This window comes from Quadrisphaera setariae, from assembly GCF_008041935.1.
Lineage (GTDB): Bacteria > Actinomycetota > Actinomycetes > Actinomycetales > Quadrisphaeraceae > Quadrisphaera > Quadrisphaera setariae.
On the sequence record NZ_VKAC01000006.1, the window covers coordinates 172,774 to 359,327 of the forward strand.

A 186,554-nucleotide genomic window follows, 5' to 3' on the forward strand; every position below is an offset into this window, starting at 1 on the left:
TCCACTGGCTCAGGCCCACGTGGGCGACCTCGTAGCCGACCTCGCGGAAGGCCTCGTAGGGGAACTGGGCGTCCTTGCACTTGGTCTCCTGCAGCGCCACCACGTCGACGTCGCTGCGCTGCAGCCAGGCCACGGCCCGGTCGACCCGGGCGCGCACGGAGTTGACGTTCCAGGTGGCGATCCGCACGCCCGCGACGCTACTGGACGCGGCGGGAGCCCACCCGGTGCGAGGTGGGCGTCAGCAGCCGACCAGCTCGCAGCCGCCCGTCGGTCAGCAGTCGGTGCAGGGCGAGCAGGCGGCTCCCGCCGGCTGGGCCTGGGCGCCCTTCCCTGCTGCCCGGCGCTCGTCACCGTGCTCCTCGTTCCGCCCCGCAGCGGCCAGGCGGGCGGCCTCGGCCTCCAGCTGGCGCACGCGCTCGGCCTCGGCGGCGGCCGCCAGGCGCGCCTCCTCGCCGTGCAGCACCGGGGGGCGCGCGAGGGTGCGGCGCGTGAAGACCAGGTAGACGACCAGGGCCACGAGCAGGGCCCCGGACATGATCACCGCCATCGACGTGGCGGGGGCGAAGGGCAGCGAGCCGCCCAGCGGGGCGGCGGCCGCGGCGACGCCGTGCTGGGAGGCGCCGAGCAGCGCCGCGGTGGCGCCGGCGGCCGTCGCGTGGCGCTCCAGGGCGAGCACGGGGCTGTTGGGCATGACCAGCCCGATGCTGAACATCGTCAGCCACAGCGGCACGAGCAGGCCGAGGAGGCCACCGGCGCCGGTGGTCGCGCCCGCCACGAGCAGCAGGCCGCTGACGGCGCCCGCGCTCAGCCCGGTGACGAGCAGGCCCTGCGAGGAGAAGCGGTGCACCAGCGAGCCGTTGACCTGGGTGCCGAGCACGAGCATCCCGCCACCGGTGGCGAAGACCAGGCCGAAGGCGGCTGCGCTGAGCCCGTACTGCTGCTGGAACGCGAAGGACGACTGCGCGACGTAGCCGAAGATCGCCGACATCGACATGCCCGCCACGAGCACCAGGCCGATGAGGGCCGGGTCGCGCAGCAGGCCGACGTAGCCGCGCAGCGCGGGCACCAGGCGGAAGCGGCGGCGCTGGCGGGCCGGCACGGTCTCGGGCAGCAGCACGCCAACGGCCACGGCGAGGGAGGCCGAGAGGACGGCGAGCGCCACGAACAGCCCGCGCCAGTGGAACAGCTCCAGCAGCACCCCGCCGATGGACGGCGCGAACAGCGGCGAGACGCCCACGATCACCATGAGCCGGGCCTGCAGGCGAGCAGCGCCCCGTCCCTCGAACTTGTCGCGGACCACGGCCAGCGCGATGACGGAGGCCGCCGAGGTGCCCAGGCCCTGCAGCACGCGCAGCACGGAGAGGACCTCGATGGAGGGGGCCAGCGCGCACAGCAGCGAGGCGACGACGTGCACGCCCAGCCCCACCAGCAGCGGCCTGCGGCGGCCGACGGCGTCGGACAGCGGTCCGACCAGCAGCATGCCGAGCGCGACGCCGACCATGGTCCCGGTCAGCGTGAGCTGCACCTGCGAGGCGGAGGCGCCCAGCTCGGACTCGAGGGCGGGGAAGGCCGGCAGGTACAGGTCGATGGTGAAGGCGCCCAGCGCCGCGAGGCTGCCGAGGAGCACCACCCAGGCCGCGCGGCGGCGCAACGGGAGGGCGGTGAAGTCGCGCTCGCGAGGCACGGGAGCGGGGGCGGGGCGGAGGGTGGCGGGCGTGGGCGCGGCAGAGGTCGACACGGGAGTCGGCACGGTCCTCGTCGGACGTCGGGGTGGGAGGGGGAGGTTGCTCGTGACAACCAGCCAGCTCCCAGTTTCTCACGGTGGAAGGCGTTCGTCACGGGAGAAGCCGAAGGAGTGGTCGGGATGTCCTGGGCAGCCGGCGGCCGGGGTGCCGCGTGCACGAGGTGGACCGACGTGGTCTGATGTGGACCGCAGCGGTCCACTCCGGACCGGAGCGGACCACCCGGGGGAGGTGAGGGCGGCGTGAGGCAGACGCGCGAGCAGATCGACGCCGGCATCGTCGAGGCCGCCGCGGCCCTCCTGGCCGAGAACGGCGTGGAGCGCACCTCGCTGCGCGAGATCGCTGAGGCCGTGGGCTACTCCAAGACAGGCCTGCTGCACCGCTTCGGGTCCAAGGACTCCCTGCTCGAGGCCGTCGCCGACAGCTGCCTCGACGCGGTCCGCGCCGTCGCCGAGGACGTGGCCCACCTGCCCGAGGGCCCCGAGCGGGACGCCGCCGCGGCCGCGGGCCTGTCGGGCCTCGCGGTCAGTGCACCCGGTCGCCTCGCCATCGCGCTGGCCCAGGAGGGCGCCCTGGACGGGTCCCCCCTCGGCGAGCGCCTGGCGCCGGTGCCCGCCCTGCTCTCGGCCTGCTTCAGCTCCGCGCCGGCCGCCGCCCCCAGCTGCGCGCAGGTCAGCCCCCACGCGCCCGTGCGCCTGGGAGGGCCCGACGCCGAGCGCGCCGGGCTCGAGCGGGCCGCCCGGGTGACCGCCGCGCTCGCCGCGAGCCTCGCCGTGGCCGAGCAGTTCCGCCACCACGACGCCGCCCTGCTGCGGCCCCTGCTCGAGCGCATCGCGCTGGACGTCCTGCAGCCCACCCCCGCCCCCGCGAGCCCCGCCGCCCTCGGTCAGGCCGTCTGACGCGGACCGGGCGCGCCCGGTCTCCCCAGCCGCCGACCTTCGCAGCACCCCACCGCACCGTTCGAGGAGCTCTTCCGTGGCGACCTTCCTGCAGCGGCTCGGCCGCGCCTGCCACTCCCGCCGCTGGCTCGTGCTGGCCGTCTGGCTGGTGGTCCTGGCCGCCGTCGGCGGCTCGGCCGCAGCCTTCAGCAAGCCCTTCACCGCCGATGTGACCATCCCGGGCCTGGAGTCCACGAAGGCCCTGTCCACGCTGCAGGAGCGCTTCGGCGCCGCCGCGGCCGGAGGTGACGGAGCCACCGCCCGGGTGGTGGTGCAGGTGCCGCAGGGCCAGACGGTCACCGACCCCGCCGACGCCCAGCGCATCGGCCAGCTGGTCGCCGAGCTCGGGGAGCTCCCCCAGGTCGAGGGCGTGTCGAACCCGTTCGACCAGGCCAGCCCCACGGTCTCGCCCGACCTGCGCGCCGCCTACGTCGACGTCCGCTACGGCGTGCCCACCGGCGACATCACCGAGGCCTCCCGCACCGCGCTGGTCGACGCCGTCGAGGGCGCCGCCACCGGTGGCTGGGACGCCGCCGTCGGCGGTCAGGCGGTCACCGACCCCGCCGCGCTCGGGGGCGTGGGCGAGGTGCTCGGCGTCGTCGTCGCCGTCGTGGTGCTGCTGGTCACCTACGGCACCCTCGTGACCGCGGGGCTCAACCTGCTCACCGCTCTCATCGGCGTGGGCGTGGGCGCGCTCGGCATCGTCGCGGCGACCGCGCTGACCGACGTGCAGTCGACCACCACGATCTTGGCGATCATGCTCGGCCTGGCCGTGGGCATCGACTACGGCCTCTTCGTCCTGTCGCGCCTGCGCCAGGAGCTCCTGGCGGGGCGCTCCGTCCCCGACGCCGTGGGCGTGGCCACCGGCACCGCCGGCAGCGCCGTGGTCACCGCGGGCCTGACCGTGGTCATCGCCCTGGCGGGGCTGTCCGTGGTGGGCATCCCGTTCCTCACGCAGATGGGCGTCGCCGCCGCCGCCACGGTGGCCGTCGCCGTCCTCGTGGCGCTCACCCTGCTCCCGGCGCTCGCGGGCGTGCTCGGCCTCCGGCTGCTCAGCCGCCGCCAGCGCCACCACCTGCAGCGGATGCGCGAGACCACCGGTCGCCTCGACGTCGAGCCGCACGCGCAGCACGCGCACGCCGCCCGTCGCGCGGGCGTCCTGCCCGCCTGGGCGCGCTTCGTCACGCGCCAGCGCCTGGTGAGCCTGCTCGCCGTCGTCGTCGTCCTCGGGGTGGTGGCGGTGCCGGTGTTCTCCCTGCGCACGACCCTCGGCGACGACAGCACCGCGGAGGAGGGCAGCCAGCAGCGCCGCGCCTACGACCTCGTCGCGCAGCACTGGGGCCCCGGTGTCGCCGGCCCGCTGCTGGTGCTGGTGGACGGCGGCGCCGACCCCACCCAGCAGGCCGCCCAGCTCGCCGCCGAGGTCGAGGGGCTGCCGGACGTCGCCACCGACCTGCCCGGCGGGGGCGTCGTCGGACCGGTGCCCTCACCTGACGGCACGGCCGCGCTCGTCACCGTCATCCCCGCGTCCGGCCCGTCCACCGAGGCCACCACGGACCTCGTCTCCGACATCCGGGCCCTGCGCACCAGCGGCGGCGGCCAGGTGAGCGTCACCGGGTCGACCGCCGTCAGCGTGGACATCTCCGCCAAGCTCAACGGCGCGCTGCCCGTCTACCTCGCCGTGGTGGTGGGCCTCGCGCTGGTGCTGCTGCTGGTCGTCTTCAGGTCGGTGCTCGTGCCGGTCACCGCCGTGCTCGGGTTCCTGCTGACCGTCGGCGCGGCGCTGGGCGCCACGGTGGCGATCTTCGAGTGGGGCTGGCTGCAGCAGCTGGTCAACGCGAACGGCGAGGCGCCGATCATCTCCTTCGCGCCGATCCTCGTGGTGGGCATCCTCTTCGGGCTGGCGATGGACTACCAGATCTTCATCGTCAGCCGGATCCACGAGGCGCACTCGCGCGCGTCGAGGAGCGAGGAGCCCATGGTGGCCGTGGTCAGCGGCTTCGGCGCCGCGGCGCCCGTCGTGGTGGCCGCTGCGACGATCATGCTGTCGGTGTTCGGCGGCTTCGTGCCGGAGGGCAACGCCACCATCAAGCCCATCGCGTTCGCCCTGGCCGTGGGCGTGCTCTTCGACGCCGTGCTCGTGCGGATGGTGCTCATCCCCGCCGTGCTGGCGCTGCTCGGCCGGGCCGCCTGGTGGCTCCCGCGGTGGCTGCGCTGGCTGCCCGAGCTCGACGTCGAGGGCCGCGCGGTGGAGGCCTCCCTGGCGAGCGGAGCGCGTGGGGAGCGGCCCGGCGAGGCCACGGGGGAGCGCACGGGCGCCGCGGCTCACTAGCCTTCCGGCTGTGACCAGCGACGCCACCAGTGCCGTGACCAGCCGCCCGAGCAGCGCCCGCGCCCGCCTGCTGCAGCTCATCTCCGACCTCGCCGTGGTGCGCGGCAGGGTGACCCTGTCCTCCGGCGCCGAGGCCGACTACTACGTCGACCTGCGCCGCGTCACGCTGCACCACGAGGCCGCGCCGCTGGTCGGCGAGGTGCTCCTCGACCTCCTCGCCGAGCAGGTGCCCGGCGGCCTCGAGGGCGTCGACGCCGTCGGTGGGCTCACCATGGGCGCAGACCCGGTGGCCTGCGCCCTGCTGCACGCCTCCGGCGCTCGGGCCGCCGCGGGCAGCGGGCGCCCGCTCGACGCGTTCGTCGTGCGCAAGGAGGCGAAGGCCCACGGCCTGCAGCGCCGCGTGGAGGGCCCTGACGTGGCCGGGCGCCGCGTGGTGGCCGTGGAGGACACCTCCACCACCGGCGGCTCCGTGCTGACCGCCGTCACCGCGCTGCGCGAGGCCGGCGCGGAGGTGGTGGCCGTGGCCGTCATCCTCGACCGCGCCACCGGTGCCAAGGAGGTCGTCGAGGCCCAGGGGCTGCCCTACCTCACCGCCTACTCCGTGGACGAGCTCGGCCTCTGACCCGCTCCGCGCCCGCCGTCGTCGTCCTGCTCCGTCCCCTCGGCGGAAGGGGCGCCGCGGCGGCGGGCCAGGCGGCGACGCACCGCGGCCACCACCGGCACCACCACGGACAGCGCCACGGCCGTGCCCGCCACCGCGTACGCGGCGGTCTTCAGCCACGGGACGGTCGCCGCGAAGTAGCCCAGCACGATGAGCCCGGCGCCCCACACGAGCGCCCCGGCCAGCGTGGCGGCCAGGAACTGCGAGTAGCGCATGCGCGACACCCCGGCCAGCACCGGGACGAACGTGCGCGCCCACGGGATGAAGCGGGCCACCACCAGGGCCACCGGACCGAACCGCTCGTAGAACGCCTCCGCCCGTGCCAGGTGCGCCAGCACCTTGGGCGGCCGCTTCTCCAGCCAGGGCCGCCCGTAGCGCGCCCCCGTCCAGTAGCCGACGGCGTTGCCCGCGGTGGCCGCCACGGCCGTGCCCCCGGCCAGCAGCCACAGGTCCACCCCCGGTGAGGCCTGCGCCACCAGCCCCGCGGTGAAGAGCACCGTGTCACCGGGCATCCAGAACGCCACGAGGACCCCGGACTCCACGAAGACCAGGCCCCACACCACCGCGTAGAGGGCACCGGCGGACAGCTCGGCGAGGTCGGGCACGGGGCTGGCTCGGCGTCGGTGGGGGTCGGGGCGTCGGGGCTCGTCGTCAGACGAGGTCGACGACGTCCGCGATCGAGTCGACGATGCGGTGGGGGCGGAACGGGTAGCGCTCCACCTCCGCGCGGGAGGTGGAGCCCGTCAGCACGAGGATGGTCTCCAGCCCGGCCTCGATGCCGGCGACGACGTCGGTGTCCATCCGGTCGCCGATCATCACCGTGCTCTCGGAGTGCGCGTCGATGGCGTTGAGCGCCGACCGGAACATCATCGGGTTGGGCTTGCCCACGTAGTACGGCTCCCGCCCGGTGATCTTGGTGATCATCGCGGCGACGGCGCCCGTGGCCGGCAGCTTGCCCTCCAGGGAGGGCCCCGAGGCGTCGGGGTTGGTGGCGATGAAGCGCGCCCCGCCCTCGATGAGCCGCACCGCGCGGGTGATGGCGGAGAAGGAGTACGTGCGCGTCTCGCCGAGCACCACGTAGTCGGGGTCGGTCTCGGTGAGCGTGTACCCCGCCTCGTGCAGCGCCGTGGTGAGCCCCGCCTCGCCGATGACGTACGCCGACCCGCCGGGGTTCTGCTCCGCCAGGAACTTCGCCGTGGCGAGCGCCGAGGTCCAGATCGCCTGCTCGGGCACGTCGATGCCGGAGGCGTGCAGCCGGGCGCGCAGGTCGCGCGGGGTGTAGATCGAGTTGTTGGTGAGCACGAGGAAGCGCCGCTCGCGCTCCACCAGGCGCGCCAGGAAGGCGCTCGCCCCCGGGATGGCGGAGCCCTCGTGCACGAGGACCCCGTCCATGTCGGTCAGCCACGTCACCGGCGCCGCGCGCTCGCTCACCCGCCCACCCTAGGGCGGGGCCAGCGGGTGGGCGCGCGGTGCGCGGGCCGCCGGTGGCGGGGGTCACGACGTGGTCGTCTGCTCCTGCGCGGCGCCGGGGGCGCCGTCGGGCGGGGTCCCGCCCGGGCCGCCCTGGCCGCCGCCGGTGGGCGCCGACATCCCGGTGGCCGCCTGCGTGGTGGCATCCACGCCGACCTCGAGGTTCACCACGTAGCCGCTGGTGGCGTCCCCGGTGGCCGTCGGGGTCTGGCTCACGCCCTGGTCGTCGCTGAAGACGTTGTCGGTGGCCAGGCTGACCTGCGCGAGGTTGGTCACCGACTGCTCGTAGCCGCTGGTCGCGTAGACCACCTCGCACACGTCCTGCGGCATCGCGACCTGGGAGGTGGCGATGGCGTTGCCGGCGTCGGTGATCGAGGAGGAGTCGGGGTAGACCTCGAAGTGGATGTGCGGCCACCGGCCGGAGTAGCAGGCGGGGAAGACGCTCGTGAACTCCACCCGGCCCGAGGAGTCCGCCACCTGCACGCCGCGCAGGTAGTTCTCCGCGGTGAGGCCGTCGCTGTACATCGAGTACTTCCCGTCCCGGTCGCAGTGCCACACGTAGACGGCCGCACCCTCGTACGCGGCGCTGCCGTTCGCCAGGTCCACCAGGTCGAGCTGGAGCGTCATCGGGACGCCCTCGGCCGTGGTGGTGGACGTGCCGAAGCTGGAGCGGATGTCGGACCGGATGATGCCGCTCTCCTCGAGGGCGTCCGGGCCGTTCGACCCGTCGCCGGGGTAGGGCCCCGCCGTCTCCTCCGGGACCTCCGCCAGGCCCGAGGACGTCGTCGCGGTGCTCGCGGAGGTGCTGCTGGCCGCGTCGGTGCCCCCGCAGGCGGCGAGCACGGTGGCGGCGGCACCGGCCCCGCCGAGCTGCAGCAGGCGGCGCCGGCCGAGCAGCGTCGCCACGTCGAAGCCGACGCCCTGGTCGTCGACGTCCTCGCCCTGGCGGGGCAGCACGCGCCCCTCGTAGGTGCGCAGCTGCCGGTCCTCGCTGCGCCTGGCCCTGAAGACGCCCATGGTCCGCTCCCGTCCCTCTGCGGCACCGCGCTGCGCGGGACCGACCTGCCACGAGGTTCGGGTCCGCGCCGACCCCGTCGCTGGGAGGTCCCTAGGTGCCCGCTGTGGAGGCTGGGCGCTGGCGACCGTCGTCGCCGGCGCTCCGACCAGCGCCGCGGAGGGCGTGGGGCAGGCTGGCGCCCGTGGAGCAGCGGCCGGCAGCGGGAGGCCCCCAGGAGGACGACGACGAGCGGGTGCGCGTGGTCGGGGTCGGCCCCTGGGAGGTCGAGCACGGCGCCCCGCCCCCGGACGACCCCCGGCTCGACCCGCAGCTGCTGCGCGAGGGCGACCGCCGCAACGTGGTCGACCGGTACCGCTACTGGAGCGAGGCGGCCATCCGCACGGACCTGGCCGAGCGCCGCGCGCGCGACTGGCCGGGCGCGGAGCTCCACGTGGCCGTGGAGGGCTTCAAGCACGACATGAACGTCGGGTCCGTGGCGCGCACCGCCAATGCTGCCGGTGCGGCGGGGTTCCACGTGGTGGCCGACCGCCGCTGGAACCGGCGCGGCGCGATGGCCACCGACCGGTACCTGGCGGTCCACCACCACGCGACCGCCACCGACCTCGTGGTCTGGGCGCGCGAGCGCGAGCTGCCGGTGGTGGGGCTGGACAACGCGCCGGGCGCCGCGGCCCTGGAGACGTCCGACCTGCCGGCCCGCTGCCTGCTGGTGGTCGGCTCGGAGGGGCCGGGCCTGTCGCCGGAGGTCGTGGCCGCCAGCGACCTGCTGGTGGAGATCGCGCAGTTCGGCTCCACCCGCTCGATGAACGCCGGTGCCGCCGCGGCCGTGGCGGTGCACGCGTGGCTGCGGCGGCACGCCTTCGGGCAGGTGCCTCCGGTCGGGTGATCGGAGGAGGCCGCCGCAGGTGATCGAAGTGCGGTCCTGAGGCAACGGTGTGAGCGTTCACAGCGGCCTCCGCCACGGGAGGTGGGGGCCGTGAGGAGCCCGACGTGCCACAGCCACCCACCCCGACCTCCGACCAGCCGGCGAGGGCCCGGCTGGCGGACCTCGCCTTCGACATCCGGTCGGTCATCGGAGCCCTGTTCCTGGTCTACGGCCTGGTCTGCCTCGTGTGGGGCCTGGTCTCCTTCCCGCCGGAGGCCGCCGAGAAGACCGGCGGGATCAACCTCAACCTCTGGGCGGGCCTGGGCATGCTCGTCATGGGCGCCGCCTTCGTCGTGTGGGTGCTCGCGAGCCCGCTCACCCAGGACGACCCCGCCGTCCGCGAGGCCCTGCACGCCTCCGGTGACGACGACGAGGCGGGGCAGCGGTGAGCGCCGTCCTGGCCTCCACCGCGCCCGTGCTGGCGGCAGGCACCACCGGCGCCACCCGCATCGACGCCAGCGCCGGCGACTACGTGCTGGTGGCGCTGTACTTCGTCGTCGTCCTGGGGATCGGGCTGCTCGCCCGCCGCAGGATCTCCTCCAGCCTCGACTTCCTGCTGTCGGGCCGCTCGCTGCCCGCGTGGGTCACGGGCCTGGCGTTCGTCTCCGCCAACCTCGGCGCCATCGAGCTGCTGGGGCAGGCCGCCAACGGCGCGCAGTTCGGCGAGCAGGCGTTCCACTACTACTGGATCGGCGCCATCCCGGCCATGGTCTTCCTGGCCCTGGTGATGATGCCCTTCTACTACGGCTCGAAGGTCCGCAGCGTGCCGGAGTTCCTCGGGCGCCGCTTCGACGCCAAGACCCAGCGCCTGCAGGGCCTGCTGTTCGCCCTCGCGTCCGTGCTGCTCGCCGGCGTCAACCTGTACGCCATGGCCATCGTGGTCAACGCCCTGCTCGGGCTGCCCACGTGGCTCGCCATCGTGCTCGCCGGCGTCATCGTGCTGGCCTACACCTTCCTCGGCGGCCTGTCGGCGGCCATCTACAACGAGGTGCTCCAGTTCTTCGTCATCGTCGCCACGATGGTGCCGCTGACGCTCGTCGGCCTGCACCGCGTGGGCGGCTGGGGCGGCCTCGTGCAGCGCCTCACCGACCAGGGCAGCGGCTCGATGCTGCAGGCCTTCCCCGGCAGCGACCTCACCGGCATCACCAACGGCGTCGGCTCCACGATCGGCGTGGTGCTCGGCCTGGGCTTCGTGACGTCGTTCGGCTACTGGACCACCAACTTCACCGAGGTGCAGCGGGCCTTCTCGGCGCGCAGCGCCTCCGCCGCCCAGCGCACACCGCTCATCGCGGCCTTCCCCAAGGTGCTCATCGCCCTGGTGATCATCGTGCCGGGCATGGTCGCCGCGGTGCTCGTCCCCGGCATCGAGGCGCTCAAGACGGGCGGTCCGAGCGGCGGGGTCACCTACAACGACGCCGTGCCCCTGCTGCTCGACGAGCTGCTGCCCAACGGCTTCCTCGGCGTGGCCCTCGCGGGCCTGCTCGCCGCCTTCATGGCCGGCATGGCCGCCAACGTCAGCTCGTTCAACACCGTGGTCACCTACGACCTCTGGCAGGACTGGGTGCGTCCCGGCCGCGACGACGCGCACTACCTGGAGGTCGGTCGCGCCGTCACCGTCATCGGGACCGCGCTGGCCATCGGCACGGCGTTCATCGCCGCCGGCTTCACCAACATCATGGACTACATCCAGACCCTGTTCTCCTTCTTCAACGTGCCCCTCTTCGCGGTGTTCGTCCTGGGGCTGTTCTGGAAGCGGATGACCGGCTCCGCCGGCTTCTGGGGACTGGTCAGCGGCACCCTCGGCGCCGTCGTCGTCTTCGTGCTCAACCAGACCGGAGCGCTCGCGCTGTCGGGGCAGGGCTCGAGCTTCCTCGGCGGTGGCGTCGCCACGGTGGTCGCCGTCCTCGTGGGCTGGCTGGTGTCGCAGGGAGGGCGCCCGAAGCCCGAGTCGGAGCTGCGGGGCCTCGTGTGGTCGCTGACCCCCGCCGCCGAGCGCGCGGTGCCCCGCGAGCCCGGCGTCCTGAGGTCCCCGGTGGTGCTGTCGGTGTCCGTGCTGGTGCTGGCAGGAGCGGGGTACGTGGTGTTCGCCGTCGTCTGAGCCGGTGGGAGGATCGGCGGCGAAGCATCCGACCAGGAGGAGTTCCCCCATGCCCATCGCCACCCCTGAGGTCTACGCGGAGATGCTGGAGAAGGCCAAGGCCGGCTCCTTCGCCTACCCGGCGATCAACATCACCAGCTCGTCCACCATCACCGCCGCCATCCAGGGCTTCGCCGAGGCCGGCAGCGACGGCATCATCCAGGTCTCCACCGGCGGCGCCGAGTACGCGTCCGGCTCGACCGTCAAGGACATGGTCCGCGGCGCCGAGGCCCTGGCCGAGTACGCCCACCACGTGGCCAAGGGCTACGGCGTCAACATCGCCCTGCACACCGACCACTGCCCGGCCGACAAGCTGGACAAGTACGTGCGCCCGCTGCTGGCCATCAGCGAGGAGCGCGTGAAGAACGGCCGCGACCCGCTGTTCCAGTCGCACATGTTCGACGGCTCCGCCGTGCCGCTGGAGGAGAACCTCTCCATCGCCACCGAGCTGCTCGACCGCTGCTCCGCCGCCAAGGTCGTCCTCGAGATCGAGGTCGGCGTGGTCGGTGGCGAGGAGGACGGCGTCGCCAACGAGATCAACGACCAGCTGTACTCCACCCCCGAGGACGCCATCGCCACCGCGAAGGCCCTCGGCGTGGGTGAGAAGGGCTACTACCTGACCGCCCTGACCTTCGGCAACGTGCACGGCGTCTACAAGCCGGGCAACGTCAAGCTCAAGCCCGAGGTGCTCAAGGCCGCTCAGGACGCCGTCTCCAAGGAGTTCGGCGGCGGCGACAAGCCCTTCGCGCTCGTCTTCCACGGCGGCTCCGGCTCCACCGCCGAGGAGATCGGCCAGGCGGTCGACTTCGGCGTCGTGAAGATGAACATCGACACCGACACGCAGTACGCCTACACGCGTCCCGTCGCCGACTTCATGCTGAAGAACTACGACGGCGTGCTGAAGATCGACGGCGAGGTCGGCAACAAGAAGCAGTACGACCCGCGCGCCTGGGGCAAGATCGCGGAGGCCGGCATGGCCGCCCGCGTCAAGGAGGCCTGCGAGCACCTGCGCTCCGCGGGCACCTCGCTCAACGGCTGACGCACCCCGCCAGACGGCGAAGGCCCCCCGGCTCCGGCCGGGGGGCCTTCGTGCTGTCCGGGTGGCGCCGCTGCTCGCGCCTCGTCAGGCGACGAGGCCGCCCGGGCCGTCGCTGCCGTCGTCCGAGCCGTCCGGCAGCGTGTGGTCGATGCCCGGGTCGTCCTCGACCACGCGCAGGACCTGGCTGATGCTCGTGACCTGGATGAGGAACTTGACCAGGTCGGGCGGACGGATCAGCACGAGCTTGGCCGGGCTGCGGGACGCCAGCCGGGCCAGGAAGGCCACGCCCGTGGAGTCCATGAACGTCACGCTGCGGACGTCGACCTCCACCGGGAGGCCCGAGGCCTCCGCGTCGGCCGAGGCCTCCAGGAGGTCCTGGCCGAGCTCGGCGTCGACCTCTCCGGTCAGCACCACGCGCGTCTTGCGACTGCCGAGGATCACGTGGACGGACCCGGGGTCGCCCCCGTCCTGCGTCTGCTCCGGACCTGCCACCCGCACCCCACCTCCACGCTCAGGTCACCGCTCCCCGCCTGCGGCGGCCGCTGCACCCGCTGTCTGGAGCGCGCGCGGCTCCCCGGACGATACGGGGTGGCCGCCCCGCAGCGGCAGCGGCCCGCCCGGACCACCCGCCACCAGCACCCGGACGGCTGTCAGCCGGTTCCCGGGTGACGTCCAGCACGCGGCCGCACGGGCTGCCCGGCCGTCGTCAGGCGGTGGGGCTGCGCCACGGACCCGGGCCCGTCGACGGCGCGCAGCGGTGCTCCGCGTCCACCTCGTAGGAGTCGAGGGCGCCGCACAGGTCCAGCACGAAGCCCACCCGCTCGTCCGCGCCGCGCAGCACGGCGCGCGCGCCCGAGCGCTTGGCCGTCTCCGCCAGCGTGATGAGGAACGCGGCGCCCGCGGAGTCGACGAACTCCACCGAGCACAGGTCCACCACCACCACGTCGACGTCGCTCGCGGCGGCGCGGGCCGTCAGCTCCGGGAACCGCGCGCGCTCGGCGAGGTCGAGGTCGCCCTCGGCGCTGACGGTCAGCGTCGCCCCCGCGACGGTCGCCTCGATCACGGACAGCGACGTTAGCCGACCACAGCGCAGTCGTCGCAGGCGCTCGGCCACCTCGCCCTGCCGGTCCGGCCCGGCGGCGGCAGGATGCTGGCATGTCCTCCCCGATGTCCCTGCCGACCCCGGGCGCCCCCGGGAGCCACGGCGGAGCCGTGCCGGGGCCGCCCCCCACGCTGCTCCCCGACGACGGGCCGGAGGCCACTGCCGCCGCGCTGCTGCGCGACGAGGTCGACCCCGCTGACGTCGCCGCGGCGCACCCCGCCGCGAGCCTCGCCTGGTCGGTGCTGGCCACCCGCGCCTACGCCGCCGGACAGGTGGTCGAGGCCTACGCCTACGCCCGCACCGGCTACCACCGCGGCCTGGACGCCCTGCGGAAGGCGGGCTGGCGCGGCGCCGGCCCGGTGCCGTGGCACCACGAGCCCAACCGCGGCTTCCTGCGGTCGCTGGCGGTGCTCGGCCGCGCCGCGGCCGCCATCGGCGAGGACGACGAGGCCGAGCGCTGCACGCAGTTCCTCAGCGCCTGCGACCCCGACGCCGCCGACCGGCTCGCTGGGGACCTCACGCCGGGCGCCCCGTGAGCACCTCGAGCGCGTCGGCCGCGGGGACGTCCGGGCCGTCGGGCGGTCGGGACGGGCGGCCCCGCGTCACCGTGGTCGGCGCCGGCATCGCGGGCGTGGCCTGCGCCCAGGCGCTGGTGGCCGCCGGCGTGCAGGTCCGCCTGCTCGACCGCGGGCGACGGCTCGGCGGGCGCCTGGGCGTGCGACGGGTCGAGCTCGCCGACGGCTCGCAGCACCTCGTCGACACCGGCGCCGCGTACTTCACCGTCTCCGACGAGGACTTCGCCGCGCTGGCCTCCGGGTGGAGCACCGACGGCCTGGCCCACCCGTGGACCGACACCCTCAGCCTGCTCGGACCCGACGGGCCGCGCGGCTCCACCACCGGGCCGCAGCGCTGGAGCGCTCCCGGTGGCCTGCGCTCGCTGGTCGACCGCCTCGCCGAGGGGCTGGAGGTGGCCTCGGGCCACGGCGTCCGCTCGGTCGGCGTGGCCGACGGGCTGCCCGCCGTCGACGGCGAGGCCGCCGACGCCGTGGTGCTCGCCATGCCCGACCCGCAGGCCGGGAGGCTGCTCGACGTGGAGGCCTCGCCCGGCCTGGCCTCCGCCCGCCGCGTGCTCGCCCGCCCGTGGGACGCCGTCATCACCGTCTACGCCACGTGGGAGCGCGCCTGGTGGCCCGCGCTCGACGCCGGCTTCGTGGCCGACGACGAGCTGGTCACCCTCCTCGCCGACGACGGCTCCCGCCGCGGTGACGGAGCCCCCGTGCTCGTCGCCCACACCACCGCCGACGCCTCCCGCAGCGCCCTCGGAGAGCCGGAGTCGCTCGTCGATCCCGTCCTCGCGCGCCTGCCCCACCTGCTGGGCGTGGCCCCGGGCGACGTGCCGCCGCCGCTCACCGCGGCCGCCCACCGCTGGTCGTTCGCCGCCCCCCAGCAGGCGCACGACCTGCCCCACCTGCTGACGGCCGTGGCCGGCGGGCTGCTCGGCGTCTGCGGCGACGCGTGGGCGGCCACCCCCAGCGGCAAGCCCCGGGTGGAGCAGGCCTGGCGCTCCGGGCGCGACCTCGGAAGGGAGCTTGCCGAGCGGCTGGCCTGACCGCACCGCCCGGTGGGAGCCGGGAACGGTTCAGCGGGGGACGAGCACCTGCCAGGCGTCCCCCGCGCAGCGCCAGCGCCATCGGGTGCGCGGCTGCGACAGGTCGCCGTCGGCGTTGACCTCGAACGGGCGCCCGTCCACGGCCTCGACCAGCACGTCGGCCCCGCGGACCGTGGCGGTGTCGCGGCGCTCGACGTGCTGGCCGCGGGCCATCGCCGCCGCGAAGCCGGCGCGCGCCAGCGGTCCGGTGGCGGCGGAGACCACCACGTCCACCAGCCCGTCGTGCGGCGTGGCGGTGGGCGACAGGCGCGCTCCGCCGCCCACGGTGCTGCCGAGGTTCACGGCCACGAGCAGCACGCCGGAGCGGCCGTCGTGCACCTCCTCCCCGTCCACCACCACGCGCAGGTGCCACGGGCGCGCCGCGACCCCGGCGGCCAGCGCCCCGGCGGGGTAGGCCAGCTTGCGCAGCACCTTCTTGGCGGTCTTCGCGCGCTTGGCGGCCGAGACGCCGATGCCGGCGTGCACGGCGTTGACCACCACGCCGTCCTCGCCGTCGTCCTCGCCCAGCGAGACCACCAGCTCCACCGGTGAGGGGCGGCCCTCCAGGGCGGTGCGCGCCGCCAGCGCCGCCGCGCCCACCTGCAGCCCGAGGCTGCGCGCGAGGTCGTTGCCGGTGCCCAGGGGCACCACGCCGATCGGCCCGACGGCGCGGACGTGCCCCAGCCCGCCCAGGGAGTGCAGGGCGCTGATGGCGGCGTGCACCGAGCCGTCCCCGCCGAGCACCACCAGCCGGCGCCCGTCCAGCCCGGCCACGGCGCGGCGGAGGTCCTCCGGACCGCCCGTGCGCGCCACCTCCAGGCCGCCCGGCGGCAGCGCCGCCTCCAGCACGGCGAGGGCGTCGCGGGCGGCCGGGGTCCGGGCGGACCCGGCGCTGGCGTTCACCACCGCGAGTGCCGCCTGGGGTCGCCGGTCGGTCTCGTGGCTGCTCACGCCCCCACCCTCGCAGCAGTGGCCGGGCGAGCGCTGCACGGATTCGGGACACGTCGGGCGGACCCGCTAGCCTCGGCAGGTAGCGACTCCGAGACCCGCAGGAGGGTCAGCATGCCCGCGATCGTGCTCGTCGGTGCCCAGTGGGGGGACGAGGGCAAGGGCAAGGCCACCGACGTCCTCGGCTCCCGCGTCGAGGCCGTGGTCAAGTTCAACGGCGGCAACAACGCCGGCCACACCGTCGTCGTCGGCGACGAGAAGTACGCCCTGCACCTCCTCCCCTCCGGCATCCTCACGCCCGGGGTGACCCCTGTCATCGGCAACGGCGTGGTCATCGACCCGTCGGTGCTGTTCGAGGAGCTCGAGGGGCTGACGGCGCGCGGCGTCGACTGCTCCAAGCTCATCGTGTCGGCCAGCGCGCACCTCATCGCGCCCTACCACCGCACGGTCGACCGGGTCACCGAGCGCTTCCTCGGGGTGCGGCGCATCGGCACCACCGGCCGCGGCATCGGCCCGGCCTACGCGGACAAGGTGAACCGCATCGGCCTGCGCGTGCAGGACCTCTTCGACGAGAAGATCCTCGCCCAGAAGGTCGAGGGCGCCCTGGAGACCCGCAACCAGCTGCTGGTCAAGGTGTTCAACCGCCGCGCCATCACCGTCGACGAGGTCGTGGAGGAGCTGCTGTCCTACGCCGAGCGGCTGCGCCCGATGGTGCGCGACACCGGCCTGGAGCTGACGCGCATGCTCGACGCCGGGCAGACGGTGCTCTTCGAGGGCGGCCAGGCCACCATGCTCGACATCGACCACGGCACCTACCCGTTCGTGACGTCGTCCAACGCCACCGCGGGCGGCGCGTGCACCGGCTCGGGCATCCCGCCGAACCGCGTCGACAGGATCGTCGGGGTGGCCAAGGCCTACATCACGCGCGTGGGCGAGGGGCCCTTCCCCACCGAGCTGCACGACGAGGTCGGCGAGGGCCTGCGCCGCGCCGGCGGCGAGTTCGGCACCACCACGGGCCGCCCGCGCCGCACCGGCTGGTACGACGCGCTCATCGCGCGCTACGCCTCGCGGGTCAACGGCCTCACCGACCTCGTGCTGACCAAGCTCGACGTGCTCACCGGCTACGAGCGCATCCCGGTGTGCACCGCCTACGAGGTCGACGGTGTCAAGCACACCGAGATCCCCCTCACCCAGACCGACTTCCACCACGCGAAGCCGGTCTACGAGGAGTTCGAGGGCTGGACCGAGGACATCAGCGGCGCCCGCGAGTTCTCCGACCTGCCGCCGGCCGCCCAGCGCTACGTGCTGGCGCTGGAGGAGCTCTCCGGCGTGCGCATCAGCGCCGTGGGCGTCGGCCCCGACCGCGATCAGATCATCGTCCGCACCGACCTCCTGGAGGGCTGAGCCCATGCCGAGCACCGCCGTCCCGACCACCACGACGACGAGCGCGGCAGGCTCGCCGTCGGGCGGCGTGGTGCCGGCGTCGCGTCCGGTGGACGCCGCCGCCGTCGCCCGCACCCGCGAGCTCGACAGCGCGCACGTCTTCCACTCGTGGTCGGCGCAGAAGCTCATCTCACCGATGGTGGTCACCGGTGCCGAGGGCTCCTGGGTGTACGACGGCGAGGGCCGGCCCCTGCTCGACTTCTCCAGCCAGCTGGTGTTCACCAACATCGGCCACGCGCACCCCAGGGTGGTCTCGGCGATCGGCGAGCAGGCCGCGAGGCTCGCCACCGTGGCCCCCCAGCACGCCGTGGACGTGCGCGGCGAGGCCGCCCGCCTCATCACCTCCCACCTGCCGGGGAGCCGCCTCAACAAGGTGTTCTTCACCACCGGCGGCGCCGAGGCCAACGAGAACGCCGTCCGCGCGGCCCGCCAGCACACCGGCCGCCGGAAGGTGCTGGCGCGCTACCGCAGCTACCACGGCAACACCCAGACGGCGATCCACCTCACCGGAGACCCGCGCCGCTGGGCCAACGACTCCGGGGCCGAGGGGGTCGTCCACTTCTTCGGGCCGTACCTGTACCGCTCGGTGTTCCACGCCACCAGCGAGGCCGAGGAGTGCCAGCGCGCGCTGGAGCACCTCGAGCAGGTCATCGCCCTGGAGGGACCCAGCACCATCGCGGCGCTCGTGCTGGAGTCCGTGCCGGGCACCGCGGGGATCATGGTGCCGCCGCAGGGCTACCTCGCCGGGGTGCGCGAGATCACCCGCCGCCACGGCATCGTGCTGGTCCTCGACGAGGTCATGGCCGGGTTCGGGCGCACGGGCACGTGGTTCGGGTACGACGTGCACGGCGACGGCGAGCGCATCGACCCCGACGTCGTGACCATCGCCAAGGGCGTCAACTCCGGCTACGTGCCGCTGGGCGCCGTCGTGCTGTCCGACGAGGTGGCCGCCACCTTCGACGAGCGCGCCTTCCCCGGCGGGCTCACCTACTCAGGCCACCCGCTGGCCTGCGCCGCGTCCGTGGCCACCATCCGCGCCATGGAGGACGAGGGCGTGGTGGAGCACGCCCGCCACCTCGGCGAGGACGTGATCGGCCCGGCGCTGCGGGAGGTCGCCGAGCGGCACGACGTCGTCGGCGAGGTCCGCGGCACCGGCGTGTTCTGGGCCGTGGAGCTGGTCAAGAGCCGCGAGACCCGCGAGCCCGTGGTGCCTGCCGGCGCCACCGGCGCGGCGAACGCCCCCATGGCCGCGTTCACGAAGGCGTGCCTGTCGCGCGGCCTGCTGCCGTTCGTCAACGGCAGCCGCACCCACGTGGTGCCCCCGTGCACGACGGGCGACGACGAGGCCCGCTGGGGGCTCGCCCAGCTCGACGCCGCCCTCGGAGAGGTGTTCAGCGCGTGAAGGTCCTCGTCATCGGCACCGGCGCGCGCGAGCACGCCCTCGCCCGCTCCCTGGCCTCCGACGAGGCCGTCGCCGCGGTGTGGGTGGCCCCCGGCGGCCCCGGACCGGCGGCGGAGCCCGGCGTGCTCGGCTGCCTCCCCGTCGACCCGTGCGACGGCGACGCCGTCACCGCGCTGGCCCAGGAGCTGGGCGTCGACCTCGTCGTCGTCGGTCCCGAGGCGCCGCTGGTGGCCGGCGTCGCAGACGCCGTCCGCGCCGCCGGGATCGCCTGCTTCGGCCCCTCCGCCCACGCCGCGGAGCTCGAGGGCAGCAAGGCCTTCGCCAAGCAGGTGATGGCCGCTGCCGGCGTCCCCACCGCCATGGCCCGGGTCTGCAGCACGGTCGAGGAGGTGGCCGAGGCGCTGGACCTCTTCGGCGCCCCGCACGTGGTCAAGGACGACGGCCTGGCCGCCGGCAAGGGCGTCGTCGTGACGTCCTCGCGCGAGGAGGCCCTCGAGCACGCCGCGGCCTGCCTGTCCCGCGCCGGCGCGCAGGTGGTGGTCGAGGACTTCCTCGACGGTCCCGAGGTCTCGCTGTTCGTGCTGTCCGACGGCACCTCGGTGGTCCCGCTGGCACCCGCCCAGGACTTCAAGCGCGCCCTCGACGGCGACGAGGGCCCCAACACCGGCGGCATGGGGGCCTACTCCCCGCTGCCCTGGGCGCCCGACGGCCTGGTCGACGAGGTCGTCGAGCGCGTCGCCCAGCCCGTCGTCGACGAGATGCGACGCCGCGGCACGCCCTTCGCGGGCGTCCTCTACTGCGGGCTCGCCCTCACCTCCCGCGGGGTGCGGGTGGTGGAGTTCAACGCCCGCTTCGGAGACCCCGAGACGCAGGTCGTGCTCGCGCGCCTGCGCACGCCGCTGGGCGCGCTGCTGCAGGCGTGCGCCACCGGTCGCCTCTCCGAGCACCTCGCCGACGTCGGTCCGCTGCGCTGGTCCCGCGGGGCCGCCGTCGTCGTCGTCCTCGCGGCCCCCGGGTACCCGGCGTCGGCGCAGACCGGCGGTGCGCTGACTGGCGCCGAGGCGGGCGCCTCCGGGCAGGGCGCGTGGGTCCTCCACGCGGGCACCGCGCTGGACGCCGACGGCCAGCTGGTCTCGGCCGGCGGCCGGGTGCTGTCGGTGGTCGGCTCCGGTGCCGACCTGGCCGCCGCGCGGTCCGCCGCCTACGAGCGGCTGGCCGCCGTCTCGCTCGAGGGCGGCCAGTGGCGCACCGACATCGCAGCCGCTGCCGCCGAGGGCGCCCTCACCGTCCGCTGACACGACGGCCAGCCCCTGAGCGGCCCCCACCTCGCGACGATCGAGGGAGCCGCGCACGGACGGCGCGTGCGGCTTCCTTGATCGCGCAGGTCAGGGAGGGGGTCCGGTAGCCGCGAGGCGGCCGGCGGGGTGATGATGCGCTGTGGCCGCCGGCGCAGGCGAGGTCGAGCTCGTCGACCTGTCCGCGGACGACGACGCCCCCGGACAGCCCGGCCCCCCCTCGCACGACCCGCCGGAGCACCCGTCCAGCGCTCCGCGCCGCCGGTCCCGCAGCGCCGCCGCAGTCGCCGTGCTCGTGGTGGGCGGGCTCGTCGCGGCCGGGGCCTGGCAGCACCGCTCCGCCCTCGCCGACCAGCGCGCCGCGGCCCGGGCCGCTGCTCTGGCCGCCGCCGAGGAGGAGCGGATGCACGAGGGCCGGGCCGGCGCCAACGCCCTGGAGCAGCGCCTGCTGCTCGTCAGGTCCGCGAGCCGGGCCGTCGGCGCGGCCGCCGGCGCCGGCCCGGCGGACGGGCAGGACGGCGTGGTCTGGTGGCCCGCCGACCTCGGCCCCCGCGCCGCCCGCGCCGACGAACCCGTCGACCTGCAGGTGGTGGGCGTCTGGCCCCAGGCGGTGGACGCCTCCGGGACCCAGCGGATCGGCTACCGCCTCGTCACCGGGCTGAGCGCCACCAGCGGAAGCGACCCCTGCTCCGTCCCGGCGGTGCGCATCGCGGACTGGAGCCCGGCGCAGGGCGGAGGGGCCGCCCTCGGCTGCCGGGTGATGGCCGCCGGCCTGCGCGGCACCGCAGTGAGGGAGGGCGGCTCCACGGGGGCCGGTGGCGTGCGCGTCCGGGAGGTGGTGCTGGTCAGCGACGGGCGCGCCGCGTCCGTCGCGGTCTGGAGCACCGGCGGCGCGGACCTGCCGCTGGACGGCCCGGAGCTGGGGGCCGCCGCGGCGGCGCTGCTGGCGGCGGTGGGGTCGTGAGCCGCCTGCACGCCCGTCCGCGGGGCGCCTCCTCCGCCGACCGCAGCGCCTGGACCGACGACAGCGACGGCAGCGACTACGGTGCCGACCTCGACCTCGACGACGACGCCTGGCCGTCCGGTGCTGCGTGCGGCCCGGACGGCAGCGGTCGGGGCGGGACAGCTCCCCGCGGACGGCGGCGGCGCACCGCGCTCGCGGTGGGCGCCTGCGCGGCGGTCGTCGTCGTCGCCCTGTCGCTGGTCCGCCACGAGCAGCAGCGCGAGCAGATGGCGGTGGCCGCCGCGCGCGCCGCCCAGGTCGCGCGCGCGGACGCGCAGGCGGCCGCGTGGCAGGAGCAGCAGCGGCGGTCCGCCGACCACGCCCGGCGGCAGCTCGACGCGCTGGTGGTGCTCCCGGAGGACCTCGGCTTCCAGCAGCGGCTGATGACCAGGGCCCTGGCCGCTGCGGCGCCGCGGCTGCCGGACCTCGACTGGTCGACCGCCACCACGCGCACGGTGCGCACCACCGCGCAGCGCCTCGGCGACGGGTCTCCCCGCCTCCTCGACGCCGTCCGCACCGCCCAGCCGTCGGCGGACGACCCGGGTGAGGACGCCCCCGGCGCCGCGGTGCCGGTCCCCGCCGTGGCCGGCACGCAGGTGGTGGGGCTGGCGGTGGGCAGCGCGCCGGTCTCGACCGTGGCCTGGCGGATCACCACGCCGCTGACCCCGCCGCAGGTCACCGACCCGTGCGCCGTGCCCGGTGCGGTGGTCGTGCCCGACGGCCACGACGGCGCTCCCGTGCCCGCGTGCACGCTGCGCTCGGTGACCAGCCCCTCCGGGGAGCAGCAGGTGGTGGCGCTGCGGTCGTGGCAGCGCGTGCTCGACAGCCCGAGCGGACCGGACGACCCGGCCGGTGCTGCGCCGTCAGCGCGCGTGGTCACCATCCACCAGGCGGTGCTCCTGGTGGAGCAGCGGTGGACCTTCTCGGTCGCCTCCACCGCCGTGGGTGCACCGGGCACCGTCGCGTCGGTGCCGCTGCTCAGCCTCGACCAGGCCGACCTCGCGGTGCGCTGGGCGGCTGACGCGGCCCGCGGTCTGTCCACCCCCGCGCCGCTGCGGGGGACGCCCCTGCCAGGGTTTGCCGGGTGAGCACGCCTGAGACCGACGCCGCGTCCGCGCGCGACCTGCCGCAGGAGCTGCCGGGCTGGAGCCCGCTGCACGCCGGCAAGGTCCGCCAGCTGTACACCTCCCAGGCCGACCCGTCGCTGCTGCTGCTGGTGGTCAGCGACCGGATCAGCGCCTACGACCACGTGCTCGCCACCCCCATCCCCGACAAGGGCGCGCTGCTGACCGCCCTGAGCCTGTGGTGGTTCGAGCAGCTGGACGACTGGGGCCTCGTGCGCCACCACGTGGTGGGCGCCGGTGCCGAGCACGGCGTGCCCGCCCAGGTCGCGGGCCGGTCGATGGTGGTCCGCCGCCTCGACATGCTCCCGGTGGAGTGCATCGCCCGCGGCTACCTCACCGGCTCGGGGCTCGCGGAGTACCGCGCCACCGGGTCGCTGGCCGGCGTGGAGCTGCCGCCGGGCCTGGAGGACGGCGACCGCCTGCGCGCGCCGCTGTTCACCCCCACCACCAAGGCCGCGGTGGGCCTGCACGACGAGCCGATCAACGAGGCCGGGGTCGCGGCCCTGGTCGGCGCGGAGCGCGGGGCGCAGCTCAAGCGGGTCACCGTGGAGCTGTACAGCCGCGGCGCCGCGGTGGCCACCGAGCGCGGCGTGCTGCTGGCCGACACCAAGGTCGAGCTCGGCCTGGACCCTGGCGGCGACCCCGACGACCCGGCCTCGCTCGTCCTCGGCGACGAGCTGCTCACCCCCGACTCCTCCCGCTTCTGGCCCGCGGACGGCTGGCAGCCGGGCCGCGCGCAGCCGAGCTTCGACAAGCAGTACGTGCGCGACTGGCTCACCTCGCCCGCCTCCGGGTGGTCGCGCACCTCGGCCGAGCCGCCGCCGGCCCTCCCCGACGACGTGGTCGAGCGCACCCGCGACCGGTACGTCGAGGCCTACGAGCGGCTCACCGGGCGCCGCTGGCAGTAGTCCGCCGCCGCTGGCGGTGACAGCGCCCATCGGGCAGCGTGGGCGCCGTGCCCACGCCCTCGCACACCCACGACCTGCACCCCTCCGACGAGCGGACGACGCCCGCGCCTGACGTCACCGAGACCGACGTCGTCGTCATCGGCGGTGGTCCGGTGGGGGAGAACGTCGCCGCGCGCGCCGTGCGCGGCGGGTTGAGCGCCGTCGTCGTCGAGACCGAGCTGCTGGGCGGTGAGTGCTCCTACTGGGCGTGCATGCCGTCCAAGGCGCTCATCCGCCCCACGCAGGCGCTGGCCGCCGCCCGGCGCCTGCCCGGGGCGCGCGAGGCGGTCACGGGACCCGCGAACGCCGCAGCGGTGCTGGCCCGGCGCGACTCCTTCACCTCCGGGTGGGACGACGGCGGCCAGGTGGAGTGGGCCGTCGGCGCGGACATCACCGTGGTCCGGGGCCACGGCCGCGTCGCGGGTGAGAAGCGCGTGGAGGTCACCGCCCCCGACGGCGCGACGACGACGATCGCCGCCCGCCGCGCCGTCGTCGTCGCCACCGGCTCCACGCCGTCCCTGCCGCCCGTGGACGGGCTGCGCGGGCCGTCGCCGACGCCCCACTGGGGCAGCCGGGAGGCCACCAGCGCCGCCGAGGTGCCCGCGAGCCTGCTGGTGCTCGGCGCCGGTGTGGTGGGCTGCGAGCTCGCGCAGGCGTTCGCGCGGCTCGGGTCGCGGGTGACCCTCGTGGCGTCCTCCACGCTGCTCAGCAAGAACGAGGCGAAGGCCGGCGAGCTGGTGGCGGACGCGATGCGCGATGACGGCGTGGACGTGCGCCTGCACGCGAAGGCCGCGGCGGTCAGCCGCGAAGGGGACTCCGGCCCGGTGACGCTGGTGCTGGCCGACGGGACGTCCCTCGTGGCCGACGAGCTGCTGGTCGCCACCGGCCGCCGTCCGGCGGTGGGCGACGTGGGGCTCGACACCGTGGGGCTGCCCACCGACGCGGCCCTCGCCGTCGACACCACGGGCGCGGCCACGGGCCTGGACCAGGGGGAGCAGCCGTGGCTGTACGGCGCCGGCGACGTCACCGGTGACGCCCCGCTGACGCACATGGGCAAGTACGTCGCGCGCGCCGTCGGTGACGTCATCGCTGCCCGGGCGAAGGGCCAGGAGGTCGCCGACGGCGCGTGGGGCGCCCACGCGACCACCGCCCAGCAGCGCGCGGTCACCCAGGTGACGTTCACCGACCCCGAGGTGACGTCGGTGGGGCTGACCGCTGCGGCGGCCGAGCGCGCCGGTCTGCGCACGCGGGTGGTGGACCTCGACATCGCCGTGGCCGGCTCCGCGCTGCACGCCGACGGGTACACCGGGTGGGCCCGGATGGTGGTCGACGAGGACCGCCGGGTGGTGGTCGGCGTGACCTTCGTGGGACCGGACACCGCCGAGCTGATCCACTCGGCCACCGTCGCGGTGGTCGGCGAGGTGCCGCTGGAGCGCCTGTGGCACGCCGTGCCGAGCTACCCGACGATCAGCGAGGTCTGGCTGCGCCTCCTGGAGGCCTACGGCCTCTGACCCCCACCGTGATCATGGACGTCACCGACACCACCTGCCGTGATCATGGAACGTCGTGGTGGTGACGTCCATGATCACGGATGGGGTCAGGGCGCGGGATCAGAACTCGTGGACGCCGCGGCCGCCGTCGTCGCGGACGTCCACGTCGCCGCACAGGCGCCCGATGTTGGCGAGGTAGCCCTTGCGGCCCGTCGCCGACAGCAGGGCGTCGTGCACCGGCACGGCGGCCACCGACGGGGCCACGGCGCGCAGGAAGTCGACGGTCATCGCCGACGTCGCCCACGGCGCGTTGAGCGGCAGCGCCAGCACGTCGACGCCCTCGGGGGTGGTGTCGTAGGCGTCACCGGGTACGAACAGCACCGGCTCGCCCGGAGCGCTGAAGACCAGGCCCGCGTTGCCCACGCGGGGCACGTCGGGGTGGATGGACGCGTGCTGCCCGCCGACGGCGCGCACGGTCAGCGCCCCCAGCTGCAGCACCTCACCGGGGTGGAACGCCGCCAGGTCGACGTCTCCGTCCGCCCCGAGGCGGGAGTCGGCCAGCGACGCAGCCGTCTCGGGCTCGGCGCGCACCAGCACGCCGTCGTTGCCCTCCAGCAGCGCCGGCAGCTTCTCGACGTCCACGTGGTCGGGGTGCTGGTGCGTCACGAGCAGGGCGTCGAGGTCGCCGAGCTCCTCCCAGCCGGTGGAGAAGGTGCCCGGGTCGACCAGCACGCGCGTGCCGGCCGCCTCGACCAGCAGGCAGGCGTGTCCGAGGTGCGAGATGCGCATGCCCGCATCCTGCCGACCAGGCAGGACAGCGCAAACCGCTGCTGCGCCGAGCCCGCTCGGGCACCCCCCGGGCGGGTGGACGGAACGCCCTCTCCGGTCCTCTAGGCTCCTGGTCCGTGGGACGCGTGCTGGTCCAGGTGATGCCGAAGCCCGAGATCCTCGACCCCCAGGGCAAGGCGGTGGCCGCTGCGCTGCCGCGCCTGGGCCTCGAGGGGTTCGTGGACGTGAGGCAGGGCAAGAGGTTCGAGCTGGTCGTCGAGGGGCCGGTCACGCCGGACGTCCTCGCGAAGGCCCGCAAGGCCGCCGAGAAGCTCCTCGCGAACCCCGTCATCGAGGACGTCGTCGCCGTGGTCGACGCCGACGCCGCCGACCAGGTGGCAGCCGGGGCCTCGGCGTGAAGATCGGCGTCGTCACCTTCCCGGGCTCCCTGGACGACCGCGACGCCTCGCGCGCCGTCGTCCGCGGCGGCGGTGAGGCGGTCTCGCTGTGGCACGCCGACGCCGACCTGCGCGGTGTCGACGCGGTCGTCCTGCCGGGCGGCTTCTCCTACGGCGACTACCTGCGCGCCGGCGCCATCGCCAGCATCGCCCCCGTCATGGGCTCGGTGGTCGAGGCGGCCCGCGGCGGCATGCCCGTGCTGGGCATCTGCAACGGCTTCCAGGTGCTGTGCGAGGCCGGTCTGCTGCCGGGCGCGCTCGTCCGCAACGACGTGCGCACGTTCGTCTGCCGCGACCAGCGCCTGCGCGTCGAGGACGCCTCCACCGCGTGGACCTCGGCCTTCGAGAACGGCCAGGAGGTCGTCGTCCCGCTGAAGAACGGAGAGGGCGGCTACAACGCCGACCAGCGCACCCTCGACGAGCTCGAGGGTGAGGGCCGCGTGGTCTTCCGCTACGTCGGTGGCAACCCCAACGGCTCCCAGCGCGACATCGCCGGCGTCCGCGACGCCTCCGGGCGCGTGGTGGGCCTCATGCCGCACCCCGAGCACGCCACCGAGCCGGGCTACGGCCCCACCGAGCACGGTGGCGGCGCCAGCCGGAACGGCACCGACGGCCTCGGCTTCTTCACCTCGGTGCTCCAGGCGCTCGCGAGCGCCTGAGCGCCCGTCCGGGTGATCACGCACCTCCCTGCCACGGCACCACCGGCGGAGGCGTCCTAGACCCGTGGACCGACCGACCGACCTGACCGGGCGCACCGGAGGAGACCCCGACGAGGGCTCCGACGACGTGGCGCGCGCCTTCCGCGCCGCCCTCGGCGAGGGTCACGGCTCGTCGTCGGCCTCGGAGACCAGGACGACGGCGAGCGGCGCGTCCGAGCAGTCGCGGCGCCAGGCGCCGGCGTCGCTGCTGGCGGCGGTGGAGCGACGCGCCGCCAGGCTGCACCGGCGCCGCCAGGCCGCCGCGCTGGTTGGGGCGGCCGCGGCGGCGGCCGTGGTGGTGTTCCTCGGGAGCCTCGTGCTGCCGCAGCTCGACCTCTCCCTGAGCGGAGGGGCGTCAGGCGGTTCCGCCGCAGGCAGCTCGGCCGACTCCGGCTCGGGTGGCGGCCCTGCTCCGGCCGCCGCACCGAGCGAGAGGTCCGGTGAGCTGCAGGGCGGTGGAGCCGCCGGTGGACCGACCGCGACCTCCCAGAGCGAGTCGCTGGCGGACGCGAACGTCCCGACGCTCAGCGAGGCGTCGATGCTCACCGCCGCCGACCTCACCGGTGCCTTCTCCGTGCCGGTCCGTGAGTCCGCACCGGCGCCGGAGTCCGACCCCAGGCTGACGCTGGGCGCCTGCGTCGACGGGGACGCTGGGTCCGTGGACGCGCTGCAGCTGTGGCGCGTCGACCTCACCGCCGCGCCCTCGGCCTCCGCGGCGGAGCCGCCCGGGGTCGTGGAGCGCGTCGCCGTCGTCGGTGGTCCCGCTGCCGCCGCCTCGGCCCTGGAGCAGGTCCGCCAGGCGGTGCCCGGGTGCTCCGGCCCCGGCCTGGAGGGCACCGGGCCGACCGCGGCGCTCGACGCGAGCGCCGTGACGCCCGACGGCGGCGAGGCGCTGGTCCTGGCCTCCACGTCCGGCCAGGGCTCCCCGACGCTGCGGGTCTACGTGGCGATCGGCAGCGAGCTCGTCCAGCTCGACGCCACGTCCGACGCCTCCAGCGCCCAGGCCGCCTACAGCGCACTCGTGCCCGCCGTCCGCGCGGCCGTGACGCGGGCGACCGGCGGCAGCGCCTCCTTCTCCGCGCCCCTGCCCTCCTCGGGGGCGCCGTGAGCATCGCCTCCCTGCTCCGCAGGCCCCGCGCCGACCAGGCGTGGGGCTTCGAGGACCTTGTGGCCGCGCGCAGCGGCCCGCTGCTGTCGATGGCCCGGGGCCTGGTGCGCTCCGAGGCCGACGCGGAGGACCTCGTGCAGGAGGTGCTGGCCAAGGCCCTGGTCAGCTGGGAGAGGGTCAGCGCCGCGTCCGACCCGGCGGCGTACGTCAACCGCATGCTCGTCAACCAGGCGATGAGCTTCTGGCGGCGCGCCTCCACGCGGCGCGAGCGCTCCACCGAGCCCGAGGAGCTGCCGGAGCCGGTGTCCGGCGGCGTCGACGACGGCGCGGTGCAGCGCGGTGACCGCGACGCCCTGCTCACGGCCCTGCGCCGCCTGCCGCCGCGGCACCGCGCGGTGCTCGTGCTGCGGTACTACGAGCAGCTGCCCGACGCGGAGATCGCCGACCTGCTGGGCATGGCCCAGGCCACGGTGCGCAGCAGCGCCGCGCGCGGACTGGCCGCGCTGCGCCGCGACGGCGTGCTCACCGACGGGTCGGTGAGCCGCTCGGAGGGCTGACCGCTCCGGCCGGGTCGCTGGTCATGGTGCCCCTGACCGGCATCCCGCCCTCCGGGAGGCCGCTGGCGGGTCCGCCGGGGGCCGTGAGGTCGATGGTCGTGTCGGCGAGCGGCTCGTCGTGGGCGAGCTCGGGCTCCACCGGGCGCCACGGCAGGTGGTGGAAGAGCAGGTTGAGCACGAACGCCGTGAGCACCGCCCCGGTGATGGCGCTGCCGAGGATGATCTGCACCCACGAGGGGAAGTTCCCGTAGATCCCCGCCTTGACCACCGGCAGCATGCCCACGCCGATCGCGACGGCGACGATCACCGAGTTGCCGCGGTCGCGCCAGTCCACGCGCGCCAGGGTGCGGATGCCGACCGCGGCCACTGTCGCGAACATCACCAGCCCGGCCCCGCCGATCACCGGGCCGGGCAGCGAGGCGAACACCTCACCGATCTTGGGCACCAGGCCGAGCACCACGAGGATGCCGCCGGCCGCGGTGACCACGAACCGGCTGCGGACCCCGGTCATGGAGATGAGGCCGACGTTCTGCGCGAAGGCGGTGTCGAGGAAGGCGTTGTAGGAGCCCGCGAGGACGCCTGACAGACCGTCGGCCGCGAGGCCCCGCGCGAGGGCCTTGGGGGTGACGGGCCGTCCGACCAGCTCACCGACGGCCAGCATGTCCGCGGTCGACTCCGTGAAGATCACGAGCATGACGATGCACATGGCGATGACCGCCGCAGGCGGGAACTCCGGCGCGCCGAAGAGGAACGGCTCGGCCAGGCCGATCCACGAGGCGCTGCCGACGGGGGAGAAGTCGACCAGCCCCATCGGCGCCGCGATGACGACGCCCACGGCCAGGCCCGCCAGCACGGCCAGCTGCCCCAGGAACCCCCGGACGAACCGCGTCACCAGCACGATCGTGACGACGACGGCGGCCGCCAGGCCCAGGTGCGAGGGCGTCGCGTAGTCGTCGGCGGTGGGGTCGTTGCCGGCGATCAGCCCACCGGCCACCCCGATGAGCGACAGCCCGATGACGGTGATGGTCACGCCGGTGACCACGGGCGGGAAGAACCTCACCACCCGCGCGAACGGCACGGCCACCAGCAGCCCGAAGACGCCCGCGGCCAGGAACGAGCCGTAGACCGCCTGCAGCCCGTACTCCCCGGCGATGAGGATCATCGGCGTCACCGCCGCGAAGGTGGCCCCGGCGACGACGGGCAGCCGGACTCCGAGGACCTTCCCGATGCCCAGGCTCTGGATGATCGTGATGATCCCCGCCACGAGCAGGTCGGCGTTGATGAGCAGGCCGATGGTCGACGCGTCCAGGCCGACGGCCGCGCCGAAGACCAGCGGCACCGTGACGCAGCCGGTGTACATGATCAGCACGTGCTGGAGGCCCAGGGTCAGCAGGCGGCCCGGTGGGGGCACCCGGTCGACGGGGTGGACGCTGCTGCCGCGGCTGGCAGGGCCTGCTGGGTTCGTGGAACCGGCGGACACGGGCACCTCCGAGGAGACGGGGAGTCGCCTGAGCGTGCGCCCGGACCTGCCTCGCCCGGTGACCGCGGTGTCACGGTCGTGTGACGAGGCGGACGCCGTCCGGCGCGTCACGTGCAACGGCGGGGCGCGCGGTGTCGTCCTGGGGGCATGCGTCTGTCGCGGGCCCGCGCGCTCGTCGTCGTCCTCGGGGTTCCAGCGCTGCTCGCAGGATGCGGCGCGTCTCACCAGACTGCCGTTCCTTCCGTGACGTCCGAACCCCTCCCGACGGCGTCGGCACTGGCGGACCCCGCGCGCTGGGACGCCGCCCCTCCGCTGGCTGGACGTCGGGTGCTGCTGCAGGCCTCCGACCTCGACGAGGTGCTGCCCGGCGCTGACCGTTGGACGAACGCGATCGTCGACATGCAACCCGCGTGGCTGCGGCGCGCCTGCGAGCGCGGCCCGGTGGACGAGCACAGCGCCCCGACCGCCGCGGCCGGCCCCCGCCCGGAGGGCGAGGTGACGCAGGCGTGGTCACGCAGCGCGCCCCCCGAGGAGTTCCCCAGCGGCTTCACCACCACGGAGGTGCTGCGCTGGCCCGCGGGAGCAGCCGGCGGGGAGGCGGCCGCCGCGTGGGTGGCCGACGTCTCCGGGGAGGCGTCGCGGTGTCCCGGGGCGGTGGTGGTCGACGCCCTCGGGGACCCGCCCGCGGGCGAGGGGGGCGGCGCGACAGGTGACGTCGTCGTCGTCGCCGTGCCCTGGGACGAACCGGCGACCAGCGGCGCCGTCCCGGCCAGGTCGTGGAGCGCCTACGCGCTGGCCGCCGCCGGCCCGACCGCGTGGGAGGTCGGCACGACCGCGGCGTCCACCTCCGCCGAGGAGGCGGGGCGGGCCGCCGGAGCCCTGCTGCAGCGGACCGCCACCCGCGTGCTGGCCGCCGACGACGCCGTCCGTCGCAGCGGCGTCGACGACACCGCGCTCGCGGCCTTCTCCGACGCGCCCGGTCGTGGTGACGACGTCGCGCCGCTCTTCCCCGGCGGGTCCACCCCCGAGCTCCCCGTCGTCACGGGCACTGACCTCCCCGCATCGTTCCCCGGGAACCCGGAGTGGGTGGGCCTGGGGCGCGCCGGCACGGGCGGCAGCTGGATGCGGTCCTGGTGCGACTGGACCCAGCAGCCGCTGGCCGTCGAGGGAGAGGAGCCCGACCAGCTCGGCGGGCTGTTCGAGCCCGAGGGTGACCGCGAGCACCAGCTCCTCGTGGACGTCGACGTCAAGCGGTGGTGGGCCTCCGACGGCTCCGCCGACGAGCGGAGCGCCTACACCTGGGCGGATGCCACGAGCAGCGACGCCGCCGGGTGCACCGCCGCGCGCCCGGCCGCCGCGGGATCCCTGCCCGGATCGGTCTCCAGCGCTGCGGTGGCGCCGGGAGGGGTGTGGCGCGACGGCCGCGTGGTCGAGGGCGGCTGGCGCGCGGTGGTCACCACGACGGCAGGATCGACCGCGGTGCAGGTGCGCGTCGACCTGGTGGAGGGCACGGCGGAGGACGCCGACGCGGCAGCCACGTCGGCGGCGGCGCTGGCGCGCCGCGTGGCCGCCAACGTCGTCCGCGCCGACGCCGCCGCGATGGACGGCCGGTGATCGGCGGTGTGCAACCCGCCGGCCGCCCGCCCGCGCAGGACGCGTGTGAGCGCCGTGCGTTCGCGAGCTGCTGGCCGTGCGTCTGCGCTCGTCGTCGTCCTCCTCGTGGCGCTGGGGACGAACGGGTGCGGTCGCGGTGAGGTCACCGCGAGCAGCTCCTCGGCCGGTGCACCGCAGGCGGCGGCCACGTCGTCGGGCGGTCCGCTGCTGATGACCGACGACCTCGACGAGCTGCTCCCGGGCCTCTCTGACGACGCCTCGCTGCGCCCCCGGTGGGAGGTGCGGGACGAGCTGTGGGAGCTCTCGCTCCTGCGCGCGAGGTGCGGTGCCGAACCGGCGCCGCCCTCCAGGTCCGATCCGGCTCCGGGTGCTTCCGAGCACATCGCCGGGCAGTGGTGGCAGGGCACCTCACCCCAGTACGCCACCCTCGACGTGCTGCGCTGGCCCCCCGGCGAGACCGGCGATCCCCAGAGCTGGCTCGACGACGAGCTCGAGGCCGAGTGGCCCTGCCGCGAAGCGCTCGTCCTGCCCCACCAGCCGGGGGTGGACGGTGGGCCGGAGCTGATGGCGGTCGTGCGCCGCTGGGAGCAGCCCACCACAGGTGGCACCCCGGGGAACGAGCCGCTTCCGCTGTGGCAGGTCGGCGTCTTCACCGTCGACGGCTCCACCGCGATCGCCGTCCGCGTGGGGGCGTGCAGCGCGCGGACGGCGCAGGAGGCCTGGGTCCGCGCGCAGCCCGGCGTCTCGGCGGTGGTGGCGCGCGCCGCGCAGCGGGCGCCTGAGCCAGCGGCCCCGCCGTCGTCGTCCTTCTGACCTGCGGTGTTCTGAGGTGTCCGCGCAGGTCACTACGCTCTGGGCACGTGAGCCTGCTCGACACCGTGGACCACGCCGCAGCGACGCCCGACCACGAGCTGCCCTACGGCGAGCTCGGGCTCAAGGACGACGAGTTCGAGCGGATCTGCACGATCCTCGGCCGCCGCCCCACCGCGTGCGAGCTGGCCATGTACTCGGTCATGTGGAGCGAGCACTGCTCCTACAAGTCCTCCAAGACGCACCTGCGCCAGTTCGGCGTCAAGACCACCGACGCGATGCGCGAGAAGCTGCTGGTCGGCATCGGCGAGAACGCGGGCGTGGTCGACATCGGCGACGGCTGGGCGGTCACCTTCAAGGTGGAGAGCCACAACCACCCCAGCTACGTCGAGCCCCACCAGGGCGCGGCCACCGGCGTCGGCGGCATCGTGCGCGACATCCTCGCCATGGGCGCCCGTCCGGTGGCCGTCATGGACTCGCTGCGCTTCGGTGCGCTCGACCACCCCGACACCGCCCGCGTGGTGCCCGGCGTCGTCGCCGGGGTCGGCGGCTACGGCAACTGCCTCGGCCTGCCGAACGTCGGCGGCGAGGTCATCTTCGACCCGGTCTACCAGGGCAACCCGCTGGTCAACGCGCTGTGCGTGGGCACCATGCGCCACGAGGACATCCACCTCGCCAACGCCACCGGCGAGGGCAACCTCGTGGTGCTCTTCGGCTCTCGCACCGGTGGCGACGGCATCGGCGGCGTGTCCGTGCTCGCGTCGGAGACCTTCGACGAGGGCGGCCCGTCCAAGCGCCCCGCCGTGCAGGTGGGCGACCCGTTCGCCGAGAAGCTGCTCATCGAGTGCTGCCTGGAGCTCTTCCACGCCGGCGTGGTCGCCGGCATCCAGGACCTCGGCGGCGCGGGGCTCTCGTGCGCCACCTCCGAGCTCGCCTCCGCCGGCGACGGCGGCATGGCCGTCCGCCTCGACGCGGTGCCCCTGCGCGACTCCTCGCTGCGCCCCGAGGAGGTGCTGATGAGCGAGTCGCAGGAGCGGATGATGGCCGTGGTCGAGCCGGAGCACCTCGACGCGTTCATGGCCATCACCTCCAAGTGGGAGGTCGAGGCCGTCGTCATCGGCGAGGTGACCGGCACCGGCCGCCTGCAGATCACCTGGAACGGCGAGACCGTGGTCGACGTGCCCCCGCGCACGGTCGCCCACGAGGGGCCCGTCTACGTGCGCCCCTGGGCCCGCCCCGCCGACATGGACGTGCTCCAGGCCGACCCGGCCGAGGCGCTGCCCCGCCCCACCACCGGTGACGAGCTGCGCGGGCAGGTGCTGCAGCTGGCCGGCTCCGCCAACCTCTGCAGCCGCGCGTGGATCACCGACCAGTACGACCGCTACGTCCTCGGCAACACCGCGATGGCCATGCCCGACGACGCCGGCGTGGTCCGCGTCGACGAGGAGAGCGGCCTCGGTGTGGCGGTCTCCCTCGACGCCAACGGCCGCTTCGCCCACCTCGACCCGCGGGTCGGCGCGCAGCTCGCGCTCGCGGAGTCCTACCGCAACGTCGCCACCGCAGGCGCGGTGCCGCTGGCCGTCACCGACTGCCTCAACTTCGGCTCCCCGGAGGACCCGGGCGTCATGTGGCAGTTCTCCGAGGCCGTCACGGGCCTGGCGGACGCCTGCGTGGAGCTCGGCGTGCCGGTGACCGGCGGCAACGTCAGCTTCTACAACCAGACCGGGACCGAGCCGATCCACCCGACCCCCGTCGTCGGCGTGCTCGGCGTCCTCGACGACGTCGCCCGCCGCACCCCGTCGGGATGGGCGCTGCCCGGCCAGCAGCTGTACCTGCTGGGCACCACCCGCGAGGAGCTCTCCGGATCGGAGTGGGCGTGGGAGGTGCACGGCCACCTCGGCGGCCTGCCCCCGGCCGTGGACCTCGAGCACGAGAAGGTGCTCGCGTCCGTGCTGGTCAACGCCTCCCGCGACGGCCTCGTCGACGCCGCGCACGACCTCTCCGAGGGCGGCCTCTCGCAGGCGCTCGTCGAGGGCTGCCTGCGCCGCGGCGTCGGTGCGCGGGTCTGGTTGGGCGAGCTGTGCGAGCGCGACGGCGTCGACGCCGCCACCGCGCTGTTCAGCGAGTCGGCCGGCCGCGTCGTCGTCGCCGTCCCCCGCGAGGAGGAGGTGCGCTTCACCGACATGTGCACCGCCCGCAGGATCGCCCACCTGCGCATCGGCGTGACCGACGGTGTCGAGGCCGACGGCGAGGAGGCGGTGCTCGACGTCGCCGCGGACGCGCCGCTGTTCTCGGTGCCGCTGTCCGAGCTGCGCGCCGTCCACACGCGGACCCTCCCCGAGGTCTTCGGCGCCTGACCCCCCTCCGTCCGTGATCATGGGAGTCACCACCACGAACCCCCGTGATCATGGAAGCTGCCAACAAGACCTGGTGTGATCATGGGCGCTGGTGTCGAACAGGTGTTCCTGTGGATGGCGCCAGCAGGGTCTGGTGCCGCGAGGCCACGCTGCGACGGTGCCATCGCGACTCCCACCTCGGGCTGACCTCCTCCCCGCCTTCGCCTACCCCCAGCTGAGGTCGCTCGGCCTCGACCACCGCTGGCTGGCGGCGGCGCTCCAGGCGGGCGAGGTGGTCGAGGTGGTGCGGGGCGCCTACGTCCCCTCGGCGCTCCTCGGTGAGCCCCTGGTCGTCGCGCAAGCGGCGGCGCTCGTGCTGCCACCTCACGTCGTCGCCTGTCGGGGCCTGGCCGCGCTGATCCACGGCGTCGACCCCCGAGGGCCTGCGCTCGACACCAGGCCCGTCGCCGTGCAGGGGCTGGTGCCCGCCAGCAACCGGACGCCGAAGTGGGCGGGTGCCTCCATCCACGAGGCGCCGCTCGCGGCGCACGACGTGGTGGAGGTCGGGGGTGTGCTGGTCACCAGCCCCGACCGGACCGCCCTCGACTGCGCACGGTTCCTGAGGCCGCCGATGGCGCTCGCCGTGCTCGACAGGGTGGGGCGGCTCGGCCTCGTGGACCGCGAGGTGCTGCTCGTGCGCATCGAGGAGTTCCGCGGCGACCGCTGGGCGGGGCAGGCCCGCTACCTCATCGTGCACATGGAGCCGGGCGCCGAGTCGTACGGGGAGTCGTGGTTCCGGCTGCGGCTGCTCGACGCCGGCTTCCCCCGGCCGCAGGTGCAGATGTGGGTGCCCGACGAGCGGCCCGGCGCGATGTGCCTGGACCTGGGGTGGGAGGAGGTGCGCAAGGCGGGCGAGTACGACGGCGCCGAGTTCCACGGCCCGGAGCGGCGAGCCGCCGACGACGCGCGCCGGCAGCACCTGGAGCGCGACCACGGGTGGCGCGTGCTGCCCGTGCGCAAGGACGCCGTGCTGGGCAGGTCGATGCGGCTCGAGGAGGAGTTCGGTGAGCTGCTCGGGGTCGCGCCGAAGATCCGCCGGCGGACGTGGTGATGCGGGGAGGCCCATGATCACGGCGGTCCCCGTTGGCAGAGTCCATGATCACGGCCGAGGGTGTTGGTGGAGTCCATGATCACGGAGGGGAGGGGCGCGGGGGGCGGGGGCGGTGAGACAGTGGGGGTGTGCCAGCCCGCCGACGCACCGATCCCGCGGCCGGCCGCGAGGCGCTGAGCCGCTGGCGGACCGACCCGACCTCCGCCGACCGCACGACGACCGCGACCGCCGTCCGCTCCACCCTCGAGGACCTCGCCGAGCGAGCGCCCGGGCACAGCGTGGAGGTGCGCGTGGCGCCGTACGGCGTGGTCCAGTGCGTCGAGGGCCCGCGCCACACGCGCGGCACCCCGCCCAACGTGGTGGAGACCGACGCCGCCACCTGGCTGTCGCTGGCCGTGGGGGACCTGCCGTGGACCGAGGCCGTGGAGAGCGGCCGGGTCCGCGCCAGCGGGTCGCGCGCCGACCTGTCCGCGCTGCTGCCCCTCGCCCCGGCGGGCGCCGCGTGAGCGCCCCCGACGAGCGGCCCGCGCAGGAGCCGCGGCAGCACCCCGAGCAGCTGGAGCGGCCGGAGCCGCCCCGCCGCGTGCTGGTGCGGCGCAGCCCGCGGTACGGCGTCTTCCTCGTGGGCGGCGCGGCGGTCGGGGCCGTGGTGGCCCTGGGGCTGACCTTCAGCGAGCCGGAGACCCAGTACGGCTACGCCTCGACCCTGGGCTACCTGGTGGTGGCCCTCGGGCTGCTCGGTGCGCTGGTCGGAGGGGTGGCGGCCGTGGTGGCGGGGGCCGTGCTCGAGCGCCAGCAGCGCCGCCAGGACGCCGCCGAGGCGGCGCGGCAGCAGGGGCGCCAGCAGGGCCGACAGCGGGACTGAGGCTCGCGGCGGCGCGAGGAGCGCTCGCGCTGTGGGAGCATGGGGCCGTGGCTCGCCCCGACGGTCGACTCAGCCACGACGTCCTCCCCGGCGAGAAGGGGCCGCAGGACGCCTGCGGCGTCTTCGGCGTCTGGGCCCCGGGAGAAGACGTCGCGCGGCTCACCTACTTCGGCCTCTACGCGCTGCAGCACCGCGGCCAGGAGAGCGCCGGCATCGCCACCAGCAGTGGCGAGCAGATCCTCGTCTACAAGGACATGGGGCTGGTGTCCCAGGTCTTCGACGAGGCCTCGCTGGAGGCGCTGAAGGGCTCCGTGGCCATCGGCCACACGCGCTACTCCACCACCGGCGCCAGCCGCTGGGAGAACGCGCAGCCGACCCTCGGCGCCACCGCCGCCGGCACCGTGGCCCTCGCGCACAACGGCAACCTCACCAACACCTCGCACCTGCGCCGCCTCGTGGCCGAGCGCGCCGAGGCCCGGGGCGAGCCGGAGGCCGGTGAGGTCGCCCGCGGCAACACCACCGACACCGCCCTCGTGACGGCGCTGCTGGCCGGAGACCCCGACCGCACCCTCGAGGCGACCGCCCTGAAGGTGCTGCCGCAGCTCAAGGGCGCCTTCTCGCTCGTGTTCATGGACGAGACCACGCTGTACGCCGCCCGCGACCCGCACGGGGTGCGCCCGCTGGTGCTGGGCCGCCTGGAGCGCGGCTGGGTGGTGGCCAGCGAGACCGCCGCCCTCGACATCGTGGGCGCCTCCTTCGTGCGGGAGGTGGAGCCGGGTGAGCTGGTGGCCGTCGACGCCGACGGCCTGCGCTTCTCCCGCTTCGCCGAGGCCACGCCCCGCGGCTGCGTCTTCGAGTACGTCTACCTCGCCCGCCCCGACACCTCCATCGCCGGTCGCGGCGTGCACGAGGCGCGCGTGGAGATGGGCCGGCGCCTGGCCGCCGAGCACCCCGTCGAGGCCGACCTCGTCATCCCCACCCCGGAGTCGGGCACGCCCGCCGCCATCGGGTACGCGCAGGCCTCCGGCATCCCCTACGGGCAGGGCCTGGTGAAGAACGCCTACGTCGGGCGCACGTTCATCCAGCCCAACCAGACCATCCGCCAGCTGGGCATCCGCCTCAAGCTGAACCCGCTGCGCGACGTCATCGCCGGCAAGCGGCTCGTGGTCATCGACGACTCGATCGTCCGCGGCAACACCCAGCGCGCCCTGGTGCGGATGCTCCGCGAGGCGGGTGCCGCCGAGGTCCACGTGCGCATCTCCTCCCCGCCCGTGCAGTGGCCGTGCTTCTACGGCATCGACTTCGCCACCCGCGCCGAGCTCATCGCCTCCGGCCTCGGCGTGGAGGAGGTCCGGCACAGCCTGGGCGCCGACAGCCTCGGGCACATCTCCCTCGACGGGATGGTCGCGGCCAGCGGCCAGCCGCGCGAGCGCCTCTGCACCGCCTGCTTCACCGGCAGCTACCCCGCCGGCGTCCCCGACGAGGGCCGACCGGTCGCCCGCGGAGCTGCGGCCGGACCTGCGCACGACGAACCCGCGCAGGGCGAGCCCGCCGCGCCCGGAGAGGGCGTTCCCCTCGGCGTCGCCATCGACCGCGGCGACCTCGGACGCGTGGAGCCCGCCGCTCAGCAGTGAGCGCCCCGAGCCCGCCGTCCCGCCGTCACGCCGCCCCCACGAGTCCGCCCTGGAGCCTGAGCACCCCATGAGCACCTCCACCCCGTCCGCCCCCTCCTCCCCGACGACGGCGGCGGCCACCTCGTCGACAGCTGCGCACGGCGCCTACGCCAAGGCCGGCGTGGACGTCGAGGCCGGCGACCGCGCCGTCGTCCTCATGAAGGAGGCGGTGGCGCGCACCCACGGGGCGCAGGTGCTCGGCGGCACGGGCGGCTTCGCCGGGCTGTTCGACGCCAGCGCGCTGCTCGGCTACCGCCGTCCGCTGCTCGCCACGAGCACCGACGGAGTGGGCACCAAGGTGGCCGTGGCGCAGGCCCTCGACGTGCACGACACCGTCGGCCAGGACCTCGTGGCGATGGTCGTGGACGACCTCGTGGTCTGCGGCGCCCGTCCACTGTTCATGACCGACTACATCGCCTGCGGTCGCGTGGTGCCCGAGCGCATCGCCGCCGTGGTCGGCGGCATCGCGAGGGCCTGCGAGGAGGTCGGCGCGGCGCTGGTGGGCGGCGAGACCGCCGAGCACCCCGGGCTCCTGGGCCCCGACGAGTACGACGTGGCGGGCGCAGCCACCGGCGTGGTCGACGCTGACGCGCTGCTGGGCCCGGACCGCGTGCTCTCCGGCGACGTCGTCGTGGCGATGGCCAGCTCGGGCCTGCACTCCAACGGCTACTCCCTCGTGCGCCGCCTGCTGGCCGACGCCGGGTGGGGCTACGAGCGGCACGTGGACGAGCTGGGCCGCACCGTGGGCGAGGAGCTCCTCGAGCCCACCGCGCTCTACACGAAGCCGTGCCTCGCCCTCGCCGACGCCCTCGGGGACCAGCTGCACGCGTTCTCCCACGTCACCGGGGGTGGCCTCGCGGCCAACCTGGCCCGGGTGCTCCCCGCCCACCTCGACGCGGAGGTCGACAGGTCGACGTGGATGCCGCAGCCGGTGTTCCGGGTGCTGGCCGGCCTCGGGGGTGTGAGCCGCGAGGACGCCGAGGTCACCTGGAACCAGGGCGTGGGCATGGTCGCAGTGCTGGACGCCGGTGCCGCCAGCAGCGCTCTGGAGGTGCTCCGGTCCAGCGGTGTCCACGCGTGGGTGGCCGGAGCCGTCTCACCCGCGGACACACGTGCGACCGCCACCGTCCGCGGCTCGAAGGGCGTGGACGGTGGCGGTGCGCGTCTGGTGGGCGACCACCCCGCGTGAGCGGAGGGGCCGGTTGCCGCGCTGGCGGTCTGACCTCGGGGGATCCGAGGAGGACCTCAGCGCGTGCGGGGAGCCCAGTCGTCGTACGGGTCGTACTCGTCACCGTCGTCCTTGTCGGACGACGGCTCGCGGTTCGCCCACACAGGCGGGGCGGCTCCCCCGAGCTCTCGCTGCAGAGCGGTCAGGTCGGTGTTCGGGGTGGAGTACTTCAGCTCCCGAGCGACCTTCGTCTGCTTGGCCTTCTGACGGCCGCGCCCCATGGCGTCGACCCCCTTATGCGTCGTGCCGGGGCAGGCCCGAAGGGCGGCCCCGGAGCTACCGGCTCTCGATGCTGGCCACGATACAGGTTCGAGGGGCCCAAGCCGCATCCGACGGGATCCGCGCGGCTCGCCGGACGCCCGGACGGCGCATCGCCGTCGCCCTGAGGCACCCGACCTGCCCCGCCTCGACGCCGCCAGCGCCACCTCCAGGACCGCTCCCACCTGCCCGGACGCCCCCTGGGCGCCGCCTGCGAGCGGGCCCGGCGGTTGCCGGGTGGTCGCCGGGTGGCCGGAGTGAGGGGTTCGAGCGGGTCTGGGCGGGTCAATCCGTGGTAGCCCTCACCCGCTCCGCGATGGTCCTAACGGGCTATGGCGGTACGGGTCGGACATGTCGGACGATCCTCCTACGCCGTCCGCGGTGCACCCTCTGCAGCGGTGCCGGTCGGCGACAGGAGACGCCATGACGACGATCCAGACCTCTTCCCCCGAGGGTCTCGCCACCGACGCCGCCGCGACCACCGCGCCCACCACGTCACCGGCGGCCCCCGCAGCGCAGGCGCTGCTCACGCCGTCCGAGGTCGCCGCGCTGTTCCGCGTGGACCCGAAGACCGTGACGCGCTGGGCCAAGGCCGGCAAGCTCACCTCGATCCGCACCCTCGGCGGGCACCGCCGCTACCGCTCCGCCGAGGTGATGGCGCTGCTGGAGCAGGTCGCCCCCGCGGAGTCCGCGGTGCCGGCCCCCCGGGCCTCCGGGGACGACGCCACCGCCTGAGCGGGCTCCGCGGCCGGCCGGGGCGCTCAGGCGCCCACGTAGTCGGCGAGGTGCCGCCCGGTCAGCGTCGACCGGGCGGCCACCAGGTCGGCGGGAGTGCCTTCGAAGACCACGCGCCCGCCGTCGTGCCCGGCGCCCGGTCCCAGGTCGATGACCCAGTCGGCGTGCGCCATGACCGCCTGGTGGTGCTCGATCACCACCACCGACCGGCCGGAGTCGACCAGCCTGTCGAGCAGGGCCAGCAGCTGGGCGACGTCGGCCAGGTGCAGGCCCGTCGTCGGCTCGTCCAGCACGTAGGTGCTGCCCTTCTCGCCCATGTGCACGGCCAGCTTCAGCCGCTGGCGCTCCCCGCCGGACAGCGTGGTCAGCGGCTGCCCCAGCGTCAGGTAGCCGAGGCCCACGTCCACCAGCCGCTCCAGCACCGCGGCCGCCGCCGGCACGCGGGAGGCTCCGGCGGAGAAGAAGGACAGCGCGTCGGTCACCGGCATCGACAGCACCTCGCCGATGTCGCGCCCACCGTCCTCGCGAGCCCCGCCGAGCGTGAGCTCGAGCACGGAGGCCTGGAACCGGCGGCCTTCGCACGCCTCGCACGGTGTCGACACCGTGCCCGACGTCGGCAGGTCGGTGAAGATCACCCCGGCGCCGCTGCAGGCCGGGCAGGCGCCCTCGGAGTTGGGGCTGAACAGAGCGGGCTTCACGCCGTTGGCCTTGGCGAACGCCTTGCGCACGGGCTCCAGCAGGCCCGTGTACGTGGCCGGGTTGGAGCGCCGCGAGCCGCGGATCGCGGCCTGGTCGACCGTCACCACGCCCTCCCGCGGTGACAGGGCGCCGTGCACGAGCGAGCTCTTGCCCGAGCCGGCCACGCCCGTCACCACGCACAGCACGCCGAGGGGGACGTCGACGTCGACGCCCTGCAGGTTGTGGGCGCTCGCGCCGCGGATCTCGACGACCCCCGTCGGCGTCCTCGTCGTCGTCTTGAGCGTGGCGCGGTCGTCGAGGTGGCGGCCCGTGAGGGTGTCGCTGGCCCGCAGCTGCTCCACCGTGCCCTCGAAGACCACCTGCCCGCCGGCGCTGCCGGCGCGCGGCCCCAGGTCGACCACGTGGTCGGCCACGGCGATCACCTCGGGCTTGTGCTCGACCACGAGCACGGTGTTGCCCTTGTCGCGCAGCTGCAGGAGCAGCTCGTTCATGCGGCCGATGTCGTGCGGGTGCAGCCCCACGGTCGGCTCGTCGAAGACGTACGTCACGTCGGTGAGCGCCGACCCGAGGTGGCGGATGAGCTTGACGCGCTGCGCCTCGCCGCCGGAGAGCGTGCCGGAGGACCTGTCGAGGCTGAGGTAGCCCAGCCCGATGCGCGTGAACGCGTCCAGCGTGTCCTGCAGGCCGTCCAGCAGCGGCGCCACGGTCCGCGAGCTGGGGGCGGCGCGCAGCTCGCGCACCCAGGCGGCGACGTCGCTGACCTGCATCGCGCACACGTCCGCGATGGACAGCCCCGCGACCTTCGGCGAGCGCGCGAGGTCGTTGAGGCGGGTGCCCCCGCAGTCCGGGCACGGCGTGAACGTCACCGCGCGCTCCACGAACGCGCGCACGTGCGGCTGCATGCCCTCGACGTCCTTGGACAGGAAGGACTTCTGGATGGAGGGGATGAGGCCGGTGAAGGTGAGGTTGATGCCCTCGACCTTCACCTTGGTGGGCTCGGAGTGCAGCAGCGCGTGCAGCTGCTCGGGGGTGAAGTCGCGGATCGGCGCGTCGGTGGGGAACAGGCCGGTGGCGCGGAAGATGCGGCCGTACCAGCCGTCCATCGTGTAGCCGGGGATGGTGACGGCGCCCTCGTCGATGGTCTTGTCGCGGTCGACCAGGGCGTCGAGGTCGAACCCGCTCACCGTGCCGCGGCCCTCGCAGCGCACGCACATGCCGCCGGTCACGGTGAAGCTCTTCCGCTGCACGCTCTTGCCGTCCGCCTTCTCGACGGTGACGGCGCCCTTGCCGCTGGCGGTGGCCGTGTTGAACGAGAACGCCTGCGGGGAGCCGATGTGCGGCGTGCCGAGCCTGCTGAAGAGGATGCGCAGCAGCGCGTTGACGTCCGTGGCGGTGCCCAGGGTGGAGCGCGGGTTGGTGCCCATGCGCTCCTGGTCGACGATGATCGCCGTCGTCAGCCCCTCCAGGACGTCGACGTCGGGCCGGGCCCGGCTGGGCATGAACCCCTGCAGGAAGGCGGGGTAGGTCTCGTTGATGAGCCGCTGGCTCTCCGCGGCGATGGTCGCGAACACCAGCGAGCTCTTGCCCGACCCCGACACGCCCGTGAACACCGTCAGGCGGCGCTTGGGCAGCTCGACCGTGACGTCGCGCAGGTTGTTCTCGCGGGCGCCCACCACCCGGATGAGGTCGTGGCTGTCGGCGCGTGCGTGAGCTGCGGCGGTCACGGGACCATCCTGCCGCCACCCCCCGACAGCCGGGAGGCGGCGGCGGTCCTACCGCTCGGACGGCCCCTGCGCCGGCCCCCCGGTCGGCCTCCGGCGGGTCTTCAGCAGCTCCAGTGCCACCGGCACCAGCGAGACCACCACGACGACGACGATCACCGGCAGCACGTAGCGCTCGATCCCCGGGATGCGCGTCCCCAGCAGGTACCCCAGCAGGGTCACCCCCAGTGACCACACCAGTCCGCCCACCACCTGCCAGGTGGCGAACAGGCCCGCGGGGACGCCCACCGCACCCGCCAGCGGGTTCATGAGCGTGCGGACCACCGGGATGAAGCGCGCCAGCACGATGGCCTTGCGGTGGCCGTACCGGTCCAGCACCCCCTGCGCCCTCACCACGCCCGCGTGCACGCGCGGCCTGTCGTTCCGGTGGAGGAGCGGCGGTCCGGCGCGGCGGCCGATGAGGTACCCCGTCTGCGCCCCCAGGAGCGCCCCCGCCGCGGCCGCGACCAGCGCTGACGTCAGCGGCAGGTGCGTGGCGCTGCTGACCGGCGTGGCGGCGAGGATGCCCGCGCTGAACAGGAGCGAGTCGCCCGGGAGGAAGAAGCCGACCAGGAGCCCGGTCTCGGCGAACAGGACGACGAACAGCCCCACCGCCCCGAAGGAGCCCAGCAGCTGCTGGGGGTCGAGCAGGCTGCCCACGTCGTCTCGCACGTCCTCTCGTCACGGCCGGCCGCAGTCGTCCGACGCCGGTCAGGGCTGGTCAGGCCCCTGGCGGGTGGACCGGCCGGATCACGCTCGCACCGATCGACGGGCGCCGCGCGCTGGGCGGACGAGGTCAGCGCCGGCGACGCAGAAGGCCCCGACCTGCGGCTCGCGCTGGTCAGGGCCTCGTGGTGCTGGTGTGGCCAGGAGCGGGGTCGAACCGCTGACCTTCCGATTTTCAGTCGGACGCTCTACCAACTGAGCTACCTGGCCGGGCAGTCCATCTCTGGAACCTGCTCGGGTCTTGCTGGCGACCCCGACGGGACTTGAACCCGCGACCTCCGCCGTGACAGGGCGGCGCGCTAACCAACTGCGCTACGGGGCCATCGGGGCTCGCGCCCCGGTGACACTGGTCTTGCTGTACCCCCAACGGGATTCGAACCCGTGCTGCCGCCGTGAAAGGGCGGTGTCCTAGGCCACTAGACGATGAGGGCGAGCCCTCTCGTCGAGCGTCCTAGGTCTCACACGGACGTTGACCGTCGAGGACGTGGATGAGCATAGCGGGTGTCTGGAGTGGGTACGGCACCCGGGTGAGCGCGCCGCCCCGGCGCGCCTTCCACCAGGAGGACTGCACCTGTGAAGACCCGCGCCATCGGCGACCGCACCGTCTCGGAGATCGGGCTCGGCGGCATGCCGATGTCCATCGAGGGCCGCCCGGACCGCGAGCGCTCGATCGCCACCATCCACGCCTCCCTCGAGGCGGGGGTGACCTTCATCGACACCGCTGACGCCTACCACCTGCACGCCGACGAGGTCGGCCACAACGAGGAGCTCATCGCCGAGGCCCTGCGCTCCTGGGGCGGGAACGCCGGCGGCGTGCTCGTGGCCACCAAGGGCGGGCACCTGCGCCCCGGGGACGGCTCGTGGACCCAGGACGGCCGCCCCGAGCACCTCAAGGAGGCCGCCAAGGCGTCGGCGAAGCGCCTGGGCGTGGAGGCGATCGGCCTCTACCAGTTCCACCGCCCCGACCCGTCCGTGCCCTACGCCGACTCGGTCGGTGCGCTCGTGGAGCTGCTCGACGAGGGCGTCATCCAGATGGCTGGCATCTCCAACGCCGACCCGGCGCAGATCAGGGAGGCGAACGACGTGCTGGGCGGTCGCCTGGTGAGCGTGCAGAACCAGTTCTCCCCGGCGTTCCGCTCGTCGCTGCCAGAGCTCGAGCTGTGCGCCGAGCTCGGCATCGCGTTCCTGCCGTGGAGCCCGCTGGGCGGCATCTCGAGCGCCGCGGAGCTGGGTGGCTCGCACGCGGCGTTCAAGGAGGTCGCCGACGAGCGCGGGGTGAGCCCGCAGCAGGTGGCGCTCTCGTGGGAGCTGTCCCTCGGCGACGTGGTCATCCCGATCCCGGGCTCCAGCCGCCCGGAGACGGCGCGCGCGTCAGCGGAGGCGTCCGAGCTGGTGCTCACCGCCGACGAGGTCAACCGCCTCTCCGCCGCCTGACCTCCGCTTCGTGATCACGGGCGTCCGCCACCGCGCGAGGGTGGCGGACGCCCGTGATCACGGTTGGAGGGGGTGGGTCAGGAGGGTGTCGAGGTGGGCCCGCAGGGCGGCGGGCATGTCGGTGGGGGTCGACCCGTCCCTGTCGAGCAGCCACTGGACCTGCAGGCCGTCCATCACGGCGACGACGACGGGGGCGTGCACCGCGGGGTCCACCCCGCCGCGGAGGTGGCCGTCCTCGGCGGCCTCCCGCAGCGACCTCTCGAGGTTCGCCCGGGTGACCACGTAGCGGTCCGCGAAGTACTGGTGGGCGGGGTGGTCGGGGGCCGTGGCCTCCGCCGACAGCACGCAGTACAGCTCCACCTCGCCGGGTTCGGCGGCGTTGGCGGCCACGATCTCCACCAGGGCCCGCAGCGCCTCGGTGCCCCGGGCGCGGACCACGCCGAAGCGCTCCTCGGAGACGGCGTCGCGCCGCTGCAGCACCGCCTCGAGCAGCGCCTCCTTGGTGGGGAAGTGGTGCAGCAGGCCCGGGTGGGAGATGCCGCAGCGCGCGGCGATCTCGCGCAACGAGGCCGAGCGGTAGCCGACCTCGCCGAAGAGCGCGCGGGCGGTGTCGAGGATCTCCTCGCGCCGCAGGCGACCCTTGGCGTAGCCGCGCGGGGGCTCCTGCCCGGCCGTGGGAGTGCTGGTCACGCCCGACATGGTGACAGGTGATCTCACCCGCTCTGGATGCTTACCGACCGGTCGGCTTTCCCGTACGCTGGTGGTCATGACCACCACCGCCGCTGGATCATCCGCCTCGTCGCACCCCGGCGCCGCCCTCGACCCGGACGCCGTGCTCGCCTCGCTCACCCTCGAGGAGAAGGCCTCCCTGCTCGACGGCTCCGACTTCTGGCACACCCAGGGCCTGCCCGAGCGCGGCGTGCCCGCGGTCATGGTCACCGACGGCCCCCACGGCCTGCGCAAGCAGCCGACCGACGGCGACCACCTGGGCCTGGGCGGCTCCGTGCCCGCCACCTGCTTCCCGCCCGCCGCGGGACTGGCCTCCTCCTGGGACGTCGACCTGCTGCAGCGCGTGGGCACCGCCCTGGGCGAGGAGTGCCGCGCCGAGGGCGTCGCCGTCCTCCTCGGGCCCGGCGTCAACATGAAGCGCACCCCGCTGTGCGGGCGGAACTTCGAGTACTTCTCCGAGGACCCCCTCCTCGCCGGCGACCTCGCCGCGGCCCTCGTGCGCGGAGTGCAGGGCCAGGGCGTCGGCACGTCGCTGAAGCACTTCGCCGCCAACAACCAGGAGACGCACCGCATGAGCGTCTCCGCCGAGGTGGACGAGCGGACGCTGCGCGAGGTCTACCTCACCGCCTTCGAGCGCGTGGTGCGCGACGCACAGCCGTGGACCGTCATGTGCTCCTACAACCGCATCAACGGCGTGTACGCCAGCCAGGACCCGTGGCTGCTCACGCAGGTGCTGCGCGACGAGTGGGGCTTCACCGGGCTCGTCGTCTCCGACTGGGGCGCCGTCGACGACCGCCCCACCGGCGTGGCCGCCGGGCTCGACCTGGAGATGCCCTCCTCATCGGGCGCCTCGACCGCGAAGGTGCTCGCCGCCGTGCGCGAGGGCCGCCTGTCCGAGGACGACGTCGACCGCGCCGCCCGCCGCGTGCTGGCGCTCGTGGCGAAGTCGCAGCCCGGCCTCGCCGACCCCCGCTCCTACGACGCCGCCGCCCACCACGCCCTCGCCCGCGAGGCCGCGCAGCGCAGCGCCGTGCTCCTCAAGAACGACCCCGTCCCCTCCCCGGCCGGGACGAGCGCCCGCCTGCTGCCGCTGGACGCGGCGGCGGCCGGCGTCGTCGCCGTCGTCGGGGAGATGGCCCGCACGCCGCGCTACCAGGGCGCCGGCAGCTCCCAGGTGGTGCCGACCCAGCTCGACGACGCGCTCACCGCGCTGCGCGGGGGCCTGGGGGGCGCCAGCGAGGTGCGGTTCGCCGCCGGGTACCCCCTCGAGGGGTCGGACAGCGCCGACGCCGCGTCCGACGCGCTCACCGGCGAGGCCGTCGAGGCGGCGCGCGGCGCCGACGTCGTCCTGGTGTTCCTGGGGCTGCCAGGCTCCTACGAGTCGGAGGGCTTCGACAGGGAGCACCTCGACCTGCCCGCCGAGCAGCTCTCCCTGCTCGAGGCCGTGCTCGCGGTGAACGAGCGCGTCGTCGTCGTCCTGTCCAACGGGTCCGCGGTGCGGCTGCACCCGTGGGCCGACCGCGTGCCGGCGCTGCTGGAGGGGTGGCTGCTGGGCCAGGCGGGGGGCTCTGCGGTGGCCGACCTGCTGCTGGGCGTCGTCAGCCCGAGCGGGAAGCTCGCCGAGACGCTGCCGCTGCACCTGGAGGACACCCCGGCGTTCACCGGCTTCCCCGGGGAGGGCGGCGTGGTCAGGTACGGCGAGGGCGTCTTCATCGGCTACCGCTGGTACGACACCCGCAGGGCGCCGGTGGCGTTCCCGTTCGGGCACGGCCTGACGTACACGACGTTCGGGTACGCCGACCTGTCGGTGGAGGTCACGGGCTCGGGCGCGGACGCCGGGCTGCGCGTCGCGCTGACGGTGACCAACACCGGTGACCGGGCGGCCGCCGAGGTCGTGCAGGTGTACGTGTCCGACCCCCAGGCCGAGGTGGCGCGACCGGACTCCGAGCTCAAGGCCTTCGCGCGCGTCGAGCTGGAGCCGGGACAGTCCCGGACGGTGTCGTTCGAGCTGGACGCCCGGGCCCTGTCGTACTGGAGCCCGGTGCAGCGTCGCTGGGTGGTGGAGGGCGGAGCGTTCGAGGTGCGCGTGGGATCCTCCTCGCGCGACGTGCGGCTGCGCGAGACCGTGCACGTGACCGGTGAGGACCTCACCCCGCCGGTGGCCGTCGAGGCCGAGATCAGCACCTGGCTGGAGCACCCCGTGGCAGGGCCCGCGCTGCGCGAGGTGCTGGCGCGCGAGGGCGGAGGCTTCCTCGGGATGCTCGAGGACCCGACGCACGGCGAGATGTTCCGCGCGATCCCGCTCGTGCGGATGTCGCGGTTCCCCGGCTTCCCCGCCAGTGAGGCGGAGCTGGCCGAGATCGCCGCGCGCGCCGGCGCCTGAGGTCGGCGCGCACAGCGTCCGTGATCACCGTGATCATGGACGCTGTGCGCACAGGCGGCGGAGAATGAGCCGCCGACGTGCCGGACATGGGCCAGGGTGAGCACCGTGGCCGACAGCGGGGTCGACGACGCGCAGCGCCGCGCCCGCTTCGAGGCGCTCGCGGGCGAGGTGCTCGAGCCGCTGCGGCGCTACCTCGCCCGGCGCGCCGGCGCTGCCGTGGCCGACGACGCCATCTCCGACGCGCTCCTCGTGCTCTGGCGGCGCCTCGACGACGTGCCCGCCCCTCCCGAGGCCCTGCCGTGGGCCTACGGAGTGGCCCGCGGGTGCCTGGCCAACGCCGAGCGCTCCGCCCGGCGCCAGCGGCTGCTGGCGGCGCGGGTCGCCGTCGTCGACCCACCACCGCAGGTGACGGCGCTCCACGGTGAGGAGGGCGACGACGCCGACCGCCGCGACCCGGGTGCGGTGCGCGTCGCGCTCGCGCAGCTGCGACCGGCGTCGGCAGAGGTGCTGCGGCTGTGGGCGTGGGAGGAGCTGGCGCCCGCCCAGATCGCCGTGGTGCTCGGCGTGACGCCCAACGCTGTGAGCATCCGGCTGCACCGCGCCAAGAAGGAGCTCGCCGAACAGCTCCGAAAGGACGGCAGCGGTGCCGGACAGGTGGGGGCAGGAGGCGAGACGCGGTGAACGACGACGAGCTGCGCGGCGCCGACCCCGCGGCCGACCTCCCGCCCGCCGACCCGGCCCGGGTCGCCGACCTGCTGGAGGCCGCCGTGAGCACCACCCGCCCCACCCCCGACGTGACCGCTGGGGCCTCCGAGGGGGGCGTGCGCGCTGCGGCGGCCAGCGCTCGCCGTCGTCCGTGGGTCAGGGCGCTGACGGTCGCGGCGGCAGCCGCCGTGGTGGCCGCTGCCGCCGTGCCGGTGGTGAGGTCTCTGGCCCCGGAGCCGGCGACGACCACGCTGACCCTGACGAACACCGACCCGCTGACGGCCTCGTGCCTGCCGGTCGCAGACATCCTCAGGGACTCCCGCACCCAGACCGCCTTCAGCGCCCGGGCCACCGCAGTGGTGGGCGAGCGGGTCAGCCTGGACGTCGAGCGCGTCTACCGCGGGGAGCCGGGTGACCGGGTGGTCATCGATGCCCCGCCCGCAGACGCGCGAGCCGCCGCGACGATCGGTGGGTTCCCGTTCGAGGTGGGATCGGACTACCTGGTCACCGCCTCGGATGGCGTGGTCGCCGTGTGCGGGGCCTCGGGCCCGGCCACGCCGGAGCTCCAGGCGGAGTACGACCGCGCCTTCGGCTGATCCTGGCGTCCCGCCGAGCATGCAGAACTCGGCTGGGAGCGCCTCCAGGGGCGTTCTTGAGCACTTCTGCATGCTCGTCGGGACAGCGCGAGGAACCGCGGCGAGCACCCGTGCGAGGGTGGGCGGGTGCCCGTGGAGATGAGCGAGGAGGAGTTCGAGGACGCCGTCGCCGACGGCCTCGACGCCCTGCCGGAGGAGCTCACGCGCATGATGAGCAACGTCGTGGTGCTCGTCGAGGACGAGCCGCCCGAGGGCGAGGACGAGATCCTCGGCCTCTACGAGGGCATCCCGCTCACCGAGCGCGACTCCGGCTGGGACGCCGGCGCGCTGCCGGACCGGATCCTCGTCTTCCGCGGGCCGACGCTGCGCGCGTGCGAGACGCGCGAGGAGGTGGTCGACGAGGTGGCCGTCACCGTGGTGCACGAGGTCGGGCACCACTTCGGCATCAGCGACGAGCGCCTCCACGAGCTCGGCTGGGCCTGACGCCGCCCTGCGCCGCCCGGTGGGCAGGTCTGCGCCAGTTCCCCATTTGGCACGGGGCGCCCCCGTGCCAGTCCTACTGGCACGGGGGCGCCCCGTGCCAAAAGGGGAGGGGTGGATCAGCGGCGCTTCGCGCGGCGGGCGGCCTGACCGGGGTTGCGCAGCAGGTCGAGCACGGCCCGCTCCACCGCGCCGTGCGTGCCGGGCTCGCCGAACGCCGCGCCCTCGCCGAGGTCGGTGAGCGCGGGCTCGATGGTGGTCCCGTCCTCGAACAGGTCGACCACCCGAGGGTCGACGTAGGAGGCCCGCGCCACCGCCGGGGTGTTGCCCAGGTACTCCGACACCTCCCGCACCGCCCGCGCCACGGCCCGCTTGCGCGCCGTCGGCGACTCCGCGGCGTGGGTGGAGACGGCCAGGGCCACCGCCGCCAGCACGGTGGCGTGCCAGGTGCGGAAGTCCTTCGCGGAGACGTCCTCCCCGCCGAAGGCTGCCTTGACGTACTCGTTGATGTCGGAGCTGGTGACGTCGTGCCAGCCCGCGGAGTCCTTCCAGGCCAGCAGGTCGTCACCGCCGCCCCGGCGGCGCTTCATCACCCCGACCGCCTGCTGGACCTCCCCGTCCACCAGCCGCAGCGTGCGCCGCTTGCCGTGCTTGGCGGTGTAGTCGAAGACCACGGCGCCCCCGGACAGGCGCACGTGCTGCTTCTCGATGGTCGCCAGCCCGTACGACTGGCCGCTCTCCACGTACCCCTCGCCGCCGATCCTGAAGAACCCCAGGTCCAGCAGTCGGAACGCGCAGCCCAGCGCCCGCTCGCGGGGCATCCCGGAGCGCGCCAAGTCCTCCGCTGCCCGCGATCGGGCCGCCGGCAGCCGCTCGGCCACCTGCAGCACCCGCTCGAACTTGGCGCGGTCGCGCTGGAGGCGCCACTGCGGGTGGTAGAGGTACTGGCGCCGGCCGGCCTCGTCCGTGCCGACCGCCTGGATGTGGCCCTCGGCCTGCGGGCAGATCCACACCTCCTTCCACGCCGGGGGGATGACGAGCGCCTTGCAGCGCTCGCCGTCCGCGGTGGACAGGCGGCCGCCCGCGGCGTCGAGGTAGGTGAAGCCCTTCCCGGAGCGCCGCCGCGTCCACCCGGGGGCGCGCGGCGAGACGGTGAGGAGCTCCAGCTCCTCCAAGGGGAGGTCGACGGCGGCACTCACACCGCGCTCACTTCTTCAGGGGGTCGTGGCCCCAGTTCATGAGGGAGTAGCGCCAGCGGCTGTGCTCGACGTCGTCGTCCGGGCCGCCCTGCGCCAGGTGCCGCTCCACGTACCCGACCACCTTGCGCATGTGGGCGACGTCGTCGTCGGTGAGGTCGTCCTTCTTCGTGCGCAGCAGCTCGACGATGCGGCGGCCCGACGCGTGCCCGGTGGACTCCCCGGAGCCACCCGACTTCTGCCCGACCTCCTGGGACTCGTCGCTGGCGAGCCAGTCCTCCAGCTCCTTCGCCGTCATGGTGACCGCGTCCTGCCAGTCGTCCCAGACCTCGTCGAGCCCCTCAGCGCGCTTCGTCACCCGCCGATGGTCCGTCGGGCCCCGCCCGTCCGCACCCGGGAGCGCCCCGCCGCCCCGCTCGGCCCAGCGCCCGCCCGCCGGGGTGGGCGGGGCGGCATGCTGTGACCCGTGCTGGTCACCAACCACGTCCTGGCGGGAGCCGTGCTCGGGGCCGGTCCGCTCGCGGAGCGGCCCGTGCAGGCCTTCGCCACGGGGGTGGTGTCGCACTTCGTGCTGGACCAGGTGCCGCACTGGGGTGACGACCGGCGCTGGATGTTCCTCGTCACCGCCGTCTGCGACGGGCTGGCGGGCCTGACCGCCATCGGGCTGGTGGCGCGCGCCAGCCGCCGCCAGCGGCCCGCGGTGCTGCTGTCCACCCTGGCGGGCATGGCCGGCGGGGCGTTCCCCGACCTCGACAAGCCGAGCGAGCTGTTCTTCGGCCGCTCGCCGTTCCCGGCGCGCTGGGACGCCTTCCACGCGCGCATCCAGCGCGAGAGCCCGCGGCGCATGCCGCAGGAGGTGGTGGTCGCGGCGGGGCTGGGCGCCCTGGTGGCGCTGCTGCTGCGCGGCTCCCGACGCGACTGAGCGCCGCCCTCCCCGGTCGGGACGACGGCGCTCAGCAGGTGGGGCGGTCAGTGGCCGTGCGACACCTCGGCCGCGGCGGCCGCGCGCTCGGGGCTGCCGGGCTGGGTCGACTCCAGGAGGCGCTGCATGTGCGCCAGCGAGCGCGAGACCTGCGACCGCAGCGACGGACCGCCCACGAGGGGCAGGTGCGCCGCGGCGTGCTCGGCGGTGCTGCGAGCGCCGCCGGACTCCGGAGCGACGCGCAGGGTCAGCTCGGTGTGGTGGGCGCCGGGGAGGGCGTGGACCTCGGCCTCGAAGTGGCCGGTGCCCTCGACGTCCCACTCGAGGCGGTCCATGACGGCGCCCTCGCGGCCGCCGGTGAGACCGGGCAGGCCGCCGTGGTCGTGCAGGTGCTGGGCGACCTCGCCGGCGGGCCGCGCGATGGAGACGGTCTGCACCACGGTCCACTCCGGACCGGCCTCACCGACCCGACCGATCGGCGTGGTGGGGCGCTCCGCGCTGGTCCCGGTGCCCGAGGAGCGGCGGGAGCGCAGGAGCAGCCACGCGGAGACGCCGGCCAGGCCGGCGAACAGCACGAGGGGGAGGGAGGTGCGCCGATCGGTGTCCACGGCCCGATGATGGCGCGGCGGGAGGTCGGGGGCCACTGCGCGTGATCAGCACCGTCCGGTCGGCCCGCGCCCGGACGGTCCGCGCCCGCTCGGCCCAGCACCGGCTCAAGGCCGGGGCCCTCCCGACCGACCGACCGCCGGCCACCCGTCAGCCCGTCAGCCCGTCAGCCCGTAGCCGTGATCCAGGTGCTGCCCCCTCGCAGCGGTGGCACGTTCGTGGCATGAGCGAGCAGAGCGCGGACCAGCAGCCCGACCCCGACGCGGACCCGGCCAACCTCCCGTCGCCGCCGGACACCTCGGGCACCCCGCCGAAGGACGTCTCCGACACCGCCTCCGTCCAGGACGACCCGGAAGACCGTGACGACCCCGACGCCGACCCGGACAACCTCGGCTCCTCCCGCCGGCACGTCTGACCAGCGCCCCCGGGCGGCGGCCCGGTGCGGGCCGCGCCGAGGGCGCTGACCGGCAGGATGGGCCGGTGGCCGACCTCGACTACGCCCTCCTCGCCGACTACGCCCGCGTCGACGCCGACGGCACGCTGACGGCCGTCGGCGCCCACCGCGCCGTCATCGCCGTCCCGCAGCTGCCCGCCCAGCAGGTGCTCGCCGCCGCGGGACGGCTGTGGATGGGCCGCCGCGAGCCCGCGGCGTGGCTCGAGCTCTCGGCCCGCACGCCGGAGGGCGACGTGGGCACCATCTCGGCCTGGGAGGTCCAGCCCGGCCTGGAGCAGGGGGAGGCGCAGGGCCGGGTGTCGGCCTGCTTCGCCGTGGCCGTGGTGGCCCCGCTCAGCAGCACCGGTCCTCATGCGCTCGTGCTGTCGGTCAACGACGTGGTGGTGGCCGAGCTGCCGTTCGGCGTCGTCGTCGAGGTCTGACCCGAGGTCGGGCAGGAGGTCGGCGCGACCCGCGCCCACAACCCCGCTTGCGGGAAAACCCGCACGTCGGCCGGAGCCGCGGTCTAGCGTCACCGACGTGGGACGACCCGCCCTGGCGACAGGGGCTGCAGGCCTGGTGAGCACGCACGTCGAGACCCTCGACCCGCTCACCGGGCGGTGGGTGCGCGCCGCGAGCGCGAACGGCATGGGGCGCAGCCGGTGGGTCGCCCGGTGCCGCGTGCCCGGCGCCGACGGCGAGCACCGCCAGGTGCGCGCCACCGGCGCGACGCGACGCGAGGCCGAGGCGGCCCTGGCCGACAACCTGGCCCGCCGGGCCCGTGCGGAGGCCGCTGCGGCCGCCGCTGCGGACGACCGCGTGACCACCGTCGCCGACACCGCGGCCACCTGGCTGGCGGTGCTGGAGGCGACCGGGGCGCGTCCGGGCACCCGCGACCTGTACCGCCGCTCCGTGGTGGCGCACCTGGTGCCCCGCCTGGGCATGCTCAAGGTGAGGCACCTGTCGGCGTCGGTGGCCGAGCGCTGGCTGGCCGAGGTGGCGGACAGGTCCGGCCCCGCGGCGGTCCGCACGGCCCGCAACTGCCTGCGCGGCGTGGTGGACGTGGCGCTGGCCAAGGGCGTGCTCGACTCCGACCCCCTGCACGGCGTGCAGCTGCCCGTGACGGCGGCGCCGGCCGCCGCACCGGTCCTGACGGTGGCGGAGGCCGCGCACCTGCTCGTGGTCGCCGCTGCCGACGCTGACGCGGTGCGCCACGGCCTGGCCGACCTGGTGGCGGTGCTGCTCGGCACGGGCGCCCGCCTCGGTGAGGCGCTGGCGCTGCGCTGGGCCGACGTCGACGTCACCCCGGGAGCGGCCCGCGTGCGCGTCGCCGCGCGCCTGGACCGGGCCTCGGGGCGCTCCACGGAGGTGCGCCGCACCGCGGACGAGCGCCTCGTGCCCATCACCGACTCCCTCGCGGCGCTGCTGCGGGCGCGCCGCCAGCGGCCCAGCGCCGACGTCGGCGAGGCGGCGCTGGTCTTCCCGACCTCCCGCGGCACCGCGGCGGACCCCGCTGCCACCACCCGCCGCCTGCGCGCCCTCTTCGACGCCGCCGGCCTGCCCGACGTCACCTCCCACGCGCTGCGCGCCACCCGCGCCCAGCGCCTGCTCGACGCCGGTGCGGAGCCCGCCGAGGTGGCCCGCCTGCTGGGGACCTCCCGGCTGCGCGCCGGGGAGGTCCACACCACCGGTGCGGTGCCCGCGGTGGCGCCGGCCGCGCTGATCCCGCGCCAGCGCCACACCGAGGCGCCGGCGCAGGCTCAGGACGCCGAGGTGGACCTCACCTCGTCGGCTGGCTTCGCGGACGCGGGCGCGTCCAGCCGGTAGCGCACGAGCCGCGCCGAGTTCACCGCCACGAACACCGACGAGGCGTTGTGCGCGACGGCGGCCAGCACCGGTGACAGCGCGCCCGCCGCGCCGAGCGCCAGCCCCACGCCGTTGACGGCGATCGAGGCGCCGTAGTTCTGGCGGATGAGGCGCAGCGTGCGGTCACCGAGGTCGCGCAGGTGCAGCAGCCGGCGCAGGTCGTCGCCGACCAGCGCGACGTCGGCGGTCTCCACCGCGACGTCGGTGCCGGACAGGCCCATGGCGATCCCGAGGTCGGCCAGGGCCAGCGCGGGGGCGTCGTTGGTGCCGTCCCCGACGACGGCGACGACGTGCCCGGCCGCCTGGAGCTCGCGCACGACGTCCTGCTTCTCGTCGGGCATGACCTGGGAGCGGAACTCGGTGATCCCCAGCTCCGCCGCCACGGCGGCGGCGGTGGCGGGATGGTCTCCGGTGAGCATGACGATGCGCCGCACGCCGGAGGCGCGCAGGGTGTCGAGCACCTCGCGGGCCTCGGGGCGCACCTGGTCGCGCAGGCTCACCAGGCCGGTGAGGACGCCGTCGACGGCGAGCAGCAGCGGCGTCTCGGCCTGCGCCTGGAGCCGGTCCACCCAGTCCCGCGCGCGCTCGTCCACCTCGACGCCCTCGCGGTCCATGAGCCCGGGGCTGCCGACCAGCAGCACGCGGCCGTTCGCCATGACGCGCATGCCGAGCCCGAGGATCGCCTCGCACTCCTCGTGCGTGGGGATGACGAGGTGGCGCTCCTCGGTGGAGCGGATGACGGCCTGGGCCAGCGGGTGCTTGGAGTGCACCTCGGAGTTGGCGGCCTCGGTGAGCACCTGCTCCGGCGTCCAGTCCTTGCGGAACGAGAGCACGTTGGTGACCACAGGGCGGCCCTGCGTCAGGGTGCCCGTCTTGTCGAAGACGAAGGCGTCGACGCGGCCGGCGGCCTCCAGGTGGGAGCCGCCCTTCATGAGGATGCCGCGGCGCGCGCCGTTGCCGATCGCGGCGCTGATGGCGGTCGGGGTGGCGAGCCCGACCGCGCAGGGGCAGGCGATGAGCAGCATGGTCATGGCGCGGCGCACGTCGCGGGTGACCACGAGCACGCCGAGCGCCAGCGCGAAGGAGGCGGGCACGAAGCGGCGGCTGAACGCGTCGCCGACGGTCTGCACGGGGGCGCGGTCGGCCTGGGCGTTCTCGACCCGGGCGATGATGCGGCCCACGGCCGTGTCGGAGCCCGTGGCGGTGGCGCGCACCACGAGGCGCCCGCGCAGCACCACGCTGCCGGCGAGCACGGGGTCGCCCACCGCGCGCTGCACCGGGAGGTTCTCACCGGTCAGGGCGGCCTGGTCGACCACGGCCTCGCCCTCGACCACCTCGCCGTCCACAGCGAGGGTCGACTGGTCGTGGGCGACGACGAGGTCGCCGACGCGCAGCTCCTCGAGGGGCACCTTCACCTCGACGGTGCTGCGCAGCACCTCCCCCTTCACCACCTCCGTGACCTCGCGCTGCACCCACGCCTCGGTCTGGGCGCCGGTGAGGAGGTCGGCGATGGCGCGGCGGGTGCGCCGCAGCGTGAGGTCCTGCAGGTACTCGCCGATGTTGAGCAGCCACAGCACGGTGAGGGCCACGACGTTCTCGCGCAGCAGCAGGCTCGCGATGGTGGCGGCGGTGACGAGGACGTCGGTGCCGAGGCCCTTGCCGGAGCCGATGGACCGCAGCGCGCCCCGCAGGAAGGGGTAGCCGGAGAAGATCGTCACGCCGGTGGCGATCGTGCGGGAGGTCGGGCCGAGCAGCGGCGGCCTGCCGAAGGCGTACCGGCGCAGGCCGAGCAGCGCCAGGGCCGCCCCGCCCACGATGATCCGCGCGACCTCGCCGTTGCCGACGTCGGCCGAGCGCGGCGTGCGCGAGGCGACGGTCCCCGCGTCGACCCGGGCGGCCGAGGCGACAGCGGCGCGCAGCGCCTCCAGGGCGGTCCGGTCGCGGTCGCAGTGGACGACGACGGCGCCGGTCACGGGGTGGGCGCGCACGAGGTGCACGCCGTCGAGGTCGTCGAGGGCGTCCTCGGCGGCGACCGCGCGGGCCGGGTGGCCGCGCAGCCAGTCCGCCTGGAGGCGCACGCGCCCACCGGCGTCGGCGACCACCCTGACGGCGGCGACCCCGGCACCGCCGGGACCTCCGGCGACGTCGGGCCCGGCTCCGGTGGAGGAGCTGGTCGCTGCGGTCGACGGGGTGGCGGGTCCGGGGGTCACGCCGGGGCGCTCCTGCTCAGTCGTCGGGGTGGGGCGTCGGGCTCGGCGGTCAGCGGCGAGCGGTGGTGCTCAGTGGTCGTGGTCGTGGCTGTGCTCGGCCGACGGGGTGCGCGGGACGGGCGCGGGCTCGCCGAGCTCGGCGTGGGCCTGGGCGACGACGTCGCCGGTGCTCAGGCGCAGCTTCTCCACGCCCACCTCGGCGGCGCGCGAGGCGCGGATCCCGACCTTGGCCGTGGAGACCGCGGTGCGGCGCAGGGCCGCGCCGCCGCGGCCGTCGGAGAGGGCCTTGACGAGCCCGGCGGACGCGGCCGCCGTGAGCAGGAACCGGCCGAGGGGGGCGACGACAGCGACCACGAGGTCCTCCATGAGCGTGTGCCAGGGGTGCGCGGGGAGAGCGCCGCAACGATAACGGCTCTCACCAAGAGCGCACGGTCGCCGCCATGATCCCACGCAGCGGTGCCCGATGGTCATCCCGTCGACGGCCGCTCGTCACCCGGTGGTGGCCGCCCGGAGGGGGGCGCGGCCCACGCTGCCGGTGTGAGGGTCGCGATCGTCACCGACTCGTTCCTGCCCGCGATGAACGGCGTGGTCCGCTCCGTGCTGCGGGTGCTCGAGCACCTGGAGCGCGAGGGCCACTCCGCCCTCGTCGTGTGCGCCAGCCCGGGCGCCCCGCGCAGCGTGCACGGCGCGATGGTGGTGGACGTCCCCTCGCTGGGGCTGCCCGGCTACGCGGAGGTGCGCCTGCCGCTGCCGTCCGCCACGCGCCTGCGCGCCGTGCTGGCCGCCTTCGCCCCCGACGTCGTCCACCTCGCCTCGCCGTTCGGCCTGGGCGGCACCGCGGCGCGCGCCGCGAACGGCCTGGGCCTGCCCGTGGTGGCGGTGTTCCAGACCGACGTCGCGGGCTTCGCCAGCCGCTACCCCCTCACCGCCAGGATCGGCACCGCCCAGGAGGCGGCGTGGTGGCGCGTGGAGGCCATCCACCGCCGCGCCGAGCTGACGCTGGCCCCCACGGCCTCCGTGGCCGAGCAGCTGCGCTCGCGCGGGATCCCCCGCACCCGCGTGTGGGCGAGGGGGGTGGACGACCTCTTCGACCCCGCCCGCCGCGACCCCGAGCTGCGCGGCCGGCTCGCCCCGCACGGCGAGGTGCTGGTCGGCTACGTGGGGCGGCTCGCGCCGGAGAAGCGCCTGGAGGACCTCGCCGTCCTGACCGGGGTACCCGGCACGCGGCTCGTGGTGGTGGGGGACGGGCCCTCGCGGGCGCGCCTGCAGACCCTGCTGCCCGACGCCGCCTTCCTCGGCCAGCTCTCCGGGGAGCGGCTCGCGTCCGCGGTCGCGAGCCTGGACGTCTTCGTGCACACCGGTGAGCACGAGACCTTCTGCCAGGCCGCCCAGGAGGCGCTCGCCAGCGGCGTGCCCGTGGTGGCCCCCGCCGCGGGAGGCCTGCGCGACCTCGTGGACCCCAGCCGCACGGGCTGGCTGTACGCCCCCGGTGACCTCGCGGGTCTGCGCGCCCACGTGGCCGACCTCGCCGGCGACGCCGCCAAGCGCCGCGCCCTCGGCCAGGCGGCCCGCGAGCGCACCCGCGGGCGCACGTGGGGCGCGCTGTGCGCGCAGCTGCTCGACCACTACCGCGACGCGCTGTCCGTCACGGTCTGAGGAGCGCCTCCGCCCGCGTCAGAGGTCGAGCACGTGGTGGGCGCCCATCACCACGAGCATCTGGCGGGCCGTGCCGTGCAGGCCCTCCAGCCTCAGGCGGTGCGGGCGCACCTGCCGCGACAGGCCGATGAGGAAGCCCAGGCCCGCCGAGTCGACGAAGTCGACGGCGTGCAGGTCCACCACCCGCACCCCGGCGAGCTGCTCGGGCGCCAGCCGGTGGCCGGCCACGGCGTAGACGTCGATGTCTCCGCTGAGCACCAGGCGGCCGGCGTCGTCGGGGTCGAGCGCCATGCCCGCTGGCCGGGGCGTCTCGTCAGCGGGCACCGGGCCATGCTGGCCCACTCGGCGGCGCCTCGCACAGCCACCCCCGCCACGGCGCGTCCCGCGGCCCGGCGCCGGGGGCCTGTGCCACGGTGGTCGGGTGGGCGCGGCTCTGGTGCGGCGGGCCGCCGCCTCCGCGGTGGCCTGCACGCTGACCCTGGGCGCGCTCGCCGCCACCGCGGTGTGCGCGCCCCCCGCGCACGCTGTGCAGACGGTGACACCCTCGGTCCGCTGGTGGGGCGCCGACCGCTACGCCACGGCGACCGCCGTCTCCCGGGAGGCCTTCCCGCAGGGCGCCCGCGACGTGGTGGTGGTCAGCGGCGCCCGCTTCCCCGACGCGCTCGCCGCCGCCCCGCTGGCCGCGCAGCTGGGCGGTCCGGTGATCACCGTGCCGGCCGGTCCGCTGCCCGCCGTGGTGCGCACCGAGCTGGAGCGGCTGTCACCGGCGGTGGTGCACGTGGTGGGCGGGTCCTCCGTGGTCGGCGACGACGTGGTGGCCCAGCTGGCACCGCTGGCCTCCGACCGCGTGGTGCGCCTGCAGGGGGCAGACAGGTACGAGACCGCGGCGTCGGTGGCGACCACCGCCTTCTCGAGCGCCTCCGAGGTCGTGCTCGCCTCCGGGCAGGACTTCCCCGACGCCCTCGCCGCGGGGTCGGCCGGGGCGGCGCTCGGCTCCCCGCTGCTGCTCACCGAGCGCGGTGCGCTGCCGGGTCCCACGAGGGCGGCGCTGGCGGCGCTCGCGCCCAGCCGCGTCACGCTGGTGGGCGGGCCGGCGGTGGTCACGCCGGCCGTGCAGCAGCAGGTGCGCGCGCTGCTGCCGGGTGCCGCGGTGGTCAGGCTCTCCGGAGACGACCGGTACGGCACCGCCGCGGCCGTGGCCCGCGACACCTGGGAGTCGGTGCCCTCACCGCTGCTGGCCAGCGGAGAGGGCTTCCCCGACGCGCTCGCCGGCGCCGCCCTGGGCGCCCCGCTGCTGCTGACCCGGCGCGACTGCCTGCCGGCAGCCACCGCGAAGGCCTACGCCGACCTCGGCGTGCAGGACGTCACCGGACTGGGCGGCGCCGCGGTGCTGTCCGACGCTGCGCTGGCGGGCACCCCCTGCCGGTGACCTCCCGTCGACCCCGTGTCACCCCGCGGATCAGGACGACGACGAGCGCAGCCGCCCGGTGAACCGCTGCAGCCGCGCGAGCCCCTCGGACAGCTCGGAGCGCGACGCCGCGTACGACAGGCGCACGTGCGTGTCGGCGGTGGTGGCGCCGAAGTCCCGACCGGGGGTGAGCGCCACGTGCTCCTCCGCCAGCAGCCGCTCGCAGAGCTCCCAGGCCCCCAGGCCGGTGCCCGAGACGTCCACGTAGGTGTAGAAAGCCCCGTCGGGGACCACCGGCACCTCCAGGCCGGCGCGCGCCAGCCCCTCCAGCACGAGGTGCCGGCGCCCGAGCAGGTCGAGGCGGCGCTGCTCCACCAGCGCCAGCGACTCGGGGGTGAAGGCGGCCAGCGCGGCGTGCTGCGCGGGGGCGGAGGCGCAGATGAAGAAGTTGGCGGCCATCCGCTCCACCGCGTCCACCGCGCGGTCGGGGACCACGCACCAGCCCAGCCGCCACCCGGTCATGCCGGTGTGCTTGGAGAAGCTGCCGATGACCACGGCGTCGTCGTCCAGGGCCAGCGCGCTGCTCGGTGGGGCGCCGTCCACGGGGTCGGCGAGGTCGAGGTAGATCTCGTCCACCACGCACCAGGCGCCGCGCTCGCGCGTCAGCCGGCAGATCCCCTCCAGCTCCTCCCGCCGCACCGTGGTGCCGGTCGGGTTGGAGGGGGTCGCCACGAGCACGGCGCGCGTCGCCGGGGTCCACGCGGCCGCGGCCGCTGCGGTGGACAGCTGGTAGCGGGTGGCGGGGGAGGTGGGGACCTCCACGGCGCGGCCGCCGAGCGCCCTGACGATCTGCCGGTTGCACGGGTAGGACGGGTCGGCCATGAGGACGTCGTCGCCGGGGTCGACCACGAGGGCCGTCACCAGCAGCAGGGCGGCGGAGGCCCCCGAGGTGATGGCCACCCGGCGCGGGTCGAGGTCGACGCCGTGGCGCTCGCGGTAGCGGCGGGCCACGGCCTCGCGCAGCTCCGGCAGCCCCAGTGCGGGCGTGTACGGCAGCGGTCGCCCGTCGGTCACCTCGCGCAGGGCCGCGAGGACGGCGGGTGGCGCGCCCTCGTCGGGCTCGCCCAGGCTCAGGGCGACCACGTGGTGGCCCTGGGCGCGCAGCTGGGCCGCCCGGGCGGCGAAGGCCATGGCGTGGAAGGGCTCGACGGCGAGGGCGCGGCTCGAGGGGCTGGGCGGTGCGAGCGGTGCGGCCACCCGGGCAGGCTGCCACGTCCGCCGCGCACGGAGCAGCGGGCGCGGCCGCTGGTGCTCGGGGATGGCCGGGGCCGGGCTCTGCGACCGGTCTCTCCGGCCGGGATCGGGGGCCGGTGCCGAACAGATCTTCTAGTACGTTCAGTGAATGCTTCTAGGAAGACAATCGCAGAAGCAGACCCTGGTCACTGCGCTCTCCCGCGGCTCTGCCGGGCGAGGCGGCTCCATCCTGCTCACCGGGTCACCCGGCAGCGGGTTCACCGCGCTGCTCGACGAGGTGGTGGCGGCAGCGCACGGCCTGGGGGACCCCCTGGTGCTCACGACCACGGGGGTCGAGGACGAGGCGGGCATGCCCTACGCGCTCCTCCACCAGGTGATCTGCCCCCTCCTGGCCGAGCTCGGCGACGACCTCGACCTGACTCGCCGGGAGTCGCTCGAGGCCGTCGTGGGCGCTCGTGCGCCGCAGGAGGGCGCGGTGCCCGTGGCCCTGGCCGCCCTGGGGGCGCTGGAGCTGCTCGCCCGCCGGCGCCCGGTGCTCGTCGTCGTCGACGACGCGCACCTGGCGGACCCGGACTCCGCCAGCGTCCTCCGCTTCCTGGGCAGGCGGCTCTCGCGGACGGCCGCCTGCCTCCTGGTCGTGCACCCCGAGCCGGTCGTCGGTGCTCCGTCGGCGGCGTCCGCCGAGGCCGCCAGGACCGGCGCTGACGCGGTGGTGGTCCTGGAGCCCCTCGGCGCGAGGGACGCCCGGGCCTGGGCGGACCGGGAGCAGCCGTGGCTCGACCCGGTGCAGCGCGACACGGTCCTGCACCTCGCGGCCGGCCGCCCCCGCCGGCTCGCTGACCTCCTGCACCTGGTGGACCGGGAAGCGGTCGCCTCCGCGCCGGACGGCGGGATCCGCACCGCGCTGCGCGGGTCGGTGCTGCCCGCCGTGGCCGCCGCGCGCCGGGATCTGGAGGCCGTCGACCACCGGACCCGCCGAGCGCTGGTGGCCCTGGGCCTCCTCGACGACCCCGCGGGTGCGTGGCTGGTGGCCCGCGTCGCCGGCGGCGAGGGCGCCGGGCCGGGTGTCCACGCGCCGGCTGCGGCGGACCCCCTGACGGCGGTCCTGGCCGCCGTCGAAGCAGACCCCCTGCTCGTCACGGAGCTGCGCACCGCCTGGTCCCAGCACCTGGAGGAGGCCGCCGCGGCCGCGCTGGCAGGCGGTCCCGCCGCGACCCGCCTGCGGGCCGAGGCCCTGCGGCAGCGAGCGCTGGCCGACCCGGCGGGCGCGCCCGCTCTGGCCGCACCCCTGGAGGACGCCGCACGCGCGCTGTGCGCGGTGGACGCCGCGCGCAGCAGCGAGCTCTTCGCCCTGGCCGCCGAGCACCACCGCGAGGTGCCGGCCCGCGCCGCAGCTGCGAGCCGTGCAGCCGAGCTCGCGCTCGCGTGCGGGCGTCACGACCGGGCCCGGCTGCTCGCGGAGCGCGCCGCCGCGCTCACGGACGGTGCCGGTGCGGCGGCGGCTGCGGTGACCTCGCGCTGGAGCGCACTGACGGCGCTCGCCCGCGGTGACCGCGACGCCGCGGCCCTCCACCTCGAGCATCACCTCGGTCGGCAGGTGGGCGCACCGGGCGTCGATCAGGAGCTGCTGGCCACCGCTGCAGCGCTCGTGATGGTGGCCGGGCGGCGCACCGGCGGATGCCGCGCGCTGGAAGCCGCCGCATCGGCGACGCCCGCGCTCGCCGGCCCGCTGCGCTCCCTGGCGCGCCTGGCGCTCCCCTGGCACCTCGCCGTGCCGGACGAGCAGCGGCACTCCCTCGACGACGCGCTCGCCGCGCTGGCCGGGGCCGGCCTCCCGGTGCTCCGACTCGCGGCCGACGCCGGCCGGCTCCTGGGCCGCAGCGACGAGGTCGCCGCTGCGTGCCGGTCCTCGCTGCCCGCGTGGCCCACCACCGGTCCGGCCGCCGTGGACGTGCACCTGGCGCTGGCCGCGTGCGCACTGGACACCGGGGACCTGACCGAGGTGCGCGCCCACGTGCAGGACGCTCGCGCCGCACTGCGCCACGCGCCGCAGGCGGAGGCCGCGGTCCTGCAGGCGGAGCAGCTCGTCGCCTGCCTGGGCAGCACCCGGGTGCCGGACGCGGCGTGGGAGGACGCCAGCGACCTGCCGCCCACCACCGAGCGGGCCGGCGCGGTCTGGTGCCGCGCCCACCGCCACCGCCTGCGTGGAGACCTGGCGTCCGCTGCCGCTGAGCTGCTGCCGCTGTGGCCCGCCGACGAGGCTCCCGCTGACGCCGGCGCCCTCCTCAACGCCCTCCCGACCGTCCACGCCCTGAGCGGCTCCGGCGCTGCGCCCGAGGTGCTCGAGCGCACCGTCCGGCAGGTCACCGCCTGGGCGGAGGGCAGCGGCGCCCCGCTGGCGGTCTCGACCGCGCTGGTGTGCCGCGCCGTGCTCGTGCAGGACCCCCACGCGCAGCAGCAGCTGCTCCGGGAGGCCGTCGAGCGGGGCGGGGACGGCCCGGCCGGAGCGGCCCCGCGCCTGGCGCTCGGCATGCTCCTGCGCAGAGCGCGCCAGGCTGTGGCGGCGCGTGAGCCGCTCGGCGCCGCGCTGCGGGTCTTCGAGCGGCACGGGCTGGCGGCCTTCGCCGAGCTGGCCCGCCGGGAGCTCGACGCCACCGCGCCGCTGCGCCCGGCGCGGCCCATGGGCTCCTCGGTGCTGACCGGCCAGGAGCGCACTGTCGCGACGCTGGCCGCCGAGGGCCTGTCCAACGCCGGTATCGCGCAGAGCCTCGGCATCAGCGCGCGCACCGTGGCCCACCACCTGCAGCACGTCTACGCCAAGCTGGGCGTGTCCGGGCGCCAGGAGCTCGGGCCCCGGCTGGAGGAGCGGTGAGCCGCGCCTCAGCCGAGGTCGCCGGCCTCGCGGGCCCGGGAGGCGGCCTCTCCGCTGCTGCGGACGCCGTACTTGCGGCGCGCTGCCGCCAGGTGCTGCACCACGGTCCCCGGCGCCACGCCGAGCGCCTCGGCGATGCCCGCCGTCGACGACCCCCGCTCCACCAGGAGCAGCACGTCGCGTTCGCGAGGGGTCAGCACCACCTGCACCTCGCGGGACCTCTGGGCGTCGTCCTCGAGCCGCTGCAGCTCCTCCTCGGACAGCAGCACGGCCCGGGAGCCGCTGCTGGTGCAGAAGACCACGCGCACCTCGCCGTCCGCCACGGCGTCGAGCAGCTGGAGCCAGTGGTGGGCGGAGGCGGTGACCTCCTGCCTCGGGTGAGCGGGCATGGGGACGTCCTGTCCGGCGCGTCGGCGGAGGTGCGGGCAGGGTGGCCACCCTACGCGGCGCGTGCCCTCAGGGCCCGTCTCGCGCGCCGCGTCGGCCGGTGGGAGGCACCGGCGTGGTGACCACCGGGCCGGGTGAGCGGGGTGGAGGGGACGGTCTGCACGACCCCCGGCCCCGCGGCAGGGCCGCTCGGGCGGCCCGCGCGCTGCGCGCGGCGGCGCCGAAGGGGCGGCCCCCGCACGACCTCGTCGACCGCCTCGCGGTGGTCGTGACGCAGGCGCTGGGGGTCCAGGGCGCCAGCGTCAGCGCCCTCTTCGCGCCCGGGATGTCCGTGCCGGTGGGCGTCAGCGACCCCCTGGCGGCCCGCGCCGAACAGCTCCAGTTCACCGCGGGGGAGGGCCCCTGCTGGGAGGCCTACCTCACCGGCACGACCGTCGTCGCCGACCTGGCCGACGCGGCTGCGTCGCAGCGCCGATGGCCCGCCTACGCGCGTGCCCTCCGGCACGAGACCGGGTACCAGCTGGTGGTGGCCCTGCCCGTCACGCTCGCGTCGGGCCTGGTCGTCGCCCTCAGCACCTACGAGGCGGACCGCTCGGGCGGCGCCTGGTGGCTGGACGCCGTGCGCGTGGGGTCCGCACTGGGCGAGGTGCTGGACGAGGCGTCCCCGCCGGCCTCGGAGGGCGGGGCCGTGTGGCTCGACTCCTCCACCACCGCCCGGCGCAGCACGGTGTGGACGGCGGAGGCGGTGCTCATCGACAACGCGCCCTTCCTCGACCACGACCGCGCCCTCGACGCCCTGCGCACCTACAGCCTGAGCGAGGGCACGACCGTCGACGACACGGCCGCCGCCCTCGTCGAGGGCCGCCTCACCACGCGCGAGGTCCTCGGCCGCTGACGCGCCGCCCTGGGGGCCGGGGTGGTCATCACGAACCGGTCACGGTGGCCGGTCTGGGTTTGACGCTGGCTGGACGCGGTTCGTACCGTCCTCCTCAGGTCACGAGTGACAGCGCGAAGCCCTGGCTGGCTGTCCGGCAACCCTCCTCCGCGGCGGGGTGCTCCAGGTGACGACCCGGCCGTGCGACCCCGCACGGCAAGAGCGGACCACCTCCGAGGAGACGCCATGACGCCGCCTTCGCTGCGCCGAGGCGCCTGAACGGTGCCACTCCGCCGCGCCCGCCCGCGGCACCCACCTCACGCACGACCCCCCAGGAGAGCCATGTCCAGCACCGATCCCAGCGCCAGCCCCGTCCTGCCCCCCAAGCCGAAGCGCAAGACCCCGGTGGCCGCGATCGCCGTGGCCGCGGTGGTGCTCCTCGCGGTGGTCGGGGTCGGCGCGTGGGTGCTGGGCAGCCGCAGCGGGGGCGGCGACGACACCGCCGCCAGCAGCACCGCCTCCAGCCAGGGCTACCGGTCCGAGGTGAAGATCGGCGTCGCCGACAGCTCGCTGCCCTACTGGAAGACCTACACCGAGCTCGCCAAGAGCCAGCTGGGCGTCACGGTCGACCTCGTCAACTTCTCCGACTACAGCCTGCCCAACCCGGCGCTGAGCCAGGGCGAGGTCGACCTCAACCAGTTCCAGCACATCCAGTACCTGGCCAACTACGACGCCACCGCGAACGACACGATCCAGCCCATCGGCTCGACCGCCGTCTACCCGCTGCCGCTGTACTCGACCACCGTCAAGGACGTCGCGTCGCTGCCCGCTGACGCCGTGGTCGCCATCCCCAACGACGCCATCAACGAGGCCCGTGCGCTCCTGCTGCTGCAGCAGGCCGGGCTGGTGCAGCTGAAGGGCGGCGGGACGGCGTTCTCGAAGACCGCCGACATCACCAGCTCGAAGGTGAAGGTCACCCCGGTCGCGGCCGACCAGACCGCCGGCGCCCTGCAGAGCGGCTCCGCCGTGGCCGCCGTGGTCAACAACAACTTCGCCACCAAGGCCGGGCTCACCGAGCAGCAGATCATCGTCGCCGACGACCCGGCCGCGGCTGCCGCCGCGCCCTACGTCAACATCTTCGCCGCCCGCAAGGCCGACGTCGGTGACAAGACCTACCTCGCCCTCGCGAAGCTCTGGCACGACCCGGCGGTGCAGGCGGTCTTCACGAAGGACTACCCCAGCGCCGTCGTCGTGGACCGCCCGGCCGCCGACCTGCAGGCCGACCTCGCGAAGGTCGAGCAGGACGCGAAGGCCGCGAAGGCCGCCGGCTGACCGTGGCGGCCACGTCCCCCGCGTCGCCAGCACCCGCGGGCCCGCGGCGCACCGGTGACGTCCTCGTCGAGCTCGAGGACGTCACCAAGCGCTTCGAGCGCGGCGGCTCCACCGTCACCGCGGTCGACGGCGTCAGCCTGTCCGTCGCCCGCGGTGAGGTGCTCGCCGTCATCGGCTACTCCGGTGCCGGCAAGTCCACGCTGGTCCGGCTCGTCAACGCCCTCGAGCAGCCCACCTCGGGCAGCGTCCGGGTGGCGGGCCAGGACCTCACCCGCCTCGGTGAGAAGGAGCTGCGCGCCGCCCGGGCGGGCATCGGGATGATCTTCCAGCAGTTCAACCTGCTGAGCTCGCGCACCGTGGCCGGCAACGTCGCGTACCCGCTGAAGGTGGCCGGGGTCGGGAAGGCCGAGCGCGAGAAGCGCACCGCCGAGCTCCTCGACTTCGTCGGGCTCCTGGACCGCGCGCACGCGCATCCCGAGCAGCTCTCCGGCGGGCAGAAGCAGCGCGTGGGCATCGCGCGGGCGCTGGCCACCAACCCGCCGCTGCTCCTGGCCGACGAGGCCACCAGCGCCCTCGACCCGGAGACCACCGAGGAGGTGCTCACCCTGCTGCGGCGGGTGAACACCGAGCTGGGCGTGACCGTCGTGCTCATCACGCACGAGATGGAGGCCGTGCGCCGCGTGGCCGACCGGGTGGCCGTCATGGAGGGCGGCCGCGTGGTGGAGGTGGGGGACGTCTACGACGTCTTCACCGCCCCCCAGACGCCGGCCGCGCAGCGCTTCGTGCGCTCCGCCACCCACGACCGGCCCTCCCCCGAGGCCCTCGCGCGGCTGCGCGAGCACCACCCCGGCCGCCTCGTGACCGTGCGCATCACCGACCGCCCGCGCCTCCAGCAGGTGGTCGACGGCGCCTTCCGCGACGCCGGCGTGAGCGCCGAGCTGGTCTACGGCGGGGTCGGCGAGGTGCGCGAGCGCCGCGCCGGCTCCCTCACCTACGAGCTGACCGGTGACGACGCCGCGGTGCAGCGGGCCCTGGCCGGCCTGCGCGCCGCCGACGTCGTCGTCGACGAGGAGGACTGAGGTGGACTTCTTCGCGGGCTTCCTCGACAGCACCGACGTCTACGTCAGGGCGATCGGGCAGACGCTGCTCATCGTCAGCGTCGCCATGGTCGTGTCGGGGGTCGTCGGGCTGGTGCTCGGGGTGGCGCTCTACGCCACCCGTCCGGGCAACCTGTTCAGCAACCGCCTGGTCTTCGGCGTCATCGGGCTGCTGGTCAACATCATCAGGCCCATCCCGTTCGTCATCTTCCTGCTGGCCGTGGGCCCCCTGCAGCGGCTCGTCATCGGCACGACGCTGGGCACGAACGCGGTGACCTTCGCGATCGCGCTGGCCGCGGGCTTCGCGGTCGCCCGCATCGTCGAGCAGTCCCTCGTGGGCGTGGACCCGGGCGTCGTGGAGGCGGCGCGGTCCATGGGCGCCTCGCGCAGCGCGATCCTCTTCGGGGTCGTCGTCCGCGAGGGCCTCGGGCCGCTGGTGCTGGGCTACACGTTCATCTTCGTGGGGATCGTCGACATGTCGGCGCAGGCCGGCCTGGTCGGCGGCGGCGGTCTCGGCGACTACGCCATCCAGTACGGCTCGCAGCAGTACGACTGGGGCGTCGTCTACGCCGCGCTGGTGGCGATCGTCGCGATCGTCGTCATCGGCCAGTTCCTCGGCAACCGGCTGGCGCGCGCCGTCATGCGGCGCTGAGAGCACGCGCCTCCCGCGAGCGTCGCCTACCCTCTGATGCGGCCGCCCGAGCACGCTGACGGCCCGCCTCGAGAGCGGAGACCTGTGGACGGGCGAGCGGTGTCCACTCAAGACCTGCCGGCGGTGCGGAGCGCCCTGGCCACCACGACGTACCCGCCGGAGGTGGCCTCGGTGCGGGCTGCCCGGCGCTTCGTGGTGGCGGTCCTGTCCTCCAGCGGGCTCGCGCCGCTCGCCGACGACGCCGGCCTGGTGGTCTCCGAGCTCGCGGCGAACGCCGTGCTGCACGCCAGGAGCCCCTTCGACGTCCTCGTCCACCGGCTCGAGGTGGGTGTGCGCGTCAGCGTGCGCGACGCCTCGCCGACGATGCCCGTGCTGGTGGCCCCCAGCGCCTCCGCGATGAGCGGCCGGGGCCTCGCGCTGGTCGAGCGGCTCGTGGCGCGGTGGGGGGCGGGACCCTCGCGCGGGGCCGGGAAGAGCGTGTGGTTCGAGATCGACGAGGAGCCGGCGGGCGAGCCCGTCCCCGACGTGGCCGACCTCAGCGTCGAGGAGCTCCTCGCCGCGTGGAGCGACGACGCGGACTCCGACGACGACGACGGCCGCCTCCTGGTGGTCCCCGCGCCGCCTGCGGGACCGACCACCGAGGTGGTGCTGCCCGCCCTGGTGGCCGCCGACCTCCTCGCCGCGAAGGAGCACATGGACGACCTGCTGCGGGAGCTGCAGCTGGTGCTGCTCGCGCAGGACGCAGGAACCGGTGCCGCCGACGCGCAGCTGGGCGGGCTCACCGCCGCACGCCGCCTCGACGAGACCGCCCGCGCCTTCGACGACGTGCGCCGCCAGGTCCGTCACCAGGTGAGCCGCGCCGTGGCGGCCGGCCAGGAGCGGGTGGCCCTCGTGCTGCAGCTGCCCGAGGGGACGGCTGAGCGGGCCACCGCCTACCGGGACGCCGTGGCGGCCGCGGAGCACCTGCCCGAGCTCCACGGTGCGCTGCTCAGCGCTTCCGCCACCCCCGCCCACCACCGCGCGGTGCGCCGGGCCTACCTCGACGAGGTCATCGCTGCGACGCGCGGCTGAGACGTCCACCGCCGGCCAGCCCGGTCGGCAGGACCGCCGGGGGCGCAGGCCGGCGCTGTGGGCCGAGGCGCTGCTCGTGGTGGCGTTCCTGCTCGCCTACGAGTCGGTCCAGCGCCTCGCCGGCGACGACGTCGCGGCGGCCTTCTCCCACGCCCGCACGCTGCTGGGGCTGGAGCAGGCGGTGGGACTGGCGCCCGAGCAGGCGCTCGACACGGCGACGGCGGCGTCACCGCTGCTGTCGCTGCTCTCGTCGGCCTGGTACTCGGCGCTGCACTACACGGTCACGCCCGTGGTGCTCGGGCTCGCCTACTGGCGGCTGCCGGAGCGCTACCGCGCGGTCCGCAACGCCTTCTTCGCCACCACCGCCGCCGCCCTGCTCGGGTACTTCCTCCTGCCCACCGCGCCCCCGCGGCTCCTGCCCGGGTACGCGGACGTGGTCTCCGAGACGGCGGGGTCGGGGTGGTGGTCGGCAGCGCCGCCCATCGGCACCAGCGGCGTGGACCAGCTGGCGGCGATGCCGTCGATGCACGTGGGGTGGGCCCTGTGGAGCGCCCTGGTGCTGTCCCTCGTGGTGCGGCGGCGGCGGTGGCTGCGGTGCGCGGTGCTGCTCTACCCCGTGGTGACCGCGGTGGTGGTGGTGGCCACCGGGAACCACTGGCTGCTCGACGTGGTGGCGGGTGCCGGTCTCACCGCGCTCGCCTGGGCCGCGCTCGTGGTGCGCCAGCCCGCCCGGGAGGCCGCCGGCGCGGACCGCCGCGACCTCGTCTCCGAACCCGGCTGACGGCCACCCCGCTCGTCGTCGTCCCCAGCTCGCCCCGCCCCTGCCCGCGCCTCTCTTCGCGCACTTTCCGCGGCAGGTGCGGGAAAAGGCCCCTCCCTTGTCGCACTTGCCGCGGAAAGTGCGACAAGGCGGAGGAAGGGAGGGGCCGGAGACCCGGGCGGAGCCGCTGGTGCGTCAGGCGGTCAGGCGCCGGCGCTGTCGAAGGCCTCCACCGGCGGGCACGAGCAGACCAGGTTGCGGTCCCCGAAGCTGCCGTCGATGCGGCCCACCGGAGGCCAGTACTTGTCCGGGTCGGGGCCGGCGGGGAACGCCGCCAGCTGCGCGCTGTACGGCAGCTCGCCGGACAGCGCGCGCTCGGCGGTGTGAGGCGCCCCGCGCAGCGGAGAGGCGGCCAGCTCCCACTCGCCGTCGGCCACCCGCTGCGCCTCCGCACGGATGGCCAGCATCGCCTCGACGAACCTGTCGACCTCGGGCAGGTCCTCGCTCTCGGTAGGCTCCACCATGAGCGTGCCCGCCACGGGGAAGCTCGTGGTGGGGGCGTGGAAGCCGTAGTCGATGAGCCGCTTGGCGACGTCGTCCACCGTCACGCCGGTGGCCTTGGTGAGCGGGCGCAGGTCGAGGATGCACTCGTGGGCCACGAGCCCGCCGTCGCCGGTGTAGAGCACCGGGTAGGCCTCGCGCAGCCGGGCGGCCACGTAGTTGGCCGACAGCACCGCGGTGGCCGTGGCCCGCGCCAGGCCCGCTCCGCCCATGAGCCGCAGGTAGGCGTAGGAGATGGGCAGGATGCCCGCCGAACCGTGCGGTGCGGCGGCGATGGCGCCGGTGCCGCCGGGCGCGGTGCGGCGCGCCGGGTCCGGGTGCGCGGCGTGGGTGGGCAGGTGCGGCGCCAGGTGCGCGCGCACCGCCACCGGTCCGACGCCCGGGCCGCCGCCGCCGTGCGGGATGCAGAACGTCTTGTGCAGGTTGAGGTGGGAGACGTCGCCGCCGAACTCCCCGGGCTTGGCGTACCCGAGCAGGGCGTTGAAGTTGGCGCCGTCCACGTACACCTGACCGCCCGCGGCGTGCACCAGCTCGCACACCCGGGTGATGCCGGGCTCGTAGACGCCGTGGGTGGACGGGTAGGTCACCATGATCGCGGCCAGGTCGTCGCGGTGGGCCTCGCACTTCGCGCGCAGGTCGTCGAGGTCCACGGAGCCGTCCGGTGCGGAGGCGACCACCACCACGCGCATCCCCGCCATCACCGCGGAGGCGGCGTTGGTGCCGTGGGCGGAGCTGGGGATGAGGCAGACGTCGCGCTGCTCCTCGCCGCGGGCGCGGTGGTAGCCGCGGATGGCCACCAGACCGGCCAGCTCGCCCTGGGAGCCGGCGTTCGGCTGGACGGAGACGTCGTCGTACCCGGTGACCTCGGCCAGCCACGCCTCGAGGCGCTCCACCAGCAGGCGGTAGCCCTCGGCGTCCTCCGCGGGCGCGAAGGGGTGCAGGTCGGCGAAGCCGGGAAGGCTGATCGGCTCCATCTCGGCGGTGGCGTTGAGCTTCATCGTGCAGGAGCCCAGCGGGATCATGCCGCGGTCGAGGGCGTAGTCGCGGCGCGAGAGGCGGTGCAGGTAGCGCAGCAGCGCCGTCTCGGAGCGGTGCTGGTGGAACACCGGGTGCTCCAGGTAGGGCGTGGTGCGCAGCAGGTCTCGCGGGAGCGCGTCGGGGGTGCGGACGTCGAGGTCGGCCAGGGCCCGCTCGTCGACCGCGCCCGCGGTCTGGCCGTCCAGGCCGAAGGCGCCCAGCACCCGGCCGACCACCTCCAGGTCGGTGCGCTCGGAGCAGGAGGCGCCCACGTGGTCGGCGTCGACCAGGCGCAGGTGGACCCCCGCCTCGCGCGCCGCGGCGACGACGGCCTCCGCGCGGCCGGGCACGCGCGCCAGCACGGTGTCGAAGAACTGCTCGTGCACCACCTCCACGCCGCCCTCGCGCAGCGCTGCCGCCAGGACGGCCGCGGTGCGGTGGGTGCGCTGCGCGATCGCCCGCAGCCCGTCGGGACCGTGGTACACGGCGTACATCGACGCCACCACGGCCAGGAGCACCTGGGCGGTGCAGATGTTGCTGGTGGCCCGGTCGCGGCGGATGTGCTGCTCGCGGGTCTGCAGCGCCAGCCGGTAGGCGCGCTGGCCGGTGCTGTCCACCGAGACCCCCACCAGCCGACCCGGCAGGTTGCGCTCGAGCCCCTTGGCCACGGCCATGAACGCGGCGTGGGGACCGCCGTAGAAGAGCGGGACGCCGAAGCGCTGGGTGCTGCCCACCACCACGTCGGCGCCCAGCGCGCCGGGGGCCTCCATCACGGTCAGCGCCAGGACGTCGGCCGCGACGACCAGCCGTCCGCCGCGCTCGCGCACCTGCTCGGCCAGGCCGCGCAGGGCGGGGACGCGGCCGGAGGCGCCGGGGTACTGCACCAGCACGCCGCTGACGCGTTCCGGCAGGGGAGCGCCGTCGACCGCCGCCGCGGCGAGCCCGCCGGCCAGGTCCGTGACGACCACCTCGACGCCCATGGCGGCGGCGCGGGTGCGCACCACCTCCACCGTCTGCGGGAGCACGTCGACGTCGACGACGAACGGCCCGGTCGCGCCCTTGTCGGCGCGCCGCACCAGCGTCATCGCCTCGGCGGCTGCGGTGCCCTCGTCGAGCAGGGACGCCCCCGCCACCGGCAGCCCGGTGAGGTCCGACACGAGCGTCTGGAAGTTCAGGAGGGCCTCGAGCCGGCCCTGGGAGATCTCCGGCTGGTACGGCGTGTAGGCCGTGTACCAGGAGGGGTTCTCCAGCACGTTCCGCCGGATCACGGGCGGCGTGGTGGTGCCGTGGTAGCCCAGGCCGATCATCGGCTCCAGCGGGCGGTTGCGGCCTGCGAGCTCGGCCAGCTCCGCAGCCACCTGGCGCTCGGTGCGCGCCTCGAACAGGTCCAGCGGGCCGGACGTGCGGATGCCCGCGGGGACCGCCGCGTCCATGAGCTCGGCCAGCGAGCCGTGGCCGACGACGGCCAGCATGGCCGCCACCTGCTCGGCGTCGGGGCCGAGGTGGCGGGGGGCGAAGGCGTCCTCGCCGAGCTCGGCGAGGGTGGAGTGGTCGGACACAGAGGCTCCCGGACGCGACGTGGCGGTGCCTCCCCCTCAGTCACCCGCCAGTGAGCTCCTGAGTCGCCTCGCCCGCGCGGTCCTTGTGCCTGAGAGGTTCCGGGGAGGGTTGCCCCTTCGGCGCCCTGCTCGACGGCTCGTCGTCAGGGCTCTCCCGCGCGGGATGAACAGCACCTCAACGGTACCGCGCTCGCGGGCTCCGTGGCAGCGCACGCGGTGCCCCTGGCGATCCCCACCAGCGGGAGGTGGCACCCTCGGGGCCAGCTCCGCCCGTCCCACAGCACCCCCACAGCACACCGGAGGACACGTTGGCCAGGGAGACGCCGCTCGCAGCGGTGCACCGCGCGCTCGGCGCGAAGCTCGTCGACTTCGCCGGCTGGGCGATGCCGGTCCGCTACGGCTCGGAGACCGCCGAGCACCTGGCCGTGCGCACCGCCGCCGGCCTGTTCGACCTCAGCCACATGGGCGAGGTGGTGGTGAGCGGCCCCGAGGCGGCCCGCGCCCTCGACCGGGCGCTGGTGGGCAGGGCATCGGCGATCGGGGTGGGGCGCGCGCGGTACTCGATGCTCTGCGCGGAGGACGGCGGCGTCCTCGACGACCTCGTGGTGTACCGCCTCGACCAGGACCGGTTCTTCGTGGTGGCCAACGCCGCCAACGCCGACGCGGTGGCAGCGGAGCTCACCTCCCGCGCCGCGGGCTTCGACGCTGAGGTGCACGACGCCTCCGCGGAGTGGGCGCTGGTGGCGGTGCAGGGCCCCCGCTCGGCCGAGGTGCTGGCCGCCACGAGCGACGCCGACGTGGCCGCCCTGCGGTACTACGCGGTCGTCGAGGCGCGTCTGGCCGGCCACGAGGTGCTGCTGGCGCGCACCGGCTACACCGGCGAGGACGGCTTCGAGGTGTACTGCGGTCCTGACGCCGCCGAGGACGTGTGGGCCGCGCTCGCCGCCGCCGGCGGGCCGCTCGGGCTGGTGCCGGCGGGGCTGTCGTGCCGCGACACCCTGCGGCTGGAGGCCGGCATGCCGCTGTACGGCCACGAGCTCACGCGCGAGACCACGCCGTTCGAGGCGGGCCTGGGGCGCGTGGTGGTCTTCGGCAAGCCCGACGGGTTCGTGGGGGAGCAGGCCCTCGCGCGGCGGCGCGACGAGGGCCCGGCCGCCGTGCTCGTCGGGCTGGTCGCCGAGGGCAAGCGGTCTCCGCGCGCGGGCCAGGCCGTGGTCGACCCGACGTCCGGGGAGGCCGTCGGGACCGTCACCAGCGGCTCGCCGTCGCCGTCGCTGGGCAGCCCGATCGCCATGGCCCACGTGCCCGTCGCCCTGGCCGAGCCGGGCACCCGGCTGGAGGTCGACGTGCGCGGCAGCCGCGTGCCCGCGCAGGTGGTGGCGCTGCCCTTCTACACGCGGGCGTCATAGCCCCTCGGCGCGCTCGCGCAGCGGTCGCCGGGCCAGGGGCACCAGCTCCAGGCCCGGCCGGTCAGGGGCGCCGCGCACCTCGACCAGCTCCAGGCCGGCCTCGACCAGCGCCGCGGTGACCTGCTCGCAGCTGCGGAAGCGGAGCACGGAGCGTGAGCGGAGCACCTCGCCGTCGTCGGCGAAGGTGAACACCTGCTCGAAGACCACGGTGGGGGAGGCGGGCGGGCCGCTCACGTCGAGGACGTCCGACCAGGTGCGCACCTCACCCACCCCCGGCAGGTGGTGCGTGGTGTCGGTGGCCTCGCGCGTCCAGCCCTCCCAGGCGCGCGCCTCCGGCACCCGCGTCTCGAACGCGAAGGTGCCGCCGGGCACCAGCGCGTCGTGGGCGACGCGCAGCAGCGCCGCCCACTCGTCGTCGTCCACGACCGCTTGCGCGGCGTTCCCCGTCATCACCACGAGGTCGACGACGACGCGCGGCACGGCGCCGGCCAGTGAGCGCGCGTCCCCGTGCAGCCACCGGACGCGCTCGGCCCCGGCCCCGGCGGCGGCGACCGCCAGCGACCCCGCTGCCGGGTCGAGCCCGGTGACCTCCAGGCCCCGGTCCGCCAGCAGCCGCGCCAGCACCCCGGTGCCGCAGCCGATGTCGAGCACGCGGCGCGCCCCGAGCTCCTCGACCAGGGCGAGGTAGGGGAGCAGGTCGCTGCGGTCGGGGTCGAGCGCGTCGTAGACCGCCGCCAGGCGCGGGTGCTCGTAGTGCGCGTCGGGAGCCACCCGGCCATGGAGCCATCCCGGAGGGCGCGCTGTCGAGGAGGTTTCCGCGTCAGCGCGCCCTCCGGAGGACGCGGCTGTGCTGGGCCGGTGTCAGACCGTGAAGCGCCCGGTGAGCTCGGCCAGACGGGCGGCGGAGGCGGTCAGGTCGGCCGCGGTGTCCGCGGTGTGGGCGGCGCTGTCCTTGTTCTGCTCGCTGCCTGTGGCGATCCCGGCGATGTTCTCCGAGATCTGCCCCGAGCCCACCGAGACTTCGGTGACGTTGCGGACCATCTCGGAGGTGGTGGCGGACTGCTCCTCCACCGCGGCGGCGGAGGCGTCGTTCAGCGGCGGGGGATCTCGCCGGTGGCCGTCAGCTCGAACGCGATGTCGTGGAGCTTCCGGTTGGTCTGCTGGCTGCGCGCCGACAGCAGCTCGAACGCCTGGTCGGCACTGAGCCGGTGCCGCTCCATGAGGACCCCCTTGGCCTGGCCGATGACGTCGCGGTGGGTCAGCCCCACGACCAGGTTCTCCAGCTTCTGGGCGCTCGCCAGCGCCACGGCCGCGTGCGCCGCGAGCAGCAGCCCGACCCGCTCGGACTCCTCGTCGAAGGCCCGCGGTGCTGCTGCGAGGAGGTTGAGGACGCCGAGGTCGTCGTCGCCGACGAAGAGCTGCAGGCAGAGCACGCTCGCCGCGCCGACCTCACCGGACCGGGCCGCGAGCTCCGGCCACCTGACCGTCTCCGAGGCCAGGTCGTCCACCCGCGTGGTCCGGCGCTGCGAGGCGGAGTCGAGGCAGGGACCCTGGCCGACCTCCTCCTGCAGCTCGTCCAGGCGGCGTCCGACAGCACTGGTCGACGCGGCGGGCACCACCCCTCCTCGCACCCGGGCCCCGGTGATGGTGCCGTGCTCGGCGTGGGGGACCAGCTCCACCGCGCAGTGCACCGCGCGGTCGAGCACCGCCCACGACGAGCGGTCCCCGTTCATGTCGCGCGCGAGGTCGGCCAGCGCCCGTGCGAGACCGGTGACGTGCTCCGGGTGGCCAGCGCCCGCGCGAGAGCCCTGTCCAGCACCCATCCGCCCAGCGTCGCAGCCCCGGAGCGCCGCCACCTCTGGATCAGGGCGCTGACGGGCCCGGTGGTGAAGGTCCGGGCCGTTCCTGCCGACAGCACGGGCATGAGCGCCACGACGACCACCTCGACGTCCCTCCTCGGGACGGGGGCGGGCGTCGAGGCCCTGCGAGAGGCCTGCGACCGGCTGGTCGAGTCCGCCGCGGACCCGGCTGCCGCCCGGGCCGTCGTCGTCGCCGTGTGGGCCCTGGGAGCTGCCTCCACGGACCACCTGCTGGACGACCTGTGCGCTGCCGCTGCGACCGGCGCCGCGCGCACCGGCGCGCCCGTGGACGCGGGAGACCTGCTCGACCTCCTCGGCCGGCACGAGGCCGCCTCGCGGCTGCGAGGTGCCGTGGAGCGCGGGCTCGCCGCTCACGCCGAGGCGGCGCAGGAGGCGGCTCGCGCAGACCGCGCTGTGCTGGCCGCACGCGCCGCCGTCCGCATCGCCGCGACGGCGCAGCACCGGCGCACGGCCGCGCGCGCTGCCTGAGGGCCGGGGGAACAGCTCCTCCGGGGGAGGTGTGGCGCGCCACGGACGGGGTAAGGGAGGAACGAGGCCGCGAGCAGCCCCCACGACGCAGCATCCCGCGCGCCTGGCTGCGCCGCCGGTCGAGACCGGCGCCGCCGGTCGTGGACCCCAGCGGCACGACCGGCGTCCCGAGGCGGCCGCCGCCCCTGGTGTTCCGACACACCTCGTCGAGGCCAGGAGCACCCCATGGACGTCCAACGGCAGCACCACGACAGCGCCTGCCTGCTGGTGGTCAGCGGAGCAGTCACCGCAGCAGACGCGGACGAGCTGCGCGGGCAGTGCTACGCCGCCCTGTCCGAGGCCGTCGAACGGGCCGGCGCACCAGGGGCGACCGACCGAGACCCCTTCGACACCGGAGGCCCCGACCGGCCGCAGCCGGTGGACCTGCTCATCGACGCCCGCCGCGCGACGCGCTTCGACGACCTGGCGACGCGCGCGCTCAGCTCGGCGCGCACCCGTGTCCGTCACCTCGGCGGTCACGTCGTCGTCGTCGACGACGCGGCGGGAGCGCTGCAGACCAGCCTGAGGCGCACGGGGCTCGCCTTCCGGTTCCCCCGCTTCGACAGCCCGGCAGCAGCCGGTGCGTCCCTGGCCCGCGACCGGGAGGTGCGCTCGCTGAGGGACACGCCCCTGGAGGCCAGGTGGCGCAGGGCCCGGTGACGCGCCGCCCGCTGGCGGCGCCGTCCGCGCCACCGACGACGGCGCTCCGGACCGGGCCCGCGCCCCACCGCGCCGTCGTCTCCCCGCGGGGTGACAGTGGGGTCAGGCGCGCGACGGCGGACCGGGGCTCCAGCAGCGATCCCATCCTCTGCAGCGGCACCAGGTTGGAGCCTCCGTGGACGAGCGCCGCCGTGACCGTCCAGGACCGCGCCGGGTGACCCACGCGGCCGTGCTGCGGCGCTCGACCGCCGGCGTCCCCGCCGCGCAGGTCGCCGACCGGCTGTGCGCCACCGCCGTCGTGCTGCTGGGCCTGGACGCCGGTGCACTGTGCGTCCTCCAGGCGCCGCAGGTCTCGGTGCCCGTGGGCATCAGCGGAGACCTCGCGCTGGTGGCCGAGCAGGTGCAGTTCACCGCGGGCGAGGGGCCGTGCTGGACCGCATACGACTCGGGAACTCCCGTCCTCGTCGACGACCTCAGCGCGCCCGGCTCCCCGGCGCAGGTCCGGTGGCCGGTGTACGTCGCCGAGCTGGTGCGGGTCACGCCGTGGCGGGGGCTGCTCGCACTGCCGGTGCGGGTGCGGCTCGGCGTGCCCGTGGTGCTGGTCGCCTACAGCGAAGCGCCCCTCGCCGCGCTCGGGCCGCCGCTGCAGGAGTGGCCCGCCGTGGTCACCGCCCTGGCCGAGGTGCTGGAGGCCGTGACGGCGGCCGCAGCTGAGCGGCCGCTCTGGCTCGACTCCTCCTCGGCGTGGCGCAGGGGACGGGTGTGGATGGCGGAGGCCCTGCTCGTGCGCAGCACACCCGGTCTCGAGCCGTCGCCAGCGCTGGCCGCGATGCGCACCTACTGCGCGGTGGAGGGAGGAACGGTGGACGAGGTCGCCGAGCAGCTGCTGTCCGGGACGCTCACCGCCGTCCAGGTGCTGGGCCTCCCCCGGGGGCCGGACTGACGGTGCGGTCGTGGTGGCGGGGACAGATCAGCTCGCGGTGGAGCCCGAAGCCGCCGAGGACCTCCACCTGGAGGACGTCCTCGCAGACCGGGCACCGCTCTGCCGTCCAGCTGCTGGCCGCGGCGGTGTCGGTGAGGACGCGCCGGGCGAGCAGCCCCACCGGTGTCCCGCGCCGGCGGGCCTCGCTCAGCAGCAGCGCCTCGGCCTGGGCGACCGTGGTGCCCAGGTAGACGGACAGCGCGCCGGAGCAGCGCGCGACCTGCTCCCGGCGCCACAGCAGCGACGTGAGCGACGACGGTCTCGCGGACCCCGGGTGTGCGAGGTCGTCCTGTTCGAGGTGGGCCTGGTCGGGGGGTGGCACCGGCTCCTCGGGGCCGGCCCCCCGGCCGGCGGGCCCACCTGCGCTGCTCTTCGCGGCCATCGCGTCACTCCTCGCGGGGCGGGGCACCGGGAGCGCACGGGCCCGTGCGCTCCCGCCCGCCGTCTCCCGCGACGTGCTTCACGGGCAGGGCTGACGGGCTCAGCGGCCGGGTCCGGGGCCGGAGGACTGCGTGGAGTCCTCGCTGCTGCCGGCAGGATGCTCCGCCGTCGCGCCCGGCGCCAGCCGACCGACGTGCGCGCCCTCGCGGGGCCGGACCGGGCGGCGTACCGTCTGACTCGGGGCTCCTGGCCTCTCAGCTACCCCGGACCCGGTGGCACACCGGCGGCGGTCGCGAGACGAGGACACCCATGACGACGACAGCACCCGCCCCCCGCGAGGGGACCCGACGGCGCTCGGGCAGCCGGCCGGCGACCCCGTACGCCGAGCTGTCCGCGCTGGTGCAGGCGGCGGGGCTCATGCGGCGGCGGTACGCCTACTACTGGGCGCGGTTCGCCGCGCTCCTCGGCGCTCTGGCCGCTGTGGCGGTGGCCTCGGTGCTCGTCGGTCACTCGTGGTGGCAGCTGCTCCTGGCCGCCGCGCTGGGCCTGGTCGTCACCCAGATGGCCTTCCTGGGGCACGACGCCGCCCACCGCCAGGTCTTCGTCTCCGGCCGGTGGAACGACTGGGCGACCCTGGTGCTCGCTCCGCTGCTCACCGGCATCAGCGCCACCTGGTGGGTGCGCAAGCACACCAGGCACCACGCCGCGCCCAACCAGATCGGCACCGACCCGGACATCGCGCCCGGCGCACTCGCCTTCCACCCCGCGGCCCTGGCCGGCCGCACGCGGCTGGGGCGCGCCCTCGCCCGGCACCAGGGCTGGTTCTTCTTCCCGCTGCTGCTCCTGGAGGGGCTCAACCTGCACGTGCAGGGCGTGAGGTCGCTGTGGGCTCGTGGTCCCGTCAAGCGCCGGTGGGTGGAGCTGTCCTTCATCACCGTCAGGCTGGGCGGCTACGTCGGGCTGCTGGCGTGGCTGCTGCCGCCGGGCATCGCCGCCAGCTTCCTGGCGGTCCAGCTGGCGGTGTTCGGCCTCTACATGGGCTGCTCCTTCGCCCCCAACCACAAGGGGATGCCGGTCGTGCCCGAGGGCGAGCGGCTCGGCTTCCTGCGGCGCCAGGTGCTCATGTCGCGCAACGTCACCGGCGGCCGGTTCGTGACGTTCGCGATGGGCGGGCTCAACCACCAGGTGGAACACCACCTGTTCCCCTCGATGCCGAGGCCGGCGCTGCGCCGGGCCCGTGAGCTCGTGCGCCCGTTCTGCGCCCGCCACGAGGTCCCGTACACCGAGACGAGCCTGGTGCGCTCCTACGGCATCGTGGTGCGCCACCTGAACGACGTGGGGCTGGCGGCGGGGCGAGACCCGTTCGAGTGCCCGCTCGTGGCGTCTTGGCGCCCTCGCGGGTGAGCGCCCTCCACCACCCGGTCCGCACCGAAGGGGTCGCCGCGGCCCCGCGAGGAGGTCTTCGGCTGATGACCAACGAGGACGACGGCGTGACGGTCGACGCTGCGCCCGCGCGAGGCGTGGAACCCGCCGCTGTGGACGCCGAGGGGGTCAGCAGCGAGGTGGTCGACGCCTTCGTCAGCCTGGCCGACTCGCTCGTGGCGGACTACGACGCCGCCGACCTCCTGACGCACCTGGCCGAGCGCGCCGTGCACCTGCTGGGCATCACGGCCGCGGGGATCCTCGTCGCGGGCCCCCGCGGGCAGCTCCAGCTCGCAGCCTCCAGCTCGGAGTCGGTGGCCGGGCTGGAGCTGTTCCAGCTCAGCGTCGACGACGGCCCGTGCCTGGAGTGCTACGCCACCTGCGCCCCGGTGGTGGCGCTCGACGCCGGGTCCGTGCAGCGCCGGTGGCCCCGCTTCGCCCCCGCCATGCTGGACCGGGGCCTGTGCAGCGTCGTCGCCGTCCCGCTGCGGCTGCGCGAGCAGACGCTGGGTGCGCTGGGCATGTTCGCCTCCACGTCCGGCACCCCGACCCGGGCCGCGACCCGCGTGGCGCAGGGCCTGGCGGACATCGCCACCATCGCGATGCTCCACGAGCGCGCCACCAGCGACTCGCGCCTGCTGGCGGTGCAGCTGCAGGGGGCGCTCGACACGCGGGTGCTCATCGAGCAGGCTAAGGGCGTCATCGCCGTCCAGCTGGGGACGTCGGTGGCTGACGCCTTCCTGGTGCTGCGCACCACCGCCCGGCACCGCGGACTGCGCCTGGCGGACCTCGCCCTGGCGCTGGTCGAGGGACGCCTCGACGCCCACCAGCTCGACGGCTGAGACAGCGCCGCGCCCCCCTGGTCGTTGGGCGGCAGGTGGTTGCCAGCGGGCCGCACGGCTGCCAGGCTGTCCGCACGGCCCCGACGTGGCCGTGCGGCCCCGGTCCCGGCAGCGCTCGGCACGAGCGGACGGAACTGCCATGACCTCCCCGGTCCCTCCCGCCCCTGACAGCTGGGTGAGCACCGACCAGCGCCTCGCCGCCGGTGCCGCCCTGAGCCCTCCCGGGGGGCCGCCACCCGTCGTGCACCTGCGCGGCGAGCTCGACCTCGCCACCGAGGCCAGCACGCGGGCCGCGCTGCAGCTGTGGACCTCCACGGGCGCACTGCACCTCGTGGTGGTCACCAGCGCGGTGACCTTCGTCGACTGCGCCGGCCTGCGACCGCTGCGCGAGGTGGCCGCCGCGCTGGCCGTCCGCGGGGGGTGCGTCGAGCTCTCGACGCCTTCCCGCAGCGTGGTGCGGCTGGTGCGGCTCTCCGGCGCCAGCACCGGCCTGGCCCTGCCCGGCGCGAGGTAGGGGTGTCCCGACCCCCGTTCGCGCGCGGACCCGCAGACTGCGACGGTGAGGGCGTGCCCGCACCCGCCAGCCGCGCAGCCGCTGGCGGTGAGCGTGGTGGGGCTCATCGGTGACCAGCTCTCCGCGGCGATGAGCGGATCCGGGCTGGCGGCCGCTGACAGCCTCTGCCGCGCCTGCGTCGCGCTGCTGGACGTCGACGGCGCCGCCATCACCGTGGTCGACCGCGGCCAGTCCCGCGGCACCTTCGGCTCCTCGAGCCCGCTCAGCAGGCGGCTGGACGAGTACCAGTTCACCTACGGCGAGGGACCGTGCCTCGACGCGGTCCGCCTGAGAGCGCCCGTGCTGGTCCCCGACGTGGGGGACCCGGTGGCGCAGCGGTGGCCCGCGTTCACCGCCAGCCTCCAGGAGGCCGGCGTCGAGGCCATCTTCGCCCTGCCGGTCGCCGTCGCCGCGGCCACCGTGGGTGCCCTCGACCTGTTCCGCCACACCGCCGGTCCCCTGGACGGGCGCAGCCTGGAGGGGGCGCTCGCGGCGGCCCGGCTCGCCTCCTCACCGCTGCTCGACGTCGAGGAGGGGCTCGCGCGGCGGGCGGCGGCCGGTGTCGACGACGAGGAGCCGGCGGCCGCGTGGGCGGAGCTGGCGTCCCTGGAGCGCACCGAGGTGTACCAGGCCACCGGCTTCCTCATCGCCCAGGCGGGCCTGTCGTCCGTGGAGGCCCTGCTGCGGCTGCGGGCCCGCGGGTACACCACCGGCCAGACGGCCAGCGAGGTCGCCTGGGACGTCCTGGAGGGCCGTCTCTCCCTGGACCACGACGGTTCGTGGCAGCGTCACGCACGAGGCACCGGAGAGCAGGAGTCGCGATGAGCACCCGCAGCGAGCAGGACGTCGCCGGCTCCTTCGTCTCCCTGGCCACCGCGCTGGCCACCGGGGCCGACGTGGTGGAGCTGCTCGCGGAGCTCACCGAGGACTGCGCCCGCCTCCTCGACGTCGACTCCGCGGGCCTGCTGCTGGCCGACGGCTCGGGCGTCCTCCACGTGCTCGCCGCCACGTCGGCGGACACCCGCGAGCTCGAGGTCTTCCAGACCCAGCGGGTGGAGGGCCCCTGCCTGGACTGCTACCGGTCGGGTGAGGTGCTGAGGGTGCCCGACCTGGAGGGGCAGGCGCAGCGCTGGCCCGCCTTCGCCGCCGTCGCGCTCGGCATGGGCTTCTCGTCGGTGCACGCCGTGCCGATGCGGCTGCGTGCGCGCAGGCTCGGCGCCCTCGGGCTGTTCGGCCGGCGCAGCGGCGCCCTCGACGACAGCGACCTCAGCCTGGGCCAGGCGCTGGCCGACGTCGCCAGCGTCGCGATCGTGCAGAACAGCAGCGCACCGGCGCCGGCGGAGGACGACGCCGTCCTGGAGTCGCACCTCCAGGACGCCCTGCGGGCTCGTGTCGTGGTGGAGCAGGCGAAGGGCGTGCTGGCGTACTCGGGCTCGATCAGCATGGCGCAGGCGCACGCGCAGCTGCGCGGCTACGCGCGCGACCACGGGCTGCGCCTGAGCGACCTCGCCGCCGGCGTGGTCGAGCGCCGGACGCCGGTCAGGTCCGTGCTGGAGCACCGCAGCTCCACCGCTGACCTCCCCTGAGGCGGGGAGGACCGGGGCGGAGCTGCGGTGGGCGGCCCAGGGGCCGCCGCGGCCCCCGGTGCCGGGTCAGCTGCTGCGGCGCACCAGGCGGTGCCACCCGGCGGCGTCGCGGGCCTCGGGTGAGCCGGCGTCGCGCGCCTGCTGCTCACCCTGCTGAGCGCTCAGCGCCATCACCACGGCCATCACGGAGGGGATGAGCCACTGGAGGGCGCGCAGCTGCTGCTGGGCGGCCTTCACACCGGTGGGCGTCTCCGCTGCCGGGACGACGCCGCTGACCGCGGGAACGGCTCCGTCGGCTGCGAGCTTGCCGCCCAGCACCCCCGCCCAGGCGGTGGCTCCGGCGGCCACGACCGTCAGCACCAGCTTGGTGCGGGTGTTCACGGCGACGTCCTGGCGGGTGGCGGCGCGGTCGCGGTTGGCCAGGAGGATGCCCAGCCCCCCGAGGAGGTGAGCGCCTGCCCCGACGGCCTGCAGCGGGGTCCAGCGCGCCCAGCCGGCCGTGGCCACCGGGATGCGGTCCACCGGGTCGGTGACCGCCTTCGAGGCGCCGTTCAGGCCCACGGCACCCATGAGGTTGCCGCCGAACCAGGCAGCTCCCCCGAGGTCGTGGAGGATGCGGCTGGTCGTCTGGAGAGTGGTCATGGAGCTCCTCGGGGCGGGGGTGGTGGGACGGCAGGAGGCCGGGCCTGGGAGGGGGCGCGGCGCCGCCGGTGGTCCAGGTCGGCGGGGACGCGGCCCGCCGGGGGTCAGCGGTCCGAGCGGCTGCGGCCGTCGTCGCCCTCGATCTCCTTGGCGAGCAGGCCCGAGCCGAAGGCCCACAGGGCGGCACCGACGATGCCGACGTAGACGCCGATCTGGGCGGCGAGGTCGTCACCGCGCTCGAGGCCGCCCATCGGCTGGACGGCGAAGGCGATGCACTGGAGCGTGGCGGCCAGGCCGACCGCCATCGAGACCAGGGTCAGCCCGCGGTGCTGGCCGCGACGGGCGCGGGAGGCGGCGTAGAGCATGGCCAGCAGCAGGCCCAGGCCCAGGTAGGCGATGAAGGGGACCAGGGAGTCCGAGGCGTACCCGGTGCGCGGGTCGCCCTCCCCGGAGGGGTCGACCCAGTTCATGAAGGGGGAGGCGTTGAACACCACGATCCCCAGCCCGGCGACGGCGAGGCCTGCTTTGCCGGCGCGGCGGTCGTCCTCGACCCGCTCGGCCCCGCGGGGTGAGCGGGCGGAGGAGGAGTTGGTGTCGGTCGTCATCAGGGGTACCTCGTTCTGAGAGCGGCGTGCTTCTCAATGCGGGTCCTGGCACCGACGTGTGCTTCCACTGTCGCAGAGGAACCGGCCCGCGGCGACCGGGCGCCGCGGGCCGCCACCCGACCCCGACGCGTCCCCCGAGCCGTGACGGGTCAGCGGACCCTGGCCGCAGCCCGGTCGCGGCGAGCGATCCGCACCCGCACGCGGGAGCGCACGTCGTCGCGGCCGAGCACCCGCGCCAGGTCGCTGCTGACCCCGTCGATCCCCGCCGACAGCGCGGCGAGGTCGGTGCGGGGGCCCGCTGTCACGCTCATGTCGGCGACCACCTGCCCGCGCACCTCCCTGAGCCGGCCCGAGGAGGCCCTCACGCCGGGGAGCTCACCGAGCACCTCGGCCGCAGCGGCGACCGCTGAGCTGCCGTCGACGGTGGACCGCCCGCCCCGGCCGGACCCGGGCAGGCGCAGCGGGCCGACGCGGGTGCTCGGCAGGTGCGCCAGCAGCCACCACAGGCCCAGCAGCGCCAGCACCGCTCCTGCCGCGGTGGAGGTCCACCGCCACCAGCTGGTGGCGGTGACGTCGTCGAGGGGGGTGGTGGACAGCTGCTCGGGTGCCGCGGACCACACGCGCGTCAGCTGTCCCGCTCCCCACAGCACCGCGGCCGCACCCAGGGCGAGCAGGACCAGGGCGACGAGGACGGCGGCGGTGCGGTCCCAGCCCAGCACGCGGCGGCTCACGAGGTCCTCCCCGAGCGCTGCGGGCCGCCGGTGGCCGCGTGGACGCGGACCCGCGGCGGAGCGGTGAGCGCCGCCAGGGACCCGGCGACGGCGGAGGCCACCCGGGCGCGGACGTCACCGCCCCCACCGCCGGAGGCACCTCCGGTGGTCGTCACCTCGACCACCACCGTACGGCGCGTCGCCGAGGCCGACGCGTCCAGGACGCCGTCGACGTCCTCGGCGGCAGCGCGTGCGCGGCGCGCCACGTCGGCGGGCAGCAGGTGGGCACCGCTGCACCCGGCCAGCGCGAGCACTCTGCGGGTGCGCCGGCGCAGCGCGACCACCAGCAGGGCCAGTCCCAGCAGCACCAGCGCCACGCCGGCGGCGACCACCCAGGGGGCGCGGGTCAGTCCGTCGACGGGGGTGGTGGCGCTGGTCAGCCACGACTGCTGACCGCCCGGCCAGCCGGTGCCACCTCGGGGGGCGAAGACGCCGTCCCGCAGCAGCACGAGGCCGATCAGGGCCAGCAGCAGGGCCAGCAGGGGACCGACCCACCCGATCGGACCGGCGCCGGTGCGCGCAGCAGCGGCCCGCAGCGGCGCTGGCCCCGTCGTCGTCGGGGTCGTGGGGTCGGCGCTCACGAGACGCGCCTGTGCTCGCCGCGGTCGTCCCGGGGGCGCACCACGGCGACCACGGCGACGCTGACGGCGCCGGTGCTCAGCGAGGCCATCGACGCCAGCTGCGCGGTGACGGCGGAGCGCACCGCGTCGGCGGTGTCCGCGGCGGCGCGGGGCCACACCGAGGCGACCTCGACCTCCACGTCCACCTGCGTGCCGGCCCTGGCCACCTCCACGCGAGGGAGGTCGCGGCCCAGCGAGCCGGAGACCACGCCGCTGGTGCGGCTGGCGGGGGCCACACCGGGTGCGGTCAGCACGGCGGCGCGGACCAGGCGGGAGACCGCGCGGTCGGCCACGGTGAGGCGGCCGCGCCCACCGGGCTCGTCACCGCCCTCGCCGTCAGCCGCGGCCACGGCCCGACACCGCCTCGACGACGTCGATCCTGCCGGAGGCCTGTGCCGCGACCAGGCCGCCGACAGCGCCGAGGAAGACGGCCAGGGCGAAGGCCGACCAGCCGCCGACCGCCGCGGCGACGGCCAGCAGGAGGCCGGCGATGACGCCCTGCATCACGGGTGTGCTCATGGGTGCTCCCCTTCGAGTGGGGTGTCGAGGTCGGTGCGGTCCGCCAGGTCGGCGACGGTGACGTCCACCGGCAGCGGAACGAGGGTGCCCACCGCGCGGCGGACCCGTGCGGCGAGGGCCGCGAGGTCGGTGCGCAGGCCGCGGACGGGTGCCGCCACCACGCACACCTCCACCGACGGCCGTCCGCCGTCGGTGCGCACGGCGACCCCGGTGACCCGCCGGCGGGGCAGGTAGGTGGCCACCGTTCCGGAGGGGCCCGCGTGCAGGGCAGCCACTCCGGGCACCGCGAGGACGACCTCGGCGACCAGTTCGGACAGGTCCGGCGCCTCGGTGGCGGTCGGGGCGGCCGGTGGGGTGCTCACTGGACGCGGGTCTGCCGCGGGGTGCTCCCGCGGTCGTCCGGGGACGAGGAGTCGTCGTCCTCGGACGGGACGTGGACGTCGTTGACGGCGATGTTGACCTCGGTGACCTCGAGCCCGGTCATCCGCTGCACGCTGGTGACGACGCTGCGGCGCACGGAGCCGGCCAGGTCGGCGATGGCCACGCCGTACTCGGCGATGAGGTCGATGTCGACGGCTGCCTGCGTCTCCCCGACCTCCACCGAGATGCCCTGGGAGTGGTTGGTGCTGCCCCCGGGGATGCGCTCGCGCAGGGAGCCCATGGCGCGGGCGGCGCCGCCGCCCACGGAGTGCACCCCGCTGACCTCGCGGGTGGCGATCCCCGCGATCTTGGACACGACCGTGTCGGCGATGGTGGTGGTGCCCGCGCGGGTGGCCAGCTCGACGTCCCTGCCGCCGTTGGCGGACGAGGCGCCGGCGCTCGAGGTGCGGGGACCGGGGGTGGGGGTGCTGGACATGGTGTCCTCCGTGGTCTGTGCGGTGGTCGGTGTGCGGTGGGTGGGCCGGCCGAGGGCGGGACCCGTCCGGGTCGGCTGCGCGGTCAGCGTCGACCGAGCTCGCTGGGCGTTCGGGGCTCTGCGGGGTGTGCCCCCGGGAGCGCGACCCCACCAGCTGCCGCAGGACCGGGGAGGGGCTCAGCAGCTTCCGGGCTGGGCATCGTCGACTCCCCGTGCCGTTCGGGCCGGTGCAGCGGCTGCTGCTCTGGCGGCGCGGACCGTCCGGGCCCCGGTGCTCTCCGGTGGCGGCGGGGCCATGGCCTCGCGGGTGCCGGGGAGCACTGTCGGTGCTCATCACCGGGGCCGGGGCGATGGGGCGATCTGGGTGTGGTGCCACGATCCCGCTGACGACCCGCCCCCGCAACCGGAGCAGCCCGCTCGCCGGGCGGTGGGTCGCCGACGTGGCGTGGAGATCGCCGGCGACCACCCCGGGGGCGTCTGCCGCGGCGGTGCTTGACGCACCGCGCAGGATGGTCGTTCGTGGTGAGCCGCGAGAACCTCCGCAGCGTCTTCGACGCGCTGCCCTTCGCGTGCGTTCTCCTGGACACCGACCTGGTGATCGTCCAGGTCAGCGGCGTGTACGCGACGACCATGGGGATGACCCGCGAGCAGCTGGTGGGCCGCCACCTGTTCGACGCCTTCCCGCGGTCGGACGCCGCCGAGGAGGCGGTCCGCCGGGGAGCGGTGGACCCCGTGGTGCTGGTGAGGGCCTCCCTGCAGCGGGTGCTCGACACCGGCCAGCCGGACCCGGTGCCGCTGCAGAAGTACGACCTGCCCGACGCCCGCAGCCCCACCGGGTTCAGCGAGCGGTGGTGGAGCTTCACCACCTTCCCCGTCACCGAGCCGCTCACGGCCGCAGCGGCTCCCGCGCTCGCTCCCGTGCGTTCGGGAGCACAGGGCTCCGAGACAGCCCCCGTGCGCGTGAGCGGGCTGCTGCACCTCACCGAGGACGTGACCGACGAGGTCGCGCGGCGCACCGGCCTGCCCGCCGGCGCCCTGCAGGCCGTCGCCGAGGAGGTCCAGCGATCCACCGCCCTGCTGCGCGGACGGACCCGGGAGCTGGAGGCGGACCTGTACGCCCGCGCGGTGCAGGTGCAGGCCCTCACCGCTGCCCGTGAGACCGCCGCCTCCCGTCTGGCCGGCTTGGCCCGGACCGCCCTGGCGCTGGCCGAAGCGCGCTCGGTGCAGGACCTCACCGACCAGATCAGCGACCAGGGACTCGCTGCCCTGGGCTGTGACGGCGGGGCGGTGGCCATCTTCACCCCCGGGGACGCCACCACGATGGACCTGACCATCACCGACGGTTTCGGGGAGGCGACCCAGCGCGACTACGCGCGGCTGCCCTCGGACAGCCCTCTGCCAGCCTGCGTGGCGGCCACCACCGGACGCACGGTCCTGCTGCACGACGCCGCAGCAAGCACCGGGTGGGGTCCTGAGATGGGCGCGGTCATGGCGTCCAGCGGCTCCCAGGCCTTCGCCTGCCTGCCGCTGACCGCCGGAGGACACCGGCTGGGGGCGCTCGTCGCCGGGTGGCGAGACCCGCAGGTCTTCGACGCCGAGCAGGTGGAGCTGCTGTCGGCCTTCGCCGCCCAGTGCGCGCAGGTGCTGGACCGCCTGCTCGTGGCGGAGGCGGAACGTGCAGCGGCCCTGGCGGCTGCCGCGGCGTGGGAGACCCTGCAGCGGTCCCTGCTGACCGCTCCCCCCGAGCCCGACCACGCCCAGGTGGTGGTGCGCTACCGTGCCGCCGCGCGTGCAGCCCAGGTCGGCGGAGACTGGTACGACGCCTTCATCCAGCCCGACGGGTCTTCGGTGCTGGTCATCGGGGACGTGATCGGCCACGACACCATCGCCGCCGCCGCGATGGGGCAGGTGCGCACCATGCTGCGCTCCGTGGCCGCCCACACCGGGGAGGGCCCGGCGGCGGTGCTGACCGCCACGGACCGGTTGCTGCGCACCCTCATGCTCGAGACCTCCGCCACAGCGCTGGTGGCGCGTCTGGAGCAGAGTCCGGACGAGCGGGCGCGTGGTGTGAGCCGGGTGCGCTGGTCCAGCGCGGGTCACCTGCCGCCCCTGCTGATCGACGGCCATGGCGCGGTGACGCTGCTGGGCGCGATGGGCGCCGACCTGATGCTGGGCGTGGATCCCCAGACCCCTCGTCACGAGTCCGAGGTGACCGTCGACCGCGGCTCCACGCTGCTGCTGTACACGGACGGGCTGGTGGAGCGGCGCGGTGAGTCCCTCGAGGTCGGGCTGGAGCGGCTGCGGCTCGCGGCGGAGGACCTCGCGGCCGCTGGCGCGGGTCTGGACGACCTCGTGGACGGGTTGCTGGTGCGACTCGTCGACGTCCAGGGGGAGCGCGCGGATGACGACGTGGCGCTGATCGCCGTCCGGCTGCACCGCCAGGACCGGCCTCGGCCGGCCGAGGCCGGTCCCCGCTCGCTCCCGGAGGACGTCGCGGCTGACGGCTGAACGGCTCAGGCTGTGGCCGCCTCCACGTCCGGGAACACCTCCAGGACGGCGGCCAGCCCGGTGACGGACAGCATCATCTGCAGCTGGTCGGAGGTGCCGGTCAGGCGCAGCGCGCGACCGCTGCGCTTCGCCCGCTGGTAGCCACCCACCAGGACGCCCAGTCCGGTGGAGTCCATGAAGGCCACCTGCAGCAGGTCGATCACCACTCCGCGGGGGGAGGGGACGGGTGCCGGGGGCAGCAGCGCTCTGATCGCTTCGGCGAAGGTGTCAGCGGTGAAGAGGTCGACCTCACCTGCGGCCCTCAGCACCGCCCATCCTGAGTGTTGACGGCTGTCGAGCACGAGTCCCACGACTGCTCTCCCTGGTGCTGCGACCGGCGCGGCGACGTCGATGGGCCCGACTCCTCCCGGGCGGGAGGCGGGTGCCGCCTCGATGTCGACCGCGCGGCAGGCGTCGAGGGGGCGGACTCGTCAGAGGGGTGGATCGACGGGAGCGACGGGGCGGACCCGGGCGTCTCGAGTGCCGTCGTCACGCTCCTCAGGCGTCCCACCACCGTCGTCGGACCTGAGGAGCAGAGCTGCCTGCCGGCGCGCTGCTGCGGCGTCGCGGCGGGCGCTGGCGGCGCGCCTGCGGTCCTCGCGGGCCTCCTGGCGGTCGCTGGCGGCCCAGTCCCGCGCCACGGCGGCGTGGTGGCGCTCGATGGCCCCTGCTCCCCGCTCTGCCGGCAGGTGGGGGCTCAGCCTGGCGAAGGCGTCGCGCCCCACCGCCCGGGTGTCCCGGGCCTCGGCGGCGCGGTCGCGGCGGTCCGCCACGACGTCCAGGGCGTCAGCGACCTCGTCGAGGCGGTCGGCGACGTCGTCGATCTCGTGCGCGAGGCTTCGGCGCCTCGCGCTGGAGTGCGTGCCCGCGAGGACCACCTGCAGGTCGCGGGCCCGCGTGCTGAGGCGGTCCCGCTCCTGCAGGAGCAGCAGCGTGGTCAACCGCTCGGCGGTCCCGTGGTGGTCGGCCACCTCGCCCTGGCCGGCGGGCTCACGCAGGCCGGTGACCGGATCGCGCGGCGGTGGCGCGTCCTCGTGGGAGCCTCCGTGCCGGTGTTCGCCCATGCGGGGCACGGTAGGCGCGTCCTCGGCTGATCGCTGGGTCAGCGTGAGGCCGATGACGCCGGCGGGGACGGTGGGGGTGCGGTTCGTCATGCGCGCAGGTGGGCTGCGGACTGGCAGGTGAACGGGTCTCCGGCCTGGAGGCCGACCCGGTTGAGGTGGCCGATGATCGAGCGGTAGGACCCGACGAGGGTCTGCTCGGTGTAGGCGATGCCGTGCTCGGCGCAGAAGGCGCGCACGATCGGCTGCACGCGTCGCAGGTTCGGCCGGGGCATGCTCGGGAAGAGGTGGTGCTCGACCTGGCGGTTCAGCCCGCCCATGGCGAAGTCGACCCACGCGCCGCCGGAGACGTTGCGGGAGGTGAGCACCTGGCGGGACAGGAAGTCGAGCCGGGCACCGCGGGCGATGACGGGCATGCCGACGTGGTTGGGGGCGAAGGCGCCTGCCATGCACACGCCGAGCACGGCCAGGTGCACCCCGACGAAGGCGAGCGCCTGCAGCGGTGCCATCACCAGCAGCAGCCCGGTCAGGTACAGCCCCCAGTGCGCTGCCAGCAGGGTCACGTCGGTCCAGCGGCCCTTGGCGCCGCGCGCCACCAGCGCACGGGCCGAGGCGACGTGCAGGTTGGCCCCGGCCAGCAGGAGCAGGGGCAGGAAGAGCCAGCCCTGGTGGCGGGTCAGGCGCGCCCTCAGGCCGCGGCGGCTGCGCGCCTCCTCCTCGTGGAAGGCGACGACGGTGGACTCGATGTCGGTGTCCTTGCCCAGCTGGTTGGGCGCGCCGTGGTGCTTGGAGTGCTTGCGCATCCACCAGCCGTAGCTCAGGCCCGCGAGCAGTCCGGCGAAGATGCGGGCGGCCCAGTCGTTGCCGCGGGCGGACTCGAAGATCTGGCGGTGGGCCCCGTCGTGCCCGAAGAAGGCGAACTGGGTGGCCAGCACCCCCACCGCCACGGCCAGCAGCAGCTGCCACCAGGTCTCGCCGAGCAGGACGACGGCGGTGACGACGGCGGCGGCGACCGCGGTGGCAGCCGCGGTGCGGACGGCGTAGTAGCAGCGGCGGCGGGCCATGAGGCCGGCGGCCTGGACGCGGGCGGACAGGGCGGCGTAGGTGCTGACGGCACGCTCTCGCGGTCGCTGCGTCCTGGGGTGCGGCCCGGCCGGTGCCTGCTCCGGGAGGGCGGGGTCCGGACCGGTGCGGGTGGTGGTGCTCATGAGGACCTCCTGGTCCGGTCGTCGAGCTGGAGCTCCGGCGCACCGGGGCCCTGCCGGGCACGGCGGTGGGGCTGCGGCGGTCGTGGTGCTCCGCGCTGCTGGGTGGCGTCACCAGCAGCGCGGAAGAACGTGGGGTGCCCTTCGAGGCGAGCAGCCGCCAGGACGGACCAGGTTGCTACTACAGCGTCCGTCTACAGTGTAGACGCTACCTGTAGGAGCGTGGTTCTGCGAACGCGGCTAGGGTCGACGGGACGTCGCCGCGGGTCTCGCAGTGCCGTGGTGGTCGCACCTGGCGGCTCGAGCCGACCGAGGGGGCGACGTCCGTGGCAGCTACCAGCTCTGAGCCGACCGTGCCCGAGCACGAGGAGGGGACCGTGCCCCCGTCCGGGTCGTCGCGCCGCGCAGGTGGCACAGCCGGAGCGCCGGGACGGACGGCGCTGAGCCGCGAGGTGGTGCTGTCGGCCGCGCTGGACCTGGTCGACTCCGAAGGTCTCGACGCCCTGACGATGCGGCGCCTGGGCCAGCGCCTGCACCGCGATCCCATGGCCCTGTACCGCTACGCGGCCAACCGGGACGCGCTGCTGGACGGCGTGGTCGAGCTCGTGCTCGCCCAGCTCGAGGTCCCCGCCGTCACCGACCTGGCCGGTGTCGGCGGGTCTGAGGTCGAAGGCCCGGGTGGCTGGCGGGGTCAGCTGCGCGCCACCGCGCACGCCTTCCGGCGCCTGGCCCTGTCGCACCCCCACGTCGTGCCGCTGCTGGTGACGCGCCCGCTGGCCACACCGCTGGGGCTGCGACCCCTCGGCACGCTGCGCCCGCTGGAGCAGCTCCTCGAGCTGCTGGTCGCCGCCGGTTTCGACCCCGTCGACGCGCTGCACGTCTACCGCATCTTCTTCGGGTTCCTGCACGGCCACGTCCTCAACGAGCTGCAGGAGCTGGTCGCCGCCCCCGAGGAGGACGACGACGTGCTGCGCCTGGGGCTGCACCGCCTGCCGCTCAGGGAGTTCCCCCGAGTGCGCTCCCTGGCCAGCGCCCTGGCCGACTTCGACGGGGCGCACGAGCTCGACAAGGGTCTGGACGTCCTCCTGGACGGCTTGGACCTCCACCTCCACCCCCGGGCCTGAGCAGCCACCTCCGGCGAGTCCGCTCGTCGCTCCCGGTACGACATCCCCCGGTGGTCGGTCCCGCCGCGACCTGAGCGCCGAGGTCGCGGCTGGTCACTCGATGCGCCTCAGCTCGCCGAAGCCGCCAGCTCCTGCACCAGCGCGTCGGTGCGGGCCGCGATGTCGTCGCGGATGAGGTTCATGCGTTCCACGCCCTCGATCCCGCGCTGCGAGGGCTCGTCGGTCTCCCACACCTCGACGGGCGTGCCGCCGACGGGGTCGACGTGAGCTTCTCTGCCGAGGACGACGACGAGGTCGGCGGCGCGCACGTCGTCGTCGGTGAGCTGGCGGGTGCGAGAGGTGGAGATGTCGATGCCCACCTCAGCCAGGCTCGCCACCGACAGAGCGTTCAGCTCGTCCCCGGCTCGGGTGCCTGCAGAGGAGACCCGTACGTCCAGGCCGTGGCGTTCGGCGCTCTGTCGCATGAGGCCCGCGGCCATCTGGGACTTCCCGCCGTTGCGGACGCAGACGAAGAGCACGCGGGGCGCGGTGGTGGCGTGGGTCTGGTCAGGGGTCATCGAGGGCTCCGAGAGGTCGCGGCTGCCGGGGGGGCGGTGGGGTCGTTCGGGAAGAAGCGGTGCCCGGCCCACAGCGCCACGTAGACCAGCGCCACGAGCACCGGCACCTCGATGAGGGGGCCCACCACGCCGGCCAGGGCCTGGCCGGAGGTGACCCCGAAGGTGCCGATGGCGACGGCGATGGCCAGCTCGAAGTTGTTGCCGGCCGCGGTGAAGCTCAGCGTGGTGGTGCGGGCGTAGTCCATCCCGATCACCCGGCCGAGCAGGAAGCTGCCGCCGAACACGAGGACGAAGTAGGCCAGCAGCGGCAGCGCGATGCGCGCCACGTCACCGGGGGCGGAGGTGATGGCGTCGCCCTGCAGGGCGAAGAGCAGCACGATCGTGAAGAGCAGCCCGTACAGGGCCCAGGGCCCCAGGCGGGGCAGGAAGCGCTGCTCGTACCAGTCCCGACCCTTGGCCTGCTCCCCGAGGGTGCGGGTCAGGTAGCCCGCTACCAGGGGGATGCCGAGGAAGACCAGCACGCTGACGAGGATGGCGGCGACGGAGAAGTCCGCGCTGGTGGTGGGCAGGCCCAGCCAGGTGGGCAGGACCTGCAGGTAGAACCAGCCGAGGGCGGCGAAGGCGAGGATCTGGAAGACGGAGTTGAGGGCCACCAGCACCGCAGCGGCTTCGCGGTCACCGCAGGCCAGGTCGTTCCAGATGAGGACCATGGCGATGCAGCGGGCCAGGCCGACGATCACCAGGCCGGTGCGGAACTCGGGCTGGTCGGGCAGCAGCAGCCATGCCAGGACGAACATCAGCGCTGGGCCGGCGACCCAGTTCAGGACCAGGGAGGCGATGAGGAGCTTGCGGTCGCCGGTGACGCGTCCGAGCTGGGTGTAGCGGACCTTGGCCAGGACCGGGTACATCATCACCAGCAGGCCGAGGGCGATCGGCAGGCTCACCGAGCCCACCTCGAGAGCGGACAGGGCGTCGTCCAGTCCGGGGACCAGGCGGCCGAGTGCCAGGCCGAGGGCCATCGCGGCGATGATCCAGACCGGGAGGAGCCGGTCGAGCGTCGACAGGCGTGCCAGCACCGGGGCCTGGGAGCCAGCGGCGGGGCGCTCGGAGGCGACGTCGCTCATCCAGCGCACTCGACGGTGTCGAGCGTTCGGGTGGTGGGGGCCACGGTCGTCCTTCCGTCCGGCCAGCAGTGGTGGTCGATGTACCGGTGGGACCGTGGCACAGGCATCGATGAGCGTCAACATAGACAGTCATGAATGCCTGGTGGCAGACTCCCTGCCGTGGTGACGGCCGTGCAGCTCAACCGCTCCGCTCCGGACGCGCTCGACTCCCCACCGGATGCCGTCGGCGCGGTGGCGTGCTGCGCGCCCCTGGTCCGAGAGCCGCTGAGCGCTGATGACGCCGTCGCCCTGGCGCGCACGCTGAAGGCGATCGCTGACCCAGCGCGGTTGCGGCTGCTGAGCCTGGTCGCAGCCCACGACGGCGGGGAGGCGTGCGTGTGCGACCTCGTCGAGCCCCTCGGCCTGTCCCAGCCGACGGTGAGCCACCACCTCAAGGTGCTGGTGGAGGCTGGCCTCCTGGCCCGGGACAAGCGGGGGGTGTGGGCCTACTACTCCCTGGTCCCCGGAGCGCTGGACTCCCTGGCCGGGGTCCTCACCACCGGATGGGCCGAGCGCTCGCCGAGCGTCTCGCGGGCAGCCCCGAGGTGAGCCACGAGGACGCGGTGGTCCGCCCCATGACCGAGCAGGACTGGCCGTCGGTCGAGGCCATCTACGCCGCGGGCATCGCCACTGGACACGCCACCTTCGAGACCGCCCCGCCCAGCTGGCGCGACTTCGACGCCGCCAGGGCCGAAGAGCACCGCTTCGTCGCCGTCGACCCCGGGGGGCGGGTCCTGGGGTGGGCTGCAGTCGTCACGGTCTCCGACCGCTGCGTCTACGCCGGTGTGGTGGAGCACTCCGTCTACGTCGCCCCCGCCGCCCGAGGGCGTGGCGTGGGCCGGCTGCTGCTGGACGAGGTCATCGCGTCCACCGACGCCGCGGGCGTGTGGACCGTCCAGTCCGGCGTCTTCCCGGAGAACACCGCCAGCCTGGCCCTCCACGCTGCCGCGGGCTTCCGCACCGTCGGGGTGCGCGAGCGGCTCGGGCTCATGAGCCACGGCCCCTGGGCGGGACGCTGGCGGGACGTGGTCCTGCTGGAGCGTCGCAGTCCCGCCTGACGTCCCGACCGAGACAGCGCCCTCACCGCTTCGCCGGCGACGTGCACCCCGCCGGCTGCGCAACCGCCCTCGCGGGCCACGGCGACCAGCGCACCGACACGCTCACCGCCGTCATCGGGTGCGCGAGCGTCCTCGCAGGTGCGTCTCGACGCAGGCCCATCGGATCGCCGCCTCGCCCCGCGGTCACAGAGGCGCCCGGAGCTCGGCGACCACAGGGTTCCCCGCAAGAGGATCATCGCACGGACACGGAACACCTGTCCTGGGACGGCCCGAGCGTCGATCGGTCGACCAGGCGGTCCTGGGTGTGGATCGCCGGGCGGGGAGGCGCCGTCAGCCAGTTCTCCACCCGCGCTGGTGCCGGAGCCTGCGGACGCACCGACGCCCCAGGCGCCGACCTGGGCCGGAACGACTGCACCACCGGAGCGGACGTCCTACCGGTGGTCACCCTCCTCACCCCGCCGCATGAGCAGAACGGGCACCGAGCCGACGTCCGGCAGTCCGGCAGGTCCGGTCCACCGCTGACGACGGCGTGGACGGCTCTCCGGTCTTGAATGACCGCTCGACGCGGCGGCCGTGGCCATCCGTCCGCGACAGAGCGAGCGAGCCGCGTCAGTGATGGGTCTCCGCTCCGCGGTCCACCGACGAGTGCGGCGAGCAGGTGCACCGTCGGCGGCTTCGACTGGGCGACACGGGTGGTGACGAGCCCCTCCTCGTCACCACCCGTGTCTCTCCAGCAGGTCTCGGCCCTCAGCCCTGGCCGCCCCTGACGACAGCAGGGCCCACCACCTGCGTGAGCGGCTGGGTCAGCTGCAGCCCGCCCACCGGCTCGAGCTGGTCGTAACCGACCCGGTATCCGACGATCTTCATGCCGGGAGTCAGGTCCTCCTCGTAGACCTTCGCGTAGTTCTCCTGGAAGAAGTCCGCGATGTCGGTCTCGTAGCCCTGGTCGTAGCTGAGCAGCAGGTAGATCCGCTGGTGCCCTGACGCGAGCGCGTCCACCTGGTCGGGCAGGGCTGCCGCGTCGAAGGCGGGGATCCCACCGCGCCGGTCCCACCCGGGCAGCGTGACCACCTTCGCGTCGCCGTCGTAGTACTTCTCGAAGGGCCAGATGGTGAACGGCGAGGAGACCACCACGAGGTCGGACGGCGTCGCCTTCTCCCCGAGCAGCTGCGCGGCGCCGCGGTAGTCCTCCTTCACCGGCACGTCGGTGCGGACGGCCTCCGCGACCGTGGCTGTGGCGGTGAGCGCGAGGACCACCGCGGCGGAGACCACCGCGAAGCGAGGGCGCATGGCCGCGACGAAGGCGACCACCAGCAGCACCACGGCTGGCAGCGCCGCGATCATGTACCGCGACAGGAAGAACGGCGAGATGACGTGGCTGAGCACGAACGCCAGCAGCACCGGACCGAAGGCTGCAGCCACGACCGCCCCCAGCTCGCGGTCCGGGCGGCGAGCCACCCGCACCACCAGCAGCGCGGCGAGCATGAGGAGCGGCCAGGTGGCCACGAGCGCGGAGTTGGCGCTGTCGGGGAGGAAACCGCCGAGGAACTGCGAGTAGACGTTGGTGAAGTCCACCGACGACGGCGACGGCAGCTGGGGGCGTGTGCCGGAGGCCGAGCCCTCGGCGCGGAAGTAGGCCAGCCACGGCAGCAGTGCCAGGGCGACGAGCACGGCGCTGCCCGCCATGCGCCCCAGACCGCGCCAGCGCTCGCGCGAGGAGACCACGAGGAAGACCAGGCCCTCCACGACGAGCACGAAGAGGAAGAAGTAGTGGGTGTAGGCGCCGACCACCGCCGTCAGCGCGAAGCCGGTCCAGTCACCCGCGTTCCCTCGCCGCAGGACCCGCAGGAAGAAGAGCTGGCTGAGCAGCGTGGCGAAGACGAGCATCGTGTACATGCGCGCCTCGTTGCCGTACCAGTTCATGAAGGGCGACAGGGAGAAGACCGCCACCGCGAGCAGCGCCCAGCGGGTGCGCAGCATCCGGCGGGCCAGCAGGTAGAGCACCGGCAGGCAGGCCAGGAAGAACACCATCGACAGCGCGCGGGCCGTCTCGACGTCTCCGCCGAACGCCAGGCGCCAGGTGCGCAGGAGGAGGTGGTAGCCCGGGACGTGGACGTCCTGGGCCACCTCCTTGAGCATCGCCCCGTAGGTGCGGTCGGTCTGCTGCATGCTCTGCGACTCGTCCAGGCGCAGGCTCTGGTCGGCGAGCCACAGGCGAGACACCGTCAGGACGGCCACGGCGCAGACCAGCTGCACGGCGGCCACCACGACGAGGCGGTGCCGGTGGAGGGCGTCGTCCACGCGGCGGGTCGCGGCGGCCGCGCTCCGGCGGGCCGACGCCCACCCCGAGGGTCCCGTCCCGAGGACGCTGCCCGGGCGGCCCTGGACGGGCGCGCCGGGAGCGGCGCGGTCCTGGTCGGCGGACGGAGCGGTCGCCCCAGCGGGCGAGCCGAGCGCGGTGCTGGTCAACGGGCCTCCTCGAGGACGGGACGGGCCGTCTGGACGCGCTCGCGCAGGTCGACGACGTCGGGGGCGCCCTGCGGGCGGGGGGCGCGCCGCGGTGCGGCGGCGAGCACGAAGGGCACCGAGACGGCGATGTGCACGCACAGCCAGGCGGCGTTGGCGATGAGGGAGGGGGACAGCCCTTCCCTCGCCAGGCCCACGGCCAGCGCCGCTGCACCGATGCCCGCGTAGGCGACGTTCGGCAGCACCAGGCGCAGGAAGTTGGCCTGGCCGCCGTCTCCGACGTCCTTGCTGGTCACCGCGAAGGTGGTCCGCCGCTTGGTGAGCACGGCGACGAGCGCGGTGAGCTGCAGCCACCAGGAGGACAGCGAGAAGGAGATCGCCTGGAAGCTGTAGGAGGCCGCGCTGGTGCGCTGCAGCACGTACAGGTTCAGCCAGATGTAGGGCAGGAAGACCAGTGCCAGCGTCATCGTGGAGGTGACGATCGGCGTCTGGCCGGTGAAGAGGTAGATGACCGGCAGCAGCGTGGAGGCGAGCACGACGACGCCCGACAGGTAGTAGGCGGCCGAGGACAGGTACTGCAGCCGCTGCCCCCAGCTGAGACCGCGGCGCAGCAGCGGGTTGTAGGAGAAGACCACCTCGAGGCTGCCGCGCGTCCACCGGAACTGCTGCTTGTAGTAGTTGAGGAAGTCGTCCGGGGCCAGGCCCTGGGCGAGCACCTTCGGCACGTAGACGCTGCGCCACCCCGCGTCGTGGACGAGCAGGGAGGTGAGGAAGTCCTCGGCGATGCTCGTCTCGCACATCCCGCCGGCCTCCGCGAGGGCGGTGCGGCGGATGGCCATGTTGGTGCCGCACATGAAGGCGGAGTCGACGCGCGACTTGCCGGTCATGATGGGGCCGAAGAACAGCGTCTGCTGCTGCCACGCGGTGCGGGTGACGCGGTTGTCGCGGTGGTTGGCGTAGTACTGCGGGGTCTGGACGAAGCCCATGCGCTCGTCGGTGAAGTACCCCATGACCTCGGCCAGGAAGGTGGGTGCCGGCACGTGGTCGGCGTCGAAGACCACCACGAAGGGACTGTCGGTGCGCGCGAGGGCGTGGTTGATGTTCCCCGCCTTGGCGCCACCCGGGGTGGTGCGCGTGAAGCACTCGACGCCCAGCTCCTCGGCCAGCACCTCGATGTCGCGCCAGTCCTCCTTGCGCGCCACCAGACCGTCGTTCAGCAGGTGCACCCGCACGGCACCTCGGTGCTCCATGGCCAGCGCCGCCAGCGCCGTCCGGCGGACCACGTCGACCGGCTCACCGCACACGGTGATGAAGACGTCGACGTCGCCGTCGAAGTCCGGGTCGAACGCGCGGTCGCGGTCGGTCGCCCACACGGTGTGCACGTAGCTGGCGATCTGGAAGAGGTGGAACACCTCGGTGAGCGCCAGCGTCCAGAACAGCAGCGCGTTGCCGTGCTGGAACGCGAAGCAGATCATCACGAAGTAGGCGACCGCCAGGACGAGGTTCAGCGTGAGGACGACGCGGCTCGGCACGTGCTGCAGGAACGCGGTCTCCTCGGGCGCCAGGGCGTCCGGTGCGACGGCAGCCCCGTGAGCGCGCGGACGCTCGTGAGGCTCGCGCAGGTCCAAGGTGCTGTCGGTCACGGCAGGTCCCTCCCTCGAGGGTCGTTGAGGTCGGGGAGCTGGTCGAGGTGCAGCGCCATGCCGAACCACGCCCAGTTGGCGTCGTAGTAGCCCAGGCCGGGCTTCGCCGCGCGGGTGTCGGGGTCGTACAGCGGCAGCAGCTCGGAGCGGTACACCTCGCGCGCCAGCACCGGGCGCGCCACCTCCAGCGCGGCCAGGGCACCGCCGTACATCGCGGTGGAGGCGTAGTCGACGGCCGGCGTGCCGTCGTGGGAGTAGACGGCGGCCCAGCGCCCCTCGGTCTCCCAGGCCTCGCCCAGCACGGAGGCCTGCTGCTCCAGCAGCGCCCGGGCCCGCGGCTCGTCGTTCCAGCGCGCGTCCAGCGCGAGGCGCCACGGCAGGCGCAGCGCCTCGAAGCCGAAGTCGGTGGTGCTGCCGGTGGTCGTGGTGATGCCGGTGGCCGCTGAGGCAGCGCCCGTCGTGCGGTCCAGACGCACCCAGTCCGGCGCCAGGGCGCCCTGCGCCCGCCCTCCCAGCGGGTCGGCGGAGACCTGCTGCAGCACGTCGTAGCTGCTGTTCACGAGGCCGTTCCAGTCGTGCCGGGGGGCCACGCGGGAGAAGGCCCGGTAGGCGTAGGGCGCGAAGTAGGAGGGGTTGACCAGCACCGAGGCGGTGTCGTTGCGCTCGAGGTCGTTCGCGGTCAGCACCGGACGCCCCGCGACGTCCACCACCTCGTACTGCCACACCGCGTCGATCAGCGGCAGTGCGTCGTAGAGGTAGTCGTCGTCCTGCCAGCGCGAGTACGCCATGAGCAGCGAGAAGGCCACGTCCACGTCGGCGTCGCTGGCCGCGTTCTGACCGCCCTGGTCGTTCTGGATCCCGTAGGTGCCGTCGGCGCGGGGTCCGAAGCGCCACGACAGCAGGCGGTCGGGCCGCTGGAGGTTGTCCTTCGTCCACTGCCAGGAGGTGTCGAAGGTGGCGCGGTCGTCGCTCCAGACCGCGCGCATCATCGTGTAGCTCTGGCCCTCGGAGGTGGTGATCCCGCCCTGGGAGGGGTCGAGGGTGCGCCCGGTCCCCTGCTCGATGAACCCGGTCTTGTACGAGGCCCACATGTCGGCCAGGGCGGTGTCCTCCGCGGGGACCATCGGGGTGTCGTCAGCAACGCGCTGCACCGCCTGCCGGACACCGCCTGTCAGCTGCAGGGCGACGGCCAGCACCAGCACGAGGGCGACGGCGACGGCGCCGGCCGTCAGCCAGCCGCGGGTGCGCGAGCGTCGCGGGTCGTGCTCGGGCTGTCTGGGAGCGTCCTGCGAGGGCGCCGGTCCGGCGCCCTCGACCTGGTCAAGCGACATCGAGGCCTCCGGGTCGGTGGGGCTGCGCGGGGCGCGCAGCGGTGCTGGTCAGGTCCACGACGTCGGCGTGCCGGGCCACCAGCAGGCTGATCGAGGGGTCGTGGGCGTCGACGTCGAGGCGGCTGAGCAGCCCGAGGGCGTCCACCTCGTCAGCGCCGGGCAGCAGGGCGCGCACCCGGTCGTCCTGGACGAGCCACCGGTCGCCGCGTCGGCTGGTGGCGTCGGGCCGCCAGCCCTCGGGCAGCACCGCGCGCGGCAGGTCCACCACCACGGAGACGTCGTTCGCGGCGCGTCGCTCGGGGCGGCCCCAGCTGCGGGAGGTGCGCTCGTGCTCGGACACGAGGGCGGCGAGGACGCCGTCGGCGGTACGACGCCAGGTGAACCGGCGCGCCCACGCGCGCGCGCCGGACCGGAGCCTCTCGGCGGTGGCCGGGTCGGCGAGCTCTGCCAGGGCGCGGTCGAGGGCGGTGGCCAGGACCGCCACGGAGTCCGCACCGTCCACGGTGGAGTCGTCGACCAGCCAGCCGGTCTCCCCGTGGCGCACCGTGTCGCGGGCACCAGTGGCGCGGCGCGCCAGTGCAGGCACTCCTGCGGCGTTGGCCTCCAGCAGCGACAGCGACCAGTCGCCGCCGTCGGACGCGCTCACCGAGAGCCACGCCGACGCCAGCACGGCGTCGCGGTCTGCGTCGGAGAGCCGGCCGTGGAAGACGACCGGCGCGCTCAGCTCTGCAGCGAGACGCTCCAGGCGCTGCCGGTCGGTGCCGTCGCCGACCAGGTGGAGCTCGAGGCCGGGGTGCGCCGGCACCACGCGGGCCACGGCGCTCAGGAGCGTGTCGAGCCGCTTGTAGGGCGACAGCCTCCCCACGACCACCACTCGGGGACGGGGGGCGGCTGCCGAGGCGACGTCCTGCGTGTCCGCGCCGCCGGGCACCACGCGGACCGGGCCGCGCAGGTGCAGGCGGCGCCGGACGGCCTTGCGGGTGGACGGGGAGAGCACCACCACGTTGCGGCGCCCGTAGACGCGTCGCGTGGCGGGACCCTCGAGCCACGCGGCGAAGCGAGCGGCCACCCGCGGGAAGGAGCGGGTGAACAGGTCCTGGTGGACGTGGTGCACCAGCAGGACCACGGGGGTGTCCCCGGCGACGACCGGGGTGAAGAACGGGATGCCGTTGGCGGAGTCGACGACCCCGTCCACCTGGCGGCGGTGGCGCAGCAGCCACGCCATCGCCAGGGGGTAGACGGTCATCCAGCTGCCCATGCGCCGCACGGCGTACCCGTCGACGACCTCTCGCGCCGGCGTCCCCGACGGGCGGCTCGTCACCAGGGTGACCGCGTGGCCGTCCGAGGCCAGCTCGCGGGCGACCCGCTCGCAGTACAGCTCGGCACCGCCCGCAGCGGGGTGGCGGCGGTCGCGCCAGTTGAAGACGGCGATGCGCGCCGTGCGCGGTGCGCTCACGCGACGCGAGCCAGGGACGAGCGAAGCGCCCGCACCTCGGACAGGATCCGCGGGCCGTGCGTCCAGAGGCTGAAGGACGAACCGGCAGCGTCGTCGGTCCACTGGACCGGGACCTCACGGACGGGGTACCCCAGGCGGGTGGCGATCGCGAGGACCTCCACGTCGAAGGCGAACCCCGATCCGGTGACGCGCGGGAAGATCGCTTCGGCGGCCTCGGCGGAGAAGAACTTGAAGCCGCACTGGGAGTCCACCACTCCGCCGGTCAGAGGGCTGGTGAAGGCGCGGAAGGCCAACGACCCCAGGCGGCGCACGAGGGGCTGCGCCACCACGTAGGAGGCCCCGGGGGCTCGGCGCGACCCGATGACGATCGGGTCGCCCTGCTGCAGCTGCTCCACCACGGGAACGATGAGCGACGGCGGGGTCGACAGGTCGGCGTCGCAGAAGCCGCGCCAGCGGGCGGTGCTGGCGAGCAGGCCCCGGCGCACGGCCGCGCCCTTGCCCTGCCGGGAGCAGCCGATGAGCCGCAGCCGCGCGTTGCCCGGGGCCGTCTCGGCGGCGACGTCGACCACTTCGGCCGTGCGGTCCACCGAGCCGTTGTCGACCACCGTGACCACCACCGACAGCGGCAGTTCGGCGACCTGCGCCAGCAGAGCGGTGAGGGTGGGGCCCAGCCGGGCCTCCTCGTTCCACACGGGGACGACGACGTCGAGGTCGGCGGTCCAGTGGGAGGTGCGCTCCTCGTGCAGCGCGGTGGTGTGCAGGGGGCTGCTCATGTCGATCACCTCGTGGTCGTGGGCCCTGGAGCGGGGCAGGGCGGACGGCGGGAGTGGTAGGTGGTCTGGGAGGCCCGAGGTCTGAGCCACACCGTGTTCGGAGCTGTCCGAGGCCTGGTTTGCCCTGATCAGCGGCTTTCGTCCGGCGAGCAGCGGCGTGCGGCACAGCGGCGCGGTGCTGCCGCGGTGCGGGAGGTCAGGCGCGACTCAGGCGCGCACCGGTGCCTCGGGGGGCCTGCTGGCGGCCGGAGACCCCCGGTGCGGGAGGGCCACCTCGGTGGGCTCGTCCAGCACGAGCGGCCCCGCCACCGGGACGGCGGCCGCTGGAGCAGCCACCGCGAGCACCCTGCGGGCGAACACCAGCCGGGAGCTCACGAGGTAGGACACGGCGGCGCTCACGACGGTCGCCAGTAGCACGCTGGCGGTCCCGGAGGCGCCGAACAGCCGGTGCGCCGCCCAGAAGGCCAGCGAGTTGGCCCCGAAGGCGACGAGCACGGAGGCGTTGAAGAGCAGCGCCCGCCGGGCGACGGCTCTGAGCGGCTCCCTCACGCCCGCCCGCCGTGAGGCCCACGTCCAGTGGTAGCTCGCGAGGAAGTTCACCTGGGTGGCGACGACGAACGCCGTGGCGTTGGCCACCTCGGCCAGCACGTGCCCCGACAGGAGCCGGAAGACCGCCAGGTGCAGGAGGGTCATGGCCACGCCGGTGACGGCGAACCTCGCCCTGTGGTCACGCATGATCGACATCAGCACTGGAACTCCTCCGTACGACGGACACGCCCGCGCCTCGTCGCACCACCGCTCCTGGAGCGGCTCCTCGACGGTACGTCGACATCGACGGGTCCCCTAGTTGGATCTCGGACATCCCCGAAAGGGGGACGGGCAAAGGGAGGATCAGCAGCTGGATGCTCCACTGCGCGTCAGTGGATCAACACCCTGAGTGAGGTCTTCGGCGCTCGTCGGGCACTTCCTGGCAGACGTGCCGTACGGTCCTCAGCAACTCCCCTCCTCGAGCGCCGCTGCGAGGACCGGTATGCGGATCGCCAGGAAGTCCGCCCGCCAGACGGACCAGGGCGCACCTCCGGACCTGCGACCGAGCAGGTCCGCGACGGGTCTGACCGCGGTTCTGCGGGCCCACCTCCCACGAGGTGGACAGCGAGCTCGCTCGAGCTGGACCACGACCACCGGGGGTGGCCTGATGACCGTCACACGTGCGCACGATGACGCGAGCGACGCGCTCCGCGAGGAGCCGCCCCTGAAGGCCGCCCTGACGCGCTGGGGACCGCTGGCGCTGGTCCTCGCGCTGCAGGCGCTGCTCAGCCTCAGGCTGCAGGCCACGGCCTTCCAGGACGAGGCCCTCTACCTCGTGTACGGCCACTGGTACCTCGACCTGGCAGCGGGATCCGCGCCGGCGATCCAGAGCTCGCCGGAGACCTGGATGTCGGGCGCGCCGCAGCTCTACCCCGTGCTCGCCGGAGCGCTCGACGCCGTCGGAGGCCTGTCCCTCGCGCGCGCCGCCTCCACCGCCTGCCTGCTGGCGGCCACCGCGGCCACCTGGTGGACGGCGAGGATGCTCTTCTCCGCGAAGACCGAGAAGACCGGGCCACCTGGCGTGGCCAGCGGCGTCATCGCGGCAGCGGCTTTCGCCGGTAGCGGCTCGGTGCTCTTCGTCGGGCACTTCGCCACCCAGGACGCGCTGGCCGTCGCGGTGCTGGCCTGGGCCCTGGCCTGCGGTGTGCGCGCCGCGCGCGGCAGGTCGCACGCGCTGCGGTGGGCCGTCCTCGCGGGGGCGCTGCTGGCCGCTGCGTCCTTCGTGAAGTACTCGGCGGCGACCGACGCCCCGTTCGTGCTGCTCGCCGTGGTCCTCAGCGGAGCTGCCGACCGCAGGGACCGACCCGACAGGTGGCGCCGCTCCGTCCGCGCCGGGGTCGTCGCCGCTGCTGCCGCGGCAGCAGGCGTGGCGGTGCCGCTGCTGCTCGGGGCGGGTCCCCTGCTGCAGGGCGTCCTGAGCACCACCGTGGCCCGCGACAGCCTGCGCCCGGCGGCGACCGGTGAGCTCCTCGGCGTCGTCATGGCTGGCGGTGGCCCCGTCCTCCTGCTGGGTCTCGTCGGCGCCGCGCTGCTCGCCCGTCACCAGCCGGCGCTGGCCGCGGTGCTCGCCGCGGGGTCGCTCGCCGCACCGCTCTACCAGGTCTCCACCGGGGAGTCGGTCTCCCTGGGCAAGACGGTGGTCCTGGGCGCGCTCTTCGCAGCGCCACTGGTGGGCCACCTCGGGTCCCGCCTGGCGCTGCGTCCCGCGGGCGCTGCGCTCGTGGCCGTGGGACTCGTCGCAGCGGGCGTCCAGGGCGCCGCGGCGTCCGCCCGGATGTTCTCCGCCTGGCCCGACACGACGCGGGTCGTGGACGTCCTGCGCCCGGTGGTGGAGCGGCACCCCGGTGAGCCCGTGGCGGCCGACACCCCCGAGCCGCTGCAGTACGGCCTGCTGGACGAGACGGGCCCCACGCAGTGGACGGCGACGTGGCCGGGCTCGTTCCTGTACGACGGCCAGCAGGACCTGCCCGCCTTCGAGGCCGCCCTGCGGGACGGGCACTTCGCCGTCGTCGTCCTGGACGGCGTCAGCAGCACCATCGGCGCGCAGCTGGCCACCGCGGTGCCGGACTCGGGGTACCAGCGGGTGGACGAGGTCACCTCGCCCGACGGGCAGCGCACCTGGACCGTGTGGGAGCGCCGCACCTGAGCCGCGGGCGGGGCGCTCCGCGCTCACCGCAGGCTCGCGAAGACGATGACGTTGTCCTCGTAGTGCCCGGTGGCCCTGTCGAAGGCCCCGCCGCAGGTCAGGAGCCGCAGCACCGGACCGGGCCGGGGTCCGTACACCTCCGCCGTCGGGAAGGCGTCCTTGCTGACGCGCACGACGTCGTCCACCGAGTAGGTCACGGTGCTGCCGTCGTCCAGCTGGACGTCCACCTGGTCGCCGGGCACCAGCTCGTGGAGGCGGAAGAACACCGCCGGGCCGCTGCGCGAGTCGACGTGGCCGGCGATGACGCTCGGGCCCGGCCGTCCGGGGACCGCGCTGGTGGTGAGCCACCCCGCGCTCTGGGCCTCACCGAGGTCAGGGACCTGGAGCGCGCCGTCTGCGGCGATGCCCAGCGGCAGCAGCGACGACGAGACACCGATGCGCGGCACCGAGACCCCCACCGGCACGGGCGTGCGCTCCGCGCTCGCGCCGCGGGCGCCGACGGCGACCGACGGGGCGAACCCCTCGCGGGTCGCCGCCGGGGCCGAGGGCGCCCCCGACGCAGCGGCGGGCGCGGCGACGGGCGCGGCAGGGCCGGTGGTGCCCGCCGTGTCCGGCGAGGCCGCCACCAGCGACCAGGCACCCGCTCCGAGCGCCAGCGAGGCGGTCGCCGCAGCCAGGGCTGCGAGGCCGTGGGCGCGCCTCACCGGCGGCCCCAGCGGATCCGCCCCCGGGCCAGCAGGAGCGCGGCACCGGCCGCGGCGGCGGAGGCACCCGCCAGCAGCGCGGCGACGGGCGAGAAGCCCCCGGGGCTGGGCTGGACCGCGTCCGCCGCGCCGCCCCCACCGGTGGCCGCACCGCCCGCGGGCAGGACTCCCCCGGCGCTGCCGCTGGCGTCCGCGACCGGGGTGACCGACAGCGCCGAGGCACCGTCGCGGCCGTCGGTGACGGCCAGCGTGTAGGTGCTGCCGGCCTGGAGGACGACGTCGGCGGTGCCGGCGGTCGAGGTGGCGCTGCCACCGGCGACGGGCTGGGCGCGCAGCGTCCAGCGCCCGGCGGGGACGTCGGTGTAGCTCGTCGAGGCGGCGAAGGGGGCGCCGCGGACGATCGAGGGTCCGTCCACGGCGGAGACGTCCACGGCGGAGGCGGAGCTGGCGGCCGAGAGCACCCTCACCCTCGCCTGGCCCGCCGGCGGCGGGGTGAGGTCGTCCTCGAGCGGCACCAGCCGGGCGTGGGCAGCGGTCCCGAGGGCCACCACGGTGTACGCGCGGCCCGGCTCGGCCTGCAGCGAGGAGCTCAGCACGGGAGCGGCCGCGGCGGACGACCCGGCGGGGCGGACGCCCACGTCGTAGGCGCCGGCAGCCACCTGCGCGTAGGTGGACACGTCGCCGTATCCAGCGCCGTCCACCGTCACACCGCTCTCGGCGCCGCGTGGGACCAGGTCGATGTCCATCCGGGGCAGGTCAGGGACCAGGTGCGCGGCGCGCACCCAGGCCGGACCCTCGACAGCGGGGGCTCCAGGGCCCGCAGCTGCAGCCCCGCCTGCGGGAAGGAGGAGCAGGGCAGCGACCAGCGTGGTCGCGGCTGCCGCTCCGCTGCGGATCGGACGTCTTGCGCGCATGACGATGGTTCGAAGCCGGCGGAGCCGCAGATGGGGCGAACCGGACATGCCTTGCCCCGCTGCCCCAGGAGGGCGCAACACCTGACGCAGGGCAGTCAAGGACGCACGGCGCGTCAACTGGCACGGAAGGAGTCCGAGACGTGCACGCAGGGTGCGACGTCGCGCCCGGCCGTGGGACGGGTCGACCCAGGTCGCCGCTGAGCACAGCTCGTCCGGGTACTGCCGTCGCGGGTGAACGGCCTGGACGTTCGGGCCTCAGCGCTTCTTGGCCCACGTCCTGTCGATCCACAGGAGGACCCGGAGGCGCCACGGGTGGTCGGCCCGCACGAAGCCCGAACACGGACACCGGATGCAGTCGGTGCCGGAGTCGTACCGCCGGTGGAGCGCGTACTCGTGCAGGCAGTCCCAGCACGTCTCGTGCGGCCCGATCCTCGGCACGGCACATGGTCTCGCCGTGCACGGTCAAGGTGCTAGACCCCGCGCGGGGACGGGGCGCAGCCCCGTGGCCCCACACCCCCGGCAGGCGGCGCAGCGAACACCGGCACATCGTGGACCGACCAGCCGTGCCCATCCCCGTTCGAGGACGCAACCGCGATGCACTCCGCCGACACCGTCATCTGGCACGCCTTCCCGCTGACCTTCACCGGCGCTGAGGCCACCAACGACAGCACCAGACCCGTGGCCCACCGCCTGCAGCAGTTCGAGCCCTGGCTGGACCACCTCATCGCTCTCGGCGCCAACGCCCTGCAGCTCGGGCCCGTCTTCGACTCCGAGACCCACGGCTACGACACCCGCGACCACCTGCGCATCGACCCGCGCCTAGGAGACGAGGCCGACCTGCGCCGCCTCGTGGAGCAGGCGCACGCCCGGGGTGTCCACGTCATCCTCGACGGCGTCTTCAACCACGTCGGCCGCGACTCGGCCCTCTTCCAGCGCGCCGCGCACGGAGACGCTGAGGCGGCCGCGTGGTTCAAGCGCGACCCTTCGCGCCAGGACGGGTGGTCCGTCTTCGAGGGCCACGGGTCGCTGGTGGAGCTGGACCTGGCCCACCCGCCGGTGCGCGAGCACGTCGTGGCCGTCATGCGCCACTGGCTCGAGATCGGCGTGGACGGGTGGCGGCTGGACGCCGCCTACGCCGTGCAGCCCCCTGACTGGCGGGCGGTCCTGGACGAGGTCCGCTCCAGCCACCCGCACGTGTGGTTCCTGGGTGAGGTCATCCACGACGGCCACGGCGCGTTCGCCTCCGCCGCGGGGATGGACTCCACGACGCAGTACGAGCTGTGGAAGGCGATCTGGAGCAGCCTCAACGACCGTAACCTGCACGAGCTCGCGCACGCGCTGACCCGCCACGACGACTTCGTGAGCGCCGGTCGAGGCGCTCAGCCACCCCGCCTGCCCACGACGTTCGTGGGAAACCACGACACCACTCGGATCGCCAGCCGCCTGATCGACCACCGCCACCTCGAGCACGCGCTGACCGCCTTGTTCACCGTCGCCGGGACACCAGCGGTCTACGCCGGCGACGAGTGGGACTACCGGGGCGTCAAGGAGGACCGACCGGGCGGGGACGACGCGGTGCGGCCCGCTTTCCCCGCGACGCCCGGGGGGCTGCCCGCCGACGGGGAAGGCGTCTTCGCGCTGCACCGGAGGCTGATCGGCCTGCGTCGTCGTCACCGGTGGCTGTGGCGCGCCTCCCTGGAGGTGGAGCGTCGGGAGGACGAAGTGCTGGTGTACCGCCTGCGGGCTCCCGAGGAGGAGGTGGGCGACGAGGGCATCACCGTCGTGCTGAACCTCACCGATGCCGCGGTCGAGGTCTCCGTGCGTCCGGGCGAGCAGTTGCTCGAGGGCTCCTGCGAGGCACGTGGCGCCGCGGTGTTCGGGCGTCCCTAGTCGGGCACCACACCGATGCCTCGCCGTTCGCTGGAAGCAGCTCGTGCACCGCCGTCGCGACGTCGCGGCGGAGAGGGAGCACCCGCGACAGCCCCGTCATGACGAAGAGGTCGTGGACCATCGTGTGCGTGGCCGCCAGGGCGTACGACCGCCCGACGGGCCGGGCCAGGTGGTGCCCCTGGACCAGCACCCCTGGGCGCAGGAGTCCATGGAGGTGACCGCGCTCAGGTCGACGACCACCGCACGCACCGTCGACGTCTCCGCGACGTGGTCTTCGTTCGTGAAGATGGCTCCGTCCTACACCCGGAGCACGTCACGCGCCGCTTTCAGCGCCAGACCAACGTGGCGGGGCTGGAGAAGATCCGCTTCCAGGACCTCAGGCACACCCGTGCCACCCGTGCCCTCCTGGCAGGCGTCCCGCTCAAGGTGGTGCAGGAACGGCTAGGCCACTCGTCGTACACGCCCACTGCCAACACGTACACGCACGTGCAGCCCGAGGCGGGCGTTGGCGCAGCTGCACGGATCGCCAGTCTGACGCTCTCCAGGCCTGCGTGAGCAGACCGTGAGCAGCCGCTTGCGCGGCCAGGTGACCGTGCTGCCGTTCGACCACCATCCACGCAGGTCAACATCGGTGGGCCCCGTGGGGCTCGAACCCACAACCCGCGGATTAAAAGTCCGCTGCTCTGCCAGTTGAGCTAGAGGCCCTGGCGCTCCGATGCTCCCACGGCTGCGCGTAGCGTGCGGAGGGTGGCGACGCCCTGGACCACCGCGCAGATCCCCGACCAGACCGGACGCACGGTGCTCGTCACCGGCGCCACGAGCGGCCTGGGCCGCGAGACCGCCAAGGAGCTCGCCGCGCGCGGCGCCCGGGTGGTGCTCGCCGTCCGCGACACGGCCAAGGGCCAGCGCGTCGCCGCGGGGCTGGCCGGCACCACCGAGGTGCGCCAGCTCGACCTCACCGACCTCGCCAGCGTCCGCGCCTTCGCCGACAGCTGGGCGCAGCAGGACGAGCGCGCCCGGACCATCGACGTCGTCGTCGCCAACGCCGGGATCATGATGGTGCCCTTCGCGCGGACCGCCGACGGGTTCGAGAGCCAGGTCGGCACCAACCACCTCGGCCACCACGCGCTGGTCTGCCAGCTGCTGCCGCACCTGGCGCCGGACGGGCGGGTCGTCGTCGTCAGCTCGCTGGTGCACAAGACCGGCAAGGTCGACCTGGCCGACCTCAACTGGGAGCGCCGCGCCTACAGCGCCTCCGGGGCGTACGCGCAGAGCAAGCTCGCCAACCTGCTGTTCGCGCTCGAGCTGCAGCGGCGCCTGCACGCCAGCGGCTCGCTGCAGCGGGTGCTCGCGGCGCACCCGGGCTGGGCCGCCACGAGCCTGCAGGGCCGCAGCGGCAACGCCATCGCCGACAGGCTCACCGGCGTCGGCAACCGGTTCATCGCGCAGAGCGCCGCCGCGGGCGCGCAGCCGTCCCTGGCGGCCGCCACCGCGGACCTGCCGGGCGGGTCCTTCCTCGGACCGTCGGGTCCGGGTGAGGTGCGCGGCGCACCGCGCCTGGTGGGACGCACCGCGCTCGCCAGCGACCTCGGTCTAGCAGCTGACCTGTGGGCGGTGTCCGCCCAGCTGACGGGCGTCGACGCGCTGGAGCGCGCAGCCGCCCGGTGACTCCCCCTGTGCGCCACCGGGCGACCACGCCGTCTCCGGAGTGGCCGGGTCAGGCCTCGCTGACGGCGAAGGTGCCGTCGGAGTCCTCCCAGCTCACGGTGAGGGCGGTGTCCGTGCCGTCCACCAGGCCGTGGCAGGCGGTCGTCTCGCCCTCCTCCACGGTGGGGGTGTCCTCGCACGTGACGGACTCGATGGAGACGCCCGGGTTCTGCTCGACGAGGGCGGCCTGCACGTCGTCGGCCAGCTGCGCGCCGGCGTAGTCGGGGGTGCCCGCTGAGAAGTTGAACGAGCAGGCGCTCAGCACCGCGGCGGCGCCCAGCGCAGCGGCGGTGGCGGTCAGGCGAGCGGCGGTGCGGCGGGCGGTGCGGGACATGGCGGGTCCTCCGGGATCTGGCGGTGGTCCCGGAGGCGGTGCGCCCCGGGCGATGACCCGAGGTTGTCCCCGCCCGCTTGCACCCGGCTTGCGAGCCACCTGCAACCGCCGGGCGCTCGCCCGGCGGGCTCCCTCAGCGGGCCGACCAGCCCCCGTCCATGAGCACCGACGTGCCCGTCATCGACGCCGCCTCCGGGCGGCACAGCCACGCCACGGTCTGCCCGACCTCCTCCGGCTCGAGGAGCCGCTTCACCGCCGCCATGTGCAGCAGCACGTCCTCGAGCACCCGGTCCTCCGGGACGCCGGTCTCCCGCGCCTGCGCTGCGATCTGCGCCTCCACCAGCGGCGTCCGCACGAACCCGGGGCACACCACCACCGACGTCACGCCCCGGTCGCCGCCCTCCAGCGCGATGGTCTTGCTCAGCCCCTCCAGCCCGTGCTTGGCCGCCACGTACGCCGCCTTGAACGGCGACGCCCGGTGCCCGTGCACCGACCCGATGTGGATGAGCCGCCCCCGCCCGCGCTCGTACATGCCCGGCAGCACCGCCCGGGCCAGCAGGAACGGCGCCTCCAGCATCAGCCGCAGCATGAGCGAGAGCTGCTCGGGCGGGAAGTCCTCCACGCGCGCCACGTGCTGCACGCCGGCGTTGTTGACGAGCACGTCGCAGTCGAGGTCGGCGTCGGCCAGCACCGCCGGCAGGGCGGCGGTGTCGGAGAGGTCGACGACGACGGCCCGCCCGCCCAGCTCGTCCGCGAGCGTGCGCACGGCCCGCTCGGCGCGGTCCAGCAGGACGACGGACGCGCCGGCGGCGGCCAGCGACCGGGCGCACGCCGCGCCGATGCCGCTGGCGGCTCCGGTGACGACGGCGCGCTGTCCCTCGAGGTGGCGGTCAACCACGGCGGGGCTCCTCCTGCTCGGCGTCGGCGGTGGTGAGGTGCTCGTGCAGTGCGGCGGCGAACTCCTGCGGCCTCTCCACGTGCGGGGTGTGGCCGGCGTCGAGCACCACCTCGCGGTAGCTGCCGCCGCTCGCGGCGTAGGCGTCGAGGACCGCGCGGGTCTGGCTGACCATGGGCTGCACCGGGTAGACCTCCGCCCCCGGCCAGCCCGGCACCACGCCGGCACCACCGAGGACGGCGAGGTCGAGCGCGGCGGCGTCGCTGACGATCGCGTCGTGCTCCCCGCGGACCCACAGGACCGGAGGACGACGCCCTCCGTCGTCCGAGCCGTCGCCCAGCCGCGCCAGCGCGGAGGTGTCGAAGTGCTTCGGTGCCAGGGTGTTGAGCACGCCGTGGTCGCCCGGGCCCGTACCGGGCCAGGACGCCGCGGGGGCGGCGTCGCCGGGGTAGTGGTCGGTGCCGGTGCGGGAGGAGAGCACCGACGTGAGGAGCTCCTCCTCGTCGGGGCTGCGGAACCCGTGCGCGAAGTAGAGGCCGTTCATCACGTTCCGGGGTGAGCTCGGGTCGTCGCCGCTGCGCTCGCCGGCGGCCAGCAGCTCCACCAGGCGGGGGTTCGCCAGCCCGGCGCCCGCGCCCGGGTCGTCGTCGGCGAGGCGGGAGCCGTCGGCGCGGGTGCCGCCGTAGCCGTGGGGCGAGACGGGGTTCACGAGGACCAGCGAGGCCACCGCGCCGGGCCGGTCGATCGCAGCCTGCGCCACCACGCCGCCGCCCAGGCTCCAGCCGAGCAGGTGCGCGCGGGCTACGCCGAGGGCGTCCAGCAGTGAGAGCACGTCGTCGCTGTAGTCGCGGACGCCGCGCGTGGCGTCGACGGGCTCGGGGTCGGTCCCGCCGAAGCCGCGCAGGTCCGGCGCCACGCCGCGCCACCCCTCCGGCAGGGCCTCCAGCTGGCGGCGGAAGAACTCCGAGCTGGAGAGGTTGCCGTGCACGAAGACCACCACGCGCTCGGTCTGGTCGGCCGGGCCGGTGTCGAGGCCGCGCACGCGCAGGCGCTGCGTGGTGGTCTCGAGCGGGTGGACCGGTCGCGGTGAGCTGGTCATCGGGCCTCCTGGTCAGCGGCGGGTCAGCGAGCGGCGAGGGTGGAGAGCACGGCTGCGGTGACGGCGTCGGCGGCAGCGTCGGCGAAGAGCACCGAGTAGTGGTTGGTGCCGGGCACCTCCACCACGGCCAGGCCCGGCAGCCGATCGCGCCAGCGTCGCACCAGCGCGGGCGCGTACAGCGGGGCGCCGTCGTCCAGGCCGCGCGGACACGTCAGCAGGGGGGTGTCTCGGGCCGCGAGGAGCTCCAGGCCGGGAGCCACCAAGGCGGGCTCGTAGAGGTCGGCCATGTCCTGCGCGACCGCCTCACCGCTCACGGGCACGCGCCAGCCGCCGCTGGGCCGGCCGCCGTCGCCGTCCTGGGGGGTGGCGGGGGAGATGTCGCGGGCGGCGTAGGCGTCCACCACGTCGACCGGAACGTCTTGCAGGGCCGGGTGGCCCGCCCACAGCGCGCGGTGCTCGGCGGGGTCGGTGAAGGTCTGCTGCAGGCGTGCGAGCGCCGGGCCGAGGGCGGCGGTCGCCGCCTCTCGCGGGGTGGCCCCCGGCGGGGCCTCCAGCGGCAGCGCGCCGTCGACCAGGACGACGCCCGCCAGCCGCCCCAGCAGGTCGGGGTGGCGGCCTGCCAGGGCGGCCAGGGTGAAAGCGCCCATGGAGTGCCCCACCAGCGCCACCGGCCGGTCGCGGCCAGTGCCAGGACGGCTGTCGAGCAGGGCGGTGACCTCCGCGGCGACGTCGTCGGCGTGCTGCGCCAGCCCCCACGGGCCCGGCAGGTGGCGGCTGGCGCCGCGCCCGCGCAGCTCCGGGGCGACCACCGCGGACACCACCGCCGTGGCCGGGTCTCGCAGGAGCCGCGGCGCCACCGCCGTCCACGCGGCGGCGTTGGCGGTGATGCCGTGCACCGCCACCACGAGGGCCCCGCCGTCGTCGAGGTCTCCCCAGCGCAGGCCGCCGAGGGCGTGGCCGCGCCAGGGCTGGGGCGTGCGCGCACCGGTGAGCACGGGCGCAGTCTGGCCCCCCGCACCCCCCTTCCCGCAACCGTGCGCCTCGTTGCGGTCCTGGAGCGGGCGGGAACAGCGGCCGAGCGCCCGGCTGCGGTCCGGGGCGGAGGCGTCCGGAGCGCCTCTGCAACGATGAAAGACATGACGTACATCGCCGCTGATGACCGTTACGAGACGATGACCTACCGCCGCACCGGGCGCAGCGGGCTGGACCTGCCGCTGGTCAGCCTGGGGTTCTGGCAGAACTTCGGGGAGGACCGGCCGCTGGAGGTGCAGCGCGCCATCGTCCGCCGGGCCTTCGACCTCGGCGTGACGCACATGGACCTCGCCAACAACTACGGGCCGCCCTACGGCGCCGCGGAGGTGAACTTCGGGCACCTCGTGCGCACCGACCTCGCGCCGTACCGCGACGAGCTGGTCATCTCCACCAAGGCCGGCTGGGACATGTGGCCCGGCCCCTACGGAGACCACGGCTCCCGCAAGTACCTGCGCGCCAGCCTCGACGCGTCGCTGCAGCGCATGGGCCTCGACTACGTCGACATCTACTACCACCACCGGCCCGACCCGGAGACGCCGCTGGAGGAGACCATGACGGCGCTCGCGGACGCCGTCCGCGCCGGCAAGGCCCTCTACGTGGGCATCTCCTCCTACGGGCCCAAGCGCACCGCGGAGGCCGCCCGCATCCTGCGCGAGCTGGGCACGCCGCTGCTCATCCACCAGCCCTCGTACTCGATGTTCAACCGGTGGATCGAGCCGGAGCTGCTCGACGTGCTGGAGCGCGAGGGCGTCGGCTGCATCCCGTTCACCACGCTGGCCCAGGGGCTGCTGACCGACAAGTACCTCGACGGTGTGCCGGAGGGGTCGCGCGCCTCGCGCGGCGGCTCGCTCGACAGGTCGGCGCTCACCGACGAGAACCTCGCGCGCATCCGCGGGCTCAACGCCATCGCCGCCGACCGCGGCCAGACGCTGGCGCAGATGGCGCTGTCGTGGGTGCTGCGCGACCAGCGCATCACCACGGCGCTGATCGGCGCCAGCTCCGTGAAGCAGGTCGAGGACAACGTGGCCGCCGCCGCGCGCGTCGACTTCACCGACGCTGAGCTGGCCGCCATTGACGAGCACGCGGTGGAGTCGGGTGTCGACCTGTGGGCCGGCGCTCGCGACGCCGGAGACTGATCCGCCTCAACTCGGCGATCATGGGCGTCCGCCACCCAGGAGTGGCGGACGCCCATGATCACGAGGGGGAGGGGTGGGCGGCGCGACCCGCCTCCTGGTCGACGACGGCAGGGGTGTTCGGCGGGCCGGCCGGCGGGGCGGCGACCGCGCCTCGGCGTCGGTCGCCCTTGTCGAGGTACATGGCGCGGTCGGCCTCGTGGGTGGCGCTCTCCAGCGTGGTGCCCACCGGCCAGGGCGCCGACCCGGCGCTCGCGCGGACCCCGTCGGGGGCGGCGCGGCGCAGGTCGTCGAGCAGGTCGGCGTCGGCCGCCGCGCCCACGGCGGAGGTGGTGACCAGCGCGACGAACTCGTCACCACCGGTGCGGGCCAGCAGCGACGCGGCCGGGAGCACCCGGCGCCAGGCCCGCACGGCCTCCACCAGCAGGGCGTCACCGGCGGCGTGGCCGTGCACGTCGTTGTAGGTCTTGAAGCCGTCGAGGTCGAGCACCACCACCGCCACACCCCGGTGACGCCCGCGGTGGCGCAGCGCGAACCCGGGAGCCCGCTCGGTCAGCCCACGCCGCGAGACCGCCCCCGTGAGCGAGTCGGTGGTGCTGGCGCGCCGCACCTGCTCGGAGACCACCGCGAGCACCAGGGTGGAGACCGACAGGACCGCCACCGCGGACAGCGCGAAGACCGCGGCGCGGAAGCCACCGATCTGCTCCCACAGCCCGACGCACAGCCCGGGACCCGTCAGCGCCAGCGACAGCACCGTGTGCCAGCGGCGGCCGTAGAGGGCGCAGAAGGTGGCGAACCAGCCGTACAGCAGCGACAGCGCCATCGCTGTGCTGGCCGACTCGGCCACCCGCATGGCGATGGTGATGTTGATGCAGCCCAGCACGGGACTCGCCGGCAGCGCCAGCGCAGCGAGGCGGCGCGTCGTCTCCTTCGGCAGCCGGGCGCACAGCAGGGCGCACAGCAGGCACACGACGATGGTGGCGAGGTGCGTCGCGTCGGGCGGTCGTGGCGCCAGGTCCAGCCCCAGCAGGACGGCGATGACCGCGGAACCGGCGAAGCCAAAGACGCGCACTCCCCACGCGGGGTCGGTCACCGGCACGCTCCGAAGATCGGCAACCGCCTGCGCGGACTTGAGCGACGCCGGGCAGGTCCTGGCGGACGCCCCGCGCGCCGATCCACAGGCCGGGTGGGGTCAGGGCACCTCGGTCCGGTCGGGAGCGTCCTCCGCGGTGGTGGTGGCGCGGGCCTCGTCGGTGCTGCGGCGTCGTTCGCCCTTGTCGAGGTACATGGCGCGGTCGGCCTCGTGGACGGCGCCCTCCAGCGCGGTGCCCACCGGCCAGGGTGCTGACCCGGCGCTGGCGCGCACCCCGTCGGGGGCGGCGCGGCGCAGCTCGTCGAGCAGGTCGGCACCGGCGGCCGCGCCCACCTGCGAGACGGCGACCAGCGCGACGAACTCATCACCACCGCTGCGGGCCAGCAGCGACCCGGCGGGGAGCACCCTGCTCCAGGCCCGCACCGCCTCCACCAGGAGGGCGTCGCCGGCGGCGTGGCCGTGCACGTCGTTGTAGGTCTTGAAGCCGTCCAGGTCGAGCACCACCACCGCTGCTCCCCGGTGGCGCCCGCGGTGGCGCAGCGCGAACCCGGGGGCCCGCTCCTGCAGCCCGCGGCGCGAGGCCGCGCCGGTGAGGGCGTCGGTGGTGCTGGCGAGGCGCACCTGCTCGGACACCGCGGTGAGGATGAGGGACGAGACCGCCATCACCGCCACCGCGGTCAGCGACAGCGTGGCCGCGCTGGCGGCGCCGACGTGGACCTGCAGCCCGAGGAAGGTGGCGGGCCCCACGATCCCCAGCACCAGCACGCTGTGCCAGCGGCGCCCGTACAGGGCGCAGAAGATCACGAAGAGCACCTGCAGCAACGACAGGCTCGCCGCGGTGACCGGCGAGTCCACCAGGCGCATGACCGCCGTGACGTAGGCGCAGCCCGCCACCGGCCCCAGGGACAGCAGGAACGGAGCGAGGCGGCGGCCGCTGCTCGGCCGGAGCAGGACGAAGCCGACGGCGGACACGAGGCTGATGCCCATCACCTCCGCGTGGGACGCGTCGGGTGGCTGAGGCAGCCCGTCGAGCCCCACCAGGACGACGATGAGGACGGCGGTGGCGAACCCGAGGACCCGCAGGCCCCATGAGGGGTCGGTCACCGCCACGTCGTCCCATCGGCAGCGGAGGGCCCGGGCCTGAGCGTCCCGCGCCGGGAACCGTCACGCGGGCGCCCACGGCTGCACGAAGGCGTTGCCGGGCAGCCCCTCCGCGGCCATGAGCAGCGGACCGGCGGTCGCGCCGTCGAGCTGCTCGCGCAGCACGTCGGCGTGCCCGGCGTGCCGGGCGAACTCCTCGACGGCGTGCGCGAGGGCGTACCGCTGCACCGACGGGGTCGGCTCGTACCGCCCGTCCCAGGGAGCGGCCGGCTCGGTCATCGGGGCGCCGGGGTCTGTGGCGCGCACGTCGGCCAGGTAGGCCTCGCGCACCTCGTCGAAGGCCGCCAGCGCACCGGCGAGGGTCTCGTCCTCGCGGAGCGCGAAGCTGTCGGAGAAGGCGGCGAAGCCGGCCTCGTCCATGACCCGCTCGACACCGCGCTGCCGCATCACCCAGGTCACGTGCTTGACCACGCCGCCCACCGACAGCGCGCTGCGGCACGGCCGCTGCCGGGCCTGCTCGTCGGTGAGGCCGAACGCGGCGGCGCGGACGGCGTCGAGCTGCACGGCGATGAAACCGGCGAAGACCTCGGCCTCGGTGTGGGGTCCGGGAGCGAACACGGCTGCCTCCTGCGAGTGCGAGCGCGGCGTCCGCGCCCTGGTGGAGACCACGCTACGAGTGGTCGCGGCCACTTCCTGACCGCGACCTGCCCGACCTGCGGCAGGATCGTGCGGGTGGCGAACACCTCCTCGCGCACCCTCCGCCTGCTGTCGCTGATGCAGGCCCGGTCCCGCTGGCCCGGCGGTGAGCTGGCCGACCGCCTGGGCGTCTCGGCCCGCACGCTGCGCCGCGACGTCGAGCGGCTGCGCGAGCTCGGCTACCCCGTCGACGCGACCTCAGGACCCGACGGCGGCTACCGGCTGGCCGCCGGCGCCTCGCTGCCGCCGCTGGCCCTCGACGACGAGGAGGCCGTCGCCCTCGCGCTGGCGCTGCAGGGCGCCGCCACCGGCACCGGCGACGACGACGCCAGCGCCCAGCCGGCGCTGCGCGCCCTGGCCAAGGTGGTGCAGGTGATGCCCCCGCGGCTGCGGCGCCGGGTCGACGCGCTGCGCGCCGTGACGGTCGGTGGGCCGTGGGGTGCCGGCGACGGGCCCGACCCGGCGGTGCTGCTCGTGCTCGCGCAGGCCTGCCGGGACGCCGACCGGCTCGCGCTCGACTACACCGCCGCGGACGGCGCCCGCACGCAGCGGCGCGTCGAGCCTCACGCCCTGGTGCGGCTCGGGCGGCGCTGGTACCTGCTCGCGTGGGACCTCGGCCGCGGTGACTGGCGCACGCTGCGCGTGGACAGGACGGGCGCAGCGCGCGCGGAGGGCGGCCGCTTCCGGCCGCGGGACCTCCCCGGGGCCGACGCCGTCGCCGTCGTCGAGAGCAGCATCCGCACGGCGCCGGCGCTCCACGACGTGCGGGCGGTGCTGCACGTGCCCGCCGCCGTGGCCCGGGCGCGCCTCGGCGGGTGGGCGCACGTGGAGGAGGGCGAGCGCCCTGACGCGTGCCGGCTGCTCATGAGCACCGAGGACCTCGACTGGGTGGCGTTCGCCCTGGCCCGCGCGCGCTGCGACGTCAGTGACGTGGAGCCGGCCGCCCTGCGGTCCCACCTGGCCGCCTGGGCGTCCCGCTTCGCCGCCGCCGCTCACCCCTCCCCGTGATCATGGAAGACGCCACCACGACCGGCCGTGATCATGGGCGCCACGTCCATGATCACGACCGGTGGCGTTGGTGGCGTCCATGATCACGGACGGAGGGGGGATCAGTCGGTGCCGGCCTCCATGGCGGCGCGGTCGAGCGGGCGGTCGTCGGGGGAGGGCTGCCCGCTGGAGGCGATCTCCTCCGCGCCGCCGGGCTCCAGCGCGGCGGCCTCCAGGCCCCCGACCAGGCCCACGCCCGGCGCGTCCGGGCCCACCAGGCCCAGCGCCGCGTACTGCTCCAGCTTGGAGCGGGAGTCGGCGATGTCGAGGTTGCGCATGGTCAGCTGGCCGATGCGGTCCACCGGGCCGAACGCGGCGTCCTGCGTGCGCTCCATGGACAGCTTGTCCGGGTGGTAGCTGAGGTTCGGGCCCGTGGTGTCGAGCAGCGAGTAGTCCTCGCCGCGGCGCAGCCGCAGGGTGACCTCGCCGGTCACGGCCGTGCCCACCCAGCGCTGCAGCGACTCGCGCAGCATGAGCGCCTGCGGGTCGAGCCAGCGGCCCTCGTAGAGCAGGCGCCCCAGGCGGCGGCCCTCGGAGTGGTAGGTGGCGATGGTGTCCTCGTTGTGCACCGCGTTGACGAGGCGCTCGTACGCGGCGAAGAGCAGCGCCATGCCCGGCGCCTCGTAGATGCCGCGGCTCTTGGCCTCGATGATGCGGTTCTCGATCTGGTCGGACATGCCCAGCCCGTGGCGCCCGCCGACGGCGTTCGCCTCCAGCACGAGGTCGACCGGGGAGGAGAAGGTGCGCCCGTTGATGGAGACCGGGCGGCCCTGCTCGAAGCCGATGACGACGTCCTCGGCCTCGATCTCGACGGCCGGGTCCCAGAACCGCACGCCCATGATCGGCTGCACGATCTCGATGCCCGTGTCGAGCTGCTCGAGCGACTTGGCCTCGTGGGTGGCGCCCCAGATGTTGGCGTCGGTGGAGTAGGCCTTCTCCGTGGAGTCGCGGTAGGGCAGGTCGTGCGCGACCAGCCACTCCGACATCTCCTTGCGGCCGCCCAGCTCGGCGACGAACTGCGCGTCGAGCCACGGCTTGTAGATCCGCAGCGCCGGGTTGGCCATGAGGCCGTAGCGGTAGAACCGCTCGATGTCGTTGCCCTTGTAGGTGGAGCCGTCGCCCCAGATCTGCACGTCGTCGTCGAGCATCGCCCGGACGAGCTTGGTGCCGGTCACCGCGCGGCCCAGGGGCGTGGTGTTGAAGTACGCCCGACCGGCGGAACGGATGTGGAAGGCGCCGCACGTCAGCGCGGCCAGGCCCTCCTCCACCAGCGCCTCGCGGCAGTCGACCAGGCGCGCCACCTCGGCGCCGTACTGGCCGGCGCGGCCGGGCACGGCGTCGATGTCGGGCTCGTCGTACTGGCCGATGTTCGCGGTGTAGGTGCAGGGCACGGCGCCCTTGTCGCGCATCCAGGCGACCGCCACGGAGGTGTCGAGACCTCCGGAGAAGGCGATGCCGACGCGCTCGCCGACGGGCAGGGAGGTCAGGACCTTGGACACGGCCACTGATCCTGCCAGGAGTGGGCGGGGTGCTGCTCACTACGCTCCCCGACCATGGCCTCTTCACCGGTGAAGCAGCACAAGTTCCTGCTCGACGAGTCCGAGATGCCGACCCGCTGGTACAACATCGTGCCCGACCTGCCGGCGCCGCCCCCGCCGCCGCTGCACCCCGGCACGCACCAGCCGATCGGCCCGGAGGACCTCGCCGGCCTCTTCCCGATGGACCTCATCGCGCAGGAGGTCAGCACCGAGCGCTACATCGACATCCCCGAGGAGGTGCAGGAGGTCTACCGCCTCTGGCGCCCCTCACCGCTCTACCGCGCGCACTCCCTGGAGAAGGCGCTCGGCACCCCGGCACGCATCTACTACAAGTACGAGGGCGTCAGCCCCGCCGGCTCGCACAAGCCCAACACCGCCGTCCCGCAGGTCTTCTACAACGCCAGGGCCGGCGTGAAGAAGCTGACCACGGAGACCGGCGCGGGCCAGTGGGGCACCGCGCTGGCGTTCGCGTGCTCGCTGTTCGACCTCGAGTGCGAGGTGTGGCAGGTCGGCGGCTCCTACGACGCCAAGCCCTACCGCCGCACCCTCATCGAGACCTTCGGCGGCACGGTGCACCGCTCGCCGTCGCGCCTCACCGAGGCCGGACGGGCCTTCCCCGAGGACCACACCGGCTCCCTGGGCATCGCCATCTCCGAGGCGGTGGAGGTGGCCGCGCAGCGCGAGGACACCAAGTACGCCCTCGGCTCGGTGCTCAACCACGTGCTGCTGCACCAGACCGTCATCGGCGAGGAGGCGCTGCTGCAGCTGGCCAAGGCCGGGGAGACCGACGTCGACCTCGTCATCGGCTGCACCGGCGGCGGCTCCAACTTCGGCGGGCTGTGCTTCCCGTTCCTGCGCGAGAAGATGGCCGGGCGCATCAACCCCGAGATCCGCGCCGTCGAGCCGGCGTCCGCGCCGAGCCTGACCCGCGGGGAGTACCGGTACGACTTCGGCGACACCGCCGGGCTCACCCCGCTGATGAAGATGCACACCCTCGGCCACGACTTCGTGCCCGACCCCATCCACGCCGGCGGCCTGCGCTACCACGGCATGGCCCCGCTCATCAGCCACGTCTACGAGCTGGGCCTCATGACGGCCACCAGCGTCGACCAGACCGCCTGCTTCGACGCCGCGGTCCGCTTCGCCCGCACCGAGGGCATCGTGCCGGCCCCCGAGCCGACGCACGCCCTCGCCGTGGCGATCCAGGAGGCGCTGGCCTGCAAGGAGACCGGGGAGGAGAAGGTCATCGTCACCGCGCTGTGCGGCCACGGCCTGCTCGACCTCGCCGCCTACGAGGCCTTCCTCGCCGGTCGCATGACCGACTCCGGCCTGTCCGAGGAGGACCTGCGCACGGCGCTCGCGGCCGTGCCCGCGATCGGCTGACCGGGCGGGCGCCCTCGTCGTCCTGGTCAGACCGACCAGGACGACGACGGGCGCAGCGGCCGCGCGCTCAGCCGTGGAGCTGGCGCACGACCTCCTCGAGGTAGAGCCGGCGCACGGCGGCGTGGCGGCCGAGCTGGTCGCCGCGCGTCAGCAGCGCACCCGTGAGCGACAGCCGGTGCGCGTCCTCCACGGCCTCGAGGAACCGGCGGGCGTCAGCGGCGGCGCCGGGGTCGAGCACGAGCTCCAGGGTCACCCGCTCGCGGCCCTCCCGGGCCGCGCGGACCACCTGCGTGCGCACCTGCACCCGCGCCGGCTCGAAGGCCTGGACGGCGGCGTCGAGGCGGCGCGCGAGCACGACCTCCTCGGGGGCGTCGTGCTCGGCGCGCGCCACGACGGCCGGGTCGTGCATGACGATCTGCAGCTCGCGGACGATGTCGTCGAGGTGCTCCTTGGCGGCCAGCAGCGCCGCCACGGGGAGGTCGGGGACCACCACGGTGACGGCCGTGTCGAGGTCGGCCCACATGGCGAGGAGGTCATCGGCGCTGGGGTCGTCGGGGTCGGTCCGCTCCTCGTCCCCGCCGAGCTCGAACCACACGCACTTGCCGGAGCCGGTGCGCTCGCTGCCCCAGCGGGAGGCCAGGGCCGCGACGAGCACCATGCCGCGCCCCGTCATGGAGGTCTGCAGCGCCGTGGCGAGGACCGGCATCGAGGGGCTGCCGTCGATGACGTCCACGCGGACGCGCTGGCGGTCCTGCCAGGACAGCACCACCTCGAAGGGGGTGCGCGCGTGCAGCACGGCGTTCGCCGCCAGCTCGGACAGCACCAGGCCGGCGTCGTCGGACAGGTCGGGGCGGCCGCGGGCGGCCAGCTCCGCCTCCACGAAGCGGCGGGCCTCGCGCACGGACGCCGTGACGGCCGGGTAGCGCGTGGCGCTGCGCCACCCCGTCCCGCCGCCGAACGACGTCTCCAGCCCCACCTGGCCATCCTCCTCGCGGGTCCGTCGAGCCGGGGGAGGGCACCGGCGCGGAGTCTCGGGGGTCACAGTAGGTGACCGCTGCCGCCCGGGAGCGGAGAAGGTCGCATGTCGCACCTGCTCGGCGCCCCCGCGTCACCGCGAGACCCCCTCCGCCGTCGCCGTGGGACCCTCGGGGACGTGCCAGACCCCGCCGACGCCACCACCGCCCTCGAGGTGGACCGGCGCCCCGACCTGCCCTCGCGCCTGCCGACGGGCGGCGCCGCGGCGGACCCGGACGCCGTCTTCGAGGCCTTCGAGGGGTGGGCCACCGACCGCGGCCTGAGCCTGTACCCGGCCCAGGAGGAGGCGCTCATCGAGGTGGTGAGCGGCTCGCACGTGGTGCTCGCCACCCCCACCGGGTCGGGCAAGTCGCTGGTGGCGCTCGGGGCGCACGCCGCGGCCATGGCGTCCGGGCGCCGCTCCGTCTACACCGCCCCCATCAAGGCCCTCGTCAGCGAGAAGTTCTTCGCGCTGGTGGAGGTGCTGGGAGCCCAGAACGTGGGCATGGTCACCGGTGACGGCGCGGTCAACGCCTCGGCGCCGGTGGTGTGCTGCACCGCCGAGGTGCTGGCCAACCGCGCGCTGCGCGAGGGCGCCGACCTGGACGTCGGGCTCGTCGTCATGGACGAGTTCCACTACTACGCCGACCGCGACCGCGGCTGGGCCTGGCAGGTGCCGCTGCTGGAGCTGACCCGCGCGCAGTTCCTCCTCATGTCCGCGACCCTCGGCGACACGTCGCGCTTCACCGACGACCTGCGCCGCCGCACCGGGCGCGAGGCCGTGCTGGTGGCCGGCGCGGAGCGTCCCGTGCCGCTCCACCACCGCTGGGCCATGACGCCCGTGCACGAGACGCTGGAGGAGCTGCTCGAGGCCCGCGAGGCGCCCGTCTACGTGGTCCACCCCACGCAGGCCGCGGCCCTGGAGCGCGCCCAGGCGTTGCTCTCCGTCACCGTCGCGGACAAGGGCGCCCGGGAGCGGATCGGCGAGGCCCTCGGCGGCTTCCGCTTCACGGCGGGCTTCGGGCAGGTGCTCTCCAAGCTCGTCCGCCACGGCGTGGGCGTGCACCACGCGGGCATGCTCCCCAAGTACCGCCGCCTCGTGGAGACCCTCGCGCAGGAGGGGCTGCTGCCCGTCATCTGCGGCACCGACACCCTTGGCGTGGGCATCAACGTGCCGATCCGGTCGGTGCTCGTCACGTCGTTGACCAAGTTCGACGGGCGCCGCACGCGCCTGCTGAGCGCGCGCGAGTTCCACCAGATCGCCGGGCGCGCCGGCCGTGCCGGCTTCGACACCTCCGGCACGTGCGTGGTGCAGGCCCCCGACCACCTCATCGAGAACGAGCGGGCGCTGGCCAAGGCCGGTGACGACCCCAAGAAGCGCCGCAAGGTGGTCAAGAAGAAGCCGCCGGAGGGCGAGGTCAGCTGGGCGCAGCCCACCTTCGAGCGGCTCGTCGCCGCGGCCCCGGAGCCGCTGACCAGCCAGATGCGGGTGACCCACGCGATGGTGCTCAACACCATCGCCCGTCCCGCGCCGACCGTGCCGGCGTTCCGCCGGCTGCTGCGCGACAACCACTCCGACCGCGCCACCCAGGTGCGCCTGGTGAAGCGGGCGGTGGCGATCGTGCGCGAGCTGGTGGCCGCCGACGTGGTCGAGAAGCTCGACGAGCCGGACGGCGACGGCCGCACGCTGCGCCTCACGGTGGACCTGCAGGCCGACTTCGCGCTCAACCAGCCGCTGTCGACCTTCGCGGTGGCGGCGCTCGACGTGCTCGACCCCGCCTCGCCGACGCCCGCCCTCGACGTCGTCAGCGTGGTGGAGGCGACCCTCGACGACCCCCGCCCGATCCTGCTGGCCCAGCAGTTCGCCGCCCGCGGCGAGGCGGTGGCGGCGATGAAGGCCGAGGGGATCGAGTACGAGGAGCGCATGGAGCTGCTCGAGGAGGTCACCTGGCCCAAGCCGCTGGAGGAGCTGCTCGGGGCGGCCTTCGAGCAGTACCGCCAGAGCGCGCCGTGGCTGCCGGAGGACGCGCTGAGCCCCAAGTCGGTGGTGCGCGAGATGCTCGAGCAGGCGATGACCTTCGGCGACCTGGTCCGCCGCTACAACCTCTCCCGCTCCGAGGGTGCGGTGCTGCGCTACCTGTCCGACGCCTACCGGGCCCTGCGCCAGACCGTCCCCGAGGACCGGCGCGGGGAGGGCCTGGACGACGTCATCGAGTGGCTCGGCGAGGTGGTCCGCCAGACCGACTCCAGCCTGCTCGACGAGTGGGAGGCGCTCACCCACCCCGAGGCGCTGGTCGACGGGTCTGCGCCCCCGCCCCCGCCGGCCCTGCGGGGGATCACGGCCAACGTGCGCGCGTTCACCGTGCAGGTCCGCAACGCGATGTGGCAGCGGGTCGACCTCCTGGCCCGCCGCCGCGCGTGGGACCTCGCCCAGCTCGACCCCGCGCTCGACCTCGACGCCTGGCAGGCGGTGGTGGCCGACTACTACGCCGAGCACGACGACGTCGGGGTGTCCGCGGCCTCCCGCGCTCCTGCGCTGCTGCAGGTCACCCACGAGAGGGAGGCGCGGCTGTGGCACGTGCGCCAGGTCGTCGACGACCCGGCGGGCGACCACGACTGGGGCTTCCTCGCCACGGTCGACCTGGAGGCCTCCGACCTGGAGGGGACCGCCGTCATCACCGGCCACGGGCTCCAGCGCATGTGATGCCCTCCTCCGGCACTCTCCCGCACGAGTGCCGGTGTGAGACCCCTCGGACCGGCACTCGCGCGGGAGAGTGCCGGCCTGGGCGGGTCAGACGCGGCGCTTGCGGCGCTCCGGCACGAGCAGCGCCAGCAGCCACGACACCACCCCGACGACGAGCGCCCCCAGCACCGCCGACCAGAAGAACCGGTCCACCACCAGCGTCAGCGGCGTGAAGCTCGACACCCACGCCGTCAGCTCGAGCATCGCGGCGTTCACCACCAGCGAGAACAGCCCCAGCGTCAGCACGTACAGCGGCAGCGACAGCAGCTTCACGACCGGCCGCACCACGGTGTTGACCACGCCGAACACCGCTCCCACCACCACGAACGTCACCGCCTGCTGGAGGTGGCCCTCGCGGGCGGTGATCGCGATGCCGGGCACCACGAGCGTGGTCACCCACAGGGCGACGGCGTTGACGAGCACGCGGACGATCACGGACATGCCCGCATGCTGGCAGACCACCTCGGATGTAGCGGCGCAGCGCGCACCGGACACGTAGGGGTGTGAGCACCCCGCTGACCACCGCCCCCGCCGCGGCTCCACCCACACCGCCAGGAGGGCCGGTGCCCGACGAGGACCGCTTCCAGGCCCTGTTCCGCGCTGCCTACCCCGACCTCGTCAGGTTCGTCGAGCGGCGGCTGCACCCGCTGGCCGCGGAGGACGTCGTCGCGGAGGTCTTCGTGGTCGCCTGGCGCCGGCTGGAGGAGGTCCCCGCCGACCACGGCCGGGCCCGCGCGTGGCTCTTCGGCGTGGCGCAGCGGACCATGCTGAACGCCCGCCGCGGCGACGCGCGCCGCCAGGCGCTCGCGGTGCGCGTCGGGTCGGTGCTGCCCGCCGACGTCGTCCCCGACGGCAGCGACCAGGTGGTCTCCCAGGTCGACCTCGCCCGCGCCTGGTGCCTGCTCAGCCCCGCCGACCAGGAGGCGCTCACCCTCACCGCGCTCGACGGCCTGACCACCGTCGAGGCCGCCGGGGTGCTCGGCATCAGCCGCACCGCGCTGAGCCTGCGCCTGGTCCGCGCCCGCCGGCGCCTGCGCGTGCACCTCGACCACCCCGCCACCCCGAAGACCGCGCCCGCTGACGGAGGCCCCCGATGAACGCCCCCCTGACCGAGCTGGACCTCACCCGCATCGACCCCACCCTGGGGCGCACCCCCGACCCCGCCTCCCCGGCGGCGGAGGCACTGCTGGCGCGGGTGCTCGCCACCCCGCGCACCCCGGAGGACCTGACCAGGGGGACGACGACGGCGACCGTCCGGCGCTCGGCCCGGCTGCGCCGCCGGTGGGTGCTCGTCGGCGCGGCGGCGGCTGTGACGGCCGCTGGCCTCGTGGCCTCGCAGGTGGTGTCCGACGCCGGGACGCCGCAGGCGTTCGCCTCCTGGACCTCCGACCCGACGCCGCTCACAGCCGAGCAGGCAGCCACGGCCGAGGCCGACTGCCTCGCCCTGATGACCGACGAGGGCCGGACGCCGCGAGGTGAGCGGGTGGCGGGTCTCGCCGACACCAGGGGCGGCTACCTCGCTGCGCTCGCCGCCACGGACCAGGGCGTCGCGACGTGCCTCTCCGCGCTGCCTGGCCGGCGCGACCCGGTCCTCGGCGCGGGGACGGGCCTGGGGGCGTGGGTTCCGGCGGACGCCGTCGCCGCCCCCGCGCCGGACGGGACGACGGTCGTCTTCGGGGGCGGCATGACGACCGCCCAGGGGTCGTACACCCAGGCGTTCGGCCGTGCGGGCGCCGACGTGACGGGCGTCGTGCTCACCGACGCCGACGGGCGCCGCGTGCAGGCCACCCTCGGCGGCGGGTGGTTCACGGCCTGGTGGCCGGCTGAGGCCACGGACTCCCTCACCGTCCGCACGACGCTGGCCGACGGCCGCACCACCGAGCGCGTGGTGCACCGCGGCGAGCACTGAGCACCACGCCCTTGCCTTCCCGCTCCGCAGCGCCTCGTGGGCACTCTCCCGCTCGAGTGCCGGTAGCAAGGTCCCCTCACCGGCACTCGGGCGGGAGAGTGCCGGCAGGGGGGCGGGCACCCCGGCTGAGAACGTTCTCAACGCCGGCGGGGCATGATGGCCCGCATGAGCGCTGCGACGGAGCAGAACAGGGCCCAGGCGGCCCCCGGGGTGCCTGACCGCCTCCCGGAGACGATGCGGGCCAGCGTGCTGCTGGCCGAGAACACGGTCGAGGTGCAGGAGCGCCCCGTCCCCGAGGCGGGTCCCGGGGAGGTGCTCGTCAGGGTGGGCTCCGTCGGGGTCTGCGGCTCCGACGTCCACTACTACCGGCACATGCGCGCCGGGGAGTTCGTCGTCGAGTCGCCGATGGTGCTGGGCCACGAGATGGGCGGCACCGTGGTGGCCGTCGGCTCCGGCGTGGACGCGTCCCGCGTCGGCGAGCGCGTGGCGGTGGACCCGCAGCGCCCCTGCCACCACTGCTCGCAGTGCCTGGCCGGCCGCTACAACCTCTGCCCGCACATGCGCTTCTACGCCACGCCGCCGGTGGACGGGTCCTTCGCCGAGTACGTCACCGCCCCCGCGGAGTTCGCCTTCCCCGTGGCCGATGGCCTCTCCGACGACGCGGCCGCCCTCCTCGAGCCGCTCAGCGTGGGCATCGCCGCGATGCGCAAGGCCCGCGTGGTGCCCGGCCAGCGGGTGCTCATCGCCGGCGCCGGCCCGATCGGCATCATCACCGCCCAGGTCGCCCGGGCCTTCGGCGCTCGCGAGGTCATCATCACCGACCTCGTGGCGCCCCGCCGCGAGCGCGCCCTGGGCTTCGGCGCCACCAGCGCGGTCGACCCGCGCGAGACCGACGTGACGGCCCTCCAGGTCGACTCCTTCATCGACGCCTCCGGCGCCCCGCCGGCCATCACCTCCGGCATCCGGTCCGTGCGCGGCGGTGGCACCGCCGTGCTGGTGGGCCTCGGCAACCCGGAGCTGACGCTGCCGGTGAGCTACATCCAGGACAACGAGATCTCCCTGACCGGCATCTTCCGGTACACCGACACCTGGCCGCTGGCCGCGCACCTGGTGGCGTCGGGCCAGGTGGACGTCGACTCCCTCGTCACCGGCCGCTACGACCTCGACCACGCCGCCGACGCGCTCGACTCCGACAAGGACCCGGAGAGCCTGAAGTCCGTCGTGGAGCCGTGGCGCTGATGGCGGCGGGCTGGGGGCCGTTCAGCCTCGAGGGGCGCACCGCCGTCGTCACCGGCGGCAACCAGGGCCTCGGGCGCGCCTTCGCGCTCGGCCTGGCGGCCGCCGGCGCGAAGGTCGCGATCATCGCCCGTGACGGAGCCCGGTCCCAGGCGTTCGTCGACGAGGCGGCAGCGGACGGCGTCGAGCTGGTCCGGGTGGACGCCGACCTCACCGTCGACGCCGACGTCGAGCGCGCCACCGCCGAGGCCCTGGCGGGTCTCGGCGGCCGCATCGACGTGCTGGTCAACAACGCCGGCACGTGCTTCCACCGGTCCAGCTGGGAGGTGCCCGACGACGAGTGGTCGGCGGTGTTCGACCTCAACGTGCGGGCGCTGTGGAAGACCTCCCTCGCGGTGGGCCGCCACATGCGCGAAGCCGGGGGCGGCTCGATCGTCAACATCGGCTCGATCTCGGCGATCATCGTCAACCGCCCGCAGGAGCAGGCCGCGTACAACGCGTCCAAGGCGGCCGTGCACCAGCTGACCAAGTCGCTGGCCGCGGAGTGGGCGCCGCACGGGATCCGTGTGAACGCCCTCGCCCCGGGGTACGTGCGCACCGCGATGGCCCCTGTCGACGAGCCCCGGTTCCGCCGGCAGTGGATCGAGGACGCACCGCAGCAGCGCGCCGCCTCTCCGGAGGAGATCGCGCCGAGCGTGGTGTTCCTCGCCAGCGACGCCGCCAGCTTCGTCACGGGCACCGTGCTCGTGGCCGACGGCGGCTACACGATCTACTGACCTGCCCGTCCACCCAGACAGGGAGTCCCGTGCGCGTCGTCGTCATCGGAGCCACCGGCCACGTCGGCACCTACCTCGTGCCCCGCCTCGTCGCGGCGGGGCACGAGGTGGTGGCCCTCTCGCGGGGCACCCGCGAGCCCTACCGGCCGCACGAGGCGTGGGCGCGGGTCCAGCGGGTGCAGGTCGACCGGGACGCCGAGGAGGCCGCGGGCAGCTTCGGCGGCCGCATCGCCGACCTGGGCGCCGACGTCGTCGTCGACATGGTCTGCTTCACCCCCGAGCAGGCGGCGCAGCTGGTCGAGGCGCTGCGCGGACGGGTCGGGCACCTCCTGCACGCGGGCACGATCTGGACCCACGGCCGCGCTGCCGCGGCGCCCCTGCGCGAGGAGGACCCGCGCGAGCCGTTCGGCGACTACGGCGTGGGCAAGGTCGCCTGCGAGGACCTCCTGCTCGCGGAGTCACGCCGCGGCGGGGTGCCCACCACCGTCATCCACCCCGGGCACATCAGCGGGCCCGGCTGGCGGGTCATCAACCCCCTGGGCAACACCGACCCGCGCGTCTGGGCCGCGCTCGCGGCGGGCGAGGAGCTGGCCGTGCCGGACGGCGGGCACCAGCTCATGCACCACGTGCACGCCGACGACGTCGCCCAGGTGTTCCAGCGGGCCCTCGAGCACCGCTCGACGGCGGTGGGGGAGAGCTTCTTCGCCGTCTCCGACCGCGGCTGGACGGTCCGCGGGCTGGCCAGGGAGGTGGCGTCCTGGTTCGGCCAGGAAGCCCGGCTGCGCGACGTCACCTGGGAGGAGTTCCGCTCCGGCTACACCGCCCGGCTGGGTGGGGACGAGGGCGCCGAGCACGCCGGAGCCTCATGGGAGCACCTCGTGCGCAACCACAGCGCCTCGGTGGAGAAGGGCCGGCGCCTGCTCGGCTACGAGCCCCGCTGGACCAGCCCGCAGGTGCTGCGGGAGGCACTGGTCTGGCTGAGTTCCCACGGAGAGGTCGACCTCGGTGGCAGGGTGCTGCCGTGCGCGTGAGGCTTCCCAAGGACACCAGGGCACCGCTGCTGGCGCGCGCCTTCGTGCGCAAGGAGCTCGGAGAGCTGCACTCCGTCGAGGTGCGCGACCGCGTCGAGCTGCTCGCCTCCGAGCTGGTCACCAACGCCGTGGTCCACGCCGGCTCGCTGGTCACCATGGACGTGGTGTGCGAGGCCTCCGGCGCGGTGCTCGTAGAGGTCGCCGACGGCAGCCCCGTCCACCCGGTGCTGCGCCAGATCGACCTCCTCGACGAGAGCGGCCGTGGCCTGGAGCTGGTCGACAAGCTCTCCGTGGAGTGGGGCGTGCGCGAGGGCGGCCTGCGCGAGCTGGAGCCCGCGGTCCCGGCCGGCGGTGCTGACGCCGCAGGTGAGCAGAAGGCCCCGGCCCTGCCGGCGGCGCTCGCGGCGGCCCTGGGCGGACGGGTGCCGCGCCAGGCCACCGGCAAGGTGGTCTGGTTCCGCGTCAGCAGCTGACGTCCGGCTGGCGTCAGGTGAGCGGCGAGCCTTCCAGGCGCGCCAGCAGGTCGGCCGCGTCGTCGTAGAGCGGGGCGTCCGGGGCCTCACCGCGCAGCAGCTCGTCGCAGAACCCGCCGGAGCGCACGAGCACCACGCCCACCCCGGCGGCGTGCGCCGAGCGCGCGTCCCACGGGGAGTCGCCCACGGCCACCGCGCGCTGGGCCCCCACCTTCTGCGCTGCCACCGAGAAGAGGTCTCCCGCGGGCTTGGACGCCTCGACGTCGTCGGCGGTGGTGACGGCGTCGACCACCTCGTCGACCAGGTCCGCTCCGATGATCGCGCAGTGGCGCTCCAGCAGGTCGCCCGGACTGGAGGACGCCAGCACCACCGCCAGCCCCCGCTCGTGGCACGCCCGCAGGAGGTCGGCGGCGCCGGGCAGGGCGGGCACCCGGTCCAGCAGCGCCAGGTACTCGGTCTTCCACGCCTCGCGCACGGCGTCGCCGTGCTCGCGCTCGACGTCGTCGCCGGCGACGGCGGCCACGAGCTGGTCGCCGCCCATCCCCACCGCGCGGTGCAGGTGCGGTGCTGGGACGACGACGCCGACCCCCTGGAAGGCGCGGGTCCACGCCACGACGTGCTGGTAGTTCGAGTCGACGAGGGTGCCGTCGACGTCGAAGAGGACCGCGTCCGGAAGGTCGTTCGTCGAGGCATCCATCGTGGGAGCCTCGCACCCTCCGTGTAGCGTCGCGAACCGTGCGCATCCTGGTGACGGGCGGAGCGGGGTACATCGGCAGCCACACGGTGGTGTCGCTGCTGGAGGAGGGACACGACGTCGTCGTCCTGGACGACCTGTCCAACGCGAGCGCCGAGGCGGTGCGGCGGGTCGGTGAGATCGCCGGCCGCGAGGTCGAGCTGCTCGAGGTGGACGTCACCGACGAGGCCGCCGTGCTGGACGCGCTGCAGCGCGTGCGTCCCGAGGCGGTGGTGCACTTCGCGGCGCTCAAGGCCGTGGGCGAGTCGGTGGCCCAGCCCGAGAGGTACTACCGCACCAACGTCGGCGGCAGCCTCAACCTCGTCAAGGCGATGGACGCCGTCGACTGCCGCACCCTCGTCTTCTCCTCCTCCGCCACCGTCTACGGCGCGGCCACGCAGATGCCGCTCACCGAGGACGCGCCGCTCGGCGCCACCAACCCCTACGGGTGGACCAAGTTCATGGTCGAGCAGGTCCTCCGAGACGTCGCCACCAGCGACGACCGCTGGTCGGTGGCGCTGCTGCGCTACTTCAACCCGGTGGGCGCCCACCCGTCGGGCCGCATCGGGGAGGACCCGCGGGGCATCCCCAACAACCTCGTCCCGTTCATCGCCCAGGTGGCCGTGGGCCGCCGCGAGCAGCTGACGATCTTCGGGGACGACTTCGACACCCCCGACGGCACCGGCGTTCGCGACTACATCCACGTGGTCGACCTCGCCGAGGGCCACGTCGCCGCGCTGCGGGCGCTCGCGGGCCTGTCCGGCGGGGGGCGCGGTGCCGGCGCCCGCGCCTGGAACCTCGGCACCGGCCGCGGCTCCTCCGTGCGCGAGGTGGTGGCGGCCTTCGAGAGGGCGTGCGGGCACGAGGTCCCCGTGCGGGTGGCCGCCCGCCGCCCGGGCGACGTGGCGGTCTCCTTCGCGGACCCGGCCCGGGCCCGGGCCGACCTCGGCTGGACGGCGCAGCGCGGCCTGGACGAGATGTGCGCTGACACCTGGCGCTGGCAGACCGCCAACCCCCAGGGCTACGCCAGCGCCTGACGCATGAGCCCAGCGTGCTCGATTAGTCACGCTGAGTTATATCGCTGCAGGAGTTCGTCGCCGCTCCGGCGTGTCTCCTCCGTTTCACGCCGGATCGGTGACGCCCGGTGACACCCTCAGACCATGCTCACGTCGCCGTGGTCACCGAGCGCACAGACGGTGACCCCACCGTCCGCGCGCCGCGACCGCGCCGCCGCCGCGGGGGTCCGGGCCGCCGTCTGGCAGCTCGACCTCCTCACCGGTGAGCTCACCTGGTCCGAGGGGATGCACCGGATCGCCGGCAGCGACCCCGCCACCACCGCACCCTCCATGCAGTGGTGGACCTCCCTGGTGGTCCCCGCCGACCGCGCTCGCGTGCGCGCCTGGCTGCTCGTGGTGCGCGAGGCGCGGCGCGGCGGCGAGGAGCAGTTCGACCTCGTCGGAGCCGACGGCGTCCACCGCCGCGTCCACGCCTGGACCGAGGTGGAGCTCGACGGGCGCGGCGAGGCCGTCCGGCTGTACGGCTCCGCCGTCGACATCACCGCCGCCGCCCCCCTCGGTCAGCGCGACCCCCTCACCGACCTCGCGACCCGCCCCGCGCTGCTCGCGCACCTGGAGGCGGACGCCCGCGAGGCGGAGCGCCAGCGCCGCCGCGGTGGTGCGGTGCTCGCCCTGGTCGACCTCGACAGGTTCTCCGTGCTCGACGACGCGCTCGGCCGCGCCTCCGGCGACCGCGTGCTCGTGGCCTGCGCCGACCGCCTGCGCACCGCCGCCCCGCGGGGCGCTGTGGTGGCCCGGCTCGACGGCGACGTCTTCGCCGTGGCCGTCAGCGCCGTCAGCGCCGTCACCGGTGCCTGCGCGACGGACGCCGGTGCCCTCGCCGAGCAGCTGGCCGCCGCCCTGCGCCGTCCCGTCGTCGTCCCCGGCCTGGCCGACCCGCTGTCGCTGACCGCCTCGATCGGGCTGGTCACCACCACCGGTGACGAGGTCGGCGCCGACGACGTCGTCCGCCGGGCGGGCCTGGCCCTGCGCCGGGCCAAGCGCGAGGGGCGAGACCGCGCGGTCCAGTACGCCCCGGCGCTGGAGGAGGCCGCGGTCCGGCGGGTGCGCACCGAGGCGATGCTGCGCTCGGCCCTCGACGCCGGCCGCATGCAGGTGCTCTACCAGCCCGTCATCGACCTGGCCAGCGGCGAGGTGGTCGGCGTGGAGGCGCTGGCCCGGGTCCTGGACCCCGAGCAGGGTCCCCTCTCGCCCCTCGTCTTCATCGAGGTGGCCGAGGAGACCGGCCTGGTGACCCGCATGGACGAGTGGGTGCTCGGCCGGGCCAGCGGCCTGGCGCAGCGCTGGAGCCCTCCGGCCTCCGGGGCCCCGACCGCCATCGCCCTGCCCGAGACCGACCGCGTGGCCGTCCAGGGTCCGCGCCACGCGGTGCCCACCGTGGCGGTCAACATGTCCTCGCGGACCCTGTCACGGCCCGACCTCGCGCTGCTCGTGCGCGGTGCCCTCCAGAGGTCGGGATCCGATCCCGCCCGCCTCCTCGTGGAGATCACCGAGCACTCCCTGCTCGACCAGGGCGAGCACGCCCGCCGCACCCTCGACGGGCTCACCGACCTCGGCGTGGGCGTGGGCATCGACGACTTCGGCACCGGCTGGTCGGCCCTCAGCTACCTGTCCGCGCTCGAGCTGGCGTTCATGAAGGTGGACCGGGCCTTCGTCGCGCGCCTGGGCACGGACACCTCCGCCACCGCCGTGGTGCAGGCGGTCATCGACCTCGCCCACGCCCACCACCTCACCGTCATCGCCGAGGGCATCGAGACCGAGCAGCAGGCCCGCATGCTCGTCGAGATGGGCTGCGACCACGGCCAGGGCTACTGGTTCGGGCGCCCCACCCCCGAGCCCGACCTCGACGCCGTGGTCAGCTCGTGGCACGAGCGGGCCCGCACCGCCCGCTTCGGCGCCTGGGCCGCCGCTGCCGCACCGGTCCCCGCCCAGCCCCTCGCGCCCGTCCCCGCGCCGTCGCTCGCCCCGTCCCCGGGGCGACCGGTGGTGCCCGTGCCGTCGGCGTCACCCGTGCCGTCGGCGTCGCAGGTGCCGCCAGCGGCGGCAGCGGCTGCGCCGTCGGCCACCGGCACCTCGGCGCGCTCGCTGCGCCAGAGAGCCCTCAGCCTGCGCCCCTGAGCCACCCGAGCAGCCGCTCCACGGGCCACGTCGTCACCACCCGGTCCGGGTCCACCCCGGCGGCCGCGGCCCGCGCCACCCCGAACGGCCGCCAGTCCAGCTGCCCGGGGGCGTGCGCGTCGGTGTCGATGCTCACCAGGCAGCCCGCCTCCAGCGCCTGGCGCAGCAGGCGCATCGGCGGGTCGAGCCGCTCCGGCCGGGAGTTCACCTCCACCGCCACGCCCCGCTCGGCGCAGCGCGCGAAGACCGCGGCGGCGTCGAAGGGCGCCTCGGGCCGCTTCGCCGGCCGGTGCACGTCGGCGCCGGGGCTCACCAGCCGGCCCGTGCAGTGCCCCAGCACCCGCACCCGCGGGTGCTCCAGGGCGCCCAGCATCCGGGCGGTCATCTCCTCGCTGCTGCTGCGCCCCCCGAGGCGGCTGTGCACCGAGGCGACGACGACGTCGACGCGCTCCAGCAGCTCGTCCGGGCAGTCCAGCCCGCCCGCCTCGGTGATGTCCACCTCGATGCCCGACAGCAGCCGGAACGGCGCCAGCTGTCCCGCCACCGACGCCACGAGGTCCAGCTGGCGCTCCAGCCGCTGCGGCGACAGTCCGTTCGCCACCCGCAGCCCTCCGGAGTGGTCGGTGAGGGCCAGGTACTCGTGCCCCAGCTCCACGGCCGTCGCCGCCACCTCGTGCGGAGGCGACCCGCCGTCGCTCCAGTCGCTGTGCACGTGCAGGTCTCCCCGCAGGGCGGCCAGCAGCGCCTCGCCGTCGTCGTCCAGGGGCGCCAGGGGCCCGGACTCCTCCCGGCGCCGCTCCAGCTCCGCCAGGTAGTCCGGCTGCTGCCCCCGGGAGGCCTGAGCGGCCACCGCGGCGGTCTTCGGCCCGACGCCCCTCAGCTCCGTGAGCGTGCCGTCGGCGAGCCGCTGGGACAGCTCCTCCGCCGGCAGGGCCGCCAGCACCGCGGCCGCCGTGCGGAACGCCTTCACCCGCGGCGTGGCGGCCTGCTCCCGCTCGAGGAGGAAGGCCGTGCGGCGCAGCGCGTCCACCGGGTGCACCGCCCCATCCCACCAGCGATCGCGCCGGGGCGCCGCCCGCGGGCGACGGCCCGAGGTCCGGAAGGGGGTTGCTCTGAGCGCCCGGGACCCGTGATGCTCGGGGGCAGCGCGTACGATCTTCCTCGACCCCCGTGCGAGGGACTCCGGGTGAGCGCAGCTCACCGGCGCCCCCCGGGAGGACCCTGGACCCGTCGTCCGGGCGGCGGGACCCCCCCTCTCGCCGCCCGGGCGGCGGCCGGAGGCCCTCCTGAGGCCCCTGCGCTGGGGTTTCCGCTGATGATCAGCGGTGGCGCCGCTACCGTTCAGGGATGGAGCGCAGCCGGCGCCTCGACGACGACGCCCTCGCCGAGGAGATCGAGCTGTACGGGGACCTCGTCGTCGCCGCCTCGGAGGCGGGTGACGTCCTCCCGCAGGCCGAGATCGACCGCCTCCTGGGCGTCGAGGTGACCGCCGACCCCCCGCAGGGCTCCGGCGGCGGCTCCGCTGCGCCCGACCAGGTGATCGACGGGTCCCGCGACGGGGCCGGACGAGGGGCGGTCGCGCAGCCCCCCGGGGCCTGACGCCCGCTGCCTTAACCTGGCACTCCCGGCACGGCCGGACCCGACCGTCCCTGGAGCACCACCCATGCGCCTGCTGCCGCGCGACAGCGCGATCTTCGACGACGTCACGGCGCTGGCGGAGCACGTGGTCGTCGGGGCGGACGTCCTGGTGCGGATGCTCGGCGAGGACGGCGCGGACCGCTCCGACCTCGCCGACCGCCTCGTCGCCGTGGAGCGGGCCGCCGACGACGCCACCCGCCTCGTGGTCCGTCGCGTCACGTCGAGCTTCGTCACCCCCTACGACCGCCGCGACCTCGTCGCCCTCGCGCACGGCCTCGACGACTGCGTCGACGCCCTCGCCGAGGTCGCCGCCGTCGTCATGGCCACCGGGGTGGGGGAGCTGCCCGCCGCCGTGGTCGAGCAGGTGGCCCTCGTCCAGCGGCAGGCCGAGGTCACCGCCCCCGCCATGGCCCGGCTGCGCTCCGTGCGCGACCTGGTCGACTACTGGGTGGAGGTGCGCCGCCTCGAGCACGAGGTGGGCCGGACCCACCTGGCCGTCCTGGCGCAGGTGCACCGCGGCGGGCTCCGCGCGACCGCGGACGTGCTCGACGCCGTCGCCGCCACGGAGGTCGCCTCCCGCCTGGCCGCCGTGGCCCGCGCCTTCGAGCAGGTCTCGCGCACCGTCGAGACCATCGCCGTCCAGGAGGCCTGAGCCGGTGGACCCCGCCACCGGGACGGTCCTCGCCGTCGTGGTCGTCGCAGCGCTCGTCTTCGCCGTCGTGAACGGCGCCCACGACGCCAGCGACGTCATCGCCACCCCGGTGGTCACCGGCGCCCTGACGCCGCTGGCGGCCCTCGTGATCGCGGCCGTGCTCAACGGGCTAGGGGGCATGCTGGGCAGCCGGCTCGCCGAGACGGTGGCCTACGGCGTGCTGACCCCCCTCGACGGCGCGGCCGGGCTGGTCCTCGTGCTCGCAGCACTGGTGGGGGCCACGGCCTGGAACCTCCTCACCTGGTGGCGCGGGATCCCCAGCAGCTCCACGCACGCCCTCGTGGGCGGTCTGGTCGGCGCCGGGGCCGTGGTCGGGGCCAGCGTCGACTGGCCCAGCGCCGCCCTCCAGGTGGCGCTGCCGCTGCTCGTCTCCCCGCTGCTGGGGTTCCTCGTGGCCGGGCTGGTGGCCCTGGGCATCGCCTGGTGCCTGAGGCACGCCGCGCCCGGGCGCGCGCACCGCCTGTTCCGGTTCGCCCAGGTGGTCTCCAGCAGCGGCGTGGCGGTGGGCCACGGCCTGCAGGACGCGCAGAAGACCATGGGACTGGTGCTGCTGGCCCTCGTGGCCGCCGGGGCCCTCCCCCACGGCGCCGAGGTCCCCTGGTGGGTCGCCGTGTCCGCGTCGGGCGCTCTCGCCGTCGGCACCCTCGCGGGCGGCTGGCGCATCGTGAGGACGCTCGGGAGCCGCATCACCACCCTCGACCCGCCGGCCGGGTTCGCCGTCGAGGCCACCACCACGGGGGTGCTCGCGCTGTCCGCGGCGGGCCTCGGCGTGCCCGTCTCCACCACGCACACCGTCACCGCGGCCATCGCGGGCGCGGGCGCGGTGCGCCGACCGTCGGCCGTGCGCTGGCGCGTGCTGCGCCGCATCGCCTGGTTCTGGGTGGTCACCGCCCCGGCGTCCGCCGCGGCCGGAGCCCTCTGCGCTGCGGCGCTGCTGCCCCTGCTCAGCTGAGAGGAACCGCAGCCGGGCGCCCGGCTGCTGTCCCGGTGGGCCCCGGAACCGCACGGGGGCGCCCGGCTGCGGAGCGTGCGGCTGCGGGTGTGTGCGGCCTGAGACGCCGCAGGGGCGCCGACCCCGCGGTCGGCGCCCCTGCGGCGCTGGTGCTGGCCCGAGGGCCGGCGGTCACCCGAAGCGGCCGGAGACGTAGTCCTCGGTGGACTTCTGGCTCGGGTTGGAGAACATCGTGGCGGTGTCGGCCATCTCGATGAGCTTGCCCGGCTTGCCCGTGCCCGCGATGTTGAAGAAGGCGGTCGAGTCGGAGACGCGCGAGGCCTGCTGCATGTTGTGGGTCACGATGACGATCGTGTACTCGCTCTTGAGCTCCTGGATGAGGTCCTCGATGGCGAGCGTGGAGATCGGGTCCAGCGCCGAGCAGGGCTCGTCCATGAGCAGCACGTCGGGCCGCACCGCGATGGCGCGGGCGATGCACAGCCGCTGCTGCTGACCACCGGACAGGCCGGCGCCGGGACGGTCGAGGCGGTCCTTGACCTCGTTCCAGAGGTTGGCTCCCCGGAGGGAGGACTCCACCAGGTCGTCGGCCTCCGACTTGCGCATGCGCTTGCTGTTGAGGCGCGCGCCGGCCAGCACGTTCTCGGCGATGGACATCGTCGGGAACGGGTTGGGGCGCTGGAACACCATGCCGACCGTGCGGCGGACGTCCACCGGGTCGACGTCGGAGGCGTACAGGTCCTGGCCGTCCATGACGACCTTGCCCTCCACGCGGGCACCGGGGATGACCTCGTGCATGCGGTTGAGCGACCGCAGGAACGTGGACTTGCCGCAGCCCGACGGGCCGATGAAGGCCGTGACGGAGCGGGGCTCGATGGCCATCGAGACGCCCTCGACGGCCAGGAAGTCGCCGTAGTAGATGTTCAGGTCAGAGACGTCGATGCGCTTGCTCATGGCCGCCTTCCAGTGCGGTCGGTAACGCGGTCGGTACGGGTGTCGGGTCAGCGGGTCCTGGGCGAGAAGGCCCGCGAGACGACCCGTGCGATGAGGTTGAAGGCCATCACCAGGATGACCAGGACCAGTGCCGCCGTCCAGGCCCTGTCGATCGACGCCTCGGCGGGCAGGGTCGGAGCGGCGTAGGAGAACCACGAGAAGGTGGGCAGCGTGGACATGCGGCCCTCGAACGGGTTGTAGTTGATGGCCGTGGTCACGCCGACGGTGACCAGCAGGGGAGCCGTCTCACCGATGACGCGGGCGATGGCGAGGGTCACGCCGGTGGCGATGCCGGCCACCGAGGTGCGCAGCACCACCTTCACCACGGTGCGCCACTTCGGGACGCCGAGCGCGTAGGAGGCCTCGCGGAGCTCGTGCGGCACCAGGCGCAGGATCTCCTCGGTGGACCTCACGACCACGGGGATCATGAGCACGCACAGGGCGACGGAGCCCATGATCCCCAGGCGCGCCTGGGGGCCGAGGATCAGCACGAACAGCGCGAAGGCGAACAGGCCGGCGACGATCGAGGGGATCCCGGTCATGACGTCCACCAGGAAGGTGATGGCGCGGGCCACGTGGCCCCGGCCGTACTCGACCAGGTAGACCGCCGTGAGGATGCCGATCGGCACGGAGATCAGCGTGGTGATGGCGGTGATGATCAGCGTTCCGGTGATGGCGTGGACGGCGCCGCCGCCCTCGCCCACGATCCCGCGCATCGAGTAGGTGAAGAACTCCACGTCGAAGCGGGCGGCCCCCCGGGAGATGACGGTCCACGTCACGGAGAGCAGGGGGATGAGCGCCAGCAGGAACGACCCGACGACGAGGCTCGTGACGAACCGGTCGGTGGCCTTGCGGCCGCCCTCGACGGCGCGGGACGCGACGACCAGCACGATCATGAAGGTGATGGCCGTGAGCACGAGGAACCCGGCGAGGCTGAAGCCCGCCAGGGCGAGCACGGCCGCGGAGAACGCGGCGGCCAGCGCGAGGGCGCCCCACGGGGCCCACACCGGCAGGTGGCGGCTGTGGCCGAGGCCGATGCCCGGGCCGGAGGTGGTGAGCTGCGACACGGGGGTCAGCCCTTCGACGTGCGGGCCACGATGGCGCGGGCCGCGAAGTTGACGAGGAAGGTGATGACGAAGAGCACCAGGCCGGTCGCCACCAGCGTGTTGACGGCCAGGCCGCTGGACTCCGGGAACTGCAGCGCGATGTTGGCCGCGATGGTCGCCGGGTTCTGGTTGCTGATGAGGTTGAACGTGATGCCGCCGCCGATGGACAGCACCGCGGCCACGGCCATCGTCTCGCCGAGGGCACGGCCCAGGCCGAGCATGGAGGCGGCGACGACGCCGGACTTGCCGTACGGGATGACGGCGTACTTGATCATCTCCCACCGGGTGGCGCCGAGCGCCAGCGCGGCCTCCTGCTGGAGGGTCGGCGTCTGCCGGAACACCTCCCGGGAGAGGGCGGTGATCACCGGGAGGATCATCACGGCCAGCACGAGGCCGACGGTGAGCATCGTCCGGCCCGAGCCGACCGGCCCGGCGAACAGGGGGATCCAGCCCAGGTTCTCGGTGAGCCACGCGTAGATCGGCTGGAGCGCCGGGGCGAAGACGAACACGCCCCACAGGCCGTAGACGATGCTCGGGATGGCCGCGAGCAGGTCGATGACGTAGCCCAGCGGGGCCGCCAGCCTGCGGGGCGCGAAGTGCGTGATGAAGAGGGCGATGCCCACGCCCAGCGGGGCGCCGATGACCAGCGCCAGCGCCGAGGAGATGAGCGTCCCGAAGACGAGGACGCCGGCGTAGCGCCAGAACCCCTGGCCGCCCGCGATCTCCGAGGCGGGGGCGACGAGGGCCGGGGCCGCCTGGTAGATCAGGAACGCTGCGACGCCGGCGAGGATCACGAGGATGGTCAGCCCGGCGCCGGTGGCCAGACCGGCGAAGACGCGGTCTCCGGGGCGCTGCCGCACCCGCTGGGCGGGAGCCGCTTCGCGCGGCGGAGTGGAGGTGGCGGTCACGAGGTGCCTTCCTGGGCGGGACCTGGGCGCAGGGCGGACGGGCGGGACGGGCGGAGCCTGGCGCGAGTGCGGCGCCGGCGCCAGACCCCGCTCACCGCGAGGTCTGGCGCCGGCGCCGTCACCTGCTCGGGACTACTTGATGAGCTCGAGCGACTTGGTGATCTGCTCGCGCAGCGAGTCGGAGATCGGGGCGGAGCCGGCGGCCTTCGCCGCGGCCTCCTGGCCCTCCTCGCTCGTCACGTAGGTGAAGTAGCCCTTGACGTTGGTGGCGTCAGCGGCGTTCTCGTAGGAGGTGCAGCCGATGAGGTAGCTGACGAGGATCACCGGGTACGCGTCCGTGGCGGTGGGCGTGCGGTTGACGTCCAGCGCGATGTCGCCGTCGGGGCGGCCGGAGGCCGGGGTGGCCTCGTCGAGGGCCTTCGCGGCGGCCTCGGCGGTGGGGGCGACGAAGGCGCTGCCCACCTGCACGTTGACGTGGCCGAGGTCCTTGGCCTGGGACTCGTCGGCGTAGCCGATGGAGCCGGCGGTGGCCTTGATGGCCGCCACCACGCCGGAGGTGCCCTGCGCCGCCTCGCCGCCGGAGGCGGGCCACTTCTGCGCGGCCGGGTAGCTCCACGCGCCACCCGAAGCCTTGGCCAGGTAGTCCGTGAAGTTCTGGGTGGTGCCCGACTCGTCAGCGCGGTGGACCGTGTTGATGGCGGTCGAGGGCAGGGTGACGCCGGAGTTCAGGGCGGTGATCGCCGGGTCGTTCCAGGTGGTGATCTTGCCGTCGAAGATCTGCGCGATGACCTGGGGGCTGAGCTTCAGGTCCTCCACGCCCTCGAGGTTGTACGCGATGGCGATCGGCGAGACGTAGTTCGGGATGTCGATCGCGGAGCCGCCCTTGCAGCGGGTCTGCGCCTGCGTGAGCTCCTCCGCCTTGAGGTAGGCGTCGGAACCGGCGAACTGCACCGCACCGGAGAGGAACTGGGTGCGGCCGGCGCCGGAGCCCTGCGGGTCGTAGTTGACCTGGAGGTCGGGGCTGGAAGCGGTGATGCCCGCGATCCACGCCTGCTGCGCGGCCTGCTGCGCGGAGGAGCCGGCGCCGTTCAGGGTGCCGGTCAGCTCGGCGCCGGTGGAGCTGGCGCCGGAGGAGGCGGTGTCGGTGGAGGTGGAGCCGGCGCCCCCCTCGTTCGCGGCGCACGACGACAGGCCGAGGGAGAGCACGATGGCCGCGGGGATGGCGGCGCGACCGAGGGTGCTGCGCTTCACGTGAGGTACCTCTCGAAGGCGTGGGATGCGCCGCCGCTGGCTCGTGGCTGCAGGCTGGCGCGATCGGGCGGCTCGGAAGTTACGGTCCGGAGGTGAAGGGGTGGCCCGACCCAGGTGAACGGCGGGCGAACATGCTGGTCAGGTGCGCAGTCACGATCTGGTCACGGCGGCGGGTCCCCCCGGAGGGAGCAACGCCGCTCCCCCCGGGGCCACTGCGGGTCAGCGGTCGGTGACTCTGCGTCCCCGGTCGGGCTGGGTCTCGCCGGCCTCGAAGAGGTCCCGCGCGGGGCCGAGCACCAGCGGGTCGGCCTCGCCGACCAGCGCCTCGTCCTTGCCGGTGTAGTCCAGCTGGCGCAGCACGTGGCGCATCGCCTCCAGGCGGGCGCGCTTCTTGTCGTTGCTCTTCACCACGGTCCACGGCGCGTCGTCGGTGTCCGTGGCCAGGAACATCGCCTCCTTGGCCGCCGTGTACTCGTCCCAGCGGTCCAGGGAGGCCAGGTCCATCGGGGAGAGCTTCCACTGCCGCACCGGGTCGATCTGGCGGATGGCGAACCGGGTGCGCTGCTCGGCCTGGGAGACGGAGAACCAGAACTTCACCAGGGTGATGCCGGAGGCCACGAGCATCCGCTCCAGGTCGGGCGCCTGGCGGTAGAAGGCCTCGTACTCGTCCTCCGTGCAGAAGCCCATCACCCGCTCGACGCCGGCGCGGTTGTACCAGGACCTGTCGAACAGGGCGATCTCCCCGCCCGCGGGCAGGCGCTCCACGTAGCGCTGGAAGTACCACTGGGTGCGCTCGCGCTCGGTGGGCTTCTCCAGCGCCACCACGTGGGTGCCGCGGGGGTTGAGGTGCTCGGTGAAGCGCTTGATGGTGCCGCCCTTGCCGGCGGCGTCGCGGCCCTCGAACAGCACCACGAGCTTCTCGCCGCGGTCCACCAGCCAGCGCTGCATCTTCAGCAGCTCGATCTGCAGCAGCCGCTTGGTGGTCTCGTACTCCCGCCGCGTCATGCGGCTCGGGTAGGGGTAGCCCTCGCGCCAGGTGTCGACCTCGCTGCCGTCGGGCCGCAGCAGCACGGGCTCGCCCTCGCCGTCGACCTCCACCCGCAGGCCGTCGAGGTGCTCGCCGAGAGGGCCCGGGGGCCCCTCCTCCAGGTCGGTGTCGTCCACCGCGGCGGTGGTGGCGCGAGGGGCGCCGGGCTGCAGGGGGTCTTCGGGCGCGCTGGGCGCCTCGCTGGTCCGGGTCGTCGTCACGCCCCGGTCATACCGGTGGCCGGCCGTCGGCCGGTGGACCGCGGGTGAACAGCAGTCGTCGGCCGACCACGAAGAGGCACGGCTCCGTCACGCCGTGAGCCGGAACTGGTGAACAGTGGGTGAACCCTCCACGCCCTGGGCGAAACGCTCTGGTGTCGGGGCGGGTGGTGCCGGACGCTGGGCACTCGTGACCACCGCCACCATCATCCTGGTGCTCCTGGTCGTGGTAGCCCTCTCGTTCGACTTCACGAACGGCTTCCACGACACGGCGAACGCCATGGCGACCTCGATCGCCACGGGCGCCCTGACGCCCAAGACCGCCGTCCTGCTGGCCGGGGTCCTGAACCTCGTCGGGGCCTTCCTCTCGGTGGAGGTGGCGCTCACCGTCACCAACGCCGTCGTGAAGATCCAGAACAGCGACGGCACACCGGTGGCGGCCCTGACCGGCGACGGCGGAACGGCCTTGCTGGTCATCGTGCTGGCCGGGCTGGCCGGCGCCATCGTGTGGAACCTGTTCACCTGGCTGCTCAGCCTGCCCTCCAGCTCCAGCCACGCGCTGTTCGGCGGCCTGCTCGGCGCGACCATCGCCGGCCTGGGCTGGGGCGGGGTCAACTGGGCCGGGAACGGCGAGAAGATCGACGGGCTGCTGCCGAAGGTCATCGTCCCCGCGCTCGTCTCGCCGCTCATCGCTGTCGGGGTCGCCGCGCTGGCCACCTGGCTCGTCTACCGCGCCGTCCGCGGCGTGGCCGACCGGTTCACCGAGAGCGGCTTCCGCTGGGGCCAGATCGGCTCGGCGTCCCTGGTCTCCCTGGCCCACGGCACCAACGACGCCCAGAAGACGATGGGCGTCATCACCCTCGGCCTGATCGCCACCGGCCACTGGACCGACACCGAGAACATCCCCTTCTGGGTCAAGGCCTCCTGCGCCGTCACCATCGCGCTGGGCACCTACCTGGGCGGCTGGCGGATCATCCGCACCCTGGGCAAGGGCCTGGTGGAGATCGCCCCGCCGCAGGGCATGTCAGCCCAGAGCTCCTCGGCCGCGGTGATCCTGGTGTCGAGCCACCTCGGGCTCCCGCTGTCGACCACCCACGTGACCACCGGCTCGGTCCTCGGCTCAGGTCTGGGCCGCCCCGGCGGCACCGTCCGCTGGCGCGTGGCGGGCCGCATGGTCGTCGCGTGGGTCATCACCATCCCCGCCGCCGCCCTGGTCGGCGGCGTCCTGTGGGGCCTGGCCGCACTGCTCGGCGGGGGGCTCGTGGGCTCCGTCGCCGTGGTGGCGGTGCTCGTGGCCGCCTCCGCCGCGATGTACCACCGCTCGCGCAAGGTGCCCGTGCACGCGGGCAACGTCAACGACGAGTGGGCCCCTGACGACACCGACGCCGCCGCCGACGCCCCTGCCGGCCAGGAGCCCCGCACCCAGGTCTCGGCCTGACCCTCGAGAGGAGAACACCGTGTCCCACGTCTGGCAGCTCGAGGCCGCAGCCCTCGGCCAGGTCGCCCTGGCGGCCCTCGTCCTCGGCGCGGGCCTGCCCGCGCTGTTCGCCCTCGGCGTCCGGGCCTCGGCCTGGGGCCGCGGCACCGGCGCGGCCGCGGGGCCCGGTGCCCCGGCGCACCCGGCGGGCCGGGTGCTGAGCACCGCCGTCTACGCCGTCGTCGTGCTCGTGGCGCTGACCGGCATCGCGCTCATCGTGGCCTCCGGCTTCGGCAAGGCTCTGAGCTTCGAGCACGTCTACCCGATGATCGTCGACAAGTGAGCGGGGCGGCGTGCCCCTGACCGAGGCCGGCGGTCCGGGCGCCATCGCGCTCGTCCTCGGGTGGCTGCGCGCCGGCTACCCGGCGGGGGTGCCCCGGGGCGACTACGTGGCGCTGCTGGGGATCCTGCGGCGCCGGCTCACCGACACGGAGGTGCGCCTCATCGCCTCCGAGCTGGTCGCCATGGCGCAGCAGGGCGAGCTGCTCACCACCGCCGACGTCGAGCGGCTCGTCGGCTCCGCCACCCTCGACGAGGCCGACCCCTCCGACGTGGCCCGCGTCTCCGCTCGGCTCGCCGCCGGGGGCTGGCCCCTCGTCCGCGTCCCCTGAGCGACCGGTCTCCGGGGCCGGGCGCTCCCCGGACCAGCCCTTCAGGGCACCAGCCGGTAGCCGACCCCCGGCTCGGTGATCAGGTGCCGCGGCGCCGACGGGTCCGCCTCGAGCTTGCGGCGCAGCTGCGCCACGTAGACCCGCAGGTAGTGCGTCTCCGCGGCCTCCGAGCCCAGGTGCGGCCCGCGCAGCGCCACGAGCAGCTCGCGCCGGCCCACCACCCGGCCCACCGAGCGGGCCAGCTCCGCCAGCAGCTGCCACTCCGTCGGCGTCAGCCGCACCGGCTCGCCGTCGTCCTGCCCGGTGCCCGGGGACGGCCTCAGCAGCACGCGCCGCCGCGGCAGGTCCACCGTGAAGCGCGCCGTCTCCACCACCGGGTCGGGCACCGGGCCCGCGGCCTCCCCGCGGCGCACCGCCGCGCGCAGGCGCGCGAGCAGCTCGTCGACGGCGAAGGGCTTGGTGACGTAGTCGTCGGCGCCGGCGTCGAGGGCCTCGACCTTCTCGGAGCTGTCGTGCCGCGCGGAGAGCACCACCACCGGCACCGCGCTCCAGCCGCGCAGCCCCCGCAGCACGTCCAGGCCGTCGAGGTCGGGCAGCCCCAGGTCGAGGACGACGACGTCGGGCCGCCGCGTGGCGGCCGCGTCCAGCGCCGCGGCGCCCGTGTGCGCCACGTCGACGTCGTAGCGCTTGGCGCGCAGCGTGATCGCCAGCGCCCGCGCGAGCGCCGGCTCGTCCTCCACCACCAGCACGCGCGTCATGCCGTCACCCTCTCCGAGGGGCGCTCCTCCGCCGGTGCGGGTCCCGCCGCCGCGGGCAGGGAGAACACGACCGTCAGCCCACCGCCGGGGGTGTCGTCGGCCTCCACGGTGCCACCGCTGGCCTCCACGAGGCCCCGCGCCACCGCCAGGCCCAGCCCCACCCCGAGGCCGCCGGGGGCGTCGCCGAGGCGCTGGAACGCCGAGAACGCCGCGGCCTTGCGCTCGTCGGGGATGCCGGGGCCGCGGTCGACCACCCGCACCACCACGCGCCGTCCACCGCGTCCACCGGGTGCGGCGACGTCCTCCACCAGACCCGCCCGCACCTCCACGGGCTGGTCGGGTGCGTGCGGCACGGCGTGGCGCAGGGCGTTCTCCACCACGTTGCCCAGCGCCCGCTCCAGCAGGCCGGCGTCGGCGTCGACCAGCGGCAGGTCCTCCGGCACGTCGAGGACCACGGCGGCGGCCTGCTCCGGGGTGAGGCCGGCCAGCGCCCGGGGCACCACCTCGTCCAGGGCCACCGCCTCGCGGCGCGCGCGCACGGCGCCCGCGTCGAGCCGGCTCATGTCGAGGAGGTTGTCGACCAGCGCCTGGAGGCGGTCCGCGGAGGCCTCCACGTCGGCGAGGAGCACGTCGCGGTCGGCGGGGTCGAGCTCGGCGCTGAACGTCCGCAGCGTGGAGGCCGACGCCTTGACGCTGGCCAGCGGCGTGCGCAGGTCGTGGGAGACGGCCGCCAGGAGCGCCGTGCGGGTGGCTGTGCGCTCCTCCTCGCGCCGCGCCGCCCGGGCGGCCTCCCGGAGCCTGTCGCGCTCGAGGAGCGAGCCGGCCTGCGCGGCCACCGCGGTCAGCACCCGCAGGTCCGACGCCGACAGCGGCCGGCCGGCCCCGTCGCTGGTGATGGCGATGCTGAGGTGCTCGTCCACGGGCAGCGCCGCGTCCGCGGCTTCGGGGGACGTCGGCGGCGGGCACCCCTGGGAGGCCACCACCCGCCACACGTCGTGGGCCGTCCCCACCTGGTCCTGGGTGCGCTCCAGCAGCGCCGCCCCTCGCAGCCCGAAGGTCTCCACCAGCCGGTCCAGCAGGGCCGGCACCGCTTCGGCACCGCGCAGCACGCTGCCGGCAAGGGTGGCGAGCACGTCGGCCTCGGCGCGGGCCCGGGCGGCGTCCCGAGCCCTGCGGGCGGCCGTGTCGACCACCGCGGCCACCGCGGCTCCCACGCTGACCAGCACGAACAGCGCCACGGCGTTGGCCGGGGCGGCGATGGTCAGCGTTCCGTAGGGCGGGGTGAAGTACCAGTTGGCCAGCAGCCCCGACAGCACCGCGGCCAGCACCGCCGGCCACATCCCGCCGATCAGCGCCACGCCGACCACCAGCGCCAGGAACAGCAGCAGCTCGCTGGGCAGCTCGTGGTTGACGCGCGTCAGGTGCAGCAGCCCGGTCAGCGCCACCGGCCCGGCCACCGAGCCGAACCAGCCCGCGGCGCGGCGGCGGGCGGGCAGCGCCGACAGCGCCGACCGGCGCCGCGACCCCCCGCCGCCGCCGCGGGCCGCCGCGTGGGTGACCACGTGGACGTCGATGTCGCCCGAGCCGTCGATCACCCGCTGCCCCACGCCGGGAGACAGCGCCGCCGCCAGCCGGCTGCGGCGGCTCGCGCCGACCACCGCGTGGGTGGCGTTGACGCCGCGGGCGAAGTCGAGGATGGCCGTGGCGACGTCCTCGCCGACCACCGAGTGCCAGCTGCCGCCGAGGCTCTCCGCCAGCAGCCGCTGGCGCGCCAGGGCGTCCGGTGCAGCACCGGTCAGCCCGTCCGAGCGGGACACGTGCAGCGCCAGCAGCTCACCGCCCGCCGCCCGCTGCGTGATGCGCGCGGCCCGCCGCACCAGCGCGTCGCCCTCGGGACCGCCCGTCAGCGCCACCACCACGCGCTCCCGCGCGCCCCACGGCTCCGCGATGCCCTGCTCGGCGCGGTAGCTGGCCAGGGCCGCGTCCACGCGGTCCGCCGTCCACAGCAGGGCCAGCTCGCGCAGGGCGGTGAGGTTGCCCACCCGGAAGTAGTTGGCCAGCGCCGCGTCCACCCGCTCCGCGGCGTAGACGTTGCCGTGCGCCAGGCGGCGCCGCAGCGCCTGCGGGCTCATGTCCACCAGCTCGATGGCGTCCGCGGACCGCACCACGTCGTCGGGGACCGTCTCGCGCTGGCGCACCCCGGTGATCTGGGCGACGACGTCGTTCAGCGACTCCAGGTGCTGCACGTTGACGGTGGTGATGACGCCGACGCCGGCGGCCAGCAGCTCGGCCACGTCCTGCCACCGCTTGGCGTTGCGCGAGCCCGGCGCGTTGGTGTGCGCCAGCTCGTCCACCAGGGCGTGCCGGGGAGCGCGCGCCAGGACGGCGTCGACGTCCATCTCCTCCAGCACCGTCCCGGGGGAGGCGGGGTGCGCCAGCCGCTGGCGGGGCACCTGCTCCAGCCCCTCCAGCGCCGAGGCCGTGTGGGCGCGCCCGTGGGTCTCGACGAACGCGACCACCACGTCCTGCCCGCGCTCGGCCCGGCGGTGGCCCTCGCCGAGCATCGCCACGGTCTTGCCGACGCCGGGGGCGGCCCCCAGGTAGACGCGCAGCGTCCCGCGCCTGGCACCGCCCGCTGTCTGCACGGCGCCATCCTCCTCCGGCCTACCGGCGAGGAGACCGGCTGCGCGCGGCAGGTCCACCCGTCCGCTCACCCCTGGGGGCCGCCCAGCCGGGCCAGGGCGGCGTTGAGGGTGACGACGTCGACGGTGGGTTCCCCGATGAAGCCGAGGTCACGGCCGTGCGTGTTCTCGGCCACGAGCTGCTCCACCTGCTCCACCGGCAGGCCGCGCTCGCGGGCCACCCGTGCCACCTGGATCTGGGCGTACTCGGGAGAGACGTCCGGGTCCAGGCCGGAGGCGGAGGCGGTCACCGCGTCGGCGGGGACGGCAGCGGGCGACACGCCCTCGCGTGCGGCGACGTCGGCGCGGCGCTGCTCCACGGTCGTGACGAGCTGGGCGTCGTTCGGGCCGAGGTTGGAGGCGCCGGAGGACTGGGGGTCGTAACCGTCGCCCGCGGCCGAGGGCCGCGGCTGGAACCACGGCAGCTCGGACGCGGGGTCCTGGTCGGACCCGAACTGCTGGCCGATGAGCGACGAGCCGGCGGGGCGGCCGTCCACGGAGATCATCGAGCCGTCGGCCCGGCCGGGGACCAGGCGGCCCACGCCCAGCACCACCGTCGGGTAGACCAGGCCGAGGAGAACGGTGAGGGCCAGCAGCAGGCGCAGGCCGGCGACGGACTGGCGGGAGAGGTCGAGCACGCGGGACACGAGGGAGCTCCTTCTGGTGGCTCAGAAGCCGGGGATGAGCGAGACGAGCAGGTCGATGGCCTTGATGCCGATGAACGGCACCAGCACGCCGCCGAGCCCGTAGACGAGCGCGTTGCGCCGCAGGAGGGCCCCCGCGCTGGCCGGGCGGTACCGCACGCCGCGCAGGGCCAGCGGGATGAGGGCCACGATGACCAGCGCGTTGAAGATGACGGCGGAGAGGATCGCGGACTGCGGGCTCGACAGCCCCATCACGTTGAGGCGGTCCAGGGCGGGGTAGATGCCCGCGAACATCGCCGGGATGATCGCGAAGTACTTCGCGACGTCGTTGGCGATGGAGAACGTGGTCAGGGCGCCGCGGGTGATGAGCAGCTGCTTGCCGATCGCCACCACCTCGATGAGCTTGGTGGGGTCGGAGTCGAGGTCGACCATGTTGCCGGCCTCCTTCGCGGCCGACGTGCCCGAGTTCATCGCCACGCCCACGTCGGCCTGAGCCAGGGCGGGGGCGTCGTTGGTGCCGTCACCGGTCATCGCCACGAGCCGGCCGCCGGCCTGCTCGCGCTTGATGAGCGCCAGCTTGTCCTCGGGGGTGGCCTCGGCGAGCACGTCGTCGACGCCGGCCTCCGCGGCGATCGCCTGCGCGGTGAGCCGGTTGTCGCCGGTGACCATGACCGTGCGGATGCCCATCTCGCGAAGACGTTGGAAGCGGGCTGCTGTGCCGGGCTTGACGACGTCCTTGAGGTGGATGACGCCCAGCACCCGCGCGGGGGCGTCACCGACGCGCTCGGCGACGACGAGCGGGGTGCCGCCCGACTGCGAGATCCGGTCGACCACCTCGGACAGCTCGCCCGAGGGGACCTGCGCGCCGCCGCTGGCCGCCACCCAGGCGGCGACCGCGCTGGCCGCGCCCTTGCGCAGCGAGCGGACCTGACCGGCGCCGGTCCCGCCGCCCCGTGGCAGGTCGACGCCGCTCATGCGGGTCTGGGCGGTGAACTCGACGTACTCGGCACCCGCGGGGGGCTCCTCGGAGCCACCCCGGGAGGCGTCCACGAGCTCGACGACCGAGCGGCCCTCGGGGGTCTCGTCGGCCAGGCTCGACAGGCGGGCCGCATCTGCCAGCGCGCCCGGCTCCACGCCGGCCAGGTGGACCAGCGCGGTGGCGCGGCGGTTGCCGAAGGTGATGGTGCCGGTCTTGTCGAGCAGCAGGACGCCCACGTCACCGGCCGCCTCGACGGCCCTGCCGGACATGGCCAGCACGTTGCGCTGGACGAGCCGGTCCATGCCGGCGATGCCGATGGCGCTCAGCAGCGCCCCGATGGTGGTGGGGATGAGGCACACGAGCAGCGCCACGAGCACGGGCACGCTCTGCGCCTGCCCGGAGTAGATCGCCAGCGGCTGCAGCGTCACCACGGCCAGCAGGAACACCAGCGTCAGCGACGCCAGCAGCAGGTCCAGGGCGATCTCGTTGGGCGTCTTCTGGCGGGCCGAGCCCTCGACCAGCGCGATCATCCTGTCGATGAACGTGCTGCCGGGCTCGGCGGTGATCTTCACGACGACCCGGTCCGACAGCACGCGGGTGCCGCCCGTCACCGCCGACCTGTCGCCGCCAGCCTCGCGGATGACGGGCGCGGACTCGCCGGTGATGGCCGACTCGTCCACCGACGCGACGCCCTCGACCACGTCACCGTCACCGGGGACGACCTCCCCGGCCTCGACGACGACGAGGTCGCCGCGGCGCAGGGCGGTCGCGGAGACGGCCTCCTCCTCCCCGGTGGTCCGGTCGAGCAGCCTGCGGGCGGTGGTCTCGCTGCGGGTGCGGCGCAGCGTCTCGGCCTGGGCCTTGCCGCGGCCCTCGGCCACGGCCTCGGCGAGACCCGCGAAGACCACCGTGGCCCACAGCCACACCACGACGAGCCACGTGAACAGGCTCGGGTCGACGACCCCGTACACCGTGCTGACGGCCGAGCCGACCCACACGACGAACATCACGGGGCTCTTCAGCTGGTGGCGCGGGTCGAGCTTGCGCAGCGCCGCCGGGAGGGACGACACCAGCGCGCGGGCGTCGAAGGCGCCGGCGGCGGGACGGGCACCCCTGTCGTCGTCCTCCTGGTGCTGCTGGGGGCCGCGGTCGAGGACGGCGCTGTTGGAGGAGGTGGTGCTCATGAGAGGGCCTCAGCGATCGGAGCGAGGGCGAGCGCGGGGAAGTACGTCAGACCGGCGACGACGATGACGACGACGGTGACGAGGCTCGCGAAGAGGGGGGTGTGGGTGGGCAGGGTGCCCGCGGTGACGGGGACCGGCGCCTGCGAGGCCAGGCGGCCGGCGAGGGCGATGACCAGCAGCATCGGGATGAAGCGCCCGAAGACCATGCACAGCCCCAGCGCGACGTTCTGGTAGTCGGTGGCGGCGCCGAAGCCCGCGAAGGCCGAGCCGTTGTTGTTGGAGGCCGAGGCGTACGCGTACAGGACCTCCGAGAGCCCGTGCGCGCCGTCGTCCTGGAGGGAGGCGTCGCGCAGGCTCGGGACCCCGGCGGTCAGCGCGGCACCGACGAGCAGCAGCGTGGGCGTGGCGAGCACGTAGAGGGCCACGAGGGTGACCTCGCCCTTGCCGATCTTCTTGCCGAGCAGCTCGGGGGTGCGCCCCACCATGAGCCCGGCGAGGAAGACGGCGATCACGGCGAGCACCAGCAGGCCGTACAGGCCCGATCCGGTCCCACCGGGGGAGACCTCACCCAGCATCATGTTCAGCACCGCGACGCCGCCGCCGGCGGCCGTCAGCGAGTCGTGCGCACCGTTGACGGCGCCCGTGGACGTCGCCGTGGTCGAGGCGCCGAACAGGGCCGTGAGGACCTCGCCGAAGCGGACCTCCTTGCCCTCCATCGCGGCCCCCGCGGCCTGCGGCGCAGCACCGGAGCCGGTGACCTCGGCCCAGACCGCCAGCGTGACCGAGCTGAGCCACAGTGTCCCCATCACCCCGAGGACGGCGTAGCCGTGGCGCTCGTCGCCGACGAGGCGGCCGAACGTGCGCGGCAGGGAGAAGGGGATGGCCAGCATGAGGAAGACCTGGAAGAGGCTGACCCAGGCGGTCGGCCCCTCGAAGGGGTGCGCGGAGTTGGCGTTGAAGAAGCCGCCGCCGTTGGTGCCCAGCTCTTTGATGGCCTCCTGCGAGGCGATCGGGCCGCCCGTGATCGTCTGCTCGCCGCCGGCGATGGTCGTGGAGGCGGTCGGCCCGGCGAGGTTCTGCACCACGCCACCGAGGAGCATGACGACGGCGGCGACCACGGCCAGCGGCAGGAGGATCCGCACGCAGGTGCGGACCAGGTCCACCCAGAAGCTGCCGATCCGCTCGGTGCGGCTGCGGGTGAACCCGCGCACCAGCGCCACGGCAACGGCCATGCCGACCGCCGCCGACGTGAAGTTCTGCACCGCGAGACCGGCGGCCTGCACGAGGTGGCCCATCGTCGACTCGCCCGAGTAGGACTGCCAGTTCGTGTTGGTCACGAAGCTGATCGCCGTGTTCCACGCCGTGGGCGCGGGGACGCCCGGGAAGCCGAGGGAGAGCGGCAGCCACGCCTGCAGCCGCTGGAAGGCGTAGAGGAACAGGACCGAGACGAGGGAGAACCCGAGGACGGCGCGGGCGTAGACCGGCCAGCGCTGCTCGGCGTCGGGGTCGATCCCCGCCACGCGGTACAGCACGCGCTCGACGCGCAGGTGGCGCGTGGAGGTGTAGACGCGCGCCATGGCGTCGCCCAGGGGGGCGTGGACGACCGCGAGGGCGGCCACGAGGACGGCGATGGTCAGCGCACCTGCCGCGCTGTCGGACAGGACGGGCATCAGAACCGCTCCGGGTCCAGCAGAGCGGTCAGCAGGTAGCCGACCAGGGCGAGCACGAGGAGGAGCAGGACCACGCTGACGGCGCTCACCGCTGGCCCCCCAGCCGCTCGAGGCCGCTGACGAGCAGGGCCAGGACGGCGAAGACCACCACGGTCAGCGCGATGAAGGCGATGTCAGGCACAGGCGCCATCCAGCCACTGCCCGAGAGCGGCGACGGCGGTCCTGACGGAGCCCTGACGGCTCACCCGGGGGTCTCTGACGCCTCCCGGACGGCCTGCTGCGCCGTTCGGACACACCGTCCCCGCGAGACCCGGGCCGGACGGCACCCGACGCGACCAGCGGCGGCTCCAGACAGACCCGCACCTGGAACGACGGGGCGAGGAGCACCACGGCCGGGTCCGCTGCACGCGCATGTGGCACCTGATGTGTGACGCCCTGCGGCGTCGCTACCGGCGTCCAGGGCGAGAACGCCTGGGCCCCCGAGGCCATCTGGGACCCCGCCAGCAACGCCTGCGTCATCTACTGGGCCAGCAACGCCCCCGCAGCCGAGGGCGGCACCAAGCACCAGATCCTCTACGCCACCACCACTGACTTCGGCACGTGGGGCAGGCCGGCCAGGGCCGGCTGGGTGGGGGGCGGATCGCACCCCAGCCGGTCTCCACCCCCCTTCCGAGGAGCCAGGAGTCAGGAGACCGGCAGACCCGCCTCGACCGGAGGGGGCGAGTAGACCGGAGCCTGACAGCGCCTTGACGCGGTCTTGACAGTGCCCGTCCCAGAGTGGGAGCACCAGGAAGGGACCCCCTTCCGCCGCTGGAAGGACACCACGATGACCAAGACCCGCCGCACCCTCGCCGTGGCCGCAGCCCTGCTCGCCGTCGGTGGCTCCCTGGTGGGAGCGACCTCAGCGATGGCCGCTGACCACACCGACCAGCCCGCCCAGCCGACCGTGGAGGTCTCCGCAGTGGCCCCTGACTCCTCCGAGAGCCCCACCTGGATCGACACCGAGCCCGCCCCCGAGGACAGCGAGGACGCGGGGGGCTCGACCTGGATCGACGGTGTGGGGACCCCTGAGTACCTGGACCTGCTCAAGACCGACGAGGACGTCGATGACGCCCAGGTCCAGCTGGTGGACTTCATGAAGGCCCGCGGCCTGCAGGTCCAGCTGTCCTACGGCGATGAGGACGGGCGTCCCTACGCCGAGTACGACACCTTCGTGGACGCCAACCTCGACGCTGTCGACGCCTACTGGGACGCCCGCCTGACCCAGGCCAAGGCCCAGGGCTGATCCCAGGGCTGGTCTCGGACGCACCAGTCCTGCTGCACCGGGCCAGCGCTCGGTGCCGGCGTTCTGGGACCCCCGCAAGCGCGGGGGTCCCAGAACGCCCTTCCGCACCGACCGGCGAAGGAGCACGACCGCCATGACCACCACCTCCCTGGGCGCCGAGATCACCATGACCGGCACGACCGGCGCGACCGGCGTGCGGGCGCTGACCACCGCGCGCGCTGGGGTCGTCCTCCGGCGCCGGGCCTGCCGGCCGGACCTGAGCACCCTCGCCGGGGTCCGTCGCTACAAGCGCCACACCCGCTGCATGGAGGTCGCGATCGTGGCCTGCACGGTCGCGGTGGTCCTGGGGTGCGTGGTCCCGCTCGGCTGAGCGCGGCCGGAGGTGGGCTCACCCTTCGTCGTCGTCAGCACAGCTCGCCCGGTGAGGCGTCCCAGCCCTGTCTGGCGTCGTCGCCCCTGGTCAGCGCCACGCAGTCCCGGTCAGGCGGTGGGCGGGAGCCCTCGTGCGCGAGAGCTCCAGCGCCCCAGCACCAGCGCACCCTCGTGCTGGTTCCCCCACCGACCCCCTGGGACCGGCGGTGAGGGCCTCCGCGCGTCTGTCCTCCCGCGCGGTGCGCAGCGGGTCTGTGCGGATCGACCACGCGCCCTGTGGTGCGTGGTCACCGGGACCGCGGTCGTGGCTGCTTCGCCCCTTCCAGGTGGTCGACGGCTGCCAGCACGGCGCGCCGCCGTCGTGAGCGCCGCTCGTGGTCCGCCGGTGGTCGTCGACGAGCTGCCTCAAGATCGCGCGGCTCCTCGTCGACAACGGGAGTGCTGCACGGTCCCGGGGGCCTGCGACACCCTGCACGACGACCCATCCGTCCACGCGCCGTGCGGCGCTCGTCGATCTGGAGTGAGCGTGGCTTCCATCCTCGTCGCCGAGGACGACCGCAAGCAGGCCGAGCTGCTGCGCGCCTACCTGGCCAAGGACGGGCACGCCGTCAGCGTCGTCCACGACGGCCGCGCCGCACTGGACGCCCTGCGCACCAGCGACCCGGACCTGCTGGTGCTGGACGTGATGATGCCCCTGCTGGACGGGCGCGACGTGCTGCGCGTGACCCGCGGTGAGCGCCGCGCGGCCGTCATCATGGTCACCGCGATGGCCGCCGAAGCCGACCAGCTGCTCGGTTTCGATCTGGGCGCGGACGACTACGTCACCAAGCCCTACAGCCCCCGTCAGCTGGTCGCGCGCGTCAACGCCGTGCTCCGGCGCACCGCTGCGGCGCAGCCGTCGAGCCCGGTGGTCGTCATCGGCTCGCTGAGCGTCGACAGCGAGCGCTTCGAGGCCCGCCGCGACGGGCAGGTGCTGCCCCTGACCCCGCGGGAGTTCCGCCTGCTGGAGACCCTGGCCTCCCAGCCCGGACGGGCGTTCAGCCGAGGGGAACTGCTGGAGGCCATCGCCGGTTTCGACAGCTTCGCCTTGGAGCGCACGGTGGACATGCACATCATGAACATCCGCCGCAAGGTCGAGGCCGACCCGGCCCACCCGACCTGCGTGGTGACGGTGAAGGGCCGCGGGTACAAGCTGGACGACACCGCTGATGGCGCTCCGGGCGCCGTGCCGGGGCGCCCGCGGTGAAGCTGTTCGCCAGCCTGCGCTCCCGGGTGCTGGTGGCCACAGTGGCGCTGACCGTCATCACCGTGCTCACCACGGCCTGGACGGTCTCTCGCAGCGTGGAGCAGGCGCTGCGCAGTCAAGCGGCCAGGTCGCTGAGCAACGACACCGACATCTACCAGGCCCTGCTCGACTACGGCGGCGCCCACACCAGCTGGGACGGAGTCGACGACACCGTGCGCGACCTGGCCACCCGCTACGACCGGCGCATCGCCTTGAAGGACGCCTCCGGGCGGGTGCTGGTCGACTCCTCTGCGCTGCTGGGCCAGCACGACGGGCCGCTGCGTCCCAGACCGGACGCCGTGGTCGACCCCTACACCGCAGGCCTGGTCAGCAGCGCCCCCGGGTCACTGGTAGGTGCGGTCGCACCCGCCCAGCCGGCACCGTCCGCAGCTGACGTCGCTGAGAACGCCCAGCGGATCCAGACCGCCTCAGCCTGTCTGCGCGCTGCGGGGATCCGGTTCAGCGTCGACGACGTCGGTGACGGCACCCGCACCATCACCGTGGACGGAGACGGCACCACCGAGCAGCAGGACGAGACCGCCTCGCGCTGCACCGACCCGCTGTACCAGCCCACAGCGTCGCAGCGGGCGGGCGCTGAGGCGCAGAACCGCGCCATCGGGTCCTGCCTGGACAGGTCCGGTACGGCTCACCGCCTCACCGGGGGCGAGGACGGCGACACACCCTTCGTCGTCGTCGACGAGGCAGACCCGGCCGCGGTCGCGGGGCTGCAGCGGTGCACCGAGCAGGCGGACCGCGCCAGCCTCGCGCCCCGCGTGGCGCTGTTCCTGGGCTCTTCCGACGCCGCTGCGCTGCGCTGGGACCGGCTCACCACCGGTAGCACCCTGGCGGTGATCGCTGCGATCATCGCCGTCGCCAGTGCCGTCGCGCTGGTGAGCACGCTGGCCATCACCCGACCCCTGCGCCGCTTGGCGGCCGCGGCGGACCGCATCACCCACGGCGACCTCGAGACCCGGGTGCCCACCGCCGGGCGCGGCGAGGTGGCCCAGGTGGGGGCGGCGTTCAACACCATGGCCGAGGCGCTGCACCGCACTGAGGCCCAGCGCCAGCAGATGGTCAGCGACATCGCCCACGAGCTGCGCAACCCGCTGGTCACGCTGAACGGCACCCTGGAAGCGATCCAGGACGAGGTCTTCACCGCCTCCCCGGAGGTCATCGACTCCCTGGCCGAGGAGGCCCGCCAGCTCAGCCACCTGGTCAAGGACCTCGCTGAGCTCAACGCCGCCGAGAGCGGGCACCTGCGCCTGGCCAGCGGCCTCCTGGACCTGGGCGAGGTGGTGCGGACGGTGGCCGAGGCCCACACCGTGGTCGCGCGGACCGCCGGGCTGACCCTGCGGCTGGACGACCAGCACAGCCGCGCCGCTGGCCAGCAGCACGACGGTTGGCGCGCGCTCGTGGTGGGTGATGAGGTGCGGCTGCGCCAGGTGCTGACCAACCTGGTCTCCAACGCGGTGCGCTACAGCCACCCCGGTGGCACCGTGACCATCACCACCGCCACCACGTCGGACGCCGTGGAGGTGCGCGTGGCCGACCAGGGCGTAGGCATCACCGCCGAGCAGCTGCCGCTGGTCTTCGACAGGTTCTGGCGCGCCGACGCCGCCCGAGCCCGAGCCACCGGGGGCACCGGGCTGGGCCTGGCCATCTCCCGAGAGCTGGTCCACGCCCACCACGGGGAGCTGACCGTCACCTCCCAGCCCGGTGTCGGCACCGAGTTCGTCCTCCGCCTGCCCGCGGCCCGATGACCGACGTCGGCGGCTGCACCGGCACGGACCACGGGGCGCGCGGGGACGGGGCCCGCTCGAAGGCTGACCGGAGGCTGACGCGGGCTTGACGCGGTCTTGACGCAGGCCGCGCGACGCTGGTGCACACCACAGCGCAGCAGCCGGCCGGCTCGCCGCGCTCCCGCCGCAGAGCAGGGGGACGACCGATGACCACGACGACGACCACGACGCCCAGCGCACACCTCGCGGACACCGCAGCGACCAGCACCCCGCTCGCGCCGCCGGTGCGGGTCGGTGTGCGGGAGCTGGCCGGCTCGGTCGTCGTCCTCACCCCGGGACGCTCGCTCCTGGTGACCGGCGCCGACGACGCCGCGTGGCGCGCCAGCGCCCAGGACTGCTCGGTGGCCGCCATCGGGACCCCCGCCCAGGTGGCTGCCGCGGATGCCGCTGAGCCGGTGGACGCGCACCTGGTGTGCTCCCTGACCGCCGTAGCCCCCGGACGCACCCGTGGCCACCTGGTCAGCGCCGGCGGGCAGCACCACCCGTTCGAGGTGATCGTCCTGGCTCCCCAGCCCGACACCCAGCCCGCTGCAGTGGCGGCTCGCCAGCCCCTCGAGCGGTCGCGCCCGTCCCGGACCGCGCGCTGCCGGCGCGTCCTGAGGCCGCTGGGACGCCCAGGTGCGCCCGTGATCGCCAACGGGTGAGCCCCCCAGACCACTCAAGTGACCGCCTCCGCCTCCTGATCGAAGGACGTGAAGATCATCGCCGCTCGCTCCCGGACCCACCGCCGGCTCGCCCTGGCCACCACCGCCCTGGCGGCCCTGACCATCGCCGGCTGCGGCGGCGGGAACCCCGATCCCGTCGGCCCCTCCGGCTCGCCGACCAGCTCGCCGACCAGTGCGGTCTCGGTCGACCTCAGCGGAGCCTGCGCCACCACCACCCCCGCCGCCAGCGGTGGGCTGCCGGTGTGCACCGGGCCCTACACGGACGGCGTTGCCCTGCGGTTGCCTGCAGCCCCCTCTCCCGACCAGGGCTACGGCGCCTTCACCCGCGGTGGGACCGGCTTCGCCACCGCCGACGGCACGGTCCACGAGGTGAGCGCCGAGGTCCTGGACAAGGCGTCCGCCGCAGCCGACGCCGCAGGTGTCCCCGACTACGCCACCACCGCCTACCTGGCCACCCTCAAGGGCGGACGGGTCACCGCCGTCACCCCGGTCCTGCGCATCGACCGCGACGCCCTCGTCAGGTCGGTCTTCGCCGGCACCACCATGGTCGGGAAGATCTCCCCCGTCGACGCCCCCGTCTCTCCCCAGAACCCCAGCTACTCCGGCGACCCCTCCCTGCCGATCGTCATCGCCTGGTCCGACAAGGCCACCGACGGCCAGCTCTCCGGCACCATCGCCAACGCGACCACGTCCGTGCGGGCCGCAGGCACCTGCGTCCCGGCGCTGTCCAGCGCTGCCGCCAACCCCCTGGTGGGAAGCTTCACCGCTTCGGTGGGCCTGCTGCCCTATCCCTCGATGCACGCGCCGTGGGACGACGAGCTCGTCTTCTTGTGGACCCAGGACAGCACCGGCATGGGCGATGCCTACTACCCCAGCGTGGCGACCCTCATGGGCGCTGACGCCGTGGCGGGCACCTGGGAGGTCGTCCAGCACGGCAGCCCCACCTCCGGTCCCAGCATGGACCTGACCCTGCAGCCGAAGGGGTCCACCGTCACGACCTGCTGAGGCAGGACCCGCCGCGGGCGTGGGGGGCACCGATGGTGCCTCCCACGCCCGCACCGCGCCTGGCCCCGAGGGCCGTCTGCGCTGCTCCGAAGATCCGACGGCCGGCCGCGGGTCGTGGAGGTCCCTGCCTCGCAGCGGGACGGCGAGGGCCTTCGAGGCCGGTCCGCGGGGGCGGTGGAGGCGCCTCCAGGTGGTCGGCCACGGCGTCCCGTCGAGAGGTTCCCCCAGCGACCCAGCGGTCACGCCCAGGTCCGCGCGCGTCCGGTCAGCCCGCCGGGACGGCGTGGCGCTCCACCGCCACCACCAGCCCAGAGCTGCGAGAGACGTGCGCGACGAGCACTTCACCCGGACCGAGGTAGGGGTCGTGCTGGGGGACCGCCGCCGCGACGTCGTCGGCGGCGTGCTCGGCGAGCTCCCCGAACACCGTCGACAGCACCGGCCGGTGGGTGCACAGCAGCACGGGACGCTGCTTGCCGAGCAGCTTGCGCACGAGCTTGGCCGTGCGCCCGGGGTCGCGCCGGTGCGCGTCCTCGGTGAGCCGACCGCGCGTCTTCACCTTCGCGCCGCTGGCCCGCAGGTACGGCTCCACCGTGTCGGTGCAGCGCCGCCACGGGCTCGTCACCACCCGCGGGGGCTGCCACGCCGTCAGCAGCTCCGGCAGGCGCTCCGCCTGCCGCCGGCCCGGAGCGGCCAGGGGCCGCTCGTCGTCGCTGCGCCCCCACGCCGTCTTGGGGTGCGCGTGGCCGTGGCGGACCACCACCAGCGGCCAGGTGTCCAGCCCGCCGGTGCGGTCCGCGGCGAGCAGCGCGCGCAGCTGCACGCGGTCACCGCGCCGGGTCAGGCGGGCGTCCGCCTCCTCGGGCGTCACCCACTCCGTCCTGTCGACCTCCGCCGGGCGCGGCGGCACGGGGTGCCTGGCCCCCTCGACGTGGGCGGCCCAGTACGAGACCTCCTTGGTGGCGTCGGCCCCGAGGGCGTAGCGGGCGCTCGGCAGCGCCCGCCCGAGCCTGATGACCAGCCCGGTCTCCTCTGCCACCTCCCGGACCGCCGCGGCGGGCGGCAGCTCCGCGCCCTCGAGCTTCCCCTTGGGCCAGGACCAGTCCCGGTAGCGGGGCCGGTGCACCAGCAGCAGGCGCAGGCCGCCGTCGGGCGCGCGGTACCAGCACAGGGCACCGGCGGCCCGCACGAGGGGGAGCGGCTGCTGGGGCGCGGCGTCGTGGTCGTCCCGGTGGTCGTGCCCCTGGGCGCCGTGGGCGCCGTGGGCGCTCTGGGCCGCCCGGCCGGGCGGCCGGGAGTGCTGCGCGGCGGACGGCACCGCCGACGGGGTGTTCTCGCGTCGCTCGGGCTGCTCGGGTTCGGCGGCCGCGGCGGCTGAGGGGGCCACGACGGCCCCCTCAGCGCCGGCGGGCGCGGCGGTTGGAGCGCGCGGCGATGAGGAACTCCTGCAGGTCGAGCAGGCGCTCGCCCTCGGAGTCGACCGACGCGCGGTCCCAGGTGCCCTCCGGCCCCAGGTGCCAGCTGGCGGTGCCGGCGTCCGCGGACAGGTCGACCAGGTCCACCAGGGCCCGCTGGTGCTCGACGTCGCGGATGCGCACCAGGGCCTCCACCCGGCGGTCGAGGTTGCGGTGCATCATGTCGGCGCTGCCGATGTACACCTCGGCGTCCCCGCCGGCCTCGAAGGCGAAGACCCGGCTGTGCTCGAGGAAGCGCCCGAGGACGGAGCGCACGCGGATCGTCTCGGACAGCCCCGGTACGCCCGGGCGCAGCGCGCAGATCCCGCGGACGACGACGTCGACCGGGACCCCGGCCTGCGACGCGCGGTACAGCGCGTCGATGATCGCCTCGTCGACCATCGAGTTGACCTTGATGCGGATGTGGGCCGGGCGCCCGGCGCGGTGGTGCTCGGCCTCCCGCTCGATGCGCTGGACCAGCCCCCGGCGCAGCGAGCGCGGCGCCACGAGCAGGCGCGAGTACCGCGTGCGCGGCGCGTAGCCCGACAGCTGGTTGAACAGCTTGGTCAGGTCCTCGCCGACCTCGTCGTCGCAGGTGAGCAGACCGAGGTCCTCGTAGAGGCGGGCCGTCTTCGGGTTGTAGTTGCCGGTGCCGACATGGCAGTAGCGGCGCAGCCGGTCGCCCTCCTGGCGCACGACCAGGCAGAGCTTGGAGTGCGTCTTCAGCCCGACGATGCCGTACACCACGTGCACGCCGGCCTGCTCGAGCTTGCGGGCCCAGGTGATGTTGTTCTGCTCGTCGAAGCGGGCCTTGATCTCCACCAGGGCCAGCACCTGCTTGCCCGCGTCGGCGGCGTCGATGAGCGCGTCGACGATGGGCGAGTCGCCCGAGGTGCGGTACAGCGTCTGCTTGATCGCCAGGACCTTCGGGTCCGCGGCCGCCTGCTCGAGGAACGCCTGCACCGACGTCGAGAACGAGTCGTACGGGTGGTGCAGCAGCACGTCGCGGGCGCGCACAGCGGCGAAGATGCTCCGCGGCTGGCTCGACTCGCGCCCGTCGGTGAGGTGCCGGTGGGTCTTGGGCACGAAGGTCGGGTAGCTGAGCTCGTGCCGCTCCAGGTCGGCGACGGCGTTGAGGCCCCGCAGGTCCAGCGGACCGGGCAGGACGTACGTCTCCGACTCCTCCACGCCCAGCTCGCGCACCAGCAGCTCGCGGACGTGGTCGTCGGTCTCGGCGGTGATCTCCAGGCGGACCGGCGGGCCGAACCGGCGGCGCAGCAGCTCCTTCTCGAGGGCCTGCAGGAGGTTCTCGGCGTCGTCCTCCTCGACCTCCAGGTCCTCGTTGCGGGTGACCCGGAAGGTGTGGTGGGCCACCACGTCCATGCCCGGGAAGAGCTGGTCGAGGTGCTCGGAGATGACGGCCTCGAGCGGCACGAACCGCGCCGTCCGCCCGGAGGCGCTCTTGCCCTGCTCCACGCGCACCAGGCGGGGCAGCAGCGGCGGCACCTTGACGCGGGCGAAGTGCTCCTTCTCCGTGTTGGGGTTGCGCACCACCACGGCGAGGTTGAGCGAGAGGCCCGAGATGTACGGGAAGGGGTGCGCGGGGTCCACGGCCAGCGGCGTGAGCACCGGGAAGACGGAGTCGCGGAAGAACTCGTGCAGGCGGTCCTGCTCGGCGGGCTCCAGCTCGTCCCACGCGACGATCCGGATGCCCTCGGCCGCCAGCGCCGGCTGCACCTGCTCGGTGAACGTCCGCGCGTGGCGCTCCACGAGCTCGTGGGCCCGCTCGCTGACGGCGGCGAGCACCTCCCGCGGCTCCAGCCCGCTGGCCGCGGTGACCGCCAGACCGGCGGCGATGCGGCGCTTGAGGCCGGCCACCCGCACCATGAAGAACTCGTCGAGGTTGCTGGCGAAGATGGCCAGGAAGCGCGCCCGCTCGAGCAGCGGCACCGACGGGTCCTCGGCGAGCTCGAGCACCCGCTGGTTGAACGCCAGCCAGCTGAGCTCGCGGTCGCCGAAGCGGCCGGCCGGGAGCGGTGCGGGCTCCTCGGACTCCACGACCTCCTCGACGGCCCCCGTGCGCTCCTCGACCTCGTCGTCCTCGGCAGCGAGGTGCTCGGTGAGCGCCTCCTCCAGGTCGGCGGCCGCTCCTGCCGCCGGATGGGGCTCCGCGCCGTCGCTCACCGCCGCTGCTCCGGGTGAGGGCGCGAGCCCGTTCGCGGGCTGCTCGCTCGTCGTGCTCGCCATCCCACCATCCTCTCAGCCCACCCCCGGCGCCGCGGCGCCCCGCCGGTACAGCACGTCTGACGTGTCGAGCTCGAAGCCGAGGCGCTCGTACAGCCGCAGCGCCGCCGCGTTGTCGGCCTCCACGTACAGCTCCGCGGAGGCGCAGCCGGCGGTGTCGAGGTGGTGCAGCCCCGCCAGCACCACCGCCGTGCCGAGGCCGCGGCCCTGGGCCGCGGGGTCCACGGCCACCACGTAGACCTCGCCCGCCCGGTGGCCGGCGGACCCCTCCACCTTGGTCCAGTGCGAGGCGAGCAGGCGGCCCCGCTGCGCGTCGACGGCCAGCAGCAGCCCGGCCGGGTCGAACCAGGGCTCCGCCTGGCGCGCGGCGAGGTCGGCGGCGGTCCAGCGGCCCTGCTCGGGGTGGCTGGCGAAGGCGCGGGCGTTGAGGTCCAGCCACGCCTGTTCGTCACGTCCTACCTCGAAGGCGCGCAGGGCGACGTCGTCCGGCAGCTCCAGCGGCGGCAGCGGGGCGTCCGGCCCCAGCGGGCGGCGCCGGTGCTGCAGCTCGCGCACCGGTCCGTAGCCCCGGCGCCGGGCCAGGGCCGCGGCCGCCGCGGACCCGCCGTGCGCCCACACCACCAGCTCTGACGGCTCTGACGGCCCTGACCCGTCGGCGAGCAGCTCGAGCTGCTCGGCGAGCAGCGAGCCCAGCCCCCTGCGTCGCGCCGCCGGGTCCACCAGCAGCTCCGCTGCGCCCTCGAGCGGCAGCTGGGCGTAGCCGACGACGACGAGCGGGGCGTCCGGCCCGGCGCCGCTGCCCGCCGGACCGTCCGCCGGCCCGGCGGAGACGAGCAGCGCGTGCTGCGCCGCCGGCGCCGGCTCGCGCAGCGCCAGCAGCGACGCCTCGGACAGCGGGTGGCCGCCGTCGACCGCGGCGGCGCGCTCCACGAGGGCCTCCACGGCGGCGGCCTCGCCGGCGGACAGGGAGGGCAGCGCACGGATGGGGAGTGCGCCGGGGGGCAGGGCCCCGGCGGCGCGGGCGGCGTCGGGCACCCCCGCAGGCTAGGGGCCGGCCGCGCGGGCGGCTCGCGGTGGCGGCCCGCCCGTCGGCCTCGGGAGCCGCGGGCGCTCAGCGCTCGGCGACGGCCCCGTCGTCGTCGGTGACCTCGGAGCCGGGGCGCAGGTCGAGCTCGCGCCGCTCGCGGGTCGCGGGCACGAAGCGGTAGCCGACGTTGCGCACGGTGCCGATGAGCTGCTCGTGCTCGGGTCCGAGCTTGGCGCGCAGGCGCCTCACGTGGACGTCCACCGTGCGCGTGCCGCCGAAGTAGTCGTAGCCCCAGACCTCCTGCAGCAGCTGAGCGCGGCTGAACACGCGGCCCGGGTGCTGCGCCAGGTACTTGAGGAGCTCGAACTCCTTGTAGGTGAGGTCCAGCGAGCGCCCGCGCACCTTCGCGGTGTACGTCGACTCGTCGATGACCACGTCGCCGGCGCGGATCTCCTCGGGGGCGTCGTCACCCGCCTCCGCGAGCGCGGCGCGCCCCACGGCCAGGCGGAGCCGCGCCTCGAACTCGGCCGGGCCGGCGGTGTCGAGCAGCACGTCGTCGGCGCCCCAGTCGGCGGCGACGGCGGCCAGCCCGCCCTCGGTGAGCACGAGGAACAGCGGGCAGCTCACGCCGGTGGTGCGCAGCAGCCGCGCGAGCGACCGCGCCGCCACGAGCTCCCGGCGGGCGTCGACCAGCACGGCGTCAGCCGGTGGGGCGTCGACGAGGGCGGCGGGCTCGGCGGGGAGCACCCGCACCGAGTGGGCGAGCAGGCCGAGGGCGGGCAGCACCTCGGCAGATGGGGCGAGCGCGTTCGTCAGCAGCAGGAGCTGGGCCACGGCGTCCTCCGGGTCCGGGACGGGTCCCACCGCCGCGATCAACCGTCGCGCCGGTGCGACGTCGCTACGACGAGGTGAACGATAGGTGACGGGAGCCTCTCGCCGCCACGGTCCGGCGCATGTCACCCTCGGTGGGACGATCCGGGGGTGACACCCCCGCGGCGAGCCACACCGTCCGCCCGCTCGGCGCTCGTCGCCGCGGGCCTGGCCGGCCTGCTGGCGCTCGCCGGCCTGGCGGGGACCGTCCCGGCCGCGGGTGCGGCGGTGCTCGTGGTGGTGGCCCTGGCCCTGGGCTGGCCCGGGCTGCTCCTGCTGCCCAGCCCCCGCGGCAGCGCAGCGGTGGTGGGCGCCACCGGCGTGCTCGCCGTGGTCGCCACCACCGCCACCGCGCTGCTGGACGACGGCCACGAGCCCCTGCGCCCGCTGCCCGCCGTGCTGGCCGTCGCCGTCCTGGGAGCCTTCGCCCACCAGATGCTGCGCCGCGACCTGCGCCCCCGCGTGGTCGACGGGCTGGGCGGGGCGGTCACCGGGCTGCTCCTCGCCGGGCTGGCGAGCGGCTGGGTGGCCGCCGCCGCGGACGCGGCGTCGTCGGTGGCGGTCACGAGCGCGGCGGCGGCCGCGGTCGCCGCCGCGGCTCTGGCGGCGGCGCTGCCCGTCCCGCGGCCCCCGGGGGTGCTCGCCTCGGTGGTCGCCGGGGCCGCCGCGGGCGCGGGGGGAGCGGTGCTGGCGGGGGCGGCCGCCGGGCCCGGTGCGGCGCTGGGCGCCGCCCTGGGGGCGGTGGTGGCGCTGGTGGTGCTGGTCCTGGCGCCGCTGGCGCCCGCCTCGCGGGCCCTGCCCTCCCTCGGTCGCGCTGCGGCCCCGGTGGCCGCCGCCGGGGCCGTGGTGGGCCTGCTCGGTCCCGTGCTGCTGGGCTGACGGCCGCCCGCGCTGGCCCTGCTGCCGTGCTGCCCGTCCGGGGGACGCGCCCGGAGCGGCGGCTGGTGCTCCCGGCGTGTCGCCGGGCTCGCGGACCACGCGTCTGCCACCGTCGAGGCGTGGACGTCCTGCCTCTCCTCCTGCTGGTGCTGGCGGCCTTCATCCTGGTCCGGCTCCTGCAGATGGCCCTCGACCCCTCGGCGCGCCAGAACGCGGCACCCGCGCGCTCCGCGGCGACCGTCCCACCGAGGACCACCGGGCGGTAGCGTCCGCGGGTGGCCCCCAGCACCGCCAGCGACCCCTCCGGCCCCGTGCCCGCCGAGCCCGCGCAGCTGCCCGACGGCGTGGTCGTGGAGCACGCCGGGCCGGCCCACCCGCGCGCCGCGCAGGTGCTGACCCCCTCGGCGCTCTCGCTGCTCGCCGAGCTCCACCGCCGCCACGACGGCCGCCGCCGCGCCCTGCTCTCCGCGCGGGAGGACCTGCGCCGCGCCGCCTCGGCCGCCGGCTCCCTGGCGCTCGACCCCCGCACCGCGTCCGTGCGCGAGGGTGTCTGGCGGCTCCCGCCCGCACCTGCTGACCTCGCCGACCGCCGCGTGGAGATCACCGGCCCGGCCGAGCCGCGCATGGCGTTCAACGCCCTCACCTCCGGGGCGCTGGTGTGGATGGCCGACCTGGAGGACTCCTCCACCCCGCACTGGCGCAACGTGGTCGGCTCCCAGGTGGTGCTGCGCGACGTGGTCCGCCGGACCCTGTCGGGCACCACCGGCGACGGCACCCCCTGGGCCCTGCCCGAGCAGGGCCGCCTCGCCACCCTGGTGGTCCGCCCGCGCGGCTGGCACATGGACGAGGCGCACGTCCTCGTGGACGGGGAGCCCGTCTCGGGCTCCCTGCTCGACGCGGCGCTCTTCCTGGACGGCAACGCCGCCGAGCTCATCGCCCGCGGCTCCGGTCCCTACCTGTACCTGCCCAAGCTCGAGCACGCCTCGGAGGCGGCGCTGTGGCACGACGTCCTCGCCGACGCCGAGGCGCACCTGGGTCTGCCCGAGGGCACCGTGCGCGTGACGGTGCTCATCGAGACGATCACGGCCGCCTTCGAGATGGAGGAGGTGCTGCACGCGCTCGCGCCCCACGCCACGGGCCTCAACGCCGGCCGCTGGGACTACCTGTTCAGCACCATCAAGACGTTCCGAGACGCGGGTCCCGGCTTCGTGCTGCCCGACAGGTCGGCCCTCACCATGACCACCCCGTTCATGCGCGCCTACGCGCGGGCCCTGGTCCGCACCTGCCACCGCCGCGGTGCGCACGCCATCGGCGGCATGGCGGCGGCCGTGCCGAGCCGCAAGGACGCCGAGGCCGCTGCCCGGGCGCTGGCCGCCGTCGCCGCCGACAAGGAGCGCGAGGCCGGTGACGGCTTCGACGGCTCGTGGGTGGCCCACCCGGACCTCGTGGCGACCGGTCGCGCGGCCTTCGACGCGGTGCTCGGCGAGGCGCCGGACCAGCTGGCCGCCCACGCCGACGAGCGCCCGCAGGTCAGCGCGGAGCTGCTCCTGGACCTGCCGGACGCGGCCGGCCGGGTGACCTCTGCGGGCCTGGCCACCAACGTGTCGGTGGGCGTGCGCTACCTGGCCGCCTGGCTGGACGGCCGGGGCGCCGTCGCCATCGACGGCCTCATGGAGGACGCCGCGACGGCGGAGATCAGCCGGTCGCAGGTGTGGCAGTGGGTGCGCGCGGGCGCGGTCACCGAGGACGGCGCCCCCGTCACCGCCGACCGCGTCCGCGACGAGCTCGCCGCCGTCGTCGACGGGCTGGTCGCCGCCGCTGGCGACGACGCCGCGGGCGCGGCGCGCGCCCGTGAGGCGGGAGCGCTCTTCGAGCGCGTGGCCCTTGCCGAGGACTTCCCGCCCTTCCTCACCACCGCCGCGGACGTCGGCCCGTGACGTCCGCGGCCGTGACGAGGCCGACGAGGACGGCTGCGGCGGGAAGCAGCGGGCCGCGCGCAGCGCTGCACACGGCGTGAGCAGCACCCGACGCAGCCCCCTGCTGGACCGCCCCGGAGCCGTCGAGGGCGGCGCTGAGCGCGGCGGTGTCGACGCGGGCGTCGCCTGGCACTACGGAGACCCCGTGCGCGAGCAGCGGCTGCTCGAGCAGGGGCTCGCCGTCGTCGACCTGTCCCACCGCAGCGTGGTGAGGGTCTCCGGCCCGGACCGGCTCCGCTGGCTCGACTCCCTCACCTCCCAGCGCCTCACGGACCTGCCGCCGCGGACCTCGGTGGAGTCGCTGCTCCTCAGCCCGGAGGGCCGCGTCGAGCACGCGCTCCACGTCGTCGACGACGGCGAGGCCACCTGGCTGGTGCTCGAGCCGGGCGAGGGCGCCCCGGCCGCGGCGTGGCTCGACTCGATGCGCTTCATGCTGCGCGTGGAGGTCGTCGACGTCACCGACGACTGGGCCGTGCTCGGAGAGCCCGTGGGCCGCGAGTCGCTGCCGGGGGAGCCGCTGGCGTGGGTGGACCCGTGGCCCCGCACGTCGCCGTCGTCCACCCGCTACGGCCCCGCCGACGACGAGCACCCCGGCGCCGACCGCCCCTGGCGCGAGGTGCTCGTGCCGCGCGCCGAGCTCGTGGCGGCCGTCGGCGACCGGCCGCTGGCCGGCACGTGGGCCTCCGAGGCGCTGCGCGTGGCCGCGTGGCGACCGCGCCTGGGGGCGGAGACCGACGAGCGGACCATCCCGCACGAGGTCGACTGGCTGCGCACGGGCGTGCACCTGTCGAAGGGCTGCTACCGGGGCCAGGAGACGGTGGCGAAGGTGCACAACCTGGGGCGCCCGCCGCGCCGCCTGGTGGCGCTGCACCTCGACGGTTCCGGGGCCGCGCTGCCCGCGCCCGGGGCGGAGGTGGTGGACGTCGACCGCGGCCGCGCCGTCGGGCACCTCACGAGCGCCGTGCGGCACCACGAGCTGGGGCCCGTCGCCCTGGCGCTGGTGAAGCGCAGCACCCCGGTGGACGCGCGCCTCGTGGTGGACGGCGTGGCGGCGGCGCAGGAGGTCGTCGTCGACCCCGACACCGCACCGGCCCACGCGCGGCCGCAGCTGGCGACCCCGCGGCGCCCGCTCGCCTGAAGCCCGGCGGCCCCGCAGGGGTTCAGGCGGTGGGGGAGAGCCGCTCCGCCGAGGTCCGCGGAGCCGGAAGGGCCAGCGCGCGGGGGGCGTCCTCGTGGCGTGCGGCCACGGCCAGCGCCAGCACGGGCACCGACGGGCGAGGCCCCTGGGTCGCGCGGGCCTCGGAGGGTCCCTGCGCGCGGGAGACGACAGCACCCACCGCGAGGCTCACCGCGACCGACCCCAGCGCCCACGCGCCAGCCACCACCAGGACGTCCACGCCCGCCACCCCGCTCTCCGGCTCCGACCACGACTTCTCGCTGAGAGTAAGCAGTCGTTGACGCAGAGTGCGGGAGGCGGTGTGCGTGCCCACCGACGTGTCGCAGATCGCACTCCCGCTCGCCGCGCCGCGACCTCCTGCGGGCGGCGCGAGCGCGCGCCGCCGGTAGTCTCGCCGAGTGAGCACCGAGGCCTTGGAGATCTTCTACCTGTGCCTGCTCGTCCTGAGCAGCATCGTGATCATCTGGTTCTCCTTCTACGTCGTCTTCAGGCTCTTCAAGGGCCAGCGCTGAGGAGCCCCACCGTGCCTCTGGAGATCGACGGCTCCCTGCCCGCGTCCCTGGTCCCCCTGCAGTGGCTCGTCGGCCGCTGGGCGGGCGCCGGGGTCATCGCCACCCCCGAGACGGGCGAGGCCCAGGTGGGCCAGGAGGTCGACGTCGTCGCTGACGAGCGCGGCTTCCTCTCGTGGACGTCCCGCGTGTGGCGCCTCGACGCCGAGGGACGGCGCACCGACCCCCTCGACACCGAGACCGGCTACTGGCGCACGTCCGCGGAGCAGTCCTCCCCCGGGAAGCCCGGGGTCGACGTCGAGCTGCTGCTGGCCCACCCCACCGGCGTGGTGGAGGTGCTCGTCGGTCGCGTGCTCGGCACGCGCGTCGAGATGGTCACGGACGCGGTGGTCCGCACGTCCGGCGCTAGCGACTACACCGCCGGCAAGCGCACCTTCGGGCAGGTCGAGGGAGACCTGCTGTGGGTGCTCGACGTCGCCAGCTCCACCGAGCAGCTGCACCCGCGCCTGTCAGCGCGGCTGCGCCGCGTCGACTGACAGCGGCGCAGCCGGGCGTCAGGACGCCAGCCGGGGGAGCTCCACCACCACGCGCGGGTCGTGCAGGGGCGCACCGCCGGGGGCGAGCGCCGCAGCGCCCGGCACCAGCCGGACGGGACTCGTGAGGAGCCGGGCCCACCCGACCCCCGTCCAGACGTGCGTCGCCTCCGCCGTCCACGCGCCGCACGAGACGGCGACCCGCTCGGGGTCGGGGAGGGCGGGGTCGAGGAACAGGTCACCCGGTTCGGCTCCGGGGCCGCGCTGCCACGGTGTCATCCCGGAATGGTGGGGTCCCGACCGCTCTGCGGCGAGAGGACACGCGGCGCGTCGGGACCCGGCTCGCCGGGGCTCCGGCGCGTCGGCCCGGGCACGCCGCGGCGAAGCACCTTCCTGTGACCTGCCGCGCGGCTACTCTCGGTGCATGACGCTGGACTACCGGCCTGGTGGGCGCCGACGGCTCGACCACGTGCTCGACCCGGCGTTCTGCGACGACCTGACCGCGGTGGACGAGGCGCTGCTGCGCGCCCGCCGCGAGGACGCCCAGCAGGAGGAGGCGGACCTCTCCTACGTCCGCCGGCTGCTGCAGGGGCGCCTCGACCTCCTCGAGGCCGAGCGGGCGCACCGCACCGGAGAGCGGCCCTCGCCGGGGCGCGGTGGTGCCCGCAGCGACGCCGAGCTGGCCGAGGCGCTGTCGCGCATCCTCGCCGACGACACGCGCAGCACCCGCGGCATCGGCAGGTTCCTGTCGGTGGAGCCCAGCCGCATCGGCGAGCACCGCCGCGAGGCGGAGCTGGCCGTCGCCGACGTGCGCACCAGCGCCCCGTCCGAGCTGTCGGACCCCGCCCTCGCCGACGCCATCGACCACCTCCGTGGCATCGAGCAGCGGCTCTCCACCACGCGCCGCCGGGTCCAGCAGGTCGAGGGCCAGCTCACCGAGGAGCTGGGGCGCCGCCTGCGCCTCGGCTGACCCACCGCCCGCCGGTCGACCGGGTGCCGGCTCAGGAGGCCGTCTCGGCCAGCGGGGGGTCCACCGCCTGCGGTGACGGCACCGCCACGCCCACGGCGTGGCCCTGCACGGCGCCGAAGCCGAGCCCGCGGGCCAGCTCGACCTGCGCCGGGGTGTCGACGCCCTCGGCGAGCGCCAGCACCCCCAGGTCGCGCGCGATGTCCACCACCCCTCCGAGCAGCCTGGCGCAGGCCGGCTCCTCGATGCGCCGCACCAGCGACCTGTCCACCTTGAGCGAGTCCACCGGGAAGCTGACGAGGTAGTCCAGCGAGGCGTAGCCGGTCCCGAAGTCGTCCACCGCCACCCGCACCCCGTGCTCCCTCAGCACGGCGAGCCGCTCCGCGATGCGCTCCCGGTCGGACAGCCACGAGCCCTCGGTGATCTCCAGCACCAGGGCCGTGCCGGGCACGCGGGCCCCCGCGAGCGCGTCCAGGACCGCGGTGGTCAGGTCGGGGCGCAGGAGGGTGCTGGCGGAGGCGTTGACGGAGACGGTCAGGTCCGGTGCCGCGTCGGAGCGCCAGCGGGCGCACTCCACCAGGGCCAGGCGCAGCACCGCCTCGTCGACGTCGCGGACCACGCCCAGCCGCTCGGCCAGCGGCACGAGGCGGTCCGCGCCGAGGGTGCCGCGCTCGGGGTGCTGCCAGCGCGCCAGCGCCTCGTGGCCCGAGACGCGGTCGTCGTCGCGAGCGGCGCCCAGGCGCACGATCGGCTGGTAGTGCGGGACGACCTCCCCGCCCTCCAGCGCGGCGGGGAGCCGCGCCGCGAGCAGGCGCTCGTCGTGGCGGACGGCCAGCAGGTGGGGCGTGGCGCGCAGCGACGGCACCCGGCGGCGCACGGCCTCGGCGAGCGCCAGCTCGGCGTCACCCAGCTGGGCGGTGGCGGCCATGGCGACGGCGGCGGCGTCGTCCGGGTCCTCGAGGGGCCGGCCCGGCAGCAGGACCTCCCCGACGCGTCCGCGCAGGCGCACCTGGCCACCGGGGACCTCGAACGGCTGGGTGAGCGCGTCCAGGAGGTCCTGCGCGGTGGTGGACGGTGCGGCCGACGGCGCAGCGTCCTCGCCTCCACCCGCTCCGGAGGGGGCGCTGGTGCCGGGCGCGTCGCCGGCGGGGGCCAGCACGGCGAACCCGTCGCCGCTGGTGCGGTAGGCGCGGGACCCGGAGGGCGCGGCGCGCTCCAGGCGCTCCGCCACCGCTGCCAGCGCCTCGTCACCGGCGGCGTGGCCGCGGGTGGCGTTGACGTCCGCGAAGGCCTCGAGGTCCACCACGCACAGCAGGGCCGGGGGGCTGCTGGGGTCGGCCAGGCGGCCGGCGAGCGCCTGGAGCAGGGAGCGGCGGGTGCCCAGGCCGGTGAGCGGGTCCACCCCGGCGCTGCGGCGGACGCCGCGCGCCGACAGCCACTGGCGCAGCGCGAGCAGAGCCACGGTGGCCGCCGACGCCGCCACGAGCACCGGCGTCGGCTCCCGGGCGGCGCTCCACCGGGACAGGCCCGGCAGCACCACGAGCGTGACGCCCGCGCCGAGCACCGCCAGCGTGGCGGGGAAGCGGCGACCCGACGGCGCGACGGGCCGCCCCAGGGCGCGCATCGAGGGGTGCCACGCCGCGGCGACGAAACCCGACCACGCCACCACGAGCGCGGCGTCCGCGGGGGAGCCGGGCGCGTACCCGTCGCCCAGCGCAGCGGCGATGGTCGACACGTGCCACACCAGCAGCCCCGCCGCCACCACCAGCAGCAGCCGGACGGCGGGGGAGCGCAGGCGGCCCGTGACCACGGCCCAGGCGGCGGCCGCCGCGACCACCACCACCCCGGCGGCCTGCGCGGCGAGCCACGCCTCCGCCGTCGCGCCGGCGCCGCGGGAGTCGCTGTGGAGCACCGAGACGAGCGTCAGCGACGAGGAGGCCGCGGCGATGGCCAGCAGGGACACGTCCACCGCGTCCACGGCGGCGTCCTGCTCCCGCTGGCGCCCCACGAGCGCCACCACGCGTCCGAGGGCCAGGAAGGCCCCGGTGCACGCCAGCGCCACCACCACGGCTCCGGCGTCCAGCACCACGGCCCACCACGCGGCGCCGTAGAGCACCGCCGCCCCGAGCAGCACCAGCCACACGACGGGTCGCGCCGGCTGGTTGCGCACCACCCCGGCGAGCACGCCCACCACCCCGGCCAGCTGCACCGCGGCGAGCACGTCGACCGCCGTCGGTGCCGGCAGCAGGGCCACTGCGGTGGCACCGGCCACCACGGCGGCGGCCGCCAGCACGGCGCCGGCGGCCGCTGCCGCCGGCGCCCGCCGTGATCCCTCGCGCGCCACCCCCCGAACTCTCCACCACAGACGGCCCGCCGTCACCGCCGCGCGCCCGATCGGCGATGCTGCCCCGGTGACGCCGACGCTGGACCTCTCGCTCGCCGGTCTCGCCGTGCCGCTCGCCGCCGTGGTGCGGGGCCCCCTGGTGGAGTCGGTGCACCTGGGCCACCTCGCGGTCACCGGACCCGACGGCGAGGCCGTCGCGGGTCTCGGGGACCCGCACGCCCGGGTCTGGCCGCGTTCCAGCCTCAAGCCGCTGCAGGCCGTCGCGGCGCTGCAGGCGGGCCTCGACCTCGCCGGTGACGACGACCGGTCCCGCCGCCTGCTCGCGCTGGCCTGCTCCAGCCACAGCGGCGAGCAGCGCCACCTCGACGGCGTGCTGGAGCTCCTCGCCGGTGCGGGGCTGGGACCCTCGGCGCTGCGCGGCACCCCCGACCTGCCCTACGGCGCCGAGGCGTCCGCGGCCTGGCGCGCTGCCGGCAACGGCCCGCAGCCGCTGGCGCAGAACTGCTCCGGCAAGCACGCGGCGATGCTCGCCGCCTGCGTGGCCGCGGGCTGGGACACCGGCACCTACCTCGACGTCGGGCACCCGCTCCAGCGCCAGGTCCGGGCGACGGTGGCGGACCTGGGCTCGAGCGCCCACAACCTGACCACCGTGGACGGGTGCGGAGCGCCGCTGCACTCGCTGCCCCTGTCGGGCCTGGCGAAGGCCTTCGGCCGCATCGCCGCGGCGCCCGAGCGGGCGCCCGGCAGCGCCGAGGCGGCGGTCGCCCGCGCCATGAGCAGCCACCCCGAGATGGTCGGCGGCACGGGGCGCGACGTGACGGCGCTCATGGCGGCCGTCCCCGGTCTCGTGGCCAAGGACGGCGCGGACGGCGTGTACGCCGTCGGCCTCCCCGACGGCCGCGGAGCGGCGCTGAAGGTGCTCGACGGCTCCGACCGCCCCCGCCCGGCGGTGGTGGTCGCCCTGCTGAGGCTGCTCGACGTCACGGCGCCCGCGCTCGACGAGCTCGGGCGGGTGCCGGTGCTCGGGCACGGCCGCCCGGTGGGCGCGGTCCGCGCGCTGCTGCCCGACCCGCTGCCCGCGGCGCCGCCGCCGGCGGCGCGGGCCCTGCCGGAGGGCCTGCTGTGAGCGGGGGCGTCCAGCGGTGAGGGCGGTGGTGCAGCGCGCCTCCTCGGGGCGCGTGGTGGTGGACGGCGAGGAGGTGGCCGCCCTCGACGGCCCCGGTCTCGTGGTGCTCGTGGGGGTCTCGGTCGACGACGGGCCGGACGACGCCGCCCAGGTGGCCCGCAAGGTGGCCGACCTGCGGGTGCTGCGCGGAGAGCTGTCCGCCGTCGACGCCGGCGCCCCCGTCATCGTGGTCAGCCAGTTCACGCTGCTCGCCGACACCCGCAAGGGGCGGCGCCCCACGTGGGCGGGGGCGGCCCGCGGCGACGTCGCCGAGCCGCTGGTCGCCGCCGTGGTCGAGGCGCTGCGCGAGCGCGGCCTGAGGGTCGGCACGGGGGTCTTCGGAGCCGACATGGCGGTGGAGCTGGTGAACGACGGTCCGATCACGATCCTGCTCGACACGCGCTCACCCGGGTAGGTCGCACCACCGCTCCACCTACGATCGGGTGGTGGACCTCATCGCCTCCGGTCAGGGCTTCATCCTCCTCGTGCTCGGCGTCGCCGCGCTCGGCCTGGAGGTCTGGGCACTGGTCCAGGCCATCAGGTTCCGCAAGGACGCCTACCCGGCGGCCGGGAAGCAGACCAAGGTGCTGTGGGTGACGCTCACCGCGGTCGGCGCGGCCGTCGGCTTCGTCTCGCTGGGCAACCCGCTCGGCTTCCTGTCGATCATCGCCGTCGCGATCGCCGCGATCTTCCTCGTGAGCGTCCTCCCGGCGCTGCGCTCGGTGCAGGGCCCCGGCGGCCGCACCTCGAACGGGCCGTACGGCGGCTGGTGACCCCCGGCGCCGATGCCGGCGCCTGAGCTACAGGCCGACGGACGCGGCGGCCACGGCCACCTCGCCGAGCCGCCACCTCGCGGGGCGCCCCTGCACGGGCCACCCCGCCTCCCGCACGCGGGCCACCGCGGCGGCGAACCGCTGCCGCGCCCCGAACACCGCCAGCGGCGCCTCCCTGGCCCACGCGTCGTCCAGCGCCGCGAGCCACGCGTGCACCGGCTCACCCGGCACGTTCCGCTCGATGAGCGCCTTGGGCAGGCGCTCGGCCACCGCCCCCGGGCGCTCCAGACCGGCGAGGCGCAGCGACAGCACCAGAGAGCGCGGCGCGCCGTCGTCGTCGACGACGACCCAGGCGGCCCGCCGCCCGACCTCGTCGCACGTGGCGTCCAGGAGCAGGCCCCCCGGCGCCAGCCGCGACGCCACGAGCCGCCAGGCGGGCCCCACCTCCTCGACCGGGTACTGGCGCAGCACGTTGGCCGCGCGCACCACCACCGGCCGCCGCCCGCCCAGCACCCCCGGGGCCCCCAGCTCGAAGCCGCCGACGGCGAAGCGCACGCCCGTCCCGGCCAGGCCGGCGCGCCGCAGCCCCTCGGTGGCGGCGCTCACGCGCTCGGGGTCGATCTCGAGCCCCACCACGTCCACGTCGGGGCGCACCACCCGCAGGCGCGCGGCCAGCTCCGCGGTGGTCGTGTGGGAGGCGCCGTAGCCGAGGTCGACCACGAGGGGGTCGTCCGCGGAGCGCAGCAGCGAGGCCCCGGGTCCGACGAGCCACCTGTCGAGGCGCCGCAGCCGGTTGGTGCCCGTGGTGCCGCGGGTGGGCCTGCCCACCGGGCGCCGCGGGGCGGGCGAGGCTGGCACGCGCACGCATGCTGCCAGGGGGTGGCCGACGAGCTGCGACGGGCAGGGGTGCGCGCGGGGTGGTCCGGTCGGGCTCGACCGGTTGGGCGCGGGAGCCGCGCGTGGGTACCGTCGCGGCGTGCCCTCCCGCCGCAGCCGCCAGCGCGCCGCGGCCGGCGCACCGCCCCGGCGCGTGGCGATGGTCAGCATGCACACCTCACCGCTGGACCAGCCCGGCACCGGAGACGCGGGAGGGCTCAACGTCTACGTGGTCGAGCTCGCCTGCGAGCTGGCCCGCCGCGGCACCGAGGTGGAGGTCTTCACCCGCGCCCGCTCCTCCGCGGCCCCGCCCGAGGTGGAGCTGGCGCCCGGCGTGCTGGTCCGCCACGTGCCCGCCGGGCCGTTCGAGGGCCTGGCCAAGGAGGACCTGCCCGCGCAGATGTGCACCTTCGCTGCGGGGGTGCTGCGCACCGAGGCGCGACGCGACGCCGGCTGGTACGACCTCGTGCACTCCCACTACTGGCTGTCCGGGCAGGTGGCCGACCTCGCCGCTGACCGCTGGGGCGTGCCGCTGGTGCACACCGCCCACACGCTGGCCAAGGTCAAGAACGCCCACCTCGCCGCGGGAGACCTGCCCGAGCCGGCCTCCCGCGTCATCGGTGAGGAACAGGTGGTGGCCGCGGCCGACCGGCTCATCGCCAACACGGACGACGAGGCCCGCGACCTCGTGGAGCGCTACGGCGCGGCGCCCGAGCGGGTGGACGTGGTGCCGCCGGGGGTGGACCTGCTCCGGTTCTCCCCGGGGGCCGGCGAGGACCGCGGGCGGGGCGCCGCCCGCGCGCTGCTGGGACTGCCGCCCGAAGCGCTCGTCATGGTGTTCGCCGGTCGCGTGCAGCCCCTGAAGGCCCCTGACGTGCTGCTGCGCGCCGCGGCCGAGCTGCTGCGCCGCGAGGGCGCCGCCCTGCGCCACCGGCTCGTGGTGGCCGTGGTGGGCGGCAGGTCCGGCGTGGGGGGCCACGCCCAGGACCTCGAGGGCCTGGCGCGCACCCTGGGGCTCGCGGGCGTGCCGGGCGTGCCCGACGTGGTGAGGTTCGAGCCGCCCGCCTCCCGCGACCGCCTGCCCGAGTGGTTCCGTGCCGCCGACCTCGTGGCGGTGCCGAGCTACAACGAGTCGTTCGGGCTGGTGGCCCTGGAGGCGCAGGCGTGCGGCACACCGGTGGTGGCGGCGCGCGTGGGCGGGCTGGTCACGGCTGTGGCCGACGGCACCTCCGGCGTGCTCGTCGACGGGCACGACCCGCGCGCGTGGGCCGAGGCCCTGCAGCGCCTCGCCGCCGACCCCGGCGAGCGGGAGCGGCTCGCGGGCGGGGCGCGGGCCCACGCCGAGCGCTTCGGCTGGGGCGCCAGCGCCGAGGGGGTGCTGCGCAGCTACGTCGCGGCGCTCGAGCGCCGCCGGCGCAGCTGCGCCTGACCGGTCCGGGACGAGGGCCCGACCCCGTCCCCAGCGGCCCGGCTAGGGTCGCGCCCATGAGCACCCTGCTGCTGCTGCGCCACGGCGAGAGCGAGTGGAACGCCCTGAACCTCTTCACGGGGTGGGTCGACGTCCCGCTGTCGGAGAAGGGCCGCGCCGAGGCCGCGCGCGGCGGAGAGCTGCTGGCCGAGTCGGGTCTGCTGCCCGACGTCGTCCACACCTCCCTGCTGCGCCGCGCCATCACCACGGCGCACCTGGCCCTGGACGCCGCCGACCGCCACTGGATCCCGGTGCGCCGCAGCTGGCGCCTCAACGAGCGCCACTACGGCGCCCTGCAGGGCAAGGACAAGAAGCAGACCCTCGCCGAGTTCGGCGAGGAGCAGTTCATGACCTGGCGCCGCTCCTACGACGTGCCGCCGCCGCCGATCGAGCGCGGCTCGGAGTTCAGCCAGGACGCCGACCCCCGCTACGCGGACCTGGGGGCGGACGCGCCGCTGACCGAGTGCCTCGCCGACGTCGTGGACCGCATGCTGCCGTACTGGCACGAGTCCGTGGTGCCCGACCTGCAGGCCGGGAAGACCGTGCTGCTCGCCGCTCACGGCAACTCCCTGCGCGCGCTGGTCAAGCACCTCGACGGGATCTCCGACGCCGACATCGCCGGTCTCAACATCCCCACCGGCATCCCGCTGCACTACGACCTCGACGCCGAGCTGCGCCCCACCACCCCCGGTGGCCGCTACCTCGACCCGGAGGCCGCGGCGACCGCCGCCGCTGCCGTCGCCAACCAGGGCCGCTGAGACGCGGGCGCGCTCCGCGCCCGCACGACGCACGAGACCCCCGGCCGCACCGGCCGGGGGTCTCGTGCGTGCCGGGCCCTGCTCGTCCGGGCGAGCCGCGTCAGTCGGTGGTGACGACCGGGTCGAGGGGGGCGTCGACGTCGCCGGTGACCAGGTAGCTGATCCGGCGGGCCAGGGAGACCGCGTGGTCCCCGTAGCGCTCGAAGAAGCGGCTGGCGAGGGTCACGTCGGCGGTGGTCTCCGGCGAGGCGCTCCAGCCCTCGCCCGAGACGGCCGCGAAGACCTGGCGGTGCAGGTCGTCGAGGGCGTCGTCGTCCTTGGCGAGCTCCGCGGCCAGCGCGAGGTCGCGGGTGGCGATGACGCGCCCGGCCTTGGAGGCGATCCGCTGGGCGGTGGCGCCCATCTCCGCGAAGACCAGCTCGAGGTCGCCCGGGATGGCGGTGTTCGGGTAGCGCAGGCGCGCCAGCAGGGCGATGTGGCGGGCGAGGTCGCCCATGCGCTCCAGGCTGGAGCTCATGCGCAGGGAGGCGACCACCACGCGCAGGTCGGTGGCGACCGGCGCCTGGCGGGCCAGGATGGCGACGGCGCGCTCGTCCAGCTCGCGCTGGGCCTCGTCGATCTGGACGTCGGCGGCGATGACGCTCTCGGCCAGGCGCAGGTCGGCCGCGAGGAGGGCGCGGGTGGCGCTGCCCATGGCGGCCCCGACGAGGCCGCACATCTCCTGCAGTCGCTCGGCGAGCTGGTCGAGCTCGGAGTGGAAGAGGTCGCGCACGGGTGTTCTCTCCTGGGGGCTGGGGACGCCCGGCGCAGCCGCGCGCGGGTGTGACCCGCTGAGACTGGCGCGGTGCGGTGAACGGCGCCAGGTGGCCGGGTGAACAGCCGGCCAACCAGCCACCCGCACGGCCCTGCGGGGCACCCGGCGGCCCGGACCGCCACCCGGGCGGCCCTACGCTGGCCGACGTGCAGGCCTCCGTCGTGGCGGCCGCCCTGCTGGGGCTGGTCGTGGGCTGCCTGGTCGCCCTCGCCGTCCGCCGCGACGACGTCAGGGTCGACCCGGTGCCGCCCCCCGGTCCCGGCGACCTCCCGGCGGGCGTCCCCGAGCTGCTCGCCGTGCTCGGTGGGCCCGCGGTGGTGCTGGACGTCTCCGACGCCGCGGTGCGCGCCTCGCCCGCCGCGCACGCCGTGGGCCTCGTGCGCCGCGGCGCCGTCACCGACCCCGACGTGCTGGCGGCGGTGCGCGCGGTGCGTGCTGACGGGGAGGTGCGCGAGGTCGACGTCGACCTGCGCGTCCCCGCCGGGGGCACCGCCCGGCGGGCGCTGTCGGTGCGGGTCGCGCCGCTGGGCCCGCTGCACGTGGTGGTGCTCGGCAGCGACCGCACGGAGGCCCGCCGCCTGGAGCAGGTCCGCCGCGACTTCGTGGTGAACGTGGGCCACGAGCTGAAGACGCCCGTGGGCGCCATGTCGGTGCTGGCCGAGGCGATGGCCGACGCCGCCGACGACCCCGAGGCCGTGCGCCGCTTCTCGGCCCGCATGGGCGTGGAGGCGCGCCGGCTGGCCGTCCTCGTCCACGACGTGGTGGAGCTGTCGCGCCTGCAGGACGGCGAGCCCCTGGCCGCCGCCGCCCGCGTGGACGTGGACTCCGTCGTCGCCGAGGCCGTGGACCGCTGCAGCACCACGGCCGGCTCGCGCGGGATCGCCCTGGAGACAGGACCGGACACCGGCGCCCAGGTGGTCGGTGACGCTGAGCTGCTGACCACCGCTGTGCGCAACCTCGTGGACAACGCGATCCGCTACTCCGACGCGGGCACCCGCGTGGCCGTGGGCGTCCGCGTGGACGAGGCCGCCGACGCGGTGGAGGTCTCCGTGAGCGACCAGGGCATCGGCATCGCGCCCGCGGACCGGGAGCGGATCTTCGAGAGGTTCTACCGCGTCGACCCCGCCCGCTCCCGCCAGACCGGCGGCACCGGGCTGGGCCTGAGCATCGTCAAGCACGTCGTCGCCGGTCACGGCGGCGAGGTGCAGCTGTGGAGCCAGGAGGGCCAGGGCTCCACGTTCACGCTGAGGGTGCCGCAGGCACCTCCGCGGCGCCCCGTCCGCGCGGACGCCGACACCGAGCTGGAGGAGTTCTCAGGATGACGAGGGTGCTGCTGGTCGAGGACGAGGAGTCGTTCAGCGACCCGCTGTCCTACCTGCTGCGGCGGGAGGGCTACGAGGTCGAGGTCGCGGCGGACGGACCGTCCGCGCTGGCCGCCTTCGACAGGAGCGGGGCCGACCTCGTCCTGCTCGACCTCATGCTGCCGGGCGTGCCCGGCACCGAGGTCTGCCGGCAGCTGCGGACCCGCAGCGCCGTCCCGGTGATCATGCTGACCGCCAAGGACTCCGAGGTCGACGTGGTGGTCGGGCTGGAGCTGGGCGCCGACGACTACGTCACCAAGCCCTACTCCGCCCGCGAGCTGCTGGCCCGCGTGCGGGCGGTGCTCCGCCGCCGCAGCGAGCCCGAGGACCTCCTGCCTTCCGCCGTGGAGGTCGGTCCGGTGCGCATGGACGTCGACCGGCACGTCGTCACCGTGCGCGGCGAGGCGGTGCGGCTGCCGCTGAAGGAGTTCGAGCTCCTCGAGCTGCTCCTGCGCAACGCCGGCCGTGTGCTCACCCGCGGGCAGCTCATCGACAGGGTCTGGGGCTCGGACTACGTCGGTGACACCAAGACCCTGGACGTCCACGTCAAGCGGCTGCGCGCCAAGGTCGAGGAGGACCCGTCGGACCCGCGCTTCCTCGTGACCGTGCGCGGCCTGGGCTACAAGGTCGAGGCCCCGGGCGCCTGACGGCGTCCGGGGCCTCGACCTCGTCCCCCGCAGGGGCAGGACCGCGGGGACCCGCCGGCTCAGCCCTCGGAGGGGGAGGCGCTCGTGGTCTCCGACGCCTCGCCGTCCGGCGCGGCCGTGGCCGAGCGGGCGCTGGTCGGGCTGGTCGAGGGCGAGCCGGTGCGGGGGCCCGTCGCCGAGGGGGAGCCGGTCACGCGCGGCGTCGGGGACCCGCTGGCCGAGGGCTCCCCGGAGGGGCTCCCGGTCGGGGTGGTCGTCGGGGTGGCCGTGGGCACGTACTGCGCGTACTGCTCCAGCGTCCCGTCCAGCACCGGCACCGCGAGCTGCTGGGTGTCGCCGTCCGCGGTCACCTCCATCGTGACGACCTGGCCGGGGGGCGTGGAGAACGACGATGCCGTGACGGTCTGCTCACCGGCGGGTCCGACGTCGTAGGTGGTGGCCGGCTGGACCTGGAAGGTGCCGGAGAGCGAGGAGGACTCTCCCGTGCCGGCTATCCGCACGCTGACCGGGTCGTTGCCGGAGTTGACGATGCGGGCCACCAGGGAGGCCGGAGCCCCCTCGCCGCTGGTGGCGACGAACAGGCCGGCCACGTGCACCGTGCCGAGCGAGACGGCGGCGGCGGCCCCGGGGGCGTAGCTCGCCGCGGTCTGCTGGGCGTTGGTGTAGGTGCAGCCGGTGGCGGCGGTCAGGGAGGCCAGCGCCAGCGCGCTCGCGGCCAGGGCGCGTCGTGGGAGGTGCACGCCGCGGAGCCTACCGGCGAGACGGCGGCGCGCCCGGCCCAGCACGCCGGCGGCGCGCCTGTCAAGCGTGCAGGCGGGGAGCGCCTCCGTGCCCCAAGACCACTCGCACGGCCCTGACCTGCGGGAACGAGGTCCGCGGACTCCCGGACCACCCGTGCGCCGTGGTAGGATCGAGGTCGCGAAAGGGGATCTGCTGATGGTATTCAAGGTCGGCGAGACGGTCGTCTACCCCCACCACGGGGCCGCCCTCATCGAAGAGATCAAGAACCGCACGATCCGCGGCGAGGAGAAGCTCTACCTCCGCCTCAAGGTCGCCCAGGGAGACCTGACCATCGAGGTCCCGGCCGAGAACTGCGACCTCGTGGGTGTCCGCGACGTCGTCGACAGCGCCGGCGTCGACAGGGTGTTCGGGGTGCTGCGCCAGCCGTACACCGAGGAGCCGACCAACTGGTCGCGCCGCTACAAGGCCAACCTCGAGAAGCTCGCCTCGGGTGACGTCATCAAGGTGGCCGAGGTCGTGCGCGACCTCTACCGCCGCGACCAGGACCGCGGCCTGTCCGCGGGCGAGAAGCGCATGCTCGCGAAGGCGCGCCAGATCCTCGTCTCCGAGCTCGCGCTCGCGGAGAAGACCGAGGAGTCCCGCGCCGAGGCCCTCCTCGACGAGGTCCTCGCCAGCTGAGCACGGCCTGCGTCCTCGTCGCCGCCGGGTCCGGGACCCGGTTGGCGGCGGGGTCACCGAAGGCGTTCGTCGTCCTCGACGGGCGCCCGCTGCTGGTGCACGCCGTGGAGCGCGTGCTGCGCGCTGGCGTCTGCGACCAGCTGGTCCTCGTGGTGCCCGACGGGCGCCAGCAGGAGTCGACCGCCCTCGTCTCCGGACTCCCCGGGGCCGGGGGCGTCGTGCTGCGCGCCGTCGCCGGCGGTGTCGACCGCCGCTCCTCCGTGGCAGCGGGCCTGGCGGCCCTCGGCGACGACGTCGACGTGGTGCTCGTCCACGACGCCGCCCGCTGCCTCACCCCTCCAGAGCAGGTGCTCGAGGTGGAGCGCGCCGTGCGCGCCGGGGCTCCCGCCGTCGTGCCCGGCGTGGCCGTCACCGACACCGTGCGCGCCGTCGCCGCCCGTGCTGGCGGGGCGGCCGGACCCGTGGACAGGGCCTCGCTGCGCCTGGTCCAGACGCCGCAGGGCTTCCGCCGCGACGTCCTCGAGCAGGCGCACGGCGCCGCCGCCGAGCACGGTCTGCCCCAGGCGCTGGCCGCCACCGACGACGCCTCGCTCGTGGAGCTGCTGGGCACGCCCGTGACCGTCGTCCCCGGCCGTGAGGAGGCCTTCAAGGTGACCCGCCCGCTCGACCTCGCCCTCGCCTCCGCGGTGCTCGCCCAGGAGGGCGCCCTGTGAGCGGGAGCGGAACGCCGGGGCTGCCGCGGGTGGGCGTCGGGGTCGACGTGCACGCCTTCGCCCCCGAGGGCTCGGACCGCCCGCTGCGCGTCGCCGGTCTGGACTGGCCCGGTCAGCGCGGCCTCGCGGGCCACTCCGACGCCGACGTCGCGGCGCACGCCGCCTGCGACGCCCTCTTCTCCGCCGCCGGCATCGGCGACCTCGGCGCCCACTTCGGCACCGCGGAGCCGGAGTGGGCGGGGGCCGCCGGCGTCGTCCTGCTCGCCGAGGCGGCCCGGCGCGTGCGCGCAGCGGGCTACGAGATAGGCAACGTCGCGGTGCAGGTGGTCGGCAACCGCCCCAAGGTCGGCAGCCGCCGCTCCGAGGCGCAGGAGGCCCTCTCGGCGGCCTGCGGCGCCCCGGTGTCCGTCTCGGGCACCACCACGGACGCCCTCGGGCTCACCGGGCGCGGGGAGGGCGTGGCGGCCATCGCCACCGCCCTCGTCGTCGCCGTCGGACCTCCCGACCGACCCTCAGCGTGATCACGGGCGTCCGCCACCCCTTGCGGGTGGCGGACGCCCGTGACCATGGACGGGAGTCCGTCAGGCGGGGACGACCAGACCGGAGGTCTTGGTGCGGGCGGCCTCGAAGCGGGCGGCGACGTCGGCCCAGTTGACGATGTTCCACCAGGCCTTGACGTAGTCGGGCTTGACGTTCTTGTAGTCCAGGTAGAAGGCGTGCTCCCACATGTCGAG

The 186,554-nt window shown here is 75.2% G+C and carries 187 protein-coding genes, 4 tRNA genes and 2 riboswitches (1 of these 193 running past the window's edge); of the genes, 105 read left to right on the forward strand and 86 right to left on the reverse strand.

The genetic code is table 11. The features are described from left to right. Both FMM08_RS11405 and FMM08_RS11410 read right to left on the reverse strand, forming a co-directional pair. Window positions 1-187, reverse strand: the 5' end (the start) of a protein-coding gene (locus tag FMM08_RS11405) for an exodeoxyribonuclease III (protein WP_147926484.1). Its footprint begins 614 nt before the window's first position; only the first 187 of its 801 coding nucleotides appear in the window; its start codon is at window positions 185-187; the stop codon falls past the left edge of the window. Window positions 188-271: 84 nt separating this feature from the next. Next, window positions 272-1,738: a multidrug effflux MFS transporter gene (locus FMM08_RS11410; protein ID WP_187279700.1), complete on the reverse strand. Its 1,467-nt coding sequence runs from the start codon at window positions 1,736-1,738 to the stop codon at window positions 272-274. A gap of 246 nt (window positions 1,739-1,984) precedes the next feature. Here FMM08_RS11410 and FMM08_RS11415 point away from each other — a divergent pair, with 246 nt between their 5' ends. From FMM08_RS11415 to pyrE, 3 genes are all read left to right on the forward strand, one after another. Further along, entirely contained in the window at window positions 1,985-2,641 is a 657-nt protein-coding gene (locus tag FMM08_RS11415) for a TetR/AcrR family transcriptional regulator (RefSeq protein ID WP_147926486.1), read from the forward strand. A gap of 76 nt (window positions 2,642-2,717) precedes the next feature. Next, a complete protein-coding gene (locus FMM08_RS11420; RefSeq protein WP_147926487.1) occupies window positions 2,718-5,012 on the forward strand; it encodes an MMPL family transporter in 2,295 nt (764 codons plus the stop codon). Window positions 5,013-5,022: 10 nt separating this feature from the next. Then, window positions 5,023-5,634, forward strand: a complete 612-nt coding sequence (pyrE, locus tag FMM08_RS11425) for an orotate phosphoribosyltransferase (protein WP_255472288.1) — start codon at window positions 5,023-5,025, stop codon at window positions 5,632-5,634. On the opposite strand, the gene FMM08_RS11430 is transcribed toward pyrE, so the two are convergent. The 3 genes from FMM08_RS11430 to FMM08_RS11440 form a co-directional block, all read right to left on the reverse strand. Continuing rightward, window positions 5,607-6,278, reverse strand: coding sequence for a DedA family protein (locus tag FMM08_RS11430; protein ID WP_222710676.1), 672 nt, complete (start codon window positions 6,276-6,278; stop codon window positions 5,607-5,609). The two genes, pyrE and FMM08_RS11430, sit on opposite strands and share 28 nt — an antisense overlap. Window positions 6,279-6,324: 46 nt before the next feature. After that, the gene (locus FMM08_RS11435; protein ID WP_147926659.1) at window positions 6,325-7,065 is read right to left on the reverse strand and encodes an HAD-IIA family hydrolase; all 741 of its coding nucleotides are present in this window, start codon (window positions 7,063-7,065) and stop codon (window positions 6,325-6,327) included. A 102-nt stretch (window positions 7,066-7,167) separates the two neighbouring features. Next, window positions 7,168-8,160, reverse strand: coding sequence for an intradiol ring-cleavage dioxygenase (locus FMM08_RS11440; protein WP_147926488.1), 993 nt, complete (start codon window positions 8,158-8,160; stop codon window positions 7,168-7,170). A 182-nt stretch (window positions 8,161-8,342) separates the two neighbouring features. On the opposite strand from FMM08_RS11440, the gene FMM08_RS11445 reads away from it, so the two are divergent. The 4 genes from FMM08_RS11445 (at window position 8,343) to fbaA (ending at window position 12,259) form a co-directional block, all read left to right on the forward strand. Beyond that, window positions 8,343-9,044, forward strand: a complete 702-nt coding sequence (locus FMM08_RS11445) for a TrmH family RNA methyltransferase (RefSeq protein WP_187279701.1) — start codon at window positions 8,343-8,345, stop codon at window positions 9,042-9,044. 104 nt (window positions 9,045-9,148) lie between these two features. Then, window positions 9,149-9,472, forward strand: coding sequence for a hypothetical protein (locus tag FMM08_RS23385; protein WP_222710677.1), 324 nt, complete (start codon window positions 9,149-9,151; stop codon window positions 9,470-9,472). After that, window positions 9,469-11,181 carry a sodium:solute symporter family protein gene (locus FMM08_RS11455; RefSeq protein WP_255472291.1) on the forward strand — a complete coding sequence of 571 codons (1,713 nt, stop codon included), beginning with the start codon at window positions 9,469-9,471 and terminating at the stop codon, window positions 11,179-11,181. The genes FMM08_RS23385 and FMM08_RS11455 overlap by 4 nt, the downstream gene beginning before the upstream one ends. A 49-nt stretch (window positions 11,182-11,230) precedes the next feature. Further along, window positions 11,231-12,259 (forward strand): class II fructose-bisphosphate aldolase, encoded by a 1,029-nt coding sequence (gene fbaA / locus FMM08_RS11460; protein WP_147926489.1) that lies wholly within the window; start codon window positions 11,231-11,233, stop codon window positions 12,257-12,259. 84 nt (window positions 12,260-12,343) lie between these two features. On the opposite strand, the gene FMM08_RS11465 is transcribed toward fbaA, so the two are convergent. Both FMM08_RS11465 and FMM08_RS11470 read right to left on the reverse strand, forming a co-directional pair. Beyond that, window positions 12,344-12,751, reverse strand: coding sequence for an STAS domain-containing protein (locus FMM08_RS11465; RefSeq protein WP_222710678.1), 408 nt, complete (start codon window positions 12,749-12,751; stop codon window positions 12,344-12,346). 214 nt (window positions 12,752-12,965) lie between these two features. Beyond that, window positions 12,966-13,322, reverse strand: coding sequence for an STAS domain-containing protein (locus FMM08_RS11470; protein ID WP_147926491.1), 357 nt, complete (start codon window positions 13,320-13,322; stop codon window positions 12,966-12,968). A 92-nt stretch (window positions 13,323-13,414) separates the two neighbouring features. Between FMM08_RS11470 and FMM08_RS11475 the strand changes: the two genes are divergently transcribed. Beyond that, complete coding sequence (locus FMM08_RS11475; RefSeq protein WP_255472292.1) at window positions 13,415-13,897, forward strand: DUF3151 domain-containing protein; 483 nt, start codon at window positions 13,415-13,417, stop codon at window positions 13,895-13,897. Next, the gene (locus FMM08_RS11480; RefSeq protein WP_147926492.1) at window positions 13,894-14,970 is read left to right on the forward strand and encodes an NAD(P)/FAD-dependent oxidoreductase; all 1,077 of its coding nucleotides are present in this window, start codon (window positions 13,894-13,896) and stop codon (window positions 14,968-14,970) included. The genes FMM08_RS11475 and FMM08_RS11480 overlap by 4 nt, the downstream gene beginning before the upstream one ends. Before the next feature lie 30 nt (window positions 14,971-15,000). On the opposite strand, the gene FMM08_RS11485 is transcribed toward FMM08_RS11480, so the two are convergent. Further along, complete coding sequence (locus FMM08_RS11485; RefSeq protein WP_187279702.1) at window positions 15,001-15,960, reverse strand: diacylglycerol/lipid kinase family protein; 960 nt, start codon at window positions 15,958-15,960, stop codon at window positions 15,001-15,003. 111 nt (window positions 15,961-16,071) lie between these two features. Between FMM08_RS11485 and FMM08_RS11490 the strand changes: the two genes are divergently transcribed. From FMM08_RS11490 to FMM08_RS11520, 7 genes are all read left to right on the forward strand, one after another. After that, window positions 16,072-17,361: an adenylosuccinate synthase gene (locus FMM08_RS11490; protein WP_147926494.1), complete on the forward strand. Its 1,290-nt coding sequence runs from the start codon at window positions 16,072-16,074 to the stop codon at window positions 17,359-17,361. A 4-nt stretch (window positions 17,362-17,365) separates the two neighbouring features. Beyond that, window positions 17,366-18,802: an aspartate aminotransferase family protein gene (locus FMM08_RS11495; RefSeq protein WP_147926495.1), complete on the forward strand. Its 1,437-nt coding sequence runs from the start codon at window positions 17,366-17,368 to the stop codon at window positions 18,800-18,802. Beyond that, window positions 18,799-20,097: a phosphoribosylamine--glycine ligase gene (gene purD, locus FMM08_RS11500; RefSeq protein WP_147926496.1), complete on the forward strand. Its 1,299-nt coding sequence runs from the start codon at window positions 18,799-18,801 to the stop codon at window positions 20,095-20,097. The genes FMM08_RS11495 and purD overlap by 4 nt, the downstream gene beginning before the upstream one ends. Window positions 20,098-20,239: 142 nt before the next feature. Further along, on the forward strand, window positions 20,240-21,061 hold the full coding sequence (locus FMM08_RS11505; RefSeq protein WP_147926497.1) for a hypothetical protein: 822 nt from the start codon (window positions 20,240-20,242) through the stop codon (window positions 21,059-21,061). Then, the gene (locus tag FMM08_RS11510; RefSeq protein WP_147926498.1) at window positions 21,058-22,188 is read left to right on the forward strand and encodes a hypothetical protein; all 1,131 of its coding nucleotides are present in this window, start codon (window positions 21,058-21,060) and stop codon (window positions 22,186-22,188) included. Before FMM08_RS11505 ends, FMM08_RS11510 begins: the two co-directional genes overlap by 4 nt. Beyond that, entirely contained in the window at window positions 22,185-23,132 is a 948-nt protein-coding gene (locus FMM08_RS11515; RefSeq protein WP_147926499.1) for a phosphoribosylaminoimidazolesuccinocarboxamide synthase, read from the forward strand. The genes FMM08_RS11510 and FMM08_RS11515 overlap by 4 nt, the downstream gene beginning before the upstream one ends. A gap of 74 nt (window positions 23,133-23,206) precedes the next feature. Next, entirely contained in the window at window positions 23,207-24,682 is a 1,476-nt protein-coding gene (locus FMM08_RS11520) for a dihydrolipoyl dehydrogenase family protein (RefSeq protein ID WP_147926663.1), read from the forward strand. A gap of 99 nt (window positions 24,683-24,781) precedes the next feature. On the opposite strand, the gene FMM08_RS11525 is transcribed toward FMM08_RS11520, so the two are convergent. After that, window positions 24,782-25,450 carry an MBL fold metallo-hydrolase gene (locus FMM08_RS11525; RefSeq protein ID WP_147926500.1) on the reverse strand — a complete coding sequence of 223 codons (669 nt, stop codon included), beginning with the start codon at window positions 25,448-25,450 and terminating at the stop codon, window positions 24,782-24,784. Between the two features lie 116 nt (window positions 25,451-25,566). Between FMM08_RS11525 and purS the strand changes: the two genes are divergently transcribed. From purS to FMM08_RS11540, 4 genes are all read left to right on the forward strand, one after another. Continuing rightward, a complete protein-coding gene (gene purS, locus FMM08_RS23390; protein ID WP_222710679.1) occupies window positions 25,567-25,848 on the forward strand; it encodes a phosphoribosylformylglycinamidine synthase subunit PurS in 282 nt (93 codons plus the stop codon). Then, window positions 25,845-26,546, forward strand: a complete 702-nt coding sequence (gene purQ / locus FMM08_RS23395; protein ID WP_222710680.1) for a phosphoribosylformylglycinamidine synthase subunit PurQ — start codon at window positions 25,845-25,847, stop codon at window positions 26,544-26,546. The genes purS and purQ overlap by 4 nt, the downstream gene beginning before the upstream one ends. Before the next feature lie 64 nt (window positions 26,547-26,610). Then, a complete protein-coding gene (locus FMM08_RS11535; protein WP_147926502.1) occupies window positions 26,611-27,693 on the forward strand; it encodes a hypothetical protein in 1,083 nt (360 codons plus the stop codon). After that, window positions 27,690-28,250, forward strand: a complete 561-nt coding sequence (locus FMM08_RS11540; protein ID WP_255472296.1) for an RNA polymerase sigma factor — start codon at window positions 27,690-27,692, stop codon at window positions 28,248-28,250. The genes FMM08_RS11535 and FMM08_RS11540 overlap by 4 nt, the downstream gene beginning before the upstream one ends. Here the strand turns inward: FMM08_RS11540 and FMM08_RS11545 are convergent. Next, window positions 28,216-29,730: a nucleobase:cation symporter-2 family protein gene (locus FMM08_RS11545; RefSeq protein WP_222710681.1), complete on the reverse strand. Its 1,515-nt coding sequence runs from the start codon at window positions 29,728-29,730 to the stop codon at window positions 28,216-28,218. The genes FMM08_RS11540 and FMM08_RS11545 overlap by 35 nt on opposite strands. Window positions 29,731-29,973: 243 nt before the next feature. Here FMM08_RS11545 and FMM08_RS11550 point away from each other — a divergent pair, with 243 nt between their 5' ends. From FMM08_RS11550 to purM, 8 genes are all read left to right on the forward strand, one after another. Next, window positions 29,974-31,344: a hypothetical protein gene (locus FMM08_RS11550; RefSeq protein WP_147926503.1), complete on the forward strand. Its 1,371-nt coding sequence runs from the start codon at window positions 29,974-29,976 to the stop codon at window positions 31,342-31,344. Window positions 31,345-31,389: 45 nt separating this feature from the next. Next, window positions 31,390-32,157: a hypothetical protein gene (locus tag FMM08_RS11555; RefSeq protein ID WP_147926504.1), complete on the forward strand. Its 768-nt coding sequence runs from the start codon at window positions 31,390-31,392 to the stop codon at window positions 32,155-32,157. Window positions 32,158-32,204: 47 nt separating this feature from the next. Beyond that, window positions 32,205-34,511 (forward strand): phosphoribosylformylglycinamidine synthase subunit PurL, encoded by a 2,307-nt coding sequence (gene purL, locus FMM08_RS11560; protein WP_222710682.1) that lies wholly within the window; start codon window positions 32,205-32,207, stop codon window positions 34,509-34,511. 157 nt (window positions 34,512-34,668) lie between these two features. Beyond that, window positions 34,669-35,601: a type IV toxin-antitoxin system AbiEi family antitoxin gene (locus FMM08_RS11565; RefSeq protein ID WP_147926505.1), complete on the forward strand. Its 933-nt coding sequence runs from the start codon at window positions 34,669-34,671 to the stop codon at window positions 35,599-35,601. 128 nt (window positions 35,602-35,729) lie between these two features. Beyond that, window positions 35,730-36,107 carry a sterol carrier family protein gene (locus FMM08_RS11570; RefSeq protein WP_147926506.1) on the forward strand — a complete coding sequence of 126 codons (378 nt, stop codon included), beginning with the start codon at window positions 35,730-35,732 and terminating at the stop codon, window positions 36,105-36,107. Next, window positions 36,104-36,466: a hypothetical protein gene (locus FMM08_RS11575; protein ID WP_147926507.1), complete on the forward strand. Its 363-nt coding sequence runs from the start codon at window positions 36,104-36,106 to the stop codon at window positions 36,464-36,466. Before FMM08_RS11570 ends, FMM08_RS11575 begins: the two co-directional genes overlap by 4 nt. Before the next feature lie 47 nt (window positions 36,467-36,513). Continuing rightward, window positions 36,514-38,100, forward strand: coding sequence for an amidophosphoribosyltransferase (purF, locus tag FMM08_RS11580; RefSeq protein ID WP_147926508.1), 1,587 nt, complete (start codon window positions 36,514-36,516; stop codon window positions 38,098-38,100). A 67-nt stretch (window positions 38,101-38,167) separates the two neighbouring features. Continuing rightward, window positions 38,168-39,328 (forward strand): phosphoribosylformylglycinamidine cyclo-ligase, encoded by a 1,161-nt coding sequence (gene purM / locus FMM08_RS11585; protein WP_147926509.1) that lies wholly within the window; start codon window positions 38,168-38,170, stop codon window positions 39,326-39,328. Window positions 39,329-39,384: 56 nt separating this feature from the next. Here the strand turns inward: purM and FMM08_RS11590 are convergent, their stop codons facing one another. Next, on the reverse strand, window positions 39,385-39,588 hold the full coding sequence (locus FMM08_RS11590; protein WP_147926510.1) for a DUF3073 domain-containing protein: 204 nt from the start codon (window positions 39,586-39,588) through the stop codon (window positions 39,385-39,387). Window positions 39,589-40,147: 559 nt separating this feature from the next. On the opposite strand from FMM08_RS11590, the gene FMM08_RS11595 reads away from it, so the two are divergent. Next, entirely contained in the window at window positions 40,148-40,360 is a 213-nt protein-coding gene (locus FMM08_RS11595) for a BldC family transcriptional regulator (protein WP_255472333.1), read from the forward strand. A 26-nt stretch (window positions 40,361-40,386) separates the two neighbouring features. Here the strand turns inward: FMM08_RS11595 and FMM08_RS11600 are convergent, their stop codons facing one another. The 5 genes from FMM08_RS11600 to FMM08_RS11620 all read right to left on the reverse strand — a co-directional run bounded on the left by FMM08_RS11600 (window position 40,387) and on the right by FMM08_RS11620 (window position 43,976). Beyond that, a complete protein-coding gene (locus FMM08_RS11600) occupies window positions 40,387-42,783 on the reverse strand; it encodes an ATP-binding cassette domain-containing protein (RefSeq protein WP_147926512.1) in 2,397 nt (798 codons plus the stop codon). Window positions 42,784-42,831: 48 nt separating this feature from the next. Further along, window positions 42,832-43,491, reverse strand: a complete 660-nt coding sequence (locus tag FMM08_RS11605) for a DedA family protein (RefSeq protein ID WP_255472297.1) — start codon at window positions 43,489-43,491, stop codon at window positions 42,832-42,834. A 191-nt stretch (window positions 43,492-43,682) separates the two neighbouring features. Next, window positions 43,683-43,755 (reverse strand) — tRNA-Phe (locus FMM08_RS11610). 35 nt (window positions 43,756-43,790) lie between these two features. Next, window positions 43,791-43,867 (reverse strand) — tRNA-Asp (locus FMM08_RS11615). 36 nt (window positions 43,868-43,903) lie between these two features. Then, a tRNA-Glu gene (locus FMM08_RS11620) sits at window positions 43,904-43,976 on the reverse strand. 142 nt (window positions 43,977-44,118) lie between these two features. Between FMM08_RS11620 and FMM08_RS11625 the strand changes: the two genes are divergently transcribed. Further along, window positions 44,119-44,979: an aldo/keto reductase gene (locus FMM08_RS11625; RefSeq protein ID WP_147926513.1), complete on the forward strand. Its 861-nt coding sequence runs from the start codon at window positions 44,119-44,121 to the stop codon at window positions 44,977-44,979. Between the two features lie 57 nt (window positions 44,980-45,036). On the opposite strand, the gene FMM08_RS11630 is transcribed toward FMM08_RS11625, so the two are convergent. Further along, window positions 45,037-45,669, reverse strand: coding sequence for a TetR/AcrR family transcriptional regulator (locus FMM08_RS11630; protein WP_255472298.1), 633 nt, complete (start codon window positions 45,667-45,669; stop codon window positions 45,037-45,039). Window positions 45,670-45,745: 76 nt separating this feature from the next. Between FMM08_RS11630 and FMM08_RS11635 the strand changes: the two genes are divergently transcribed. The 4 genes from FMM08_RS11635 to FMM08_RS11650 all read left to right on the forward strand — a co-directional run bounded on the left by FMM08_RS11635 (window position 45,746) and on the right by FMM08_RS11650 (window position 49,875). Further along, window positions 45,746-48,091, forward strand: a complete 2,346-nt coding sequence (locus tag FMM08_RS11635) for a glycoside hydrolase family 3 C-terminal domain-containing protein (protein ID WP_147926515.1) — start codon at window positions 45,746-45,748, stop codon at window positions 48,089-48,091. Window positions 48,092-48,196: 105 nt separating this feature from the next. Further along, on the forward strand, window positions 48,197-48,772 hold the full coding sequence (locus tag FMM08_RS11640; RefSeq protein WP_147926516.1) for an RNA polymerase sigma factor: 576 nt from the start codon (window positions 48,197-48,199) through the stop codon (window positions 48,770-48,772). Beyond that, entirely contained in the window at window positions 48,769-49,392 is a 624-nt protein-coding gene (locus FMM08_RS11645) for a hypothetical protein (RefSeq protein ID WP_147926517.1), read from the forward strand. The genes FMM08_RS11640 and FMM08_RS11645 overlap by 4 nt, the downstream gene beginning before the upstream one ends. 138 nt (window positions 49,393-49,530) lie before the next feature. Beyond that, complete coding sequence (locus FMM08_RS11650; RefSeq protein ID WP_139711222.1) at window positions 49,531-49,875, forward strand: metallopeptidase family protein; 345 nt, start codon at window positions 49,531-49,533, stop codon at window positions 49,873-49,875. Window positions 49,876-49,991: 116 nt separating this feature from the next. On the opposite strand, the gene FMM08_RS11655 is transcribed toward FMM08_RS11650, so the two are convergent. Together FMM08_RS11655 and FMM08_RS11660 are read right to left on the reverse strand one after the other, a co-directional pair. Next, the gene (locus tag FMM08_RS11655) at window positions 49,992-51,071 is read right to left on the reverse strand and encodes a DNA topoisomerase IB (protein WP_222710683.1); all 1,080 of its coding nucleotides are present in this window, start codon (window positions 51,069-51,071) and stop codon (window positions 49,992-49,994) included. Window positions 51,072-51,078: 7 nt separating this feature from the next. Next, window positions 51,079-51,426, reverse strand: coding sequence for a DUF3140 domain-containing protein (locus FMM08_RS11660; protein ID WP_255472300.1), 348 nt, complete (start codon window positions 51,424-51,426; stop codon window positions 51,079-51,081). Between the two features lie 108 nt (window positions 51,427-51,534). On the opposite strand from FMM08_RS11660, the gene FMM08_RS11665 reads away from it, so the two are divergent. After that, window positions 51,535-51,990 carry a hypothetical protein gene (locus tag FMM08_RS11665; RefSeq protein WP_147926518.1) on the forward strand — a complete coding sequence of 152 codons (456 nt, stop codon included), beginning with the start codon at window positions 51,535-51,537 and terminating at the stop codon, window positions 51,988-51,990. A 47-nt stretch (window positions 51,991-52,037) separates the two neighbouring features. Here the strand turns inward: FMM08_RS11665 and FMM08_RS11670 are convergent, their stop codons facing one another. Continuing rightward, window positions 52,038-52,598, reverse strand: coding sequence for an SRPBCC family protein (locus FMM08_RS11670; protein WP_147926519.1), 561 nt, complete (start codon window positions 52,596-52,598; stop codon window positions 52,038-52,040). 221 nt (window positions 52,599-52,819) lie between these two features. On the opposite strand from FMM08_RS11670, the gene FMM08_RS11675 reads away from it, so the two are divergent. The 3 genes from FMM08_RS11675 to FMM08_RS11685 all read left to right on the forward strand — a co-directional run bounded on the left by FMM08_RS11675 (window position 52,820) and on the right by FMM08_RS11685 (window position 54,856). Next, window positions 52,820-53,011 carry a hypothetical protein gene (locus FMM08_RS11675; protein WP_147926520.1) on the forward strand — a complete coding sequence of 64 codons (192 nt, stop codon included), beginning with the start codon at window positions 52,820-52,822 and terminating at the stop codon, window positions 53,009-53,011. A gap of 65 nt (window positions 53,012-53,076) precedes the next feature. After that, window positions 53,077-53,472: a DUF6941 family protein gene (locus tag FMM08_RS11680; protein WP_147926521.1), complete on the forward strand. Its 396-nt coding sequence runs from the start codon at window positions 53,077-53,079 to the stop codon at window positions 53,470-53,472. A 97-nt stretch (window positions 53,473-53,569) separates the two neighbouring features. Further along, on the forward strand, window positions 53,570-54,856 hold the full coding sequence (locus FMM08_RS11685) for a site-specific integrase (RefSeq protein ID WP_187279703.1): 1,287 nt from the start codon (window positions 53,570-53,572) through the stop codon (window positions 54,854-54,856). Here the strand turns inward: FMM08_RS11685 and FMM08_RS11690 are convergent. Both FMM08_RS11690 and FMM08_RS11695 read right to left on the reverse strand, forming a co-directional pair. Continuing rightward, window positions 54,790-56,997: a heavy metal translocating P-type ATPase gene (locus tag FMM08_RS11690; protein ID WP_255472334.1), complete on the reverse strand. Its 2,208-nt coding sequence runs from the start codon at window positions 56,995-56,997 to the stop codon at window positions 54,790-54,792. The genes FMM08_RS11685 and FMM08_RS11690 overlap by 67 nt on opposite strands. Window positions 56,998-57,174: 177 nt before the next feature. Continuing rightward, window positions 57,175-57,459 carry a DUF1490 family protein gene (locus FMM08_RS11695; protein ID WP_187279704.1) on the reverse strand — a complete coding sequence of 95 codons (285 nt, stop codon included), beginning with the start codon at window positions 57,457-57,459 and terminating at the stop codon, window positions 57,175-57,177. Window positions 57,460-57,642: 183 nt separating this feature from the next. Between FMM08_RS11695 and FMM08_RS11700 the strand changes: the two genes are divergently transcribed. Beyond that, the gene (locus tag FMM08_RS11700) at window positions 57,643-58,761 is read left to right on the forward strand and encodes a glycosyltransferase family 4 protein (RefSeq protein WP_222710684.1); all 1,119 of its coding nucleotides are present in this window, start codon (window positions 57,643-57,645) and stop codon (window positions 58,759-58,761) included. Window positions 58,762-58,779: 18 nt separating this feature from the next. On the opposite strand, the gene FMM08_RS11705 is transcribed toward FMM08_RS11700, so the two are convergent. Beyond that, window positions 58,780-59,085, reverse strand: a complete 306-nt coding sequence (locus tag FMM08_RS11705) for an STAS domain-containing protein (protein ID WP_222710685.1) — start codon at window positions 59,083-59,085, stop codon at window positions 58,780-58,782. Window positions 59,086-59,182: 97 nt separating this feature from the next. On the opposite strand from FMM08_RS11705, the gene FMM08_RS11710 reads away from it, so the two are divergent. Next, complete coding sequence (locus FMM08_RS11710; RefSeq protein ID WP_187279705.1) at window positions 59,183-60,190, forward strand: cell wall-binding repeat-containing protein; 1,008 nt, start codon at window positions 59,183-59,185, stop codon at window positions 60,188-60,190. Window positions 60,191-60,220: 30 nt separating this feature from the next. On the opposite strand, the gene FMM08_RS11715 is transcribed toward FMM08_RS11710, so the two are convergent. Further along, entirely contained in the window at window positions 60,221-61,360 is a 1,140-nt protein-coding gene (locus FMM08_RS11715; RefSeq protein ID WP_147926672.1) for an aminotransferase class I/II-fold pyridoxal phosphate-dependent enzyme, read from the reverse strand. A gap of 211 nt (window positions 61,361-61,571) precedes the next feature. Here FMM08_RS11715 and FMM08_RS11720 point away from each other — a divergent pair, with 211 nt between their 5' ends. Next, window positions 61,572-64,295 (forward strand): helix-turn-helix transcriptional regulator, encoded by a 2,724-nt coding sequence (locus tag FMM08_RS11720; RefSeq protein ID WP_147926526.1) that lies wholly within the window; start codon window positions 61,572-61,574, stop codon window positions 64,293-64,295. Window positions 64,296-64,303: 8 nt separating this feature from the next. Here the strand turns inward: FMM08_RS11720 and FMM08_RS11725 are convergent, their stop codons facing one another. Then, window positions 64,304-64,684: a response regulator transcription factor gene (locus FMM08_RS11725; RefSeq protein ID WP_147926527.1), complete on the reverse strand. Its 381-nt coding sequence runs from the start codon at window positions 64,682-64,684 to the stop codon at window positions 64,304-64,306. Between the two features lie 98 nt (window positions 64,685-64,782). Between FMM08_RS11725 and FMM08_RS11730 the strand changes: the two genes are divergently transcribed. The 6 genes from FMM08_RS11730 to FMM08_RS11755 all read left to right on the forward strand — a co-directional run bounded on the left by FMM08_RS11730 (window position 64,783) and on the right by FMM08_RS11755 (window position 70,489). Next, window positions 64,783-65,577, forward strand: coding sequence for a hypothetical protein (locus FMM08_RS11730; protein WP_147926528.1), 795 nt, complete (start codon window positions 64,783-64,785; stop codon window positions 65,575-65,577). Window positions 65,578-65,674: 97 nt separating this feature from the next. Beyond that, window positions 65,675-65,785: riboswitch (SAM riboswitch) on the forward strand. A gap of 113 nt (window positions 65,786-65,898) precedes the next feature. Next, window positions 65,899-66,888 (forward strand): MetQ/NlpA family ABC transporter substrate-binding protein, encoded by a 990-nt coding sequence (locus FMM08_RS11735; protein ID WP_147926529.1) that lies wholly within the window; start codon window positions 65,899-65,901, stop codon window positions 66,886-66,888. 2 nt (window positions 66,889-66,890) lie between these two features. Next, on the forward strand, window positions 66,891-67,967 hold the full coding sequence (locus FMM08_RS11740) for a methionine ABC transporter ATP-binding protein (RefSeq protein ID WP_147926530.1): 1,077 nt from the start codon (window positions 66,891-66,893) through the stop codon (window positions 67,965-67,967). Window position 67,968: 1 nt separating this feature from the next. Continuing rightward, window positions 67,969-68,637, forward strand: a complete 669-nt coding sequence (locus tag FMM08_RS11745; RefSeq protein WP_255472303.1) for a methionine ABC transporter permease — start codon at window positions 67,969-67,971, stop codon at window positions 68,635-68,637. Between the two features lie 99 nt (window positions 68,638-68,736). After that, a complete protein-coding gene (locus tag FMM08_RS11750) occupies window positions 68,737-69,708 on the forward strand; it encodes an ATP-binding protein (protein ID WP_187279706.1) in 972 nt (323 codons plus the stop codon). Between the two features lie 76 nt (window positions 69,709-69,784). After that, complete coding sequence (locus tag FMM08_RS11755; protein ID WP_187279707.1) at window positions 69,785-70,489, forward strand: phosphatase PAP2 family protein; 705 nt, start codon at window positions 69,785-69,787, stop codon at window positions 70,487-70,489. A gap of 182 nt (window positions 70,490-70,671) precedes the next feature. Here FMM08_RS11755 and gcvP read toward each other — a convergent pair whose 3' ends face one another. Continuing rightward, window positions 70,672-73,605 (reverse strand): aminomethyl-transferring glycine dehydrogenase, encoded by a 2,934-nt coding sequence (gene gcvP / locus FMM08_RS11760; protein WP_147926533.1) that lies wholly within the window; start codon window positions 73,603-73,605, stop codon window positions 70,672-70,674. A gap of 67 nt (window positions 73,606-73,672) precedes the next feature. Continuing rightward, window positions 73,673-73,772, reverse strand: a riboswitch (glycine riboswitch). Between the two features lie 141 nt (window positions 73,773-73,913). On the opposite strand from gcvP, the gene gcvT reads away from it, so the two are divergent. Then, window positions 73,914-75,014 carry a glycine cleavage system aminomethyltransferase GcvT gene (gene gcvT / locus FMM08_RS11765; protein WP_147926534.1) on the forward strand — a complete coding sequence of 367 codons (1,101 nt, stop codon included), beginning with the start codon at window positions 73,914-73,916 and terminating at the stop codon, window positions 75,012-75,014. Here the strand turns inward: gcvT and FMM08_RS11770 are convergent. The 3 genes from FMM08_RS11770 to FMM08_RS11780 form a co-directional block, all read right to left on the reverse strand. Continuing rightward, a complete protein-coding gene (locus FMM08_RS11770; protein ID WP_147926535.1) occupies window positions 75,009-75,785 on the reverse strand; it encodes a class I SAM-dependent methyltransferase in 777 nt (258 codons plus the stop codon). The genes gcvT and FMM08_RS11770 overlap by 6 nt on opposite strands. 90 nt (window positions 75,786-75,875) lie before the next feature. Then, complete coding sequence (locus FMM08_RS11775; protein ID WP_147926536.1) at window positions 75,876-76,085, reverse strand: hypothetical protein; 210 nt, start codon at window positions 76,083-76,085, stop codon at window positions 75,876-75,878. Window positions 76,086-76,105: 20 nt separating this feature from the next. Next, complete coding sequence (locus FMM08_RS11780; RefSeq protein WP_147926537.1) at window positions 76,106-76,837, reverse strand: GAF and ANTAR domain-containing protein; 732 nt, start codon at window positions 76,835-76,837, stop codon at window positions 76,106-76,108. Between the two features lie 99 nt (window positions 76,838-76,936). Here FMM08_RS11780 and FMM08_RS11785 point away from each other — a divergent pair, with 99 nt between their 5' ends. The 3 genes from FMM08_RS11785 (at window position 76,937) to FMM08_RS11795 (ending at window position 79,004) form a co-directional block, all read left to right on the forward strand. Then, window positions 76,937-77,362 (forward strand): hypothetical protein, encoded by a 426-nt coding sequence (locus FMM08_RS11785; RefSeq protein ID WP_147926538.1) that lies wholly within the window; start codon window positions 76,937-76,939, stop codon window positions 77,360-77,362. A gap of 225 nt (window positions 77,363-77,587) precedes the next feature. Next, window positions 77,588-78,061 (forward strand): STAS domain-containing protein, encoded by a 474-nt coding sequence (locus FMM08_RS11790; RefSeq protein WP_147926539.1) that lies wholly within the window; start codon window positions 77,588-77,590, stop codon window positions 78,059-78,061. A gap of 214 nt (window positions 78,062-78,275) precedes the next feature. Then, window positions 78,276-79,004 (forward strand): GAF domain-containing protein, encoded by a 729-nt coding sequence (locus FMM08_RS11795; RefSeq protein WP_187279708.1) that lies wholly within the window; start codon window positions 78,276-78,278, stop codon window positions 79,002-79,004. Here the strand turns inward: FMM08_RS11795 and FMM08_RS11800 are convergent. After that, window positions 78,961-79,425: a hypothetical protein gene (locus FMM08_RS11800; protein WP_147926541.1), complete on the reverse strand. Its 465-nt coding sequence runs from the start codon at window positions 79,423-79,425 to the stop codon at window positions 78,961-78,963. The two genes, FMM08_RS11795 and FMM08_RS11800, sit on opposite strands and share 44 nt — an antisense overlap. Window positions 79,426-79,733: 308 nt before the next feature. Here FMM08_RS11800 and FMM08_RS11805 point away from each other — a divergent pair, with 308 nt between their 5' ends. The 5 genes from FMM08_RS11805 to FMM08_RS11825 all read left to right on the forward strand — a co-directional run bounded on the left by FMM08_RS11805 (window position 79,734) and on the right by FMM08_RS11825 (window position 83,827). Beyond that, complete coding sequence (locus tag FMM08_RS11805; RefSeq protein WP_147926542.1) at window positions 79,734-80,828, forward strand: fatty acid desaturase family protein; 1,095 nt, start codon at window positions 79,734-79,736, stop codon at window positions 80,826-80,828. A 65-nt stretch (window positions 80,829-80,893) separates the two neighbouring features. After that, window positions 80,894-81,688, forward strand: coding sequence for a GAF and ANTAR domain-containing protein (locus tag FMM08_RS11810; protein WP_147926543.1), 795 nt, complete (start codon window positions 80,894-80,896; stop codon window positions 81,686-81,688). A 139-nt stretch (window positions 81,689-81,827) separates the two neighbouring features. Next, window positions 81,828-82,202 (forward strand): STAS domain-containing protein, encoded by a 375-nt coding sequence (locus FMM08_RS11815; RefSeq protein ID WP_147926544.1) that lies wholly within the window; start codon window positions 81,828-81,830, stop codon window positions 82,200-82,202. A gap of 45 nt (window positions 82,203-82,247) precedes the next feature. Further along, window positions 82,248-83,066 (forward strand): ANTAR domain-containing protein, encoded by an 819-nt coding sequence (locus tag FMM08_RS11820; protein ID WP_222710687.1) that lies wholly within the window; start codon window positions 82,248-82,250, stop codon window positions 83,064-83,066. Beyond that, window positions 83,063-83,827 (forward strand): GAF and ANTAR domain-containing protein, encoded by a 765-nt coding sequence (locus FMM08_RS11825; protein WP_147926545.1) that lies wholly within the window; start codon window positions 83,063-83,065, stop codon window positions 83,825-83,827. The genes FMM08_RS11820 and FMM08_RS11825 overlap by 4 nt, the downstream gene beginning before the upstream one ends. A 66-nt stretch (window positions 83,828-83,893) precedes the next feature. Here FMM08_RS11825 and FMM08_RS11830 read toward each other — a convergent pair whose 3' ends face one another. The 8 genes from FMM08_RS11830 to FMM08_RS11870 all read right to left on the reverse strand — a co-directional run bounded on the left by FMM08_RS11830 (window position 83,894) and on the right by FMM08_RS11870 (window position 87,839). Beyond that, window positions 83,894-84,469: a hypothetical protein gene (locus FMM08_RS11830; protein ID WP_187279709.1), complete on the reverse strand. Its 576-nt coding sequence runs from the start codon at window positions 84,467-84,469 to the stop codon at window positions 83,894-83,896. Window positions 84,470-84,573: 104 nt separating this feature from the next. Beyond that, a complete protein-coding gene (locus FMM08_RS11835) occupies window positions 84,574-85,074 on the reverse strand; it encodes a hypothetical protein (RefSeq protein ID WP_147926546.1) in 501 nt (166 codons plus the stop codon). A 149-nt stretch (window positions 85,075-85,223) separates the two neighbouring features. After that, entirely contained in the window at window positions 85,224-85,805 is a 582-nt protein-coding gene (locus FMM08_RS11840) for a hypothetical protein (protein WP_147926547.1), read from the reverse strand. Beyond that, a complete protein-coding gene (locus tag FMM08_RS11845) occupies window positions 85,802-86,425 on the reverse strand; it encodes a DUF6286 domain-containing protein (RefSeq protein ID WP_187279710.1) in 624 nt (207 codons plus the stop codon). The genes FMM08_RS11840 and FMM08_RS11845 overlap by 4 nt, the downstream gene beginning before the upstream one ends. Then, entirely contained in the window at window positions 86,422-86,814 is a 393-nt protein-coding gene (locus FMM08_RS11855; RefSeq protein ID WP_187279711.1) for an Asp23/Gls24 family envelope stress response protein, read from the reverse strand. Before FMM08_RS11855 ends, FMM08_RS11845 begins: the two co-directional genes overlap by 4 nt. Further along, the gene (locus tag FMM08_RS11860; RefSeq protein WP_147926551.1) at window positions 86,801-86,983 is read right to left on the reverse strand and encodes a DUF2273 domain-containing protein; all 183 of its coding nucleotides are present in this window, start codon (window positions 86,981-86,983) and stop codon (window positions 86,801-86,803) included. Before FMM08_RS11860 ends, FMM08_RS11855 begins: the two co-directional genes overlap by 14 nt. Beyond that, on the reverse strand, window positions 86,980-87,345 hold the full coding sequence (locus tag FMM08_RS11865; RefSeq protein ID WP_147926552.1) for a hypothetical protein: 366 nt from the start codon (window positions 87,343-87,345) through the stop codon (window positions 86,980-86,982). The genes FMM08_RS11860 and FMM08_RS11865 overlap by 4 nt, the downstream gene beginning before the upstream one ends. Then, a complete protein-coding gene (locus FMM08_RS11870; RefSeq protein ID WP_147926553.1) occupies window positions 87,342-87,839 on the reverse strand; it encodes an Asp23/Gls24 family envelope stress response protein in 498 nt (165 codons plus the stop codon). The genes FMM08_RS11865 and FMM08_RS11870 overlap by 4 nt, the downstream gene beginning before the upstream one ends. Before the next feature lie 522 nt (window positions 87,840-88,361). Between FMM08_RS11870 and FMM08_RS23955 the strand changes: the two genes are divergently transcribed. Next, complete coding sequence (locus FMM08_RS23955; protein ID WP_147926554.1) at window positions 88,362-90,347, forward strand: SpoIIE family protein phosphatase; 1,986 nt, start codon at window positions 88,362-88,364, stop codon at window positions 90,345-90,347. 5 nt (window positions 90,348-90,352) lie between these two features. Here FMM08_RS23955 and FMM08_RS11880 read toward each other — a convergent pair whose 3' ends face one another. The 3 genes from FMM08_RS11880 to FMM08_RS11890 all read right to left on the reverse strand — a co-directional run bounded on the left by FMM08_RS11880 (window position 90,353) and on the right by FMM08_RS11890 (window position 92,655). Beyond that, on the reverse strand, window positions 90,353-90,697 hold the full coding sequence (locus FMM08_RS11880) for an STAS domain-containing protein (protein ID WP_369431706.1): 345 nt from the start codon (window positions 90,695-90,697) through the stop codon (window positions 90,353-90,355). Between the two features lie 120 nt (window positions 90,698-90,817). Then, window positions 90,818-91,450, reverse strand: coding sequence for a hypothetical protein (locus FMM08_RS11885; protein ID WP_147926556.1), 633 nt, complete (start codon window positions 91,448-91,450; stop codon window positions 90,818-90,820). Between the two features lie 86 nt (window positions 91,451-91,536). After that, window positions 91,537-92,655, reverse strand: coding sequence for an acyl-CoA desaturase (locus FMM08_RS11890; RefSeq protein ID WP_147926557.1), 1,119 nt, complete (start codon window positions 92,653-92,655; stop codon window positions 91,537-91,539). Between the two features lie 374 nt (window positions 92,656-93,029). Here FMM08_RS11890 and FMM08_RS11895 point away from each other — a divergent pair, with 374 nt between their 5' ends. Then, window positions 93,030-93,776: a TetR/AcrR family transcriptional regulator gene (locus FMM08_RS11895; RefSeq protein ID WP_222710688.1), complete on the forward strand. Its 747-nt coding sequence runs from the start codon at window positions 93,030-93,032 to the stop codon at window positions 93,774-93,776. A 107-nt stretch (window positions 93,777-93,883) separates the two neighbouring features. Here FMM08_RS11895 and FMM08_RS11900 read toward each other — a convergent pair whose 3' ends face one another. Next, window positions 93,884-94,333: an arsenate-mycothiol transferase ArsC gene (locus FMM08_RS11900; RefSeq protein ID WP_147926558.1), complete on the reverse strand. Its 450-nt coding sequence runs from the start codon at window positions 94,331-94,333 to the stop codon at window positions 93,884-93,886. Beyond that, window positions 94,330-95,457 (reverse strand): ACR3 family arsenite efflux transporter, encoded by a 1,128-nt coding sequence (arsB, locus tag FMM08_RS11905; protein ID WP_147926559.1) that lies wholly within the window; start codon window positions 95,455-95,457, stop codon window positions 94,330-94,332. The genes FMM08_RS11900 and arsB overlap by 4 nt, the downstream gene beginning before the upstream one ends. A gap of 135 nt (window positions 95,458-95,592) precedes the next feature. On the opposite strand from arsB, the gene FMM08_RS11910 reads away from it, so the two are divergent. After that, the gene (locus FMM08_RS11910; protein WP_147926560.1) at window positions 95,593-96,045 is read left to right on the forward strand and encodes an ArsR/SmtB family transcription factor; all 453 of its coding nucleotides are present in this window, start codon (window positions 95,593-95,595) and stop codon (window positions 96,043-96,045) included. 26 nt (window positions 96,046-96,071) lie between these two features. Next, window positions 96,072-96,554: a GNAT family N-acetyltransferase gene (locus tag FMM08_RS11915; protein ID WP_147926675.1), complete on the forward strand. Its 483-nt coding sequence runs from the start codon at window positions 96,072-96,074 to the stop codon at window positions 96,552-96,554. Window positions 96,555-97,301: 747 nt separating this feature from the next. On the opposite strand, the gene FMM08_RS11920 is transcribed toward FMM08_RS11915, so the two are convergent. The 6 genes from FMM08_RS11920 to FMM08_RS11945 form a co-directional block, all read right to left on the reverse strand. Beyond that, window positions 97,302-99,023: a glycosyltransferase family 39 protein gene (locus tag FMM08_RS11920; RefSeq protein WP_147926561.1), complete on the reverse strand. Its 1,722-nt coding sequence runs from the start codon at window positions 99,021-99,023 to the stop codon at window positions 97,302-97,304. Next, window positions 99,020-100,663 carry a glycosyltransferase gene (locus FMM08_RS11925; RefSeq protein ID WP_147926562.1) on the reverse strand — a complete coding sequence of 548 codons (1,644 nt, stop codon included), beginning with the start codon at window positions 100,661-100,663 and terminating at the stop codon, window positions 99,020-99,022. Before FMM08_RS11925 ends, FMM08_RS11920 begins: the two co-directional genes overlap by 4 nt. Continuing rightward, window positions 100,660-101,994 (reverse strand): family 8 glycosyl hydrolase, encoded by a 1,335-nt coding sequence (locus FMM08_RS11930; protein ID WP_147926563.1) that lies wholly within the window; start codon window positions 101,992-101,994, stop codon window positions 100,660-100,662. Before FMM08_RS11930 ends, FMM08_RS11925 begins: the two co-directional genes overlap by 4 nt. After that, a complete protein-coding gene (locus FMM08_RS11935; protein ID WP_187279713.1) occupies window positions 101,984-103,450 on the reverse strand; it encodes a glycosyltransferase family 4 protein in 1,467 nt (488 codons plus the stop codon). The genes FMM08_RS11930 and FMM08_RS11935 overlap by 11 nt, the downstream gene beginning before the upstream one ends. Further along, window positions 103,447-104,223, reverse strand: a complete 777-nt coding sequence (locus FMM08_RS11940) for a dolichyl-phosphate beta-glucosyltransferase (RefSeq protein ID WP_147926565.1) — start codon at window positions 104,221-104,223, stop codon at window positions 103,447-103,449. The genes FMM08_RS11935 and FMM08_RS11940 overlap by 4 nt, the downstream gene beginning before the upstream one ends. 207 nt (window positions 104,224-104,430) lie before the next feature. Then, a complete protein-coding gene (locus FMM08_RS11945; RefSeq protein WP_147926566.1) occupies window positions 104,431-104,967 on the reverse strand; it encodes a GtrA family protein in 537 nt (178 codons plus the stop codon). A gap of 451 nt (window positions 104,968-105,418) precedes the next feature. Here FMM08_RS11945 and FMM08_RS11950 point away from each other — a divergent pair, with 451 nt between their 5' ends. Continuing rightward, window positions 105,419-106,957 (forward strand): hypothetical protein, encoded by a 1,539-nt coding sequence (locus FMM08_RS11950; protein WP_147926567.1) that lies wholly within the window; start codon window positions 105,419-105,421, stop codon window positions 106,955-106,957. 23 nt (window positions 106,958-106,980) lie between these two features. Here the strand turns inward: FMM08_RS11950 and FMM08_RS11955 are convergent, their stop codons facing one another. Next, window positions 106,981-107,661: a class F sortase gene (locus FMM08_RS11955; RefSeq protein WP_222710690.1), complete on the reverse strand. Its 681-nt coding sequence runs from the start codon at window positions 107,659-107,661 to the stop codon at window positions 106,981-106,983. Continuing rightward, window positions 107,658-108,623 (reverse strand): DUF4397 domain-containing protein, encoded by a 966-nt coding sequence (locus FMM08_RS11960; protein ID WP_147926568.1) that lies wholly within the window; start codon window positions 108,621-108,623, stop codon window positions 107,658-107,660. The genes FMM08_RS11955 and FMM08_RS11960 overlap by 4 nt, the downstream gene beginning before the upstream one ends. A 546-nt stretch (window positions 108,624-109,169) precedes the next feature. On the opposite strand from FMM08_RS11960, the gene FMM08_RS11965 reads away from it, so the two are divergent. Beyond that, window positions 109,170-110,465, forward strand: coding sequence for an alpha-amylase family glycosyl hydrolase (locus tag FMM08_RS11965; RefSeq protein WP_147926569.1), 1,296 nt, complete (start codon window positions 109,170-109,172; stop codon window positions 110,463-110,465). A 192-nt stretch (window positions 110,466-110,657) separates the two neighbouring features. Beyond that, window positions 110,658-111,020 carry a tyrosine-type recombinase/integrase gene (locus FMM08_RS11970; protein WP_147926677.1) on the forward strand — a complete coding sequence of 121 codons (363 nt, stop codon included), beginning with the start codon at window positions 110,658-110,660 and terminating at the stop codon, window positions 111,018-111,020. Between the two features lie 77 nt (window positions 111,021-111,097). On the opposite strand, the gene FMM08_RS11975 is transcribed toward FMM08_RS11970, so the two are convergent. After that, window positions 111,098-111,170, reverse strand: a tRNA-Lys gene (locus FMM08_RS11975). A gap of 33 nt (window positions 111,171-111,203) precedes the next feature. Here FMM08_RS11975 and FMM08_RS11980 point away from each other — a divergent pair. Beyond that, window positions 111,204-112,133, forward strand: coding sequence for an oxidoreductase (locus FMM08_RS11980; protein ID WP_147926570.1), 930 nt, complete (start codon window positions 111,204-111,206; stop codon window positions 112,131-112,133). A 49-nt stretch (window positions 112,134-112,182) separates the two neighbouring features. On the opposite strand, the gene FMM08_RS11985 is transcribed toward FMM08_RS11980, so the two are convergent. The 4 genes from FMM08_RS11985 to FMM08_RS12000 form a co-directional block, all read right to left on the reverse strand. Continuing rightward, complete coding sequence (locus FMM08_RS11985; protein ID WP_147926571.1) at window positions 112,183-112,506, reverse strand: DUF4333 domain-containing protein; 324 nt, start codon at window positions 112,504-112,506, stop codon at window positions 112,183-112,185. 133 nt (window positions 112,507-112,639) lie between these two features. Beyond that, window positions 112,640-113,404, reverse strand: coding sequence for a 3-hydroxybutyrate dehydrogenase (locus FMM08_RS11990; RefSeq protein WP_147926572.1), 765 nt, complete (start codon window positions 113,402-113,404; stop codon window positions 112,640-112,642). Further along, complete coding sequence (locus FMM08_RS11995; RefSeq protein WP_147926573.1) at window positions 113,397-114,500, reverse strand: alpha/beta fold hydrolase; 1,104 nt, start codon at window positions 114,498-114,500, stop codon at window positions 113,397-113,399. Before FMM08_RS11995 ends, FMM08_RS11990 begins: the two co-directional genes overlap by 8 nt. A gap of 23 nt (window positions 114,501-114,523) precedes the next feature. Then, the gene (locus tag FMM08_RS12000; protein ID WP_187279717.1) at window positions 114,524-115,495 is read right to left on the reverse strand and encodes an alpha/beta hydrolase; all 972 of its coding nucleotides are present in this window, start codon (window positions 115,493-115,495) and stop codon (window positions 114,524-114,526) included. Window positions 115,496-115,636: 141 nt separating this feature from the next. Here FMM08_RS12000 and mgrA point away from each other — a divergent pair, with 141 nt between their 5' ends. Next, complete coding sequence (gene mgrA, locus FMM08_RS12005; RefSeq protein ID WP_147926575.1) at window positions 115,637-116,668, forward strand: L-glyceraldehyde 3-phosphate reductase; 1,032 nt, start codon at window positions 115,637-115,639, stop codon at window positions 116,666-116,668. Between the two features lie 58 nt (window positions 116,669-116,726). Here the strand turns inward: mgrA and FMM08_RS12010 are convergent, their stop codons facing one another. From FMM08_RS12010 to FMM08_RS12020, 3 genes are all read right to left on the reverse strand, one after another. Then, window positions 116,727-117,764 (reverse strand): GGDEF domain-containing protein, encoded by a 1,038-nt coding sequence (locus tag FMM08_RS12010; protein WP_147926576.1) that lies wholly within the window; start codon window positions 117,762-117,764, stop codon window positions 116,727-116,729. Between the two features lie 93 nt (window positions 117,765-117,857). Further along, complete coding sequence (locus tag FMM08_RS12015) at window positions 117,858-118,862, reverse strand: GGDEF domain-containing protein (RefSeq protein ID WP_147926577.1); 1,005 nt, start codon at window positions 118,860-118,862, stop codon at window positions 117,858-117,860. A gap of 60 nt (window positions 118,863-118,922) precedes the next feature. After that, window positions 118,923-119,477 carry a mycothiol transferase gene (locus FMM08_RS12020; RefSeq protein ID WP_147926578.1) on the reverse strand — a complete coding sequence of 185 codons (555 nt, stop codon included), beginning with the start codon at window positions 119,475-119,477 and terminating at the stop codon, window positions 118,923-118,925. A 114-nt stretch (window positions 119,478-119,591) separates the two neighbouring features. On the opposite strand from FMM08_RS12020, the gene FMM08_RS12025 reads away from it, so the two are divergent. Then, on the forward strand, window positions 119,592-120,563 hold the full coding sequence (locus FMM08_RS12025) for a helix-turn-helix transcriptional regulator (protein ID WP_147926579.1): 972 nt from the start codon (window positions 119,592-119,594) through the stop codon (window positions 120,561-120,563). A gap of 101 nt (window positions 120,564-120,664) precedes the next feature. On the opposite strand, the gene argG is transcribed toward FMM08_RS12025, so the two are convergent. Then, window positions 120,665-122,101 carry an argininosuccinate synthase gene (gene argG, locus FMM08_RS12030; RefSeq protein WP_147926580.1) on the reverse strand — a complete coding sequence of 479 codons (1,437 nt, stop codon included), beginning with the start codon at window positions 122,099-122,101 and terminating at the stop codon, window positions 120,665-120,667. Between the two features lie 54 nt (window positions 122,102-122,155). Here argG and FMM08_RS12035 point away from each other — a divergent pair, with 54 nt between their 5' ends. Then, window positions 122,156-123,523: a TrpB-like pyridoxal phosphate-dependent enzyme gene (locus FMM08_RS12035; protein ID WP_147926581.1), complete on the forward strand. Its 1,368-nt coding sequence runs from the start codon at window positions 122,156-122,158 to the stop codon at window positions 123,521-123,523. A gap of 67 nt (window positions 123,524-123,590) precedes the next feature. Here the strand turns inward: FMM08_RS12035 and FMM08_RS12040 are convergent, their stop codons facing one another. Next, entirely contained in the window at window positions 123,591-124,499 is a 909-nt protein-coding gene (locus FMM08_RS12040; protein ID WP_187279719.1) for an ATP-binding protein, read from the reverse strand. A gap of 105 nt (window positions 124,500-124,604) precedes the next feature. Here FMM08_RS12040 and FMM08_RS12045 point away from each other — a divergent pair, with 105 nt between their 5' ends. After that, the gene (locus FMM08_RS12045) at window positions 124,605-127,241 is read left to right on the forward strand and encodes a DEAD/DEAH box helicase (RefSeq protein ID WP_147926583.1); all 2,637 of its coding nucleotides are present in this window, start codon (window positions 124,605-124,607) and stop codon (window positions 127,239-127,241) included. An 87-nt stretch (window positions 127,242-127,328) separates the two neighbouring features. Here the strand turns inward: FMM08_RS12045 and FMM08_RS12050 are convergent, their stop codons facing one another. Further along, complete coding sequence (locus tag FMM08_RS12050) at window positions 127,329-127,721, reverse strand: phage holin family protein (protein WP_147926584.1); 393 nt, start codon at window positions 127,719-127,721, stop codon at window positions 127,329-127,331. Window positions 127,722-127,843: 122 nt separating this feature from the next. Between FMM08_RS12050 and FMM08_RS12055 the strand changes: the two genes are divergently transcribed. From FMM08_RS12055 to FMM08_RS12080, 6 genes are all read left to right on the forward strand, one after another. Then, window positions 127,844-128,377 (forward strand): RNA polymerase sigma factor, encoded by a 534-nt coding sequence (locus FMM08_RS12055; RefSeq protein WP_147926585.1) that lies wholly within the window; start codon window positions 127,844-127,846, stop codon window positions 128,375-128,377. Next, window positions 128,374-129,189, forward strand: a complete 816-nt coding sequence (locus FMM08_RS12060) for a hypothetical protein (protein ID WP_147926586.1) — start codon at window positions 128,374-128,376, stop codon at window positions 129,187-129,189. Before FMM08_RS12055 ends, FMM08_RS12060 begins: the two co-directional genes overlap by 4 nt. A gap of 165 nt (window positions 129,190-129,354) precedes the next feature. Next, window positions 129,355-130,428 (forward strand): NAD(P)-dependent alcohol dehydrogenase, encoded by a 1,074-nt coding sequence (locus FMM08_RS12065; protein ID WP_147926587.1) that lies wholly within the window; start codon window positions 129,355-129,357, stop codon window positions 130,426-130,428. Then, on the forward strand, window positions 130,428-131,201 hold the full coding sequence (locus tag FMM08_RS12070) for an SDR family NAD(P)-dependent oxidoreductase (RefSeq protein ID WP_147926678.1): 774 nt from the start codon (window positions 130,428-130,430) through the stop codon (window positions 131,199-131,201). The genes FMM08_RS12065 and FMM08_RS12070 overlap by 1 nt, the downstream gene beginning before the upstream one ends. Before the next feature lie 29 nt (window positions 131,202-131,230). Beyond that, window positions 131,231-132,232, forward strand: coding sequence for an NAD-dependent epimerase/dehydratase family protein (locus tag FMM08_RS12075; protein WP_147926588.1), 1,002 nt, complete (start codon window positions 131,231-131,233; stop codon window positions 132,230-132,232). Continuing rightward, a complete protein-coding gene (locus FMM08_RS12080; protein ID WP_147926589.1) occupies window positions 132,229-132,705 on the forward strand; it encodes an ATP-binding protein in 477 nt (158 codons plus the stop codon). The genes FMM08_RS12075 and FMM08_RS12080 overlap by 4 nt, the downstream gene beginning before the upstream one ends. Window positions 132,706-132,718: 13 nt before the next feature. Here the strand turns inward: FMM08_RS12080 and FMM08_RS12085 are convergent, their stop codons facing one another. Beyond that, window positions 132,719-133,402: an HAD family hydrolase gene (locus tag FMM08_RS12085; protein WP_147926590.1), complete on the reverse strand. Its 684-nt coding sequence runs from the start codon at window positions 133,400-133,402 to the stop codon at window positions 132,719-132,721. 38 nt (window positions 133,403-133,440) lie between these two features. Between FMM08_RS12085 and galE the strand changes: the two genes are divergently transcribed. Together galE and FMM08_RS12095 are read left to right on the forward strand one after the other, a co-directional pair. Continuing rightward, window positions 133,441-134,475, forward strand: coding sequence for a UDP-glucose 4-epimerase GalE (gene galE / locus FMM08_RS12090; RefSeq protein WP_147926591.1), 1,035 nt, complete (start codon window positions 133,441-133,443; stop codon window positions 134,473-134,475). A gap of 159 nt (window positions 134,476-134,634) precedes the next feature. Further along, window positions 134,635-136,632: a putative bifunctional diguanylate cyclase/phosphodiesterase gene (locus FMM08_RS12095; protein WP_147926592.1), complete on the forward strand. Its 1,998-nt coding sequence runs from the start codon at window positions 134,635-134,637 to the stop codon at window positions 136,630-136,632. Here FMM08_RS12095 and FMM08_RS12100 read toward each other — a convergent pair. After that, window positions 136,616-137,671, reverse strand: a complete 1,056-nt coding sequence (locus tag FMM08_RS12100) for a PHP domain-containing protein (protein ID WP_147926593.1) — start codon at window positions 137,669-137,671, stop codon at window positions 136,616-136,618. The two genes, FMM08_RS12095 and FMM08_RS12100, sit on opposite strands and share 17 nt — an antisense overlap. Window positions 137,672-137,979: 308 nt before the next feature. On the opposite strand from FMM08_RS12100, the gene FMM08_RS12105 reads away from it, so the two are divergent. From FMM08_RS12105 to FMM08_RS12115, 3 genes are all read left to right on the forward strand, one after another. Beyond that, window positions 137,980-138,231 (forward strand): hypothetical protein, encoded by a 252-nt coding sequence (locus FMM08_RS12105; RefSeq protein WP_147926594.1) that lies wholly within the window; start codon window positions 137,980-137,982, stop codon window positions 138,229-138,231. A gap of 64 nt (window positions 138,232-138,295) precedes the next feature. Then, the gene (locus FMM08_RS12110; RefSeq protein WP_147926595.1) at window positions 138,296-138,922 is read left to right on the forward strand and encodes a DUF47 domain-containing protein; all 627 of its coding nucleotides are present in this window, start codon (window positions 138,296-138,298) and stop codon (window positions 138,920-138,922) included. A gap of 4 nt (window positions 138,923-138,926) precedes the next feature. Beyond that, window positions 138,927-139,934: an inorganic phosphate transporter gene (locus FMM08_RS12115; RefSeq protein ID WP_147926596.1), complete on the forward strand. Its 1,008-nt coding sequence runs from the start codon at window positions 138,927-138,929 to the stop codon at window positions 139,932-139,934. A 171-nt stretch (window positions 139,935-140,105) separates the two neighbouring features. Here the strand turns inward: FMM08_RS12115 and pstB are convergent, their stop codons facing one another. The 5 genes from pstB to ppk2 all read right to left on the reverse strand — a co-directional run bounded on the left by pstB (window position 140,106) and on the right by ppk2 (window position 145,293). Beyond that, entirely contained in the window at window positions 140,106-140,885 is a 780-nt protein-coding gene (gene pstB, locus FMM08_RS12120) for a phosphate ABC transporter ATP-binding protein PstB (protein ID WP_147926597.1), read from the reverse strand. Window positions 140,886-140,932: 47 nt separating this feature from the next. Continuing rightward, window positions 140,933-142,000 (reverse strand): phosphate ABC transporter permease PstA, encoded by a 1,068-nt coding sequence (pstA, locus tag FMM08_RS12125; protein WP_147926679.1) that lies wholly within the window; start codon window positions 141,998-142,000, stop codon window positions 140,933-140,935. Beyond that, window positions 141,997-142,938, reverse strand: coding sequence for a phosphate ABC transporter permease subunit PstC (gene pstC, locus FMM08_RS12130; RefSeq protein ID WP_147926598.1), 942 nt, complete (start codon window positions 142,936-142,938; stop codon window positions 141,997-141,999). The genes pstA and pstC overlap by 4 nt, the downstream gene beginning before the upstream one ends. Window positions 142,939-143,070: 132 nt before the next feature. Then, on the reverse strand, window positions 143,071-144,189 hold the full coding sequence (gene pstS, locus FMM08_RS12135) for a phosphate ABC transporter substrate-binding protein PstS (RefSeq protein WP_147926599.1): 1,119 nt from the start codon (window positions 144,187-144,189) through the stop codon (window positions 143,071-143,073). Window positions 144,190-144,408: 219 nt separating this feature from the next. Continuing rightward, the gene (ppk2, locus tag FMM08_RS12140; protein WP_369431714.1) at window positions 144,409-145,293 is read right to left on the reverse strand and encodes a polyphosphate kinase 2; all 885 of its coding nucleotides are present in this window, start codon (window positions 145,291-145,293) and stop codon (window positions 144,409-144,411) included. A gap of 331 nt (window positions 145,294-145,624) precedes the next feature. On the opposite strand from ppk2, the gene FMM08_RS12145 reads away from it, so the two are divergent. From FMM08_RS12145 to FMM08_RS12155, 3 genes are read left to right on the forward strand one after another with little or no spacing between them, the layout of a single operon-like run. Beyond that, on the forward strand, window positions 145,625-146,872 hold the full coding sequence (locus FMM08_RS12145) for an inorganic phosphate transporter (RefSeq protein WP_147926600.1): 1,248 nt from the start codon (window positions 145,625-145,627) through the stop codon (window positions 146,870-146,872). 19 nt (window positions 146,873-146,891) lie between these two features. Further along, window positions 146,892-147,194: a hypothetical protein gene (locus FMM08_RS12150; RefSeq protein ID WP_147926601.1), complete on the forward strand. Its 303-nt coding sequence runs from the start codon at window positions 146,892-146,894 to the stop codon at window positions 147,192-147,194. A gap of 10 nt (window positions 147,195-147,204) precedes the next feature. Beyond that, a complete protein-coding gene (locus FMM08_RS12155; protein ID WP_255472322.1) occupies window positions 147,205-147,522 on the forward strand; it encodes a DUF3349 domain-containing protein in 318 nt (105 codons plus the stop codon). A gap of 41 nt (window positions 147,523-147,563) precedes the next feature. Here FMM08_RS12155 and FMM08_RS12160 read toward each other — a convergent pair whose 3' ends face one another. The 6 genes from FMM08_RS12160 to kdpF form a co-directional block, all read right to left on the reverse strand. Beyond that, window positions 147,564-148,280 carry a response regulator gene (locus FMM08_RS12160; RefSeq protein ID WP_147926602.1) on the reverse strand — a complete coding sequence of 239 codons (717 nt, stop codon included), beginning with the start codon at window positions 148,278-148,280 and terminating at the stop codon, window positions 147,564-147,566. Then, window positions 148,277-150,925 carry a sensor histidine kinase gene (locus FMM08_RS12165; protein ID WP_255472323.1) on the reverse strand — a complete coding sequence of 883 codons (2,649 nt, stop codon included), beginning with the start codon at window positions 150,923-150,925 and terminating at the stop codon, window positions 148,277-148,279. The genes FMM08_RS12160 and FMM08_RS12165 overlap by 4 nt, the downstream gene beginning before the upstream one ends. A gap of 65 nt (window positions 150,926-150,990) precedes the next feature. After that, window positions 150,991-151,608, reverse strand: a complete 618-nt coding sequence (gene kdpC, locus FMM08_RS12170; protein WP_147926603.1) for a potassium-transporting ATPase subunit KdpC — start codon at window positions 151,606-151,608, stop codon at window positions 150,991-150,993. Window positions 151,609-151,629: 21 nt separating this feature from the next. Continuing rightward, entirely contained in the window at window positions 151,630-153,768 is a 2,139-nt protein-coding gene (gene kdpB, locus FMM08_RS12175; protein WP_147926604.1) for a potassium-transporting ATPase subunit KdpB, read from the reverse strand. After that, window positions 153,765-155,438 (reverse strand): potassium-transporting ATPase subunit KdpA, encoded by a 1,674-nt coding sequence (gene kdpA, locus FMM08_RS12180; RefSeq protein WP_147926605.1) that lies wholly within the window; start codon window positions 155,436-155,438, stop codon window positions 153,765-153,767. The genes kdpB and kdpA overlap by 4 nt, the downstream gene beginning before the upstream one ends. Further along, window positions 155,438-155,527 carry a K(+)-transporting ATPase subunit F gene (gene kdpF / locus FMM08_RS12185; RefSeq protein ID WP_147926606.1) on the reverse strand — a complete coding sequence of 30 codons (90 nt, stop codon included), beginning with the start codon at window positions 155,525-155,527 and terminating at the stop codon, window positions 155,438-155,440. Before kdpF ends, kdpA begins: the two co-directional genes overlap by 1 nt. Window positions 155,528-155,865: 338 nt before the next feature. Between kdpF and FMM08_RS24265 the strand changes: the two genes are divergently transcribed. The 7 genes from FMM08_RS24265 to FMM08_RS12220 all read left to right on the forward strand — a co-directional run bounded on the left by FMM08_RS24265 (window position 155,866) and on the right by FMM08_RS12220 (window position 161,849). After that, on the forward strand, window positions 155,866-156,165 hold the full coding sequence (locus FMM08_RS24265; RefSeq protein ID WP_147926607.1) for a glycoside hydrolase family protein: 300 nt from the start codon (window positions 155,866-155,868) through the stop codon (window positions 156,163-156,165). A gap of 99 nt (window positions 156,166-156,264) precedes the next feature. Beyond that, a complete protein-coding gene (locus FMM08_RS12195; protein WP_147926608.1) occupies window positions 156,265-156,723 on the forward strand; it encodes a hypothetical protein in 459 nt (152 codons plus the stop codon). A gap of 133 nt (window positions 156,724-156,856) precedes the next feature. Next, window positions 156,857-157,093, forward strand: coding sequence for a hypothetical protein (locus tag FMM08_RS12200; RefSeq protein WP_147926609.1), 237 nt, complete (start codon window positions 156,857-156,859; stop codon window positions 157,091-157,093). Between the two features lie 522 nt (window positions 157,094-157,615). Beyond that, window positions 157,616-158,341, forward strand: coding sequence for a response regulator transcription factor (locus FMM08_RS12205; protein WP_222710693.1), 726 nt, complete (start codon window positions 157,616-157,618; stop codon window positions 158,339-158,341). After that, window positions 158,338-160,140 carry a sensor histidine kinase gene (locus FMM08_RS12210; RefSeq protein ID WP_147926610.1) on the forward strand — a complete coding sequence of 601 codons (1,803 nt, stop codon included), beginning with the start codon at window positions 158,338-158,340 and terminating at the stop codon, window positions 160,138-160,140. Before FMM08_RS12205 ends, FMM08_RS12210 begins: the two co-directional genes overlap by 4 nt. Before the next feature lie 185 nt (window positions 160,141-160,325). Continuing rightward, window positions 160,326-160,823: a hypothetical protein gene (locus tag FMM08_RS12215; protein WP_147926611.1), complete on the forward strand. Its 498-nt coding sequence runs from the start codon at window positions 160,326-160,328 to the stop codon at window positions 160,821-160,823. 48 nt (window positions 160,824-160,871) lie between these two features. Further along, complete coding sequence (locus tag FMM08_RS12220; RefSeq protein WP_147926612.1) at window positions 160,872-161,849, forward strand: hypothetical protein; 978 nt, start codon at window positions 160,872-160,874, stop codon at window positions 161,847-161,849. A 265-nt stretch (window positions 161,850-162,114) separates the two neighbouring features. On the opposite strand, the gene FMM08_RS12225 is transcribed toward FMM08_RS12220, so the two are convergent. The 4 genes from FMM08_RS12225 to FMM08_RS12240 form a co-directional block, all read right to left on the reverse strand. Then, window positions 162,115-163,233 carry an NUDIX hydrolase gene (locus tag FMM08_RS12225; RefSeq protein ID WP_222710694.1) on the reverse strand — a complete coding sequence of 373 codons (1,119 nt, stop codon included), beginning with the start codon at window positions 163,231-163,233 and terminating at the stop codon, window positions 162,115-162,117. 10 nt (window positions 163,234-163,243) lie between these two features. Continuing rightward, window positions 163,244-165,547, reverse strand: coding sequence for an RNA degradosome polyphosphate kinase (locus FMM08_RS12230; RefSeq protein ID WP_147926613.1), 2,304 nt, complete (start codon window positions 165,545-165,547; stop codon window positions 163,244-163,246). A gap of 12 nt (window positions 165,548-165,559) precedes the next feature. Further along, window positions 165,560-166,579, reverse strand: coding sequence for a mycothiol synthase (gene mshD, locus FMM08_RS12235; RefSeq protein ID WP_222710695.1), 1,020 nt, complete (start codon window positions 166,577-166,579; stop codon window positions 165,560-165,562). 76 nt (window positions 166,580-166,655) lie between these two features. Continuing rightward, on the reverse strand, window positions 166,656-167,405 hold the full coding sequence (locus tag FMM08_RS12240) for a winged helix-turn-helix transcriptional regulator (protein WP_147926685.1): 750 nt from the start codon (window positions 167,403-167,405) through the stop codon (window positions 166,656-166,658). A 147-nt stretch (window positions 167,406-167,552) separates the two neighbouring features. Between FMM08_RS12240 and FMM08_RS12245 the strand changes: the two genes are divergently transcribed. The 4 genes from FMM08_RS12245 (at window position 167,553) to ygfZ (ending at window position 171,434) form a co-directional block, all read left to right on the forward strand. Beyond that, on the forward strand, window positions 167,553-168,320 hold the full coding sequence (locus tag FMM08_RS12245; RefSeq protein WP_147926614.1) for a hypothetical protein: 768 nt from the start codon (window positions 167,553-167,555) through the stop codon (window positions 168,318-168,320). A gap of 119 nt (window positions 168,321-168,439) precedes the next feature. Continuing rightward, window positions 168,440-168,586, forward strand: a complete 147-nt coding sequence (locus FMM08_RS23030) for a hypothetical protein (protein ID WP_187279720.1) — start codon at window positions 168,440-168,442, stop codon at window positions 168,584-168,586. Between the two features lie 9 nt (window positions 168,587-168,595). Next, window positions 168,596-170,257 carry a malate synthase A gene (gene aceB / locus FMM08_RS12250; protein ID WP_255472326.1) on the forward strand — a complete coding sequence of 554 codons (1,662 nt, stop codon included), beginning with the start codon at window positions 168,596-168,598 and terminating at the stop codon, window positions 170,255-170,257. Window positions 170,258-170,333: 76 nt separating this feature from the next. Then, window positions 170,334-171,434 (forward strand): CAF17-like 4Fe-4S cluster assembly/insertion protein YgfZ, encoded by a 1,101-nt coding sequence (ygfZ, locus tag FMM08_RS12255; protein WP_147926615.1) that lies wholly within the window; start codon window positions 170,334-170,336, stop codon window positions 171,432-171,434. A gap of 22 nt (window positions 171,435-171,456) precedes the next feature. Here the strand turns inward: ygfZ and FMM08_RS12260 are convergent, their stop codons facing one another. Then, a complete protein-coding gene (locus tag FMM08_RS12260; RefSeq protein WP_147926616.1) occupies window positions 171,457-171,702 on the reverse strand; it encodes a hypothetical protein in 246 nt (81 codons plus the stop codon). A 294-nt stretch (window positions 171,703-171,996) separates the two neighbouring features. On the opposite strand from FMM08_RS12260, the gene FMM08_RS12265 reads away from it, so the two are divergent. Beyond that, complete coding sequence (locus FMM08_RS12265; protein WP_147926617.1) at window positions 171,997-172,518, forward strand: heme-binding beta-barrel domain-containing protein; 522 nt, start codon at window positions 171,997-171,999, stop codon at window positions 172,516-172,518. An 18-nt stretch (window positions 172,519-172,536) separates the two neighbouring features. Here FMM08_RS12265 and FMM08_RS12270 read toward each other — a convergent pair whose 3' ends face one another. Further along, window positions 172,537-172,794 carry a hypothetical protein gene (locus FMM08_RS12270; protein ID WP_147926618.1) on the reverse strand — a complete coding sequence of 86 codons (258 nt, stop codon included), beginning with the start codon at window positions 172,792-172,794 and terminating at the stop codon, window positions 172,537-172,539. Between the two features lie 145 nt (window positions 172,795-172,939). Here FMM08_RS12270 and FMM08_RS12275 point away from each other — a divergent pair, with 145 nt between their 5' ends. After that, window positions 172,940-173,485, forward strand: a complete 546-nt coding sequence (locus FMM08_RS12275; RefSeq protein ID WP_147926619.1) for an RsiG family protein — start codon at window positions 172,940-172,942, stop codon at window positions 173,483-173,485. A 31-nt stretch (window positions 173,486-173,516) separates the two neighbouring features. Here FMM08_RS12275 and FMM08_RS23960 read toward each other — a convergent pair whose 3' ends face one another. Beyond that, window positions 173,517-175,826, reverse strand: a complete 2,310-nt coding sequence (locus FMM08_RS23960) for a putative bifunctional diguanylate cyclase/phosphodiesterase (RefSeq protein ID WP_147926620.1) — start codon at window positions 175,824-175,826, stop codon at window positions 173,517-173,519. Between the two features lie 67 nt (window positions 175,827-175,893). Between FMM08_RS23960 and FMM08_RS12285 the strand changes: the two genes are divergently transcribed. The 3 genes from FMM08_RS12285 to FMM08_RS12295 are packed head-to-tail and all read left to right on the forward strand — an operon-like array spanning window position 175,894 to window position 177,764. After that, entirely contained in the window at window positions 175,894-176,952 is a 1,059-nt protein-coding gene (locus tag FMM08_RS12285; RefSeq protein WP_222710696.1) for an asparaginase, read from the forward strand. 16 nt (window positions 176,953-176,968) lie between these two features. Continuing rightward, a complete protein-coding gene (dtd, locus tag FMM08_RS12290; protein WP_147926622.1) occupies window positions 176,969-177,406 on the forward strand; it encodes a D-aminoacyl-tRNA deacylase in 438 nt (145 codons plus the stop codon). Between the two features lie 31 nt (window positions 177,407-177,437). Further along, window positions 177,438-177,764 carry a DUF2516 family protein gene (locus FMM08_RS12295; protein WP_147926623.1) on the forward strand — a complete coding sequence of 109 codons (327 nt, stop codon included), beginning with the start codon at window positions 177,438-177,440 and terminating at the stop codon, window positions 177,762-177,764. Window positions 177,765-177,791: 27 nt separating this feature from the next. On the opposite strand, the gene FMM08_RS12300 is transcribed toward FMM08_RS12295, so the two are convergent. After that, on the reverse strand, window positions 177,792-178,622 hold the full coding sequence (locus FMM08_RS12300) for a class I SAM-dependent methyltransferase (protein ID WP_255472328.1): 831 nt from the start codon (window positions 178,620-178,622) through the stop codon (window positions 177,792-177,794). Between the two features lie 178 nt (window positions 178,623-178,800). On the opposite strand from FMM08_RS12300, the gene mshA reads away from it, so the two are divergent. Together mshA and FMM08_RS12310 are read left to right on the forward strand one after the other, a co-directional pair. Further along, window positions 178,801-180,069 carry a D-inositol-3-phosphate glycosyltransferase gene (gene mshA, locus FMM08_RS12305; RefSeq protein ID WP_147926688.1) on the forward strand — a complete coding sequence of 423 codons (1,269 nt, stop codon included), beginning with the start codon at window positions 178,801-178,803 and terminating at the stop codon, window positions 180,067-180,069. A gap of 56 nt (window positions 180,070-180,125) precedes the next feature. Then, window positions 180,126-180,866 carry a phosphoglyceromutase gene (locus tag FMM08_RS12310; RefSeq protein ID WP_147926624.1) on the forward strand — a complete coding sequence of 247 codons (741 nt, stop codon included), beginning with the start codon at window positions 180,126-180,128 and terminating at the stop codon, window positions 180,864-180,866. A 100-nt stretch (window positions 180,867-180,966) separates the two neighbouring features. Here FMM08_RS12310 and phoU read toward each other — a convergent pair whose 3' ends face one another. Then, window positions 180,967-181,638: a phosphate signaling complex protein PhoU gene (phoU, locus tag FMM08_RS12315; RefSeq protein ID WP_147926625.1), complete on the reverse strand. Its 672-nt coding sequence runs from the start codon at window positions 181,636-181,638 to the stop codon at window positions 180,967-180,969. Between the two features lie 188 nt (window positions 181,639-181,826). Between phoU and FMM08_RS12320 the strand changes: the two genes are divergently transcribed. Together FMM08_RS12320 and FMM08_RS12325 are read left to right on the forward strand one after the other, a co-directional pair. Then, window positions 181,827-183,002 carry a sensor histidine kinase gene (locus FMM08_RS12320; RefSeq protein WP_222710697.1) on the forward strand — a complete coding sequence of 392 codons (1,176 nt, stop codon included), beginning with the start codon at window positions 181,827-181,829 and terminating at the stop codon, window positions 183,000-183,002. Beyond that, a complete protein-coding gene (locus tag FMM08_RS12325) occupies window positions 182,999-183,688 on the forward strand; it encodes a response regulator (protein ID WP_147926626.1) in 690 nt (229 codons plus the stop codon). The genes FMM08_RS12320 and FMM08_RS12325 overlap by 4 nt, the downstream gene beginning before the upstream one ends. A 59-nt stretch (window positions 183,689-183,747) precedes the next feature. On the opposite strand, the gene FMM08_RS12330 is transcribed toward FMM08_RS12325, so the two are convergent. Continuing rightward, complete coding sequence (locus tag FMM08_RS12330; RefSeq protein WP_147926627.1) at window positions 183,748-184,428, reverse strand: hypothetical protein; 681 nt, start codon at window positions 184,426-184,428, stop codon at window positions 183,748-183,750. Between the two features lie 196 nt (window positions 184,429-184,624). Between FMM08_RS12330 and FMM08_RS12335 the strand changes: the two genes are divergently transcribed. The 3 genes from FMM08_RS12335 to ispF are packed head-to-tail and all read left to right on the forward strand — an operon-like array spanning window position 184,625 to window position 186,341. After that, window positions 184,625-185,107 (forward strand): CarD family transcriptional regulator, encoded by a 483-nt coding sequence (locus tag FMM08_RS12335; protein ID WP_147926628.1) that lies wholly within the window; start codon window positions 184,625-184,627, stop codon window positions 185,105-185,107. Continuing rightward, on the forward strand, window positions 185,104-185,820 hold the full coding sequence (gene ispD / locus FMM08_RS12340; protein ID WP_147926629.1) for a 2-C-methyl-D-erythritol 4-phosphate cytidylyltransferase: 717 nt from the start codon (window positions 185,104-185,106) through the stop codon (window positions 185,818-185,820). Before FMM08_RS12335 ends, ispD begins: the two co-directional genes overlap by 4 nt. Continuing rightward, window positions 185,817-186,341, forward strand: a complete 525-nt coding sequence (ispF, locus tag FMM08_RS12345; RefSeq protein WP_147926630.1) for a 2-C-methyl-D-erythritol 2,4-cyclodiphosphate synthase — start codon at window positions 185,817-185,819, stop codon at window positions 186,339-186,341. The genes ispD and ispF overlap by 4 nt, the downstream gene beginning before the upstream one ends. A 60-nt stretch (window positions 186,342-186,401) precedes the next feature. Here ispF and FMM08_RS12350 read toward each other — a convergent pair. After that, window positions 186,402-186,554: Fe-Mn family superoxide dismutase (locus FMM08_RS12350; protein WP_304653985.1), on the reverse strand; the 153-nt coding region annotated here is incomplete at its 5' end.

Excerpts from the sequence above, each read along its gene's own strand:
- FMM08_RS11825 (WP_147926545.1), top strand. The coding sequence starts at position 83,063 with ATGAGCACCCGCAGCGAGCAGGACGTCGCCGGCTCCTTCGTCTCCCTG.
- FMM08_RS11440 (WP_147926488.1), bottom strand. The coding sequence starts at position 8,160 with ATGGGCGTCTTCAGGGCCAGGCGCAGCGAGGACCGGCAGCTGCGCACC.
- FMM08_RS12050 (WP_147926584.1), bottom strand. The coding sequence starts at position 127,721 with ATGTCCGTGATCGTCCGCGTGCTCGTCAACGCCGTCGCCCTGTGGGTG.
- FMM08_RS11985 (WP_147926571.1), bottom strand. The coding sequence starts at position 112,506 with ATGTCCCGCACCGCCCGCCGCACCGCCGCTCGCCTGACCGCCACCGCC.
- FMM08_RS11830 (WP_187279709.1), bottom strand. The coding sequence starts at position 84,469 with ATGACCACTCTCCAGACGACCAGCCGCATCCTCCACGACCTCGGGGGA.
- FMM08_RS11720 (WP_147926526.1), top strand. The coding sequence starts at position 61,572 with ATGCTTCTAGGAAGACAATCGCAGAAGCAGACCCTGGTCACTGCGCTC.
- FMM08_RS12060 (WP_147926586.1), top strand. The coding sequence starts at position 128,374 with ATGAACGCCCCCCTGACCGAGCTGGACCTCACCCGCATCGACCCCACC.
- FMM08_RS12310 (WP_147926624.1), top strand. The coding sequence starts at position 180,126 with ATGAGCACCCTGCTGCTGCTGCGCCACGGCGAGAGCGAGTGGAACGCC.
- FMM08_RS11800 (WP_147926541.1), bottom strand. The coding sequence starts at position 79,425 with ATGGCCGCGAAGAGCAGCGCAGGTGGGCCCGCCGGCCGGGGGGCCGGC.
- FMM08_RS11780 (WP_147926537.1), bottom strand. The coding sequence starts at position 76,837 with ATGGGTGCTGGACAGGGCTCTCGCGCGGGCGCTGGCCACCCGGAGCAC.
- FMM08_RS11715 (WP_147926672.1), bottom strand. The coding sequence starts at position 61,360 with ATGGCCTTCGCCGCCCGGGCGGCCCAGCTGCGCGCCCAGGGCCACCAC.
- kdpB (WP_147926604.1), bottom strand. The coding sequence starts at position 153,768 with ATGAGCACCACCTCCTCCAACAGCGCCGTCCTCGACCGCGGCCCCCAG.
- FMM08_RS11915 (WP_147926675.1), top strand. The coding sequence starts at position 96,072 with ATGACCGAGCAGGACTGGCCGTCGGTCGAGGCCATCTACGCCGCGGGC.
- fbaA (WP_147926489.1), top strand. The coding sequence starts at position 11,231 with ATGCCCATCGCCACCCCTGAGGTCTACGCGGAGATGCTGGAGAAGGCC.
- FMM08_RS11930 (WP_147926563.1), bottom strand. The coding sequence starts at position 101,994 with ATGTCGCTTGACCAGGTCGAGGGCGCCGGACCGGCGCCCTCGCAGGAC.
- FMM08_RS12110 (WP_147926595.1), top strand. The coding sequence starts at position 138,296 with ATGCGCCTGCTGCCGCGCGACAGCGCGATCTTCGACGACGTCACGGCG.
- FMM08_RS11950 (WP_147926567.1), top strand. The coding sequence starts at position 105,419 with ATGACCGTCACACGTGCGCACGATGACGCGAGCGACGCGCTCCGCGAG.
- FMM08_RS11810 (WP_147926543.1), top strand. The coding sequence starts at position 80,894 with ATGACCAACGAGGACGACGGCGTGACGGTCGACGCTGCGCCCGCGCGA.
- FMM08_RS12065 (WP_147926587.1), top strand. The coding sequence starts at position 129,355 with ATGAGCGCTGCGACGGAGCAGAACAGGGCCCAGGCGGCCCCCGGGGTG.
- FMM08_RS11495 (WP_147926495.1), top strand. The coding sequence starts at position 17,366 with ATGCCGAGCACCGCCGTCCCGACCACCACGACGACGAGCGCGGCAGGC.
- FMM08_RS11835 (WP_147926546.1), bottom strand. The coding sequence starts at position 85,074 with ATGACGACCGACACCAACTCCTCCTCCGCCCGCTCACCCCGCGGGGCC.
- FMM08_RS12160 (WP_147926602.1), bottom strand. The coding sequence starts at position 148,280 with ATGACGCGCGTGCTGGTGGTGGAGGACGAGCCGGCGCTCGCGCGGGCG.
- FMM08_RS12230 (WP_147926613.1), bottom strand. The coding sequence starts at position 165,547 with ATGGCGAGCACGACGAGCGAGCAGCCCGCGAACGGGCTCGCGCCCTCA.
- FMM08_RS11590 (WP_147926510.1), bottom strand. The coding sequence starts at position 39,588 with ATGGGGCGCGGCCGTCAGAAGGCCAAGCAGACGAAGGTCGCTCGGGAG.
- FMM08_RS11650 (WP_139711222.1), top strand. The coding sequence starts at position 49,531 with ATGAGCGAGGAGGAGTTCGAGGACGCCGTCGCCGACGGCCTCGACGCC.
- FMM08_RS11490 (WP_147926494.1), top strand. The coding sequence starts at position 16,072 with ATGCCCGCGATCGTGCTCGTCGGTGCCCAGTGGGGGGACGAGGGCAAG.
- FMM08_RS12105 (WP_147926594.1), top strand. The coding sequence starts at position 137,980 with ATGGAGCGCAGCCGGCGCCTCGACGACGACGCCCTCGCCGAGGAGATC.
- FMM08_RS11885 (WP_147926556.1), bottom strand. The coding sequence starts at position 91,450 with ATGGGCGAACACCGGCACGGAGGCTCCCACGAGGACGCGCCACCGCCG.
- FMM08_RS11475 (WP_255472292.1), top strand. The coding sequence starts at position 13,415 with ATGTCCTCCCCGATGTCCCTGCCGACCCCGGGCGCCCCCGGGAGCCAC.
- mgrA (WP_147926575.1), top strand. The coding sequence starts at position 115,637 with ATGACGTACATCGCCGCTGATGACCGTTACGAGACGATGACCTACCGC.
- FMM08_RS11860 (WP_147926551.1), bottom strand. The coding sequence starts at position 86,983 with ATGAGCACACCCGTGATGCAGGGCGTCATCGCCGGCCTCCTGCTGGCC.
- FMM08_RS11995 (WP_147926573.1), bottom strand. The coding sequence starts at position 114,500 with ATGACCAGCTCACCGCGACCGGTCCACCCGCTCGAGACCACCACGCAG.
- FMM08_RS11910 (WP_147926560.1), top strand. The coding sequence starts at position 95,593 with ATGCCTGGTGGCAGACTCCCTGCCGTGGTGACGGCCGTGCAGCTCAAC.
- FMM08_RS11870 (WP_147926553.1), bottom strand. The coding sequence starts at position 87,839 with ATGTCCAGCACCCCCACCCCCGGTCCCCGCACCTCGAGCGCCGGCGCC.
- FMM08_RS12070 (WP_147926678.1), top strand. The coding sequence starts at position 130,428 with ATGGCGGCGGGCTGGGGGCCGTTCAGCCTCGAGGGGCGCACCGCCGTC.
- FMM08_RS11790 (WP_147926539.1), top strand. The coding sequence starts at position 77,588 with ATGGACGTCCAACGGCAGCACCACGACAGCGCCTGCCTGCTGGTGGTC.
- FMM08_RS11940 (WP_147926565.1), bottom strand. The coding sequence starts at position 104,223 with ATGAGCAGCCCCCTGCACACCACCGCGCTGCACGAGGAGCGCACCTCC.
- FMM08_RS11635 (WP_147926515.1), top strand. The coding sequence starts at position 45,746 with ATGACCACCACCGCCGCTGGATCATCCGCCTCGTCGCACCCCGGCGCC.
- purM (WP_147926509.1), top strand. The coding sequence starts at position 38,168 with ATGAGCACCTCCACCCCGTCCGCCCCCTCCTCCCCGACGACGGCGGCG.
- FMM08_RS12085 (WP_147926590.1), bottom strand. The coding sequence starts at position 133,402 with ATGGATGCCTCGACGAACGACCTTCCGGACGCGGTCCTCTTCGACGTC.
- FMM08_RS11525 (WP_147926500.1), bottom strand. The coding sequence starts at position 25,450 with ATGCGCATCTCGCACCTCGGACACGCCTGCCTGCTGGTCGAGGCGGCC.
- FMM08_RS11900 (WP_147926558.1), bottom strand. The coding sequence starts at position 94,333 with ATGACCCCTGACCAGACCCACGCCACCACCGCGCCCCGCGTGCTCTTC.
- FMM08_RS11805 (WP_147926542.1), top strand. The coding sequence starts at position 79,734 with ATGACGACGACAGCACCCGCCCCCCGCGAGGGGACCCGACGGCGCTCG.
- FMM08_RS11945 (WP_147926566.1), bottom strand. The coding sequence starts at position 104,967 with ATGTCGATCATGCGTGACCACAGGGCGAGGTTCGCCGTCACCGGCGTG.
- FMM08_RS12045 (WP_147926583.1), top strand. The coding sequence starts at position 124,605 with ATGTCGCACCTGCTCGGCGCCCCCGCGTCACCGCGAGACCCCCTCCGC.
- FMM08_RS11965 (WP_147926569.1), top strand. The coding sequence starts at position 109,170 with ATGCACTCCGCCGACACCGTCATCTGGCACGCCTTCCCGCTGACCTTC.
- FMM08_RS11735 (WP_147926529.1), top strand. The coding sequence starts at position 65,899 with ATGTCCAGCACCGATCCCAGCGCCAGCCCCGTCCTGCCCCCCAAGCCG.
- FMM08_RS11815 (WP_147926544.1), top strand. The coding sequence starts at position 81,828 with ATGACCTCCCCGGTCCCTCCCGCCCCTGACAGCTGGGTGAGCACCGAC.
- mshA (WP_147926688.1), top strand. The coding sequence starts at position 178,801 with ATGGTCAGCATGCACACCTCACCGCTGGACCAGCCCGGCACCGGAGAC.
- kdpA (WP_147926605.1), bottom strand. The coding sequence starts at position 155,438 with ATGCCCGTCCTGTCCGACAGCGCGGCAGGTGCGCTGACCATCGCCGTC.
- pstB (WP_147926597.1), bottom strand. The coding sequence starts at position 140,885 with ATGAGCAAGCGCATCGACGTCTCTGACCTGAACATCTACTACGGCGAC.
- arsB (WP_147926559.1), bottom strand. The coding sequence starts at position 95,457 with ATGAGCGACGTCGCCTCCGAGCGCCCCGCCGCTGGCTCCCAGGCCCCG.
- FMM08_RS12275 (WP_147926619.1), top strand. The coding sequence starts at position 172,940 with ATGACGCTGGACTACCGGCCTGGTGGGCGCCGACGGCTCGACCACGTG.
- FMM08_RS12195 (WP_147926608.1), top strand. The coding sequence starts at position 156,265 with ATGACCAAGACCCGCCGCACCCTCGCCGTGGCCGCAGCCCTGCTCGCC.
- FMM08_RS11435 (WP_147926659.1), bottom strand. The coding sequence starts at position 7,065 with ATGGACGGGGTCCTCGTGCACGAGGGCTCCGCCATCCCGGGGGCGAGC.
- FMM08_RS12200 (WP_147926609.1), top strand. The coding sequence starts at position 156,857 with ATGACCACCACCTCCCTGGGCGCCGAGATCACCATGACCGGCACGACC.
- FMM08_RS12335 (WP_147926628.1), top strand. The coding sequence starts at position 184,625 with ATGGTATTCAAGGTCGGCGAGACGGTCGTCTACCCCCACCACGGGGCC.
- FMM08_RS11785 (WP_147926538.1), top strand. The coding sequence starts at position 76,937 with ATGAGCGCCACGACGACCACCTCGACGTCCCTCCTCGGGACGGGGGCG.
- FMM08_RS11675 (WP_147926520.1), top strand. The coding sequence starts at position 52,820 with ATGAGCGAGCAGAGCGCGGACCAGCAGCCCGACCCCGACGCGGACCCG.
- FMM08_RS11960 (WP_147926568.1), bottom strand. The coding sequence starts at position 108,623 with ATGTCCGGTTCGCCCCATCTGCGGCTCCGCCGGCTTCGAACCATCGTC.
- FMM08_RS12270 (WP_147926618.1), bottom strand. The coding sequence starts at position 172,794 with ATGACACCGTGGCAGCGCGGCCCCGGAGCCGAACCGGGTGACCTGTTC.
- FMM08_RS11890 (WP_147926557.1), bottom strand. The coding sequence starts at position 92,655 with ATGAGCACCACCACCCGCACCGGTCCGGACCCCGCCCTCCCGGAGCAG.
- FMM08_RS12325 (WP_147926626.1), top strand. The coding sequence starts at position 182,999 with ATGACGAGGGTGCTGCTGGTCGAGGACGAGGAGTCGTTCAGCGACCCG.
- FMM08_RS12035 (WP_147926581.1), top strand. The coding sequence starts at position 122,156 with ATGGCCTCTTCACCGGTGAAGCAGCACAAGTTCCTGCTCGACGAGTCC.
- FMM08_RS12215 (WP_147926611.1), top strand. The coding sequence starts at position 160,326 with ATGACCACGACGACGACCACGACGCCCAGCGCACACCTCGCGGACACC.
- FMM08_RS11725 (WP_147926527.1), bottom strand. The coding sequence starts at position 64,684 with ATGCCCGCTCACCCGAGGCAGGAGGTCACCGCCTCCGCCCACCACTGG.